Annotated in this window: 189 protein-coding genes, 1 tRNA gene, 2 pseudogenes and 1 riboswitch (1 of these 193 cut by a window edge); of the genes and pseudogenes, 88 read left to right on the top strand and 104 right to left on the bottom strand. The window is 63.4% G+C overall.

Going from position 1 to position 230,686, the window contains the following annotated elements:
* The 4 genes from B0E50_RS08505 to B0E50_RS08490 all read left to right on the top strand — a co-directional run.
* Positions 1 to 1,108: the 3' portion of a TolC family protein gene (locus tag B0E50_RS08505; RefSeq protein WP_139350806.1), read on the top strand. It extends 248 nt beyond the left edge of the window; only the last 1,108 of its 1,356 coding nucleotides appear in the window; the start codon falls outside the window, past its left edge; it ends in the stop codon at positions 1,106 to 1,108.
* Positions 1,105 to 2,172: an efflux RND transporter periplasmic adaptor subunit gene (locus tag B0E50_RS08500; RefSeq protein ID WP_077440753.1), complete on the top strand. Its 1,068-nt coding sequence runs from the start codon at positions 1,105 to 1,107 to the stop codon at positions 2,170 to 2,172. The genes B0E50_RS08505 and B0E50_RS08500 overlap by 4 nt, the downstream gene beginning before the upstream one ends.
* Positions 2,169 to 5,234 (top strand): efflux RND transporter permease subunit, encoded by a 3,066-nt coding sequence (locus tag B0E50_RS08495; RefSeq protein WP_077440752.1) that lies wholly within the window; start codon positions 2,169 to 2,171, stop codon positions 5,232 to 5,234. The genes B0E50_RS08500 and B0E50_RS08495 overlap by 4 nt, the downstream gene beginning before the upstream one ends.
* Positions 5,235 to 5,307: 73 nt before the next feature.
* Complete coding sequence (locus B0E50_RS08490; RefSeq protein WP_077440751.1) at positions 5,308 to 6,339, top strand: YncE family protein; 1,032 nt, start codon at positions 5,308 to 5,310, stop codon at positions 6,337 to 6,339.
* A gap of 43 nt (positions 6,340 to 6,382) precedes the next feature.
* Here the strand turns inward: B0E50_RS08490 and B0E50_RS08485 are convergent, their stop codons facing one another.
* The 5 genes from B0E50_RS08485 to dtd form a co-directional block, all read right to left on the bottom strand.
* On the bottom strand, positions 6,383 to 7,771 hold the full coding sequence (locus B0E50_RS08485) for an ATP-binding protein (protein WP_077440750.1): 1,389 nt from the start codon (positions 7,769 to 7,771) through the stop codon (positions 6,383 to 6,385).
* Complete coding sequence (locus tag B0E50_RS08480) at positions 7,768 to 8,433, bottom strand: response regulator (protein WP_077440749.1); 666 nt, start codon at positions 8,431 to 8,433, stop codon at positions 7,768 to 7,770. Before B0E50_RS08480 ends, B0E50_RS08485 begins: the two co-directional genes overlap by 4 nt.
* Before the next feature lie 424 nt (positions 8,434 to 8,857).
* A complete protein-coding gene (locus B0E50_RS17965) occupies positions 8,858 to 9,319 on the bottom strand; it encodes a hypothetical protein (RefSeq protein ID WP_139350805.1) in 462 nt (153 codons plus the stop codon).
* 59 nt (positions 9,320 to 9,378) lie between these two features.
* Positions 9,379 to 11,256, bottom strand: coding sequence for an RNA polymerase sigma factor RpoD (rpoD, locus tag B0E50_RS08475; RefSeq protein ID WP_077440748.1), 1,878 nt, complete (start codon positions 11,254 to 11,256; stop codon positions 9,379 to 9,381).
* Between the two features lie 174 nt (positions 11,257 to 11,430).
* The gene (gene dtd, locus B0E50_RS08470; RefSeq protein WP_077440747.1) at positions 11,431 to 11,871 is read right to left on the bottom strand and encodes a D-aminoacyl-tRNA deacylase; all 441 of its coding nucleotides are present in this window, start codon (positions 11,869 to 11,871) and stop codon (positions 11,431 to 11,433) included.
* Between the two features lie 125 nt (positions 11,872 to 11,996).
* Here dtd and B0E50_RS08465 point away from each other — a divergent pair, with 125 nt between their 5' ends.
* On the top strand, positions 11,997 to 12,890 hold the full coding sequence (locus B0E50_RS08465; protein ID WP_077440746.1) for a lipid A biosynthesis acyltransferase: 894 nt from the start codon (positions 11,997 to 11,999) through the stop codon (positions 12,888 to 12,890).
* Positions 12,891 to 12,909: 19 nt separating this feature from the next.
* On the opposite strand, the gene B0E50_RS08460 is transcribed toward B0E50_RS08465, so the two are convergent.
* From B0E50_RS08460 to B0E50_RS08445, 4 genes are all read right to left on the bottom strand, one after another.
* Positions 12,910 to 13,236 (bottom strand): tetratricopeptide repeat protein, encoded by a 327-nt coding sequence (locus tag B0E50_RS08460; RefSeq protein ID WP_077440745.1) that lies wholly within the window; start codon positions 13,234 to 13,236, stop codon positions 12,910 to 12,912.
* Positions 13,233 to 14,960, bottom strand: a complete 1,728-nt coding sequence (locus B0E50_RS08455) for a glycosyltransferase family 39 protein (RefSeq protein ID WP_077440744.1) — start codon at positions 14,958 to 14,960, stop codon at positions 13,233 to 13,235. The genes B0E50_RS08460 and B0E50_RS08455 overlap by 4 nt, the downstream gene beginning before the upstream one ends.
* A gap of 82 nt (positions 14,961 to 15,042) precedes the next feature.
* Positions 15,043 to 16,089, bottom strand: a complete 1,047-nt coding sequence (locus B0E50_RS08450) for a CDP-glycerol glycerophosphotransferase family protein (RefSeq protein WP_077440743.1) — start codon at positions 16,087 to 16,089, stop codon at positions 15,043 to 15,045.
* The gene (locus tag B0E50_RS08445; RefSeq protein ID WP_077440742.1) at positions 16,089 to 16,904 is read right to left on the bottom strand and encodes a glycosyltransferase family 2 protein; all 816 of its coding nucleotides are present in this window, start codon (positions 16,902 to 16,904) and stop codon (positions 16,089 to 16,091) included. Before B0E50_RS08445 ends, B0E50_RS08450 begins: the two co-directional genes overlap by 1 nt.
* A gap of 204 nt (positions 16,905 to 17,108) precedes the next feature.
* On the opposite strand from B0E50_RS08445, the gene B0E50_RS08440 reads away from it, so the two are divergent.
* Together B0E50_RS08440 and B0E50_RS08435 are read left to right on the top strand one after the other, a co-directional pair.
* Positions 17,109 to 18,116, top strand: a complete 1,008-nt coding sequence (locus B0E50_RS08440) for a glycosyltransferase family 2 protein (RefSeq protein ID WP_254427216.1) — start codon at positions 17,109 to 17,111, stop codon at positions 18,114 to 18,116.
* Positions 18,117 to 18,147: 31 nt separating this feature from the next.
* Positions 18,148 to 18,978: a glycosyltransferase gene (locus B0E50_RS08435; protein ID WP_077440900.1), complete on the top strand. Its 831-nt coding sequence runs from the start codon at positions 18,148 to 18,150 to the stop codon at positions 18,976 to 18,978.
* 39 nt (positions 18,979 to 19,017) lie between these two features.
* Here B0E50_RS08435 and B0E50_RS08430 read toward each other — a convergent pair whose 3' ends face one another.
* The 6 genes from B0E50_RS08430 to def all read right to left on the bottom strand — a co-directional run bounded on the left by B0E50_RS08430 (position 19,018) and on the right by def (position 26,156).
* Positions 19,018 to 19,968: a glycosyltransferase family 2 protein gene (locus B0E50_RS08430; RefSeq protein ID WP_077440741.1), complete on the bottom strand. Its 951-nt coding sequence runs from the start codon at positions 19,966 to 19,968 to the stop codon at positions 19,018 to 19,020.
* A gap of 155 nt (positions 19,969 to 20,123) precedes the next feature.
* Complete coding sequence (locus B0E50_RS08425) at positions 20,124 to 21,404, bottom strand: O-antigen ligase family protein (protein ID WP_077440740.1); 1,281 nt, start codon at positions 21,402 to 21,404, stop codon at positions 20,124 to 20,126.
* 118 nt (positions 21,405 to 21,522) lie between these two features.
* A complete protein-coding gene (locus B0E50_RS08420) occupies positions 21,523 to 23,226 on the bottom strand; it encodes a glycosyltransferase family 39 protein (RefSeq protein ID WP_254427215.1) in 1,704 nt (567 codons plus the stop codon).
* 155 nt (positions 23,227 to 23,381) lie between these two features.
* Positions 23,382 to 24,683 carry a 16S rRNA (cytosine(967)-C(5))-methyltransferase RsmB gene (gene rsmB, locus B0E50_RS08415; RefSeq protein ID WP_077440738.1) on the bottom strand — a complete coding sequence of 434 codons (1,302 nt, stop codon included), beginning with the start codon at positions 24,681 to 24,683 and terminating at the stop codon, positions 23,382 to 23,384.
* A 25-nt stretch (positions 24,684 to 24,708) separates the two neighbouring features.
* The gene (fmt, locus tag B0E50_RS08410; protein ID WP_077440737.1) at positions 24,709 to 25,650 is read right to left on the bottom strand and encodes a methionyl-tRNA formyltransferase; all 942 of its coding nucleotides are present in this window, start codon (positions 25,648 to 25,650) and stop codon (positions 24,709 to 24,711) included.
* Positions 25,647 to 26,156 carry a peptide deformylase gene (def, locus tag B0E50_RS08405; RefSeq protein WP_077440736.1) on the bottom strand — a complete coding sequence of 170 codons (510 nt, stop codon included), beginning with the start codon at positions 26,154 to 26,156 and terminating at the stop codon, positions 25,647 to 25,649. Before def ends, fmt begins: the two co-directional genes overlap by 4 nt.
* A gap of 188 nt (positions 26,157 to 26,344) precedes the next feature.
* Between def and B0E50_RS08400 the strand changes: the two genes are divergently transcribed.
* From B0E50_RS08400 to B0E50_RS08370, 7 genes are all read left to right on the top strand, one after another.
* A complete protein-coding gene (locus tag B0E50_RS08400; protein WP_077440735.1) occupies positions 26,345 to 27,511 on the top strand; it encodes a LysM domain-containing protein in 1,167 nt (388 codons plus the stop codon).
* 87 nt (positions 27,512 to 27,598) lie between these two features.
* Positions 27,599 to 28,774: a DNA-processing protein DprA gene (gene dprA / locus B0E50_RS08395; protein ID WP_077440734.1), complete on the top strand. Its 1,176-nt coding sequence runs from the start codon at positions 27,599 to 27,601 to the stop codon at positions 28,772 to 28,774.
* 134 nt (positions 28,775 to 28,908) lie between these two features.
* A complete protein-coding gene (locus B0E50_RS08390; protein WP_077440733.1) occupies positions 28,909 to 31,407 on the top strand; it encodes a DNA topoisomerase I in 2,499 nt (832 codons plus the stop codon).
* Entirely contained in the window at positions 31,408 to 31,980 is a 573-nt protein-coding gene (locus B0E50_RS08385; RefSeq protein ID WP_077440732.1) for a Sua5/YciO/YrdC/YwlC family protein, read from the top strand.
* A 148-nt stretch (positions 31,981 to 32,128) separates the two neighbouring features.
* Positions 32,129 to 33,502, top strand: a complete 1,374-nt coding sequence (locus tag B0E50_RS08380; protein WP_077440731.1) for an AMP-binding protein — start codon at positions 32,129 to 32,131, stop codon at positions 33,500 to 33,502.
* A gap of 99 nt (positions 33,503 to 33,601) precedes the next feature.
* The gene (gene purD, locus B0E50_RS08375; protein ID WP_077440730.1) at positions 33,602 to 34,885 is read left to right on the top strand and encodes a phosphoribosylamine--glycine ligase; all 1,284 of its coding nucleotides are present in this window, start codon (positions 33,602 to 33,604) and stop codon (positions 34,883 to 34,885) included.
* A 225-nt stretch (positions 34,886 to 35,110) separates the two neighbouring features.
* Positions 35,111 to 35,992, top strand: a complete 882-nt coding sequence (locus B0E50_RS08370) for a YbaY family lipoprotein (RefSeq protein WP_077440729.1) — start codon at positions 35,111 to 35,113, stop codon at positions 35,990 to 35,992.
* A 78-nt stretch (positions 35,993 to 36,070) separates the two neighbouring features.
* On the opposite strand, the gene B0E50_RS08365 is transcribed toward B0E50_RS08370, so the two are convergent.
* From B0E50_RS08365 to mnmG, 4 genes are all read right to left on the bottom strand, one after another.
* On the bottom strand, positions 36,071 to 37,930 hold the full coding sequence (locus tag B0E50_RS08365; RefSeq protein WP_077440728.1) for an autotransporter domain-containing protein: 1,860 nt from the start codon (positions 37,928 to 37,930) through the stop codon (positions 36,071 to 36,073).
* A 105-nt stretch (positions 37,931 to 38,035) separates the two neighbouring features.
* The gene (locus tag B0E50_RS08360; protein ID WP_077440727.1) at positions 38,036 to 40,360 is read right to left on the bottom strand and encodes a Tex family protein; all 2,325 of its coding nucleotides are present in this window, start codon (positions 40,358 to 40,360) and stop codon (positions 38,036 to 38,038) included.
* Between the two features lie 158 nt (positions 40,361 to 40,518).
* Entirely contained in the window at positions 40,519 to 41,298 is a 780-nt protein-coding gene (locus B0E50_RS08355; protein ID WP_077440726.1) for an RDD family protein, read from the bottom strand.
* Between the two features lie 97 nt (positions 41,299 to 41,395).
* Positions 41,396 to 43,270, bottom strand: coding sequence for a tRNA uridine-5-carboxymethylaminomethyl(34) synthesis enzyme MnmG (gene mnmG, locus B0E50_RS08350; RefSeq protein WP_077440899.1), 1,875 nt, complete (start codon positions 43,268 to 43,270; stop codon positions 41,396 to 41,398).
* A gap of 605 nt (positions 43,271 to 43,875) precedes the next feature.
* Here mnmG and B0E50_RS08345 point away from each other — a divergent pair.
* Positions 43,876 to 44,061, top strand: coding sequence for a hypothetical protein (locus tag B0E50_RS08345; RefSeq protein WP_077440725.1), 186 nt, complete (start codon positions 43,876 to 43,878; stop codon positions 44,059 to 44,061).
* A gap of 82 nt (positions 44,062 to 44,143) precedes the next feature.
* Here B0E50_RS08345 and pepN read toward each other — a convergent pair whose 3' ends face one another.
* The gene (gene pepN, locus B0E50_RS08340) at positions 44,144 to 46,795 is read right to left on the bottom strand and encodes an aminopeptidase N (RefSeq protein ID WP_077440724.1); all 2,652 of its coding nucleotides are present in this window, start codon (positions 46,793 to 46,795) and stop codon (positions 44,144 to 44,146) included.
* Between the two features lie 64 nt (positions 46,796 to 46,859).
* Here pepN and B0E50_RS08335 point away from each other — a divergent pair, with 64 nt between their 5' ends.
* Together B0E50_RS08335 and B0E50_RS08330 are read left to right on the top strand one after the other, a co-directional pair.
* Positions 46,860 to 47,873 (top strand): aldose epimerase, encoded by a 1,014-nt coding sequence (locus B0E50_RS08335; protein WP_077440723.1) that lies wholly within the window; start codon positions 46,860 to 46,862, stop codon positions 47,871 to 47,873.
* A complete protein-coding gene (locus B0E50_RS08330; protein ID WP_077440722.1) occupies positions 47,870 to 48,832 on the top strand; it encodes a pyridoxal-phosphate dependent enzyme in 963 nt (320 codons plus the stop codon). The genes B0E50_RS08335 and B0E50_RS08330 overlap by 4 nt, the downstream gene beginning before the upstream one ends.
* On the opposite strand, the gene B0E50_RS08325 is transcribed toward B0E50_RS08330, so the two are convergent.
* The 3 genes and pseudogenes from B0E50_RS08325 to B0E50_RS18400 all read right to left on the bottom strand — a co-directional run.
* Positions 48,833 to 49,936: a sterol desaturase family protein gene (locus tag B0E50_RS08325; protein WP_077440898.1), complete on the bottom strand. Its 1,104-nt coding sequence runs from the start codon at positions 49,934 to 49,936 to the stop codon at positions 48,833 to 48,835.
* Between the two features lie 70 nt (positions 49,937 to 50,006).
* Entirely contained in the window at positions 50,007 to 50,456 is a 450-nt protein-coding gene (locus B0E50_RS18405) for a DMT family transporter (protein WP_254427232.1), read from the bottom strand.
* 75 nt (positions 50,457 to 50,531) lie between these two features.
* Positions 50,532 to 50,791 (bottom strand): annotated as a pseudogene (locus tag B0E50_RS18400) (EamA family transporter); the annotation flags it as partial.
* A 182-nt stretch (positions 50,792 to 50,973) separates the two neighbouring features.
* On the opposite strand from B0E50_RS18400, the gene B0E50_RS08315 reads away from it, so the two are divergent.
* Positions 50,974 to 51,564, top strand: a complete 591-nt coding sequence (locus tag B0E50_RS08315; protein WP_077440721.1) for a DNA-3-methyladenine glycosylase I — start codon at positions 50,974 to 50,976, stop codon at positions 51,562 to 51,564.
* Positions 51,565 to 51,649: 85 nt separating this feature from the next.
* Here B0E50_RS08315 and B0E50_RS08310 read toward each other — a convergent pair whose 3' ends face one another.
* From B0E50_RS08310 to bioB, 6 genes are all read right to left on the bottom strand, one after another.
* On the bottom strand, positions 51,650 to 52,333 hold the full coding sequence (locus tag B0E50_RS08310; RefSeq protein WP_077440720.1) for a pyridoxamine 5'-phosphate oxidase family protein: 684 nt from the start codon (positions 52,331 to 52,333) through the stop codon (positions 51,650 to 51,652).
* 253 nt (positions 52,334 to 52,586) lie between these two features.
* Positions 52,587 to 53,468: a malonyl-ACP O-methyltransferase BioC gene (bioC, locus tag B0E50_RS08305; protein WP_077440719.1), complete on the bottom strand. Its 882-nt coding sequence runs from the start codon at positions 53,466 to 53,468 to the stop codon at positions 52,587 to 52,589.
* On the bottom strand, positions 53,465 to 54,250 hold the full coding sequence (gene bioH / locus B0E50_RS08300; RefSeq protein WP_077440718.1) for a pimeloyl-ACP methyl ester esterase BioH: 786 nt from the start codon (positions 54,248 to 54,250) through the stop codon (positions 53,465 to 53,467). The genes bioC and bioH overlap by 4 nt, the downstream gene beginning before the upstream one ends.
* The gene (locus tag B0E50_RS08295; RefSeq protein ID WP_077440717.1) at positions 54,247 to 55,023 is read right to left on the bottom strand and encodes a sulfurtransferase; all 777 of its coding nucleotides are present in this window, start codon (positions 55,021 to 55,023) and stop codon (positions 54,247 to 54,249) included. The genes bioH and B0E50_RS08295 overlap by 4 nt, the downstream gene beginning before the upstream one ends.
* A 72-nt stretch (positions 55,024 to 55,095) precedes the next feature.
* Entirely contained in the window at positions 55,096 to 56,298 is a 1,203-nt protein-coding gene (gene bioF, locus B0E50_RS08290) for an 8-amino-7-oxononanoate synthase (protein WP_077440716.1), read from the bottom strand.
* Positions 56,276 to 57,334 (bottom strand): biotin synthase BioB, encoded by a 1,059-nt coding sequence (bioB, locus tag B0E50_RS08285; protein WP_077440715.1) that lies wholly within the window; start codon positions 57,332 to 57,334, stop codon positions 56,276 to 56,278. Before bioB ends, bioF begins: the two co-directional genes overlap by 23 nt.
* Positions 57,335 to 57,487: 153 nt before the next feature.
* Between bioB and B0E50_RS08280 the strand changes: the two genes are divergently transcribed.
* Both B0E50_RS08280 and B0E50_RS08275 read left to right on the top strand, forming a co-directional pair.
* Complete coding sequence (locus B0E50_RS08280; protein WP_077440897.1) at positions 57,488 to 57,694, top strand: hypothetical protein; 207 nt, start codon at positions 57,488 to 57,490, stop codon at positions 57,692 to 57,694.
* Between the two features lie 11 nt (positions 57,695 to 57,705).
* A complete protein-coding gene (locus B0E50_RS08275) occupies positions 57,706 to 58,419 on the top strand; it encodes a ComF family protein (protein WP_077440714.1) in 714 nt (237 codons plus the stop codon).
* Between the two features lie 11 nt (positions 58,420 to 58,430).
* Here B0E50_RS08275 and B0E50_RS08270 read toward each other — a convergent pair whose 3' ends face one another.
* Positions 58,431 to 59,408, bottom strand: a complete 978-nt coding sequence (locus B0E50_RS08270) for a sulfotransferase (protein ID WP_139350804.1) — start codon at positions 59,406 to 59,408, stop codon at positions 58,431 to 58,433.
* Between the two features lie 255 nt (positions 59,409 to 59,663).
* On the opposite strand from B0E50_RS08270, the gene B0E50_RS08265 reads away from it, so the two are divergent.
* Positions 59,664 to 60,050: a GtrA family protein gene (locus tag B0E50_RS08265; protein ID WP_077440712.1), complete on the top strand. Its 387-nt coding sequence runs from the start codon at positions 59,664 to 59,666 to the stop codon at positions 60,048 to 60,050.
* Positions 60,047 to 61,039, top strand: a complete 993-nt coding sequence (locus tag B0E50_RS08260) for a glycosyltransferase family 2 protein (protein WP_217343256.1) — start codon at positions 60,047 to 60,049, stop codon at positions 61,037 to 61,039. The genes B0E50_RS08265 and B0E50_RS08260 overlap by 4 nt, the downstream gene beginning before the upstream one ends.
* A gap of 17 nt (positions 61,040 to 61,056) precedes the next feature.
* On the opposite strand, the gene B0E50_RS08255 is transcribed toward B0E50_RS08260, so the two are convergent.
* From B0E50_RS08255 to B0E50_RS08195, 13 genes are all read right to left on the bottom strand, one after another.
* Positions 61,057 to 63,063 (bottom strand): hypothetical protein, encoded by a 2,007-nt coding sequence (locus B0E50_RS08255; RefSeq protein ID WP_077440710.1) that lies wholly within the window; start codon positions 63,061 to 63,063, stop codon positions 61,057 to 61,059.
* Between the two features lie 243 nt (positions 63,064 to 63,306).
* Positions 63,307 to 64,236 (bottom strand): 4-hydroxybenzoate octaprenyltransferase, encoded by a 930-nt coding sequence (gene ubiA, locus B0E50_RS08250; RefSeq protein ID WP_254427230.1) that lies wholly within the window; start codon positions 64,234 to 64,236, stop codon positions 63,307 to 63,309.
* A 156-nt stretch (positions 64,237 to 64,392) separates the two neighbouring features.
* Positions 64,393 to 66,267 carry a dihydroxy-acid dehydratase gene (gene ilvD / locus B0E50_RS08245; RefSeq protein WP_077440708.1) on the bottom strand — a complete coding sequence of 625 codons (1,875 nt, stop codon included), beginning with the start codon at positions 66,265 to 66,267 and terminating at the stop codon, positions 64,393 to 64,395.
* Between the two features lie 52 nt (positions 66,268 to 66,319).
* Complete coding sequence (gene ilvA, locus B0E50_RS08240) at positions 66,320 to 67,882, bottom strand: threonine ammonia-lyase, biosynthetic (RefSeq protein WP_077440707.1); 1,563 nt, start codon at positions 67,880 to 67,882, stop codon at positions 66,320 to 66,322.
* Positions 67,879 to 68,127: an acetolactate synthase small subunit gene (gene ilvN, locus B0E50_RS08235; protein WP_077440706.1), complete on the bottom strand. Its 249-nt coding sequence runs from the start codon at positions 68,125 to 68,127 to the stop codon at positions 67,879 to 67,881. Before ilvN ends, ilvA begins: the two co-directional genes overlap by 4 nt.
* 43 nt (positions 68,128 to 68,170) lie before the next feature.
* Entirely contained in the window at positions 68,171 to 69,964 is a 1,794-nt protein-coding gene (ilvB, locus tag B0E50_RS08230; RefSeq protein WP_077440896.1) for a biosynthetic-type acetolactate synthase large subunit, read from the bottom strand.
* Between the two features lie 171 nt (positions 69,965 to 70,135).
* Positions 70,136 to 70,477 (bottom strand): hypothetical protein, encoded by a 342-nt coding sequence (locus B0E50_RS08225; RefSeq protein WP_077440705.1) that lies wholly within the window; start codon positions 70,475 to 70,477, stop codon positions 70,136 to 70,138.
* Positions 70,478 to 70,548: 71 nt separating this feature from the next.
* A complete protein-coding gene (gene ilvC, locus B0E50_RS08220; protein ID WP_077440704.1) occupies positions 70,549 to 71,571 on the bottom strand; it encodes a ketol-acid reductoisomerase in 1,023 nt (340 codons plus the stop codon).
* A gap of 292 nt (positions 71,572 to 71,863) precedes the next feature.
* On the bottom strand, positions 71,864 to 72,961 hold the full coding sequence (gene leuB, locus B0E50_RS08215; RefSeq protein ID WP_077440703.1) for a 3-isopropylmalate dehydrogenase: 1,098 nt from the start codon (positions 72,959 to 72,961) through the stop codon (positions 71,864 to 71,866).
* Positions 72,958 to 73,539 (bottom strand): 3-isopropylmalate dehydratase small subunit, encoded by a 582-nt coding sequence (gene leuD / locus B0E50_RS08210; protein ID WP_077440702.1) that lies wholly within the window; start codon positions 73,537 to 73,539, stop codon positions 72,958 to 72,960. Before leuD ends, leuB begins: the two co-directional genes overlap by 4 nt.
* Positions 73,536 to 74,966: a 3-isopropylmalate dehydratase large subunit gene (gene leuC / locus B0E50_RS08205; protein WP_077440701.1), complete on the bottom strand. Its 1,431-nt coding sequence runs from the start codon at positions 74,964 to 74,966 to the stop codon at positions 73,536 to 73,538. The genes leuD and leuC overlap by 4 nt, the downstream gene beginning before the upstream one ends.
* The gene (locus B0E50_RS08200) at positions 74,963 to 75,967 is read right to left on the bottom strand and encodes a branched-chain amino acid transaminase (protein WP_077440700.1); all 1,005 of its coding nucleotides are present in this window, start codon (positions 75,965 to 75,967) and stop codon (positions 74,963 to 74,965) included. The genes leuC and B0E50_RS08200 overlap by 4 nt, the downstream gene beginning before the upstream one ends.
* Positions 75,968 to 75,984: 17 nt before the next feature.
* Entirely contained in the window at positions 75,985 to 77,580 is a 1,596-nt protein-coding gene (locus tag B0E50_RS08195; RefSeq protein ID WP_077440699.1) for a 2-isopropylmalate synthase, read from the bottom strand.
* A 104-nt stretch (positions 77,581 to 77,684) separates the two neighbouring features.
* On the opposite strand from B0E50_RS08195, the gene B0E50_RS17960 reads away from it, so the two are divergent.
* Positions 77,685 to 77,897: a hypothetical protein gene (locus B0E50_RS17960; RefSeq protein ID WP_139350802.1), complete on the top strand. Its 213-nt coding sequence runs from the start codon at positions 77,685 to 77,687 to the stop codon at positions 77,895 to 77,897.
* Between the two features lie 63 nt (positions 77,898 to 77,960).
* Here the strand turns inward: B0E50_RS17960 and thrC are convergent, their stop codons facing one another.
* The 6 genes from thrC to B0E50_RS08165 all read right to left on the bottom strand — a co-directional run bounded on the left by thrC (position 77,961) and on the right by B0E50_RS08165 (position 84,680).
* Positions 77,961 to 79,271, bottom strand: a complete 1,311-nt coding sequence (thrC, locus tag B0E50_RS08190) for a threonine synthase (RefSeq protein WP_077440698.1) — start codon at positions 79,269 to 79,271, stop codon at positions 77,961 to 77,963.
* 100 nt (positions 79,272 to 79,371) lie between these two features.
* A complete protein-coding gene (locus B0E50_RS08185) occupies positions 79,372 to 80,343 on the bottom strand; it encodes a homoserine kinase (protein ID WP_254427229.1) in 972 nt (323 codons plus the stop codon).
* A gap of 23 nt (positions 80,344 to 80,366) precedes the next feature.
* On the bottom strand, positions 80,367 to 81,542 hold the full coding sequence (locus B0E50_RS08180; protein ID WP_174575032.1) for a homoserine dehydrogenase: 1,176 nt from the start codon (positions 81,540 to 81,542) through the stop codon (positions 80,367 to 80,369).
* 335 nt (positions 81,543 to 81,877) lie between these two features.
* Positions 81,878 to 82,561, bottom strand: a complete 684-nt coding sequence (locus B0E50_RS08175) for a class I SAM-dependent methyltransferase (RefSeq protein ID WP_217343255.1) — start codon at positions 82,559 to 82,561, stop codon at positions 81,878 to 81,880.
* A gap of 74 nt (positions 82,562 to 82,635) precedes the next feature.
* Positions 82,636 to 83,808, bottom strand: coding sequence for a YncE family protein (locus B0E50_RS08170; RefSeq protein WP_077440695.1), 1,173 nt, complete (start codon positions 83,806 to 83,808; stop codon positions 82,636 to 82,638).
* Positions 83,809 to 83,864: 56 nt separating this feature from the next.
* Positions 83,865 to 84,680, bottom strand: a complete 816-nt coding sequence (locus B0E50_RS08165; RefSeq protein WP_077440894.1) for a creatininase family protein — start codon at positions 84,678 to 84,680, stop codon at positions 83,865 to 83,867.
* A gap of 264 nt (positions 84,681 to 84,944) precedes the next feature.
* Between B0E50_RS08165 and B0E50_RS08160 the strand changes: the two genes are divergently transcribed.
* On the top strand, positions 84,945 to 86,552 hold the full coding sequence (locus B0E50_RS08160) for a GMC family oxidoreductase N-terminal domain-containing protein (RefSeq protein ID WP_077440694.1): 1,608 nt from the start codon (positions 84,945 to 84,947) through the stop codon (positions 86,550 to 86,552).
* A gap of 97 nt (positions 86,553 to 86,649) precedes the next feature.
* Here B0E50_RS08160 and B0E50_RS08155 read toward each other — a convergent pair whose 3' ends face one another.
* Together B0E50_RS08155 and B0E50_RS08150 are read right to left on the bottom strand one after the other, a co-directional pair.
* Positions 86,650 to 86,988: a hypothetical protein gene (locus B0E50_RS08155; RefSeq protein WP_139350801.1), complete on the bottom strand. Its 339-nt coding sequence runs from the start codon at positions 86,986 to 86,988 to the stop codon at positions 86,650 to 86,652.
* 213 nt (positions 86,989 to 87,201) lie between these two features.
* The gene (locus B0E50_RS08150; protein WP_077440692.1) at positions 87,202 to 89,190 is read right to left on the bottom strand and encodes a bifunctional 2',3'-cyclic-nucleotide 2'-phosphodiesterase/3'-nucleotidase; all 1,989 of its coding nucleotides are present in this window, start codon (positions 89,188 to 89,190) and stop codon (positions 87,202 to 87,204) included.
* Positions 89,191 to 89,385: 195 nt separating this feature from the next.
* On the opposite strand from B0E50_RS08150, the gene B0E50_RS08145 reads away from it, so the two are divergent.
* On the top strand, positions 89,386 to 91,095 hold the full coding sequence (locus tag B0E50_RS08145) for an LTA synthase family protein (protein WP_254427214.1): 1,710 nt from the start codon (positions 89,386 to 89,388) through the stop codon (positions 91,093 to 91,095).
* A gap of 260 nt (positions 91,096 to 91,355) precedes the next feature.
* Positions 91,356 to 91,634: a hypothetical protein gene (locus tag B0E50_RS18395; protein ID WP_254427213.1), complete on the top strand. Its 279-nt coding sequence runs from the start codon at positions 91,356 to 91,358 to the stop codon at positions 91,632 to 91,634.
* Between the two features lie 12 nt (positions 91,635 to 91,646).
* On the opposite strand, the gene B0E50_RS08135 is transcribed toward B0E50_RS18395, so the two are convergent.
* The 3 genes from B0E50_RS08135 to B0E50_RS08125 form a co-directional block, all read right to left on the bottom strand.
* Positions 91,647 to 92,018, bottom strand: coding sequence for a hypothetical protein (locus B0E50_RS08135; protein WP_077440691.1), 372 nt, complete (start codon positions 92,016 to 92,018; stop codon positions 91,647 to 91,649).
* 99 nt (positions 92,019 to 92,117) lie between these two features.
* Positions 92,118 to 92,378: a hypothetical protein gene (locus B0E50_RS08130; protein ID WP_077440690.1), complete on the bottom strand. Its 261-nt coding sequence runs from the start codon at positions 92,376 to 92,378 to the stop codon at positions 92,118 to 92,120.
* A 163-nt stretch (positions 92,379 to 92,541) separates the two neighbouring features.
* Positions 92,542 to 94,518: an alkaline phosphatase family protein gene (locus B0E50_RS08125; protein WP_077440689.1), complete on the bottom strand. Its 1,977-nt coding sequence runs from the start codon at positions 94,516 to 94,518 to the stop codon at positions 92,542 to 92,544.
* Positions 94,519 to 94,738: 220 nt separating this feature from the next.
* Here B0E50_RS08125 and B0E50_RS08120 point away from each other — a divergent pair, with 220 nt between their 5' ends.
* From B0E50_RS08120 to B0E50_RS08105, 4 genes are all read left to right on the top strand, one after another.
* Positions 94,739 to 97,165 carry a TonB-dependent receptor gene (locus B0E50_RS08120; RefSeq protein ID WP_168170846.1) on the top strand — a complete coding sequence of 809 codons (2,427 nt, stop codon included), beginning with the start codon at positions 94,739 to 94,741 and terminating at the stop codon, positions 97,163 to 97,165.
* 177 nt (positions 97,166 to 97,342) lie between these two features.
* Positions 97,343 to 98,404, top strand: a complete 1,062-nt coding sequence (locus B0E50_RS08115) for a glycerophosphodiester phosphodiesterase (protein ID WP_254427228.1) — start codon at positions 97,343 to 97,345, stop codon at positions 98,402 to 98,404.
* 83 nt (positions 98,405 to 98,487) lie between these two features.
* Positions 98,488 to 99,828 carry an ectonucleotide pyrophosphatase/phosphodiesterase gene (locus tag B0E50_RS08110; protein WP_077440686.1) on the top strand — a complete coding sequence of 447 codons (1,341 nt, stop codon included), beginning with the start codon at positions 98,488 to 98,490 and terminating at the stop codon, positions 99,826 to 99,828.
* 319 nt (positions 99,829 to 100,147) lie between these two features.
* A complete protein-coding gene (locus B0E50_RS08105; protein WP_077440891.1) occupies positions 100,148 to 101,449 on the top strand; it encodes a DUF5690 family protein in 1,302 nt (433 codons plus the stop codon).
* 42 nt (positions 101,450 to 101,491) lie between these two features.
* On the opposite strand, the gene phnN is transcribed toward B0E50_RS08105, so the two are convergent.
* From phnN to phnF, 3 genes are read right to left on the bottom strand one after another with little or no spacing between them, the layout of a single operon-like run.
* A complete protein-coding gene (gene phnN / locus B0E50_RS08100; RefSeq protein ID WP_077440685.1) occupies positions 101,492 to 102,037 on the bottom strand; it encodes a phosphonate metabolism protein/1,5-bisphosphokinase (PRPP-forming) PhnN in 546 nt (181 codons plus the stop codon).
* Positions 102,034 to 102,702 carry a DUF1045 domain-containing protein gene (locus B0E50_RS08095; RefSeq protein WP_077440684.1) on the bottom strand — a complete coding sequence of 223 codons (669 nt, stop codon included), beginning with the start codon at positions 102,700 to 102,702 and terminating at the stop codon, positions 102,034 to 102,036. Before B0E50_RS08095 ends, phnN begins: the two co-directional genes overlap by 4 nt.
* The gene (gene phnF / locus B0E50_RS08090) at positions 102,702 to 103,433 is read right to left on the bottom strand and encodes a phosphonate metabolism transcriptional regulator PhnF (RefSeq protein ID WP_077440683.1); all 732 of its coding nucleotides are present in this window, start codon (positions 103,431 to 103,433) and stop codon (positions 102,702 to 102,704) included. Before phnF ends, B0E50_RS08095 begins: the two co-directional genes overlap by 1 nt.
* A 130-nt stretch (positions 103,434 to 103,563) precedes the next feature.
* Between phnF and phnG the strand changes: the two genes are divergently transcribed.
* The 11 genes from phnG (at position 103,564) to B0E50_RS08030 (ending at position 116,819) form a co-directional block, all read left to right on the top strand.
* The gene (gene phnG, locus B0E50_RS08085) at positions 103,564 to 104,010 is read left to right on the top strand and encodes a phosphonate C-P lyase system protein PhnG (RefSeq protein ID WP_077440682.1); all 447 of its coding nucleotides are present in this window, start codon (positions 103,564 to 103,566) and stop codon (positions 104,008 to 104,010) included.
* A complete protein-coding gene (gene phnH, locus B0E50_RS08080) occupies positions 104,007 to 104,585 on the top strand; it encodes a phosphonate C-P lyase system protein PhnH (RefSeq protein ID WP_077440681.1) in 579 nt (192 codons plus the stop codon). The genes phnG and phnH overlap by 4 nt, the downstream gene beginning before the upstream one ends.
* On the top strand, positions 104,586 to 105,701 hold the full coding sequence (locus B0E50_RS08075) for a carbon-phosphorus lyase complex subunit PhnI (RefSeq protein WP_077440680.1): 1,116 nt from the start codon (positions 104,586 to 104,588) through the stop codon (positions 105,699 to 105,701).
* Positions 105,698 to 106,537, top strand: coding sequence for an alpha-D-ribose 1-methylphosphonate 5-phosphate C-P-lyase PhnJ (locus tag B0E50_RS08070; protein ID WP_077440679.1), 840 nt, complete (start codon positions 105,698 to 105,700; stop codon positions 106,535 to 106,537). The genes B0E50_RS08075 and B0E50_RS08070 overlap by 4 nt, the downstream gene beginning before the upstream one ends.
* Positions 106,534 to 107,304, top strand: coding sequence for a phosphonate C-P lyase system protein PhnK (phnK, locus tag B0E50_RS08065; protein WP_077440678.1), 771 nt, complete (start codon positions 106,534 to 106,536; stop codon positions 107,302 to 107,304). Before B0E50_RS08070 ends, phnK begins: the two co-directional genes overlap by 4 nt.
* Entirely contained in the window at positions 107,301 to 108,005 is a 705-nt protein-coding gene (phnL, locus tag B0E50_RS08060; protein ID WP_077440677.1) for a phosphonate C-P lyase system protein PhnL, read from the top strand. Before phnK ends, phnL begins: the two co-directional genes overlap by 4 nt.
* Before the next feature lie 21 nt (positions 108,006 to 108,026).
* Positions 108,027 to 109,169, top strand: coding sequence for an alpha-D-ribose 1-methylphosphonate 5-triphosphate diphosphatase (locus tag B0E50_RS08055; RefSeq protein ID WP_077440676.1), 1,143 nt, complete (start codon positions 108,027 to 108,029; stop codon positions 109,167 to 109,169).
* A 610-nt stretch (positions 109,170 to 109,779) separates the two neighbouring features.
* Complete coding sequence (locus B0E50_RS08045) at positions 109,780 to 112,458, top strand: TonB-dependent receptor (RefSeq protein ID WP_139350800.1); 2,679 nt, start codon at positions 109,780 to 109,782, stop codon at positions 112,456 to 112,458.
* A 95-nt stretch (positions 112,459 to 112,553) separates the two neighbouring features.
* Positions 112,554 to 114,545 carry a tetratricopeptide repeat-containing sulfotransferase family protein gene (locus B0E50_RS08040; RefSeq protein ID WP_139350799.1) on the top strand — a complete coding sequence of 664 codons (1,992 nt, stop codon included), beginning with the start codon at positions 112,554 to 112,556 and terminating at the stop codon, positions 114,543 to 114,545.
* Between the two features lie 262 nt (positions 114,546 to 114,807).
* Positions 114,808 to 115,554 (top strand): lysoplasmalogenase, encoded by a 747-nt coding sequence (locus tag B0E50_RS08035; RefSeq protein ID WP_139350798.1) that lies wholly within the window; start codon positions 114,808 to 114,810, stop codon positions 115,552 to 115,554.
* Positions 115,551 to 116,819, top strand: coding sequence for a sterol desaturase family protein (locus B0E50_RS08030; protein ID WP_077440672.1), 1,269 nt, complete (start codon positions 115,551 to 115,553; stop codon positions 116,817 to 116,819). Before B0E50_RS08035 ends, B0E50_RS08030 begins: the two co-directional genes overlap by 4 nt.
* 58 nt (positions 116,820 to 116,877) lie before the next feature.
* Here the strand turns inward: B0E50_RS08030 and B0E50_RS08025 are convergent, their stop codons facing one another.
* A complete protein-coding gene (locus B0E50_RS08025; protein ID WP_077440671.1) occupies positions 116,878 to 117,576 on the bottom strand; it encodes a CDGSH iron-sulfur domain-containing protein in 699 nt (232 codons plus the stop codon).
* Between the two features lie 193 nt (positions 117,577 to 117,769).
* Here B0E50_RS08025 and B0E50_RS08020 point away from each other — a divergent pair, with 193 nt between their 5' ends.
* Positions 117,770 to 119,290: an amino acid permease gene (locus B0E50_RS08020; RefSeq protein ID WP_077440670.1), complete on the top strand. Its 1,521-nt coding sequence runs from the start codon at positions 117,770 to 117,772 to the stop codon at positions 119,288 to 119,290.
* A gap of 9 nt (positions 119,291 to 119,299) precedes the next feature.
* On the opposite strand, the gene B0E50_RS08015 is transcribed toward B0E50_RS08020, so the two are convergent.
* Entirely contained in the window at positions 119,300 to 120,370 is a 1,071-nt protein-coding gene (locus tag B0E50_RS08015; protein ID WP_077440669.1) for a GGDEF domain-containing protein, read from the bottom strand.
* Between the two features lie 268 nt (positions 120,371 to 120,638).
* On the opposite strand from B0E50_RS08015, the gene B0E50_RS08010 reads away from it, so the two are divergent.
* The 17 genes from B0E50_RS08010 to B0E50_RS07935 all read left to right on the top strand — a co-directional run bounded on the left by B0E50_RS08010 (position 120,639) and on the right by B0E50_RS07935 (position 141,998).
* Positions 120,639 to 122,537, top strand: a complete 1,899-nt coding sequence (locus B0E50_RS08010; RefSeq protein ID WP_077440889.1) for a M61 family metallopeptidase — start codon at positions 120,639 to 120,641, stop codon at positions 122,535 to 122,537.
* Between the two features lie 244 nt (positions 122,538 to 122,781).
* Positions 122,782 to 122,858, top strand: a tRNA-Arg gene (locus tag B0E50_RS08005).
* A 691-nt stretch (positions 122,859 to 123,549) separates the two neighbouring features.
* Entirely contained in the window at positions 123,550 to 124,605 is a 1,056-nt protein-coding gene (locus B0E50_RS08000) for an NAD-dependent epimerase/dehydratase family protein (protein ID WP_217343253.1), read from the top strand.
* 230 nt (positions 124,606 to 124,835) lie between these two features.
* Entirely contained in the window at positions 124,836 to 125,735 is a 900-nt protein-coding gene (locus B0E50_RS07995; RefSeq protein WP_343124518.1) for an ABC transporter permease, read from the top strand.
* Between the two features lie 114 nt (positions 125,736 to 125,849).
* Positions 125,850 to 127,238, top strand: coding sequence for an ABC transporter ATP-binding protein (locus tag B0E50_RS07990; protein ID WP_077440667.1), 1,389 nt, complete (start codon positions 125,850 to 125,852; stop codon positions 127,236 to 127,238).
* Between the two features lie 21 nt (positions 127,239 to 127,259).
* The gene (locus tag B0E50_RS07985) at positions 127,260 to 128,384 is read left to right on the top strand and encodes a DegT/DnrJ/EryC1/StrS family aminotransferase (RefSeq protein WP_077440887.1); all 1,125 of its coding nucleotides are present in this window, start codon (positions 127,260 to 127,262) and stop codon (positions 128,382 to 128,384) included.
* Positions 128,381 to 129,139 (top strand): WbqC family protein, encoded by a 759-nt coding sequence (locus B0E50_RS07980; RefSeq protein ID WP_077440666.1) that lies wholly within the window; start codon positions 128,381 to 128,383, stop codon positions 129,137 to 129,139. Before B0E50_RS07985 ends, B0E50_RS07980 begins: the two co-directional genes overlap by 4 nt.
* Positions 129,136 to 129,303, top strand: a complete 168-nt coding sequence (locus B0E50_RS18170) for a hypothetical protein (RefSeq protein WP_168170845.1) — start codon at positions 129,136 to 129,138, stop codon at positions 129,301 to 129,303. Before B0E50_RS07980 ends, B0E50_RS18170 begins: the two co-directional genes overlap by 4 nt.
* Positions 129,300 to 129,992, top strand: coding sequence for a class I SAM-dependent methyltransferase (locus tag B0E50_RS07975; RefSeq protein WP_077440665.1), 693 nt, complete (start codon positions 129,300 to 129,302; stop codon positions 129,990 to 129,992). The genes B0E50_RS18170 and B0E50_RS07975 overlap by 4 nt, the downstream gene beginning before the upstream one ends.
* A gap of 57 nt (positions 129,993 to 130,049) precedes the next feature.
* Positions 130,050 to 131,363, top strand: coding sequence for a glycosyltransferase (locus tag B0E50_RS07970; RefSeq protein ID WP_077440664.1), 1,314 nt, complete (start codon positions 130,050 to 130,052; stop codon positions 131,361 to 131,363).
* Between the two features lie 27 nt (positions 131,364 to 131,390).
* Positions 131,391 to 132,659, top strand: coding sequence for a glycosyltransferase (locus tag B0E50_RS07965; RefSeq protein ID WP_168170844.1), 1,269 nt, complete (start codon positions 131,391 to 131,393; stop codon positions 132,657 to 132,659).
* A gap of 190 nt (positions 132,660 to 132,849) precedes the next feature.
* A complete protein-coding gene (locus B0E50_RS07960) occupies positions 132,850 to 133,611 on the top strand; it encodes a WbqC family protein (protein ID WP_168170843.1) in 762 nt (253 codons plus the stop codon).
* Between the two features lie 93 nt (positions 133,612 to 133,704).
* Positions 133,705 to 138,261, top strand: a complete 4,557-nt coding sequence (locus B0E50_RS07955; RefSeq protein WP_077440661.1) for a rhamnan synthesis F family protein — start codon at positions 133,705 to 133,707, stop codon at positions 138,259 to 138,261.
* Between the two features lie 58 nt (positions 138,262 to 138,319).
* On the top strand, positions 138,320 to 139,174 hold the full coding sequence (locus B0E50_RS07950) for a class I SAM-dependent methyltransferase (protein WP_168170842.1): 855 nt from the start codon (positions 138,320 to 138,322) through the stop codon (positions 139,172 to 139,174).
* A 115-nt stretch (positions 139,175 to 139,289) separates the two neighbouring features.
* Positions 139,290 to 139,859 carry a hypothetical protein gene (locus B0E50_RS17955; RefSeq protein ID WP_139350797.1) on the top strand — a complete coding sequence of 190 codons (570 nt, stop codon included), beginning with the start codon at positions 139,290 to 139,292 and terminating at the stop codon, positions 139,857 to 139,859.
* A 58-nt stretch (positions 139,860 to 139,917) separates the two neighbouring features.
* Entirely contained in the window at positions 139,918 to 140,442 is a 525-nt protein-coding gene (locus B0E50_RS07940) for a hypothetical protein (RefSeq protein WP_139350796.1), read from the top strand.
* Positions 140,439 to 141,998 (top strand): hypothetical protein, encoded by a 1,560-nt coding sequence (locus B0E50_RS07935; protein ID WP_077440657.1) that lies wholly within the window; start codon positions 140,439 to 140,441, stop codon positions 141,996 to 141,998. The genes B0E50_RS07940 and B0E50_RS07935 overlap by 4 nt, the downstream gene beginning before the upstream one ends.
* 106 nt (positions 141,999 to 142,104) lie before the next feature.
* Here the strand turns inward: B0E50_RS07935 and B0E50_RS07930 are convergent, their stop codons facing one another.
* From B0E50_RS07930 to B0E50_RS07920, 3 genes are all read right to left on the bottom strand, one after another.
* Entirely contained in the window at positions 142,105 to 142,713 is a 609-nt protein-coding gene (locus B0E50_RS07930; protein WP_077440656.1) for a hypothetical protein, read from the bottom strand.
* A 126-nt stretch (positions 142,714 to 142,839) separates the two neighbouring features.
* Positions 142,840 to 143,664, bottom strand: coding sequence for an NADPH-dependent 7-cyano-7-deazaguanine reductase QueF (queF, locus tag B0E50_RS07925; RefSeq protein ID WP_077440886.1), 825 nt, complete (start codon positions 143,662 to 143,664; stop codon positions 142,840 to 142,842).
* A 61-nt stretch (positions 143,665 to 143,725) separates the two neighbouring features.
* Positions 143,726 to 144,718, bottom strand: coding sequence for an aldo/keto reductase (locus B0E50_RS07920; RefSeq protein ID WP_077440655.1), 993 nt, complete (start codon positions 144,716 to 144,718; stop codon positions 143,726 to 143,728).
* Between the two features lie 104 nt (positions 144,719 to 144,822).
* On the opposite strand from B0E50_RS07920, the gene B0E50_RS07915 reads away from it, so the two are divergent.
* A complete protein-coding gene (locus B0E50_RS07915) occupies positions 144,823 to 145,722 on the top strand; it encodes a LysR family transcriptional regulator (RefSeq protein ID WP_077440654.1) in 900 nt (299 codons plus the stop codon).
* Between the two features lie 24 nt (positions 145,723 to 145,746).
* Here the strand turns inward: B0E50_RS07915 and B0E50_RS07910 are convergent, their stop codons facing one another.
* Both B0E50_RS07910 and B0E50_RS07905 read right to left on the bottom strand, forming a co-directional pair.
* On the bottom strand, positions 145,747 to 146,499 hold the full coding sequence (locus tag B0E50_RS07910) for a glutathione S-transferase family protein (RefSeq protein ID WP_077440653.1): 753 nt from the start codon (positions 146,497 to 146,499) through the stop codon (positions 145,747 to 145,749).
* Positions 146,500 to 146,575: 76 nt separating this feature from the next.
* A complete protein-coding gene (locus B0E50_RS07905) occupies positions 146,576 to 146,977 on the bottom strand; it encodes an acyl-CoA thioesterase (RefSeq protein ID WP_077440652.1) in 402 nt (133 codons plus the stop codon).
* A gap of 205 nt (positions 146,978 to 147,182) precedes the next feature.
* Between B0E50_RS07905 and B0E50_RS07900 the strand changes: the two genes are divergently transcribed.
* Positions 147,183 to 149,513, top strand: coding sequence for a S9 family peptidase (locus B0E50_RS07900; RefSeq protein WP_077440651.1), 2,331 nt, complete (start codon positions 147,183 to 147,185; stop codon positions 149,511 to 149,513).
* 71 nt (positions 149,514 to 149,584) lie between these two features.
* Here the strand turns inward: B0E50_RS07900 and B0E50_RS07895 are convergent, their stop codons facing one another.
* From B0E50_RS07895 to glnK, 7 genes are all read right to left on the bottom strand, one after another.
* Entirely contained in the window at positions 149,585 to 150,799 is a 1,215-nt protein-coding gene (locus B0E50_RS07895; protein ID WP_077440650.1) for an FtsX-like permease family protein, read from the bottom strand.
* A 9-nt stretch (positions 150,800 to 150,808) separates the two neighbouring features.
* Entirely contained in the window at positions 150,809 to 152,113 is a 1,305-nt protein-coding gene (locus B0E50_RS07890) for an ABC transporter permease (RefSeq protein WP_077440649.1), read from the bottom strand.
* Positions 152,114 to 152,225: 112 nt separating this feature from the next.
* Positions 152,226 to 154,805, bottom strand: a complete 2,580-nt coding sequence (locus B0E50_RS07885; RefSeq protein WP_077440648.1) for a M56 family metallopeptidase — start codon at positions 154,803 to 154,805, stop codon at positions 152,226 to 152,228.
* A gap of 1 nt (position 154,806) precedes the next feature.
* Positions 154,807 to 155,193: a BlaI/MecI/CopY family transcriptional regulator gene (locus B0E50_RS07880; RefSeq protein WP_077440647.1), complete on the bottom strand. Its 387-nt coding sequence runs from the start codon at positions 155,191 to 155,193 to the stop codon at positions 154,807 to 154,809.
* Between the two features lie 128 nt (positions 155,194 to 155,321).
* On the bottom strand, positions 155,322 to 156,347 hold the full coding sequence (locus tag B0E50_RS07875) for a ribonucleotide-diphosphate reductase subunit beta (RefSeq protein ID WP_077440646.1): 1,026 nt from the start codon (positions 156,345 to 156,347) through the stop codon (positions 155,322 to 155,324).
* A 95-nt stretch (positions 156,348 to 156,442) separates the two neighbouring features.
* Positions 156,443 to 158,914, bottom strand: coding sequence for a ribonucleoside-diphosphate reductase subunit alpha (locus B0E50_RS07870; RefSeq protein WP_077440645.1), 2,472 nt, complete (start codon positions 158,912 to 158,914; stop codon positions 156,443 to 156,445).
* A gap of 153 nt (positions 158,915 to 159,067) precedes the next feature.
* A riboswitch (cobalamin riboswitch) is annotated at positions 159,068 to 159,283 on the bottom strand.
* A gap of 162 nt (positions 159,284 to 159,445) precedes the next feature.
* The gene (gene glnK, locus B0E50_RS07865; protein ID WP_077440644.1) at positions 159,446 to 159,784 is read right to left on the bottom strand and encodes a P-II family nitrogen regulator; all 339 of its coding nucleotides are present in this window, start codon (positions 159,782 to 159,784) and stop codon (positions 159,446 to 159,448) included.
* Positions 159,785 to 159,970: 186 nt separating this feature from the next.
* On the opposite strand from glnK, the gene B0E50_RS07860 reads away from it, so the two are divergent.
* The 3 genes from B0E50_RS07860 (at position 159,971) to B0E50_RS07850 (ending at position 163,731) form a co-directional block, all read left to right on the top strand.
* A complete protein-coding gene (locus B0E50_RS07860; RefSeq protein WP_077440885.1) occupies positions 159,971 to 160,225 on the top strand; it encodes an accessory factor UbiK family protein in 255 nt (84 codons plus the stop codon).
* A 149-nt stretch (positions 160,226 to 160,374) separates the two neighbouring features.
* Positions 160,375 to 161,874: a YifB family Mg chelatase-like AAA ATPase gene (locus B0E50_RS07855; protein ID WP_077440643.1), complete on the top strand. Its 1,500-nt coding sequence runs from the start codon at positions 160,375 to 160,377 to the stop codon at positions 161,872 to 161,874.
* 69 nt (positions 161,875 to 161,943) lie between these two features.
* Positions 161,944 to 163,731 (top strand): sodium:proton antiporter, encoded by a 1,788-nt coding sequence (locus B0E50_RS07850; RefSeq protein WP_077440642.1) that lies wholly within the window; start codon positions 161,944 to 161,946, stop codon positions 163,729 to 163,731.
* A 78-nt stretch (positions 163,732 to 163,809) separates the two neighbouring features.
* Here B0E50_RS07850 and aceA read toward each other — a convergent pair whose 3' ends face one another.
* Both aceA and aceB read right to left on the bottom strand, forming a co-directional pair.
* Positions 163,810 to 165,105, bottom strand: coding sequence for an isocitrate lyase (aceA, locus tag B0E50_RS07845; protein WP_077440641.1), 1,296 nt, complete (start codon positions 165,103 to 165,105; stop codon positions 163,810 to 163,812).
* A 96-nt stretch (positions 165,106 to 165,201) separates the two neighbouring features.
* Positions 165,202 to 166,797 carry a malate synthase A gene (aceB, locus tag B0E50_RS07840; RefSeq protein ID WP_077440640.1) on the bottom strand — a complete coding sequence of 532 codons (1,596 nt, stop codon included), beginning with the start codon at positions 166,795 to 166,797 and terminating at the stop codon, positions 165,202 to 165,204.
* A 108-nt stretch (positions 166,798 to 166,905) separates the two neighbouring features.
* Here aceB and B0E50_RS07835 point away from each other — a divergent pair, with 108 nt between their 5' ends.
* The 5 genes from B0E50_RS07835 (at position 166,906) to B0E50_RS07815 (ending at position 171,322) form a co-directional block, all read left to right on the top strand.
* On the top strand, positions 166,906 to 167,961 hold the full coding sequence (locus tag B0E50_RS07835) for a LysR family transcriptional regulator (protein WP_077440639.1): 1,056 nt from the start codon (positions 166,906 to 166,908) through the stop codon (positions 167,959 to 167,961).
* Between the two features lie 255 nt (positions 167,962 to 168,216).
* Positions 168,217 to 168,594, top strand: coding sequence for a hypothetical protein (locus tag B0E50_RS07830; protein ID WP_077440638.1), 378 nt, complete (start codon positions 168,217 to 168,219; stop codon positions 168,592 to 168,594).
* Between the two features lie 140 nt (positions 168,595 to 168,734).
* Positions 168,735 to 169,268, top strand: a complete 534-nt coding sequence (locus tag B0E50_RS07825) for a hypothetical protein (protein WP_077440884.1) — start codon at positions 168,735 to 168,737, stop codon at positions 169,266 to 169,268.
* Between the two features lie 14 nt (positions 169,269 to 169,282).
* Positions 169,283 to 170,719: a DUF2235 domain-containing protein gene (locus B0E50_RS07820; RefSeq protein ID WP_077440637.1), complete on the top strand. Its 1,437-nt coding sequence runs from the start codon at positions 169,283 to 169,285 to the stop codon at positions 170,717 to 170,719.
* Positions 170,720 to 170,737: 18 nt separating this feature from the next.
* A complete protein-coding gene (locus tag B0E50_RS07815) occupies positions 170,738 to 171,322 on the top strand; it encodes a hypothetical protein (protein ID WP_077440636.1) in 585 nt (194 codons plus the stop codon).
* Positions 171,323 to 171,361: 39 nt separating this feature from the next.
* Here the strand turns inward: B0E50_RS07815 and B0E50_RS07810 are convergent, their stop codons facing one another.
* From B0E50_RS07810 to B0E50_RS07780, 7 genes are all read right to left on the bottom strand, one after another.
* Positions 171,362 to 171,958, bottom strand: coding sequence for a lysophospholipid acyltransferase family protein (locus tag B0E50_RS07810; protein WP_077440635.1), 597 nt, complete (start codon positions 171,956 to 171,958; stop codon positions 171,362 to 171,364).
* Positions 171,955 to 172,377 carry an alternative ribosome rescue aminoacyl-tRNA hydrolase ArfB gene (gene arfB, locus B0E50_RS07805; RefSeq protein WP_077440634.1) on the bottom strand — a complete coding sequence of 141 codons (423 nt, stop codon included), beginning with the start codon at positions 172,375 to 172,377 and terminating at the stop codon, positions 171,955 to 171,957. The genes B0E50_RS07810 and arfB overlap by 4 nt, the downstream gene beginning before the upstream one ends.
* A 9-nt stretch (positions 172,378 to 172,386) precedes the next feature.
* Positions 172,387 to 173,130 carry a pseudouridine synthase gene (locus B0E50_RS07800; RefSeq protein WP_077440883.1) on the bottom strand — a complete coding sequence of 248 codons (744 nt, stop codon included), beginning with the start codon at positions 173,128 to 173,130 and terminating at the stop codon, positions 172,387 to 172,389.
* Between the two features lie 83 nt (positions 173,131 to 173,213).
* The gene (gene ubiB / locus B0E50_RS07795; protein WP_077440633.1) at positions 173,214 to 174,863 is read right to left on the bottom strand and encodes a ubiquinone biosynthesis regulatory protein kinase UbiB; all 1,650 of its coding nucleotides are present in this window, start codon (positions 174,861 to 174,863) and stop codon (positions 173,214 to 173,216) included.
* Entirely contained in the window at positions 174,860 to 175,510 is a 651-nt protein-coding gene (locus B0E50_RS07790) for an SCP2 sterol-binding domain-containing protein (RefSeq protein WP_077440632.1), read from the bottom strand. Before B0E50_RS07790 ends, ubiB begins: the two co-directional genes overlap by 4 nt.
* 26 nt (positions 175,511 to 175,536) lie before the next feature.
* The gene (gene trmL / locus B0E50_RS07785; protein WP_077440631.1) at positions 175,537 to 176,007 is read right to left on the bottom strand and encodes a tRNA (uridine(34)/cytosine(34)/5-carboxymethylaminomethyluridine(34)-2'-O)-methyltransferase TrmL; all 471 of its coding nucleotides are present in this window, start codon (positions 176,005 to 176,007) and stop codon (positions 175,537 to 175,539) included.
* A gap of 51 nt (positions 176,008 to 176,058) precedes the next feature.
* A complete protein-coding gene (locus B0E50_RS07780) occupies positions 176,059 to 176,265 on the bottom strand; it encodes a hypothetical protein (RefSeq protein WP_077440882.1) in 207 nt (68 codons plus the stop codon).
* 258 nt (positions 176,266 to 176,523) lie between these two features.
* Between B0E50_RS07780 and B0E50_RS07775 the strand changes: the two genes are divergently transcribed.
* From B0E50_RS07775 to pssA, 7 genes are all read left to right on the top strand, one after another.
* Positions 176,524 to 179,409, top strand: a complete 2,886-nt coding sequence (locus B0E50_RS07775) for a pitrilysin family protein (protein WP_077440630.1) — start codon at positions 176,524 to 176,526, stop codon at positions 179,407 to 179,409.
* Positions 179,410 to 179,518: 109 nt separating this feature from the next.
* On the top strand, positions 179,519 to 179,926 hold the full coding sequence (locus tag B0E50_RS07770) for a DUF4156 domain-containing protein (protein ID WP_077440629.1): 408 nt from the start codon (positions 179,519 to 179,521) through the stop codon (positions 179,924 to 179,926).
* 145 nt (positions 179,927 to 180,071) lie between these two features.
* Positions 180,072 to 180,566 carry a MarR family transcriptional regulator gene (locus tag B0E50_RS07765; RefSeq protein WP_077440881.1) on the top strand — a complete coding sequence of 165 codons (495 nt, stop codon included), beginning with the start codon at positions 180,072 to 180,074 and terminating at the stop codon, positions 180,564 to 180,566.
* Positions 180,567 to 180,569: 3 nt separating this feature from the next.
* Positions 180,570 to 182,684, top strand: coding sequence for an FUSC family protein (locus tag B0E50_RS07760; protein ID WP_077440628.1), 2,115 nt, complete (start codon positions 180,570 to 180,572; stop codon positions 182,682 to 182,684).
* The gene (locus B0E50_RS07755; protein WP_077440627.1) at positions 182,674 to 182,874 is read left to right on the top strand and encodes a DUF1656 domain-containing protein; all 201 of its coding nucleotides are present in this window, start codon (positions 182,674 to 182,676) and stop codon (positions 182,872 to 182,874) included. The genes B0E50_RS07760 and B0E50_RS07755 overlap by 11 nt, the downstream gene beginning before the upstream one ends.
* An 8-nt stretch (positions 182,875 to 182,882) precedes the next feature.
* On the top strand, positions 182,883 to 183,875 hold the full coding sequence (locus B0E50_RS07750) for an HlyD family secretion protein (protein ID WP_077440626.1): 993 nt from the start codon (positions 182,883 to 182,885) through the stop codon (positions 183,873 to 183,875).
* A 78-nt stretch (positions 183,876 to 183,953) separates the two neighbouring features.
* Positions 183,954 to 185,354 (top strand): CDP-diacylglycerol--serine O-phosphatidyltransferase, encoded by a 1,401-nt coding sequence (gene pssA / locus B0E50_RS07745; protein ID WP_077440625.1) that lies wholly within the window; start codon positions 183,954 to 183,956, stop codon positions 185,352 to 185,354.
* 16 nt (positions 185,355 to 185,370) lie between these two features.
* Here pssA and B0E50_RS07740 read toward each other — a convergent pair whose 3' ends face one another.
* On the bottom strand, positions 185,371 to 185,973 hold the full coding sequence (locus B0E50_RS07740; protein ID WP_077440624.1) for a GNAT family protein: 603 nt from the start codon (positions 185,971 to 185,973) through the stop codon (positions 185,371 to 185,373).
* 26 nt (positions 185,974 to 185,999) lie between these two features.
* Positions 186,000 to 186,206 carry a DUF465 domain-containing protein gene (locus tag B0E50_RS07735; RefSeq protein WP_077440623.1) on the bottom strand — a complete coding sequence of 69 codons (207 nt, stop codon included), beginning with the start codon at positions 186,204 to 186,206 and terminating at the stop codon, positions 186,000 to 186,002.
* Positions 186,207 to 186,332: 126 nt separating this feature from the next.
* Between B0E50_RS07735 and ttcA the strand changes: the two genes are divergently transcribed.
* The 5 genes from ttcA to B0E50_RS07710 all read left to right on the top strand — a co-directional run bounded on the left by ttcA (position 186,333) and on the right by B0E50_RS07710 (position 191,070).
* Positions 186,333 to 187,199 carry a tRNA 2-thiocytidine(32) synthetase TtcA gene (gene ttcA / locus B0E50_RS07730; RefSeq protein ID WP_077440622.1) on the top strand — a complete coding sequence of 289 codons (867 nt, stop codon included), beginning with the start codon at positions 186,333 to 186,335 and terminating at the stop codon, positions 187,197 to 187,199.
* A gap of 38 nt (positions 187,200 to 187,237) precedes the next feature.
* Positions 187,238 to 188,440: an amino acid aminotransferase gene (locus tag B0E50_RS07725; RefSeq protein ID WP_077440621.1), complete on the top strand. Its 1,203-nt coding sequence runs from the start codon at positions 187,238 to 187,240 to the stop codon at positions 188,438 to 188,440.
* A 136-nt stretch (positions 188,441 to 188,576) separates the two neighbouring features.
* The gene (locus B0E50_RS07720; protein WP_077440620.1) at positions 188,577 to 189,494 is read left to right on the top strand and encodes a recombination-associated protein RdgC; all 918 of its coding nucleotides are present in this window, start codon (positions 188,577 to 188,579) and stop codon (positions 189,492 to 189,494) included.
* Between the two features lie 117 nt (positions 189,495 to 189,611).
* Positions 189,612 to 190,382, top strand: coding sequence for a SprT family zinc-dependent metalloprotease (locus tag B0E50_RS07715; protein WP_077440619.1), 771 nt, complete (start codon positions 189,612 to 189,614; stop codon positions 190,380 to 190,382).
* A 109-nt stretch (positions 190,383 to 190,491) separates the two neighbouring features.
* The gene (locus tag B0E50_RS07710; protein WP_077440618.1) at positions 190,492 to 191,070 is read left to right on the top strand and encodes an isoprenylcysteine carboxylmethyltransferase family protein; all 579 of its coding nucleotides are present in this window, start codon (positions 190,492 to 190,494) and stop codon (positions 191,068 to 191,070) included.
* A 58-nt stretch (positions 191,071 to 191,128) separates the two neighbouring features.
* Here B0E50_RS07710 and B0E50_RS07705 read toward each other — a convergent pair whose 3' ends face one another.
* From B0E50_RS07705 to B0E50_RS07660, 11 genes and pseudogenes are all read right to left on the bottom strand, one after another.
* On the bottom strand, positions 191,129 to 191,728 hold the full coding sequence (locus B0E50_RS07705; protein WP_254427211.1) for a sterol desaturase family protein: 600 nt from the start codon (positions 191,726 to 191,728) through the stop codon (positions 191,129 to 191,131).
* A 151-nt stretch (positions 191,729 to 191,879) separates the two neighbouring features.
* Positions 191,880 to 192,866 carry an alpha/beta hydrolase gene (locus tag B0E50_RS07700; RefSeq protein WP_254427210.1) on the bottom strand — a complete coding sequence of 329 codons (987 nt, stop codon included), beginning with the start codon at positions 192,864 to 192,866 and terminating at the stop codon, positions 191,880 to 191,882.
* 74 nt (positions 192,867 to 192,940) lie between these two features.
* Positions 192,941 to 194,794, bottom strand: a complete 1,854-nt coding sequence (locus B0E50_RS07695; protein ID WP_077440616.1) for a M1 family metallopeptidase — start codon at positions 194,792 to 194,794, stop codon at positions 192,941 to 192,943.
* A gap of 73 nt (positions 194,795 to 194,867) precedes the next feature.
* On the bottom strand, positions 194,868 to 195,230 hold the full coding sequence (locus B0E50_RS18390; protein ID WP_254427227.1) for a glutathione binding-like protein: 363 nt from the start codon (positions 195,228 to 195,230) through the stop codon (positions 194,868 to 194,870).
* Positions 195,231 to 195,340: 110 nt separating this feature from the next.
* Positions 195,341 to 195,508, bottom strand: a pseudogene (locus B0E50_RS18385) (glutathione S-transferase N-terminal domain-containing protein); the annotation flags it as partial.
* Between the two features lie 78 nt (positions 195,509 to 195,586).
* Positions 195,587 to 196,537: a prolyl aminopeptidase gene (gene pip, locus B0E50_RS07685; RefSeq protein ID WP_077440615.1), complete on the bottom strand. Its 951-nt coding sequence runs from the start codon at positions 196,535 to 196,537 to the stop codon at positions 195,587 to 195,589.
* 25 nt (positions 196,538 to 196,562) lie between these two features.
* Positions 196,563 to 198,266, bottom strand: a complete 1,704-nt coding sequence (gene acpA / locus B0E50_RS07680; RefSeq protein WP_077440614.1) for an acid phosphatase — start codon at positions 198,264 to 198,266, stop codon at positions 196,563 to 196,565.
* Between the two features lie 24 nt (positions 198,267 to 198,290).
* On the bottom strand, positions 198,291 to 199,853 hold the full coding sequence (locus B0E50_RS07675) for a peptidase S10 (protein WP_077440613.1): 1,563 nt from the start codon (positions 199,851 to 199,853) through the stop codon (positions 198,291 to 198,293).
* A 15-nt stretch (positions 199,854 to 199,868) separates the two neighbouring features.
* Positions 199,869 to 201,434, bottom strand: a complete 1,566-nt coding sequence (locus tag B0E50_RS07670; RefSeq protein WP_077440612.1) for a peptidase S10 — start codon at positions 201,432 to 201,434, stop codon at positions 199,869 to 199,871.
* A gap of 159 nt (positions 201,435 to 201,593) precedes the next feature.
* A complete protein-coding gene (locus tag B0E50_RS07665; protein ID WP_077440611.1) occupies positions 201,594 to 203,396 on the bottom strand; it encodes a CocE/NonD family hydrolase in 1,803 nt (600 codons plus the stop codon).
* 138 nt (positions 203,397 to 203,534) lie between these two features.
* Entirely contained in the window at positions 203,535 to 204,686 is a 1,152-nt protein-coding gene (locus tag B0E50_RS07660; protein ID WP_077440610.1) for a helix-turn-helix domain-containing protein, read from the bottom strand.
* Positions 204,687 to 205,013: 327 nt separating this feature from the next.
* Here B0E50_RS07660 and B0E50_RS07655 point away from each other — a divergent pair, with 327 nt between their 5' ends.
* Positions 205,014 to 205,937: a bestrophin family ion channel gene (locus B0E50_RS07655; RefSeq protein ID WP_077440609.1), complete on the top strand. Its 924-nt coding sequence runs from the start codon at positions 205,014 to 205,016 to the stop codon at positions 205,935 to 205,937.
* 12 nt (positions 205,938 to 205,949) lie between these two features.
* Here the strand turns inward: B0E50_RS07655 and B0E50_RS07650 are convergent, their stop codons facing one another.
* On the bottom strand, positions 205,950 to 206,450 hold the full coding sequence (locus B0E50_RS07650) for an Lrp/AsnC family transcriptional regulator (protein ID WP_077440608.1): 501 nt from the start codon (positions 206,448 to 206,450) through the stop codon (positions 205,950 to 205,952).
* Between the two features lie 118 nt (positions 206,451 to 206,568).
* Here B0E50_RS07650 and B0E50_RS07645 point away from each other — a divergent pair, with 118 nt between their 5' ends.
* Together B0E50_RS07645 and B0E50_RS07640 are read left to right on the top strand one after the other, a co-directional pair.
* Positions 206,569 to 207,489, top strand: coding sequence for an EamA family transporter (locus tag B0E50_RS07645; RefSeq protein ID WP_077440607.1), 921 nt, complete (start codon positions 206,569 to 206,571; stop codon positions 207,487 to 207,489).
* Positions 207,490 to 207,511: 22 nt separating this feature from the next.
* Positions 207,512 to 208,210, top strand: a complete 699-nt coding sequence (locus B0E50_RS07640; protein ID WP_077440606.1) for a glutathione S-transferase family protein — start codon at positions 207,512 to 207,514, stop codon at positions 208,208 to 208,210.
* 7 nt (positions 208,211 to 208,217) lie between these two features.
* Here the strand turns inward: B0E50_RS07640 and B0E50_RS07635 are convergent, their stop codons facing one another.
* The 7 genes from B0E50_RS07635 to B0E50_RS07605 all read right to left on the bottom strand — a co-directional run bounded on the left by B0E50_RS07635 (position 208,218) and on the right by B0E50_RS07605 (position 216,727).
* Positions 208,218 to 208,904 (bottom strand): Pr6Pr family membrane protein, encoded by a 687-nt coding sequence (locus B0E50_RS07635; RefSeq protein WP_254427209.1) that lies wholly within the window; start codon positions 208,902 to 208,904, stop codon positions 208,218 to 208,220.
* Positions 208,867 to 209,577 carry a TMEM175 family protein gene (locus B0E50_RS07630; protein WP_077440604.1) on the bottom strand — a complete coding sequence of 237 codons (711 nt, stop codon included), beginning with the start codon at positions 209,575 to 209,577 and terminating at the stop codon, positions 208,867 to 208,869. Before B0E50_RS07630 ends, B0E50_RS07635 begins: the two co-directional genes overlap by 38 nt.
* A 57-nt stretch (positions 209,578 to 209,634) precedes the next feature.
* Positions 209,635 to 210,387, bottom strand: a complete 753-nt coding sequence (gene ubiE / locus B0E50_RS07625; RefSeq protein ID WP_077440603.1) for a bifunctional demethylmenaquinone methyltransferase/2-methoxy-6-polyprenyl-1,4-benzoquinol methylase UbiE — start codon at positions 210,385 to 210,387, stop codon at positions 209,635 to 209,637.
* Between the two features lie 54 nt (positions 210,388 to 210,441).
* Positions 210,442 to 211,815, bottom strand: coding sequence for an amidohydrolase family protein (locus B0E50_RS07620; RefSeq protein WP_077440602.1), 1,374 nt, complete (start codon positions 211,813 to 211,815; stop codon positions 210,442 to 210,444).
* A 92-nt stretch (positions 211,816 to 211,907) separates the two neighbouring features.
* Positions 211,908 to 214,568, bottom strand: coding sequence for a glycerol-3-phosphate 1-O-acyltransferase PlsB (plsB, locus tag B0E50_RS07615; protein WP_077440601.1), 2,661 nt, complete (start codon positions 214,566 to 214,568; stop codon positions 211,908 to 211,910).
* A 24-nt stretch (positions 214,569 to 214,592) separates the two neighbouring features.
* Positions 214,593 to 215,522 carry a hypothetical protein gene (locus B0E50_RS07610; protein WP_077440600.1) on the bottom strand — a complete coding sequence of 310 codons (930 nt, stop codon included), beginning with the start codon at positions 215,520 to 215,522 and terminating at the stop codon, positions 214,593 to 214,595.
* A 311-nt stretch (positions 215,523 to 215,833) separates the two neighbouring features.
* Entirely contained in the window at positions 215,834 to 216,727 is an 894-nt protein-coding gene (locus B0E50_RS07605) for an HAD family acid phosphatase (RefSeq protein ID WP_077440599.1), read from the bottom strand.
* 137 nt (positions 216,728 to 216,864) lie between these two features.
* On the opposite strand from B0E50_RS07605, the gene B0E50_RS07600 reads away from it, so the two are divergent.
* From B0E50_RS07600 to B0E50_RS07590, 3 genes are all read left to right on the top strand, one after another.
* Positions 216,865 to 217,896, top strand: coding sequence for an AI-2E family transporter (locus B0E50_RS07600; protein ID WP_077440598.1), 1,032 nt, complete (start codon positions 216,865 to 216,867; stop codon positions 217,894 to 217,896).
* 249 nt (positions 217,897 to 218,145) lie between these two features.
* A complete protein-coding gene (locus tag B0E50_RS07595; RefSeq protein WP_077440597.1) occupies positions 218,146 to 220,977 on the top strand; it encodes a TonB-dependent receptor in 2,832 nt (943 codons plus the stop codon).
* A 390-nt stretch (positions 220,978 to 221,367) separates the two neighbouring features.
* Positions 221,368 to 224,250, top strand: a complete 2,883-nt coding sequence (locus B0E50_RS07590) for a TonB-dependent receptor (RefSeq protein WP_077440596.1) — start codon at positions 221,368 to 221,370, stop codon at positions 224,248 to 224,250.
* A gap of 119 nt (positions 224,251 to 224,369) precedes the next feature.
* Here the strand turns inward: B0E50_RS07590 and B0E50_RS07585 are convergent, their stop codons facing one another.
* The 3 genes from B0E50_RS07585 to B0E50_RS07575 all read right to left on the bottom strand — a co-directional run bounded on the left by B0E50_RS07585 (position 224,370) and on the right by B0E50_RS07575 (position 229,687).
* Positions 224,370 to 225,956 carry a sulfotransferase gene (locus tag B0E50_RS07585; protein WP_077440879.1) on the bottom strand — a complete coding sequence of 529 codons (1,587 nt, stop codon included), beginning with the start codon at positions 225,954 to 225,956 and terminating at the stop codon, positions 224,370 to 224,372.
* A 56-nt stretch (positions 225,957 to 226,012) separates the two neighbouring features.
* The gene (locus tag B0E50_RS07580; protein ID WP_077440595.1) at positions 226,013 to 227,590 is read right to left on the bottom strand and encodes a sulfotransferase; all 1,578 of its coding nucleotides are present in this window, start codon (positions 227,588 to 227,590) and stop codon (positions 226,013 to 226,015) included.
* Between the two features lie 114 nt (positions 227,591 to 227,704).
* Positions 227,705 to 229,687, bottom strand: coding sequence for a UvrD-helicase domain-containing protein (locus tag B0E50_RS07575; RefSeq protein WP_077440594.1), 1,983 nt, complete (start codon positions 229,685 to 229,687; stop codon positions 227,705 to 227,707).
* A gap of 122 nt (positions 229,688 to 229,809) precedes the next feature.
* On the opposite strand from B0E50_RS07575, the gene B0E50_RS07570 reads away from it, so the two are divergent.
* Positions 229,810 to 230,686: NAD(P)/FAD-dependent oxidoreductase (locus tag B0E50_RS07570; protein ID WP_139350795.1), on the top strand; the 877-nt coding region annotated here is incomplete at its 3' end.

The raw sequence follows: 230,686 nt of genomic DNA, 5'->3' as shown, positions 1-230,686 counted from the left end.
GCAGGCGTTTGCCGCGGGCCTGCTGCCCGATCCGCAACTGAATTTCGGCAAGGACTATCTCACCCATCCCGGCCCCGGCCTGAGCAGCGCGTACAACCTCGGTCTCAGCGAAGACGTCACTGCGTTGTTGATGCGCTCGTCACGTCGCGCGGCCGCACGCAGCCAGGCCGAACAGGTGAATCTCGACCTGCTGTGGGCAGAATGGCAGAGCGTCGCACAGGCCCGACTGCTGTTCGATCAGGTGCAGACCCTGCGCGCGCAGCAGGCGCGACTCACGTCCGAGCAGACCGCGCTGGCACGGCTCGAACCCGCCATCCACGCAGCCCTGCATGCGGGTAATCTCACTTACGACACCGCCAGTGTGGGTCTCAATGCGGGTGCGGATGTGCGCAAGCGTGTGGCGGACACGGCGATCGCACTGCATCAGGCGGAAAGTGACCTGCATGTCTTGCTCGGACTGGCGCCGAATGCGCGGCTTGATCTCGTAGGTGCGCCGTATCAGGCCAGCGCGACGCCCGAGCAGGTGCAGCAGGCGTTGACCGACCTGCCGCGGCGGCGGCCCGACCTGCTCGCGCTGCAGGCCGGCTACCAGTCGCAGGAGGCGCAGCTGCGCGCGGCCGTGCTGGCTCAGTTTCCGGCTCTGAACGTCGGCTTCAATAAAGCGCGCGACACCACCGACGTGTCCACCCGCGGCTTCAGCATCGGCATCACCTTGCCGCTGTTCGATCGTAACCGCGGCAACATCGCGATCGAGAAAGCCACCCGGCAGCAGTTGAAGGACGACTACGAGGCGCGCGTGCTGGATACCCGCAGCGACATGCAGCGACTCGTCGCCGATCTCGCCACCTTGCAGCAACAGCGCGTGTCACTGGCCGCCCACGCGCAACAGCTGGACGCGGCCCGGCGTGCGGCCGAAACGGGGTGGCAGCAAGGCCTGCTGGACTGGCCGACCTACCTGACCATCCGCAGCAGCGCGCTGAGCGCCGACCTCGACCTGCTCGATCTGCAACAGCAGCAGGCCACCCAGGCGATTGCGCTGGAAGCCCTGCTCGGCAATACCGATCTCGCCACCGTCCATCCTGTTTCCGTCAAAGCAGTCACGCCATGAATCGTTCAATCCCTTTGCCCAAGCTGTGCGGCCTGCTGCTGCTGCTCGGCATGCTGGCCGGCTGCAGCCATGGCGCCGCCGATGACGACGATGCCACGGCGCCGCCGGGGCAGGTCGCGGTGACCACGGTGATGCCAACGCAGCAGGTTTTTCACGACACCGTGGACGCCTGGGGCAGCGCGATCGGCGATCCACAGCACGCACGCACGATCAGTCTCGCGCATGGCGGCCAGGTGGCTGCCGTGAACGTGGCAGGCGGTCAGACGGTCAAACACGGCCAGCCATTGCTGCTGGTCACACCCGATCCGGCGGCGCGCAGCAGCTACCAGCAGGCGCAGAGTGGACTGACCCTGGCCAGCGGCGAACTCCAGCGCACCGAGCAACTGGCTGCCCAGCGGCTGGTCACGCAGTCGCAGCTGGCAGCTGCACACAAGGCGCTGACCGATGCGCAGGCGGCACTCGACGCGCAGCGTGCGCTCGGCGGCGGCGCGGCCGAGGAGGCGGTCGATGCGCCGGCCGATGGCGTGATCACCGCGCTCAGTGTGGGGCTGGGCGAACGCTTCGCGGCGAATGCGCCGTTGCTGGGTTTTACACCGGCGCATGCGCTCGTGGCCCAGCTTGGCGTGCAGCCCGAAGATGCCGCGAAGCTGCATGTCGGCATGCCGGTTCGATTGCGCAGCGCCTATGGCGCGACGGATTTTGCCGGCAGCTTGAGCATGCTCGGGCAGTCGATCGATCCGCAGACGCATCTGCTGCCGGCACAGGTCGAGCTTCCCGCAGCGGCCGGCGCGACCTTGCTGGCCGGTGCGGCACTGGATGCACAGATCCGCACGGACGACTTCAACGCCTGGGCGGTGCCGCGTGCAGCAGTGCTGCATGACGAGCATGGCGACTACCTGTTTCAGGTCGAACACGGCCACGCCAAACGCATCGGCGTGACAGTGCGCAGTCCGGATGGCGATACCGTCGGCGTGCAAGGCGCGCTCGATGCGCAGGCCAAGGTGATCGTTCTCGGCGCCTATGAACTCAATGATGGCGATGCGGTGCGGGAGTCCGCCCAGTGAGCATCACCGCATGGATGCAGCGGCATCGTCGTTCGCTGTTGTTCCTCCTCCTGATGCTGACGATCGGCGGCATCGCCAGCGCGTTGCTGATGCCAGTGGCGCTGTTCCCGAACGTGGCGTTCCCGCGCGTGCAGCTGACCCTGGATGCGGGCGATCGTCCGGCCGACCAGATGGCCATCGAGGTGACCACACCGGTGGAAGAGGTGATCCGGCGCGTGCATGGCGTGCGCGACGTGCGCTCCACCACCGGTCGCGGCAGCGCGGACGTCGCGGTGACGTTCGACTGGGGCGCGGACATGAGCGCGGCGCTGCAGGAGATCAACTCGGCCGCCGGGCAGATCCTGCCGCAGCTGCCGGCGGGCACGCAGTTGTCCACCCGCCGGATGGATCCGACCACCTTCCCGGTGCTGGCCTACAGCCTGCGTTCGCATACCTTGTCGCCGAGTGCCTTGCATGATCTGGCCGAGTACCAGCTGCGTCCGCTGCTGAGCGGAATCAGTGGCGTGGCCCAGGTCGAAGTGCAAGGCGGCGAGGTGGCCGAGTTCCATGCCGATGTCGATCCCGGCAAGCTGCGCGCGCTGAACATCAGTCTGAGCGACGTCGCCGGCGCAGTCAGTCATGCCGCCACGATCCAGGCGATGGGTCGCGTTTCCGACCACTACAAGCTGTACCTGCTGCTGGCCGATAACCAGCCGGCCACCGTCGCCGCGCTGCGCGACATCGTGATTCGAGCTGGCTCTGCCGGGGTGGTGCATCTCGGCGATGTAGCCGCGGTCAGTCTCGATCATGTGCCGCAGTGGATCCGCGTCAATGCGGATAGCCAGAACGCCGTGCTGCTGCAGGTCTATCAGCAGCCTGACGGCAATACCGTGCAGATCGCCGGTGAGGTGAAGCAGCGGCTGGCCGACTACGCGCCGCAGATGCCGGCCGGTGTACAGGTCGCCAACTGGTACGACCAGACCCAGCTGGTGACCGGCGCGGCCCGCAGCGTGCGCGACGCGATCCTGATCGGCATCGTGCTGGCCGGTCTTGTGCTGTTCGTGTTCCTGCGCAACACGCGGGTGATCCTGGTCGCGTTGATTGTGGTGCCGGCGGTGCTCGCGATCACCGTGCTGCTGCTTTACGTGCTCGGCATGAGCTTCAACATGATGACGCTGGGCGGCATGGCCGCCGCGGTCGGCCTGATCATCGACGATGTGATCGTTATGCTCGAGCACATCATGCGTCGGCTCAACCAAAGCGCCGGTGAAGTGCACGAGCGCATCGCTGGCGCGGCATGGGAGTTCACTCGTCCGCTGACCGGCTCCAGCGCCGCCACCGTGGTGATCTTCCTGCCGCTGGCCTTCCTGACCGGCGTCACCGGCGCCTTCTTCAAGGCGCTGTCGCTGACCATGGCCAGTGCATTGATCATTTCCTATCTGCTGACCTGGATTGCGGTGCCGTTGCTGGCACAACGCCTATTGGATCGGCGCCCGCTCGACCGGCGCCACCGGATCGAGCATCCGCCGGGCCGTTTCACCCAGCGCATGATGCATGGCTATCAGAACCTGCTGCAGCGCGGGCTGCAGCGGCCGTTGCTGATCCTACTGCTGGTGGTGCCGCTGCTGCTGGTCGGTGGCGTGGCCTATACCCGCGTCGGCACGGGCTTCATGCCGCAGATGGATGAGGGCGGTTTCATCCTCGATTACCTGTCCAAGCCCGGCACCTCGCTGGAGGAAACCGACCGCCTGCTGCGGCAGGTCGAGACGATCATCCGCGCGAACCCGAATGTCGATACCTACTCGCGACGTACTGGCCTGCAGCTGGGCGGCGGTCTCACCGAGGCGAATAATGGCGATTTTTTCGTGCGCCTGAAAAGCGGCTCGCGTCCCTCGACCGAAGAGGTGATGACGCAGGTGCGCACCGAGGTCGAGCAGAAGGTGCCAGGGCTGGATATCGATTTGTCACAGTTGATGGAGGATCTGATCGGCGATCTGGTGGCGGTGCCGCAGCCGATCGAGATCCAGTTGTACAGCGATGATCCCGCGGAGTTGGCGGCCACTGCCGGCAAGGTCGCCGACGCGATCGGCAAGATCACCGGCGTGGTGGGCGTGCGCGATGGCATCAATCCGGCTGGCGATGCGCTGACCGTGCAGGTCGACCCGGCCAAGGCGGCGCTGGAAGGCCTCGATCCGACCAGCGTTACCGATCAGGTCGCTGCAGCGATCGATGGCACGGTGGCCGCGCAACTGCCGCAAGGCAGCAGGATGGTCGGTGTGCGCGTGCGCCTGCCGGAGAATTCGCATCAGCGACTGGAGCAGGTTGCCGCGCTGCCGATCCGCGCGGGCGATGGTCACCTGCTGCCGCTGTCACGAGTGGCCACGCTGCAGCAGGTGCAGGGCCAGCCGGAAATCACCCGCGACAATCTCAAGCGGATGGATGCGGTCACCGGCCTGATCAGCGGGCGCAGTCTCGGCGCGACCATCGTCGACATCAAGAAGGTATTGGCGCAGCCAGGCCTGCTGCCGAAAGGCATGTTCGTCCAGCTCGGTGGCCTGTACCAGCAACAGCAACAGGCGTTCCGCGGCCTGACCATCGTGATGCTGGCGGCGATCGCACTGGTGTTTACCCTGCTGCTGTTCCTGTACGAGAGTTTTCGCGTGGCGTTGGCGATCCTGGCAATGCCGTTGCTGGCGATCCCGGCGGTGTTTGCCGGGCTGTGGCTGACCGGCATCGAGCTCAATATCTCGGCGATGATGGGCATGACGATGATCGTCGGCATCGTCACCGAAGTGGCGATCTTCTATTTCTCCGAATTCGAGCAGGCCAACGCCGAGATGCCGTTGCACGATGCATTGCATGCAGCTGGCCAGCACCGTACACGACCGATCCTGATGTCCACGCTGGCGGCAATCCTTACCCTGCTGCCGCTGGCATTCGCAGTCGGCGAAGGCTCGCAGATGCAGCAGCCGCTGGCGGTGGCGATCATCGCCGGCCTGCTGGTGCAGGTGCCGCTGGTACTGCTGGTGATGCCGGTGCTGTATTCGTTGTTGCGGCGTCGCGATGCAGGAAAGGTCGGCTAAGGCACGCGTAAGCTGGTGCCAGCATCCTGCAGTGGCGAGCTCCACACTTTCCCCGTTCATGCGAGGTGTCAACATGCAACTACGCGTAAGCAGTTTCATTCCGGCGCTGCTCGCGCTGGCCTGCCTTCCGCATGTGGCCGCAGCAGCTGCGCCAAGCGCGACGTATCAGGTGCTGTCGCGACTGCCGCTGACCGGAGAAGGTGGCTGGGATTATCTGAGTTTCGATGCACAGCACCGTCATCTGTTCGTCAGCCGCGGCGACCGCGTGCTGGTGATCGATGTCGACCAGCAAAAACAGGTCGACACGATCGCCAACACCCAGGGCGTGCACGGCATCGCGATCGACCCCGATCTGCAGCGCGGCTATACCAGCGACGGCAAGAGCGCGTCGGTGACCGTGTTCGATCTGGGCACGTTGAAAACCGTGGCGACGATCACCGGCACCGGCGAGAAGCCCGATGCGATCGTGTACGACAGCGCCTCGCATCACGTGTTCACCTTCAACGGCAAGAGCGGCACGGCCAGCGTGATCGACCCGGCCAAGAATGCGGTGATCGGCACGATCGCGCTGCCCGGCAAGCCGGAGTTCGCGGTATCCGATGGTGCGGGCCACGTCTACGCGAACATTGAGGACAAGTCCGAGCTGATACAGATCGATACCACCAGCAACAAGGTGTTGCATACCTGGTCGCTGGCGCCGTGCGAATCACCGAGCGGCCTGGCCATCGACGCCGCGCATCACCGGCTGTTCTCGGTGTGCGACAACCGCACGATGGCGATCACCGATGCCGTGAACGGTCGTCAGGTGGCGACCGTCGCGATCGGCGACGGCCCGGATGCGGTGGTGTTCGATGCCGCCGAGGCGATGGTCTACAGCTCCAATGGCGAAAGCGGCACGATCACCGCGGTGCACGAGAACGATCCGGATCACTTCGGCGTGGCAGCGACGATTCCCACCCAGACCAGCGCGCGTACGCTGGCGCTCGATCCGAAGCTGCACGTGCTGTATCTCTCGGCCGCGCGTTTGGGCACCACCAAGCAGGCCAACGGCCGGCCCACGATCGAGCCGGACAGCTTCAGCATCCTTACGGTCGGGCGTCACTGAGCTGGTATGGTCGGGCCGCTGTCGTCGCGGGCAACGCTCACGACTACAGCGGGATCGCTACGTGTACCTGCAAGCCCTGGCCGTAGGGCGAGTCGAGCAGATCGATCGTGGCGCCATGCAGCTGCGCAGCCCGCTGCACAATCGACAAGCCCAGCCCGTAACCGTCGCCACGCCCACCCGCTTCGCGGTGGAAGCGCGCGAACACGCTGGCGCGGCGCTCTGCCGGAATGCCGGGGCCGTTGTCGATGACATTCACCAGCGCATCGTGTTCACCCTGTTCGATGGACAGTTGTACCTGGCCGCCGGTGGGCACGTGGCGCAGGGCGTTTTCCAGCAAGTTGCGCAACAGCGCCGCAATCGCCGCCTCGTAACCCTGAATGATCACCTGCGAGGCATGTCGCGCCACGCTGAGCTCCACGCCACTGTCTGCAATCACGGGCGCCAATTCCTCGACCACGTCCATCGCGATGGCGACCAGATCGATGGTCGCGCGCTGGCCCGATGCCGCCCTCGATTCCAGTCGGGCCAGCGCCAGCAGCTGCTCGATCCGCCGGGCCAGTGCGGCGACCCCGTGCTGGGCGCTGGCCAGGGTCGCATGAACCTCGATCGGGTCGGTCGTCGTCATTGCGCTCTCGATATTGATCATCGCCGACGCCAGCGGCGTGCGAAGCTCGTGCGCGACATCCGCGCTGAAGCGGCGTTCACGCTCCAGCGCGTCCTCCAGGCGTACCAATTGTCCGTTCAATGCGGTCAGCACAGGCTGCAGTTCCAGCGGCGCGTCGTCCAGCACCACCGGTTCGCGGTTGCCCGGCTCTCTTGCCGACAGGACGCGCGCCAGCGATTCGAGTGGACGCAAGCCGCGCCGTATTGCCCAGCCCACCAGCAGGGCGAGCAAGGGCAGGCCGATCAGCAGTGGCAGGCTGTGTTCCAGCCACACGGCGTGGGTGATGTCGTGGCGGCTGTCGTAGCGCTCGGCGGTGCGGATCACCACGCCATCGACCTTGTCGGGCAGGGTGAACACACGCCAGAGATAGCCTCCTTGCTGCACATCCTGGAGGTTGCCGTCACCTTCCCTGGGCGGCGGCAACGCGGCCATGTTCGCGGTCGCCAGGGCCACATGCCCGGACTGATCGAAGACCTGAAAGCCCACCTCGGATTCGTGCGTATGAGATTGCCCTTTCAGCGAGCCGGTCTTCGGGTGTTCGATCGGTACCAGCATCCCTGCCGCATCATGGCCGCGAAGCGCATTCAGGCCGGCGTGTTCGATGAGTACCTGCAGGGTCCGCGCCGACTGTGCGAGGCGCCCGTCCGACAACTCGTCCACCTCGGTAATGGTTCGGCGAAAACCCATCACGCCGAGTGGCAGGAGCACGGCGACAAGCACGACGATGATCAACCAGCGCAACCTGGCATGCAGGCTGGCCAGCCTCATTTCGGCTCCCTGGGAATCATGTAGCCGAACCCTCTGACGGTCTGGATCGTGTCGAAACTCAGCTTGCGACGCAGCGTATGCACCAGCACTTCCAGCGCGCTGTTGCCGACCATGTTGTCGATGCCGTACAGCGAATTCTCCAGGCTCTCGCGGCGCACCAGCCGACCGGCGCGTTCCATCAGGATCTGCAGCAGGGAGAACTCGCGCCGGGTCAGCTCGACGTGTTCGTTGCGGAAAGTCACCTCGGAGGTGCCCAGGTCGATGCTCAGCGCACCCGCCTCGATGCGGTTCGCAGCCAGACCATGGGCACGCCGGGTCAGCGAGCGAATACGCGCACCCAGCTCATCGAGGTGGAACGGCTTGACCAGGTAGTCATCGGCGCCGGCATCCAGGCCGAGCACGCGGTCCCCGAGGGCATCACGCGCAGTCATCACGATGACGGGCGTTTTCACGTGCCCGCGTCGTGCCTCGACCAACACGTCCAGCCCATCCTTGCCGGGCAGGCCCAGATCAAGCAGCACCAGATCTGCGGTCTGGTCGCGCAGTGCAATCAATGCCTCGCGACCATCACGCAGCCAGCTCACCGTATAGGCAAGACGCTCCAGTGCGCGCTGGATCGCGGCGCCAAGCTGGGGATCGTCTTCCACCAGGATGATATGCATGAACGGACTCCTTCGGCCGCGTCATCCCGTGAAGGCACTGCAATGCCAATGGATTATCAGGTAGTCCGCTTACGAAGTGCTTAAGGCAGATATGGAGAAGTGGTGGGCCCGCCAGGACTCGAACCTGGAACCAAGGGATTCGCTTGTTCCGAAGGTTTCCCTTCGGCGCGGACTATCTCTTCACCCTCCGCTCGCCGCAATGAGCGTGAACGGGTGGGGTGCGGGACGCTCGAGCCTGTGATCAAGGGCACTGAAGCCCTCAGGTAGTCTCTGCACCTTCCGGCGGTGTACCGCCGGCTTGGCTCAGGGTTGCCACCGTCCGCGCGAAGCGCGCCGCTGAGGTTTCCCTGAATTCATCCCGATCCCATCCGCGGATTTCGCCGCGGCGGCACCTTTCGATGAGTCCCCTGCTCTAACCATTGAGCTACAGGCCCATATGCGCATGGTAGCAATGAGTGATGCATAAACCACATGCTGATGTGCTTTGGATTATCATCATTTGATGAAATCCGAATTGCGCTGTGTGGTATGCCGGAGTTCCTTGACGGGCAGACAGCGGAGGTTTTGTTCCAGAGGCTGCAAAAACAAAGACACCAACAATCGCCACCAGAGTTACGCCTGCCAGCAGGCACGCGGTCTGCAACGCAAGTGGCAGCTGATCATGGAAGCCGGTGGGCGTTGCACGCGATGCGGATATCGCAGGAATCTGGCTGCGCTGACATGGCACCACATCGACCCGGCAGTGAAGTCGTTCAACCTCGATGTTCGTGCCATATCGAACCGCAGCCATACTGATGTTCAGGCAGAAGTCGCGAAATGTGTTCTGCTTTGCGCGAATTGTCATGCGGAAGAACACTTCCCTGGTTTGACGCCAGCGGCTGTCCACGCTGAAAACATCAAAGGCCGCAAACGCGGCCTTTGATGTCGATACCGATGTGGCCTGGCTTAGTCGACGTCGAGGAACGAGCGCAGCTGTTCCGAACGGCTCGGGTGACGCAGCTTGCGCAGCGCCTTGGCCTCGATCTGGCGAATCCGCTCGCGGGTGACGTCGAACTGCTTGCCGACTTCTTCCAGCGTGTGGTCGGTGTTCATGTCGATGCCGAAGCGCATGCGCAGCACCTTGGCTTCCCGCGGGGTAAGACCGGCGAGCACGTCACGCACGGTTTCCATCAGACCGGTCTCGGTGGCCGAGTCGATCGGTGAGCTGGCGTTGCCGTCTTCGATGAAGTCGCCCAGATGCGAGTCCTCGTCGTCGCCGATCGGGGTCTCCATCGAGATCGGTTCCTTGGCGATCTTCAAGACCTTGCGGATCTTGTCCTCGGGCATCTCCATTTCCTTGGCCAGTTCTTCCGGCGTGGCCTCGCGGCCGAACTGCTGGAGCATCTGGCGGGAAATGCGGTTGAGCTTGTTGATCGTCTCGATCATGTGCACCGGGATACGGATGGTGCGCGCCTGGTCGGCAATCGAGCGGGTGATCGCCTGGCGGATCCACCACGTCGCATAGGTCGAGAACTTGTAGCCGCGGCGGTATTCGAACTTGTCGACTGCCTTCATCAGGCCGATGTTGCCTTCCTGGATCAGGTCGAGGAACTGCAGGCCGCGGTTGGTGTACTTCTTGGCGATCGAGATCACCAGGCGCAGGTTCGCCTCGACCATTTCCTTCTTGGCGCGACGGGCCTTGGCCTCGCCACTGGCCATGGCGCGGTTGATGTCCTTGATGTCGATCAGCGGCAGGAACAGCTTGCGCTCGATGGTGGCGAGCTTTTCCTGCTCGGCATCGATCGCCTCGCGGTGGGTCTTGATGTTCGGCGACCACTTCTGGCGCTTGCGGCCCAGTTCGGCCGCCCACTCGAGGTTGCCCTCGTTGCTGGGGAAGGTCTTGATGAACTCGGCCTTGGGCATCTTCACCTGCTTGACGAAGATGTCCATCAGTACGCGCTCGTGATGGCGAATGTCGTTGACCACCTCGCGCAGCTTGCGCACGAAGCCGTCGATCAGCGCGGACGGCAGCTTGAGCTTGAGGAATTCCTCGGCCATCTGGTCGCGCAGCTTGACGATCTTCTTGTCGGTGATGCTGGCCGCCTTCGGCGCGGCTTTCTGGAACTTGCCGTAATGGTCACGCAGCAGCTCCATGCGGCGCTTGACCTCTTCCGGGTCGGGGCCGCTGGGGCCGGCTTCTTCCTCATCCTCGGTGGCGGTCTCGTCGTCGTCGTCAGCATCATCGTCTTCGCCTACTTCCGGTTCCGGCGCCAGCAGGGCGGCGGCTTCCTTTTCCTTGCGGGCGAGGTCGGCGGCCTCTTCCAGGTCGAGGAAGCCGGCCAGGATTTCGCTGAGGCGGCGCTTGCCGTCCAGGTGCTGGTCGTATTCCTCGAGCAGCAGTTCGATCGTCAGCGGGAAGCTGGCCAGCGCGGTCTGCACCTGGCCGAGACCTTCCTCGATGCGCTTGGCGATGGCGATCTCGCCCTCGCGGGTGAGCAGCTCGACCGTGCCCATCTCGCGCATGTACATGCGCACCGGATCGGTGGTGCGGCCGACTTCGGCGTCCACGGCGGACAGCAGGGCAACGGCTTCTTCGGCGGCGGCTTCGTCGTCGGTGCTGCTGCCAGCCTTGTCGGCCAGTGGGTCGGCATCCGGCGCGGCGTCATGCACTTCGATGCCGACGCCCTTGAGCACCGCCATGATGTCTTCGATCTGCTCCGGATCGACGATGTCGTCGGGCAGGTGGTCGTTGATCTCGGCGTAGGTCAGGTAACCCTGCTCCAGACCCTTGGAGATGAGCGCCTTGATTTCGGACTGTTGCTCGTGGGGAGCTTTGCTGTTCATTAATTAACCGACCGCCGCAGGGGTTCAAGAACCGGACATTATAGCGATGTGCTGCTTTTTTGACCAGTTTTCAAGTGAGAGAAAGTTTCGGCAAGGCACGCAAAAATCACGCCAGATCGCGGCCTTGCGATGCTTTTGCAAGCCACGGGCCGCGCACGGTTCGTGGTTGCCTGCTCAGCCGGTGTCGAGCCAGAAAGTAACAGGCCCATCGTTGACCAGCTGGATCACCATATGGGCACCGAAACGCCCGGTTTCCACCCCCGGATGCGCAATGCGTGCAAGTTCGAGCAGGCGTTCGAACCAGCGGCGGCCGTGCTCGGGCGGCGCGGCGCGGGTAAAGCTCGGACGCATGCCGGAACGGGTGTCGGCGGCCAGGGTGAACTGGCTGACCAGCAGCAGGCCGCCGCCGGTGTCGGCGAGCGAGCGATTCATCCGGCCGGCGTCGTCGGCGAACACGCGGTAGCCGAGCAGGCGTTCCAGCATGCGCTTCGCCTGCGTCTCGCCGTCGTCCGGCTGCACCGCCACCAGCGCCAGCAAACCAGGGCCGATGACGCCGATGGTTTCCTCGCCAACATCGACGCGGGCGGAAAGGACGCGCTGGATCAGGGCAATCATGGCGGCACGATGAGCAGGGTACGGCTAGCTTACGGTGCGGCCGCAGGTCGTGAAAGATGTCCCGGCGTGCGGTGAACGGCGCCACCGCCCTCGGTGTGGCCGGGCGACTCCCGTAAACTGTGTGGATGCGTGCCGACATCTACCTCCTCTATCTGCTGCTGCGCCTGATGGCGTTGCTGCCCTTGCGTGCGCTGCACGCCATCGGCGGCGGCCTGGGTCGCTTGCTGCTGTGGCAACGTGGCCAGATGGTGCAGAACACCGCAGCGAACCTGCGCATCGCGGGGCCGTCGCTGGATGATGCCGCGCAGGCGGCGTTGCTGCACGAGGTGGTGATCGAGAGCGGCAAGTCGGTCAGCGAGATTATCAAGGTCTGGGGCGCCGGTGCCGAGCGTGCGCTGTCGCTGGTCCACGAAGTACGCGGCGAGGCCTTGCTGGATGCCGCGCTGGCCACGGGCAAGGGCGTGATCATCGCGGCGCCGCACCTGGGATGCTGGGAGCTGCTGAATTACTGGCTGTGCCGCAAGACGCCGATGGCGATCCTGTACCGGCCGCCGCGGATCGCCGCGGTCGAGCAGCTGCTGCGCAAGGTGCGTGGCGCGCTCGCGCCGGAACAGGTACGTGCCGATGGTGCCGGCGTGCGTACCCTGTACAAGCGCCTGGCAGCGGGCGGGACGGTCGGCATCCTGCCGGACCAGAAGCCGCGTGCCGGCGAGGGCGAGTTCGCACCGTTCTTCGACCGCGCAGCGCTGACCATGGTGCTGTTGCCGCGGCTGGCAGCACGTACCGGCGCGACCGTGCTGTTTGCGTTTGCCGAACGGTTGCCGCGCGGAACCGGTTACCGCATTCATTTGCTGCCGGCACCGGCGCGACTGGACGATGCCGACCCGGTCGTCGCCTGTACTGCGTTGAACCAAGGTGTGCAGGACTGTGTCGAGCTGGCCTTTGCGCAGTACCAGTGGCAGTACAAGCGTTATTCGGCCGATGGCCTGATCAGTCCCTACGATCGCGAGAATGGGTAGGAGCGCACCCTGTGCGCTCCTACGTTTTTTCTTTTTCCAGCCGGCGCAGAAACACGGTCATTTCCTTTTCGGCCTGCTTGTCGCCGCGTTGCGCGGCGGCGGCGATGCCGTTGCGCCAGGCCGTGGCGGCAGCCTGCAGCTGGCCGGCTTCCAGGTTGGCTTTGCCAAGCAGCTTCCACGCCGCCGAGTAGGTCGGGTCGAAGGCCACGGCTCGCTGCAGTTCGCCGATAGCGGCGTCGATCTCGCCATGGCCCAGCAAGGCGTTGCCCAGCGAGAAGCGCAGCAGCGCGCCATCGCGCGGGCCGTCGCATTGTTGGCGCAGGCTCGCGATCAAGGCCGCATTCATGGCTGGTTGCGATAGCGCGACATGTCGGCCGGGTAGATCTGGGTCGGTTGCGCCGGCTCCGGCGGAGCCACGCCGGCGCGCAGGTCGGCCAGTGAAGTGGCCGGCCAGACCACCAGCCACGATGAGCGGAACGGCTGCACCAGCAAGGCATAGCGCAGATCGTTGGCGTCGAGTTTCCCCGGGTGCACCACGATCACGCCGTCCGGATGGGCGTGGGCGAAATCCTGAACTGCCTGATCCCCGAACAGTTCGGTGATCGGCTGAGTCAGCCGGGCGTCGAAATGGAATTCACCCTCGTAATTGCCCAGGTAGCCGATCGGTCGCTGCGCTTGTTCTGCGCTGCCGAGCAGGCGGGCAGTCGGACGCAGGTCATAGCGCGACCACAGGGTCAGCGTGAACAGGGTATTGAGGATGAATACGCCGACCAGTCCGGCCACCGCCAAGCGGCGCAGCTCGCCCCGGCCGCGCAGCAGCAGCAAGGCGCCGAGCAACAGGAACACCACGCTGAAATAACGGCTGTAGGGCGCTGCCGCATCCGGCCATTCCCCATGCAGATGATTGCCGGCGACCAGCGTCGGCAAGGCGAGCAGCAGCAGCCCGAACACGATGCCGCCCACGCCCAGCGGCCAGGTGCCGAACCAGTGATTGTCGGCGAGCGCCGGCTGACGTTCGCGCAGAACCGCAATCGCGCCGGCCATCAGCAGGGCGATACCACCGAATTCCGGCAGCGGGTAATACAGCTGCTTGCCGCTGATTAGCGAGAACACGATGAAACTGGGCAACAGCCAGCACAGGGCAAAGCGCAGCCCCGGCTCCAACGGCCGGCGCAGGGTGGCCAGGGCCGCCCACATGCGTGGCCAGCCACTGAGCGGAAACAGCAGCAGCGGCAGCCACTTCAGATAGAACCAGAACGGTGCGGCATGGTTCTGCAGATCCTTGCCGTGAGCCAGCTTGTTCACCACACGCCCGGCAGTCTGGGTGAAGAACAGTCGCTGCCGATAGGCCTCGCCACCGGAGAACCCGGCCGGCAGTGCCCATGCCAGCAGCATCGCGCCGCCAAGCAGGATGGACAGCGCCCCGCCACCGTACCAGCGCGCGCGATGCTGGCTTGCCCAGTCATTCCACAGCGGGCCGAGCAGCCACGGGAACACGATGTGCAGCAGCATCACCGGACCTTTCGTCAGCAGGCCCAGGCCGATGCACAGGCCGAACAGCAGCCAGCGCGGTTCGGCCCGATGCAGTTTCGGGGTCAGGCACAACAGCGCGGCCAACGTCCACACGGCCAGCAGCACGTCGTACATGATCTGCAGGCCGAACAAGAATGCATAGCCGAACGCCAGCAGCATCCAGGGTGTCGCCTTGGCCATCCACGGGCGGCTGGGAAACAGGCGCCGCGCCAGCATCGAGATCAGCATCAACTGGCTGCCGCCGATCAGCACCTCGAGTACGCGCGGCCAGACGTCATTGACGCCGAACACGAACCAGCCGGCATGGATCAGCCAGAACAGCAACGGCGCCTTCTCGCTGTAGGGCTGGCCGTTGATATGCGGCACCAGCCAGTAACCGTGCGCCCACATCTCCCATGCGACTGCCAGCGTGCGGGTGGAGTACAGCGGCATCGGGCCGTGCGAAAAGATCGCCAGCAAGGCCACCAGCATCCACAGCGGCAGCCATGGCCATGCGGCCCGCAGGTGTTCGGAACGACTATAGGCGCTGGTGGACACGTGGCGGGCTCTCGGCGGACTGGGAAGGGATTCTAGCTCGCGCCATCTCCGTGCAAGGCGATGGAGCCTGTACGGGACGTGCTCAGGCCGGCCCCCAGTAGCCGATGCGGCGGCGGATCTTCAGTTTGCGCCATAGATTCAGCGGCTTGCGGCGTCGATTTTTCGCGCCGGCCGCGATGAAGGTGTCGATCGCGTCCAGCACGCGTTCGCTGGAACGGCCGTCGCGGTAGGGATGGATGGCGTCAGCATAGTCGCGGATCGCCTGCAGCAGTTCGGGTGGTCGTGCCAGCGCGCGTTCGATCGCTGGCTCGAACTGCGTCGGCTCGTCGATGTCGATCAGCTGCGGGCCGGGCCGGCGATTCTTGTACGTCACCACCGGCTTGCCGGTGAGCAGGAACTCATTGAGTGCAGAGGAGGTGTCCGAGCACATCATGTCCACCTGCGGGAACAGTTCGAGGATATTGTCGTTCTCGGCGAACGTGAGGTGCTCGTTCTGCAGAGCCTTGAACTTCGCCGTGGTCTCCGGGTTCATCTTCGGATGGAAGGTGACGATCCAGCGCCAGCGGCCATCGCGCGACAACCGCCTCACTTCCTCGTACAGCGTCTCGGCCGCGCTCCATGACGGCGAAAAGGTCGAGTGGTAGAGAATCACCGGCGGCTGGCGCACTGGCGGCAGTGGGCCGCTGATTTCCTTCATGAAGGGGTCGAGCTTGGGAAAGCCGGTCTCGATCACGCTGAAATGGCCGACGCGATCGGCGATTTCCCCGAACTTGGCGGTGTCGCGCGGCCCGGTCGTGCAATACAGGTCGAAGAAGCCGCGCACATAGACGTGTCGTGGCTTGCCGGCATCGAAACCATGGAAGGTCTCGACTTTCACGCCGGGAAAGAAATGCGGCACCGCGTTGCTGGAGGTGATCACCGCGATCGGTTTCCATGCGCGTACCTCGGCAACCGTGAGCAGGTGCTCACCCTCGACCAGATCCTCCGCGCCGGGCCCGTCGAAGAACCATGCAGCCTCGTCGCCGCGCGCGCGGATCGCCTCCTGCAGCGGGCGCAGGATCGCCAGCGCATAGCGCTCGGAGCCGTACAGCAGGTAATGCTTGATTGAAACTGGTTTCTTGCCGCTCATCAGCGATCGATGCCGTGGTGGGTGAGGATGTGCGCCGCGCGCGACACCGACTCCGGGTTGTTGACCATTTCGTAATAGCGCATGCGTTTGTACAGCGCGTAGCTGGCCGCGGTCTGCGCGATCATGAAGCCGCGCCAGCCATCGAGAAAGGCCAGTCGAAACAGGTAGTCCTTGAGAAAGGCCAGCATGAACACGAACGGGGCCTGCCACATCCGCACCGGCTTGCGCTTGTCCAGCCAGTCGCGGCATTTGAGCTCGGCATAGCGCAGCACCTTCAGCTGCTTGTGCGGCAAGGTCGGATTGTTGACGTGGTTGAAGGGCATTTGCAGCGTAGGTGCGGAACCCTCGAAGTGCAGCGATTCATGCACCCGCGCATCACTCCAGCGCGCACGGCCGCGATGATACAGGCGAGCCATGCGTTCACCCACGGCCGGGCGATACCAGCGCATCGGTCGACCCATGTAGATCGTGCTGCGGCGCAGGTACGCCGCCGGTGTGCCGCTGGCCATCAACTCCGGCAGGCGTTGCTGCAGCTCGGCCGCCAGCTCCTGCGTGAGGTATTCATCTGCATCGAGAACCAGGATCCAGTCATGCGCGCACTGGGTGGTTGCGAAGTTGCGCTGCGGACCGAAGCCGAGCCAATCCTGGTGCACCACACGGGCGCCGTGTGCTTTTGCGATTGTCACGGTGTCGTCGTCGCTGCCACTGTCCACCACCAGCTTCTCGGCCGCGAATGACACACTGTCGAGACAGCGTGCGATGTTCTCGGCCTCGTTATGGGTGATGACGGCGAGGGTCAGCGGGAGGGATGGCATGCGCCAGATTCTAGCCGATACCTCCGGATGTCCGGCCACGCTACCGGCCAGCGATTGTCAGAGTGGGAGGGCCGGGATGGTGAATGTAAGCTCCGGTCCGATATGATGGGAAACGGCATTGGAGGCGTGTAACTAGTGCATTGAATGTATTGGCACATCAGGTGACAGCGAACCCGGGGACGTACACCAAATGGCAGTGACAACGTGAGTGATGATGCCCTGACGGAATCGCCCTTGCCGAAAGAGGCTGCAGTCGAACGGACACCCGCGGATCGCGACGGGGCTGCCGCCCTGCAGGTGCAGGCGACCACGTTTGCCGTTGTCATCACCAGTTACAACTATCGCGACTTCGTGTTGGAAGCGGTGGAAAGCGCGCTGTCGCAGACCCGCAAGGCGGCGCAAGTCATTGTTGTTGACGACGGCTCCACCGATGGCTCAGACATATTGCTGCGCGAGCGCTACGGCGCTGACGAGCGCGTCACTCTGATCAGCAGCGTCAACGGCGGTCAGCTCAGCGCGTTTCAACATGGCGTGAATGCGGCACGTGCAGATGTGGTGAGCTTTCTTGATTCCGATGATTGCTGGGGGCCGGAGTATCTGGCCCGCCTCGGCGAGCTGTACGATGTGCGGGCGGACATCGACTTCGTGTTTTCTGACCTGCAGCTATTCGACCAGCAGAATCGGGTCATGAGGTTTCACGATCGTGCGGTCGATCTCGGCTATACCGCGATCAGCACCTATGTACTCACGCAATGGTACGGCGCGCCCACATCCGCGTTGTCGATGCGCATGTCGTGGGCGCTGCAGGTGCTGGATCTTCCCGGATCGTTCCAGCGTACCTGGCGGCTGTCGGCCGACAACTGCCTGGTGTTCGGTTGCAGTGTGCTCGGTGCGCACAAGTACTATCTGCCGACGGGCTGCGTGCGTTATCGCATCCACGGCAAGAATGGCTGGTGGTCGAACCAGTCGCCGCGGATCGAATACGTCAACAAGATGACTTCCAGCGCGCTGATCCGGCACTACGCTGCAAGGGTCGGCATGGGTCCGGAATGCATCGAATTCACCAAGCTGGAATTCATGACCAAGCCCCAGCCGCCCTGGAGCGAAACCAAGCGCTACGCGAGGCTGGTGATGATGCGGCGTATTTCGCCGTGGCGGAAATGGGAGCGTGCCCTGAATATTCTGCGGCGCGGCTGGAGGTTGCGTGGCTGATGCCGATGCCATGCGCGGGGAGGCTGTGGCGATGCGCATCAGTGTCGCCGTGATCACCTACAACTGGCCTGCGGCGCTGGAACTAGTGTTGCGTGCGCTGGCGGTGCAGAGTGAGCTGCCTTTCGAGGTGATCGTCACCGACGATGGCTCGCAGCCGGCGACGCGCGAACTTCTGGAATGCGTAGCGCGGGACTATCCGGTGCGTCTGGTGCATTTGTGGCAACCGGACGATGGTGCGCGCATGAGCCGGGCACGCAATCGCGCGATCGCCGCCGCGCAGGGCGATTACATCATCCTGCTCGATGGTGACATGGTGGTCGAGCGGCACTTCATCGCCGATCACCACGCGTTCGCGCGCCGCGGCTGTTTCGCGCAGGGCTCGCGCGTGCTGACCGATGCGGGACTGACCCGGCACCTGCTGGAACACGATCTGGTCATGCCGGGCTTTTTCAGCCGAGGCATCGAGCGACGGCGGCATACGCTGCACATGCCGCTGCTGGCGCGCTGGTATGCCCGTCCAAGCACCAAGCGTCGCGGCATCAAGAGCTGCAACATGGCGTTCTGGCGCGACGACCTGCTGCGCGTCAACGGCTTCAATGAGGCAATGACCGGCTGGGGCCGCGAGGATACCGAGCTGGCGGCCCGTGCCTTCCATGCCGGCCTGCTTCGGAGCGATCTTCGCTTCAGCGCGCTGGCAGTGCATTTGCACCATCCCACCCGCAAGCACATCGTCGACAATCCGAATGACCGCATCGTGGACGACACGCGGACGCGCCAACTGATCCGTTGTGAACTCGGCCTTGATCAGCATCTGGCCGAATTCATCACTGCACCGGCCGACCTTCGTTCAATGCCGAAATAGTCGAACCAGAGCCGCATCCCGGCGATCCATGGGGCCGCGTTACGTCCGTGCCGATCGGGTTCGGGGAGGAGCGACGCGTGGTGACTCTGGGGTGGCCTTTACGAAGCCGCTGCCGAGGGCCGGGTCACGCGCAAGCGCAGATGCCGTTGCCGAATAACCCCATGCGACCCATTTGATGAAATGCCTGCGCTGGAGCAGCATTGCGTAGACCAGTGTGAGCGGCACGGCGGCCAGCATGATCTTGATGAGATAGCGCCTGCCGGCGCCATTGCCCAGGTATTTGCGAATGGCCAGATGGCGCGAGCGCGCGTAGTGAAAGGATCTCGTGAAGCTGACTTTCAGGCTGGGTGCGGAAGATACCCCTCCGGCATGCCGTGCACTGGCTGCTGGTTCAAGCAGGCATTCAAAGCCGGCCCTCTGTAAGCGCAGGCACAGATCATCATCTTCGTAAAACAGGAAAAACCTTTCGTCAAACCCACCGACATGACGGAACGCGTCCGTCCGCATCAGCAGGCAGCAGCCATGCAGCCATTGCGCGGAGCAGGTCGCATCCGCCACCTGATAAGGAGTTTTCAGCGGAGGTTCGTAAAAGGCAGGACGAAAGCATTTCTGCGGCTTCTGGCCGTTTCGCCAGCTTTGCGGCGCCACGACGCCCGCGGAAGGATAGCGGCGCAGCGTATCCATCAGAGTCACCAGTCCGTCGGGCTCGATGCTGCAATCGGGATTGAGCAACAAGGCAAGCGGAGTGCGAACCTGGGCTAGGGCTTCATTGTTGGCCTTGCCGAAGCCACCGTTGTCCGTTCGTTCGATGATCCTGGCATGGGGCAGCCATTTGCGTACGGCCGAAACCGTGCCGTCCTGGCTGGCATTGTCGATCACCAGTACATGGGGAAAGGGCCGCAAGGTGTCAGCGAGGGACTCGATCAGGGTCCGGCTCTGATAGGTGACACAAATGATCGTCACTTGTTCGAAGAGAGAGCTATCCATCATCGAGGTCTCATTTGCGTCTCGTCCTGATTCCCCATGAGCATCATCCTGACTTGGGAGTTTTGCATCGATGCCTGTTTTCTGGTGTCGGCAGGCAAAGGCAGCGTGCTTGCGAGCGAAAGCTGGTTATCATCTTTGGCCTATTTGTAACGCAGCAATCATGAATGGAGCGTGTTGGTCATCGCGGCGCCTTGACGTGACGCGGGTCTCTCGATCAGTGGAATGCAAGCCAGCAAAAGAATGAACAGATGACGATGTGAGAAATCGTCCCAGAGGCAGTTCACGAGCCCCGCGGTCAGATAGATCAACATGATGCAGGCATAGATATCCCGCTCAGGCTGACCCAGGCGCGCCGTGTAGCGTGCCAGCGCTATCAGTAACAACAGATAAACCAGCAGACCTGCAAATCCCTGTTCTGCCACGATAAGCAGCATTTCCTGGTGTGGATGCCCCATCAGGAAGGCCTTGAAATTCGGGAGTCCCTCGATCGACCGGCGATACAGTGGCGCCCATTGTTCAAGGCCGTGACCGAATACCGGAGCGGCGGCAATGATCGGAAGCGTGCGCCGCCAAAGTTCAAGGCGAATGCCGGTGGAAGTGGGTGTCCGTTGGCTGGCATAGAGTTCGGCCTCATGCGTGACCGATACGACAAGCCGTTCCCGCACAGGCGGCGTGAACCATACGATGGCCAGAGCTGCGACCGCCAAGGCGCAAGAAATCATCGCGGAGCGCAAGATCGGGCGACCCTTGAGGAAGATTCGCCAGACCCAGTACCCCAGCAGCGGAATGAGCGTCACATAGGCGGTACGGCTTTCGAGCATCCACACGATGTTGCACAGCGCCAACAGGGCGGCCGCTGAGTAGAGAATCCTTCGATTTGTGGATCGTGTGCTGATGGCCATGGCCATCGCCATCGATCCGAAAACAAGAAAAGCCACGCCTTGCTGGGTGTATTCCTTGAACACGGTATTGCGCATGGTCGGATCTGAGTGGACCAGCGAACGCTGGGAAATCAGGCCCAGATCCATGCCACAGGAGATCAGCAACACCAGTCCCACGGCCAGCGCAAAGGCGACAAGTGCACGACGGCGCCATGACGATGTCTGCAGCAGCGAGCCCAGCACCAGGGGATACCAGCACGCCCACACAAAGGAGCCACCCAACGGCAGCGTGGAAGTGGCGTACCAGGTGTGCAGCGCGCTCAGCATCAGCACAGCCCACCAGAGCAGGGCACCCTGCGCCACTGGATGGCGCGCGGCCGCCAGCCACCGCCGGCGCACGTCAGTGCCCAGCAACGAGAAGATCAGGGTCAGCCCAATCGCGACATTGGTGGCAGGCTTGTTCAGAGGTACAACAAAAAGACTGGCGACGGCGCACCATCGCCCTGCGGCGGACATCGCGTCGCGCATGCGGGTGAGGCGGCTGGCGTGGGTGTTCATCGGGGTCACCTGCAGACATACGCGGTGACTGACATGCTGGCCGACGCAGGGCTCAACGTGGGGCCACAAACATCTGTGATTTTAGAGAGCGGCAATGCTTCCTGCAAAGGGCCCATCCTCAGTATTCAGTGTTGTCGTCGGCATTTTCGCTCATGCGAGGGGTGCAGCCGGGGACCACCGCATCGATCCTGAACATCCACCACTCGCGGCGATTGGCGCGGCCGACATGAATGGCATGATGACGATCCACGCAGGCCCCCATGGAATCGTCGAGGCCGAAGATCCAGCGATTCGCAGGATCTTGCTGAAGCCAGCTGATTGCCTCGGCGTATTGCTGCGGCCACGGTCTCAGGAAGCCGAATTCGGTGACCGGCCCCTGTGCCATGAGCAGGTTCTGTTCCTTCCAGGCGAGCAGGCCGATGCTTGCGTCAGGTCCGGCGATGGCGCGTGCGTGCAGCATCACGTCGCGCGCCGAGCGGTCACCGTTGAGCATCGGGTAACCCCACAGACCGTACATGCCCCACAGGACGAAAGCGAACAGCAGCCAGCCCAGCGGCGCGTACCGCAGCCGCGTGAACGCGGCGATCAGCAGGCCGGCTATGCCCATGCTCAGGAACAGCCACCAGATCTTCGGGTCCAGGCTTTGTTCCAGCTGGATCGCCCATTTCGGATGCGCGTGTAGCGCCAGCGACGCAGCGGCGGTCAGCGCCATGGCCAGCAACAGGGTCAGTGCAAACACCGCCACGCGCACGCCTTGTTTGCGCAACAGGCCGGGCAGCAGCGGTGCCAGCGCCAGCGCGGTGATCGGGAGTGCCGGCAGGATGTATACATCACGCTTGCCGGGACTGAATGAAAAGAACAGCAGTACCAGCACGATCCAGCCCAACGGCAGCAGGAAGCGCGCGTCGCGTCGTTTCAGCCGACGCCACCATGCCGGCAGCGCCCAGGGCAAGAGCAGCGATAGCGGCAACCAGTCGACCACGATGATGCCGAGAAAATAGAACGGCGAATGGATATGCCCGGTCGGCGTGGCGTAGCGATGCACGGTCTGCCCGAACAGGATGTTCTGCACATATTCGGCATGCTGCGGATCGCCGTCGGCGCGCGCGACCAGCAGCATCGGCAGCAGCCACGCCAGGATCGGCAGCAGGAACAGCATCAGTCCACCAGCCCAGCGCCAGCCGCCGTGCGGCAGCGCCAGTTGATGCCAGTGACCACGGCGTGCAACCAGGTAGGGGACAAGCATCAGCAAGGCCAGTACGCCAACACCCTTGGTCGCCACGCCAACGCCGGCAAAGAAGCAGCCTGCGGCAAACCAGCGCCAGGACGGACCCAGCAGCAAGTGACGCAGCAATCCGTAATTGGCCAGGGTGATCCAGCCCAGAAGTAGCGGGTCGATCTGCGCGTTGCGCATCTGATAGCTGAAATGAATCGTGACCAGCAGCGTGGCTGCGGCAAGCAGGGCGCTGCGGTGATTCCACAGCCGGCGCGCGAGATCGTAGACCAGCGCCAGCGCGCCCAGCGCGGCGGCCAGCGACGGCAGCAGGAACGCGATCCGCCAGTTGCGCACCAGAAGGTAGCCGAGTGCCTGCAGCCACATGAACACGGGCGGCTTGTCCGGATACAGCTCATGGCCGCGGTGCGGGAACAGCCACTGCCCGTGCTCGACCATCCATTGTGCGACCAGTGCGAAGCGCGGCTCGTCGGACGGCCACGGATCGCGCAGGCCAATGCCGAGGCCGAGCAGCAGCAGCGCAAACACGCCGAACAGGAACAACTCCTGGCGGGCGTTGCGCAACCACAACGGGCGGGCGTGGGACACGGGGGAGCGATGTTTCACGGTTCGGCGGTTTCAGTCATCAGCAAAGTAAGGACGATCAGGCTGGCCAAGCATAGCCCGGCGCCCGGAAACTCGGCGCGAACGCAGAGATGTCAAAGAGATGTCAAACAGAGTTCCGTGGCCCGCTGAGGATTGGCTTAGGGGCGCTTCTGCAGCACTGCGTAATACATGCCGTCGAGGTCGCCCTCGCCAGGCAGGATCTGCCAGCCCACCGAAGCGGCGTGGCCTGTCGGCAACGTGAATGCCACCGCCTGTGCATCGGGCTGGGTGGCAAGCAGTTCGCTGACGATCGCCTCGTTCTCCGTACGCAGCACGGAACAGGTGATGTAGAGCAACCGACCGCCAGGGGCCAGCAGTGGCCACAGCGCTGAAAGAATTCGCCGCTGCTGCACGTGCATGGCGGCGATGTCGCTTTCACGCCGATGCAGGCGGACATCGGGCCGACGGCGCAACACACCGGTGGCCGAGCAGGGTGCGTCGATCAGAATGCGATCGAAAGGCTGGCCTTTCCACCAGCCTTTCGGCGCGCCGGCGTCGCCGATCACCAGCTTGGCATTCAGTCGCAGCCGCATCAGGTTCTGGCGGATGCGTTCGGCTCGCGTGGGGTCGAACTCCAGCGCGGTCAGGTCGATATCGGCGCGTTCCAGCAGATGGCAGGCCTTGCCACCGGGCGCGGCGCAGGCGTCGAGTACGCGCAGTCCATCCTTGAGGTCGGCCAAGTCGGGAGCCACCTGCGCGGCACCGTCCTGTACCGCAAACAGGCCATCCTCGAAACCGGGCAGGCGGGTGATGTCGGTGCTGTGCGGCAGCACCAGGGCATCACTCAACCAGGGATGGGCCGTGGCCACCTGGCCGGTAGTCTGTAGCCGCTCGATCAAGGCCTGCCGTTCGCTGCGCTGGTGATTGATACGCAGCATCAGTGGCGGTTCGCGGTTGTCGGCGGTCATCACCGCCTCGGCCTGTTCGGGCCAGTCGCGTTGCAGTGCCGCGGCCAGCCACGCCGGATGTGCGTGGCGAGTCTGCGGCTTGGCATCGAGCTTGGCGATCAGGGTCTCGCGCTCGCGTTGCCAGCGGCGCAGCACGGCGTTGACCAGTCCGGCCAGTTGCGGCCGCTGCAGCGCGCGCACCGCCTCGACCGTGGCCGCCACCGCCGCATAATCCTGCAGCTCGAGGATTTCCAGCTGGACCAGACCCAGCACCAGCAGGGCGTGGATCGCCGGATCCTTGTGGCGCAGGGATTTCTCCAGCAGGCCGTCGATCGCGGCGTCGAAGCGCAGCCACCAGCGGGCGCCTTCGCTGAGCAGGGCCATCAGCAGGGCGCGATCGCGTGGATCGCTGAGTCGTGGCGCGTTGCGCTCCATCACGTCGCGCAGCGAGGCGCCACGCAGGGCGACTTCGGCCAGACCCTTGGCGGCAAGCGCGCGGGTATCGGTTTTCATCGGGCGTGCTTCATCGGAACATTTTTCATCGGAGCTGGCGCAGTTCGGGGCGCGCGTTGAGGTAGTCGATCGCGCTAATGCGCTTGCCGCCGGCGCGCTGCAGTGCGGTGACGCGCAGCGCGCCGTGGCCGCAGGCGAGATCGATGCCATCACGGCCGGCGGCGATCACCTCGCCAGGTGCGGCATGGCGATCGCGTTCGATCGCCTGTGCGGCCCAGATCCGCAGCGACTCGCCCGCGATCTCGCCTTCGGCGACCGGCCACGGATCGAAGGCGCGCACCTGGTGTTCCAGTTCGAGCGCCGGCTTGCTGAAATCAAGTTTCGCTTCGGCCTTGTCCAGCTTGTGCGCATACAGGACACCGGCATCCGGCTGCGGCGTGGCGGCCAGCGTCTCGCCAGCCAGTACCCGGCGCAGGCCTTCGGCGAGCACGTCGGCGCCAAGCGCGGACAGGCGATCGTGCAGCGAGCCGCCGGTGTCCGCGTGGGCAATCGGGGTGCGTCGTTCCAGCAGGACCGGACCGGTATCGAGGCCGGCTTCCATTTGCATCAGGTCGACGCCACTTTCGCTGTCGCCAGCAAGGATCGCGCGCTGGATCGGCGCGGCGCCACGCCAGCGTGGCAGCAGGCTGGCGTGCACGTTCCAGCAGCCCAGGCGTGGAATTGCCAGCACCTTCCGCGGCAGGATCAGGCCGTAGGCGACCACCACCAATAGGTCGGGTTGGTACGCCGCCAGCGTCTGTTGCGCCTCGGCGGATTTCAGCGACTCGGGCTGTTCAACCGCAATGCCGGCCGCCAGCGCGGCCTGCTTGACCGGACTCGGGGTGAGTTTGCGGCCGCGGCCCGCGGGGCGATCGGGCTGGGTATACACGGCCACCACCTCGGCGTCGCTGGCACGGCAGGCTTCGAGGCAGGGGACGGAAAACTCCGGGGTGCCGGCGAAGACCAGTCGCAAACCTGGACTATTCAAGCACTCGCCGCCTGTTTGCGCTGCTTGTCGAGCCGTTTCAGCAACAGCGCGCGCTTCAGTGACGACAGGTAGTCGACGAACACCTTGCCGTCCAGGTGATCCAGCTCATGCTGGATGCATACGGCCAGCGGGCCTTCCGCCTCGACGATGATTTCCTTGCCGTCGACATCCTGCGCCTTGACCTTCACCTTCAGCGCGCGGGTGACATCGGCATACAGGCCGGGAAACGACAGGCAACCTTCCTGATAGACCTGCGAGCCGTCCTTTTCGAGGATCTGCGCATTGATCAGGGCCAGCGGCTGCTTGCGGTCATCGCTCATGTCGGCCACCAGCACGCGCTGGTGCACATTGACTTGGGTCGCCGCCAGTCCGACGCCATTGGCGTCGTACATGGTTTCGAACAGGTCGGCGACGAACTGTTTCAGTTCGGCATCGAACACGCGCACGGGTTCGGCGCGGGTACGCAAGCGGGGGTCTGGGAATTCAAGGATGGAAAGTACGGACATGGATTTTGCCTCGGCGCCGAAAATGCGGGCGGTTTGGTAAAAACCACCCCCGGGCGCGATCTAGAATGTGCCTTATTGTACGTCGGCAAACATCCGAGCGCAGACGATTTTTGCCAACTGAAACCTGTTGCGCACGTTAACCATTCGGTTACACTCGACCGAGCTCTGGGGAAGGGGGATTCCCACCAATGATCAGAAAGCTATTCGTGTTGGTGGCCGGCATGCTGGTCACCGTGGCCGTGTACGCAGCGGGCGCGCAACTGCGAGCCGATCACCCCGACAGCTATACCGTGCGCCGGGGCGACACGCTCTGGGCCATCTCCGCCAAATTCCTGTCCAAGCCGTGGCTATGGCCGGAAATCTGGCAGGCCAATCCCCAGGTACGCAATCCGCACCTGATCTATCCGGGCGACGTGCTCAACCTGTCCTTCATCAACGGTCCGCGCCTGGGGCTGGAGCCGAGTGTGCATCGCGAAGGCGATGCCGTGCCGGCGATTCCGTTGTCCGAGCTGAAGATGTTCCTCAAGGACATGCGGGTGATGGATTCCAATGCCGTCAGCTCGGCACCGTATGTGGTCGGCCTCGAGGAAGCGCGTCTGCGTGGCACGGTGGGTCAGAACATCTATGTGCGCGGCCTGCAGGGTGCACCGGGTCAGCGCTGGGCAATCGTGCGGCCGACCCATGTGTTCCGCGGCTTCGACCAGAACGATCCGGCCAAGGCCGATCTGGTCGGTCACCAGCTGGACAGCGATGCGGCGATGGTGAATGCCCCCTGGCGCGAGGATGACGAGAACTACGGGCACTACGGCGGCAACGCCCAGCTCGGCGTCGAGGTTGGCGACGGGCATCATGGTCGTGGCGCCGATCTTGGCGTCGAAGTCAGCGTGATCGGCACGGCCGAGACGCTGCGCATGGGAGATCCGTCGACCCTGTTGCTGCTCGATTCGACCATGGAAATCCGTAGCGGCGATCGCATCATGCCGGTCGACGACACGCCATACGATCCGTACTTCTATCCGCACCCACCGAAGTCGGTGCCGCCCAATGCCAATGTGATCGGGTTTGCCGATGCGATGGACGCAGCCGGTTCGCGCCAGGTGATCCTGCTGTCGATCGGCGCCAGGGACGGGGTCGACAATGGGCAGACGTTCTCCATCTACGAGCCCGGCGAAACCATCCACGACGATGTCGCCAGCAACAGCTGGAACCGGGGCATCGGCAAGACGGTCAAGCTGCCGGACGAATACGTCGCCCACGTGATGGTGTTCCGTACGTTCGACCGGGTCAGCTATGGCCTGATCATGGACGGCCTGCGCCCGGTACATATCGGCGGGCACCTGCGCGCACCGGACTGATCCGGGTCGGTATCGGCTCTTTCCTACAGCACGGCGCGGCCAACACCGCGCCGTTTTCGTTTGCGCCAGCTCCTTAAACTGCAAGGCATGAACGTCATGGATGAACTGCGCGCGTGGCTGGTCGCCTTGCGCACACCTGGGCTGGGTCCCGGCGGCCTGCGCGAGCGCCTGGCCGCGGCCAGTGGCGACATCGAGGCCGTTCTGGGACAGTTGCGGTCCCAGGCCGCATCGCTTGGCGAGCCGGCGCAGGCGTGGCTGGCGCAGCCGGACGAGTCCCAGCTCACGGCCGACCTTGCATGGCTGGCCGTGCCAGGCCACCGACTGCTGTGCTGCACCGAAGCGGATTTCCCGCCGCAGCTGGAAAACATTCCGCAGCCGCCGGCCGCGCTGTTCGTGGCGGGCGATGCCAGCCTGCTGCTCCATCCACAGGTCGCCATCGTCGGCGCGCGCAGCGCCAGCATGGCCGGACTGACGCATGCCCGCGCATTTGCCGGTGCGCTGGCGCAGGCCGGTTTCGTGATCACCAGCGGCATGGCCGATGGTGTCGACGGTGCCGCCCATGCGGCGGCGCTGGATGCCGGCGCAGCAACGCTGGCGGTGATCGGTACCGGGCCGGATCGGGTATATCCGCGCAAGCATCATGCACTGGCCCGGCGTATCACCGAGCAGGGTGCGCTGGTCAGCGAGTTTCCACCCGGCACACCAGCGCGGGCCGATCACTTCCCGCGGCGCAACCGGCTCATCGCCGGTCTGTCGCTGGGCACGCTGGTGATCGAGGCCGGGCTCCAGTCGGGCTCGCTGATCACCGCGCGGCTGGCCGTCGAGCAGGGGCGCGAAGTATTCGCGCTGCCCGGTTCCATCCATAATCCACTTGCCCGTGGTTGCCATCGCCTGATTCGCGAAGGTGCACGGCTGGTGGAGAACGCCACCGAGATCATCGAAGCACTGACACCGGCAGCACGCATGCTGGGCAGCGAACTGGCTCTGCGGCTGGCCGTGGGCGGCGAGCCGGGACAGTCCGCGGAAAGGCCCGCAGTGTACGGTTCGGTCAGCTCTTCCCGATGGTCTGTCGATCCGGAGTATCAGCAGCTGTTGGCTGAACTTGGCCATGATCCGGCGACGTTGGACGAACTTGTCCAGCGCGGCGGCCAGTCTGCGGCGGCGGTGTCTTCGATGTTGTTGATGCTGGAACTGGAGGGCATGATCGAAAGCCTGCCGGGCAATCGCTACCAGCGGCTGCCGACAGGATCGCTGCATGATTGAGCGTGCCTGTCCGCATGGACCGGAGTGCGTTGACGGATGGCTCGGGCTTGACAGCCGCTGGCACGACGTGGTTTCAACTATATATATGTCCGGCGCCGCAAGCGCCGGTGATTCGCTTCCGGAAATCCTGCTTCATGGCAAAAAACCTGCTCATCGTCGAATCACCGGCCAAGGCCAAGACGATCAACAAATATCTTGGCAAGGACTTTCAGGTTCTCGCCTCCTACGGTCACGTGCGTGACCTGAAGCCGAAGGAGGGCGCGGTCGACACCGAACACGGTTTCACCATGGCCTACGAGGTGATCGAGCGCAACGAGAAGCACGTCGACGCCATCGCCAAGGCAGCCAAGCTTGCTGACGACATCTATCTCGCGACCGACTTGGATCGCGAAGGCGAGGCGATCAGCTGGCACATCAGCGAGATCCTGAAGGAGCGCGGCCTGACCAAGGGCAAGCAACTGCACCGCGTGGTGTTTTCCGAAATCACGCCAAAGGCGATCAAGGCCGCGGTGGCGGCGCCGCGCCAGCTCTCGCACGATCTGGTCGACGCGCAACAGGCGCGACGCGCGCTGGATTACCTGGTCGGCTTCAACCTGTCGCCGGTACTGTGGCGCAAGGTGCAGCGAGGACTTTCCGCCGGCCGCGTGCAGTCACCCGCGCTACGCATGATCGTCGAGCGCGAGGAAGAGATCGAGGCGTTCAATGCACGCGAGTACTGGACGATCGAGGCGCAGCTGAAGCACGCCGACGGCGATTTCACGGCGCGGCTGAGCAAGCTCAACGGCAAGAAATTCGAGCAATTCGATCTCACCAATGAAACGGACGCGCAAGCCGCCCGTGACGCCCTGACGCAGGCCGCACGTGGCCGTCTTACCGTCAGCGACGTCAGTTCGAAGGAACGCAAGCGCCGTCCGGCTGCGCCGTTCACCACATCCACCCTGCAGCAGGAGGCCGCGCGCAAGCTCGGCTTCACCACCAGCCGCACGATGAAAGTGGCGCAGGGCTTGTATGAGGGCGTGGCGCTGGGCAGCGACGGCAACGTCGGCCTGGTCACCTACATGCGTACCGACTCGACCATGCTCGGTGACGATGCGGTGGCCGAATTGCGCCAGCTGATCGCCCGCGATTTCGGTGGTCACGCACTGCCGGACGCACCGCAGGTGTACAAGACCAAGTCGAAGAATGCCCAGGAGGCGCACGAGGCGATTCGCCCGACCTCGGCGATGTACACGCCGAAATCGGTCGCTGCCTTTCTCAACGATGACCAGCGCAAGCTGTACGAGCTGATCTGGAAGCGTACGGTCGCCTGCCAGATGATCCACGCCACCTTGAACACGGTGTCGGTGGAGTTTGCGGTGCCCGATGTCGCCGGGGGCGATGCCTCGTTCCGCGCCAGCGGCACCACGGTGGTCGATCCCGGCTTTCTTGCGGTGTACGAAGAGGGGCATGACCAGAAGAGTGAGGAGGACGACGAAGGCCGTCGGCTGCCGCGACTGGAGAAGGGCGAGGCGGTCCCGTTACACGAGATCGTGGCCGACCAGCATTTCACCGAACCGCCGCCGCGCTACTCCGAGGCAAGCCTGGTCAAGGCGCTGGAAGAGCACGGTATCGGCCGCCCATCGACCTACGCCAGCATCATCCAGGTGCTGCAGAACCGCGAATACGTATTCCTCGACAGCCGCCGCTTCAAACCCAGCGACGTCGGCCGGGCGGTCAGCAAGTTCCTTACCCAGCATTTCACCCGGTACGTCGATTACGACTTCACCGCGAAGATGGAAGACGAACTGGATGCGGTGAGCCGAGGCGAAGAGGCCTGGGTGCCGTTGATGGAGCGTTTCTGGCTGCCATTCAAGCAGCAGGTGGACGAGAAGGCCGAGTCGGTCGACCGTAGCGAGGCGACCGGTGCGCGTGAACTGGGCACCGATCCGAAAACCGGCAAGCCGGTGTTCGTGCGACTGGGCCGGTTCGGGCCCTATGCCGCGATCGGCGACAAGGACAGCGACGAGAAGCTGCAGTTCGCCTCGTTGCGCCCCGGCCAGAGCATGCACACGATCAATCTGGCCGAGGCGCTGGAGTTGTTCAAGCTGCCGCGTCAGCTCGGCCAGGCGGAAAACGGCGATGAAGTCAGCGTGGCTATCGGCCGCTTCGGTCCGTTCGTGAAGCAGGGCAGCACCTATGCCTCGCTCAAGGCCGAGGACGATCCGTACACGATCGAGCTGCCGCGCGCGTTGCAGATCGTGCAGGAAAAGCTGGAGATGCTGGCGAACCGGCTGATCCTCGATTTCGGTAACGGCGTGCAGGTGCTGAACGGTCGCTACGGCGCCTACATCACCGACGGCGAGAAGAACGCGCGCATCCCGAAGGAGCAGGAGCCGAAGGAGTTGACCGAGGCGCAGTGCCTCGAATTGCTTGCCGCAGCACCGGTGCGCAAGGGCCGTTTCGGCAAGAAGACAGCGGCCAAAAAGACGGCCACCAAGAAAGCCGCAGTGAAGAAGTCGGCAGCAGCGGCGAAGAAGTCCGCCGTCAAGAAAACGCCGACCAAAAAGACAGCCACGAAAAAGACCGCAACGAAGAAGGTAGCCACCAAGAAGGCGGCAACCAGGAAGGCCGCTGCCAGCAAAGCCGAGGCCTGAGTGCTGCGCAGCTTCACCCTCGCCGATCTCGATGCCGCTGCCCGGCTGCTGCGTGGGGGTGGCGTGCTGGCCTATCCGACCGAGGCGGTGTTCGGCCTCGGCTGCGATCCGCAGGATCGCGAGGCCTTCGAACGATTGTTTGCCCTGAAGCAGCGCCCGTCGACGCAGGGCGTGCTGCTGATCGCCGCCGATCTTGCCCAAGTCGAGCGTTACATCGAACTGGCCGACGTACCCGCAGCGGTGATGCAGCAGGTGCGGAGCAGCTGGCCGGGGCCGCACACCTGGGTGTTCCCGCGCTCGGCAGAGGTACCGGCATGGGTCGCCGGTGCACATGCGGGTATTGCGCTGCGGGTCACCGCGCATGAGCCTGCTGCTGCCTTGTGCCGGGCCTTTGACGGTGCGCTGGTGTCGACCAGCGCGAATCCGCATGGCCAGCCGCCGGCGCGCGCGGCGCGGACCGTGAGGGATTACTTCGGCGATGCGCTGGATGGGGTGCTGGATGCCCCACTGGGCGGCCAAGGCAGCCCCACGATGATCCGCGACGCCTTGTCGGGCGCTATCATCCGTGGTTAAGCGTCCAGGGGAACGCCACGGGTCGAAAATCGCCACGCGACAGCTGAACCGTTGCGGGACGACAGTCTTCGCCATTCACGTCGGCGTTCATTGGCTGGCGCGATGCTGTATCCCGACGCAAGGCATCGAATAGCTAGGGAGACAGCGCGTGGCGATCGTTTACGACACCTATCAGCTTGAGGCGCCGGCGCGCCTGCCGTTGCTGAGCGCGATCGACTCTGCGCGGGTGCTGGCGTGGCGCGATGGTCATGCAGTGAGTGCCGCACAGTTTCTGGCGCATGTGCGTGTCGTGGCGGCCGAGTTGCCCGCGGCCACCGCTGCCGTGAACCTGTGTGAGGACCGTTACGCCTTCCTGGTCGCGTTTTGCGCGATCGTGCTGCGCGGGCAGACCAACCTGCTGCCCTCCTCGCGTGCGCCGCAGGCGGTGGATGAGGTGATGGCGGCACACCCGGGCTGCTATGCGCTGGGCGAACAGGCGCTGGCTCCGGCGCCGCATGGGTATTACCGCCTTCCGGTGCTTGAGTCCGCGCCGCTGTCCGAAGTGGACGCACCGTGGCCGATGATTCCCGCCAATCAGGTGGTGGCGATCGGTTATACCTCCGGTTCCACCGGGGTGCCCAGCGCGAACAGGAAGACCTGGCAGAGTTTTCACGCCAGCAATGCGGGCAATCTGGCGATGCTGCAGGCGGCCGTCGGAGAGCATTTCACGGTGGTTGCCACGGTGCCGTCCCAGCACATGTACGGCATGGAGATGTCAGTGTTGCTGCCGTTGCTCGGTGGCGCCGGCATCCATGCCGGGCGGCCGTTCTTCCCGGCCGATGTAGCGGCTGCACTGGCTGCGGTGCCGCCGCCGCGGGTGCTGGTGACCACGCCGGTGCATCTGCGTGCGCTGGTTGAATCCGGCATTGCGCTGCCAGCGATTGCCGCGATGGTTTCGGCGACCGCACCGCTGCCAGTCGAGCTGGCACAGGCTGCTGAAAGGTGCTTCGGCACTCCGCTGCTGGAGGTATTCGGCTCCACCGAGACTTGCGTTTTCGCCAGTCGGCGTCCCACTGTGGACGAGGACTGGCTGCTGTATGACGACGTTTTCCTTCATCCACAGCCGGACGGCACCGCCGTCGAGGCACCCCAACTGGAGGTGCCGATCACGTTGGCCGATATCGTCAGTCTGTCCGACGGTGGGCGCCGCTTCCGCCTGCGCGGCCGTCATGCGGACATGTTGGAGATCGCCGGCAAGCGTGCTTCGCTCGGCGACCTCACCCGTCGTCTGCTGGCGATCCCGGGTGTGCGGGACGGGGTGGTGTTCCAGCTCGATGGCGGCGATGCACTCGATGTGCACCGGATTGCTGCGCTGGCGGTGGCGCCGGGGCTGGACGAACACGTCATCCTCGATGCGTTGCGTCGTGCGATCGACCCGCTGTTCCTGCCACGGCCACTGCGCCTGGTGACGGCTCTGCCACGCAACGAGACCGGCAAGTTGCCGCGGGCGGCGCTGCTGGAGCTTTTGCAGCATCACGACTGAAGGCCGGGAAACCATCGGATGCTGCGCGGCTGATCCGTCGCAGCCGCTACAATGCGCGCCTGCGTCGCGTGGCGCATGAGTGGTTCTCGGAGTGCAGGCATGAAGGTTCTGGTGATCGGCAGCGGCGGACGCGAACACGCGTTGGCGTGGAAGCTCAGGCAGTCGTCGCAGGTCGACGAGGTGATCGTGGCTCCCGGCAATGCCGGCACGGCGCATGAGCGCGGTGTGCGCAATGCCGATGTCGCGATGGGCGATATCGACGGCCTGCTGCAACTGGCCAAGAGCGAGAAGGTCGGCCTGACCGTGGTCGGCCCCGAGGTGCCCCTGGTGGCCGGCGTGGTCGATCGTTTCCGCGCTGCCGGCCTGCGCATCTTCGGCCCGCGCGCCATCGCCGCGCAGCTGGAGGGTTCCAAGGCGTTCGCCAAGGATTTCCTGCAGCGACACAACATTCCCACCGCCCGTTATGCCGTGTTCACCGATCTGAATCCGGCCCTGGCCTACGTGCGCCAGCATGGCGCGCCGATCGTGATCAAGGCCGACGGCCTCGCTGCGGGCAAGGGCGTGGTGGTCGCACTGACCCTGGCCGATGCCGAGCTGGCGCTGCACGACATGCTTGGCGCGCACAGCTTCGGTGATGCCTCGGCGCGGGTGGTGATCGAGGAGTTCCTCGACGGCGAGGAGGCCAGCTACATTGTGATGAGCGATGGCAGCCATGCGCTGCCGATGGCTTCGAGTCAGGATCACAAGCGACGTGACGAGGGCGATCTCGGCCCGAATACCGGTGGCATGGGTGCGTACTCGCCGGCACCGGTGGTCACGCCTGAGGTCGAGCAGCGCATCCTGAAGCAAGTGATCGAGCCGACCCTGCATGGCATGGCCGTCGAAGGAGCCCCCTTCATCGGCTTCCTGTACGCGGGCCTGATGATCGACAAGGCCGGCAACCCGAAGGTGATCGAGTTCAACGTGCGCTTCGGCGATCCGGAGACGCAACCGATCATGCTGCGTCTGAAATCCGATCTGGTTGAACTGATCGACGCCGCGCTGGACGGCCGGTTGAAGGACACGACGGCGCGCTGGGATCCGCGCCCGGCGATCGGCGTGGTGCTGGCGGCCGAAGGCTATCCCGGCAAGGTGCGCAGCGGTGACGTGATCGAGGGTCTGGATGCAGTCACCGACAGCGATACCAAGGTTTTCCATGCGGGTACCCAGCTTGATGGGCATGGCCGTGCTGTCACCGCAGGCGGTCGCGTGTTGACCGTATGCGCGCTGGGCCGCGACATTGCCGCTGCCCGCGAGCAGGCCTATAGGGCTGTCGGGCAGATTCGCTATGACGGCGTCTTCTGCCGGCGTGACATTGCGTACAGGGCGCTGCGACGCAGTTGATTCTGCTCTTCGGATTCCGGTCGGTTCGTGGTGCGACCGAGCAGGAGACAGGCGGCCAAGGCTGTGCAAGAACCTGCGTACGCTTGCGCATGGTAGGTCATTGGATGGATTGACTTTTCCGCACTGCTCTTTTTGGGCTATGCTTGGAGCTTCCCCCGCGTAGAGTTGCGGCGCACAGGCGCCTGACAGCTTTCGTGCTTGCTTTCACGTTTATGAGGTTTTCCCATGCGCAAGACGGTTTTGTCGCTGATGTCGGTTGCAGCACTGGCCCTGGCCGGTTGCAACAATGCTTCTTCCCCGTCGCAGTCGACGGATACCGGCGCGGCTTCCTCCAGCTCTGCGGACACGGCAGCGGCCACCAAGGTCGCCAATGAAGTGAGCGGCACGATCACGGTACGCGGAGACACCCCGCCGTCGGCCACCGCCCAACTGCTGATCAACCTGGTCGACGTGTCGGCCGGGGCAGCGGGTTCTGCCCCGCTTGCAAGCAAGACGTCGCCGGCCGGTACTTTCCCACAGCCGTTCCAGCTGAGCTTCAATCCGGCCGAGGTGAAGTCGGGTGACCTGTACGTGGTGCAAGCCACCCTGACCGATGGCGAGCGTCATTACGTGATGAAGATCCAGGCCCCGGTGCTTGCCAAGGGCGAGAAGAATGACGGTGTGGCGATCGAACTGGTGGCTGAGCAGACGCCGGGCGAGAAAGTGCTCGCCGCGTTCATCGACGATCAGAAGCAGCTCGGTGGGATGAAGATGAGCCACGGCACCAAGCTCGATCCGAATGCCTCGCGTGGCTGGCAGGTGTTCCGTCAGGCGGGCCAGATCCAGTTCATCCGCGAACTGGTCGACTACGGCGACAAGGGCTTCACCAGTACCGATTACGCCTACAAAGATGGCAAGCCGTGGGCGATCGAACAGAAGACGATGGCCAGCAGCGGAGCGAAGCCGAGTGCGATCGATCGCGCTGGCTGGAGCGATGACGGTACGCTGGTGTTGAAGCAGCATCAGGTCGGCACCGACGTGCAGACGCTCGACGACGATACGGCGGCGAAGTTGCACAAGCAGGCACTGGACATTCTGAACCTGGCCACCGGTGGCAAGAACAAGTAAGCCGGCTCGGCCGTACTCCGGATACGAAAAGGCCGTCCACGAAAGTGGACGGCCTTTTCGCTGTGCCGCCAGCGTGGATCAGAAGCCGATCTTGAAACCCAGATTGACGCTGTTGTAGCGCTGGCTGCTGTCGCTGAAGTGGCCCTCGTAGCCGATCCAGCTGGTGACGCTGGGAGTGAGCTGGGCGGACAGGCCGATGCTGGCAGTACCCCAGGTCTTGTCCGGCACGAAGCCGGCCAGCGCGAATGAGCCGTTCATGGTGTTCAGGCCGGTACTGATCTCGCGCGGGTCGGCCTTGCTGTCACGGTTCCAGGCCAGTTCGGCATACGGCGTCATGACCAGGTTGTTGACCTGCCACTGCCCCTGCAGGCGCCATCCCAGGGAGGAGATCAGTGCCTGGCGGTGCTGGCTGCCGAACCACATGGCGGTCGCGTCGCTACCGGCCTCGTGGTAGCTGTCGACATCGATGTCCTGCCATTCCAGGTTCGCGTACGGGCCGGTCTTGAGACTGCTGCCGACATCGAACCACCAGCCACCGGTCAGGCCGACGCCACGATGCGAGCCGTCGGTGCTGCCGGTTTCAGCGACGTTCGCGGCACCGACCTGAAAGTTGCGGTTGATGTCGTCGAAGCTGGATTTGCCATAGCTGGCATAACCGCCGGCATAACCGCCGCCAGCGTGGTAGGTGAGATAAGCCAGCCCGGAGTAGTCCTTCAGCGTGTAGCCGCCACCGCCGGATACGCCGGCATTGTTGTGTGCCACGCCAAGAGCGATGCCGCCCGACAGGTTGCTGCCGAACTGCATGTCGCCGCCGAGCGTGAGGTTCACGTTGTTGCTGCTGGTCTGTGGCGAACTGCTGCTGCCGTCGAAGCGCTGCTGTGCGTAGTCGATATTGACGAAGGCGCGCTGGGTGGCACCCAGGCTGTCCTTCATCATCTGGGCGCGCAGGACACCGGTCTGTTCGGTGGACGAGGCCAGCGGTGCCTCGCCGAGCAGCGAGATCTGACCGGGAGCAGCCAGCTCGGACAGCACCACTTGCGCCAGCATCGCGTGTGCGGCCGTGGTCGGGTGCACGCCGTCGGCGAACAGGTAGGTCTGATCCGCACCCGGAGCGACCAGGGTGCTGCCATCGCAGTCATGCGAGCTCGACGTGGTGCAGGCTGGCGTGCTGATGTTGGTGAAGCCGTACTTGGCGGGATCGGCCACGACCTGTTCGAACAAGGCGTAGGTGTTGACTCCCAGCGTGTTCGAGCCCAGCCCGGCGTTGAGCGTCTGGTTGTAGGACTGCGACACGCCGGTGAGGAAACTGCTGATGCCCGGCACCAGCGCCTCGTCCGCATGTGCCGAGGGCGTATCTCCGATATTGGGCAGGTTGAACACCACCACATAGTTGGCGCCCGCCTGCTTGAGCTGGTTGATCAGCACCAGTTCCTGCGTGGCGGCCGCATTGATGTTGGCGGTCGCCTGTGCCTCGGTCTCCCCGGCCCCCGGAAAGATCGTGCCAATGCCGTATTCGGTGGAGTGGTAGAAGATGTCGTTCGCGCCACCCCAGACCATGTACAGGCTGTGCGGATCGGCTTTGGCGCCGTTGGCGAGATAGCCGGTGACCTGCTGGGTGATGGTCGGGATCGAGGGATCCGGACCGTCGTCATCCGTGATCACGCCCGCACCACCGTAGGCATAGTCGCTGCCACCGACGCGCGACGGCTGCAGGTTGAAGCCGTAATGACCGGCAACGATCTGCACGGCCACTTCTCCCGGATTGGTGGTGAACTTGGAGTATTCGTTGAGCGAGGTGGAGAAGAACTGACCGGTATCGCTCAGGCTGTCGCCGAACACCACGACGTTGTCGAACGGCGCGCTCCCGGCAGCGTGTGCCGTGGTGGCCAGAAGCATGGCGGCGACGATCGCCGAGACCAGATGACGCTTGCGAAGCATGTGTTGACTCCCCGGAAAGGCGGCCCGGACAGGGCCTCGTAACAGGGGCGTCACATTATCGGAAAACGTGCGGGTGCGCATGGTCATGCGCACCATCTGCCTGCGTCAGTTCTTGCGGGCTCGCGCAAAAGCTTCGGCCAAAGCATTCCCGCTTGGGGCCGCTGCCGGCAACGGCTTGCCGATGCCGCTGCGCGCAGGACGCGAGTCGGGCTGGCCGCGCGAGCCATCCTTGTCTGCACCCGGCCGGCCGCGCGCCTGTCTAGGTTCGTCGTCCAGCCGCATGCTCAGGCCTATGCGCTGACGCGGGATGTCCACTTCCATCACCTTCACCTTGACGATGTCGCCGGCCTTCACGGCGTCGCGTGGATCCTTGACGAAGGTGTGCGACAACGCGGAGACGTGCACCAGACCATCCTGATGCACGCCGATGTCGACGAAGGCACCGAATGCGGCGACATTGGTGACGCGACCTTCGAGAATCATCCCGGGCCTGAGGTCCTTCACGTCCTCGACGCCTTCGGCAAAACTCGGCGCGACGAATTCCGGCCGCGGATCGCGGCCGGGTTTTTCCAGCTCCTTCAGGATGTCGCGCACGGTCGGCACGCCAAACTTCTCGTCGGTGAACTGCTCGGCTTTCAGGCCGCGCAGGAAGCTGCTGTCGCCGATGATGTTGCGCACCTCGCGGCCGCACTGCGCGATGATCCGTTCGACCACCGGGTAGGCTTCCGGATGTACCGAGCTGGCGTCCAGCGGGTTGTCGCCGTTGGACACACGCAGGAAGCCGGCGCACTGCTCGAATGCCTTGTCGCCGAGCCGCGGCACTTTCAGCAGTGCCTTGCGGTTGGCGAACGGGCCGTTGCTGTCACGGTGCTTCACCACGTTCTCGGCGACGCTGGCGCTGAGGCCGGCCACGCGCGACAGCAGGGCGGCGGAAGCGGTATTCACATCCACGCCGACCGCATTCACGCAATCCTCGACGCGCGCATCCAGCGCACGTGCCAGCTTGATCTGGTTCACGTCGTGCTGGTACTGACCGACGCCGATCGCCTTCGGCTCGATCTTCACCAGTTCGGCCAGCGGATCCTGCAGTCGGCGTGCGATGGAGACGGCGCCACGCAGGCTCACGTCGAGGGCGGGGAATTCCTTCGCTGCGATTTCCGAGGCGGAATACACTGAGGCGCCCGCTTCACTTACCACCACTTTCGACAGCCTGGCGTCGGGCAACTTCTTGATCAGCTCACCCGTCAACTTGTCGGTTTCGCGCGAGGCGGTACCGTTGCCGATCGCGATCAGATCCACACCGTGCTGCTTGCACAGCTTCGCCAGTTGCACGAGGGATTCGTTCCACTGCCGGCGTGGCTCGTGCGGATAAATGACATCGGTGGCGAGCAGCTTGCCGGTGGCATCGACCACCGCCACCTTGACGCCGGTACGGATGCCGGGATCGAGGCCCATCACGGTCTTCGCACCAGCCGGTGCGGCCAGCATCAGATCCTTGAGGTTGTCGCCGAACACGCGGATCGCCTCGTCCTCGGCGCCTTCGCGCACGCGGCCGAACAGGTCGAGGGTGAGATGCAGGTGCAGCTTCACCCGCCAGGTCAGCCGCACGGTTTCGCGCAGCCACGCATCGGCAGCACGGCCGCGGTTGTGGATATTGGCGCGGGCGGCGACACGACCTTCGCCTTCGATGTGGCCTTGTTCGCTGTCGGCAGCCGGTGCGAGTTCCAGCTCGATAATGCCTTCGTTGCGCGCGCGCATCAGCGCCAGCAGGCGATGTGAGGGAATCTTGCCGATCGGTTCGACATGGTCGAAATAGTCGCGGAACTTCGCGCCCTCGTTCTCCTTGCCTTCGACCAGCTTGGCGCGGATCTGCCCCTGCGCCCACAGCCAGTCGCGCAGCTCGCCGACCAGGTGCGCGTCCTCGGCGATCGATTCCATCAGGATCGCCCGTGCGCCATCGAGCGCCGCGCGCACGTCGGCCACGCCTTTCTCCGCGTCGACAAACTTTTCAGCGAATGCCTCGGGCGTCAGCGTGGGATCCTCGCGCAGGCCCAGCGCCAGTGGTTCCAGCCCGGCTTCGCGCGCGATCTGTGCCTTGGTGCGCCGCTTCGGCTTGAACGGCAGATACAGATCTTCCAGTCGTGCCTTGGTGTCGGCAGCGAAGATGTCGCCCTTCAGCGCATCGCTCAGTTTGCCCTGTTCCTCGATGCTGGCGAGGATCGCGCTGCGGCGGTCCTCCAGTTCACGCAGGTAATGCAGCTGCTCTTCCAGCAGGCGCAGCTGGGTATCGTCAAGACCGCCGGTGACTTCCTTGCGGTAGCGCGCGATGAACGGCACGGTGGCGCCGCCATCAAGAAGCTCTACCGCCGAACGCACCTGTTCGGGTTTGGCGGCGATGTCGTGGGCAATGCGTTGTTCGATGCTGAGCATGAGGGACTTTCTGTTCCTTGCGATGGCGCGCCGCGCCGGATGAATGAGATCAAGCCAGTGATGATATCAAGGGGCTTGAAGCTTTATCGCCGCGTGCGAGCCCCGAACGAAAACGGCGCCGCGACCAAGTCGTGGCGCCGTGGATGAACAACGCGGGATCAGGCGCTGAACGAATTGCTGCTGCCAGGCGAAGCCTGCGTCGGCTTGAATTCGCTGGCGCGGCCATTCAGCACCAGGGTGCTGGCGATCATGTCGTGCAGCCCCTGCTTGCGCTGGGTCCAGGCGACCATCAGAAAGCCGATGCACAAGATGATGCCGCTGAGGATCTTGGCTGGATAGCGACCCAGCGCGCGCGGGAAGCTGATCCGGTTGCCCTGCAGGTCGGTGACCCTGATACCGAGGGCCAGTTTGCCCACGGTGGCCTGCCAGGCCGAGCTTTCGCACAAGGCAAAGTACAACCATGCCAATACGGTGGTGATCAGCGATGCAGTTGCCATCGACGAGTAGAACTGGCCATAGGCTGCCATCATTGCGTGCGCATCACCCGGTGCGGCAAGCATCGCCTGCTTCAACGCTGCTTGAGCCGCATCGCCACCGAGGGCCTTCATGATGAGCATGTTCGGCAGGTACAGAATGATCGCATCGAGGATATAGGCACCCACTCGCTTCCAGAAACCGGCGTAGTCTTCCAGTGCTGCAGCGGTGGTTTGCGGCAGCGCCTGCCGCGGCGCAGTGGGTGCTGAATAAGAATTGCTGACCGGCGGCGGCGCGCTGCGCATTTCATCGGGAAACAGCACCGACAGCGGCTGCCAGTCGGCGAGGCCTTCGTACCAGGCCAGGTCGTCGCGGCTGACCTGGCCACTGCGCAGCCACTGACGTACGTCCTCTTCCTTGTACGGGCCGTGCCGTTCGCCGTCCCGACCAATCCAGATTTCCATCGTGCACACTCCCCATGCTGGTCAAAGTGGGCATGATGCCATGAGTACCGCCGGATGCTGCATGCCACAAGTCCCTGTGGCGTGGGAAGGAAGAGGCTCAGGCGGCGTGGCGCTTCAGGTGCACCAGCAGCAGCGAGATCGCCGCCGGCGTGACGCCGCTGACGCGCGCCGCCTGGCCGATCGTCGCCGGCTGCGAGCGCTTCAGTTTCAGCAGCACTTCGGCGGAGAGGCCGCGCACCTTGTCGTAGTCGAAGCTGGCGGGAATCGCCGTATGCTCATGCCGGCGCTGGCGCTCGATTTCCTCGTGCTGGCGTTCCAGATAGCCGGAATACTTGGTCTGTACCTCGACCTGGGTGGCGACGTCTTCGCGCTCCACCGCGGGGCCGAGGCCGGGCACGCTGGTTAATTTCGCGTAGTCCAGCTCCGGCCGGCGTAGCAGGTCGAGAGCATTCGTTTCGCGGCTCACCGCGATGCCGAGTTGGCGCTCGATGGCCGCGCCCAGCGCGTTGTTCGGTGCGGCCCACAGCGCGCCGAGGCGCTGCGTTTCGCGCTCGACCGCCTCGCGCTTCGCCCGCAGCGCGTCAAAACGCACTTGCGGCACCACGCCAAGTGCGTGGCCAGTCTCGGTAAGTCGCAAATCGGCGTTGTCCTCGCGCAGGTGCAACCGGTACTCGGCGCGCGAGGTGAACATGCGGTATGGCTCGATCGTGCCATTGCTGGTGAGGTCGTCGATCAGCACGCCGATATACGCCTCGTCGCGACGCGGATACCACGGCACCTTGCCTTGCACGGCGAGTGCCGCGTTGAGCCCGGCGATCAGGCCCTGTGCACCGGCTTCCTCGTAGCCGGTGGTGCCATTGATCTGGCCGGCGAAGTACAGGCCGGGAATCGCCTTCGTCTCCAGCCACGGATGCAGGCCGCGCGGATCGAAGTAGTCGTACTCGATCGCGTAGCCGGGTCGCGTGATGTGGGCATGTTCGAAACCCTTGATCGAACGCACCAGCGCCAGCTGCACGTCGTACGGCAGCGAGGTGGAAATGCCGTTCGGATAGATCTCGAACGTATCCAGCCCCTCCGGTTCGATGAAGATCTGGTGGGAGGACTTCTCGGCGAAGCGCACCACCTTGTCCTCGATCGACGGGCAGTAGCGCGGGCCGATGCCTTCGATCTGGCCGGTGTACAGCGGCGAGCGGTCGAGCGCGCCGCGGATCAGTCCATGGGTGCGTTCGCTGGTGTGGGTGATCCAGCAGCTGACCTGGCGTGGATGATCGGCACGCAAACCCAGATAGGAAAACACCGGCGCCGGGTCGTCGCCGGTCTGCTCTTCCAGCTCGCTGAAATCGATGCTGCGCAGATCGATGCGCGGCGGCGTACCGGTCTTCAGGCGATCGGCGGCCACGGGCAGTTCGCGGAGTTTCTGCGCCAGCGTGCTGGCCGGCGGATCGCCGGCACGGCCACCCGCGTACTGCGCCGGACCGATATGGATCTTGCCGGCGAGGAAGGTGCCTGCCGTGAGCACTACCGCGTTCGCACCGAACGAGAGGCCCATCTGGGTCATCACGCCGGTGACCCGGCCGTGCTCGATGATCAGGTCGTCCACGGCCTGCTGGAACAACTCCAGGTTCGGCTGGGTTTCCACGCTGCGCCGGATCGCTGCCTTGTACAGTGCACGGTCGGCCTGGCAGCGGGTGGCGCGAACGGCCGGTCCCTTTGACGCGTTCAGTGTGCGCCACTGGATGCCGGCGCGATCCGCTGCCTGCGCCATGGCACCGCCGAGCGCGTCGATCTCCTTGACGAGGTGACCCTTGCCAATGCCGCCGATGGCTGGGTTGCAGCTCATCTGGCCGATCGTCTCGATGTTGTGGCTGAGCAGCAGGGTGCGTGCACCGGTACGTGCGGACGCCAGTGCGGCCTCGGTGCCGGCGTGGCCGCCGCCGATCACGATGACGTCGTAGTGGGTCGGATGGCGCATGGAACTGACCTGAGCGTGCAAAAAGTGACAAAACGGGGCGCCATGGTAACGCCATTAATAGCTTTGCCGGCGGATCGAGGTGGCTGGCATGGTCCATGCTTAAATCCGACAGCACTTTCACGGGCAGACGCTGCGCGAACACGCGCGCCGAGATCGAACGGACAGGGGTTCGATCGCGTACCAGGAAAGGAAGCAAGACGGCACCCCTCGGGGTGCCGTCGCCTTTTGTGCGGTCGGCAGACCTTCGGAAGCATAAAAGACAAGGCCCCGCGGCGGCGGCCGCGGAGCCTTGTGCTGATAGATCTGGCGCCCGGCGGTCTCAGGAACAGGGGGAATCCAGGATGACCGTATTGCCGAGCGCCAGAAACCGGAAGTCTGCTGGCAAAGACAGCGAGCGCTGCCCCGTCGTAGGGACGGATATTCACCGAATACGCGTGAACAAGGGGTGACTGAAAAGGGGGTTTGTGCCGGGCCGCGGCAGCAGATGACGTGCAGCGTCAGTCGCGCGATGTGGATCGCGAATCGATTGTGATGAACATCACACATTGGCACGGGCGATGCATCTTCCCGCTTACCAACACGAACCCATGCGAAGGGGACATACCATGGACATGAACTTCAACTTCGAGCCGGTTTATCCACGCCATGATCTGATGATCGAGATTGGCCAGATCGAAATGGCGATGGACAGCCTGGAAGAGCGTGCTGACAACGAGCGCGTTGCGCTGCAGCCGGACCTGGAATCGCGCATGCAGAGCCTGCTCGACGCACTGGACCATCTGGCCGTCTGAATCCGGCGAGGCGTGTGCGCGGCGAACATGCCACGCGCACGGATGGAGATACTCAGGCGCCTTGCGAACGGCCTGCCGGCGCTCAGTGACTGAGCACGTTGCCGATGATCTCGGCCAGATTGCGCGAAAGCGCGCCGTGTCGGGCCAGTCCGGCAATCGCCACGCGTGCTGCCTCGCGACGCTGCGGTTCCAGCCGCTGCCACCCGTTGAACGCCGTGGCCAGTCGTGCCGCGAGCTGCGGATTGAGCGCATCGAGTGTGAGCAGGCGCTCGGCGAGCAGGCGATAACCGGCGCCGTCGGCGCGGTGGAAACCGCTGGGATTGCCGCGCACGAAGGCGCCGAACAGCGCCTGTACCCGATTCGGGTTCTTCAACGTGAATGCCGGGTCCTGCTCCAGCAGCAGTACGCGTTCCAGCGCGGCATCGCCCGGCAACTGCGCCTGTACGGCAAACCATTTGTCCAGCGCCAGCGCGTTGTCGGCATGGCGTTCGCGATAATCCGCCAGCACCGCGGCAGCTTGTGCGGCGTGGCCGTGTACCAGCATGGTGAGCGCGGCGAGCCGGTCCGTCATGCCGGGCGCGCTGCGATATTGCACTGCCGCCAGTACTCGGGCACTGCCGCCATCTGCCAGATTCAACAGCTCCAGCACGCGCCGCTTGAGTCGCCGTCGCGCCTGGCTGAGGGCGTCGAGCTCGATGCTGGCATGCGCGTCCAGCGTCTGGAAGCGCTGGCGCAATGCCATCGCGCCAAGCCGTTCGGCCAGCCGCTGCTGCAGGCGCTCGCGCAGCATGTGGATGTGCTGCGGGTCGATGCCCGTCTCGCGTTCGGCCAGTTCGATCTCGCCCGGCGGGGTCAACAGCTCGGCCAGCAGCGCGTCGTCGATGGTGTCGTCCTGGAAAAGCTGCGCCAACGCCTCGCACCACGCCTGCAGGGCGACATCGGCGACGCCGTCGCGCAAATTCTCGTAGGCGCGGATGGCCAGCTGCTGGCTGGCCTCCCAGCGATTGAAGCCGTCGATGTCATGGCGCAGCAGCAAAGCAAGCTCTTCCGGCGTGTAGTCGCAATCGAGAATTACCGGCGCGGAGAATCCGCGCAGCAGCGATGGCACCGGTGCGGTGATGACATTGTGGAAGACAAAGCGCTGTTCGGCCTGTGTCAGCACCACGATCCGCTCGGTTTCCGGTTTGGCCGTCTGGCCATCCATCTGCAGCGGCAGCATGTCACCGTTGCGTGTGAACAGTGCCAGCTTGACCGGAATCGGCAGCGGCGTACCGGGTTCATGATGCGTATCGGCCTGGATCTGCTGGGTCAGGGTCAGGGTGTATTCGCGGCTGGCAGCATCGTAATGGCCGTGTGCCTTCAGGCGCGGCGTGCCGGCCTGCGCATACCAGGCCAGATACGGGGTCAGGTCGGTTCCGTTGGCCTCGCCCAGCGCAGCCAGGAAATCCTCCAGCGTGGCGGCGCGACCGTCGTTGCGCTCGAAGTAAAGATCCATGCCACGGCGGAAACCCTCCCTGCCCAGTCGTCCGGCCAGCATGCGGACCAGCTCGGAACCTTTCTCGTACACGGTGGCGGTGTAGAAATTGTTGATTTCGCTGTACTGCGCCGGGCGCACCGGATGTGCCAGCGGTCCTGCATCCTCGGGGAACTGCGCGCGACGCAGCAGGGCGACATCCTCGATGCGCTTCAGAGGCGCGGAGTTCATGTCCGCGGAGAAACTCTGCTCGCGGAAGACCGTCAGCCCTTCCTTCAGCGACAGCTGGAACCAGTCACGGCAGGTGACGCGGTTGCCGCTCCAGTTGTGGAAGTACTCATGAGCGACCACCGCCTCGACATGCCGGTACTCGTCATCGGTGGTCGAGTCCGGATCGGCCAGCAGGTACTTCGCGTTGAAGATGTTGAGGCCCTTGTTCTCCATCGCACCCATGTTGAAGTCGTGGGTGGCGACGACATGGAACACGTCCAGGTCGTAGTTGCGACCATAGGCCTGCTCGTCCCAGCGCATCGAGCGTTCCAGCGCGGCCATCGCGTAGTCGCAGCGGGCGATCGCGTCGGCCTCGGCCCAGATCTTCAGCTGTACGGCGCGTCCATCGGCGGTGACGTAGTCGCGCTCTATCTTTTCCAGCCTGCCGGCCACCAAGGCGAACAGGTAGCTGGGTTTCGGATGTGGATCGACGAAACGTGCCCAGTGTCGTCCACCTTCCAGCTTGCCGGAACCATCAGGGTTGCCGCCGGCCAGCAGCACCGGAAAGCGTGTGTGGTCGGCGCGCAAAGTGACGGTGTAGCGCGACTGTACGTCGGGCCGGTCGGGGAAGAAGGTGATGTGGCGAAAGCCTTCGGCTTCACACTGGGTCAGCAGGAAGCCCGCTTCGCGCGAGCCGGACAGGTACAGACCTTCCAGCGTGGTATTCGCAGCCGGGCGAAGGCGTACGCGGGTTTCGAGCACGCTGCCATCATGGGCACCATCCACTTCCAGTACGTTGCCGATGTAGCGGTATGCGGTGGCGGGAAGAGGCTGGTCATCCAGCGCAATTGACAACAGTTGCAGGTTCTCGCCATCCAGCCGCAGTGGTGCCGTCTGTGCAGGATCGCGGCGCAGCAGCAGGCGAGCGACTACTTCGCTGGCATCGATACCGAGGTCGAAATCCAGCTCGACCGTCTCGACCCGCCAGGCGGGAGCACGGTAATCATCGAGGCGGATCAGTGTGGGAGCTTGCTCGGATAGTGCGTTCATGCGGACAACAATGGGTGGTGAGCGATCAGGCTAACATGGGGTGCTTTAACGGCAGGAGAACCCCATGATCCCAACGAACGCCGCGCGATATGCCGTCGAGCGTGCCCGGCTGGGTGAACAGCCGATCGTCGTGCTGACCAGTCCCGACGGCAGCCGGCGTCTGCGTGTCGCATGCCATGGCGCGGCCCTGTTGAGTTTCGAAGTGGCCATGGACGGTGCCATGCATGATCTTGCCGATGGCTACCGCGATGCCGCCGAAGTGGCCAGTCGGCCGGGTTCGCGTTTTGCGATCATGGTGCCGTTCGCCGGGCGCATTGCCGATGCGCGCTATACCTTCGATGGCCAGCCGCAGGATCTGCAGCCCGGTGCCGTCGGTGCTGCCCGCGCCAGCCGGCACGGCTTCGTGCGCGACACGGAGTTCGAGATCACGGCACTGGAAGCGGATGAACAGGGTGCGCGGGTGACGCTGAGCACAACGTCGATTCGTCCGCAGCCCGGTTATCCGCATGCGATCGATCTGACAGTGACATTCACGCTGGATGCCGGCGGGATCACCCTGGAGGCGCGCATGCGCAATGTCGGCGACAGCACGGCTCCATGTTTCTTCGGTTGGCACCCGTACTTCCGTTTGGCCAATACCACGGTTGATGGCTGGCAGTTGCAGATTCCGGCGCAGACGCTGATCCGTACCGATGCCGAGCTGATCGCGCTGCCCGGCGCGGCGGCGTTCGTGGCACTGGATGATGTGCCGGCGCTGGATTTCCGCACGCCGCGGCTGCTCGGCGACAGCGTTCTCGATCATGAATACGCGAACCTGGAGGCCGACGCCGATGGCCGGATCCGTACCCATCTGCACGATCCGTCCAGTGGATTGGCTATCGCGGTGTGGCAGGAGCGCGGCGTGATGCACGCATTCACCGGTGACACGATAAGCCGCGATGCGCGCCGCGCGATCGCGCTGGAGCCGATGGAGTGCATGGCCGATGCGTTCAACCGACCCGAATGCGCCGACGCGATCCGCCTGCTGCCCGGTGCCGAGCGCAGCTTCCGTTGTGGTGTGGAGGTCCAGTTGCCATGAGTACATTGCAGGGTACGTTGCCCAGCTTCGAACAGATCCGCGATGCCGCCGCGCGGATTGCACAGCATGCGCGGGTCACGCCGGTGCTGCGCAGCGACGCGTTGGATGCGCTGAGTGGCGCCGAGCTGCACTTCAAATGCGAGAACCTGCAGCGCGGCGGCGCGTTCAAGTTCCGCGGCGCCTGCAATGCGGTATGGGCGTTGAGTGATGAACAGGCTGCGCATGGCGTGGTCACCCATTCCTCCGGCAACCACGGCAATGCGCTGGCGATGTCTGCGGCCACGCGCGACATTGCCGCGCATGTGGTGGTGCCGGAAGGCGCAGTGCGCGCAAAGATCGAGGCGATCGAGCGCGCCGGCGCAATCCTGCATCGCTGTGCGCCGACCCAGGCCGCCCGTGAGGCGATGACAGCCGAGGTGGAAAAGACCACCGGCGCTGTGCTGGTGCACCCGTATGCCGACACCCAAGTGATGGCCGGGCAGGGCACCCTCGTACTCGAGTTGTTGCAACAGGCACCGGGGCTGGATGCGCTGATCACGCCGGTCGGCGGCGGTGGTCTGGCCAGCGGTGCGGCGATTGCAGCACATGCGATCAATCCGTCATTGGTCTTGTTCGGCGCCGAGCCGCAGGGCGCTGACGATGCTGCGCAATCACTGGAGCATGGTTCCCGCGTCACCACCGTGGTACCGGACACGCTGTGCGACGGCCTGCGTGCGCTGGTCGGCGAACGCAATCTCGATGCCTTGCGCGCCCATCATGTTGACGTGATCACCGTCAGCGATGCGGAAACCATCGCGGCGATGCAACTGCTGTGGTCGGAGCTGAAACAGGTGGTGGAAGTGTCCAGTGCCACCGTGCTGGCCGCGATCCTCAAACAGCGTGAGCGCTTCGCTGGTCGCCGCGTCGGCGTGGTGCTGACTGGCGGCAACGTCGATCTGCAGGCGCTGCCCTGGTATTAGTCAGGCCACTTCCGCAGATGCGGCGTTGCTGGCCTGATCCGCTCCGGCTCCGGCTGGCGACTTGTGTTCGAAGATATGCAGATCCAGCTGGCTGACCGGAATCGGCCGGTAGCCTTCACCGAACGCCACCTCGCCGGGTGTCCAACCTTCGATGCAGCGCACCGCGCCCCAGAAGCGCTTCAGCGCCGCCCAGTGCAAGCCGACCAGGCCGTGGTCGTTGTCGGCATCGACGACCGGGTCACCCACGCCGGTCGGCCGCAGCGGCTCGCCGTACAGCGAGGTGCGGAACAGCACGTCCCAGATCGAGAACACCTGGCCGTAGTTGCAGTTGTGCAGCGTGGGCCGTTCGGGATCGACCAGCATGTGATGCAGGCGGTGGAATTTCGGATCGACGAATACCCGCTCGAACACGCGGCCGAAACCGATGCGCGTGTTCGTATGCGAGAAGTTCTGCACCAGCTCGCCGAGCAGCATCAGCCACGCGAACTCGTCCGGGTCCACGCCGATCACCAAGCCCACCACGGCCAGGATCATCGACTGGATGAAGCCATCGACCAGGCTGCCGCGATCGTTGGTCCAGCAGCTCATCTGGCGCGTGCTGTGATGCATGCTGTGCAACGCCCACCACCACGGGATCGCGTGCTGGGTGCGGTGCATCCAGTAGTACACGAAGTCGTAGATGACGTAATAAACCCCAAACAGCACGAACGGATGCTGGTTGAACCACGGCACCCAGTGCGTCAGCGCGAGCGGCGAGCCGGTGCTCGAGGTGGCGGTGTCGGCGCCGCCGAACAGGTGGCTGAACGGGGTCAGCACCAGATAGGTGAACAACGGAAAGATGCCAAGCAGCATCAGCAAGGTGTAGTTGCGGTCGACCAGGGTCAGCTTGCGATCGGTCCACTGCTCGGCTGGAAACCAGGTTTCCAGCGGACGGAACAGAAAGCCGATGATGCCCACCTGCAGCGCCGCGATCATCAGCGACGCGGCGATGTCATCGGGATCCCCGGCCAACCCGTTCAGATGCACCACATCCAGGAAGGGCACGACCGCATGGGCACTCAGCCAGCTGACTCCATGAGTCCATAATTGAGGCAGATCAAACATCGGCATTTCTTCAGTTCCGGCAGCGTTACATGATATCGCTGCATGCAAGCCCGGAGGCTGAATGGCGGGCTCAGGCGCGTTGCCGTGCACCGACGCCGCTGACCGCGACCAGCCCCAGCAATACCAGCGCGATGCCGATTACCTCCATCATGGATGGCTGTTCGTGCAGGATCATCCACGCCAGCAGCACGCTGACAATCGGCACGCCGAGGCTGGACAGGCTGGCCACCGTGGTGGGCAGCCGCTGCAGCACGATCGACCACAGCCACCAGGCCACGGCGGAAGCCAGCACCACGCTGTAGGCAAGGCCACCGATGAAGGCCAAGTCCCAATCGATCGAACGCTGCGGTACCGCCAGCGCCACGATGCCCAGTGCCACACCACCGGCCAGCATCTGCCATGCGGTGATGTTGAGTACCGAGAGCATATGCGCGCGGAACAGGCGCTTGCTGAGCACGGTGCCGGTCGCCCAGGCGGCGCCGCCGGCCAGCGCCAGCGTGGTACTAAGCACGCTGCCCATGCGATGCCACGGCTCGATGATGCACAGCAGTCCCAGCGCCGCCAGCGCCAGCCCCAGCCAGTGTCGCCGGGTCGGCTTTTCGCCGAGCAGCAGCCACGCCAGCAGCACAGCCCAGAACGGCATGGTGTAGGCCAGCAACGCTACATGGCCGGCGCCACCATCGAGCAACGCCCACTGCTCCAGCCCCTGGAACGCGGCGGTCTGGCACAGGCCGATCAGGATGGTCGGCAGCAACGGTGGCGGCCGAGCAGTGCTGCAAACAGCACGCTCGCGCCAAGCAGGTAACGCAACGCGGCGAAATCGAACGGCCCGGCATGCGCCAGCACCTGCTTCATCACGATCCAGCTGTACGCCCAGAGCAGGATGGTGACGAGCAACGCAGGAACGGCACTGCGCTGTGGTGACGAAAGAGGGGACATGACGAAACAGCCGGGAGGGAGCGACAAGTCTAACGGTGTCGGCTAGGGTGTGCCGGCGTACCCACACCTAACGTTGCCCTTCTCACTCCATGCCTGCCATGTCCAAGCCATCCGATCTGCCACGCTGCCACTGGGCCATCAGCAGCGACGCCTTGATGTGCCACTACCACGACACCGAATGGGGCACGCCACTGCATGACGATCGCGCCCTGTTCGAGTTCCTGTGCCTGGAGGGCGCGCAGGCCGGCTTGTCCTGGCGCACCGTGCTGGCCAAGCGCGAGAACTACCGCAAGGCCTTCCACAACTTCGAGATCGCCCGCGTTGCGGCGATGAAGGATCGCGAACTGGAAAAACTGCTGCTCGATCCCGGTATCATCCGCAATCGCCTGAAAGTCACGGCCACACGCGACAACGCGATCGCCACGCTGAAGTTGATCGAGGAATTCGGCAGTCTGGACGTCTATCTGTGGTCATTTGTCGACGGCAAGCCGCTGGTCAATCGCTGGCGCGACAAGGGTGAAGTGCCAGCCAGCACCGAGTTGTCCGACCGCATGAGCAAGGCGCTGAAGAAGCGCGGCTTCCGCTTCGTCGGCACGACGATCTGCTATTCGTTGCTGCAGGCGACCGGAATGATCAATGATCATCTGGTGGGATGTTTCCGGCACAAGGTCTGCAGCGGCGGGAGGTGAGCGGCGGTTGTTGTGAATGATCGTTATCGACTCGGGGCGGCATTGGCATCGGCATATCTAGTGTCTGGAAGTCGACGGCATCCCACTATCGAAGCCGTCCTGAAGCTATCAGGGTCGCCAGCAGGTCAGGCAGGCCAATGCTTGTGGGCAGTTCGGGGGCGGGTTGGGCTGTAGTCAGCATCGTGCGCATGGGCAAGACGCCGGCCCAGACGGGAACATCTGATTCGTCGGCATCGTTGGGCGGTCCAGTGCGAACCTTTACGGTGGCCTCCTCAACTTCCATCCACAGTACAGACGTTGCTTTCACTTCTTTCTCCGTCATCGGACGTAGAGAGTCCCACCGACCAGGAAAGAGGTCATCCGTAAAATCTCGAAGTGCTTCGGCCTTTTCATCAAGGCTGTCCACCACATGCGCCGTACCGAATAGCATCGCGGATCGGTAGTTCACCGCGTGGTTCAAGGCTGACCGGGCCAGGACGTAACCGTCCATGAGGCTGCACGTTACACAGACAGGCGCCCCGTCTACTTGACGCAGGAAACGACTGCCAACCGAACCATGCCAGTAGACACGGTTGCCCTTGCGCCAGTGCAGTGTGGGCGTGACGAATGGCGCCCCGTCGATGACATAGCCGATGTGGCAGAGAGGGGAGGCGTCTAGAATGGCATGAACATCCGCGCGTTCGTAGCTGCCCAGATGATGCTCGCGCCTGATTCTGCTGCGCTCGGTTTTCGGATAGCAGGTGTCTGGCCTGGGTTCAAAGTCGGACATGGGCATCTTTCTTGTCGGTGACTAACAACGGGGGCGTAAGCGGCATACGGTGTCGATCATGCCCGTAGCTCTTGATGGCGCGAGAGCTTGGACGAGTCTTGCCATATTTCTGACACCATCATCTTTCCGAATCCTTCCGGAGTGGGCGTGGAAGCCAGTGAGAAACGGGGCCAGGTTCACTTATCGGCCGATCAAACTTGATGTTCGCTTTCGACCCATAGCGAACCTTCCAGATTCCGCAAAATCTTCGATTTCAGCGCCGCCTCGACCCGCGCAAGCTGTCGACCGAGAAGCTGGCAATCTCACCGCCATCAGAACCACGCCGCGGCTGGCCGCTCGGCGGACCCCACGCATGCGCGGTAACGACTTCCCATGTCGCCGGAATGCGGCCGTCCACGCGCATCGCCTCATAGGCAGCGAGCATGCGCTGGTAGCGTGACTTGCCGGTGAGGCCGCGTTCGCGTGTGCTGTCAGCATTGGTGGCGCCGAGACCTTGCAGTTCTTCGAGCAGCTTGCGCGGTTCGCTGTAGGTCAGGGTGTAGCGGAACACGTCCAGCACCGGGTCGCGCAGGCCGGCGGCGAGCATGGCGTCGCCGACGTCGTGCATGTCGAGGAAGCGGCTGACGTGTGGCTGCTGGTCGGCTTCGGCCCACGACGCGCGCAGTTCCTTCAGCGTATCCGGACCGAAGGTGGAGAACGCCAGCAGGCCGCCGGGTTTCAGCACGCGCACGCATTCGTTGAATAGCGCGGGCAGGTCGTCGATCCACTGGAAGCACAGGTTGGAATGCAGCACGTCGACGCTGTGGTCGGGCAGCGGCAGTGCGGTGGCTTCGGCGCAGACGCGCTGGAACGGTTTGAGCCAGCTCGCGTGCTGCTTCGCCGCGCGCAGCATCGGCAGGGCGAGGTCGACGGCGATCACCTCGGCCTTGGCATAGCGCTGCTTCAGCAGCGCACTTCCGCGGCCGGTCCCGGCACCGACGTCGATCACGCGCTGCGGTGTCTGCATATAGAAGTCCAGACGCTCCAGCAAGGCGGCCTGCACTTCACGCTGCAACACGTCGTGTTGTTCGTAGCTTTTGGCGGCGCGGCCGAAGTGACGGCGCACCAACTGGCGGTCGAGGTGGAACTCGTTCATCGGGCCTGCCCGGGATGGATGTGTGCCAGCAAGGGCTGGAGCGCCTGCGCCACCACATCGGCATGGCCGAAGAACGGTGCATGGCCGGCGTGATCGATTTCGGCGTAGCTGCCGCCGCATTGGTTGGCCGACCATTGCATCGCCTGAGGATGCACCAGGCGGTCGCGGCGGCCGGCGATCCATGCACTCGGCACACCGAGGTCAGGCAAGCCGGCGCGGCGGTCGCCGGTATCCAGGATGCGGATGCCTTCCTGCAATACGCGCAGATCGGGTTCGCCGCGGGCGAACACCAGCGTGCGCAGCTGGCGCAGTTCGGCGTGTGGATCGGCACTGCCCATCGCCTCCAGCGCGAGGAAGCGCTCGATCGTGCCGTGGTAATCGGTTTCCAGATCGGTGGCCAGCTGCTGCACCATCGCGGCATCGTTGCCATACGGCCAGCTGCCATCGCGCACGAAACGCGGCGTGGCGCACAGCATCGCCAGGCCGCGTAGCTGGTGCGGCAGATCCAGTGCGGCAGTCAACGCGATCAGTCCACCCAGCGACCAGCCCAACCAGATCGCTGGCGGGGTGATGGCGGCAATCGCCGCGGCGCAGGCACTCGGCTCCAGCGGCAGCCCGCAATCGCGTGAGTAGCCATGGCCGGGCAGGTCGACCACGTACATCGTGCATTGCTCTTCCAGCGCCTCGACCAGCGGCGCCAGCACGCCGCCGTGCATCGCCCAGCCATGCAGAAGCACCATCGGCACGGGGCCGTGGCCATGCGTCTCCATGTACAGGCTCATGCGTCGGGATCCTTGTCCTTGGCGCGTGGTGCGGGCATCGGGATGCCGGCGGGGGTCAGTGCGCTGTCCACCGCAACGCGTCCGTCGAACACGAAGCAGTCGCCGCGCCAGTGCGCGCCGTCGGTCTGTTCCAGGTATTTCAGGATGCCGCCTTCGAGCTGGAAGACGTGCGGCATGCCGAGGTCCTGCATGTGCAGCGCAGCCTTCTCGCAGCGGATGCCGCCGGTGCAGTACGAGACGATGGTCTTGTCCTCGTAACGCGCGCGATCGGCGGCGATCGCAGCCGGAAACTCGGTGAAGCTGGCGATGCGGTAATCCACCGCCTGCGGGAACTTGCCGACATCGACCTCGTAGTCGTTGCGGGTATCCAGCAATACGACCTCGCGACCCTCGTCATCATGGCCCTGATCCAGCCAGCGCTGCAGCGTGGGGGCATCCACCGCCGGTGCGCGGCCGCCTTCGGGACGGACCGTCGGCAGCCGCATGGTGATGATTTCCCGCTTCAGGCGTACCCGCAGGCGACCGAACGGCACCTCGTCCGACAACGACTCCTTCGGCTCCATATCGGCGAAGCGTGAGTCTTCATGCAAAGTGGCGATGAAGCCGTCGATCGATGCGCGACTGCCGGCGAGGAACAGGTTGATGCCTTCCGGCGCCAGCAGGATCGTGCCTTTCAGCGCCAGCGCTTCGCAGCGCTCACGCAGCCGCTCGCGCAGCGCGGGCAAGTCGTCCAGGCTGATGAATTTGTAGGCGGAGATGTTGACGATCGACATGCGGAGGTATCGGCAGAGCTAGCGGGCAATTATACGCGGCGGCGGTAAAACGCCCGTGGAGTGTCATCCACACTAGGCCGGATGTGGCGCAACCGCCGGCAATCGCAGGGTTTGCAGTGCGGCCAGCAACTGGTCGACGTGATCTTCTTCATGCACTGCCGAGAGCGTGATGCGCAGGCGTGCGTGACCCTGCGGCACGGTTGGCGGCCGGATCGCGCTGACCAGCAAACCCTGTCGTTCCAGGGCCAGTGCGGCAGTCAGTGCGGCATCGGCGCTGCCCAGCAGCAGGGGTTGGATTGCGCTGGTCGAGGCCGACAGCGGCAAGCCGAGTTCGGCGGCACCGCGCCGGAAACGATCGATCAACGCAGTAAGCTTCTGGCGCCGCCATGCTTCGGCCTGCGCCAGTTGCACGGCGGCGAGTGCGGCGGCGGCGAGTGCCGGCGGCATCGCGGTGGTGTAGATGTAGGGGCGGGCGAACTGCATCAATCCGTCGATCAGCGCGGCCGGCCCGGCGACAAACGCGCCGGCGCAACCGAGCGCCTTGCCCAGCGTAGCCATCAGCACCGGCACTTCGCGCTGGCCGAGCCCGGCCGTGCGCACGCTGCCAGAACCGTCCTCGCCCAGCACGCCCAGGCCATGTGCATCGTCGACCATCAAGGTGGCCTGTTCACGGGCACACAGGGCGGCCAGCTCGCGCAGCGGCGCGACATCGCCATCCATGCTGAACACGCCATCGGTGGCCAACAATGCGGCTGCTTCGCTGCGTGATGCCAGCTGGCGCGCAGCGGCGGCTACATCGGCATGTGGATAGCGTTTGAGTTCGGCGCCGGAAAGCTGTGCGCCGTCCAGCAGGCAGGCATGGTTGAGCTTGTCCTGCACGCAGACGTCGCCACGCGTCAGCAACGTCTGCAGCACGCCGAGGTTGGCCATGTAGCCGTTGGAAAACAGCAAGGCGCGTTCGCGTCCGGTCCACGCGGCCAGCGCTTCCTCGAGGGCCGCGTGCTCGGCGCGATGGCCACAGATCAGGTGCGCCGAGGTGCTCCCCACGCCTTCGTCATCGGCGACCCGCTTGAACGCGGCGATCAGTTGCGGATGCTGCGCGAGGCCGAGGTAATCGTTGCTGCAGAACGACAGCAGGCGCCTCCCGCCGGTTTCCAGCCATGGGCCATCGGCGTGTTCGATCGTGCGCAGCCGGCGCAACAGCTGCGCGCGATCACGCTCGGCGGTCTGGGTCGCCAGCCGGCCGAGCAGGTCAGGCCGCGACGCTGCAGCCACAACCCTGTCCGCAGCTGGCCTGATCCATGCCGGGATGATCCGTTTCGAGGATGTCCGCGTGCACGGTGCCGGCTTCCTCGACCACCTGCAGCGGATGCAGATCGAGCCGGCGGAACAGCGCGCGGTCGTGTTCCACGTCCGGGTTGCCGGTGGTCAGCAGTTTCTCGCCGTAGAAGATCGAGTTGGCGCCGGCGAAGAAGCACAGCGCCTGCACCGCGTCGTCCATCTGCTGGCGGCCGGCCGACAGGCGCACCATCGAGGCCGGCATCAGCAGGCGCGCCACGGCGATCGTGCGCACGAACTCGAACGGATCCAGCGCCGCGGTGCCGGCCAGCGGCGTACCTTCCACCTGCACCAGCTGGTTGATCGGCACCGACTGCGGATGCTCGGGCAGGTTGGCCAGGGTCTGCAGCAGGCCGGCGCGCTGGTCGCGCGATTCGCCCATGCCGACGATGCCGCCACAGCAGGTCTTCATGCCCGCATGGCGAACATGCTCCAGCGTGTCGAGCCGATCCTGGTACTGGCGGGTGTGGATCACCTCGCCGTAGAACTCCGGCGCGGTGTCGAGATTGTGGTTGTAGTAATCAAGACCGGCGGCTTTCAGGGTGTCGGCCTGCGCTCCGCTCAACATGCCCAGCGTGGCGCAGGTTTCCAGTCCGAGGCCCTTCACCGCGCGGACGATCTCGGCCACCTTCACCACGTCGCGATCCTTCGGGCCGCGCCAGGCCGCGCCCATGCAGAAACGGCTGGCGCCCGCATCCTTGGCCGCCTGCGCGCGTTCCAGCACCGCCTCGACGCTCATCAGTTTCTGCGCCTGCACGCCGGTGTCGTAGCGCGCTGCCTGCGGGCAATACGCGCAGTCTTCCGGGCAGCCGCCGGTCTTGATCGACAGCAGGGTAGACACCTGCACCGCGTTCGGATCGTGATATTCGCGATGCACCGAGTGCGCGCGATGCAGCAGCTCGTTGAACGGCAGCGCAAACAAGGCGGCCACTTCGGCGCGGGTCCAGTCGTGGCGGATGGCAAGGTCGGCCATGGAACAGCAACTCCCATACATGAGGCCGGAGAGTGTGGAAGTCGCCCTGGAGTGTGTCAACTCGATATGTTGACGAATGGTTGACGCGAGCGAGGGCGCAGTCCAGCCGTTACCATCCTGCTATCAATGCAACCTGACATGGAGTGGATCGGCATGAGTGAAGGGCAAGGCAGCAGTGGCAACGTACTCGCGGCCATCTGCAGTTTCTTTATTCCGGGGCTGGGACAGCTGGTGCAGGGGCGTTTGCTCAAGGCGATCGTCATGTTCGTGCTGGCCGCCTTGCTATGGATCATTCTGCTTGGTTGGCTGATACATCTGTGGTCAATCCTTGACGCTGCGCTGTACAAGCCAGCCCGCTAACGGAGGTGCGCATGGATGCGCTGACAAGAACCTGGTGGCAGCTGCAACGCTTCGTGCTGCCGTGGCGCTGCTTGTTGTGTGGCGCTGCAGGCGACCATGGCATCGATCTGTGTGCCGACTGTGCCGCCGAACTGCCACGCAACCGCAGCTGTTGCGCACGCTGTGCGCTGCCGCTGGCGACACCGGCGGCGATGTGTGGCGAGTGCCTGCGTAGCGCACCACCATGGGGCGCGGCATGGGCACCGTTCCGTTATGGCTGGCCACTGGATCGACTGGAGTCACGCTACAAGTTCGGTAGCGATCTCGCCGCAGGCCATGTGCTGTCGACATTATGGCGACGTGAGCCTTGTCCAATCGACCTGCCGAAACTGCTTCTGACAGTGCCACTGCACCGCAGCCGGTTGCGCCGGCGCGGCTTCAACCAGGCATTGGAACTGGTTCGTCCGCTGGCGCGCGAACTGGGTGTGCCGTGGCGTCACGACGCGCTGCAACGACTACGCCGCACCGATGCGCAAACCGAACTCGATGCCATCAGCCGCCGCCGCAACGTGCGCGGCGCATTCGCGCTACATTCAACCATCGAGCTGCCGCCTCACGTTGCGATTCTCGATGACGTGATGACTACCGGCGCCACCTTGGCTGAATGCGCTCGCGTACTCAAGCGCGCCGGTGTGCAGCGGGTAGATGTGTGGGCGCTGGCACGGGCACCGTCACCACGCGGGTGAATAGTCAGTTGTTATTTCAGTGCGTCGATAAGCAGCTCAGTGCGTCGCCACAGCTTGCCAAGCCCGGTGTAGTGACGCTCGTCGATATGCCGGGAATTCTGTTCGAGCTGCAGCAGCATGCCACCGGACTGCACTTCGCCACGAAGATCCTCATACACCGCCACGGCCTGCTGGATGACGTCGCGCCAGGCCTCGGGCAACTCGGCCAGTGCGTGATGACGCACTTTGTCGCTGTCGTAATACGCCGCCGCGCCCTTGAGATCGACACCGAGCGAGTTGCCGAGTGCCTTGAAGGTGTCCACGCCGACGCTTTCATGGAACACCGCTGACACATGCGGGAGGTTGCGAAGCATCCGCAGATACAGCTGGAGCACGAGATAGAAGCAGCGCAGGATCGACACGTGGCTGGCCCCCTCCGCACCGTTCCAGGCAGCCAGGCCGCGCACCGACATAAGCATGTCCAATGGATTGCGGAAGGTGAAGATGTAGTGCGAACGGTAAAAGTAGCGGGAATAGAAGTCGAAGACCCGTGCTGCTTCTGCCTCGGCATCCTCGGGATTGATGACCAGCTTGGCGCCTACGCGGCGATAGAGGCCAGCCAGGTGCAGCAGGTATGCGTACCAACTGGCATCGCCCTCGAAAAAGCTGGGACAGTGGCTGCTCTTGTTCTCCTGGTTGTGCCAGGCACGATGCATGGCGTTGTAGCGTGCAGCGAAATCGGCGCCTCCCCCATCATGATGCAGCGCCGGTTCGCCAAGCAGGAATACATCGTCGGAGTCATTCAGTGCGTTCTGCAGGACGGTGGTGCCGGTGCGCGCCGCGCCGATAATGAACAGACCCTGGAGATCGAGGCGACCACTAGCCCTGACCAGAGCAGGATGGCCTCCGAGTAGTTCCTGGATAGCCGCGACAGGCACGTCAGGCGTGCGCACGGCTACTGGCGGGTAGCGGCGCAGTCCCAGCACAAATCGTTCAATGAGTGATGGCACGATATCCACCCTGTCGCATTTGCCTGTTACCTGATTCTGGACAACTGTAGCGGCAAGGTCGAGTCTCCATGGAGCGCCGATTCGGTCTGCTTGCGTCAACGCCCGGATTGAATGGTCACCAGCGTTTGCCTCAAACCAAATCTGCCTTCGGCCAATGATCGCGCCCGGGGCTGGATTCTGGTATTTGTTCCATTCAGTCTGCACAACAGCCGAACCATCCTACTTAAACCTGACATTGCACCCATGGATTGAATTGTGAAGGTCTGGTTTCGTCAGCTGTTTCTGTTCGGCATCGTCGGGATGGTCCAGGTCGTCATCGATTCGGGTGTTCTGATCGGGCTGACTCATGCAGGCGCCGGTGTCGCGATGGCGAATGTCTGCGGCAGGATAGCGGGCGCGCTGGTTGGCTTTCTGCTCAACGGCAAGGCGACCTTTTCATCGGTGTCCAATCGACGACTGCACGACGGTCCGCTGCTCCGGTTCATTCTCATTTGGCTGACCCTGACCACGGTCAGCACCTTGCTGCTGGTGCTATTGCGCCAGCGTGTTCCGCTGGAATCCGTGTGGATGGTGAAGCCGGTGGTTGAAGCATGTCTGGCAGCAGTTTCCTTTCTCGTTTCGAAGTTCTGGATTTACACATGAATGAACGGGCCCGCGAGCCTTCCACCGTCGCGGTGGTCATCCCGTGCTACCGCGTCGGTATGCGGGCACTCGACGTGATCAAGCGGATCGGCCCGGAGGTTGGCTGGATCTTCGTGGTCGACGATGCCTGCCCGCTGAAAAGCGGCAGGCTGATCATGGGCGAATGTGATGATCCGCGGGTCCAGGTAATTGAGCATTCGGAAAACCAAGGCGTCGGTGGCGCTACCGTCAGCGGCTACAAGGCGGCATTGGCCACAGAGGCTCAGATCGTGGTCAAGCTAGATGGCGATGGCCAGATGGATCCCGCTCTGATCCCGAACCTGGTTCGGCTGATCCGCCTGGGCCGTGCCGACTATGTGAAGGGCAACCGTTTCTATCGGATCGGCGATGTATCAAGGATGCCGGCCGTGCGGTTGATCGGCAATGCAGGACTGTCCTTCCTGACCAAGCTGTCCAGTGGCTATTGGCAGTTGTTCGACCCCACCAACGGCTTTACCGCGATTCAGCGCGATGTCCTCGCCGAGGTGAACCTGGATACGCTGGCCCGACGCTATTTTTTCGAGTCTGACATGCTGTATGGCCTCAACCAGTTGCGTGCGGTAGTCAGCGAGATGCCGATGCCGGCCGTCTATGCCGACGAGCCTTCCAGCCTCCGGCCGATGTATGTCATCGGCCACTTCTTTCGCGGCAACCTGCGCAATTTCCTTCGGCGTGTCGTCTATACCTACTTCATTCGGAATTTTTCACTGGCGACGATCGAGCTGCTGCTATCGCTGCCGCTGATTCTGTTCGGCCTCTGCTATGGACTGATGCACTGGGTCCATGCCCTGCACAGTGGCGTGCCGGCTGCTTCGGGCGTGGTGATGGCCGCCGCGTTACCGCTGATCATCGGCACCCAGCTGCTACTGTCCTGGCTCAACTACGACGTAGCCAACCAGCCGGTCCAGCCGATCCATCTGATGCTGGCCAGGCGCAGGGATGATTCCTAGTCCGTGCGTGGTCGCCATCACCTGCTGGCTGCCGTCTCGACGTCCAGGCTGATCAAGGCGATGCCAAGTCGCCGGTCGTCACTGCTCTTGCCCAGCGTCCGCGGCGAGATGGCGGCAGGCACCGCAATGCGAACATGGTCAAGGCCGGGCGGATTGTGGAACCGCAGACGTATGGACTGCTGCTGTTCGGTGAGGGTGAAGGTCTGCGTCTCATCGCCGAGCGTCATGGTGAATGGTTTGCCGGCGTTGGGACCATAGGCGGAGGCGACCAGATGCAGGCTGGCCGAAGCCGGCAACGACTGGGTGAAATCCAGTACCACTTCGTCGGCGTCGGACCAGCGGCCAAAACCTTCGATGCCGGAAAGCCCCTGCACCGCTCCCAGGTCGGGGCTGTTGCCGCTGAAATCGATATGGAATGGCGCTTGCAGTCGATACAGCGCGAAGCCGCCAAAGTTCTGTGTCGACAGGGACGCGGCTTGCATCGGATGCACTCCAATCACCAGTGCCCATCTGCTGCCTCCGGGGAGCCTGTTCGCGTCGACGGGCTGGCCGGGCTGCAGCATCACGACTCTGGAGTCAGCCGAGTCAAGTTGGAACTGCGCCTGCACCAGCTTGAAGATGTCATCGCCAACGATCACTACTCCCGAACGCTGCGACGCAAGCAAGGCCCGCACCGTACGTGCCGCCGTGTCGTAGGTGTCAGGGATTTTTCGCTGCGCCGCTTCGAGGGCAACCAGATGCGATGCGCCCAAGGCAAACACCGGTACGAAGATCCATGCGTACAGAGTCGTGCCCAACCGCCGGCTGATGGCCCAGATCGCCAGTATGCCAAGCCCGAGCGCGCTGATCACATGGAAGAAGTGCGGATCGACTACGGCCCCGTAAAGCTCCGGTGCATCGATGCGGTTGGGGGCGAAGCCACGGAAGTGGTACCACGTGGCCAGTACAGACAGGGCACCCACGACCAGTACGGCGGCGACGTGCCTGAGCATGTGGCCGCGGGTGGGCTGTGTATGGTCATGGATGCACGAGCCAGCGACCAGGTAGAGCAGTGGCAATGCGAAATCGTAATAGCGCATGTGCAGGCGGCGCAGTGCTTCCAGCGGATTCCCGTCTGGAACGTTTGCGGTGAAATACACCGTCACTGCCACCAGCGCAAAGAGGATGGCTATGCTGAAAACCATCAATCGTTGCCGGTCGCCCGACGGGGTATCGTCATCGACGGGAATATGTCGCAACTGGAATAGACACGCCAACGGTACCGCGTACAACACGACCAGCGCCAAGCCGTGGCCGAACAGCGATCGCGCGCCGTAATGCAATAGCGAGTCGAGGTCTGGATGACGGAAACTGCTGTTGGCCTGTGCAGCATAGAAGCCGCCCAGCAGGTCCAGGCCCTGATGTCCGGCGATCAGGTAACCCAGGCCCAGCCGGATCACCAGGAACGCCAACAGTGCGGCGACAAAGCCTTGTAGTGTGCTGCGGAGCCGCGACGGGCCGCGGGTCAGCATGCCGGTTACCAGCAGATAGACGCCGTAGCCACCCAGCAGGAACAGTGCATGCAGCTTCACCAGACACATAAGGCCAAGCAACGCGCCGATACTCAGGCCGTTGCGCACCGATGCCAGCGGTGCGAGCACCAGCACCAGCCATGCAAATACCCAGAACAGGAAGAAGTACATGGCCTCGGGCATGAAAAATGCGGTGTACGTAGACACCGGTCCCAGCAGGCTGGCCAACGTCAGCAGGAGCGCCAGCCCGGTCTGCATGTACCGCTGCGCCAGCATGAAGATGAATGGCGCCGCTGCCACGAAGAAGCCCGCATTGAGCACGCCTACGCAACCCATGAAGTCGGGGCTGCACACGTTGCTGCTGCGATAGATCAAGAAGTACAAAAACGAGGGTACCTGTGCCTGTGACAACGGCAGCAGTCGGCTGTAGAGGCTGTAGCTCCACTCGTCGCCCAGCACGGAAGGACCGAGCCCGCTGTTGCGGAATATCAGGAAGATAAAGATGGCAACCATCGCCAGCCATAAAGCACGGGGAATGAGCGGGCGGTCGGGGTCGCTGGATGTCATCAGAAGGAAATTCGGCAAGTGGATGCAACGATGATGGACGAGTTTCCCCCAAAAGGCATTGCAAGCTGCCATGGGCGCTGCAGGATGAGTGGAAAAGGCGGGAGATGCCCGTAGCTGTTATCGCATTGCCAAGTTTCTGCCTCTACTGCACTCCCTCGTTTCTCACTCCGCTTCAATCATTCCTTGCCCTCAGCGCACCGCCAGCGCCAGCACGATGCCGACCCACACCGCCAGCCCCAACCAGTTGTTGTGGCGGAATGCGGCGAGGCAGGCATCGCGGGCGCGAGCGCGGATCAGCCACAGCTGGTAGCCGAACAAGCCGATGGCGACGGCAAGGCTGAGCCAGTACGGCCAACCCAGCGCGGCGCGTTGGCCGACGAATAGCATCGCAAGCACGAAGGTGCCCATCAGCACGCCGAGGATCGGCAGGTCGGCGTCGCCGAACAGGATCGCGGTGGACTTGGCGCCGGCCTTGAGGTCATCGTCGCGGTCGACCATCGCGTACTCGGTGTCGTAGACCACCGACCAGATGATGTTGCCGATGAACAGCAGCCAGCCTACTGGCGGCACGGCATTCGTCACCGCGGCGAACGCCATCGGGATCGACCAGCCGAAGGCGGCGCCGAGTACCACCTGCGGCATGTAGGTGTAGCGCTTGGTGAACGGGTAGATCGCGGCAAGCGCGGCACCGGCGAACGACAGCTCGATCGTCAGCTTGTTGGTGAACAGCACCAGCACGAAGGCAAATATGAGCAATGCGGCGAACACGAGCAGTGCCTCGCGCGGCGTGACTCGGCCCGAGGCGATCGGCCTGGCCGCGGTGCGCGCGACCAGCGGATCCAGCTTGCGGTCGGCGAAATCGTTGATCGCGCAGCCGGCGGCGCGCATGGCGAACACGCCGAGAGTAAAAATGATCAGAGGCTTCCATGGCGGAAAATCGCTGGCTGCCAGCCACAGCGCCCACCAGGTCGGCCACAGCAGCAGCAGTGCGCCGATCGGCCGATCCATCCGGGTCAGCACCAGATAGTCCAGTGCCTTCTCGCGCTGTCTTGCCGGCAGCTTCTGCAGCAGCCAGTTCAGCACCTGCGTGGCGCGCGTCGAACTGTCGGCTGGTTGGATGGGTCTGGCAACGGGCTTCGCCACACCCGGCCGTGGCCGGGTGGTGGTGGGCGCGCTAGTGCGTCGCTGGCGTTTGCGGGGAGGGATGGCCATCCGCCGAGTTTAGCGTGGCGGCCATGCGCTGTTCGCGCGCTGGATCACTTCAGCACAGGCATCTCAGGTAGCCGTTGCGGCGGGATGTGCGGTGCCGAGTCGGTCTAGGTCGCGCACCGCACCGCGCGCAGCGTTCGTGGCCATGGCGGCGTAAGCCCGCAAGGCAAGCGAAACCTGGCGTTTGCGGCCCAGTGGCTTCCAGGCGTCGTTGCCGCGCGCCTCCATCGTGGCGCGGCGGGCGGCAAGCGTTTCGTCGGGGACATCGAGACGGATGCTGCGGTTGGGAATGTCGATGGCGATGGGGTCGCCGTTCTCGACCAGTCCGATCAGTCCGCCCTCGGCCGCTTCCGGTGAGGCGTGCCCGATCGACAGCCCGGAGGTGCCGCCCGAGAAACGGCCGTCGGTGATCAGCGCGCAGGCTTTGCCAAGGCCCTTGGACTTGAGATAGCTCGTCGGGTAGAGCATTTCCTGCATGCCGGGGCCACCGCGGGGCCCCTCATAGCGGATGACGACCACGTCGCCCGCGATGACCTCGTTGCCGAGGATTCCGGCAACCGCGGCTTCCTGGCTTTCGTAGACCCGGGCCTTGCCGTGGAAGGTCAGGATCGACGCATCCACGCCTGCCGTCTTCACGATGCAGCCTTCCGGGGCGAGGTTGCCGGACAGGATGGCCAGGCCACCATCCTTGCTGAAGGGATGTTCGGCCGAACGGATTACTCCGTGTTCCCGGTCGGCGTCCAGGGATTCCCAGCGCGCCGACTGGCTGAAGGCCGTCTGCGTGGGCACGTTGCCCGGGGCCGCGCGGTAAAAGGTCCGGACCGCCTCGTCGCCGGTACGGACGATGTCCCAGTGGGCCAAGGCTTCGGCAAGCGTTGGGGCATGCACAGTGGGACGCGTGGTGTCGATCAGTCCGGCGCGGTCGAGTTCGCCGAGGATGCCCATGATGCCGCCGGCGCGATGGACGTCCTCCATGTGCACATCGCTTTTCGCCGGTGCCACCTTGCACAGGCACGGCACCCGACGGGAGAGGCGGTCGATGTCGGCCATCGTGAAATCCACGCAGCCTTCGCTGGCCGCCGCCAGCAGATGCAGCACCGTGTTGGTCGATCCACCCATCGCGATGTCCAGGCTCATCGCGTTCTCGAAGGAGGCCCGGTTCGCTATCTCGCGCGGTAGGGCGGTGGCATCGTCCTGCTCGTACCAGCGCTGGGCGAGTTCGACGATCTGGCGACCGGCACGGCGGAACAGCTGCTCGCGGTCCGCGTGGGTTGCCAGCACCGAACCGTTGCCGGGCAGCGCGAGTCCGAGTGCCTCGGTGAGGCAGTTCATCGAGTTGGCGGTGAACATGCCCGAGCAGGAGCCGCAGGTCGGACAAGCCGAACGCTCGACGGCGGCCACTTCCGCATCGCTGTAGCTGTCGTCGGCGGCCACCACCATGGCGTCGACCAGATCGAACTTGCGCTGGACGCCCTTCACCACCGCCTTGCCGGATTCCATCGGGCCGCCGGAGACGAAGATGGCGGGAATGTTGAGCCGCATCGCGGCCATCAGCATGCCGGGCGTGATCTTGTCGCAATTGGAGATGCACACCAGCGCATCCGCGCAATGCGCATTGGCCATGTACTCCACGCTGTCGGCGATCAGTTCGCGCGAAGGCAGGGAGTACAGCATGCCGCCGTGACCCATGGCGATGCCGTCATCGACCGCGATGGTGTTGAACTCTTTCGCGACGCCACCGGCCGCTTCGATCTCACGGCATACCAGCTGACCGAGATCCTTCAGGTGGACGTGGCCCGGCACGAACTGCGTGAAGCTGTTGGCCACCGCGATGATCGGTTTGCCGAAATCCCCGTCCTTCATGCCCGTCGCGCGCCACAGGCTGCGGGCGCCGGCCATGTTGCGGCCGTGGGTGGTGGTTCTGGAACGATAGGTCGGCATGGTTATTTCCGGGGTATGGAGTGGGGTATCTGGATTCGGGGGCCATGCATCTTCAGGCACGCAGCAACAATCGGTACGCGGGATGATCGCTCTCGTCCCAGTGCGGATAACCGAGCGTGGCCAGGAACGGCGACAACAGCGCACGCTCGTCAGGCGGCACCTGGATGCCGACCAGGATGCGGCCGTAGTCGGCGCCATGGTTGCGGTAATGGAACAGGCTGATGTTCCAGTCGGGATGCAGCTGGCCGAGGAAGTGAGTGAGCGCGCCGGGGCGTTCGGGGAATTCGAAGCGGTATAGCCGCTCGTGCTGTGCCAGCGGGGAGCGGCCGCCGATCATGTGGCGCAGGTGCAGCTTGGCCAGCTCGTCGTCGGTGAGGTCGAGCATGTCGAAGGCCTGCGTGCGGAACGCGGCCGCCAGCGCCTCGCGCTCGGCGCGGCTGGCGGTCTGCACGCCGACGAAGATATGTGCCTGGCTGGTGTCGCCGATGCGGTAGTTGAATTCGGTGATGTTGTGCTGGCCCAGCGCAGCGCAGAAGCGGCGGAAGCTGCCGCGTTCTTCCGGGATCGTCACCGCGAATACCGCCTCGCGCTGCTCGCCGACCTCGGCGCGTTCGGCGACGAAGCGCAGGCGGTCGAAATTCATGTTGGCGCCGGAGACGATCGCTACCAGGACGCCTGCGCCGGCGTGCGCGGCGGCGTACTGCTTCAATCCCGCCAGCGCCAGCGCGCCGGACGGTTCCGGCACGCTGCGCGTGTCCTGGTAGATATCGCGGATCGCCGCGCAGATCGCGTCGGTGTCCACCCGCAGCATGGCATCAACATGTTGCCGGCATAGCGCGAAAGTAAGCGCGCCAACCTGCTTCACCGCGGTGCCGTCGGCGAACAGGCCGACTTCATCAAGCGCCACGCGCGTGCCGGCCTCCAGTGAACGCGACATCGCATCGGCGTCGGCAGCCTGCACGCCGATGACTTTCACTTCCGGCCGCAAGGCCTTGATGTATGCCGCCACGCCGGCCAGCAGGCCGCCGCCGCCGACCGGCACGAACACCGCATGCAGCGGGCCCGGATGCTGGCGCAGAATCTCCAGTGCCACGGTACCCTGGCCGGCTATCACTGCCGGGTCGTCGAACGGATGCACGAAGGTGGCACCGCGCTCGCTTTGCAATTGCGCGGCGGTAGCCTGCGCGTCACTGTAGGAGTCGCCGGCCAGCACGATCTCCACCATCGCGCCGCCGAATCGACGCACCGCGTCCACCTTCACCTGCGGCGCGGTCACCGGCATCACGATGGTGGCGTGGATGCCGAGCTTCGCCGCGGCCAGCGCGACGCCTTGCGCATGGTTGCCGGCGGAGGCGGCGATCACGCCACGTGCGCGTTGTGCCGGTTCCAGCTGGACCATGCGGTTGTAGGCGCCACGCAGCTTGAACGAGAACACCGGTTGCTGGTCCTCGCGTTTGAGCAGCACCGGCCGGCCGAGTCGTGCGCTGAGCAGTGGCGCCGGTTCCAGTGCCGACTCGTGCGCCACGTCGTAAACGCGCGCGGCGCGGATCCGCGCCAGCAGATCGTCGCCTGCAACCGCATCGTCATCGTCCGCGGGCGCGACGACTGCATTCATGCTGCGAGTGCCGTCGCCGGATGCGCAACCTGCAGCACGTCGACCAGCTTGCGTGTCTGTTGCAGGATCTGGGTGAGGCCGGCGTCGTCGCATTGCAGGCTCAGCGTGAGCCGCGAGACGGCGGGATCATGCGTGGCGGCCACGGTCAGTGTGTCGATGTTGTAGCCGCGCGCGGCGAACAGTCCGGCGACGCGTACCAGTGCGCCGGCTTCGTTCTGCAACAGGATGGACAGTGTGTGGTTCATGGCGGCTCTCTCTGCGAATGCTCCGGACTGCGCCGGGGCAGCTTCAAAACATGTGGGAGGTTGCGGTTTCACGCACGACCGGTGCACTGCGCGAGGCAATGAAATCGCCGGTGATCATCTGTGCATAGCTGGCGCCGGGGCCGACCATCGGATACACGCCGGCATCCGGATCGATCATCACTTCCAGGAACGCCGGTCCATCGAAGGCGAGGAACGCGGCGATCGTCGCTTCCAGTTCCTCCGTGCGTTCCAGTCGCTGCGCCCAGGCGAAGCCGTCGGCCTGCGCGGCGAGTACGAAGTCCTTCTTGTGCAGGCTTTTGTCGGAGGCGGCGAAGCGACCCTTGAAGTACAGCTTCTGCCACTGCCGCACCATGCCGTCGCCGACGTTGTTGAGCACCACCACCTTGACCGGCAGGTTGTAGGTGGTGACGGTTTCCAGCTCGCCGAGGTTCATGCGGATGCTGGCGTCGCCGTCGATGTCGATGACCAGCTTGTCGCGATGCGCGAACTGCGCGCCGACCGCCGCCGGCAGGCCGAAACCCATCGTGCCCATCGAGCCGGAGGTAAGCCAGTGCCGCGGGGCGCGGAAGTCGAAGTACTGCGCTGCCCACATCTGGTGCTGGCCGACGCCGGTGCTGATGATGGCGCGACCCTGCGTGTGCCGGTTGATCGCTTCCAGCACGGCATAGGGCTGCACCAGTGTGCTGGCACGGTCGTAGTTCATCGCGTGCACGCGCTTCAACTCGGCCACCTGCGCATGCCAGGCGTCGAGCGACGGTTGCAGCCCATGCGCGTGGCCATAGGCAGTCAGACGCTCCAGTGCGCGTACCAATGGTCCGACGTGATGCCACTGCACCGATTTTACCTTGCCGATCTCCGCCGGGTCGATGTCGATCTGTGCGATGAACTTCGCGCGCGGTGCGAACTTGTCCGGCACGCCGGCTACACGATCGTCGAAGCGCGCGCCCAGCGCCAGTACGAAGTCGCAATCCTCCACCGCGTAATTCGCATACGCGGTGCCGTGCATGCCGAGCATGTGCAGCGCCAGTGGATCGGTGGTATCGAACCCGCCCAAGCCCATCAGGGTGGTGGTGACCGGCAAGCCGAACGCCTCGACGAACGCGCGCAATGCCGTGGCTGCGCTGGCTGCGATCACGCCACCACCGGCGTAGATCAGTGGACGCTTTGCCTGCATCAATGCGGTGAAGAAGGTGGCGCAATCGGCATCGCTCAGTGCCGACTGTTCCACCGCCTGCAGACGTGCGCGATAGCCGGCCAGTGCCAGCTCGCCGCTGCCACGAAACTTCAGTGCGGTGTTTTGCACGTCTTTCGGCACATCCACGACCACCGGCCCGGGCCGGCCGCTGCGGGCTAGGGTGAACGCGGTACGCAGCGTGGCTTCCAGTTGCGTCGCATCGGTGACCAGGAACACATGCTTGGCGCAGGCACCCATGATGTTGCTGATTGGCGCTTCCTGGAACGCGTCGCTGCCGATCGCCGCCGTGCTCACCTGGCCGCAGATCACCACCAGCGGGATCGAGTCGGCCGTCGAATCGCGCACCGGCGTAACGATGTTGGTGGCGCCGGGGCCGGAGGTGACCACCGCCACACCGACCTTGCCGGAGGCGCGCGCGTAGCCGGCGGCCATGAAGCCCGCACCCTGCTCGTTGGCGGGCACGATCAGCGGCATCGGTTCACTGCCGTCATCGCGCGGATGCAAGGTGTTGTAGCGGAATACGGCGTCGTACACCGGCAGGATCGCGCCACCGGAATAGCCGAACATCACCTCGACGCCTTCGTCGGCGAATACCTGCACGATCACGTCGGCACCGCTCATCGGCTGGCCGGCTAGTGGATGCTGGCTGGCAGTGATCGGAGGTGCGTTGTCGGCGGTCAGCAATGGCGTGGTCACAATGGGTTCCCGGATTCGCCGGACGCGCCGGCGGCTTGACGGAGATGCGGATGACGGTCCTGGCGTGGAGTCGTGCCAGGCCGGCGCCGGAGGCGCCTAGTTGCGGATCAATTCGTCTTCGGTGGCCGGCCGCGTCGGCACGCCATAGGTCGACACGATGCGCAGGTCCTGCGCGAACGACGAGAAGTTCTCCCAGGCGATGCCGTTGATGTCGGCATCGCTGGTGAACCCGTGGGCTTCGTCGTCCTCAAAACCGACATGACGCAGCTGACCGGCACGTTCGGGCTGCTGGTTGATCGAGAAGTTGAGCAAGTCGGTGCGCCACATCGCGTACGTGTCCTCGACCACCGCTTGCGGTGGCTGGCCGAGCCGGGTGCTGTAGTCGGCGATCGAGGCCTTCAGGTCGGCGACGGCCAGGGCGATATGGAAACGTTTCACGGTGGATCTCCTCAATTCAATGGATGGTGAAGACTTCCCGCCGCAACGGGCAGGAAGTCTGTTGCCGGCCGTCAGCCGACCTTCTTCAGCGGTGCGACCTCGGCCTTGGCAGCGGATGGCTGCTGCAGCCATGGCATGCGCGCGCGCAACTTCGCGCCGACCTGCTCGATCGGATGGTCGAGATCGGCCTGCTTGAACTTCTTGTAGTTCGGCAGGCCGGCCTTGTACTCGGCGGTCCAGTTGCGCGCGAAGGTGCCGTCCTGGATCTCGGTGAGTACGGTCTTCATGCGCTGCTTGGTGGCGGCATCGACGATGCGCGGACCGCTGACGTAGTCGCCGTACTGCGCAGTCTCGGAGATGAACTCCAGCATGCGGGTGATGCCGCCCTCGTAGAACAGGTCGACGATCAGCTTCAGCTCGTGCATCACCTCGTAGTAGGCGATCTCCGGCTGGTAGCCGGCTTCCACCAGGGTCTCGAAGCCCTTGATCACCAGCTCGCTGGCGCCGCCGCACAGCACGGCCTGTTCGCCGAACAGGTCGGTCTCGGTTTCTTCCTTGAAATCGGTCTTGATCAGCATGGCGCGGCCGCCGCCGATGCCGTCCGCATAACCCTTGGTTTTCGCCTCGGCATGGCCGCTGACGTCCTGGTACACCGCCCAGATGCACGGCACGCCACGGCCACGCTCGTACTCGGTGCGCACAAGCGCGCCGGGGCCTTTCGGTGCCACCAGGATCACGTCGATGTCCTCGCGCGGCTTGATCTGGCCGAAGTGGATGTTGAAGCCATGCGCGAACAGCAGCGCGGCACCGGGCTTGATGTTTGGCTCGATTGCATCCTTGTACAGCGCGGGCTGCACCATGTCCGGCGTCAGCACGGCGACCAGATCGGCACCACGCACCGCGTGGGCGGGTTCGACCACGGCGAAGCCGTCGGCCTCGGCCTTCTTCCAGGTGGCGCCGCCGGGACGCAGGCCGACCACCACGTCGAGGCCGGAGTCGCGCAGGTTCAGCGCATGCGCGCGACCCTGGCTGCCATAGCCGAGCACGGCGATACGGGCGTGGGCGAGGGTGTTGGATGTGTCGTTGCTGCTCATGCGGTAACTCCTTCGAGAGTTTCGATAGGTATGTGTCGGAGGGTGGATGCGGCGGTGTCGGGTGCGCGGGCCGGACCGTTTCTGGTCAGGCCACGGCGCATGGGTGTTCCGGTGAATTGATGAAAAGCGGGTCGATGAAAAAAGCGTCCCCTGCGTGCAAGGACGATTGGCGAAGCGGACAGGGACGTGCGCCTTGGGAACGCACGGAGGGCATCCGGTGCCGGAAGCACGCAGGGGACAGCAGAAAATACGGACACGTCCATGTGGCCGTTGGGAAACCGTTGATCTCGCATCAGCCGCATGCGCGTGCTCCGCAGAGGAATACGGCAGCGCCGTCGGCGTGCTCTTCGATCGCGGCCAGCACGGCATCGCATACGGCGGCGGTGCCGGCGCTGCCGCCGATGTCGCGGGTGTGTGGGCCATGGCGCAGCACCTGATCAACCGCCATCTCGACGGCCACCGCTTCGGCTTCCAGTCCCAGCGAATGGCGCAGCAGCATGGCCACGGAAAGGATCGCGCCGACCGGATTGGCCACGCCGTGACCGGCGATGTCCGGCGCCGAGCCGTGGATCGGTTCGTACAGACCGGCCTTGCCCTCACCCAGCGACGCCGACGGCAGCAAGCCGAGCGAGCCGGCCAGCGCGGCAGCTTCGTCGGTGAGGATGTCGCCGAACAGGTTCTCGGTGACCACCACGTCGTAGCGGTTCGGCTGGGTCAGCAGCAGCATCGCCATCGAGTCGACCAGCTGGTGCTCGACCTTCACGTCGGGATAGTCGGCGGCGACGCGCTGCACGGTACTTCGCCACAGGCGCGAGGTTTCCAGCACGTTTGCCTTGTCCACCGAGGTGACGTGATGACGGCGGCCGCGCGCCAGCTCGAACGCGCGGCGCACCACGCGCTCGACTTCGGCCACGGTGTACTTGCATTCGTCGGTGGCGGTATCGGCCGTGCGGGTTTTTGCACCGAAGTACGCACCGCCGGTCAACTCGCGCACGAACAGCACGTCGACGTTCTGCAGCTTCTCGTTCTTCAGCGGCGACAGGTCGGCCAGCGCCGGATGTACCTGCAGTGGGCGCAGGTTCGCGTAGACACCCAGCGCGGCGCGCAGCGCCAGCAGACCCTGTTCGGGGCGCACCGATGCGTTCGGGTCGGACCACTTCGGTCCACCGACGGCGCCGAGCAGCACCGCATCGGCGCTCCGACATGCGGCCAGCGCGGCGGCTGGCAGCGGCTCGCCGGTGGTGTCGATCGCGGCACCGCCGATCAGCTGCTCATCGAAGGTGAACACGTGCTCGTAACGCGCAGCGACGGTTTTCAATACGGCCACGGCGGCCGTGGTGACCTCGGGGCCGACGCCGTCGCCGGGCAGGGTGACGATGTGTGCCTTCATGCCGCTTTCTCCCGTTGTTCGTAATGTGTGATCGCATCAGCCTGCAGCAGCAGGTAGCCAAGCTGGTCGACGCCGTTGAGCAGGCAGTGCCGCGCAAACGGCTCCAGCCGGAACGGAATGCGGCCGCCGTCGGACAGCGCGATGAACTGCTCGCGCACGTCGATCACCAGCTCGATGCCGGGATGCTTGAGCAGCCAGCGGTGTTCCAGTTCGTCGATGACGATCGCCAGCAGGCCGTTCTTCAGCGCGTTGCCGCGGAAGATGTCCGCGATCTCGCTGCACAGCACCGCCTGCACGCCGTAGTCGAGCAAGGCCCATGGTGCGTGTTCGCGCGAGGAGCCGCAGCCGAAGTTGCGTCCGGCGACCACGATCGAACAGCCCTGCGCCTGGGGCTGGTTCAGCGGAAACGCCGGGTTGTCGCTGCCATCGGCCTGATAACGCCAGTCGTGGAAGCACAGCTTGCCCAAGCCTTCGCGGGTGGTGGTGGTGAGGAAGCGCGCCGGGATGATGCGGTCGGTGTCGATGTTCTCGTCGGCCAGCACGGCAGTGCGCGAGTGGATGCGAGTGATCGGCTTCATGCGGCTTGCTCCCGGCGATGATCGGTGGTGGTCAGGTAGTCGCGCGGATCGGCAATGCGGCCGGCCAGTGCAGATGCGGCAGCGGTGGCCGGGCTGGCCAGCACGGTGCGTGCGCCCTTGCCCTGGCGGCCTTCGAAGTTGCGGTTGGAGGTGCTCACCACCAGCTGTCCCGGCTGGGCCAGATCGCCGTTCATCGCGATGCACATCGAGCAGCCCGGCACGCGCCACTCGGCACCGGCGGCGGTGAACACTTGGTGCAGGCCTTCGCGTTCGGCGTCGCGGCGCACCGCTTCGGAGCCCGGCACCACCAGCATGCGCACGCCGTCGGCGACGCGACGACCGCGCATCACGTTGGCGGCTTCACGCAGATCGGACAGGCGCGAGTTGGTGCAGCTGCCGACGAACACCACGTCGACCGGCGTGCCCTGCATCGGCTGGCCCGGCTTGCTCTGCATGTAGTCGAGTGCACGATGTTCCTGGGCATTGGTCGCGGCCGGTACCGGCGCATCCATCGCGATCGCCATGCCCGGATGGGTGCCGTAGGTGACGGTGGGTTTCACCGCGCTGGCGTCGATGCGCACTTCGCGGTCGTAGGCGGCGCCGTCATCGCTGCGCAGCGCGCGCCACGTCGCCACGGCGGCATCCCACGCGGCGCCCTGCGGTGTGCGGGGACGGCCCTTCAGCCACGCGAACGTGGTGTCGTCCGGCGCGATCAGGCCCGCGCGCGCACCGGCCTCGATCGACATGTTGCAGACGGTCATGCGCTCGTCCATCGACAGCGTCTCGATCGCCGCGCCGCGGTATTCAAGTACGTAGCCGGTGCCGCCATCGACACCGATCGTGCCGATGATGTGCAGGATCAGATCCTTCGCACTGATACCGGCGGGCAACTGGCCGTCCACATGAATCGCCATGGTCTTCGGCTTGCGTTGCAGCAGGCACTGCGTGGCCATCACGTGGCTGACCTCGGTGGTGCCGATGCCGAACGCCAGCGCACCGAACGCGCCGTGGGTGGAGGTGTGGCTATCGCCGCAGACGATCGTCATGCCCGGCTGGGTGGCGCCCAGCTCCGGGCCGATCACGTGCACGATGCCGCGGTCGGCACTGTCCCAGCCGTGCAGCTCGACGCCGAACTCGCGGCAATTCGTTTCCAGCTGGGTCACCTGCGCCTGCGCCTCGGCGTTCGCGTAGGGGCGCGTGCCGTCCGCATTGGTCGGCAAGGTCGGAGTGGAGTGGTCCAGTGTGGCCAGCATGCGATCGGGACGACGCAGCTGCAGACCGCGCTCACGCAGTTCGCTGAACGCCTGCGGCGAGGTCACCTCATGCACCAGATGCAGGTCGACGTAGAGCACCGCCGGCGTGTCGGTGGTTTCGGGAACGACGACATGCGCGTCCCACACTTTCTCGAAGAGTGTCTTTGCCGTCATGCCGAGACCTCCATGGCAGTGGGCTGTTGATGAGGAGTCCGGCCATGGATGGCCGGTTCTTGATCTTCGCGGTCAGGGACGACCGCATTAACGAAGCTCAACCAGCCCAAGCGATCTTCGGTGCGGCCGTCGAACAGGCCGAAGAACGCTTGCTGCAGTTGTTTCGTGATCGGACCCGGCATACCGGCACCGACGATCTTGCGATCGACCGAACGCACCGGCGTGATCTCGGCAGCAGTGCCGGTCATGAACACTTCGTCGGCGGTGTACAGCGCTTCGCGCGGCAGATCGCGCTCCTCCACCGTGATGCCGAGATCGGCGGCCAGCGTGAGCACGCTGTCGCGGGTGATGCCGGCCAGAATCCCGGCGCTCGACGGCGGCGTGAGCAGCTTGCCGCGCTTGACCAGGAACAGGTTTTCGCCGGCGCCTTCGCTGAGCAGGCCGTTGTGGCCCAGCGCGATGCCTTCGTCGTAGCCGCCGCGGCGCGCCTCCAGTCCGATCAACTGGCTGTTGAGGTAGTTGCCGCCGGCCTTGGCCCAGCTCGGCAAGGTGTTCGGTGCGGGGCGATGCCATGAGGACACGCAGACGTCGGCGCCCTTGTCCACCGCATCGCCCAGATAGGCGCCCCAGTCCAGCGCCATGATCGCCACCTCGACCGGTGCACCCTCCTTCGGCAGCACGCCCAGGCCGCCGGCGCCACGGAACACGATCGGCCGCACATAGGCCGAGCGCATCGCGTTGGCGCGGATCAGCTCGATGCAGGCGCCGTTGATCTCGTCCTCGCTGTAGCCGATCTCGATCTCGTAGATCGCGGCCGACTCGAACAGCCGGCGCGTGTGCTCGGCCAGCCGGAAATACGCCGGACCCTGCGGCGTGGCGTAGACGCGCTCGCCCTCGAACACCGAGGAGCCGTAGTGCAGGGCATGCGTGCTGACATGGACGGAGGCATCGGCCCAAGGCTTGATGCGACCGTTGTGCCAGAGGAAGGGTGTGTTGCTCATGGAGGCTTCCCGGGTGATTACAGGTTGGCGACGGCGACCGGCAGTGCAGCCGGTGCCTGTCGTTCGATGCGATTGACGATGGCCAGCGCGGCCTGCGCGGTCGCCTCGACGATGTCGGTGCTGATGCCGTGGCCGCGCCATTCGCGCGCAGCGTGGCGGGCGGTGAGCTGGGCCTGGCCCTGGGCATCGCCGCCCTCGCTCACCGCGCGTACCTGGAAATCGGTCAGCTGCAGGTCACTGCCCGTAGCGCGCTCGATCGCACGCAGCACGGCATCGACCGGACCATCGCCAATCGCCGCTTCACCGGCTTCGCGGCCATCGTCGTGGCGCAGCTTCACCGAAGCCGAGGCGCTGCCGCCCAGATGCGTGCTGGTGTTCAGTTGCACCAGCCGCCATGGGCCGACGGCATCCGGATCCAGGCCCAGCGCGATTGCCTCCAGATCCTCGTCGTGCACTTCGCGCTTCTTATCGGCCAGCGTCTTGAAGCGCACAAAAATCGCATCCAGCGCCGCATCGTTTGGCGTGTGGCCCAGTGTTTCCAGGCGCTGGCGTAAGGCAGCACGCCCGGAATGCTTGCCCATGACCAGCTTCGTCTCGGCAATGCCGACGTCCTGCGGGCGCATGATCTCGTAGGTGCCGCGATGCTTGAGCATGCCGTGCTGGTGGATGCCCGATTCGTGCGCAAACGCGTTGTCGCCCACGATCGCCTTGTTGCGCGGCATCGCCTGACCGGTGAGCTGGGTCAGCAGGCGCGAGGCCGGGTACAGCTTGCGGGTGTCGATACGCGTGTCCACGCCGAAGTGCGGCGCGCGCACTTTCAGCGCCATCACGATTTCTTCCAGCGACGCGTTGCCGGCCCGCTCGCCGATGCCGTTGATCGTGCACTCCACTTGGCGTGCACCCGCGCTTACAGCAGCCAGGCTGTTGGCCACCGCCATGCCGAGATCATCGTGGCAGTGGCTGGAGAAGATCACCTGGTCGGCGCCCTGCACATGCTGCTGCAACCAGGTAAATCGCTCGGCGATCTCGGCCGGTGTCATGTAACCCACCGTGTCCGGCGCGTTCAGCGTGGTGGCGCCGGCGGCCACCGCCGCGCTGAATACCTCGGCGAGGAAGTCGGGCTCGGTGCGCATGGCGTCCTCGGCGGAGAACTCCACTTCGTGACACAGCTTGCGTGCCCGTTCGATCGCAGCGACGGCGGTATCGATCACCTGGGCCTTGCTCATGTTGAGCTTGTGCTCGCGATGCAGCGGACTGGTGGAGAGGAACAGGTGGATGCGTGAATGACGGGCGCGTTCCAGCGCATGGCCTGCGCTGTCGATGTCGCCGGCCTGGCAGCGTGCCAGTGCGCAGATCGTGGGTGTTTTCAGCGACGTGGCGATTTCTGCGACGGCAGCGAAATCATCCGGCGAGGCCTGTGGAAAGCCGGCTTCGATGATGTCCACGCCGAGTGCTTCGAGCATGTGCGCCATGCGCAGCTTTGCGCGCCGATCCATCGAGAAGCCGGGCGCCTGTTCGCCATCGCGCAGGGTGGTGTCGAAGATGCGTACACGATCGGCGGCAGCATGGCTGCTGCCGGAGATAGTTGCGTTTGTTACTGATTCGGGGTTCATCGCTGGCTCCGCTGATGCGAGCCGAGGGCAACAAAAAACCCCGCGCCGTTGCCGGTGCGGGGTTCTTTGGGAGTCTTCAGGTTATTGCTTAGTTACCTGGACACATGCCCTCAGCCCGCACCTCCGTTGGTAATAAGGAGTACGAGTACGAGGGCAAGAAGGAGCGTGCCGCGAACCTGCAGCAAGCCGGCAACCGTCGCGAGACGGTTGTTTTCGGCGATGCGGCGGTGGCTGTTGCGCTGCGACATGTGATCGAACGTAAAGCAGGTCATTGGGGTGTGTCAACAACTATTTTCAAAAATAGTTCGAATTGGTGACGCGGCAATGGTTTGGACGTCCAGATGGCCAGATGCAAGCGCAGGTTGTTGCGCCGACATGCCCTACGCGGTGGTGAGCCACTCCTGTAACGCCATGTCGGTGGCGGGCAATGGTGATGCGCTGGCACTGCGCGCAAGCATCGCTGCCAGTGCTGGTGGTACCGCCAGGCGCTGGCCGATCAGAGGCTCCACCACGCTCTCGAACTTGGCTGGATGCGCGGTGGCGACCACGGCCCACGGCGAGGTATCACCTTCGTCGCGCAGACGATCAAGCCGGTGCATGGCGGTGGCGGTGTGCGGGCAGAACACTTCGCCATACTCGTGCGCATGGGTGGCGATCGTCTGGCGGATCGTGGCATCGGCGACACTGTCGGCGCGCAGCAAGTCGCGCAGGCGATTCTCGTCAGGGAACGTCCAGCGCAGCCGCTCGAAGTTGCTCGGAGCGCCCACGTCCATCGCATTGGCCAGCGTGGCGACCGCTTCGCGTGGGGTGTAGGCGGCGCCGGCAAAATAGTCGGGGAGGGTGGCGTTGGCGTTGCAGGCCAGCCGTACGGCACCGACGGGCAGGCCCAGCTCGCGTACCCACAGGCATGCCAGCGCGTTGCCGAGGTTGCCGGTGGGCACGATGAAGTTCAGTGGCGTGCCGTGTTCGCGCCACCAGCCCACTGCGGCGTGCGCGTAGTAGCTCATCTGCGGCAGCAGGCGGCCGAGGCTGATGCTGTTGGCCGAGGACAACGGCAGCTGCGCCTGTAGTGCCGTATCGTTGAGTGCGGTTTTCACCATGCGCTGGCAGTCGTCGAAGCGGCCGGCCACGCGCAGTGCCGTGACGTTGTCGCCGAAGCAACCCAGTTGATGTGCCTGGCGTGGCGACACCAGCCCGTCGGGATACAGGATCACCACGCGGATCCCAGGCTGGCGATGAAACGCGGCAGCGACTGCCGCACCCGTATCGCCCGAGGTGGCAACCAGAATCGTCAACGGTCGTGCATCGTTGCGCGGCAGCCGGCGCAGGCAGGCGGCGAGGAAGCGTGCGCCGAAATCCTTGAAGGCCGATGTGGGGCCATGGAACAGCTCCAGCATCATGGTATTCGGGTGGGCCGGCAACGCGCGCAGCGGCGCGTCGAACGTGAATGCCTCGGTGCAGATCGCGGCCAGCTCGTCAGTCAGCGGGTCATCGGCGAAGAACGGCGCCAGCAGGGTGGCGGCGGTGTCGGCCAGCGAACCGTGCGGATCGAACGCGGCCGGGTCGATCGACGGCAACCTCTCCGGGACATACAGCCCGCCATCGGGTGCGAGCCCGGCGGCGATCGCCTGACTGATCGGCACGGCCGGCTCGGCATGGCGGGTGCTGTGATAGCGCAGTGGCTCCTTCATGCATGCCTCGAAGCGATTTCGTCGTAGGAGCGCACCCTGTGCGCGATCAACTTCGCGGCAAACCTTTCGCGCACAGGGTGCGCTCCTACCAGGGAGGCGTTCATGCAGAAGCCGCCTCGTCGAGGGAAGTGATCAACGCGGCCGCCGGCCCATCGATCGGCGATATCCAGGCATCGCTGTCCAGGGCAGCCTCGGCAAAGGCGACCTGCATCGCGGCGGCGGCCGCTTCGGCGTCGCCGCGGTTGTCATACCAGCCGAACACGCTGGGACCGGCGCCGGAAATGCTGGCGCCGAGTGCGTGATGATCCAGCGCAGCCTGCTTCACCCGCGCGAAGTTCGGGATCAGCGGGGCGCGGCGTGGTTCCACCAACACGTCCTTCAGCCCTTCGCGCACCAGCGCCGCATCGCTGCGGTAGCAACCGGCCAGTACCAGCGCGAGGTTCGTGCTCTGCGCGACGAACTCGCCGAGCTCGTAATGGCCGGCCAGCGCGGCGCGTGCCTTGCGGGTCTCCAGCACCACATGGGGATGCACCAGCGCGCAATGCCACGCGGCTGGCACTTCGATGCGCAACAGGCGCTCGTGGGTAGCCAGTACCAGACCACCGAGCAGCATTGAGCCGAGGTTGTCGCCATGCCGGCTGCCGCTGGCCACCGCCTCGCCGTCCAGCGCGAAGCCATACAGCGATTCGCGTGGCAACGGCTGCGCCAGCAATGCATTCGCGGCGACCAGTGCAGCCACGCAGGACGCAGCCGAACCGCCCATGCCCGAACCCAGCGCAATGCCCTTGTGCAGCACCAGTTCGAAACCGTGCTGCAGGCCGAGCGCCTTGCGCAACGCAAGCAGGGCGACACCGGCGGTGTTCTGGCGCGGGTCGGTCGGCAGTTCGGTGACGCAGCCGCGGATCGCCGCGATGCGCACCACCGGCTCGTCGATGCGACGCACCTCGGCGCGATCGCCGGCGCCGGCCACGCTATGGCCGAGCAGGTCGAAACCCACGCCGACGTTGCCGACACTGGCGGGCGCGAAGGCGCAGGCGATCTGCGGAGGTTTGGGGCGACGCGGTGAAGCCATGACGGGTTCCAGCAATGAGGAGTTCATGCGCGCACCTCCAGCGAGTCGGCAATGCGCAGCAGATCGGTGAACACGCCGGCAGCGGTCACTTCGGGACCGGCGCCGGGGCCTTGCACCGATAGCGGATTGTCGCAGTAACGGCGTGTTGTGAACTGCACGATGTTGTCGGTCAGCCGGGTATGCGCGAACGGATGCTTCGCCGGCAGCACGACCAGCTTTACGCGGGCGCGGCCGTGGCGGTCGAGGCTGGCGACATGGCGCAGCACGCCGCCGGTGGCCCGCGCCTCAGCCAGTCGTGCGGACATCAGCGGATCCAGTTCGTGCAATCGTTGCATGCAGGCGTCAGGCGGCAACGCTGCGAGCGCGGGCGGCACCAGACCCTCCACCGCGACTTCCTCCAGCGACAGCGGCCAACCCGCCTCGCGCGCGAGGATCACCAGTTTGCGCGCCACGTCGAGGCCAGACAGGTCATCGCGTGGATCGGGTTCGGTATAGCCCAGCGCATGCGCCTCGCGCACCAGCGCCGAGAACGGTTGCCGACCATCGTGGCGGTTGCACAGCCACGCCAGCGTGCCGGAGAACATGCCTTCCACCGCGAAGAGTTCGTCGCCGGTATCGAGCAGGTCGCGCAGCGTCTGCACCACCGGCAGGCCTGCGCATACGGTGGCCTCATAACGGAAGCGCATGCCATCGACACAGGCAGCCCGGATCGCCTGCCAGCGCGCCAGCTCTCCGCTGCCGGCCAGCTTGTTCGGTGTCACCACATGCAGGCCGTCAGCGAGCCAGCCGGCATAGTGACTGGCGACTTCCTCGCTGGCGCTGCAGTCGATCAACAGCGCGTGGCGACCGTCGGTGCCACGTACGTGTGCGGCGAATTCATCGAGATTGCACGGTCGCCAGATCTGCGCTCGTTCGTCGTGGCGGTCGCGGCCGGCATGGTTGAGCCCGACATGATTAAGTTCAGGATCGTCGCAGTCCAGCCACATTCGCCGGCTGGCGGCGACGCCGCACAGCTGCAGCTCCAGTCCGGTCTCGCGCATCAACCGTGGCTGGGCGGCACGAAGTTGCGCGAGCAGCGCACTGCCGACACGGCCCGGCCCGATCAGGCCGACCGCCAGCATGCGCCGCCGCCGCGCAGTCGGCACGGCGAAGCCGAACGAAGGTTTCGGGGCGGCAAGTTGGGGTGCACAGACATTCACGATGACCTCCTATGAGGCCCGTGCTCGCTGGCGGATCGGCTTGTGCTGTGGGAGTGCACCGGCCCGCCTCATCGAGGGCGGGGCCGTTGCGTAGTGAAGAACCTATTCGCGCACGGACACCCACCCCGACCGAGTCGTGGTGGTAGTCGTAATCGTGGTGGCGATGGAACGAGCGTTGACGCCCGCCGGCAACGGCAGCTGCCCGGTGGAGACCGGGGCGGCGTGCATGCGTGCTGGCGTGGAAAGCGGCGACATGGCACCGACCTTAGAGCGATTGCTGCAGTGCGGTCAACAGATTCATTTGCAACTTTTGCTTATATCCGAAACCGCGCCGATCAATCCGTCACCTGCGCGATGAAGATCACCGATGCGGGCTTTTGCGTCTGCGGGTGCAGCGGCTCGCGCAGTTCCAGCAGTCGTAATCCATGCCCAGCGAAAAGCCCGACCCAGCTTTCCAGCGTCCGGAAATACCAGGGCGCCGGGTCGCTGAAGTCGGTGTTGAAGCCGGTCCAGGAACCTGCGCGCCAGCCATCCTGGTAGGGGGCGTCGCCACACGCGGCAAGCGGATGCAGGGTCTGGATCAGCAAATTGCCGCGCGGGTTGAGCAGGGAGCGAACCGCACCGAACAGGCCAGCGACGGATTCATTGCCGAGCAGCGCGAAATTGCACACCACGGCATCGACCGACGTGTCGAACTTGCCGGCAGCCACATCCTCGTAGGTCATCACACGGAAGTCGCCGCCGCCGGCCTGGCGGGCCTGTTCGACCAGTGCGGGAATCGCATCGATGCCGATTGCCTCGATGCCAGCTGCAGTCAGTTCGCGGACGAGCCAACCCTCGCCGCAGCCGAGGTCGAGCACCGAGCGCGGCGAGCGACTGAGCGTGGCCTCGACGATCGCCCGATCGGTGACCAGTCGGCGGCTCTCGATCTGCCGCCGGCGCACGGCGGCGGCCCACGGCGCCGCGTTCCTGCCCCATGAATCGACGATCTTCGCATCGCTGAGTGGGTCGATGCTCATGCAATCTCTCAGGTGGGCAACTCGTGGCGTGGCATGTTCAGGCAGGCCGTTTGTGCGGCCTGCCTGCGGTGGGCTCAGCGCATGATCCCGGTATGGCCCAGCGAATAGCGCCCGGGCTGCGGCCAGACGGCCAGGCCGTGCGGTTCTGCGCCGACCTTGATCGACCTGACCGCACCGGTGGTGGTGTTGAACGCGTAGACGACATCGTCGAAGCGGCCCGACAGCCACAGCGTCTTGCCGTCGGCGCTGACGTTGCCCATGTCCGGGCTGCCACCGCCGGGGATCGGCCAGGTGGTGACGACCTTGCGCGTGGCGAAGTCGATCACCGACACGCTGCCCTTGCCGTGGCGCGGGCCGTGCACCTTGTTCGAGCCGCGGTTGGCGACGTACAGCTTGGTGCCGTCGCGGCTGGGGTACTCGCCGTGCGTGCCGATGCCGGTCTTGATGAAGCCGATCCGGGTGAAGCTGTCGCCGTCGATCAGGTAGACGCCGTCGGCCATCATGTCGGCGACGTAGAACACCTTGCCGTCGGGCGAGACGCGGATGTCCTGCGGCATGCCGTTCTTCGCCAGCTCGAGATAGCCGAGCACCTTGTGGTTGATCATGTCGATCTTGGTCAGCTTGCCGCCGAACTCACAGGTGAAGATCGCGTAGCGGCCGTCGATGGAGAAATCGGCGTGGTTGATGCCCTTGCACTCCGGGGCATCAACGCTGAACTTCAGCGCCATCGTATGCGGATCGCGGAAATCCAGCCGTGCATGTGCCTCGGCCACCACGATGGCGTACTTGCCATCGGGCGTGAAGTACATGTTGTATGGGTCGTCCACGGGGATCGACGCGCCGGGTTTGCCGGTCTTCGGATCGATCGGAGTGAGGCTGCCGGTGTTGCGGCCTTCCGAGTTGTTGGTGACCCACAGCGTCTGCAAATCCCAAGCGGGCACTACATGCTGCGGGCTGCGGCCGACAGGGAAGGTGTCGATCACCTTGTAGGTGGCGGGGTCGATCACCGAGACACTGGCGCCGCGCAGGTTCGGCACATAGATGCGTGGCAGCGCACCGGCCACCGCCGGGCTGAAATGGTTGGTGCCGGCTTCGCTGTACATGTTGGCTGCATTCACCACCCGTGGCATGCCGGGAATGGTGGCGACCGGCTGTGCTGCCAGGGCAACGGAGGCGCCGCAGGCACTGGCCAAGGCGACGCCGACACGCGCGGCAATCCGGGAAAGACGAGGGAGACGTGGAGTCATGGTGATCTTCGTTTCACATGATGGGGGTAGGGAGAAGTCGGATAACGGCTGTTGCATTATCGCCCAGCCGTGTCCTTCCTGAGGGCAGCGACCGTACGCGACACGATTGCGTCAATGCCCAGGCGGCCGAGCTCGGCACTGGAACGGCGCGGGTCGCCGCCGTAGACGCCGTCTGCCAGACCGAGTTTCGGGCTGCTGTGCAGCCGGTCCAGTCGGACCATCTGCGGTGCGACGGCAAGCTGCAGGGACGTATCGGCGAGTCCCGCATGCGTGCCGATTTCGTCATCGCGGAAGCCATGCTGGCGCAGGATCTGTGCGTAACCATCCGAGCTGGCGTCGTAGTATTCCGGCGGCACGAAGGCACGTGCCTTGGTGGCCGCCCATGTCTTGTTGAGGTGGGCGACTACCCGCTGGATGTCCTTCTGGTAGCCGCCGTGGTCACCCAGGAACACGATATTCGTGAAGCCGTGCACCGCAAAACTGTTCGCTGCGGACTCCAGCATCTTCTCGAACACGTCGTCAGGGATGGTGATGGTGCCTGGAAAACGCATGTGCGAGGTTGGCGGCGCGTAGCTGCCTTCGGGTACATACGCGATCACCGGCGCCACGAGGGCGTTGCCGAGTTCTTCCGCAATCTTCTGTGACAGCCATTGCGCGCGCACGTTGTGTTTGCCCACCGCCACATCGGGGCCGCTCTGCTCGGTGCCCCCGATCGGAATGATGATGGTGGTGGTGCCTGCCCTGACCTGGTCGCGAATTTCGGTCCAGGTGAGATCCTGCAGCAGCACGGTCTTCGGCATCTGCGCGTGGGAGATCTGCGCGGCGATCAGCAGGATCGCCACCGCGAGTGTTTGCCACAATGGATGACGCATGATGAAAAGTCCTTGCAGGTGCCAGTCTCGTGCTTGCGTGCAGGCGCTGGCAGCGCGCGCAGCGTAACCGAGGATGGAACAGGGTACCTGCATCCGGCGATGCAATTCGAACTGTCGGCTGACTGGATGCGTGCCGCGTCTGCACGCCGCAGTCTTGCCATGAGGGCTGATCGCGCGCCACCCGCATACCGCGCCGCATCGTGACCGCATGGGACAGGGGAGATAGCCTGCCACTTCACAACGATTTCCTGAGGGATACGAACGATGGCCGACACAGTGGACTATGTCGTTGTGGGTGCGGGTCCTGCCGGTTGCGCAGTCGCGGCGCGACTGGCCGCGGCCAGGCCTGACCTGACCGTCGCCATCGTCGAGACCGGACCGGAGCGCACGCCGCTGCGTTCGAAAGTGCCGCTGGGCATCGCTGCCCTGGTGGGCTTGAAAGGCTCGGCCAACTACGCCTACACCACGACACCGCAGGCAGGGCTGCAAGGGCGCCAGGGTTTTCAGCCACGCGGGCGCGGCATCGGTGGCTCCAGCCTGATCAACGCAATGATCTACATGCGCGGCCAGCCGCAGGATTACGACGGCTGGGCGGCGCTGGGCTGCCGCGGTTGGGGCTGGAACGACGTGCTGCCGTATTTCAAGCGCAGCGAGGACAACATCCGCGGCGCCTCGGCGCTGCATGGCGTCGGTGGTCCGTTACGGGTCGAGGATCTGCGCGAGCGCAATCCGGCGACCCAGGCCTTGATCAAGGCTGCCGTGCAAGCGGGTTTCCCGCGCAATGATGATTTCAATGGCGCCGCGCAGGAAGGCATCGGTACCTATCAGGTCTTCCAGAAAGCCGGTCGCCGTTTCCACGCCGCCGAAGCCTACCTCGGTGCGGTCGGTGCACGACCAGCCAATCTGCAAGTAATCGCCGATGCGCAGGTCCGGCGTGTTCGCTTCGATGGCAAGCGCGCCACCGGCGTGGTCTATCGCAAGGGCGGGGTCGAACATTCGCTGAGTGCACGCGGCGAGGTCATCCTGTCGGCCGGTGCGTTCGGCTCGCCGCAATTATTGATGGCCTCGGGCGTGGGTCCGGCCGAACACCTGCGCGAGCACGGCATCGATGTCGTGGCGGATCGTGCCCAGGTCGGACAGAACCTGCAGGACCATGTCGACTACACCTTGAACGTGCGCGCCAAGGCACCGGGCCTGTTCGGCATCACCTTGCCGGTGCTGTATCAAGGAATGATGAGCATGCGCGCGTGGAGTCGCGATGGGCGCGGCATGCTGACCACAAACGTGGCCGAGGCCGGTGGCTTCCTGAAAAGCGATCCTTCGCTCGACCGGCCGGACCTGCAACTGCACTTCTGCATCGGCATCGTCGACGACCACAATCGCAAGCTGCACCTTGGCTCGGGCTATTCGATCCACGTCTGCGTACTGCGTCCGCACAGCCGTGGCCAGGTTCGCCTGGCCAGTGCCGACATGGGCAAGGCACCACTGATCGACCCGAATTTCCTCAGCGATCCGCGTGATCTCGACACGCTGGTCGCCGGCACCAGGATCAGCCAGCGCATCATGGCCGCGCCCATACTGGCCAGCTGGAACGGACGCACGATCTACGGCACGGGGCGCGATGACGACGAAGCCCTGCGCCAGCTCATCCGCGCCCACGCCGACACGATCTACCACCCGGTCGGCACTTGTCGCATGGGCGACGATGCGGAATCCGTGGTCGATCCCGAGTTGCGCGTACGCGGCGTCGAAGGCCTGCGCGTGGTCGATGCCTCGATCATGCCGCGTTTGATCAGCGGCAACACCCAGGCGCCTTGCGCGATGATCGGTGAGAAGGCTGCCGATATGATTCTTGCGAGGGGAGCCGTCTAGCTGCGTATTCCAGTCGAAACTGCCCACCCCTAATGATCCAAATCGGCCACCCATAACGATCTGAAACCGGCCACGATTTCGGAGGGTGGCCAGTCGATCAGCTGTCAATAAATAGACTAACCACGAAACTGGTCGCGAGGGTCGAGACTGCCAAGCAGGCGATGGACAGCAGGTAAGCCTTCCATTTCACGATGTACTTGTCCCTTGCGCCCAGAACGAGCCCGACTACAACTGCGCAGAACCAAAGCTGGAAGAGAACGACAATAGTGAGGCCGAGCCAAAGGTAGTCGTAGAAGACCCAGCCCGCGACAAGGGCAAGGAGGGCTGATGCGACTATCGGCACCCAAGCGATATCGAAGGAAGCCTTGAGCGGTAGGGAAATCCCAAATAGCCGCAACCCATAGTGAATAACTGGCGTACACAGCACAATGGCCAAGATGAATCCAATCGTTCCTTCGCAGAATAGGCCAACCATGTAGACCCCCCTGGGTTCACTACCATCCTACGTGGGTACGCCTTGGGAGCGCGAGCCCTTGGAGTGATAGCTGTCGCCCCTCGTGGTCGCACTCTATTCAAGGAGATCTGCTTCAGTTCTTTTCGACATTAGCTTCGTCGAAAGCGAACATCTCCACTCATGCATTTACTATCATCAATGCGACAGATCGATCGCATAAGTCGCGGTGCCGTCACCGTGATCCTTGAGCTGGCGGATATCGTCGAGGCGGGCTTCATGCGCCAGCGCCTGCCGGTCGCTGGCGCCCTTGAACACCACCGGACCATGTGTCTTCAGCGCTGCGAACTTCCATGAAGTCGGTTCGAGATCCTTCGTGCTGATCGTCTGATGCTGCTCCAGCCATTTCGCCAGGATCTCGCGGGTGCCGTCGGGTGCGGACAGCACGATGTTCTTGCCGTCGAGGCCGGGGAAGTTGCCGCCGCCGCTGGCGCGGTAGTTGTTGGTGACGACGATGAACGGCTGGTTCGGGGTGACACGCTTGCCGTGATAGGTCAGCGAGGTGATGCGCTGGCCGACCGGCTTCGACACATCGATGACGTAATGGACGCCGCCCTGAATCTGGTCGAAGTTGAAGCCGGGGTAGTGGTCGTTGATCAAGTCCTGTTCGTCGGCCTTGTTAGGGTCGATGCGGTTGAAGCGTTCGGCGGATTTCTCCAGCCAGGCCTTGAGGCCGGCGCCGTCGATCTTCACCGCAGCCAGCGTGTTCGGATAGAAGTACAGGTCGGCGGCGCTGCGCAGGGTGAGCGGGCCGGGCGCGACATCGGTGTAGTCGTCGGGGCCGCCGAAGCCGCTGCGGAAGGCGGCGGCAGAGGACAACACCGGCACGTTCGCCAGTTCCGGATGTAGCCGCGGCAATTCGCTGCGCATGTAGTCGGCCTGCGCCGCGTTGACCGCGGCCAGCGCGGTCATGTTGCCCTCGTCGGCGAAATAGCTGCTCATGCGCAGCGTGTTGTTGCCGATCGGCGTGTTGACATAGGCGATCGCCGCTTCATGCGCCTGCTGCACCAGCGGCGCGATCTCCGGATCGACCGGCACGCACTGGTTCTTCTGCGGACAGATCGGCCGCACTTCGCTGTGCGTATTGTCGAGGTCGACTACCCAGCGTCCGTTCTGACGATTCAGCACCAGCTGGATCACACCCAGGTCCTTGCCGAAGAAGCCACCCATCACCGCCGGCACATTGCGGACGAAACCGAGTCTGGCATCGACGTCCTTCATGCCGGCGTAGTGCGGGCCCGGGAATTCGGTATGCGAGTGACCAAGCAGCAGTACGTCGATGCCTTTCACGCCGGCCAGGTACCAGCCGCCGTTTTCCATCTCTGGCGTGTACGGCGAAGTATCGAGGCCGCCGTGCAGGATCGCCACGATCAGGTCGGGATGCTGCGCTTCGAGCTGAGGAAGGTATTTCTGCGCGGCCTCGACTACGCCAGTGACGCTGACCTTGCCGGCCAGGTTCTGCTTGTCCCACTGCATGATGGGCGGCGGCGTGAAGCCGATGATGCCGATCTTCAGCGGCACGCTGACCTTGCTGCCGTCCGCGGTATACGCCTCGATGCTTTTGGTGACCACCGCCCACGGTTTGAAGATCGGCTGGCCGTCGCGCGCGCTGTCGACGTTGGACAGCACCAGCGGGAAGTGGGGTCCGTCGCAGCGATCGCTATGGCCGCCATCGACATTCATCGGCGTGCCGGTGACCTGCGACAGGAAGCCCAGGCCATAGTTGAATTCGTGGTTGCCGGCGGTGCCGCCGTCATAGCCGAGCGCATCCATCGCCTTATAGATCGCCAGCTCCTGGTCGCAGCCGACCGGCTTCACCAGCGCCTGGTAGTCGGCCAGCACGCTGCCCTGGATGGTGTCGCCGCTGTCGAACAGGAAGGTGTTGGGAAACTCGGTGCGGGCGCGGCGGATCAGCGTGGCCGTGCGCTCGTAGCCAAGCGAATCGTCCGGCTTGAGCTTGTAGTAGTCGTAGCTCAGCACGTTGGCATGGATATCGGTGGTCTCCAGGATCGCCACGTTCGCGCGCGCGCCGTCCTGCAGCAGCGGGTTCGGCTTGGCGGCATGGCCGGCGCAACCGGCGAGCAGGGCGGTTGCAAGGATGGCGGGAGCAAGGTGACGTAAAGACATGGCGGTTCCGTGGGGCGCGTGCGGGTTCAGACCGTGAAAACTAACAGATCGGGGTGACCCTTTGCCTTGCATCGAAGGCGGCAAAACCCAACGCCGGTGGAACGGTGTGCCGGGCAAACCGCCGGTTGCCGGTGCAAGACCGTAAGATGGCGCATCTCATGGCATACCGGGTCCTTACAGGGGGACTTTCCACTGATGCGTCGAATCTCCTTGCATTTCACACGTGGTCGTGTGGTGTCGCTGTGCGCGCTGGTGTTTTTCGCCGGCTGCCTCGCGCTCACCGCGCTGCGCGAACCGGAGCCCGTGCAGCAGGTCTTCGTTGCGGGCCTGATGCTGTCCACGGTCGTCGTGCTGCTGTCCGTGTTCGGGCGCTTTGCCAGTGCGTTGGTGATAGGTGGCGGATTATTCGTCGCGCTGCGTTTCATTTCCGAGTTGAAGGAGCGCTATCTCGAATCGCAGCTGCTGCCGTCGGACTTCATCTATTACGCCAGTACCAGCCTGGTGGATACGCTGCGTCATTACCCGCATCTGTATGGGCTGGGGATCGGCATCTGCGTGGTGGTGCCACCGCTGCTTTACCTGGTATGGCGCTGGGACTGGCGCATGCTGGCTGGTCTGCGACGCTGGCCGGCACTGGGCCTGCGCGCCGGCGGCATCGCGCTCGGCGTGTTCGCGTTCTGGCTGTGCATGTTGCCTGCCGGGCCGTTTGCACGGGTGCATTCGCGCAATGTGTGGGAGAAGATGTCCGACGACGCGCAACTGACCAACTTCTTCATCAATTTCCGCGATTCAGCCGTGACGCTGCCGGCGATGGCGAGCGATGCCGTCGCCGAGCAGCAGTGGGGCTCGACCGCGGCAGGCGAGCCGGGCACCGCGCAGCCACCGTATCCGGACATCGTGCAGGTGCTGGAGGAGAGCACCTTCGATCCGTCCAACTACACCGTATGCACCGTGCCGGCCTGTCACCTGACGATGTTCCAGACCGATGCACGCACCCGCGGCACCGGCGTGCTGCGCACGCATACCTTCGGCGGTGGCACCTGGGTCAGCGAATTCGCCACGCTCACCGGCATGCCGCAGGACATCTTCGGCGCGGGCGGCATGTATGCGCCGTTTGTGCTGGCACCGCACGTGCACGATGCACTGGCGCTGCAGCTGCGTCGGCTCGGCTATCTCACCATCGCGATCTATCCCACCGATGGCGGCTTCATCAATGGCCGCAACGCGTATACGGCGTACGGCTTCGATCACATGTACGACGTCAACGAACTCGGCCTGGACGAATGGGACGAGACCGACAAGCAGATGTTCGATGCGGCCAAGCGCATCTACGACAAGGTGAAGAAGCCGGGCCAGCCGGTGTTCGTGATGATCCTGACGATCAACCAGCACGGGCCGCACGACGATCCGATGTCGACCCTGCCGGTGCCGTTCCAGAACCTGCTGCACGGCCTGAAGCCGACGCCGGCGCTCAACTTCGATACCTACCTGTCGCGCCTGCACGATTCCGATGTGGCGATGAGCGGTCTGGAGCACGACTTCCTCGACCGTGAACAGCCGACCTTGCTGGTGCATTTCGGCGACCACCAGCCATCGTTCGATGGGCTGATCCGCGGCCTGGATCGCACATTGCCCCAGCCACTGCAGCCGTACCGTGACTACCTCACCTACTACATGATCAAGAGCAACTTCGCCGGTCCGGCGCTGCCGAGCTATCCGATGCTCGATATCGCGTTCCTGCCGAGCATGGTGCTGCAGGCTGCTGGCCTGCCGAAGGATCCGTACTTCTCCGCGGAGACGGTGTTGCGCGCGCGCTGCAACGGGCTGTACGACGACTGCCGCATACCCGGTCTGATCGAGTCCTATCACGCATGGACCTTCGGGCGGCTGCATGTGTATCAGTAACGGATAGTTTGGCGCCCCGCGACCGGGCACGCATGCAGTGCCCTTGTTGACCCTGGGTGTCACGCCGGACAGTTTGCGTCGTACTCCGGCACGGGATCGGCCCGGGCGATTGCGCAGTAACTGTTTCGCCTGATGCACGTGCAGCGTGTCGAACCCGTTGATATGACCATATTTCCCGGCATGCGGGAACAATGGCCATGCAGTCCGGCATGTTGGCGGTCATGCCGGGGCGCTGGCAGGTGTCTTGCTTGGTGACTGTCATGAACGACACCACCTCCGGCACGCCCATGCTCACCGAAACTCCGTCGCAAAATCAGCTCGCAAGGACGGCCGGTGATGAAACAGGTCTTGAACAACAGATGGCCAAACTCGGTCTCTCGGACGAGACCAGGCGATTCCTGCGCAACTTGCATCAGGCCGAAAAGCAGATCAACGACGCCTTCAGCAAGTCCCGTCAGGGCGGCGAGCTGGAGGAGTGCGTGAGCCAGGTGTATCGCGACCTGTACGGGGCAGGTTGCAGCGTGCGTGGTTCGCGCTAGCGAGCTGTACGGTCAGCGCACTGCGACCCTTACATCCGCATGCACGCCCTGGCCCGCGCCGCAGGCAAAGCCCGGCGCAATACCGAGCACGGAGCGCGTGGGAATGTGGCTGCCGGTGACTTCGGCAGCCGGGCTCAGTACATCGAGCTGATAACGCAGCCCGCTGCTGTCTGCAGGCAAGTCGGCGAACGCGAATGCAGCACTCGCATCGGTCTCTTGATAAGCGGTCTGCCGCGTTTGCCGGTCGATCAGGCGGATCACGGCGCTGGGTAGCGGGACCCCTGCATAATCGTAGGCGGTGCCGGTGACGCGGCACGTATCGGGTGCCGCTTGTGCGTCGAGTGCCAGGGTTACAAGCAGGGTGGCAAGAATCAGGCGGATCATGACGGTACCCCCATTGGCGAGGAGTGCATCCCTGCGAGGTGGATCCGTAGCCGATCTTACGCGCTTTTCATGCAGGCGGATGTAGTTCCTGCGGTTGCCTCAGCGCTTCCTTGTCCGGGGTGCCCTGGTTTCGTTCGCGACAATGAGTTGCTGCAGGTAGGCGATGCCTTCTTCTTCGGGAAAGAAGGCAATCACATCGGCGACGGTCAGTCCGTAGCGTTTGCGCAAGGCAAGGAAGTCGGCCCGGGCATGGTCGAGTCGGGTGAGGCTGGGTGTCTTCGATGACGGTGGCTCGTTGTTGCTGTCGAGCGCGGCGAGTTCTTCCTGAAAACGTCGAAATGCGTCTTTGGGAGCGGTCATGGGCTGGGCGGGTGGCTTGCTTGAGGCCGCATTGTCGCACAGGCCCAGGGTTCACGATGATGGTTGGTCGGCCGTCCGGTACGCGGAACATGAGCAGCCAAGTTGGAATGTCCGCCTGCGATGCCTTCGGGCGATTGTCGGCATCGCACGGCGGGCACACCTGTCACTGGCGCTCGGGGCCGGCCTGGTCGAAGTAGGTCCAGCTCTTGCCATCGCTGTTGAGCTGTTTGAGTTGCACGGTGAAATCGAAACGGGTGGCCTGCAGTGCACTGCCGTCGACGCGCTGCATGTGCAGATCGGTCGCCGGCTGTTTCGGTTGCAACATGGTCGGCATTACGTGGTAATCGGTCAGCGGTCGCGCCAGTGTGCCGGCCAGGGCCTCGTGCAGCACGCGGCCTTGTGCCTTCGGTAGCGATAGTCCAAGCAGGGCGGCGATGGTGGGAGCAACGTCGACGTTGCCGCTCGGCAGCGGATCGTTGAAGCCTTGCTGGAAGCCGGGGCCGACGGCGAGCAAGGTGTTGTGCACGTCGATCGGACTGAAGCTGCCGTGCTCGCCGCGTTCGTTTGCCTGACTGGCGTATTCGGTGCCACGGAAGCCCTGGATCACCGCGTCGGCGTCCCAGGCGTAGCTGATGATGATGTCCGGTCCGCGCGCGGCGTTCTCCAGATGCACGCTTTCCGCCGGCAGGGTGCCGGGGATGTCGCCGTAGCGTTTCGCCACGAAGATCGCGCCGATGTACTCGCGTGACTGCAGGAAGCGCACCGTGCGTCTGATCAGGGCTGCATCGTGCTCGGGCTGGTAGAAATATTCGGTGCCACCATTCGGCGCGAGCACCAGCGCACCTTTCGGCAACTGTTCGGGCAGCACATAATTCGGCGTGGTGTACGGGCCGGGCTTGCCGCACAGATGGCCATCATCGTCGTAGCGGGTTGGTTGCAGCGGGCTGCCGTCGGCACGCAGCCCGCTCATCACCGGTACGTACATGCAGCCGAAACCGTCGAACGCGGTGAAGCCGGCTTGGCTGAGCTGATCGGCCAGACGGATGCCGCCGGAGACCGAGTAGCCCCAGTCATTGTCGATGCCGGCTACGCGGCCGTCATTGATCTGGCGCAGCGGGAACAGGTCACGTGGGCCGGCGATATTGCTGTGACCGTGGTCGGAGACCACGATGATGTCGGTGTCCTGCGCCATGCCGAGTTGCTGCAGACGCGCTTCGAACTGACCGAGCAATTCATCCTGCGCCTTCAGCGCGAGATGGAATTCCGGCGAGCCGACGCCATAAAGATGCTGGGTGGTGTCCGGGTTGCGCAGCCACACCACGCTGAGATCGGGCCGGTGCCTCGGCAGGATCACGTCCAGATACACCTTCATCATCCAGGCGTTGGCCGGCGCTGGCGTGGTCTCGGCAGCGGCGGTGGCATCCGCCGTCACGCCATCCTTCAGCGTCACCATCTTGCCCTGCTCGGTGGGCGAGTCGTTGTCCTCGCGCAGGCTGAGCTGGTCGGATGGATAGGTGTTGGCGGCATGCGCAGGCAATGGATAGCCGGCCTGTTGCAGTTCCCTGGCGAACGCCAGCGGCAGCGCGGTGTTCTCGTCGAGGATCACGCCGCCTTGCTTGTAGTCCTGCAGGAACGCGGGGCCGGATTTGCCGACCGCGGCCGTGGTCAAACCGGCCTTCTGCGCAGCGGCGAACAAGGTGGGCAGTTCGAGCAGTTCATGATCGAAGTGCGCGTCGAGATCGCGCAGCACGGCATAGTCTTCGGTGTAGATCGGGTCGTGGAAATCCGCGGCCATGCCCTTGGCATTGGGGCCGCTGGCGCCCGGTGCCCAGAAGCGGTTGCCATAGAAGCCGAGTGGGCCAAGGAATGCACCGGTGGCGAAGCTCGACGCGTTCGCCATGGTGAAGGTCGGATAGGTCGAGTGGTTGTCCGCGAAGCGGCTGCCATGCTGCGCCAACGCCAGCAGGTTCGGCGTGTCCTCGGCGCTGATCGCATCCGGCCGCATGCCATCCCACACGAACAGGATCACCCGGTGCGGTTGGTGCCCCGCGTCAGTGGCTGCCGCGGGCGTGCGCGGCGATGCGGCCAGCAGGGCGATGGTGAGCAGGAGCAGTGACGTGCGGTGGAACGCGGTGGTCATGGATCAGTCCGACTGACAGTGAACACGACATGTTGCATGTCGGATATTTCAGTTTGCAGTCGCTGGCGACCATGATCACACGCGCGCAATTGTCCAGGCAGCTCGCCAGATACGGCCCGGTCGCCTCATGCTGCCATGCGACATACGACTGTCATGGACACGGGGCAGCGTGGCGGGTCAAACTTCGATTCGCCATTCCATGCGGCATCAAGGGGAAAACATGTCGATCCAGACCGCCGGCAAGACGCTGTGGACGCCGCGTCCCCGCAATCTCGCTCTGTGCATTGCATCCGTCCTGCTGGGGATTCCGTTGCTGGTGCATGCGCAGCCGGGCAGCCCCGATGCGCCGGCGGCGGCATCCAGCACGGCATCGCCGCCGGCCAGTGCCGTCAGCCTGAACACGATCGTGGTGACCGCGCAGAAGCGTGAACAGCAGGAAAAGGACGTGCCGATCTCGATCTCGGCCTATTCGGGGGCGTTTCTCAAGACGCTTGGTGTCACCCACATGGATGACCTCGGCCGTTATGCGCCGGGCGTGCAGGTGCAGGTGCAGAGCCCGAACACGCCGAGCATCGCGATACGCGGCATTACCTCCGACGACACCTCGGCCAACACGCCCGGGCGGGTGTCGATCTTCCAGGACGGCGTGGACATCAGCCGTGCGGTCGGTTCGGTGGTGGCGCTGTACGACATGGACCGCATCGAGGTGCTGCGTGGCCCGCAGGGCACGCTGTTCGGCCGGGGCGCTGAGAGCGGTGCGCTGTCGCTGATCGACAACAAGGCCAACGACACCACCTCAGGCGGTTTCACCACCGAGTTCGGCAATTACAGCAGCCGCATGCTCACCGGCTTCTTCAATACACCGCTCAGCGCCGATGTGGATGCACGCGTGGCGGTGTACGACAGCCAGCATGATGGCTACATCAAGAACCTTGCCGGCGGCACGCTCGATGGCGAGGACACCAAGGCGCTGCGTGCCAGCCTGCACATCAAGACCGGCCAGCAGAGCGCCATCGACCTGGTTGCCAATTACCAGCGCGATGCGCAGCCGGGCACGGATTTCCGCAGCCTGCTGCCCGACAGCCAGGGCTCGACCAATGTGTTCGGTCCGGCCGACCTCAACGAAGGCACCGCGCTCGGCATCCGCCGCAAGATCTACAGTCTCGCCGCACTGGGCAGTTTCCAGCTCAGCGACGACTGGACGCTGTCCACCACCACTGGCCTGCGCAAATTCAATTCCACCGAATCGTTCGACGCCGACGGTTCGCAGCTCGACATGCTCAACTTCGGCAATCACTCGCGCAGCCACCAGGCCAGCCAGGAGGTGCGCTTCAACTTCGATAACGGCGGCCGTTTCACCGGCTTCATGGGTGCCAACTTCTTCTACGAGAACGGCAGCCAGGCGGTGCCTTTCCACACCGACGAGCGCAGCCTGCTGATGGCGATTCTGCCGATCGCACGCGGCCTCGATCCAGGCCTGGTCGACCTGCTGTTCGGCCCGAACAATCCGCCCTTGCTGACGTCGAACTTCCAGCCCAACCAGCCGTACAGTGCGATCCCGCTGCTCAACACGCCGCTGAATCCTAACGAGAGCGAAGGTTTCGAGAACTACGGAAGCACGCGTTCGTACGAAATCTTCGCGGACGGCACCTTCCACGTCACCGACAGCTTCGACATCACCGCCGGCCTGCGCGCGTCGCGCGAAAACATCACCGCCGGGTATCAGGTGTTCAACGCCACCGGACCCAACGCCGCCAGCATCGGTCCGGCACTGGCGCTGTTCGGCGCTGGCGTCAACGGCATCACAGCGCCCAATGACCTGTTCGCGCCGACCAACGGCATGCTCACCAACGCGAAGAGCACCAATTCATTGGTGGGCCGCCTGATCGGCAGCTGGCGCGTCAACGACGACATCAATGCCTATGCCAGCGTGTCGCGCGGCCGCCGGCCGGATGCGCTGACCTTCAACGTCAATCCCGATGGCAGCTACATCAAGGCGGTGCTGCCGGCAGAGACGCTGTGGAACTACGAGATCGGCGTCAAGGGTTCGGCGGCCGCCGGCAAGTTCGCCTATGACCTGTCCGCGTTCTACTACAACTACACCAACTTCCAGAGTCAGGTGTACCAGAACGGGCAGTACATCGCGGTGAACTCCGGCCGTGCCCATGCGCCGGGCTTCGAGGCCTCGTTGCAGCAGGCCTTCACCGACGATGTCAGCGCCTTCCTCAATTACAGCTACCTGCACGCCCGCTTCGACAAGACCGACCAGGACGGCGACCCGCAGCAGTACGCCGGCAACCATTTGCGCCTGGCGCCGGACAACTCGGTCGCGTTGGGCCTGCTGGTGAATGTCCCGCTCGACAACGACAAGGCGTTCTACTTCCGCCCGAATTTCACCTGGCGCTCGAAGGTGTACTTCGAGGACGACAACAATCCGGATTACGTGCAGGCCGGCTACGGGCTGCTCAACCTGCGCACGGGCGTGACGTTCGACAAGGGGCGCTGGGATGTGGGTATCTGGGCCAGCAATCTCGCCAACAAGAAATACCTGATCGACGGCGGCAACACCGGCGAGGATTTCGGCGTGCCAACGTATATTCCGGGTACGCCGCGCACCTTCGGCATCAGCATCTCCGGCAAGTTCTGAGATCACCCGTGACCGGCTCCGCCTCGCGGCGGGTTGCCCATGCGGGCAACCCGCCGCCGACCGGTCGCAGGTGTCAACATGGTTTCATCTGCATCGTGCAGCATGACGGCATGTTCCGCACGCATGCCGGGTGAATCCATGAAGCATCTATGCTTGGCCGTCGCCCTTGTCACCGGGATGTCGGCCATGTCTCCCAGCACTGCGTTCGCCCATGAAAAGCCGCTCGCCGCGAAGGTGCTGGTGATCGGCCATCGCGGTGCGCCAGCGTTGCGGCCGGAACACACGCTGGCCTCCTACGGCAAGGCGATCGCCGATGGCGCAGACTTCGTCGAGCCGGACCTGGTGATGACCAAGGACGGCGTGATGGTCGCGCGCCACGAGAACGAGATCGGCGGCACCACCGATGTGGCCGATCATCCGGAGTTCGCCGCGCGCAAGACCACCAAGACAATCGATGGCCATGCCGAGACCGGCTGGTTCACCGAGGATTTCACCCTGGCCGAGCTGAAGACGCTGCGTACCCGCGAACGTCTGCCGCAGTTGCGCAGCACGCAGTACGACGGCGAGTTCCAGGTTCCCACGCTGGACGAGATCATCGACTTCGTCGCCGCGGAGTCGGCGGTGGTAGGCCACCCGGTCGGGATCATTCCGGAGATCAAGCACGGCAGCTATTTCCAGCGGCTGGGCCTGCCGATGGAAGACCAGCTGCTGGCCACGCTGGCGGCGCACAGCTACACGCGCACGGCACCGGTGGAGATCCAGTCGTTCGAGATCGCCAACCTCAAATATCTGCGCGGCAAGCTGGGCAAGGCTCATCCGAACATCCGCCTGCTGCAGCTGATCGATGATGCCGATCAGCGGCCCTACGACGTCGTCATCGCGGGCGACAAGCTCAGCTATGGCCAGATGCTGAAGCCAGCCGGCCTGCACGAGATCGCGCGTTACGCGGACGCGATCGGCCCGAATATCGAGGCGATCATCCCGCGCACCGCTGACGGCCATCTGGGTACGCCGACCGCGCTGGTGCACGATGCGCATGCGGCAGGGCTGGAGCTGCATCCGTACACCTTCCGTCCGGAGAATCAGTTCCTGGCGAAGGATTTCTGGCAGGGCAGCGATCCGAAGACGTTCAACGAGGCCGGACTGATCGCGCAGATCCGCGTCTATCTCGATGCCGGCATCGATGCGTTCTTTGTCGACGATCCGGCGATCGGCCGCAAGGCGCTCGCTACACGCTGAGCGGAGGTCGTCGCACGTCTGTCACGCGAATGCAGCGTGGTTATCCGAGCATGCGCACACCTTTGTCATCTGGTGGAATCGGCATGCGTCGTCTACTGCTCGCGTTGTCCTTCGGCGTACTCGCCGTATTCTCGTGTGCCCAAGCGATCGCCACGCCGGTCCTGCTGATCTCGATCGACGGCTTGCGTCCGGCCGACGTGCTGCAGGCGAAGCAGCGTGGCCTGAAGCTGCCGAATCTCGAAGCGTTCCTGCAGTACGGCGCCTACGCGCATGACGTGCGCGGCGTGCTGCCCACGCTCACCTATCCCAGCCATACCACCCTGATCACCGGCGTGTCGCCGAACCTGCACGGCATCGGCGGCAACCTCACCTTCGATCCTTACAACAAGAACCAGCAGGGCTGGGACTGGTACGCCAGCGATATCAAGGTGCCGACACTGTGGGACGCGGCGCATGCAGCCGGCCTGAGCACGGCGAACGTGCACTGGCCGGTCAGCGTAGGTGCGCAGGTGGACTGGAACCTGCCGCAGATCTGGCGCACCGGCACCGCGGATGACCGCAAGCTGCTTGCCGCACTGGCTACGCCAGGCCTGCTGCCGTCGCTGGAACAGGAGCTCGGTCCGTATGCCGACGGCATCGCCGAGGATCTGCCCGGCGACCGGAACCGCACGCGCTTCGCGGTGAAGCTGCTGGAAACCCGCAAGCCGTATTTCATGACGGCCTACCTCACTGCGCTGGATACCGAGCAGCATTCGAGCGGGCCGGATACACCGGCCTCACGCAAGACGCTGGAAGGTATCGACCAGCTGATCGGCGACTTGGTGGCCGTCGCGCAGCGCGTGCATCCGGATGGCATCGTGGCGATCGTGTCCGATCACGGCTTCGCGCCGGTGCAGCAGGACGTCAATCTTTATCTGCCATTCCTCCAGGCTGGCCTGATCACGCTCAAGGACGGTGAGGTGAGCGACTGGCAGGCGATGCCGTGGAACGACGGCGGCAGCGCGGCGATCGTGCTGCGTGACCCGACGAATGCTGCGGTCAAGGCGAAAGTCGCCGACTTGCTCAAACAGCTGCAGGCTGATTCACAGTATGGCATTGCACATGTGCTGGATCACGATGAGCTGGTGGCGAAGGGCGGCACGGCGCAGGCCAGCTGGTTCGTGCAGTTCAAGCTTGGCTATGAAATGGGCCTCAAGCCGGGTGCGCCGATCCTGTCGCCTGGCCATTACCGCGGAATGCATGGCTACGATGCGGCACTGCCCGAGATGCGTTCGACCTTCCTGATCGCCGGACCGGGCGTACCTGCCGGCAAGGATCTCGGCTCGATCGACATGCGCGACATTGCGCCGACTCTGGCGGTGCTGCTCGGTGCGAAGTTGCCGCAGGCGCAGGGCAGGCCCTTGCTGGGCGCAACGACGAAATAGGATTCATGGGGGAGACATATCCGCCGGCATGCCGGCGATTCCCTCGACCGCCGCAGCTCCAGGCGAAACTTCAACCGCAGGCATCCTCCGCCAGGATCGACAGTGTTTGCTCGCACCGTTGCCATAGCGCCATTATCCCGCACGCCTTCAGCCCACCAGGCCGCGCGCTGCACTTGCCATGAGCCAGGCTAGGCCAGGTGCAGCGTGCGGCTTGGTGTGTGCAATTGACTATCCAGCTTCCCCATCCCATCTAACTATCGCAACCGCGCTGTAACCCGCGACGCACATGCTGCCGGCATGCCTGTCGAGGATTGCCTGCGTGCGTGTCGTTTCCTGGTTGTCTGATTGCCGCCGCCATCCGCTGGCCACCCATCTGCTGGCCGGCGGCGCGGCGTTTCTGGCCTATGCGTCGATGTATGCGTTCCGCAAGCCGTTTACGGCGGCCTCGTTCGACGGCATGCACTTTGCGGGGGTGGACTACAAGGTGTGGCTGGTGATCGCCCAGGTGTTCGGCTACATGCTGAGCAAGTTCCGTGGCATCACCTGGATCGCCGAAATGCAGCGACAGAGCCGCGCCCGCGCGCTGGCCGGGCTGATCGGCTTTGCCTGGCTGGCGCTGCTCGGCTTCGCGCTGCTGCCGGCACCTTGGAACATCGCCTTCCTGTTTCTCAACGGCTTGCCGCTGGGCATGGTCTGGGGGGTGATCTTCGGCTACCTGGAAGGTCGTCGCGGCACCGAGTTGATGGCGGCCTGCATGTGCGCCAGCTTCATCGTCGCCTCCGGCGTGGTGAAGTCGATCGGCATGTGGCTGATGCTGAGCCACGGCGTCAGCGAATTCTGGATGCCGTTCGTCACCGGCATGCTGTTCGTGCCGCCACTGTGCCTGTCGGTATTCCTGCTCGAACGGCTGCCGGCGCCAAGCGCAACGGATATCGCCGAACGCCATGTGCGTGTGCCGATGGATGCGCGCACACGTCGCGCCTTCCTGGCGCGCTTCCTGCCCGGCATGGCGATGATCGTGGTGGCTTATGTGGCGCTCACGGTCGTGCGCGATTTCCGCGACAATTTCGCCGCGGAGATCTGGGCCGATCTGGGCCTTGGTGGCAACGCCGCGATATTCAGCGAGACCGAGGTGCCGATCGCCGTGGCGGTGCTGCTGATCACCGCCTGCACGATGATCGTGCGCGACAACCTGAAGGCACTGATGCTCAACCACGTGCTTATCTTCGCCGGTTTCGCCATCGCCGTGTTCACCACATGGCTGCACAGTCGCGGACTGATCAATCCGCTGTACTGGATCGGCGGCAGCGGCTTCGGTCTGTACCTGGCCTATGTGCCCTACAACGCCACCTTCTTCGAACGCATGCTTGCAACCTTCCGGGTGACGGGCAACGTCGGCTTCGTGATGTACATCTCCGACGCCAGCGGTTACATGGGCAGCGTGGCGGTGGTCTTGGTGAAGGAGTTCGGAGGCATGCATGTGTCGTGGGCGACGTTCTATGCCGATACCGTACTGACTCTGTCGAGCCTCGGCATGCTGATCACCCTGGTTTCGGCGTTCTACTTCAAGGCCAAGGCAAGGTACGCCAGCACACCTCTCGCGCTGCCGGCAATGGCCTGATCCGCGACATCATGCCCACCCGGACATGACGCGCAGGCACCATCAATACCGCTGCTGGATAGCCTCCAGTAACCTGGCACCCGCGTCGGCAACGCTGCCATCGTTGTGGATGACCAGCGCCTCTATAGGCATATCGTAGGCCGGATGGCGCGCAAGCCGGGCGGCGATATCCACTTCGGTTTCTCGCCCCCGCGCCGCCAGCCGTCTGGACATGGACTCGTGGCTTGCGGTGATCAACACCGCCTGTAGTGCGGGGAAGTGTTTATCGGCCAAAGCATAGGCACTGCGCGAACCGTTCACCAGCACATCGGCGCCGCGGGCCAGCCAGTGTTCAACCTCGCGGCCGATGCCGTAATGCAGTCCGTGCGCCTGCCAGGTCAGCGCGAATAGCCCTCGCTGGGCGCGTGACTGGAATTCCGCCTCGCTCAGCGACACGTGATTCTCGCCACCGGCATTCGCCGGCCGGGTGATGTAGCGGTGCGCGCAGAGCATCCCGTGCGGGATGCCGTGCTCACGCACCCAGCCCAGCACGCTGTCCTTGCCGGCACCGGACGGGCCCATCACATAATAAAGACGCCCGGCCTTCATGCGGCACGCTCTGCACGCAGGGGAATCCGTTCGATCTGTTTGAAGTCTGCTCCCGGCACAGCCTCCTGGCATATCGACAAGGCATCAACCCACGCGGTCGACCATGTCGACGCATGTTGTGTCAGCTCATCGCGCAAGATCTGTTCCTCCGGCTCCGTGGCCGGTGCCGATAAGCTCATGTGAAAACGGTAGCGATCGAGCACGTAGGGATATCCGTATTGTTCCATCAGGCCGAGTTCGACGGCATCAAAGCCATCGACGTGCCGGCAAAAGGCTGCTTCCGCAAGCGGTGCGCGCAGTGGCTCCAGCGCATGCAGGCATGCGGCAGCCAACTGGTCGATCGCGGCGCTGTCGCTACCTGGGCGCAGTGCCAGAAAACCAGCCAGACGATCAAGTTGTAGTGGCAGGGTGACCGCTGGAAAGCGCTGCGCTGTTGCCATCACGACACCACGAAGATCCTCGTAGGCGACGCCCGTATCGAGTGCGAACGGGGCACGGATCGTGGCGTGCCAGCCGTAACGCCGCACATTCGCCAGCAACGCCTGCATTCGCCCGGATTGGATGCCGGGCAGATCGATTGCGTGCGGCGCCTGGGCCAGCCAGGCGCGACCAAACTCAGCCAGGGAACTGCCCGCGGCGGGGCAGTAATAAATCGCGTAGCGCATCAATCATCCGCCATCAGCACAAGCTGGATCCAGTCACCCGAAAAGCGCGTCACGCCATATTGCACCGGCATGCCGCGCGGATCGGCGTTGATCGATTGCACGTGCAGTATCGGCCGGTTCGCCGGCTGTTTCATCAAACGTGCGGTGGCTGCCTCCGGCAGGCGTGCGGAGACGCGGGTGTGTTTGCGTACGTAGTCGCTGACACCAAACTCGCTCAGCGTCCGAGTGACGGATTGCGTGCGCCGGTACACCGCCGGCAGGCCGACAAATCGGGCAGCCGGGAAATACACCGTGCTGTGGTCCAGGATATGTCCATCGGCGTGGCTCAGTGTCTCGATCCGATAGACGTATTCCTTGCACCCTAGGCCCAGCGCCTCGGCGACCGCAACAGGAGGAATCTCGCGCACATCTTCCAGGATCTCGGTATCGGCCTCGATATTCAGATTGCGCATGTTCTGCGTGAAGCGCGTGCGCCGGCTGATCGGGTAATCCAGTATCTGCTCCTGCACAAAGGTGCCGCGCCCCTGCTCGGTGCGTACCAGATTGCGCTGCTCCAGCGTGGCGATCGCCCGGCGCACAGTATGCCGGTTGACGTCGAAGCGAGTCGCCAGCTCCTGCGCCGATGGCAACTGCTCACCCTGACGCAGACGCCCCTTGAGCACATCATCAGCCAGGATGTTGCTGATCTGGCTCCACAGCGAGACTCCGCGTCCACGCACTATCTCGTTCATACCACTGACCTCGCCTGTCTATTCACCGTCATGGCAGCGGCACGCTGAGCTGCTGGAATGCACTGCACCGGGGCGCGGCGCCCCGGTCTGTCTAGATAACTAGACATTTGTTACAGGCCTAGGACTTTGCATGGACACTTCCTCTCACATGGCGCGTGCGCAATGGATGTCGTTGCTCGCACAAGCCGAAGCGGCCGAACTGGCCGCGGCGATGGATGCGTTTGCGCCTCCCGCCGATGCAACCTGGCTGCGCCCCGCACAGACCGGCCTCTACATGCTGCGTGGCCGTATAGGCGGCACCGGCCCGCAATTCAATGTCGGCGAAGTGACGGTGACCCGTTGCAGCGTGCAGATCGGCGAGCGCATTGGCCATGCCTGGGTGCGTGGCGGCAATGCACGGCACGCCGAGCTTGCCGCCTGCGCCGACGCCTTGCTGCAGGACGCTGACCAGCACCCGAAGCTGCACGAACAGGTACTCGAGCCGCTGCGCCATTCCCAGCAGGCACGGCGCGAGGCGGCCAGCCGCAAGGCAGCCGCCAGCAAGGTGGAATTCTTCACCGTCGTGCGGGGCGAATGATGCTGGCCGCCTTTGCCGATCCTGTGTTCGACAGCCAGCGCAACTTCCGAGAGTTGCTGCAGGCGATGGCCCGCCCGGCCGTGCCACGCGAACTGCCGAACCTGCCGCCCGCCCCGGTGCCGATCATCCCGGCAGCGATGGCGATACTGATGACCCTGTGCGATGCCACCACGGCGGTGTGGCTGCAGCAACCGAACGATGAGACCACGTGCCATCTTCGCTTTCACGCCGGCACCCGGCTGGTCGATGATCCGCGTGACGCCGACTTCGCGCTGATCACCGATCCCGAGTCGATGCCGCCGCTGGACACCTTCGCGCAGGGTGAGATGCGCTATCCGGACCGTTCGGCGAGCCTGATCGTGCAGGTTCCCGACCTGCGCGCGCATGCGGGGGCGTACTTTGCCGGCCCTGGTATCCGCCAGACCGCACAACTGGCGATCGACGGCTTGCCGCAGCGCTTCTGGCAGCAGCGTGCCGCAATCGCGACGCGGTTGCCGCTGGGCATCGACCTTTTCTTCGTCGCCGCACAGCGCATGGTCGCGCTGCCGCGTACGACCCGTCTGCTGGAGAGTTGAATGTACGTAGCCGTGAAAGGCGGCGAGCAGGCGATTGCCCGTTCGCTGGAACTGCTGGCCGAAGCACGCCGGGGCGATCCCGCCACAGCGGAACTCGAGCTGGCCCAGATCCGCCAGCAACTGCGTCTGGGCGTGGCGCGGGTGATGCAGGAAGGTTCGCTGTATGACGAGGAGCTGGCCGCACTGGCGATCCGTCAGGCGGCTGGCGACATGCTGGAGGCGATCTTCCTGCTGCGTGCCTATCGCACCACGCTGCCGCGCTTCGGTTATACGGAAGCGCTGGATACGACCCGCATGCGCGTGCGTCGCCGCATATCGGGCACGTTCAAGGATGTTCCTGGTGGCCAGGTGCTCGGCCCTACCTATGACTACACCCAGCGTCTGCTCGAATTCGGGCCGACTGTGCCCATCGCAACGGTCGAAGCCGAGGTGCCGCTGGCGGAGGCGATGCCGCGTGTACTCGATCTGCTGGATGCCGAGGCACTGATCGAGCGCATCGACGCCGGTGCCGATCCCGAGCCGGTCGATCTCACCCGTAAGCCGCTTATGTTTCCGGCCAACCGCGCCACGCGCCTGCAGAATTTGTCCCGTGGCGACGAGGGTTTCCTGCTCGGGATGGCGTACTCCACTCAGCGCGGCTACGCCGAAAGCCATCCCTTCGCCGGCGAGATCCGCATGGGTGAGGTGGATGTGCTGGTGTGTCCGGAAGAACTCGGCTTCGCCATCGAGATCGGTTCGATCACGCTTACCGAATGCCAGATGATCAACCAATTCCACGGTGGTAACGGTGTGCCGCCGCAGTTCACCCGTGGCTACGGCCTGGGTATGGGCGAGAGCGAGCGCAAAGCGATGTCGATGGCGCTGGTCGACCGCGCGCTGCGCTGCGACGAGCTGGGTGAACCGGCGTACGCCCCTGCCCAGAACCAGGAATTCGTGCTGTCGCATTCGGACAACGTCGAGGCTTCCGGCTTCGTGCAGCACCTGAAACTGCCGCATTACGTGGATTTCCAGGCCGAGCTGTCGCTGCTGCGCACCTTGAGCGCACAACACGTGCGCCATGCCAGCGACCGGCATCAAGCCGTGCCGGAACAGGCGCTTGAGGAGAGCCAGGCATGACGCCGACCTACAACTTCGCGTTTCTCGACGAGAACACCAAGCGCATGCTGCGCCGCGCCCTGCTGAAGGCGGTGGCGATTCCCGGCTACCAGGTGCCGTTCGGCAGCCGCGAGATGCCGCTGCCGTATGGCTGGGGCACCGGCGGCATCCAGGTTACCGCGGCCCTGCTCGGGCCTGACGATGTGTTGAAGGTGATCGACCAGGGCGCCGACGACACCACCAACGCGGTCAACATCCGCCGTTTCTTTGCCCGCACGGCTGGAGTGGCGACCACCGAGCGCACGGCCGAGGCGAGCGTCATCCAGACCCGTCACCGTATTCCTGAAACACCACTGCGGGAAGATCAGATCCTGGTGTTCCAGGTGCCGGAGCCCGAGCCGCTGCGCACGCTGGAACCGCGCGAGGCCGAGACCCGCACCATGCATGCCCTGGCCGACTACGGATTGATGCACGTGAAGTTGTACGAAGACATCGCCCAGTATGGGCATATCGCCACCAGCTACGACTACCCCGTCCTCGTCGATGGCCGCTTTCTCACTTCGCCGTCGCCGATTCCGAAATTCGACAATCCCAAGCTGGATCACTCACCCGCACTGATGCTGTTCGGCGCCGGTCGCGAAAAGCGACTTTACGCGATTCCACCCTATACGCAGGTCGAAAGCCTGGCCTTCGATGATCATCCGTTCGAGATCCAGCGCTGGGAGCACCAGTGCGCTCTGTGCGGTTCCGGCGAAAGTTATCTGGACGAGGTGGTGGTGGACGATTGCGGTACGCGCATGTTCGTCTGCTCGGACACCGACTACTGCGGCGAGCACCTAGCGGAGGCAGTGGCATGAACGCGCTGCTGCAGGTACGCAAGTTGAGTCGTCATTACGGCCAGCGGATTGGTTGCCAGGATGTGAGCTTCGATCTGCATCCAGGCGAACTGCTGTGCATTGTCGGCGAATCGGGCTCGGGCAAATCGACCCTGCTCAATACGATGGCGGCACAACTTGCGCCCAGCGCGGGTTCGATCCGTTATCGACAGAAAAACGATGCGTGGCTGGAGCTCGACGCACTGAGCGAAGCCGATCGGCGCCGCCTGGCGCGCGAGGAATGGGGCTTTGTCACGCAGAATCCGCGTGATGGCCTGCGCCTCAACGTCAGCGCCGGCGCCAATGTGGCGGAGCGGCTGATGGCGCTTGGCATGCGCGACTACGGCCGCCTGCGCGAGATCGCCAGCAGCTGGCTGGCGCGCGTGGAGATCGATCCGTTGCGGATCGACGATGCGCCAACCAGCTTTTCCGGCGGCATGCAGCAGCGCCTGCAGATTGCACGCACCCTGGTCACCCAGCCGCGGCTGGTGTTCATGGACGAGCCCACCGCCGGACTCGACGTGTCGGTGCAGGCCCGCATCCTCGACCTGCTGCGTCGACTGGTGAACGAACTGGGACTGGCTGCGGTGATGGTCACCCATGACCTGGCAGTCGCACGCCTGCTCGCCGCACGCACGATGGTGATGCAGGGCGGTTGCGTGGTGGAAACCGGGCTCACCGACCAGATCCTCGACGATCCGCAGCACCCCTACACCCAACTGCTCGTTTCCTCGGTGCTGACCACATGACCGCTGCCCTTCCCATGCTCGAACTTCGCGGCCTGAGCAAATCCTTCGAACTGCATCATCAGCACGACGCACGCCTGAAGGTGCTCGACAGCATCGACCTCAGCCTGCATGCCGGCGAATGCGTGGTGCTGGCCGGGCCATCCGGCGCCGGCAAGAGCACCCTGCTGCGGGTGATCTATGCCAACTACCGGATCAGCCGTGGCGCGGTGTGTGTGCGCCACGACGGCGGCTGGCTTGATCTGGCTGAGGCTACGCCGCATCAGGTACTCGATGTGCGGCGACGCACGCTGGGCTACGTCAGCCAGTTCCTGCGGGTCATCCCCCGCGTGCCGGCGCTGGACATCGTGGCCGAACCACTGATCGAAGCCGGCACGGCAACTACCGAGGCACTGCAGCATGCCGGCGCTCTGCTGCATCGACTCAACGTGCCGGAGCGGTTGTGGCGTCTGCCGCCTGGCACCTTCTCCGGCGGCGAACAGCAGCGCGTGAACATCGCGCGCGGCTTGATCGTGCCGCGTCCGCTGCTGCTGCTGGACGAACCAACCGCCTCGCTCGATGCCGCCAATCGCGCCGTGGTCGCCGAGCTGCTGGAAGAGGCTCGCAACGCCGGTTCTGCCGTGCTAGGCATCTTCCATGACGAAGACATGCGCCAGCGCGTCGCCACCCGTCTGTTTCCGATGCGTCCTCTCGAAACCTCCTGATCCCTATCGGTCGATATCCCCATGAATGATTTTGTTCTTACCAACGCCCGCATCGTGCTCGACGACAGTGTCGTGCATGGCACTCTGATCGCGCGCAAAGGCTGCATCCGGCTGGTGGATGAAGGGTCGACCCAGGCACCCGGTGCCATCGACTGCCATGGCGATTACGTGATTCCCGGCCTGATCGAGCTGCACACCGACAATCTCGAGAAGCACCTGATGCCACGCGCCGGCGTGATCTGGCCGTCGTTGCCAGCGGTGTTCACGCACGATGCTCAGGTGGTCGCGGCTGGCATCACCACGGTATTCGATGCACTCTCGGTGGGCGACCTGGAAGAAGAGAGCGTGCGCATCGAAACGCTGCGCAGTACCTATGACGCCATTCTCGCTGGCCAGGCCAGCGGTACCTTGCGGGCCGATCACTGGCTGCACCTGCGTTGCGAACTGGCTTACCCACAGCTGCTCGAGGCGCTGGAGCCGCTGATGCATCACAGCAGTGTGCGTCTGCTGTCGCTGATGGATCACACGCCCGGCCAGCGTCAGTACCGCGACTTGCAGCAATATCGCAAGTATTACAGCAAGAACCATATGAGCTGGACCGAGGACGAGTTCGCCGAGGTGGTGAAAAAACGCCTCGCACAGCAGGCCACCTACAGCGCCAGGCACGAGCAGGCCGTGCTGGATATGGCGCAGGGTCGCAACATAGTGCTGGCCAGTCACGATGATACGGATACCGAACAGGTCGAGCACGCGCATCGTATCGGCGTGACGATTTCGGAATTTCCAACGACGCAGGAAGCCGCTGCTGCCGCGCGCACGCGCGGCCTCACGACCGTCATGGGCGCGCCGAATATCGTGCGCGGTGGCTCCCACTCCGGCAATGTCGCGGCGCTCGATCTGGCGCATACCAACCGTCTCGACATGCTGTCGTCCGACTATGTGCCGGCCAGCCTGCTGCACGGTGCCTTCATGCTGCACACACAGGCCGGCTGGTCGATGCCGCGTGCGATGGCCACGGTGAGCCGCAACCCGGCCAAGGCGCTGGGCTTCGACGATCGTGGACGGCTCAGGCCGGGCATGCGCGCCGATGTGGTGCGCGTGCGTACCGTGGATGGCCTGCCCATCGTGCGCAACGTATGGGTGAACGGCCAGCTCTCGTTCTGATGCCGGCGTCATGATGCGTGTGTGCACCTGCACGTGTATCGCGTCAGCTTGATCGGGCTGGGGCGCAGCCGAACCCCTGCCAAGGTGACAGCACCGATCAGATTGCCGTTCCTCCTGATCAAGTCCGGGATCAGCTCGGGCCGCCGGACTGATCGCAAGATTGTGCAGGCCGGCTCAACTCTCCATCCCGATCACGTCCGAAACAGGTTTGCACGAGCAAGGGCGGACATCACAGGGCGTGAGCTTCGCCAAGTCGACCTGTCCATGCGGACATGCCGTTAGACAAGTTCGTCTAGACAACCAGCCATGGATGTCGCTTCCACGAAGGCATCGCGCAATCCAAGCACAACGTGCATGCAATCAGACTCGGATGAAATGGTACGTGCCGTTCTTTGCAAGGCGCGTCGAGGGGAGCGCCTGCACGTGTTTCTACTCACCATTGGGGCCTTGTTTATGACTGTGCTCAGCACCCCGCTATGCCTTGCGCTGCCTGCTGTTTTTCCGTTGCTCGCGCGAGCGAATAACTCCACAACCGCCAACGCCGTCACCGACGCCTGTGGCTGACGCCGCATCGGCGTGACACCCGGCTACAGCCCATCTGGAGAGACCTTTGAAAATCAATAAGATTGCCTTCGCGGTGCTGACTGCGCTCGTTGCGGCCCGCGCTGCTCATGCCGTTGACGACAACAGCATAGCCACCAATAACGCGCCTTCGGTGCCCACGCTCACCGCAACGGCACCCACGTCGACCACGTCCACCGCTACCTCGCCTGCTGATCCCTCGAGCCCGGCGTCCGCATCCACGCTCGCTACGGTGACTGTTACGGCGCAGCACACCACCCAAGACATCCAGGCCGTGCCGATCACGATCCAGGCCTTCACCGGCACGACGTTGCAGCAGTTGAACATCGCGTCGTTCAATGACCTGATCAAATACCTGCCCAACGTGACCTTCGCTGCGAACGGTCCAGGCCAGGGCAACATCTACATGCGCGGCCTGAGCACCGGCTTCCTCGGCAACCAGTCCAGCGCGACCATCGCGCCGTTCCCGAACGTGGCTGTCTATCTTGACGACCAGTCCATGCAGTTCCCGGCGCGCAACCTCGACATCTACATGGCCGACATGGAGCGCGTCGAAGTCCTCGAAGGCCCGCAGGGCACCTTGTTCGGCGGTGGCGCCGAAGCCGGCGCGGTGCGCTACATCACCAACAAGCCGAATCTCGACAAGGTCAGCGGCAGCGTCGAAGCCAGCACTGGCATCACCGCTGGCGGCGCCCCGAACAATGCGGCCAACGCGGTGCTGAACCTGCCGATCATTCCCGGTACGTTCGCTGTGCGTGCCGTGATCTACAACGATCATCAGGGCGGTTACATCGACAACGTGGCGAGTACATTCACGCGTCAGCCCACCGACGGTGGCGGTGCGATGGCTCCTTACGTGGCTGCTGGCGGCACCCCGGTTGCCAACAACTACAGCGTTGCGCAGAACAACTGGAATCCGGTCGATTATCAAGGCGCCCGCGTGTCCGGGCTGTGGAAAATCAACGACAACTGGAACTTTCTGATCGCCGAGAGCTACCAGAATATGGATGCCAACGGTCAGTCCTCGACGTATCCGGTCGGTGCGGATGGCCAGAAGCTCGGCACCAACCAGATCACCGACTTCGTGCCGGCCTGGAACAATGACCATTACACCAACACGGCCTGGACGTTGAACGGCCAGATCAGCGACGACCTGTCGCTGGTTTACACCGGCGGCTACACCAATCGCCGCATCAGCGAGCAGCAGGACTACACCAATTACGCGCGCAGCGCCGGCGGCATGTATTACCAATGCACCGGCACCTCGGCGGGCCTCTCCAGCGCCGGCAAGCCGACCTGCTATTCGCCGGCAGGTTACTGGAACGACCACGTGAAAAGCACGCACCAGAGCCACGAGTTGCGCCTGAGCACGCCGGAAGACGATCGCCTGCGTTTCATCGGTGGCCTGTACTACGAAGATTTCAACATCGACGACCACATGGCCTTCGATTACCTGACCATTCCGTCGTGCACGCCGGGAAATCTCGCGGCCGCTCAAGCCGGTGGTGCGCCATGCGTCGCCAACGCGCAGGCCTCGCCGGGCGTCAACATGCCCGTCGGCACGGCTTTCGGCGAAAACGCACAGCGTGGCTACAAGCAGGAAGCGGCGTTCGGTTCGGTGTCGTATGACATTCTTCCGGATGTCCTCGCCGCGACGGTCGGCACGCGTTACTACCATTACTCCGAGTGGCAGACCGGCACCGAGTTCTATACCACCGCCGCCCAGGTGAACGTGCCCAATGGCACCTACGTGGGCAATGACACGGTGATGAACTACCACACCACTTATCATGGCTTTAAGAGCAATGCGAACCTGACGTGGCACATCACGCCGGACACGATGGTGTATTACACCTACTCGCAAGGCTTCCGTCCGGGTGGTTTCAACCGCACGTCTTCGGACGTGGCGAAGCTCGATGGCGAGCCGCAGTACAAGAAGCCGCTCAACTACGCCCCCGACACGCTGATCAACAACGAAATCGGCTTCAAGACCGAATTCTTCGATGACCGCCTGCAGTTCAATGGCTCACTGTATGACATGCGGTGGGACAACGTGCAGATGCAGTTCTTCAACCCGTTGGTGCTGGGTAACACCACCTTCGCGGTCAACGGACCGAACTACAAGGTGCAAGGTCTTGAACTGCAATTCCAGGCGCGCATTACCGATGGCCTGTCCATCATGGGTGCGGGTTCGCTCAACCATTCCAAGCAGACCAACTCGCCGTGCCTGGTCAACAATATTCCCGGGTCGGCTGGCTACAACACGTGCATCGTCGAAACCGGTGCTGTCGGTGACGTGGCGTCGTTCGCCAATCCGTTCGGCGAAGTGGGCAGCACGCCGGCTTTCTCGCCCCGTTCGCAGTTCAATCTGCGCCTGCGTTACGACTGGATGTTCGGCGACGGCATGAAGGCCTTCTGGCAGGTTGGCGCAAACCGCACCGGTTCGATGTATAACCAGCCGGCAACCTATCCGAGCGGCACGGGCGTGACGAATGTCACCACGGTGGAGCTGCGCTATCTGCAGGCCGCCTATACCACCGTCGACGCGTCGCTGGGCGTGGCCAAGGACAACTGGAACGTGTCGCTTTACGGCACCAATCTGAACAACAGTCACGCCAGCGTGTTTACGTCCTCGGCCGAGTTCATCGAATCGCAGGTGCCGATCCGCCCGCGCGTGATCGGCGTGAAAGTGGGCTTCAAGTTCTAAGCGCTCACCTCGCGCGAAGTCAATGCAAATAAAATGGGGGTGGGCTGGAAGGCCGCCCCCACTATCAATGGTTATCCCTTGTCCTCATGAACGTTATGGCAACCGATCCAACTCTGGAGCTTCACCTGCGGCGCATCCGTCAGCTGCAGGCGGACGGGCAGCATGCACACGCGTTGCCGGCGGCGCAGACGTTGCTGGCCGAGGCACCCGACGATTATGAGGTGCTTTATCTAGTAGCCCGCAGCCAGCGCTACCTGGGACAGATCGACGCCGCGTTGCAGACGCTGGTGCACATGGAACTGCAACATCCTCATTACAGCCGTCTGCACGAGGAGCGCGGTCACTGCTACGTGGTGCTGCGCGATGCGCCGCATGCGATCGACGCGCTGCTGCAGGCAGTCAACATCAACCCGGCGCTGCCTTCGAGCTGGAGCCTGCTCGAAGGCCTTTACCGCATGACAGGCGATAGCGCCAACGCGGCGACCGCCGCCGCACACGTCGCCACGCTCAAGCGTCTGGCACCCGAGGTCGTGCGCGCGACCGGCCATTTCTCCGATGGCGAACTGGAGTCTGCCGAACAGATCATTCGTGCCTATCTGCTCAAGGCCGGCAACGATGTCGAGGCAATGCGCCTGCTCGCGCGCATCGGACTGAAACGCGATGTGCTCGGCGATGCCGAAATCCTGCTCGGCGCTGTGCTGAAAATCGCCCCGGATTATCGTGCGGCACGCTACGACTATGCATCCGTATTGCTCGAGCGACACCTGTATCAGCGTGCCTGCGAGGAGGCCGAGAAGCTTCTTGCGATCGAGCCCGATCATCTCGACTACCGGGCGCTCTACGCCAGCGCGAGCGTCGGCGTGGGCGAACACGATCGTGCCATCACGCTGTACCAGAAGCTTGTGCAAGAACTTCCCGGCGCGGCCAACCTCCATCTGTCGCTCGCGCATTCACTGAAGACGCAGGGGCAGCAGGCGGAGTCGATCGAGGCCTATCGTGCCGCCGCTGCCGCCCGCCCGGATTTTGGTGATGCTTACTGGAGCCTGGCGAACCTGAAAACGTATCGCTTCTCCGATGAGGAGATCGCCCGCATGCGCATTGCGGAGGAAGCTCCGGCTACGCAGCCCGTCGATCGTCTGCATCTGTGCTTCGCGCTCGGCAAGGCATTCGAGGACCGTGACGATTACGCCGAATCATGGCGTTATTACAGCCAGGGCAATGCGCTCAAGCGGTCCGAGAGCCGCTACCGTGCCGAGATCATCGAAACCAACACGCGCCAGCAGATCGAAGTCTGCACGCGCGAGTTCTTCGTCAATCGCGAAGGCGTTGGCGATCAACGCCCGGACCCGATCTTCATCGTCGGGTTGCCGCGTGCCGGTTCCACCTTGATCGAGCAGATACTGGCATCCCATTCGCTCGTCGAAGGGACCCATGAGCTGGGCGAGATTCCACGCATGGTGCTCGACCTGCAGGGACGGGACCTCGACCTCGACAACCCGCGTTATCCAGGCGTGCTGGCCGATCTCGCGTCCGCGGATTTTCTACGGCTTGGCGAAAGGTACCTGGACGATACCCGCATCTATCGCGGAAAAAAGCCGTACTTCATCGACAAGATGCCGAACAACTTTCGGCATATCGGGTTGATCCATCTGATCTTGCCAAACGCGAAGATCATCGATGTCCGACGTGAACCAATAGCCTGCTGCTTCAGCAATCTGAAACAGCTCTTTGCGACGGGCCAGGAATTCACCTACAGCACCAAGGACATCGCGCGGTACTACCGAACGTATCTCGATGTGATGCAACACTGGGACGAGGTGCTGCCGGGCCGCGTGCTGCGTATTCATCATGAGGACGTCGTCGACGATCTCGAGAGCAATGTTCGGCGGATTCTCGATTTCTGCGAACTGGGATTCGAACCGTCCTGCCTCGAGTTCCACAAGACAGCGCGCAGCGTGCGCACAGCCAGCTCGGAGCAGGTCCGACAGCCGATCTTCCGCGACGGTGTCGACCAGTGGACGAACTATGAGCCCTGGTTAGATCCACTCAAGGAGGCGCTCGGCGGCGTACTGGCACGCTATCGCTAGACCAGCGCAATATCACAATCGTCGGGAGCACCGGCTCCACGATGGTGATCCAAAAACAGCTTCGTTAGCGATAAGTGGGTGCGCCATGCAAGCTGTTCTTCAACATCAACACGAAACTCGAAGCTGATCGTCTGCACATGACGGCGTGGCCTTTGCGGGCCATGCCGTATGCGTTTCAGAACGGTCACCGATGGACGTAGTTGTGAATTGCAGTCATGTAGTGACTATGATCGACAGGCGATCCGGTTTCGCAGGGGCACGCATGTCTGTTTTGTCATCGGTTGTCAGCTCCGCGGCGGGACGTCGAAGACTTGCTGCGTTCACAGGAGTTGGGGCGGCTGCGGCGATCCTTGGCGCTCTTCTGGCTGGCCCCGCGGCGGTTGATGGCTGGCGGATGTTGCACTGGCTGTGCAAGCCGCTGGCTACGGCGCTGATCCTGCTGCTGGCATGGAGCGCACAGCCGGTGCTGTCGACGCGCTACCGGCGCTGGATTTCGGCCGGCATCGTCTGTTCGCTGTTCGGCGACGTGTTGTTGATGTTGCCGCAGGATCTGTTCGTGCCAGGGCTGGTGGCCTTCCTGTGCGGTCACCTGTGCTTTCTTGCCGCGTTCCTCGGCGACAGCCGCTTTGCCGTGCGACCGCTGTGGCTGCTCGCCAGCTGGGGCTACGCTGCGATCAATCTGTGGCTGTTGTGGGATTCCATCGGTGCAGCATTGCGGCTGCCGGTGATCGTCTATGTCGTGGTGCTGTCCAGCATGGGTGGCCAGGCACTGGCGCGTGCCGGAATGTTCGCGCGGCGTGGCGATGCACAGGCCGGCTGCGCTCGTCGGGCCGCGGTCGGCGCCGTGCTGTTCATGCTCAGCGACAGCCTGCTGGCGTGGAACCGCTTCCATGCCGCGATCCCGTTATCGAGCCTGTGGGTGTTATCGACGTATTATCTGGCCATGTGGTGGATCGCACGCTCGGTGCAGCGTAGCGACATGACGGTCGAGGCAGGCGCAGCGCAGTGAATACACAGGAACTCATCATCACCTGGGCTACCCCGGTGTTCTTTCTGCTGATCGCGATCGAGCTGCTGGTGGCCAAGCTGCGCGGTCGCCGCGCCTATGCCAGTGGCGATACGGTCAACAGCATCGGCCTTGGCGTGATCTCGCAGATCGTCGGTGTGTTCAGCAAACTCCTGACGTTCGGCATCTATGCCTGGTGCGTGCAGCATCTGGCGCTGTTCACGCTGCCGGCGGACAGCTTGTGGGTGTGGGCTGGTGCATTGCTGCTGTACGACTTCTGCTACTACTGGCTGCACCGCATGGGGCACGAGGTGAACATCCTGTGGGCCGCGCACGTGGTGCATCACCAGAGCGAGCACTACAACCTGTCCACCGCGCTGCGCCAGACCGGCAGCGGCGCCTTGCTGGGCTGGCTGTTCTATCTGCCGCTGGCGTTGCTCGGCGTGCCGCTCAAGGTGTTCGTGATCGTGGCGCTGATCGACCTGCTGTACCAGTTCTGGGTGCACACCGAGCAGATCGGTCGGCTTGGCTGGTTCGACCGGGTGTTCTGCTCGCCGTCCAACCATCGTGCGCATCACGCGGTGAACGACCGTTACCTCGACCGCAACTACGGCGGCATCCTGATCCTGTGGGACCGCCTGTTCGGCAGTTTCGTCGAGGAAGACGACAACGATCCGCCGGTGTACGGCACACGCTCGCCGCTGCGCAGCTGGAACCCGCTATGGGCGAACGCCGAGGTGTACTGGAAGACGGCGGTGGACATGTGGCATGCGCGGCGCTGGCGCGACAAGCTGCTGTTGTGGCTGAAGCCGCCGGGCTGGCGGCCGGCCGAACTCACCGCGCGCTACCCGAAGCCGGCCTTCACGATGATCGCCGAGCGTTTCAACCCGCCGCTGTCCCGGGCGCTGACGATTTACGCGTTGCTGCAGTTTGCCCTGCTGCTGGGCATGACCACGCAGTTTCTCGGCATGGCCGGCGCAGCGAGTTTGTCCGCCCTGCTGGCTTATGCGGCGTATCTGGTGATCAGCCTGTGGGTGCTTGGCGCGCTGATGGAAGGGCGGCGCTGGGCGTTGTGGGTGGAGGGCGTGCGCGTGCTGGCGACGGCGCTGGTGCCGGTACTCAGTGGTCGCTGGTTCGGCATCGGCCATCTGGACGGCCATATCGCGCTGGCGTTTGCCGCAGTGTTCGGGCTCAGCGCCCTGGTGTTGCCGTGGCTGGGTGGTGCGCAGCGGCCCATCGCGCTGCACCGCGACGCCACCGCAAGCTGAGGGCTGCTCCGGCGAGCTGAACGACTCGACCGGATGAGCGCGGCGGATCAGCCAACCGTTACAAGCCGTCCCGGAACTTCACCTCGTCTGCGGCATGGCTTCCATCGCAGAACGGCTTGTTGCGCGAGGCGCCGCAGCGACACAGGGTCACCCGGTTGCGCACTTCGTAGGCGTGGCCATTGGCGCCCACGAGTCGGATCATCCCGCGCACCCACAGCGGGCCGCTGACCTGCTGCTGTGGATCTTCGATCAAGCCGATGGACGGCGGCAGTTCGGCTTCCAGCGGCTCGTTGTCGCCGCGCTGCCACGCGCGCAGACGCCCGCCCGGACAGTCGTTGACCTGGCGCACGAACTGTTCGGCGATGGCGGGGTCGTCGCTGCGCCGTACCTGGTTCCACACCTGGCCGTTCGGATCGCAGAAGCGGGCGAAGGCACACAAGGGCTCGGCATCGGTGAGCGACAATGCCGGCCCCTCGGTCAAGGTCGCCTGCTGCAGATAGGGTTTGCGACTGGCGGTTTCACGGCCATCGAATCCCGTCTTCGCGTGGCTGCCATCGCAGAACGGCTTGCGCCTGGACTGCCCACAGCGGCACAGCGCATACGTCGCGGCAGCCGGGATTGGCGGGCCGGGCAGCCATTCGGCCGAGCCTCCCTGCTGATCGACACCGATGGTGAACCTGGAAAGCGGAATCGAGCCAGCCACCAGGTAGGGGCCGTTTTCGCTCACCGTGATCTGCATGTCGTCGTGTCCGGGCATCACATACTCCTGACTTCGCCGCATCGAGAGGTTCCGATGAGCGATGGTAGTCCGCTTTGTTGCGAAAAGTGGGTCGATTCGACGACTGCCGATTTCAGCCAGTCGGTTCGGGGAGCTGCATTGCCGCATGGCGCTCCAGCGATCATTCGCTATCATCGGCCACTGTTTGCCCAACCGACCAGGGTCACCGTCAATGAGCTTTCTCAGCAAATTGCTGCGCCACAAATCCGTCGAACAGCTGCAGGCGGAGGTCGGCTCGCGTGCCGATTTCCGCCGTGTGCTGGGCCTCTGGCAGCTCACCGCGATCGGTATCGGCGGCATCATTGGCGTCGGCATCTTCGTGCTGGCCGGCCAGCAGGCGGCCAGCAATGCGGGCCCGGCAGTGGCGCTCAGCTTCATTATTGCGGGTCTCGGCAGTGCCTGCGCCGCACTCTGCTACGCCGAGTTCGCCGGGCTGATCCCGGTTACCGGCAGCGCCTACACCTATGGTTACGCGGTGCTCGGCGAGTTCGTCGCCTGGATCATTGGCTGGGACCTGCTGCTGGAGTACGCGCTGGTGGTCGCGGTGGTGGCGATCGGCTGGTCCGGCTATGTGCAGGTGCTGCTGAACTCCGCCGGCGTGCATCTGCCGGAGTGGGCGCAGCAGAGCATGAGCGCGCAGACTATGCAGTATTATTTGCAGCAGGTCTTCGGCGTGCATGGTACGACCGCGATCGCCGCACCGAGCGACGGCCACCGTTTCAACGTGATTGCCGCTGGTGTCTCGGTGGCGGTGGCGGTGCTGCTGACCGTGCGCACCGAGTGGGGCGCGCGCTTCAACACGGCGGTGGTGACGATCAAGGTGATCGGCGTGCTGCTGGTAGTGCTGGTGGGTGTGTTCTACATCAACACCGCGAACTGGCATCCGTTCATCCCCGCGCGCATCGTCGATGCCACCACCGGACTCGGCCACTTCGGCTGGCAGGGCGTGCTGACCGGCGCCAGCGTGGTGTTCTTCGCGGTGTTCGGCTACGACACGCTGACCACGGCGGCGGAGGAGGCGAAGCATCCGCAGCGCGACCTGCCGCGCGCGGTGCTGCTGTCGCTGGCGATCGCGATGGTGCTGTACATCGCGGTGTCGCTGGTGCTCACCGGCATCACGCCGTACAGCCACCTCGGCGGCGATGCGTCGGTGTCCGATGCGTTCGAATCGATCGGGCTGCACTGGCTCAGCATCATCATCGCGATCGCCGCGGTGATCGGCGTCACCAGCGTGCTGTTCGCCTTCATGCTGGGTGCGGCACGGATCTGGTTTGCGCTGGCGCGCGATGGTCTGCTGCCGGGCTGGTTCGCCAAGGTCAGTCCGCGCTTCGGCACGCCGGCACGGCCGACCATCCTCCTCGGCCTGTTCACGGCACTCGTCGCCGGCCTGCTGCCGATCGGCGAGGTGGCTGAACTGGTGAACATCGGCACGCTGAGCGCGTTCATCATCATCTGCGGCTCGATCATGCTGCTGCGCGCGCGCCGCCCGGAACTGCAGCGCAACTTCCGCACGCCGGCGGTATGGTTCACGGCGCCGCTGGGTATCGTGTTCTCCGCGGTGCTGATCTATGGCCTGCCGTGGATCACCTACGAACGTTTCGTGATCTGGATGGCGCTGGGCTGCCTGATCTATTTCGGCTACGGCGTCCGGCACAGCAAGCTGGCGGACGCCAGCGGATCGCGAGGCACGTGAACGGTTCGATCAGCCACTGACGACGCGGTCGCGCCCACCGTTCTTGGCGCGGCGCATGGCCTGATCGGCACGTGCCAGCAGGCTCTCGATCGCCTCGTCGACATGATTGCATTCGGCAACGCCGATGCTGACGGTCAGCGCGCCGTCGGGGCGCTGGATCGAGTGCATGGCCAGCCGCAACTGCTCGGCACGCTCGCCGGCCTGGCGCAGGTTGAGTCCCGGCAGCAACAGCGCGAATTCCTCACCACCGATGCGGCCGATCAGGTCGGTCTGGCGCATCTGTGCACGGAGAGTCGCAGCCAGTGCAATCAGTGCGGCATCGCCTGCGGCGTGCCCATGATCGTCGTTGAGCTGCTTGAAATGGTCGGCATCCAGGAACAGCATGCATGCCGGTTTCTGCTGGCGGCTGATGTCGCACAAGGCGAGCCGCCCCAGCTCGAGGAAGCGGTTGCGCAGCAGCAGGCCGGTGAGGCCGTCGGTATTGACCTGCTCGCGCAGCTGGCGTTCCAGCCGGTACTGTTCGAACAGGGTGCGAGCCATGAAGCCACGCAACACGGTCGACAGCGCGATGGCGATCACCATGTAGACGAGGTACTGCACCATGTGCATGCCGCTGGTGGAGCTGGACAGCAGCATCGGCAACGGCCCGAATGCGCATAGCGCCATTGCGATCGCGAAGTCCCAGGTTTCCAGCCAGACCACCGACGACGCTACCGGCAGCAACAGGCCCGGCATGATCCATGGCTGGCCCGGCAGGTGACCGATGCCGTCGAGATTGACGCCGATCTCCAGCAGCGCCACACACAGCAAGGCGAGCAGGCTGAGCAGGCGCGGATGCTGCACGCGCCGGGCCACCGCAGCCACCAGCAGCAACGGAAGCACCGGGACCAACCGCAGTGACAACGGTAGTGGCGAAGCGTGAACGAGTGTGCCGGCAACCATCGCCACCAGATAGGCCAGCCCGGCCACCAGCATCAGCGCGTGGATCATCGGCCCCATCCGTTGCGCCAGATAGCGCGTGTAATCGCGGTGCTGGTCGGGGTTGTCGGTGGGCTGCCGGTTGGTGAACAAGGGGCGCATGCGGATAAGGGCGAACCGGACTGATGGGAACACCGAATGCCTGGAGCAAGATGGGTGCCATGACCCCCGAAAGTACGGTGACGGAGGGAGGGGCAGCCCGCATTCATGACCTTCGGCATGGGTTAAGCGCAGCAGGACCGGTCTAGCATCGACGGCTTGAGTCCCTGCCGCGACAGCTTTCACGGCAGGGATTCCCCACCGATCTGGCGACCTTGGCGGCCGGCGGATCACGGGCCTGATCGATACCCATCTTCGCCGGAGAATGCATTTGAAAGTCACCCGCCTCGCTTCCGCCCTTGCCGTTGCCGCCTTCGGGCTGGCCAGTTTCACCGCGCTGGCGGATGTCCCTGCACCGCAGAATGTGCCCTATCAGGGCACTCTGAAGATCAATGTGGATGCCACCGACCTGGCCCACCGCATCTTCCGCGTGCACGAGACGGTGCCGGCCGCCGCGGGCCCGCTCACCCTGCTGTATCCGCAGTGGATTCCCGGCAACCACTCTCCGACCGGTCCGATCGACAAGATGGCCGGCCTGGTGGTGAAGGCGAACGGGCAGGTGTTGCCGTGGACGCGTGATCCGCTCGATGTCTATGCCTTCCACGTCGATGTGCCGCAGGGTGCGACCAGTGTGGACGTGACCTTCCAGTTCCTGTCGCCGCAGGACCAGCGCCAGGGGCGCGTGGTGATGACGCCGGAGATGCTCAACCTGCAATGGAACGCGGTGACCGTGTATCCGGCCGGTTACTACGCCCGCCAGATCAATACCGAGCCCAGCGCGACCCTGCCCGCCGGCTGGCAGGCCGGCACCGCGCTGGAGGTCGCCTCGAAGGACGGCGACACGCTGAACTTCAAGCCGATCAATTACGATGACCTGGTCGATTCGCCGATCTACGCCGGCAAGTATTTCAAGCGTGTGGATCTGGATCCGGGTGCCTCGGCGCCGGTGCACATGGACATCGTCGCCGATGACGCAAAGTATCTGGATATCAAGCCGGAGCAGGTCAAGCTGTTCCAGAATCTGGTCCAGCAGATGTACAAGATGTATGGCGCACACCACTACGACCACTACGACTTCCTGGTCTCGCTCAGCGACAAGATGAGCGGCAATGGTCTGGAGCACCACCGCTCCAGCGAGGACGGCACCGGTGCCGACTTCTTCACCGAGTGGAAGAAGAACGCGATGAGTCGCGACCTGTTCTCGCACGAATTCAACCATTCATGGGACGGCAAGTACCGCCGCGGCGCGGACCTGGCCACACCCAACTACAACGTGCCGATGAGCGACACCCTGCTATGGGTATACGAGGGCCAGACCCAGTTCTGGGGCCAGGTGATGGCGGCGCGTTCTGGTTTGTGGGATGCCGACCAGACCCGCGACATGCTCGCCCTGGTCGCCGCCACCTACGACAAGGGTCGTCCGGGCTTGGCCAGTTTCCGCAACGTGCAGGACACCACCAATGATCCGATCATCGCCCAGCGCGCGCCGCTGCCGTACCGCAATTACCAGGGCAGCGAGGACTACTATTCGGCTGGCCAGATGATCTGGCTCGACGTCGACGGCAAGTTGCGTGAGCTTTCCGCTGGCAGGAAGAGCATCGACGATTTCGGTAAGGCATTCTTCGGCGTCAATCCCGGAAAGTGGGACGTCGACACCTACACCTTCGAGGATGTGGTGAAAACGCTCAACGACATCGCGCCGTACGACTGGGCGAAATACCTGCGCACGCGGCTGGACGGTCACGGCCCGCTGACCGGTGGTCTCGAGTCGCATGGCTGGACGCTGGTCTACAACGACAAGCCGTCCGACGCCGTGAAGGCGTTCGAGGCACGGCGCCACTTTGCCGATCTCACCTATTCACTTGGTCTCTCGATCGGCAAGGGCGGCAGCATCAACGACGTGCTGTGGGACGGTCCGGCGTTCAAGGCAGGCATCTCGCCGGGCATGACCGTGATCGCCGTCAACGGCCACGACTATGACGCCGACGGGCTCAAGGACGCCGTCACTGCCGCCGCAAAAGACCGGAGCCAGGCGGTCGAACTGCTGGTGAAGAATTTCGACGAGTACAAGACCGTGCGCATCGACTACCACGACGGCCTGAAGTATCCGCACCTGGTGCGCGATACCAGCAAGCCCGACACTCTGGCTGACCTGCTCAAGGCACGTTGAGGCAAGCTTCGAGACGCAAATTGCGGGAGTGGCTTCAGTCGCGACGCTTCATGACCTGCGGCGATTCGCAGGGAATGTGTATCCCGACCGAGGCCACTCTGTCTTGGCTGGCTGCGACCATTCTGCCGCCAGCAGCAGGCTCGGCGGCCCTCATTGCTCATCCACGCCCTACGGCAACTCGGCTATACTTTGCTCCCCCGTGGTGCAGGCCTCCAGCCATTTGTTGCCACGCGCGGCCATACATGCGCCCGTAGCTCAGCTGGATAGAGTACTGCCCTCCGAAGGCAGGGGTCGTGGGTTCGAATCCCGCCGGGCGCACCATTCTTCTTGTGACAGTTCTGTGCCCCTCCTAGCACAGAACACTCTCTTCGCATCCGCCTCGAACTTCGCTTCCGCCCCCGAACCTTCCCTGCCTGCTTCGGACAAACCGAAAGAATCCGCGGCGGTGACGGCCCGCTGGGCAAGCCAGCGGGCGATGGTCGCACCTCTGCAAGCGTTGAGAGACTGCTCGGCTTCAGTAGCTCGGTTGGTGGTTGAAACCCGGATGTCTGATGTCATCGGTACCATCAATCCTGCCGAGATGCGGGCACACCGAACAGTACTTTGACGGCCTGATTTCCATCGGGTTCCGAATTCAAGAGCAACCCGACGACCTCTCATGTCGCGTGTGCCGATTTGTGCGAAAGCGACACCCAGATACAGGGCGTCGTGCCCAATTCAGGCGAAAGGTGCCCAGAAACGACAGGTCAGGGATATCGCAAGTTCATGCGACGTGGCGCAGTCACGCTGATGTGATATACATCACATTATTGAGGTGCCGTGGCTACATGGCATGTCAATTGCTAAGTAGATCACAGATTCATCTGAGGTTTGTGTAGTGCGGGGGCAGCGATGGACTCGGAACTCCGGTCTTGACCCCACTCTGCCGAATTGTGGTCGCGCACAAGATGGTCATGGTTCTCCATTTGACCCACATCTGTCGCGATGTTGTTTGCATCAGGGGGCTGTAAGAGTGAACAAACTGGTAAGAGGCGGGGCTAACCTGCCCAAGCGATACCTTGTCCTGGGTGGGATGGGATTCATCGGTTCACATCTTGTGGATGGTCTGCTTGCAGCGGGTCACATAGTGCGCTGCTTTGATCACCCTCGTGCCTTGCCCATCGACTGGCCACACCGGTCTTCTCCCAATTTCGAATTGTTCGCCGGGGAATTCCTCAACGATGAAGACGTCAGGGCCGCCATGGCGGACTGCGATGTCTGTTTCCATTTGATCTCGACCACAACGCCGGCTCCTTCCAATGCCAATCCTGTTGCTGACATCGAAAGCAACCTGGCGGGCACGCTTCGCATGCTTGAACACGCGGTCAAAGCCGGCGTTCAAAAGGTCGTGTTTGCCTCATCGGGCGGGACCGTATACGGCATCCCGGGGGCAGCTACTCTCAGGGAAACGGATTCCACCGATCCCATATGCTCGTACGGCATCGGCAAGCTGGCCATAGAGAAGTACCTTCACCTCTTCCACCGATTGCACGGGCTCGATTACGCGATCCTGCGCCTCGCCAATCCGTTCGGCGAACGCCAGCGCACGCGCAGCAGCCAGGGTGCCGTGGCCGTGTTCCTGGACAAGGCCCTGAAAGGGGAGCCCATCGAGATCTGGGGTGACGGCACAACCGTTCGTGACTATATCTACGTCGAGGACGTGGTCAGTGCCCTGATCTCGGCGGCCGGCCACCAGGGTACGGAGCGTATCTTCAATATCGGCATGGGCTACGGATTGAGCTTGAATCAGGTGATCGATGCCATCGAACGGGTTTGCGGTGCGCCCGTTTCACGCAAATATCTGCCCGCCAGGGCATTCGATGTGCCGCGCAATGTGTTGGACATCGAACGGGCCAGCCGATCGCTGAACTGGAGTCCCCAGATCAGTTTCGAGCAGGGCCTTGCACGTTTCGCCGACTGGTTGCGTCAGACCATCGAGAGCCCGGCTGGCAATGGCAAGGTTTTCGCTTTCAATACTCCTGGCATACGTGAACAATTGCCGGTGATGGCTATCGCTGCAAGCGCCTGATGGCGGCATCCGCACTGTCAGGGAAATCCTGACGGACCGCCAACCGTCTGTCCCGGACAGGCGGAAGAACTTCCCGGAAAGCGGATTCCGTGGCCACCCTCGATGACACGTTCGTCCACGCAAACACCAAGCCGGTGCTGGCATGATCGCCCGCATTTCATAGCAATACGAATTCCCATGCCTTCCGATAGACACTCATTGAACGCCACCCCAGGCCAGCATGAGCATTCATGCTCATCATCGCTGTGGCGCCGCTGTTTCGTCGACCACCGATCGGGCGGCTCCCGGAACAACGCAAAGCAGATCGCCTGATGTCAAATTTCGCCGTATCCCCCAGAGATGTCGTCAGCAGCATCTGGGACAACCGCCGATTGCTCCGCGCCATGATCCGGCGCGAAGTGCTCGGCCGCTATCGCGGGTCGTTCATGGGCATCTTGTGGTCCTTCTTCAATCCGCTGCTGCTGCTGGTGACCTATACCTTCGTCTTCAGTGTGGTCTTCAAGGCGCGCTGGGACGCTGGCAACGAATCCAAGACACAGTTCGCCATCGTGCTGTTTGCCGGGCTCACCGTATTCAACCTGTTTGCCGAATGTATCAATCGCGCTCCGGGGCTGATCCTTCCCAACACCAACTACGTCAAGAAAGTGGTTTTCCCACTGGAAATACTGCCTTGTGTCATCGTCGGATCCGCTTTGTTCCACGCCATGATCGGCCTGGGCGTGTGGCTGTTGGCCTATCTGGTCCTGTTTGGCCTGCCGCCGCTGACCGCGCTGCTGCTGCCGCTGGTCATCGTACCCTTCATCCTGCTCATACTTGGATTGAGCTGGATGCTGGCGTCACTGGGGGTCTACCTGCGTGACGTTTCGCAGTTCATCGGCATCGCCACCACGGTGCTGATGTTCCTGTCCCCGATCTTCTACCCCGTCACGGCGCTGCCGGCGGCTTACCGGCATCTGCTGCAGTTCAATCCGGTCACCCTTCCTGTCGAGATGACGCGCGACCTGCTGATATGGGGAAGGCTGCCCGATCTTCTGCCGCTCGCGATCTACACGGTCCTGTCGGTTTTTGTTGCGTGGATCGGCTTTGCTTGGTTCCAGAAGACCAAGGGAGGATTCGCGGATGTCCTCTGAGGCTGATCGGGCATGCCGCTTGCTTGACGAATATGAAATCTGGCCGCGCTGCTCGAAGCCACGCAGTGGAACGATCCTCAACAACAAGATTATTCAGGTGAACGGCCTTCCGGCATGAATGACATAGCAATCCAGGTCAGCAATCTCAGCAAATGCTTTCAGATCTACGACAAGCCCAGCGACCGGCTCAAGCAATATGTCGTTCCGAAGCTCTACCGCCCCTTGCATCGGGTGAGCAAGGCGTTCCCCGCGATCAATGTTTCCACGCCGATGTTTTACCGGGAATTCTGGGCACTCAGGGACACCTCGTTCGAAGTAAGGAAAGGCGAGACCGTCGGCATCTTGGGTCGCAACGGATCCGGCAAGTCCACCTTGCTCCAGCTCATTTGCGGCACGCTCCAGGCTACCAGCGGCACAGTGGAAACGCATGGTCGCATCGCTGCCCTGCTCGAGCTTGGCAGCGGGTTCAATCCGGAGTTCACCGGCCGCGAAAATGTCCACATGAACGGCGCGATACTCGGGCTGAGCGAGGATGAGATCAATGCTCGCTTCGACGACATTGCGGCATTCGCCGATATCGGCCAGTTCATGGAGCAGCCGGTCAAGACCTACTCCAGCGGCATGTATTTGCGCCTTGCCTTTGCTGTGAACATCCTGTCGACACCGCAGATCATGGTGGTGGACGAGGCGCTCGCCGTAGGCGACATGGCCTTCCAGGCGAAGTGCATGACCGCGCTTTCCAGGCTGCAGGACAGCGGCACCACTGTGCTTTTCGTGAGTCATGACCTGGGGGCCCTGAAGGGACTGTGCTCGCGCGGGATCTATCTCGAGCATGGAGCCATCGTGGAGATCGGACCGGCCAGTGAGGTCGCCGAACACTACAACCGCCGCATGCGGGAAGAAATGAACGCCGCATGTGCGTCAGCCAGTTCATCGGCCAGCACCGAGATGGCCGTGGCGGCCTCTGCGGGCGAACCGGCGCTGGGCAGCATGGTCGAATTCAAGGCCGGCAAGGAATTCGAGAGCAGAGTGTCCTGTTTCCGCTACGGTGACGGTGGCGCGAAGATCAGATTCGCCGAGCTGCTTGATGAAGATGGCAACCCGATCGACGAGGTTGGGTTCAACCAGGCAATCCAGATAAGGATTCACTTCGAGGCATCCACTAACGAGAACCTCGTTTCCGTCAACTACTACGTCCTGGATGACAAGAAAATTTACATCCTCGGCGCCGATGTCGCGCTTGCCGATGCCGATGTCTTGAACATCAGGAGCGGCGACAGGTACATCGTCACCTACAAGACCCGCCTGCCTCTTCATGAAGGCAATTTCAGCATCCAGCTCGAGATCACCAGCCCGCTCATCAAGGATCAGTCAGCCCGATTCCTGGACGTGATCGATGATGCCATCGTATTCAGGATGTTGCGCCGCGAAGGCAGTCGTCTTTGGGCAAAGGCCTTCGTCGACAATGAAGTCGACATCAAATGCCTGCCGCATGGGCGGTGATCGACGATGACCGGAGATCCGATGAATCACGGCAAGCCCATCTATGTGACGCAGCCTGTCCTGCCACCATTGGAACAGTTCCTTCCGTATCTCGAGAAAATCTGGGCAAGCAAGATCCTGACTAACGCAGGACCTTTCCATGAACAGTTCGAAGATGCCCTGTGCCGGTACCTTGGCGTTGAACAGGTTTCGCTGTTCACCAATTGCACGATCGGGCTCATCACCGCGCTGCAGGCGCTGAACATCCAGGGGGAAGTCATCACTACCCCCTATTCGTTCGTGGCGACTGCGCACGCGTTGCTATGGAATCGGCTCACGCCCAAGTTCGTGGACATCGACCCCCAGACACTGAACATCGACCCGCGGCAGATCGAGGCCGCCATCACGCCATCGACGACAGCCATCCTGGCCGTCCACTGCTACGGCCATCCCTGCGACGTGCATGCCATCGAGCGCATCGCACGCAAGCACGGGCTACGGGTGATCTATGACGCGGCACATGCCTTCGGCGTGGAACTGGCCGGTCGCAGCGTGCTCGAACACGGAGACCTGTCCATCCTCAGTTTTCATGCGACGAAGGTGTTCAACACCTTCGAGGGTGGAGCGATCGTCTCGCCTGATGCAGGCATGAAGCGCCATCTCGACCATCTCAAGAACTTCGGGTTTGTTGACGAGGTCACCGTGGTGACGGCTGGCATCAACGGGAAGATGAGTGAGTTCAATGCCGCCCTGGGGCTGCTGCAGCTTCAGGGCGTGGATGCGGCCATCGAGCGCAGGCGGCAGATTGACCATCGATACCGCGAAGGGCTGCGCGGTATCGATGGTATCGACTGTGTGGGGCCGAGCGGCGAATCCCGGCCAAACCATGCGTACTTCCCGATCCTGGTGCGGCCGCATTTCCCGCGGGCGCGCGATGCACTCTACCAATCGCTGCTGGACAACGGAGTGATCGCGCGCCGCTACTTTTATCCCCTGATCAGCAGCTTCGGAATGTACTCGCAGATGGCATCGGCGCAGCCCGAGAACCTGCCACAGGCCACGCAGGTGGCCTCCCAGGTCATTTGCCTGCCCATCTATCCTGCGCTGGAAGACGATCAGGTGGATCGCGTCATCGAGCTGATCGCCATGGCAGGCCAGTCACGATGAAGCGTTTGGCGGGCATGCAGCCCTACTTTTTCCCCTACCTCGGCTACTGGCAGCTGATCGCCGCGGTGGACTATTTCGTGCTGTTCGACGAAGCGCAGTACATCAACCGGGGCTGGATCAACCGCAATCGCATCCTCAAGCAGGGCGGCAGCTGGCAGTACATCCAGGTCCCGGTCGCGAGACATCCACTCGATACGGCGATCCGCGACGTGAACATCGCGCCGCTGCCAGGCTGGAAAACAAAAATCGTCAATCAGCTCGCGCACTACAGGACCAAGGCGCCGCACTTCGGTGAAACGATGGAGCTCGTCGAATCCTTGCTCTTCGGCGGCCAGGAGCAGGGCATCAGTACGCTGAACTGCCGCATCGTGCGGGCGTTATGCGAGGCACTGTCGATTCGCAGCGAGATCGTTGTCTCGTCGGATTGCGAATTCGACTACAGCACAGTAACCGAATCCGGCGATTATGCGCTGGTACATGCGCTGCACATGGGGGCAACCGAAGTCATCAACCCGGCCAACGGCATCCACCTCCTGGATGAGGAGAAGCTCAAGCGCAACGGCATCGCGCTCAGCGCCTTGCTGCCACCGCGCCTGGCCTACCCGCAGGTCGCTGGGTCATTCGAGCCGTCGCTGTCGATCATCGATGTGATGATGTTCAACGGGCTAGCCGAGACGAGCAAATTGCTGTCGGCACGAACCATCGTGCCGGCGGGACAGTCGGTGGAGCCGGTTGGCCAGCTGGATCGCACATGAGCGACCGTGGCGCGATCCGTGCAACGTCCGTTCAGTCACGCAGCATGGCAGAACTGGCGTTGTCGGATTTCGGCGCTCGTTTCCCGCTCCACTCCACAAGTATCAATCGAGCCGTACCGCTCCGCCGCGCGGCGATGGCCAAGACCAAGGAAATCGTGCCATGAGCAACTACTGGAAAGATCTCTACGACACCAATGCGGACAAGTTCACCGACTCCCCGCTTAAGCAGGTGGGTCGGACGATCAACGGCGCCGAAGAGGGGGCGAGCCAGATCGAGTTGACGATCGAAACGGTGAGGCAGGTACTCCGCCTCGATGAAACGGATCGAGTCGTAGACCTATGCTGCGGCAACGGGTTGATTACAGAGGTCATTGCATCGGGAGTCGCAAGCGTGATCGGAGTCGACTTTTCGGAGAAGTTGATCGAACACGCAAGACGCCGTGGCGTTGCCAGCAACGTCCAATATCTCACCAGGGACGTCTCGGCACTGGAGCCTTCGTTCTTTGCTGAAGCAAACAAGGTCTGCATGCTCGTCTCGGTGCAGCATCTCAACTCCAGCGAAGTCTCTCGCCTGCTTCGGACTCTGGCGGAATCACCGAGTATCGAGGCAGTCTTCATTGCAAGCGTTCCCGATGCCGACAGGTTGAGTGCCTTCTACGACGATGAGAGGAAGATGGCGTATTACCTGGAACGTGAAGCCGAAGGGAGGCCGCACATGGGTACCTGGTGGTCACAACAACAGATACAAGCACTGGTCGAGGAAGTTGGATTGCGCGTGAGATTTTTGGCTCAGCACACCGGTCTCACGAGCGCCTATTACCGCTACGACTGTCTGATTGAGCGGCCGGGCTGAAAGATCAGTTGATGCTTAAGATCATTGCTATTCCGCCGAAATTATTTAATTGAACACATGCAATCAGTGATTGAAATTCGGGAGCGCATGGAAATGCCTCGGGTGTCGGTAATCCTTACATCTTACAATCACGCAAAATATCTGCGTGAAGCGATTGATAGTGTCTTGAACCAGAGCTACTCCGACTTCGAGTTGATTATCCTGGATGACATCTCCACGGATGATTCCTGGGAGTTGATCGATGGCTATTCGGACACAAGAATCAAAGCCATTCGCAGCCGGTCAAATGGAGAAATCAATCTCCTGACGAACCAAGTGGTGGCCGATATCGCAGAAGGGGAGTACATCGCCATCCATCATTCGGATGACGTCTGGGAGCTGGACAAGCTGAGCAAGCAAGTGGCTTGTCTTGATCGGAATCCCGGTGTTGGTGCGGTTTTTACCGATGCGTCAGCCATCGGCGAGAATGGGGTTCTGCTGAGCGATTCGTCCAATCCTTACTTCCACATATTCAATCAGTTTGACAGGCCGCGCCATGAATGGCTGCGATTCTATTTTCTCCGGAACTGGGCGCTGTGCGATCCGAGTGCCTTGATCCGAAAATCATGCTTTATGGAATGCGGCTCATATAAGGCATGGTTCTGGCAGATCAACGATTTCGATTTGTGGGTGAGGCTGTTGCTGAGGCACGACATCCGCGTGTTGCCGGAAAGGCTTGTCCGCTTTCGGGTTCGGGAAAATGAGGCCAACAGAAGCGGCAACCGCAGGGACAGTCGCGTACGCAGTACCTACGAATATTTCAAGCTTCTGGAAAATTATCGCGACATCCCAAGTTTCGTCGATGTGTGCGCCATCTTCCCGGAGGCGCAAAAGTACGATCGCGGTACGCAAACGGATCTGCTGTTCGCCCTTGGCCTTACGGCGCTTGAAGTGTTGACGCTGCCGTTTGCGAAGCTCTTTGCACTCGATCTACTGCGGGAGGCGATCAGCGATCCGATCAGAAGCGCCGCGATCAAGTCGGCTTACGGTTTTGGCATCAAGGACTTGGTTAGGTTGACCGGCGAGCACGACGTGTTCTCGCTCGAGGAAGTTGCGGAGTTGAGACATGGCGTAGTGGCACGGGACCAACGGATTCTCGAGATTCACGACGCCCTGACCGAATGCGAGGCCCAGATCGTCAACCTGACGAAGGGTGAGGCCGAACGTGACGAGCTGATTCTCAGCCTTGACAGCCAACTTTCGGAGTGCGCGGCCAGGGTTGAAATTCTCACGCAGGAACTATCCGAGCGGGATCGGTCGATTTTGGCCGTCCGGCGCGACATTGCCGCGCGCAACGATCCTGAACGGCAAAAAATTCCGGACAAGTCGTGAGGTCGCATTGAAATGCCTCGGGTATCCGTGATCCTCACATCGTTCAATCACGCAAAGTATTTGCGCGAAGCGATCGATAGCGTGCTGAACCAGAGTTATTCCGATTTGGAGTTGATCATCCTTGATGACGTGTCCATGGATGATTCCTGGGCGGTGATCAATGACTATTCGGATGCCAGAGTCAGGGCAATCCGCAGCCGGGCGAATGGAGAAATCAATCTTCTGGCAAAGCATGTCGTGACTGGCGTCGCTGCCGGTGAGTTCATTGCGATTCACCATTCAGATGACGTCTGGGAGCTCGACAAGCTTGCCAAGCAGGTAGCCCACCTTGACCAGCACCCCGAGGTCGGCGCGGTTTTCACCAGTGCCTGTGCCATAGGGGAGGATGGATTGCCATTCGGTGATTCATCCCATTTCTATTTCAGCGCCTTCGACCAGCCGAACAGGTCGCGCCAGGAATGGTTGCGCTATTTCTTCAATCATGACAACGCGTTGTGCAACCCAAGCGTGCTGATCAGAAAGTCATGCTATGGCGAATGTGGCTCTTACAACAAAGCGTGGCTCTGGCAGTTCGATGATTTCGACATGTGGTTACGACTGCTGATGAGGCATGACATCCACGTGATGCCGGAGAAACTTGTCCGCTTCCGTGTTCGTGACAATGAAGCCAACACAAGCGGCTATCGCAGGGACAGCCGGATACGCAGCGCCTACGAATATCTTGAGCTCCTCGAAAATTATCGTGACATTCTGAGCTTCGACGATCTGTGCGCAATCTTCCCCGAGGCGAAAGCATACGATCGCGGAGACGATAGCGATCTGCCGTTTACACTGGGCATGGTGGCGCTCGAGTTGGCGTTGCCGCCGTATGCAAAGCTCTTTGCGTTGCAGCTTCTGCAGGAGGCGATCAGCGATCCGGTCAGGAGCGTTGCGATCAAATCGGCTTACGGTTTTGGCATCAGGGATTTCGTGCGGTTGACCGGCGAGCACGACGTGTTCTCACTCGAGGATGTCGCAGAGTTGAGGCATGGCGTGGTGGCACGCGACCGACGGATTCTCGACATTGACGGTGCTGTTTCTGAGCGGAGGTCCCAGATTGCCAACCTGACCAGGGGCGCAGTCGAGCGTGACGAGCTGATCCTGAGCCTCGACAGTCGACTTTCGGAATGCAAGGCCAGGATTGCCTCTCTCACGCAGGAGCTGGCTGAGCGGGACAAATCAATCTCGATTGTCCAGAGCGACGTTGCTGCGCATGCTGATCGGATCATCGGGCTCGACCAGGAGTCGTCGAAGTGAGTCGCTCTGGCTGCCATTCTTCGTGCTTGCATCGCCGTACGCGATGGTCGGGGTGTACCCCGCGATGGCCCTGTGGCGTGCCGGCATCGGCGCGAAGAATCGCCAAGGCAGTCAACTTGTCGATCCGGCCTGTGTTGCGCGGCGGAGCGATCAGCCGCGGTGCGGAGTTGATCGTTCCAGTGGAGCGGGCATGATGAAGCGCGTAGCTGTCATGCAGCCCTATTTTTTCCCCTACCTCGGCTACTGGCAGCTGATTGCCGCGGTGGACTGCTTCGTGCTGTTCGATGAAGTGCAGTACATCAACCGGGGCTGGATCAATCGCAATCGCATCCTCAAGCCGGGCGGCGGGTGGCAATACATCCAGGTGCCGGTCGCCAGGCATCCGCAAACCGCGGCGATCCGTGACGTGAATATCGCGCCGCTGCCGGGTTGGAAGGCCAGGATCGTCAACCAGCTCGCGCACTACAGGGCCAAGGCGCCCCACTTCGATGAAACGACGGAGCTTGTAGAGTCCGCACTGTTTGGTGGGCAGGAGCAGGGCATTGGTGAGCTGAATCGCCGCATCGTGCGGATGCTGTGCGAGGCACTGTCGATCCGCTGCGAGATCGTCACCTCGTCGGACTTCGAATTTGACTACAGCGCGGTTACCGAATCCGGCGATCGCCTGCTGGCGATTGCCCTGCAGCTCAAGGCCGCGGAACTCATCAATCCCGTCAACGGCATCTCGCTCCTGGATCCGGACAAGTTTTCCCGCTGCGGCGTCAGCATCGGTGCGCTGCAGCCACCCGCCATCGCCTATCCGCAAGCCAGAGACCGATTCGAGCCTTCGCTGTCGATCATTGATGTAATGATGTTCAATGGAATAGCTGGGGCGAGCAAGTTGCTGTCGGAACGGGCCATCGTGACCGTGGCGCAATCAATGGAGTCGGCCGGTCGGAGCGCACATGAGTGACCGAGAGGCCATGGAGCGTCCGACCTTTCAGCCATTAGCTACCTTGGAAATGTCGTGCGACAACATCGCGACTGAACGATATCAGGTAACAAGATGCCCAGAGTTTCCGTCATTCTCACTTCCTACAATCACGCAAAGTTCATTTGCGAATCGATTGAGAGCGTACTCGCCCAGACGTTCTCCGATTTCGAGTTGCTCATTCTCGATGACGGCTCCATCGATAACTCATGGGAGCTGATAAACCAATACGATGATCCGAGGATCAAGGCTTTTCGCAGCGGCGGCGCAGGCGAAGTCATCCAGCGCATCAATGCGGCCATCGCGGAAATTGCGCATGGCGAATACATCGCCATCCATCATTCGGATGATGTCTGGGAGCACGACAAGCTTGCAAAGCAGGTGGCCTGTCTTGACCGAAATCCCGACGTGGGCGTGGTGTTTACCCGGGTGCTTGCGATCAACGAGAGCAGCATCCCACTCACGGACAGCGCACATTACTACTTCGGCATCTTCGACCAGCCCAATCGGTCGCGACATGAATGGTTGAGGTTTTTCTACGATCATGGCAATGCACTTTGCCATCCAAGCGCCCTGATTCGAACGAAATGTTTCCGGACTTGCGGGCTTTATCGCCTGTCGCTCAAGCAGGTCGATGACTTCGATATGTGGATGCGCATACTGATGCGCCATGACATCCGTGTGCTGAGTGAAAGGCTCACTCGCTTTCGCGTGCGCGACAACGACACCAATGTCAGCGGCAATAACCGTAGCAACCGGATTCGCGGTATCTACGAGCAACACAGGATTCTCGAAAACTACAGGGAAATTGCTGATTTCGAGGAGCTACGGGCCATATTTCCCGAGGCTGCAGAATATTACCGTGGGCCTGACACCGATCTGTTGTTTTCGCTGGGCCGATCCGCGCTTGATGCCGCAACGCACCCGTTTGCGCAGCTGTTCGCCCTGAACCTCATCCTCGAAGCCATGTCCGATCCGGTGCGATGCGCGCGCATCGAGAAAGTCCATGAGTTCGACATGAACGACTTCTTCGACCTGACGGGTCGATACGATGTGTTTTCGAGCGAAGAAGTCGCGCGTCTCGGCCACGCCCTGTCGGAATGCGAGAGCCAGGTCGCCAACCTTGAACGTGGCGCATCGGAACGGGATGCCGTGATCCTCGACATCCACAAGTCGCTTTCCCAGCGCGAAGAGCAGCTTGCCCGTCTCGAACACGATGTATCGGAGCGTGAGGCATCGCTCCTTGGCATCCGCCAAACTCTGGCCGAGCGTGAGCAGCGTATTGCCAACCTTGATCGTGGCGTGGTCGAGCGGGATGCGTTGATTCTGCACACGCATCAGGCCTTGTCCGAACGTGAAGCCCTGATTGGCAACCTCACGCAGGGCGTGGCCGAACGGGACGCGCTGATTCTCGGTATCCATCATGCCTTGTCCGAGCGTGACGGCCGGATTGCCCATCTCGAGCAGGGCGTAGTCGAGCGGGATGGGATGCTACTGCGTAATCATCAGGTGCTGTCCGAGCGCGACAGCCGGATTACCCATCTCGAACAAGGCACGGCCGAGCGTGATGCGTTGATCCTGGGCATTCACCGCGACGTGTCCGAACGCGATAGCCGGATCGCCAACCTCGAACAAGGCGCCGCCGAGCGTGATGCATTGATTCTCGGCATTCACCATGACTTGTCCGAACGCGATAGCCAGATCGCCAACCTCGAACAAGGCACGGCCGAGCGTGATGCATTGATTCTCGGCATTCACCATGACCTGTCCGAGCGTGACAGACGAATCGCCCATCTCGAACAAGGTATGGCCGAGCGTGACGCACAGATCCTCGGCATTCGCCATGAGCTGTCCGAGCGCGACAGCCGGGTGGCAAATCTTGAGCAGGCCGCCACTGAATACGTAGGGACGATCCATGCGCTGACTGCTTCCACCTCGTGGAAACTGACCAGGCCATGGAGATTCGCCGGGCGACTGGCACGTGGCGACTTCGCAGGGGCATTTGCAGCATTCAGGCGTTCAAGCGGGCCTCATACGACGCCGATGCTGCAATCGATCCAGTCAGGTGCAGCAAGCGGCATCGAACCCGCTGCCGTCGATCACTCCCGAAACTTTGCGAACCTGCCTGAGGCGGAGACGGTCTCGCTTGAAGCCTTGCACGAGGATTTGTCGTCGCCGATGCATGACGAAGTCGCGACATGCGCTGACGTCCTCCAAGGCCCAACGGGGCTCGATCCGGAAGCGCTGCACGTCGCTGGAAGGGAACATTCGTCCGACCCGGATTTTGACGAAGCGTTTTACCTGGAGACCTACCCGGATATTCGTGAAGCCGGGATGGATCCGTACCAGCATTTCGTCAACCATGGCAGGGCGGAGGGTCGTATTGGCAACAGGGCAAAACTGATACTTCAGCGCGGTGCGGTTCCGTTGGATGCGACGAGGAAGACGGTTCTTGTCGTGAGCCATGAAGCATCGCGGACCGGCGCTCCGATCCTGAGCCTCAACATAGCCGGAGAACTGCGGAAGAGGTTCAATGTCGTTGCCCTCATGCTTGGCGACGGTCCCCTGATACCCGCTTTCTGCGAAGCCGTTTCCGTGGTGGTTGGCCCGGTCTCCGTCAAGACTTCCCTGAAGGACGCCGATCGGGTGACCGCGGATCTGTGCGCACGCCACAAGTTCGAATTCGCCATCGTCAACAGCATCGAATCGCGCGTCGTGCTCAGGGGATTGACGAAATCGTCGGTCCCGGCTGTCAGCCTGATCCATGAGTTCGCAGCCTATACAAGGCCGAGGGATGCATTCCGCTTCGCCATGCACTGGTCGATGGATGTCGTGTTCTCCGCCCGCATAACGCACGAGAATGCCCTGTCCGAATATCCGGAGCTGGCAGACCACAGTTCCCACATTCTTCCGCAGGGGCGCTGCGCCACGCTGGCTACCGAGATCGGTCCAGAAGCCCGGGCGGCAGAAAGGGAACAAGTCTTGCGTCATCTTCGCCCGCGGGGCGAGGACGACAAAGACACTATCGTCATCATCGGCGCAGGGTTCGTGCACTACCGGAAAGGCGTGGACCTTTTCCTCGAAAGCGCTGCCCGGGTGATCAGATCCCCAGGCGGCGAGCATTGCAGATTCGTCTGGGTAGGCAATGGCTACGATCCGATGCATGACATGGGTTATTCCGTCTATCTGGCCGAGCAAGTACGCAGGGCCGGCCTGGAACGGCAATTCACGTTCATGCCCGAAACGGCCGTCATTGATGATGTCTACGCAGCGGCCGATATCCTGATGCTGAGCTCGCGACTGGACCCTTTGCCCAACGTGGCCATCGACGCCATGTCGCACGGACTCCCCGTGGTGTGTTTCGACCGGGCGACAGGCATCGTCGATGCGCTGGCCAAAAGCGGGCTTTCCGATGCGTGCGTGGCACCTTATCTCGACACCGCTGCCATGGCTGAGCTGGTCCTGGAGCTTGCCCGCTCGGAATCACGCAGGAGACAGATAGGTACCCGGTTGCGACAGGCGGTACAGGAGCAGTTCGACATGGGGCGGTATGTCGCCCGACTTGAAGAGCTCGCCGTGAATGCGAAACGTCGCCTGGCCAGCGAGAGCGAGTCTGCTGAAAGCATTCTGGAGTCAAACCTGCTGCGGCAGGACTTCTTCCTGCGCACGCTGGATGAGCACGCTTCGGCGGACGAAGTCATCCGGTACGGCTACGTCCGATCCTGGGCCAGCGGCATCGACAAGAGAAAGCCCTTCCCGGGATTCCATCCGGAAATCTATCTGGAACACATGGATGGAGAAGGGACGCGCCTGGATCCCTTGGCCCATTACCTGTGCGCCGGGCAGCCGGACGGCCCCTGGAAGTTCGAGGTGATCAGCTCGCGGGACGCGGTGGCTGAAGTTCAATCGAAGACTCGCATCGGGCTTCATCTGCATGCCTACTATCCGGATCTGCTCGACAAGATATTTGCCCGCCTGGGCGCGAATGAAGTCCACCCGGACCTGTTCATCAGTGTTTGCGATGAGGCCGCCGCCGCCGTCGCTCGCTCGAGCGCATCGGGTTACGCGGGATCACTGGTCGACGTCCGGGTGGTGCCGAATGCAGGGCGTGACCTTGGACCTTTCCTGACTGCCTTCGGCAGCACATTCGCGGAGCACTACGACATCATCGGGCACCTGCACACCAAGAAATCGACTGATATCGCAGATGAGGCGACAGGACGAATCTGGTTCGATTTCCTGCTCGAAAATCTGTTGGGCGGCAGCGTGCCGATGGCTGACATCATCCTCGGCCGGATGGCTGCCGACCCTGCGATCGGCATCGTGTTTCCCGAGGATCCCCACGTGGTCGGCTGGGGTGCGAACAGGCCTCATGCCGAGCTCCTGGCTGCGCGACTGGATTTGCCCGCGCTGCCGGAAAATCCGGTATTCCCGGTGGGGTCGATGTTCTGGGCTAGGACGAAAGCCATCCGCCCTCTCTTCGATCTTGGCCTTGGCTGGCAGGACTATCCGATCGAACCGCTTCCCTACGATGGTTCGATGTTGCATGCCATGGAGAGGATGTTGCCATTGGTTGCCGCGAAGCAATCGGGCCGGGTGGTAGTGACAAACGTGGCGGGCGTAACCCGATAAACCTTGGTCTTTACGCCATTCAATGGGGAAAACGATGCAGACGGATTCGACAAGCGCGATGACCAACTACGGCCTGGGTTGCAGGCTACCAGCAGAAGATTGGGCGAAACTCAACCGCCATGGCGCATTCCAGGATCCATCGCTGGGCATCCATACTGGCCCATTTCCTCCGATGGAGTTGATGTACAACACGACAGGCTTGCGAAGCCAGGCTGATTTCGCATCTCACGGTGCGGACTTCTGGCTCGCACTTTCGGGTGCCTCGCCCAAGCCACTGAGCGATTTTGCCAGTGTCCTGGATTTTGGCTGTGGCTGTGGACGCCTGGCGCGCATGTTCAAGGGGCATCAGGGCTATATCGCCGGCTGTGACATCGACCACCGGCATGTGGAATGGTGCGCTTCGGCGATTGATTACTTTGATGCAAAACTATCCAGGGTCAAGCCGCCCATCCCGTTCGCAACGGATGAGTTCGAGGCTGTCATTTCCATCTCGATCTTCAGCCATCTGAATGAGTCAGGGCAGGATGAATTTCTGCAGGAGCTTGCCCGCGTCTGCAAGCCTGAAGGGTTGTTGTTCCTGACCATCCACGGTCAGCGGGCCATGACCCGAGCGCTCTCCGAGCAAAGAATCAGGGACCTGCTGGAGATGTCCAACGAGCTGTTTGAAGAAGCAAGGCGGAAATTCGAACGCGATGAGTTGGCTTTTGTCTTGCAGCAGGGGCACCTGACGACAATGAACAACGGGGCGACGGCGACGGGCAAGGCGATTTCGGATCCGTATGAATACGGGATCACCTTCATGTCCGAGGCCTATGTCCGCAAACATTGGGCTCAGTGGTTCGAGATCATCGATTACCGTGCCGGTGGAATCCATGATTTCCAGGACATCGTGGTTCTGCGTCCACGGAAATGAATGGAAGGTCGATGTAGCGAATAGTTGCATCCATTAGGGTTGCCAGTCGTGTCGCAGCAGACTCGAAAGTCAGCCCGCAGATGGAAGAATTCATCTACTCAGAGCAGGTATAACAATGTCCAACCCAAAAAATACAGCGCTGCTAGCTACTCTCGCCATTCTGATCAGCGGATGCGGGCCATCAGGCAAGCCTGCGGATCAATCGGATGCAAAACAGCCCGTTTCATCTGCTTCGTCTGGTGCCCATACAGCGATTTCGGAGACGAGGCCGCAACCGATGGCGACCGGCGAATTGAGCGTTCCGCTGATCGCCACGGCAGTCAGTTGCAACATAGAAGGCTTGGGCAATGCACCCTTTGCCATTGCGCCACTTAACCCGACAACTCCGGTTACAACCATCAGCGGCTGGGTGCTCTCCGAGGTGTCCAGGAAATCTGGAGTGCCCGCACAACTGCGATTTGTAAATGAAGCCGGGAATGATGGCTGGAAGATGCCGGTCGACGGCTGGATTCCTCGACCGGATGTCATCACCACCATGCATGGCGTCGACTCCGGGAATGTCGGTTTCATGCAGAAGGTGGATCTGGGAACATTGCCGCGTGGCCAGTACCACGTCATCGTGACATTCCAGGACGCAGGGAAGAGCTATTCGTGCGATAAGCAGCGCTTGATAAATATCTTGTGATTCACATGCCACATGTGGCTCAAGCGGATTTGATCAAAGACATGGGCATGGGGGCATTGTGTCAAAGCATATCGGCAGATTTCTGATTCTGTCACAGGTCATCATCGTTGCCGGGTGCAACAGGAATCCATATGTTCCGTTGCCGCCACTTCCCATTCCGTCTTCGCTCGACGCCATGTCACCACAAGATATCCGCGAATCGTCGAAACCTGTTTCGGCGAGTTGCAGCATTGACATGATCGACCAGACTTTCTTCAAGGGTCACCCGATCAGGCTGATGGACAAGGATTTTGTTGTGAGTGGATGGGTGCTTCCCGAAACTACGCACGAAGTAGTCAAAAGTGCAGAGCTTCGCTTCACGAGAGAGGATCAAACCGCGGGCTGGCAAGTCGAAATCAATCACTGGATATCCCGAGAGGATGTACTTAAGGCAATGAAAGCCGAGGGGGCTGGTGATGTCGGCTTTGCGAAATATGTGGACGTCAGCCATCTCTCCAGCGGCAACTATCGTCTGTCGCTGGCTTTCGCGAGTGGCGGCGTCAATTACACATGTGACCACCATGAAATGGTGGCTCTGCCATGAATCGAAAAATCTCCGGGAGCGCTGAACCCTACGAAATTTCCCGGATGCTTCCCGGGTTGCTGCTGTTGATCTACGGCCTTGGCATGCTCGGGTATCTGACAGTGATCAGCTGGTCGGCACCCATCCTGGACATGTTTGCATTCCGGCAGACCCAGACAGCGCTATCGATCTACTGGATACAGAAGGGCGGTCCGTTGATCGCCTATCAAACCCCGGTCGCTGGATTCCCGTGGTCCATTCCATTCGAATTTCCGATCTATCAGTGGTTGGCTGCACTTCTTGCCGGCCTCAGTCGGCTGTCCATCGATCAATCTGGACGCATCATTGGAATCGCCTTCTTTCTTGGCGCAGTAGCGACCCTTTACAGGATCGTTGCAAGGCTTAGCTCTGGACGCGCACTTCCCCTGGCATGTGCCGGAGCATTTGTTGCCTGTCCTCTGGCCATTTTCTGGGCCCGTTCGGTGATGATCGAGTCCACCGTCTTGTTTTTTTCACTTGCATTCATCTTGGGAATTACGCAATACCATGCAACCGGAAAAAAGAGATTTGTCTTCACAAGTACCATTTTTGCAATTTGTGCTGCACTGGTAAAAATAACAACATTTTATTGCTTTGCAATCATTCTTGCGATGGGATTACTTGCTGTCTTGGTGAGGAATTTATCGACACCAAGCCGGAAACAAGCTCTGCGCACCATTCTGGCAGCTGGCTTTGCGGTTGTAGTTTCCTTGGTCATACTAATGGCTTGGGTTAAATATGCAGATGGCTTGAAGCAACAGTCATTAATTGGCAGTCAACTGACATCATCAGCCATTTCGGGGTTTAATTTTGGAACGCTGGCACAGCGTTTCGATATCCAATCTTGGTTATCAATCATGTTTGGCAGAGCCATATATCAAATACTAGGCTCGGTATGGATGCTGCTTGCGGCCGTATGCATCCTCGCCATGAACGCCAGATATCGAGTGGCATGCGTACTTTTGCTGCTTGGCTACGTTGCCCCATTTCTTACATTTACGAATCTTCACTATATACATAGCTATTATCAGTTTGCGAATTTTGCATTCCTGACGACACTGGTCGGGCTTGCCATTGGCTCACTGACAAACAAGGGATCTGCGGGAACAGTTGTCGCCAGCTTTGCGGCGGTTGCCGTTGCGCTCATGTCTTGGCATGTGCTTAAGACGTATTTCGTGCCAACCATTAGGGCAGATCAGAGTCGTAGCCGCACGATCGAACTTGCCCGCTTTATCCGCAAGCATACAAAGGAAGATCAGGACCTGCTTATTTTCGGCATGGACTGGTCGTCGGAGCTGCCCTATTACGCAACTCGCAAAGCGGTTGCGGTTCCCGATTGGCTAGCAGACGAGAATCTGGAGCGCGTGCTCAATGCTCAACAATCCTTCGGATCAGATGGCGTGGGGGCGTTAATCGTGTGCCCCAACTCATTCGAATTGAAGGAAGCTTCAATTCGAAGCCTGTACGACGCGATCATCACGAAATACTCATACGGTCGGTCGGTTCAGGCTGTTGGTGGTTGCCTGGTCCACTTCTGAAGAAGAAACTCCGTGGATTGTTTGGATCGGCGAGCGATCCACACCGTACCTTTCACAGCAAAAAGGCGCCCTGTGTGGCGCCTCTTGTTTCAATGGCTCGTAGCGATCAGGGCTTGCCGATTTCAAAGTCCTGCGTGGCTACCGGCTTGCCGTCGAGCGAGATCTCGAGCTTGTACTTGCCTTCCGGCCACAGGTCCGGGTTCTGCACCATGAAGGTGGTGACGGCGGGGCCATCGGTGGCGATCGCCTGGCTGATGCTGCTGATCAGCTGGCCTTGGCCTTCCAGGTAACTCCATTTTGCGTTGATAGTGGCGCCGCTACTGCGGCCGGCGGTGGCGACGCTGGCGTAGATGGTCTTGTCGTTGGTGGCGAAGCGACGGCTTGCCTGAGTCACCTGGTGCTCGGCATTGACCGCATTGCCGAGTGTCACGCTGGCCACGCTGAGAGCGGCGTCTGCAGTTGCGGCTGGCGGGGCAGCTGAAGTGGCCGGTACAGCGACATGGGTCGTCGTGCTGACGGTGGCTGGCGTGGTCGCCGCGGTGACGGCCTTGGTGATGCTGGCCGTGGCGGGTTTGGCCACCGTCGCTGCGGTTTTTGTCGCGGCTGGCTGGCTGACTGGCGCCGGCGCCGGCGCCGGGTGTTTGCTGCAGGCGCCGAGCAGCAAGGCGGCAAGACACGTGCCATGCAGTGCGGCTGAGCGTGCGGAACGTGTCATGCGGAAACTCCACTGGCGAGTACTGCAGCGTTTTTCGGGCGCCTTGGTCAGGATACCGAGGCTAGCCCCGTGGATATGAAGCGCCGATTACCGGGACGGTCGCCTTGCTGCCGGGGTCGCGGCCATCTACTGGCGCACCAGGCGCGGATTGCCGGGTGTGGCCGGCGTGCTGCTGCGGAACGGATTGATGTCGAGGCCGCCACGGCGGGTGTAGCGCGCATACACGCTCAGCTGCTGCGGGGCGCAGCGCTGCATCAGGTCGATGTAGATGCGCTCCACGCATTGCTCGTGGAATTCATTGTGGTCGCGGAACGAGACCAGGTAGCGCAACAGGCCGGCATGGTCGATCGGTGCGCCGCGGTAGGCGATCTGCACGCTGCCCCAGTCCGGCTGGCCGGTGACCGGGCAGTTCGAGCGCAGCAGGTGCGAGACTACGGTTTCCTCGATCGGGTTGGCGTTGTCATCGGCATGCAGGAAATCCGCCTGCGGTGGGCCGTATTGGTCGATGGCGATGTCCTGGCCATCAAGCAGATGGCCGTCCAGGCTGGTGACGTCGTAAGCCGGCGCATTCGTGTCACGTAGTTGCACATCAACTACCGCGCCTGCAGCAGCGGACAGGTCGCGTGCCAGCGTGGCGGCGAGCGTTGCGATGTCGGCGATTCGCTCCTGCGCGAAGCCGTTGAGGTAAAGCTTGAACGATTTCGACTCGATGATGTTCGGCGAAGCTGCCGGTACATGGAACTCGGCCAACGCCACGATGGGCTTGCCGCGCAGGTTGAGCCACGACAGCTCGTAAGCGTTCCAGATGTCCATGCCGTGGAACGGCAACGGTTCGGCCACGCCGATCTCCGCGCGCTTGCCGGCGCGCGGGATCGGGAACAGCAGGCTGGGGTCGTAGCGGTCGGCGTAGACGGTGCTTTTGCCGAGCGGGGAATGTTCGGGAGTGCTCATGCCGCCCATTCTAGCGGCTCGCATCGCCGGACCCGTGCGAAGGGCGACGATACGCGACGGATCAGCGGTTGATATGCGTCATGCTGGCATCCGCATAGCGTTGACCGGCCACGGCCTCAGGCGGAAAGATCCGGTCGATCGTCGCCAGTTCGCCGCTGCCCAGCTGCACATCCAGCGCACCGAGATTCTCATCCAGCCGCGAACGTCGCTTGGTGCCGGGGATCGCCAATACTTCCTGACCCTGCGCCAACACCCAGGCCAGCGCAAGCTGTGCCGGCGAGCATCCCTTGTCCGCCGCCAGCTGCTTCACCTTGTCCACCAGCTGCAGGTTGCGGTCGAAGTTGCCGCCGATGAAGCGTGGGTTGCTGCGTCGATAGTCATCGGCGTCGAAATCGTCAGGCGTGCGGATCGCACCGGTGAGGAAGCCTCGACCCAGCGGCGAATAGGCGACCAGCGAAATGCCGAGCCGGCGGCAGGTATCGAGCACGCCGTTGTGTTCCGGATCGCGTGTCCACAGCGAGTACTCGCTTTCCAGCGCGGCGATCGGGTGCACCTTGCTGGCCCGCTCCAGCGTCGCCGCGGAGGCTTCGGACAGGCCCAGATGACGCACCTTGCCCGCCTGCACCAGCTCGGCCATCGCGCCCACGGTTTCCTCGATCGGTACCTGTGGATCGACCCGGTGCTGGTAATACAGGTCGATCGTGTCGATGCCCAATCGCTTCAGGCTCCCCTCGCAGGAGGCGCGCACGTACTCGGGACGACCGTTGACGCCGCGTGCCTGCGGGTTGGCCAGGTCGCGCACGATGCCGAACTTGGTGGCGATGAACGCCTGCTCGCGGCGCCCCTTGATTGCCTTGCCGATCAGTTCCTCGTTGATGTACGGGCCGTACATGTCGGCGGTGTCGAGCATGGTGATGCCGCGATCGAGCGCGTGCTGGATGGTGGCGATCGATTCGGCGTCGTCGCGCTGGCCGTAGAAATCACTCATGCCCATGCAGCCGAGGCCGAGGGTGGAGACCTGGGGACCATTCTTGCCTAAGGTGCGGGTCTGCATGGGGTGGCTCCGGTGGGTGATGGTGGACGCATGGTGCGTCATGGCGGGAATCGGATAAATACTCAATAATTGTCATTACTATTCAATAATTGACAACAATTGCGATGGATCGACTCCAGTCCATGCGGCTGTATACGCGGATCGTCGAGCTGGGCAGCTTCACTGCCGCGGCAGATGACCTGAACCTGCCGCGCGCCACCGTTACCCACGCGATCAAGCAGCTGGAAGTGCGGTTGGGCGCGCAACTGCTGCAGCGAACCACTCGCCGCGTGCGCGCCACCCGCGACGGCGAAACCTATTACGGCCATTGCGTGCGCCTGCTGGCCGACATGGACGAGGTGGAGACCGATTTTCGCGAGGCCGTGGTGCAGCCAAAGGGGCGCCTGCGGGTCGACCTGCCGGTCTCGCTGGCGCGCCGGCTGGTGATTCCCGCGTTGCCGGAGTTCTTCGCGCGTTTCCCGCAGATCGAACTGGATATCGGTACCGGCGATCGCTTCGTCGACCTGGTGCGTGAGGGCGTGGACTGCGTGCTGCGCATCGGCGAGCTGGGCGACTCCGGCATGGTCGGCCGCCGCGTCGCCATGCTGGAGCAGGTGACCGTGGCCAGTGCCGCTTACTTGCGCCGGCACGGCATGCCGGATTCACTGGCCGCCTTGCACGATGGCCATCTTGCGGTTAACTGGGCTTCGCCAACCACGCGTCGCTGCGAGCCGCTGGAGTTCGTGGTGGGCCGTCGCCGACGTGAAGTGGCGTTGCCGGGGCGCGTCACGGTCAGCGGCGTGGATGCTTATCTCGGCTGTTGCGAGGCGGGCCTGGGTATTGCGCAGATGCCGCGTTACCGCATCAGCGAGGCACTGGCGAATGGGAGCTTGCGCGAGATCCTGCCGGCTCATCCGCCACCGTCGCTGCCGATGACCGTGTTGTATCCGCAGCAACGCCAGATACCGGCACGCCTGCGCGTCTTCGTCGACTGGCTGGTCGAGCTGACGGCTGGCCGAAATTGAAGCAGGTTGGGCCGGGACAGGGGCCTAGAGTTCGCGCGGCGAACCATGCCGCGGCGTGCTGGTGCCGTAGGTGTCGGTACTCAACGGAGCGCCAAGGGTGTTCAGGGCGCCGCGTTGCTCGGCCAGCGGCAGGCGCAGCATGCATTCCTCGAGACGAGCGAGTTTCTGGAATGCGGGCAGCGCCTGCACCAGGGCGACGAGCGCGGCGCAGCGTGGCCAGCGCGTCTCGTCGATCGTGTAGCGGACGAACGAGGCAGTGCGGAAGAAGCTGGCGATGCTGATGTCGGCGATCGACAGCGGGCCAAACAGGAAGCCATCGTCAGGCAGCTGGCTTTCCAGATAGTCCAGTGCGACGGGAATCTCGACCTCGCGCGCCTGCGTCACCACGGCTTCGTCGGTGGTTTCGCCAAAGATGTGGCGCTTGATCGCAAGCTGATAGAACAGCCGCCAGATCAGCCCACTGGCCAGCCGGGTATCGGCATATTCCTCCAGCCAGCGTGCTTGCGCGCGGTCGGCAATATCGGCCGGATACAGCGCGGGAGCGGGATGACGATCCTCCAGATACTGGCAGATCACCGAGGAGTCATTCAGCACGAAACCGTCGTCGACCAACACCGGTATGCGCCGCAGCGGGCTTAGTCGCGAGAACTGGTCGTTGCCGACGAACGGTGCGATCGGATCGATCTCGTAGTCGAGTCCCTTCAGCTCCAGGCACACCAGTACCTTGCGCACATAGGGCGAGATGTAATTGCCGATGATCTTCAGGCGGGCAGGCATCGAGCGACCTCCGGACGATACATGCGGATGAGCGTGTGCGAAGCCATGATTGCGCGTCAAGCCGGCGTCCCGGCCTTCAAGTTCTTGCGTTCAGATCGGCGACAGGCAGCGCCGGAATGGGTGTGGGGGAGCCGTTGGAATCAAGCGCGATCATCACGAAGCGGCCGGTGGTGCACACGCGGCGATCGCCGGTCAGCGGATCCTCGGCGGTCATCTCCACCTCGACTTGCATCGAGCTGCGGCCAACCTTGACCACGCTGGCCACCAGTTCCACCAGCTGGCCGGTGCGCACCGGTACGCGGAAATTCACTTCCTCCGAGCGCGCGGTGACCACGGTGCGCCGTGCATAACGCGAGGCGACGATGAAGGCAGCCTTGTCCATCCACGCCAGTGCCTGGCCACCGAACAGGGTGCCTAGATGATTGGTGTGATCGGGGAAAACCATTTCGAGCAGGCGTGCTTCGATCGGAGCAGTCATGGGAACTCTTGTCTGGTGGATGGTGGCTGCACGACTGCTGCAAGCCGGGACGGGGCGCCAGTGTAGTTCGTTGCAGTGGCACGGTTGCGTGGCCACATGAACCTTTGGCATAGGGCGACGGTGCGATATCGGGTTAGCATCGGTCGATTGGACATCGACGGGGCAGGGTCGCCGCCATGTCATTCCGGTTTTCGTGGAGAAAAGCATGCACGTGATGAGCGGCAAGTCGCGCCTGTTCGGCGCAATGGTGATGGGGTTGCTGTCGGCCGGCGTCGCCGCGCAGGGGCGGACGCTGGTCGCGAATGACTACGCGCAGGCCGAGCGTTTCATGAGCTACAACGTCGTGCCGCTGGTCGATCATGCGGTGCAGAAGGTCGAATGGCTGGATAACGCGCACTTCTGGTACCGCGACCACGACAGCCATGGCGATCACTTCATGCAGATGGATGCAGTCAATGGCAACGCTGCACCATTGTTCGACCAGGCCACGCTCGCCACCGCGATCGGCAAGCTCACCGGCAAACCGGTCGATGCGAACAAGCTTCCGCTCACCGGCTATAACGTGAAGCTGGACGGCCGTCTCGGGATCACGCTCCGCGACAAGCAGTATCTGTGCGACATGCGGGCGGCTGCATGCGTTGCCGACAAGGGTGTGCAGGGCGCGAACAACGAATCGGCCGTGCTGTCGCCGGACAAGAAGTACGCGGCCTTCATCCGCCACTGGAACCTGTGGCTGCGTGACGTTTCGACGGGCAAGGAGACCCAGCTCACCACCGACGGCGTGGAGGACTTCGGTTACGCCACCGACAACGCCGGCTGGATCCATACCGATCGCGCCGTGCTGAACTGGTCGCCGGACTCGAAGAAGATCGCCACCTACCAGCAGGACCAGCGCGGCGTGGGCGAGATGTACACCGTGCGCACCAAGGTCGGCCACCCCGAGCTGGACGCGTGGAAATACCCGCTGCCCGGCGACGACAAGGTGTTCATGATCGAGCCGGTGGTGATCGACGTGGCCAGCCACAAGGTGGTGCGCCTGAAGATCGATCCGCAACAGCGCCTGTCCAGCCTGTGCGACGACATCAGCTGCAGCAGCGACGGTCACTGGGACGACCTGCAGTGGGCGCCGGACAGCAAGACCTTCGCCATGGTCAACAGTTCGCGTGACCGCAAGCAGGTGTGGTTCCGCGTGGCCGATGCCGACAGCGGCGCCGTGCGCACCGCCTTCGACGAGAAGGCGGCCACCTACTACGAAAGCGGCATGGAACACGTCAACTGGCGCTACCTGACCGATTCGCATGAAGCCATCTGGCCGTCCGAACGCAACGACTGGCAGAACCTCTACCTGTACGACACCAACACCGGCAAGGAGCTGCACCCCATCACCACCGGCGACGGCAACGTCATCGATGTGCTGCACCTCGACCGCAAATCGCGTGAGTTGTGGTTCATCGGCACCGGCCGCATGGCGGGCGTGGATCCGTATTTCAAGCAGCTCTGGAAAGTGGGTGTGGACGGCGGCAGGCCCGTGCTGCTCACGCCGGAAAACGCCGACCACACCATCAGCATGTCGCCCGACGGCAAGACCTTCGTGGACAGCTACTCCACGGTCACCACCGCGCCGGTCACCGTGCTGTGTTCCAGCGACGATGGCCATGTCATCGCCACCATTGCCAAGGCCGACATCTCCCGCCTCAAGGCCGCCGGTTGGGTGGCGCCGGTTCCGTTCACGGTGAAGGCGCGCGACGGCAAAACGGTTCTCTACGGCCAGATGTTCAAGCCAAGCCACTTCGATCCCAACAAGAAGTATCCGATCATCGACTACGTCTATCCCGGCCCGCAGACCGGCTCGGTGCGTACCCGCAGCTTCATGCCGGCGCAGGGCGACAACCAGGCGCTGGCCGAACTCGGTTTCATCGTGGTGGCGCTCGACGGCATGGGCACGCCGTGGCGCAGTGCCAGCTTCCACCACACCTGGTACGGCGAGATGGGCGACAACACGCTGCCCGACCAGGTCGCCGGCATCAAGGAACTGGCGCAGCGCTATTCGTGGATCGACATCAATCGTGTCGGCATCTGGGGTCATTCCGGTGGAGGCAATACCACCGCCGACGCGATGTTCCGCTACCCCGACTTCTTCAAGGTAGGTTGGGCCGAGAGCGGCAACCACGACAACCGCAACTACGAGAACGACTGGGGCGAGAAGTACCAGGGCCTGCTGGTGACCAACAAGAACGGCAGCACCAGCTACGACAACCAGGCCAACCAGGACATGGCGAAGCACCTCAAGGGCCGCCTGATGCTGGTGCACGGCACGATCGACGACAACGTGCCGCTGGGCGAGACCATGCTGGTGGCCGATGCGCTGATCAAGGCCAACAAGGATTTCGACATGCTGATCATCCCCAACGTCCACCATGGTTATGCGGCCGCCACGCCGTACGCCACGCGCCGGCGCTGGGATTACTTCGTGCGCAACCTGGCCGGCGACACCCCGCCGAAAGAATATGAATTGAAGGCGTGGCCCTGGATGTGAGTTCGCCAGCGAGGCCGGCAGTATCAGCGGAAGCCTGAGCGGCTCCGCTGATGCCTCACCAGGTTGACCGGTCAGTCCGCCCGGGTAGCCATCACCGGCGGCACCGCCGCCGCGCGCAGCGCCGGGCCAAGCACCGCGCACTGACCGAGCAACCACAGCAGTGCCGCGCCGATGGGCAGGTAGAGAAACGGCAGCCGCGGCAGTTCGTAATGCGTCATCAACCACAGGTTGAGCGCATAGGCCAGCAACATGCCCGGCACGATGCCGCCGCCGACGATCAGGAAATTCTCGGCCTGGAAATAACACAGGATGTCGTTGCGGGTGGCACCGATGGCGCGGCGAATGCCGATCGAGCGTCGTCGTTGCTGCACCCAGAAACTGGCGAGGCCGGCGATGCCCAGCGCGGTGACGAACAGCAACCCGGCCGCCGCGGCCAGCAGCAGGCCGATCATGGTGCGATTGCGCCGGAAGAAGTCGGCACGCAATTGGCTGAAGGTCTGTGCCTGCCGCAGGATGCGATTGCCATCGAGCTGGTTCAGCACATCGGCTATCTGCTTCAGCACGCGCTCGCGTTCCTGCGGTGCCGTGCGCAACACGTAGGTGACATCGTTGCTGTCCGGCAGCATCGGAAACAGGGTGCTGTAATCGTTGCTGGCGGCTTCGCGCAGATGTGGTCGCAGCAGATGATCGACCACGCCGACGATGCGCACCGGGTTGTCGCCGGGATAGATGACCTTGCCCAGCGCGCTCTGGCCGGGGAACAGGCGTTCGGCCAGTGCCTGGGTGATGATGGTGACCGGCACATGGTTGATGCCGGCCCAGTCGTGCGCACTGTCCATCGGCAGGTATTCGTCCGGCAGGAAATCACGTCCTTCGAGCAGGTGCAGGCCCAGCGTGCCGAGTTCGCCGTGGGTGCCGTTGCAGGCGGTGGCGGTAAGGTCGGTATCGGCGTTCGGCGTGGTGGCGATGCCATTGCTCCAGTCGTTGCCGTTGAACGGCAACGCGTCGACGGCGGCCACCGCGGTCACGCCGGGGATGTTGCGCAGCGCCGCCAGGTCCGCTGCGTGTCGGGCCAGCGGGTTTTCGCCTTCGTCCAGGCCGATGCTGTCGATCGTCACCAGCTCGTCTTCGGCCACTCCGCTGGGCTGACGCATCTGTGCGGTCCGGTTGACGATCATGAACACCACGTTGCAGACGATGGCGCAGGTCAGGCCGACCTGCAGCGCCAGCAACAGCACGGTGAGCTTGTGACGCGTGAGACTGGCGAGCAGTGGTCGCAGTGGCATGGGATTACCTCACTGGGTCTTGAGCTGCAGGGCAGGAGTGACGCGGCAGGCGCGCCAGGCGGGCAGCAGTCCGGCCAGTACGCTGGCGAACACCGCCAGCATGAAGGTGCCCAGCAGCATGGCGGCATCCATCTGGGCCAGTTGCGCGTAGCCGTCGGGGCGCTGCCGCACGCTCCACAGGCCAAGCTCGGCAATCACCAGGCCCAGTACGCCGCCAGCCACGCCGATCACCGCCGACTCGATGCCGAATTGCAGGAAGATGTCGCGCCGCTGCGCACCCAGTGCCCGGCGCACGCTGACCTCGCCACTGCGGCGCAGGAATTTCGCCAGCAACAGGCCGACGATGTTGACCATGCAGACGCCGAGAAAACCCAGGGCCAGCCACAGCTGCAGGCGCAGGTCGGAGGGGATGACCTGCTGCTTCGTGAGCCAGTCCATCAATCCATAGAGTTGTGCATTCACCGGGCGCGGAAAGCGGCCATGCGTCTGCTGCTCGCGCCAGTAATCGCCGAGGAAGTCCTGGTAAGCATGCGCCTTGGCCGGGTTGTCCAGCTGCACCCAGAACTGCAACCAGGTGCAGTGATCGCTGGTGCGGCCGCCGGCGCCGTTGCCCCAGCACATGAAATTGCCGCTGAAATCGAACTGAAGCTCCAGCGCGGTCTGCAGCGGCAGGAAAAACTGGTCGGTCTTGCCGAAGGAGCGATCGTTGACCTGGGCATAGAAGGTGGGCTGTGGATACCACTCATCGAGTACGCCGACCACGCGGAAATCGGTGTTCTTCAATCGCACCGTGCGGCCGATGCCGGGCGTGTCGCCGAACAGCTTGCGGTTGAGTTCGGCGTTGAGCACGATCACGCGCGCACGTTGCTCGTCGTCCTCGGCAGTCCAGCCGCCGCCGGCGCGGAATGGTGCGTCGAACATCGAAAAGAAGTCCGCCGTGACGTAATGTCCAGGCTGGAAGAATGGTCGCAGCGAAGCCTGCGCGGGACGGATCGGTACCGAGCCCGCCACCATCGCCGCCTGCCGGTCCGCGCGATGGGTGCGCAGCAGGTTCATCGCATCCGGCCAGGTCAGGTTGCCGTTGGGCGCACTGTCCTTGGTGGTCTTGCTGCGCTCCAGCGGGCGGGCGTCGAGCTGTGGCACAAACAACTGCGCGCTATGCCCGGGCAGCGGATCGCCCGACATCACGTGCAGCACGGTGATCATGGTCATGCTGGCGCCGATGCCCAGGCCGATGGCGAGGATCATCAACGCGGTAAGCACCTTGCTGCGCTTCAGGCTGCGCAGCGCAAGTGCGAAGTAGTAGCCAAACATCGTGGGCCTCCTGATAGCCATGCCTGGGCGTTGGCGGACGCAGCCGTCCCCGCCGCCTGCGAAAGCAGGCGATATGTGTGCTTTCAAACGATCGGCAGCGGGTGCCGGTTCTTCAGCGGCGGCTGACTTCCTGCGCCGCGCCCTTGCCGAGGGCCTCGTCGATCAACTGCGACGCCTGCAGATTGGCTTGCGCGACGACCTGCTGCTGGCGCTGTTTCATCGCGGCCAGCTGCGGCTGCAGCGCGGCCAGTTGCCGGTCGAGATCGGCCATCTGTGCGGTGATCTCGTGTTGCTGTGCGTCCAGACTTGCCAGCCGCTGTGCGGCGGCGGGTGCCTGCGGATCGGCAAGCAGGTCGCGACGCTGCTCCTCGACACTGCGTTGCCGGCTGGCCAGACCTTCCAGCGGCCCCTTGAATTTCCACTGCTCACCTTCGAGCTTGCCTGCATCGCGCCAGTACGCACTCACCGCAGCGTAGGTGGCGTTGGCGCGGTCGACATAGGCGGGATCGCGGATCAGGTACGCCTGGTCGCCGCGGCGGAACCAGAACATCGGTGCCGACTCCGTGGTGTGCAAGCGCTTGGCCATCGCGACATCGGCACGGTCACCATTGATCAGCACGGTTTCGCCGTGGGCGTTGTTGTTGTACAGGGCATAGGCATACCGGCTGCCGGGTTCCACCGTGGTGATGTCGCTGTCGCGGCGCCTGGTCTGATTGGCGGATGTCGTTGTCGTGGCGGTCGGCGGCGGCGGTGCAATCGGTGTCGGTGGTGTGGGTGGCAGCGCCGGCATTTTCGACAGCGGCGACATCGCTGGTGTCGACGGCAGGCCGGGAAGTTGGCGTGTCTGCGTGGTGGTGGGTTGCGGCATCGGGTTCATGCCGAGCTTTTGCGCGGCGCCATGGGCAATTGCCTCGTCCAGCAGTTTCCCGATCTGCTGATCCGCTTGCTCCGTCGCCTGTTGTTGGCGCTTGCCCAGCGCTTCCTGCTGCGCGCCGAGTGCTTGCTGTTGCTTGCCCAGGACTTCCTGCTCGCGGCCAAGTGCATCCTGCTGGCGACCGAGCTCGCTCTGGCTGGCTTCAAGCCGGGCCCGCTGCGCTTCGAGCTCGGCCGAGGGCTGATGCTGGCTGGATTGCACGGCCAGCCTGGCCTCCTCACCAGCCAGCTGCCCTTGCCTGCTGCCGAGCGCACCTTGGCGTGCGCCGAGTGCGCCCTGCTTGCTGCCAAGCTGGCCCTGCTGACGGCCGAGCTGGCTCTGTTGCCTGCTCAGCGCCTGGACAGGCGCGTAGGCGGTCCTGGCACGCTGGATGTAGCCCGCATCACGGATCAGGTAGGCCTGGTCGCCGCGACGGAACCACAGCATCGGCTCGTTGCCTTGCTGCAGCCGCTGCGCGGTGGCCAGATCATTGTCCGTGCCGTTGACGGTGATCGAATCGCCATCGAACAGTGCGAAGCCATCGCGGGCATCGGTACGGGTAGTAATGTTGACATGATGGGCTGAGAAGCCAGTGGCGAGGTGCGCTGGAACCGGCGGTGCGGGTGGCGATGGCGGAGTTGGCGGGGCGGGTGGCGGAGGTGGCACTTGTGCCAGTTCACTGGTCTGGATAGCGGGCTGCACTGCGGTCGCAGCAGTGGCCGTCACGCGATAGGGCAGCACGCCGACGAGCGCAATCAGCACGACGAGCCACCAGCCGCGCGTGCGCAACTGCGAAGGGTTCACGCTTTGCTGCAACATGGTCAGTCGCCTTTTCAGGTTCTGGAAGGTGGGAGATGCGCCGGCGAGGCCGGAGTGCATGGGCTGGGCCACGCCGAGGCGCAGCAGCAGGCGGCCGTAGTCCTGCGGCGCCGTGCAATGTTGTTGCAGCACCTGCGCATCGCAGGCGGCTTCGCGATGGAGCGCGTACTCGCGCATCGCCCATGCCACCAGCGGGTGGAAAAAGAACAGCCGTTGCGCAATCGCCGGTGCCCAACCGAGCCAGAGATCGCCGCGGCGCAGATGGGCCAGCTCGTGGGCGAGTGCCATCGATGATTCTTCCGGCGTCAGTACCTCGTTGGCTGGCAGCAGGACGGTGGGGCGCCACAGACCGGTCACTTGGGGCGACGTGATCGCATGTGACACACGCAACTGTGGACAGTGGCGCAAGCCGAGCATGCGGACCTGCTGTACACACGCTGCCTGCAGCGTTGCATCGTGCAGTGGCGTGGATTCGCGTAGCACCCGGCGCGTTTTCCGCCATTGCCGCGCGACCAGCAGCAACTGCGCAAGCAGGCCGGCGAGCCACATGGTCACCATGAACGAGCGCCAGGGGAACGAGCGTGTTGGCGTCGACATAGGCGTTGTCGACTGCGCAGTCGTGATCGCTGGAGTAGTTGGCAAAGACGGCCCGGCAACCTCCGGGGACACGGTGGATTCGGCCATGGGCGCGATCGCAGTGGTCTGCTGGTTGGCCGTTGCCGTGAAGGAGGCGGACGGCGATGCCGGCGACAGCAAGGGCAATTTCACCGGCGTGCTGACGACCAGGCCGACGATCAACTGCACGCTGAGTACCCACCACAGCATGCAACGGATTGCCGGTGACAACCGTGGTATCAAGCGACCCAGCAGCCATAGCGCGCCGATCAGCAGCACGGCTTGCGCGGAGGTCCAGGCGAGGCGTGTCAGCAAGGTATCGGTGAGGGTGTGAATCGTGTCCATCTCACGACTCCTTCCGCTTGGATTGCAGCTGCGCCACCAGCGCTTCCAGCTGCGCCAACTCGGTGTCGGAGACTTCGGCGTGCTCGGACAGCCACGCCACGAACGGTGATACCGAACCGCTCAGCGTCTTCTCGACGAAGCTGCCGACCGCGCTGCGCATCGCCTCGCCGGGCCCGGTGGCGGTGCTGTAGCGGTACATGCCCTTGACCTGCCTGCGCTTGAGATAGCCCTTGCCGCGCAGGCGTTCCATCATGGTCAGCACGGTGGAGCGCGCCAGCCCGCGTGGCTCGCCGTAGCCAACGGCCACTTCACCTACCGAGGCGTGGCCGCATTCGTCGATGTAATGCAGCAGCGCCAGTTCCTGGTCGCCGATGGTGGATTTGAGCATGGCTCGGGGTTCCGCTTGACTACAGATGTAGTCAAGCTACGCCATGCCTACACGTGTAGTCAATAGGCCGGACGATACCCCCAACGTCCGCTGCGCGACAGAACGGGCCGATCAACGAAGGGGGCGCGTCAGAACGCCATATCGAATGCCACTTCACCCTGCACGCCAACCTGATACGCGGACACGCGGCGCTCGAAGAAATTGGTCACTTCCTGCACGTCCTGCAGATCCATGAAGTCGAACGGGTTCTTCGCGCCGTACTTCTTCGGCATGTCGAGCTGGGCGAGGCGCTGGTCGGCGCAGTATTCGAGGTACTGGCGCATGTCCTTCACCGAGAGGCCAACCACGCCGCCGGAGAGCACGTCCTCGGCGAACAGGGTTTCGCAGGCGATCGCGTCTTCCATCATCTGTTCGACCTGCGCGCGCATGGCGTCGTCGAACAGCTCGGGCTCCTGTTCGCGCACGGTGCGCACGACATCGAATGCGAACGCCATGTGGCCGCTCTCGTCGCGGAACACCCAGTTGGTGCCTGCGGCGAGGCCGTGCAGCAGGCCTCGCGAGCGCAGGTAGTAGACGTAGGCGAACGCCGCATAGAAGAACAGGCCTTCGATGCAGGCGGCGAAGCAGATCAGGTTGAGCAGGAACTGCCGCCGCTGCTCGCGTGTTTCCAGTCGGCGCAGGTCCTGCACCGAGTCGATCCACTTGAAGCAGAACTCGCCCTTGGCGCGGATCGAGGGAATGTTCTCGATCGCCGCGAACGCCTTGTTGCGCTCGGCCGGATCAGGAATGTAGGTATCGAGGAGGGTGAGGTAGAACTGCACATGCAGCGCTTCCTCGTACAGCTGGCGCGACAAATACATGCGCGCTTCGGGCGAATTGATGTGTTGGTACAGATTCAGCACCAGGTTGTTCGACACGATGGCGTCGCCGGTGGCGAAGAACGCCACCAGACGATGGATCAGGTGGCGATCGGCGGCGGACATCTTCGACGAGAGGTCGGCCGTGTCCATCGAGAAATCCACTTCCTCGACCGTCCAGGTGTTCTTGATCGCGTTGCGGTACATCTCGTAGAAGCCGGGATAACGCATCGGACGAAGAGTGAGCTCGAAGCCTGGGTCGAGGATGTGGGTGTTGCGGACAGGTTGAGCGGACATGGATTACCTCAAGAAGATTTGTAGGAGCGCACCCTGTGCGCGATGGGTGTCACGGCAATACGATTCGCGCACAGGGTGCGCTCCTACAGACAGGGTTACTGGCAGGCTTCGCAGTACTCGGGATTTTCCAGCGAGCAGAACACCGCGGCATTGGCCTGCGCCTGATCCACGACCAGCACGGTCTTGTCCGTCGACACGGTGGTCTTGGTGATCTTGGTGGCTGGGCGCGAGCGCAGGTAATAGGTGGTCTTGATGCCGGCCTTCCATGCGTACATGTACATCGAGCTGAGCTGGCCGATGTTCGGGTTTTCCATGAACAGGTTCAGCGACTGGCTCTGGTCGATGTAGGCGCCACGCGCGGCACCGAGTTCGATCAGTGCCTTCTGCGGCAGCTCCCACACCGTGCGATAGATCGCGCGCAGGCGTTCCGGAATCGCCGTTATGCCCTGGATCGAGCCTTCCGCCAGCTTGATCGCGTCGCGGATTTCGGATGTCCACAGCCCGAGTGTCTTCAGTTCATCGGCGAGGTAACGATTGACCTGCAGGAAATCGCCCGACAGCGTCTCACGCTTGAACAGGTTGCTGACTTGCGGCTCGATGCACTCGTAGCAGCCGGCGATCGAGGCGATTGTGGCGGTCGGGGCAATCGCGATCAACAGCGAGTTGCGCAGGCCGTGCTGCTTGATGCGTCCGCGCAGTGCATCCCAGCGCGCGCTGTCTTGCGGCGTGGCATTCGGCCAGTAGTCGAACTGCAGTTCGCCGTTCGCGGCGCGGCTCTCGGCGAAGCCCGGGTGCGCGCCTTCGACCGCGGCCAGTTCGGCCGACATCGACAGCGCGTGGAAATAGATCTCCTCGGCGATGCGGGTCGACAGTGCCAGCGCTTCGGTTGAATCGAACGGCAGCCGCAGTTTGAAGAACACGTCCTGCAGGCCCATCACGCCGAGACCGACCGGACGCCACTTCATGTTGGCGGTGCGCGCGGTGTCGATCGGATAGAAGTTGAGATCGATCACCCGGTTGAGCTGGCGCACGGCGGTACGCACGGTCGAGGCGAGCTGTTCGAAATCGAAGACGCCATCACTGACATGACGTGCAAGGTTGATCGAGCCCAGATTGCACACGGCCGTTTCGGTGGCCGAGCTCACTTCGAGGATCTCGGTGCACAGGTTGGACAGGTGGATCACATTGTCTGGATGGGCGGTCTGGTTGCTGGTGGCGTTGCAGCGATCCTTGAACGTCATCCAGCCGTTGCCGGTCTGCGCCAGCGTGCGCATCATGCGGGCATACAACTCGCGTGCCTTCACCGTCTTCACGGCGAGGCCGTTCGCTTCGGCTTCGCGATAGGAGTGATCGAAGGTTTCGCCCCAGCTGTCGACCAGATGCGGCATGACCTTCGGATCAAACAGCGACCAGTCGCCATCGCTTTCGACGCGGCGCATGAATTCGTCGGGAATCCAGTTCGCGATGTTGAGGTTGTGCGCGCGACGCGCGTCGTCGCCGGTGTTGTCGCGCAGCGCGAGAAAATCCTCGATGTCGGCATGCCACGATTCCAGGTACACGCAGGCCGCGCCCTTGCGCTTGCCGCCCTGGTTCACCGCGGCGACCGAGGCATCCAGCGTCTTCAGCCATGGCAGCAGGCCATTGGAATGGCCGTTGGTACCCTTGATCAGCGAGCCGCGCGAACGCACCCGCGAATAAGCCAGACCGATGCCGCCGGCGAACTTGCTGAGCTTGGCGACGTCGGCGTACTTGTCGTAGATCGACTCCAGCGAGTCGATCGGCGAGTCGAGCAGGTAGCACGAGCTGAGCTGCTCATGTGCGGTGCCGGCGTTGAACAGGGTTGGCGAGCTGGCGATGTATTCCAGCGAGGACAGCAGCCGGTAGAGTTCCAGCGTCTCGCCGATCTCGTTGCCACCAAGCGCGCAGGCGATGCGCATGAAGAAATGCTGCGGCGTCTCGATCACGAAACGCAGCTGCGGATGGCGCAGCAGGTAACGGTCATACACCGTGCGCAGGCCGAAGTATTCGAAACGGCGGGTGGCGAGCGGATCGATCGCATCGTTCAACTTGCGTGCGTTGATGGCGACGAAGTCGCGCAGGCGCGCATTGAGGATGCCCAGTTCCGCGCCGCGCGCGATCGACTGCGAGAAACTCTGGATTTCCTGGCCGCTCACTTCCTTGTCGATGTAGGCACCGAGCAGGCGCGCGGCGAGCTGACCGTATTCCGGTTCTTCAGCCGTCAGTGCGGCGGCGGTGCGGATGGAAAGCTGATCCAGCTCCTGCGTGGTGGCGCCGTCGTACAGGCCGCCGATGGTCTTCAGCGCCACGCGCAGCGGGTCGACGCCATGCAGACCTTCGCTGCTGCGGGTCACCGCGCGCACGATCTTGTTGACGTCGACGGTTTCCTGGCCGCCGTTGCGCTTGGTGACACGCATCTGGCCGGGATTATGCGGTGGGGTCAGGGCAAAGGCGTCGTTGGGGGACGCCGCCGCCTCGGTCACGGCATCGGCGGGTGAATCGACGCGCGCGGCGGTGCGCTCGCGGGTAGCGGTATTCTGAGGTTGCATGGCTGTGGGCTCCCGGCATGGACATCAAACACCTGCTCCCGCGCGCAGGGCCTGAAGCGATGGATTCCGGGAACGGGTCACAATGCAGGCGCCATGCGGCCTACTGCACTGCGACGTGCCTCCCCGCGGAAGCCGTCACTACGCACCGGGACACGTTCGTCCCGATGTGCCGGCAGGTCTTCGGACTTGCGGACATGGATCTTGCGATCCGCCTACTTGTCCCCGCTTCCCAGTCGTGGACGACCAGTGCATGTGGCGACGTTCGTTTCCGCTTTACCGCTGCGGGGCAGTTCCGGAATTACACCGGATTCCCTTTTAAACCCGACCGACGATCGCGTCTGGACGGGCACCGACGGACACAACATATCGGGTGCGTCGGGCAGGGTCAACCCAACAAGTTGTGCACAAGTCGGGGGATAAGCCGCGCGCGGCAAGGCGTGGTGCGGGTTGCCGCGGGGTCACCTTTTTTTGTGCCTCGGGGTTGCTGCGGGGCCGGAGCAAATGCGGCGCGTCAGGGTGCGCTGACAGCGATCAGAGCGCGTCGTGATCCAGTTCGCCGGTGCGGATGCGGATTACCTGTTCCAGCGTGCTGACGAAGATCTTGCCGTCGCCGATCTTGCCGGTGCGGGCGGAGTGCTGGATCGCTTCCAGCACGCGATCGAGCTGATCGTCGGCGATCGCCACCTCCAGCTTGATCTTGGGCAGGAAGTCGACCACGTATTCGGCGCCGCGGTACAGTTCCGTGTGACCTTTCTGGCGGCCGAAACCTTTCACCTCGGTCACCGTCACGCCCTGCACGCCGACCTCGGCCAGCGCTTCGCGTACATCGTCCAGCTTGAATGGCTTGATGATCGCCACGACCAGCTTCATGGGCTTTTCCTTGAATCGACACAGGTCGACACGATAAACCGGCATTCTGCCTGCCCGGCGCAGGCTTGTCGCCTGAGTGCCGCCTGTGTAGGACAATCCTTACAGTTTTTGACGGAGCGTACCGATGGCAGCCTCGACTTCCATTCACCTAATATTTATCTCGACGAGCTTGAGGCGCTGTTCACGATGAACAGGCAGGATATCGACCAGATTGCCCTGCGACTTGTGTCGTTGGTACCGCCAGGACTGGCACAGGCGCAACAGGATTTGCGCGCCAACTTCCAGGATGTTCTGGCGCAGGGACTGCGCCGCCTCGACCTGGTCACCCGCGAAGAATTCGAAGTCCAGACACAGGTGCTGGCGCGTACCCGCGCCAAGGTCGACGAATTGGAGCGACGTGTGGCCGAACTCGAGGCCGCCGTACCTGCCCGCGGGGGCTAGCAACAACCAACCTCCCGGGAGCCGCCCCCGATCCGTCACCCTCACCCCGAGAACGATCGGGGGCGGTTATTTATCCAGCACTGTCGATGGAGTCGCATGATGTCCTTGAATATCAGCGACTCCTCCACGCGTCAGCGGCCTGCGGCCGCATGAGTCTTGCCGTCACCCTCAGCCGTGCCCAGGAAGGGATCGCCGCGCCGCAGGTGATGGTGGAAGTGCACCTGTCCGGCGGCTTGCCGGCGACCAATATTGTCGGCCTGCCTGAGGCCGCGGTGCGCGAGGCGCGTGATCGCGTGCGTGTGGCGATCCAGAACACCGCGTTCGAATATCCCAACCGCCGGGTCACCGTGAATCTGGCGCCGGCTGAGCTGCCCAAGGATGGTGGGCGTTTCGACCTGTCGATCGCACTGGGCATCCTCGCGGCCAGCGGTCAGGTGCCGCGCGAAAAACTGGATGACTGCGAATTTCTGGGTGAGCTGGCGCTGACCGGTTCGTTGCGCAGCGTCTCCGGTGTGCTGCCGGCGCTGTTGCGCGCACGTGCGCGCGGTCGTCGCGTGGTGGTGCCGCGCGAAAATGCCGCTGAAGCAGCGCTGGTGCCGGATGTGGATGTGCGAGTGGCCGATACGCTGGCCGAGGTATGTGGCTGGCTGCGCGGGGCGCAGGAATTGTCCGCGCCGATCGGCATTCCCAGCGATGGCGGTGTCGACAGTGGGCCGGATCTGCGTGATGTGCGCGGCCAGCTGCAGGCGCGGCGTGCACTGGAAATCACCGCCGTCGGTGGCCATCACCTGCTGCTGATGGGGCCGCCCGGCACCGGCAAGACCATGCTGGCTGAACGCTTGCCGGGCATCTTGCCTCCGCTGTCCGAATCGGAAGCGCTGGAAACTTGCGCGGTGCTGTCGGTGGCTGGGCAGAGTGCCGATCTGGCGCAATGGCGGCGGCGGCCGTTCCGGGCGCCACACCACACCGCGTCAGCGGTTGCGCTGGTCGGTGGTGGTTCGTATCCGCGACCAGGCGAGATCTCGCTCGCGCACAACGGCGTACTGTTTCTGGACGAGCTGCCGGAGTTCAGCCGGCACGTGCTGGAAGTGTTGCGTGAGCCGATGGAGTCCGGCCACATCGTGATTTCGCGGGCAGCGCGGCAGTCGACGTTTCCCGCACAATTTCAACTAGTCGCGGCGATGAATCCGTGTCCCTGCGGCTATGCCGGCGATCCGCGCCAGCGTTGCCAGTGCACGCCCGATCAGATCCAGCGTTATCGATCGCGCATTTCCGGGCCGCTGCTCGATCGCATCGATCTCTGCGTGGAGGTCCCGCAAGTGCCGTTGGCCGATCTCGGATTGCCGCGCAGCGAGCGCGATGAGGATTCCGCCACTGTACGTACGCGCGTGCTCGAGGCGCGGCGACAATCGCTGATGCGGGCCGGTCGCCCCAATGCCGAAATCAGCGTGCGCGAACTGGAGCGCGATTGCGCACTGGGTCCGGCTGAACGGCGCTGGTTTGAAAGTGCGCTGGAGCGGCTGGGCTTGTCTGCACGTGCCTACCATCGCGTGCTGCGGGTTGCCCGCACGATTGCCGATCTCGATGGCGGTGCGGCCTTGCTGGAGCGTGAGCATCTGGCCGAGGCGCTGCAGTATCGGCGGCTCTGAGTCGAGCCGCTGGACGTGCGCCCATGGCACATGCTCCGATAGTGGCCTGAAGTTCACCCAGGGACTGCGATGACGATCGAGCTCGGCCTGATGCTCGCCGGCATGTTGATGATCGGCTTTCTGGCGCAGTGGGTGGCTTGGCGCGTGAAGCTGCCGGCGATCCTGTTCCTGTTGCTGGCCGGCATCCTGCTCGGACCTGTCAGTGGTCTGCTCGATCCGGACAAATTGCTCGGCGGCCTGCTGTTCCCGATCGTGTCACTGGCGGTGGCACTGATCCTGTTCGAAGGCAGTCTCACTCTGCGCTTTCACGAGTTGCCGGGCATCGGCCATGTGGTGCGCGGCTTGGTCAGCTACGGCGCGGTGACCGCGCTGCTGCTGCTGGCGCTGGCGGCGCACATCGTGGCTGGGCTCAGCTGGTCGATCGCCTTGCTGTTCGGCGCGCTGGCCTGTGTCACCGGGCCTACGGTGATCGCGCCGATGCTGCGCACGCTACGGCCGAACGCGCGCATCGCCAACACGCTGCGCTGGGAAGGCATCGTGATCGATCCGCTCGGCGCACTGTTCGCGGTGCTGATTTTCGAGGCGATCGTGTCACGGCAGGAAGGCCACACCATCGGCATCTTCATCGCCACGATCGGTTGCGGCACGGTGATCGGCGCGCTGAGCGCGTGGCTGACAGGCCACCTGCTGCGCCGACAGTTGATCCCCGAATACCTGCAGAACTATGCCGTTCTCGCCGCAGTGTTGTTCGCCTTCAGCGTTTCCAACGTGATCACGCATGAATCGGGATTGCTGGCGGTGACCATCATGGGCATCGCGCTGGGCAACATGCGCGGCGTGCACGTCGACGACATCCTCGACTTCAAGGAAAGCCTCACTACGGTGTTGGTGTCGGTACTGTTCATTCTGCTGGCCGCGCGGCTGCACTGGCCACTGCCGGACGGCATGCTGGGCGCCGGCATCGCGCTGTTCGTGATTGCCCAGTTGGTGGTGCGGCCGCTGACCGTGCTGCTGTCGAGTCTGGGTAGCGCGCTGACTTGGCGTGAGCGTGCCCTGGTCGGCTGGGTAGCGCCACGTGGCATCGTGGCGGCGTCGGTGTCGGCACTGTTTGCCCTGCGCCTCGATGCGCTGGGCGTGGCGGGTGGCGGAGCACTCGTGCCGCTGGTTTTTATCCTGATCATTGGCACCGTGGTGCTGCAGAGTGCCACCGCGCGACCGTTGGCGATCTGGCTGAAAGTGGCCGAGCCGGAGCCACGCGGCCTGCTGATCTTCGGTTCCGACGAGGTGGCACGGGCGATCGGCAAGGTACTGGACGAGGCTGGTTTTCGCGTGATGCTGGCTGATGATGACTGGGAGGGCATCCGCCGGGCGCGCATGGACGGCTTGCCCACGTTCTTCGGCAACCCGGCCTCGCCGCATGCCGAGCGTCATCTGGATCTCACCGGCATCGGCCGGTTGCTGGCGGTGTCCACCCATCGTGAGCGCAATTCGCTGGCCTGCGTGCATTACCGGCAGGAGTTCGGGCGCGACAAGGTGTATCGGCTGCGCAACCTGACGCCACAGGAAAGCACGGATCGCGCGGCCTTGTCCGGCACGCTGCTGGCGCCGCCGCTGTTCGATGAGGAGATGACCCACGGCCGCTTTGCTGAAATGCTTGGACACGGTTGGCGGATCAAGTCGACCCGGCTCAGCACCACCTTCGACTGGTCGCACTTCATCGAGCAATACGGTTCGAATACCGTGCTGATGTTCGGAGTGGAGGAGAAGGGTGCATTGCGCGTGGCCTCGACCAAGCGCGAGTTGGAGCCGAAGCCAGGCTGGACGGTGATTGCCTTGGTGCCGCCGGCAGAGTTGTAGGAGCGCACCCTGTGCGCGAATGCACTTCATGACGAAGAGCTATCGCGCACAGGGTGCGCTCCTACAGGTGTTGTGCGGTTACGCGGCTGAGGCTTGCTTGAACTGGGCCTCCTCGGTCGAGCCGGTCAGCGCCGTGGTCGAGGACTTGCCCTGCTGGATCGCCTGGGTCACCTGGTCGAAATAGCCGGTACCCACTTCGCGCTGATGCTTCACTGCGGTAAAGCCACGCTCGGCAGCCGCGAATTCCTTCTCCTGCAGTTCGACGAACGCACTCATCTGGCGACGCGCGTAGCCGTGTGCCAGATCGAACATGCCGTAGTTGAGGCTGTGGAAGCCGGCCAGGGTGATGAACTGGAACTTGTAACCCATCGCACCCAGCTCCTTCTGGAACGTCGCGATGGTGGCGTCGTCCAGGTTCTTCTTCCAGTTGAAGCTGGGCGAGCAGTTGTAGGCCAGCAGCTTGCCGGGGAACTTCGCGTGGATCGCTTCGGCGAACTTGCGCGCGTCTTCCAGGTTCGGCTTGCTGGTCTCGCACCAGATCAGGTCAGCATATGGCGCGTAGGCGAGGCCGCGACTGATCGCCTGATCCAGGCCCGGGCGTACGCGGTAGAAACCTTCGACGGTGCGCTCGCCGGTGATGAAGGCCTTGTCGTTGTCGTCGATGTCCGAGGTGAGCAGGTCAGCGGCATCGGCATCGGTGCGTGCTACCAGCAGGGTCGGCACGCCGGCAACGTCGGCAGCGAGGCGCGCGGCGTTCAACTTGTCGACGGCCTCGCGGGTCGGCACCAATACCTTGCCGCCCATGTGGCCGCACTTCTTCACCGAGGCCAGCTGATCCTCGAAATGCACGCCTGCAGCGCCGGCCTCGATCATCGCCTTCATCAGTTCGAACGCATTCAGCACGCCACCGAAGCCGGCCTCGGCATCGGCCACGATCGGCACGAGCCAGTCGGTGTCGTCCTTGCCCTCCGCATGATGCAGCTGGTCGGCACGCAGCAGGGTGTTGTTGATCTTCTTGACCACCAGCGGCACCGAGTTGGCCGGATACAGCGACTGGTCGGGATACATTTCGCCGGCGACGTTGGCATCGGCGGCGACCTGCCAGCCGCTGAGGTAGATTGCCTGCAGTCCGGCCTTCACCTGTTGCATCGCCTGGTTGCCGGTGAGCGCACCGAGTGCATTGACGAAATCCTCCTTGTGCAGCGACTTCCATAGCCGCTCGGCACCACGGCGGGCCAGCGAGTGCTCGACCGCGACGGTGCCACGCAGGCGGACCACATCTTCGGCGCTGTAGTTGCGCTCGATACCGGACCAGCGAGTGTTGTTCTTCCAGTCCAGCGAAATCTGTTCGGCGGTAGGCAGGGTGTTCTTCATGGGGTGGCTCCGTGAAATCGAAAGTTTGCAGGAGCGGCTTCAGCCGCGAATGCAAGGGTGTCGCGGCTGAAGCCGCTCCTATGGGGATCAGGTAGATCAGCCGAGCTGGTCGTAGGCGGGCAGGGTGAGAAAGTCGCCGAGCTGGTCGGCATGGGCCAGCGCCGACAGCAGGGCGGCGGCGGCATCGACGCGCCGGGCGCCAAGTGCGTCGCTGTGGCGCAGGCGGTGGCTGTGCGTGGCCAGGGCGTGGTCGAACAGCGCCAGATCGATCGGCGCGTGGTCCGGAAATTCCACTTCGCCATGGTGCAGCCATTGCCACAGCTGCGCGCGTGCGATCTCGGCGGTGGCGGCGTCCTCCATCAGGTGATGGATCGGCACGCAGCCCTGGCCGTCCAGCCAAGCGGCGGTATAACGCAGGCAGACCTCCACGTTGTTGTCGAAACCGGTGCGGCTGATCGTGCCGTTCGGCGTGGCCAGCAGCTGTTCGCGGGTGACCAGGACGTCCTCGCGCAGCACGCCAAGCTGATTCGGTGTGGGCATGTACTCGTCGAAGATCTGCTGCGCGACCGGCACCAGCGCCGGGTGTGCGACCCAGGTGCCGTCGTGGCCAGCCTGTACTTCACGCAGCTTGTCGGCGCGCACCTTGGCCAGTGCGGCCTCGTTGGCCGCCTCGTCGCCCTTGATCGGAATCTGCGCCGCCATGCCGCCCATCGCGAACGCGCCGCGGCGATGGCAGGTCTGGATCAGCAGCTCCGAATACGCCTTCAGAAATGGCACTGTCATCAGCACCTGGGCACGTTCCGGCAGCAACCGGTCGCGGTGACCTCTCAGCGTTTTCAGATAGGAGAAGATGTAGTCCCAGCGGCCGCAGTTGAGGCCGACAACACGATTGCGCAGCGCGTGCAGGATCTCGTGCATCTGGAATGCCGCTGGCAGCGTCTCGATCAACACGGTGGCTTTCATCGTGCCAATCGGCAGTTGCAGTTCGTCTTCGGCGGTGGCCATCACCTCGTTCCACAGCGCGGCTTCCTCCATTGCCTCGAGCTTGGGCAGGTAGAAGTACGGACCGCGGTCGCGGCGGTGCAGTGCGCGGGCGTTGTGGAACACGAACAAGCCGAAGTCGACCAGCGCACCCGCCATCGGCTCGCCGTCCACGCTGATGTGCTTGTCGATCAGATGCCAGCCGCGCGGGCGCACCACCAGGACAGCCGGGTTGTCGTTGACGCGGTAGGCCTTGCCTTCGGGTGAGCGGAATTCGATCGTGCCGTTCACCGCGTCGCGCAGGTTGATCTGGCCATCGAGCTGATTGGCGAAGGTCGGTGCGGACGAATCCTCGAAGTCGGCCATGAACACCTTCGCGCCGGAGTTCAGCGCGTTGATGATCATCTTGCGCTCGACCGGGCCGGTGATCTCGACGCGGCGATCCTGCAGCGCGGCCGGAATCGGCGCCACAGTCCAGTCGGACTGGCGGATCACGGCGGTATCGGCACGGAAGTTCGGCAGCGCGCCGGCGTCATATTCCACCTGACGCTTGTGCCGGGCATGCAGCAGGCGCTGCCGCGAGGCTTCGAAGCGACGATGCAGGCGGACCAGGAAACCCTGGGCCTCGGAGGTCAGGATGCTTTCGTAACCGGCCTCGTCCGCATGGATTTCGATGGCGCTGGTATCAAGTCGTTCCCGGGGTACTGCCATGAGCTTGCTCCGTTCTCGTTGGAGACTCGAAGCTAGGGCAGAAATCATCTATTTGACAAAGTGAATGTTTCAATCAATATTATGAGCAATAGCAATGGTACATATAACATGTTGAAAAAAAGCACGAATAATCCAGACAATTCGCTGAATAAACCTGAAAAATTGCGCCGCGGCGCAGCAAAAAAGCGGGCAAAGGGCAAGGCCGCGGACGAGACGGGTGGGCGTTACTATTACAAGGGCAACCGCCACAAGCAGTTGCGCGCCTTCGTCAGCGTGGTGAAGCTGGGTACGCTGACCCGCGCGGCGGAAGCGCTATATTTGTCGCAACCCACGATCAGCTTGCAGTTGCAGGCGCTGGAACGCGAGTTGGGCGTAACCCTGGTGGAGCGTCGGCGGCGCCGCATCAACCTCACCGATGCCGGCGAGGCGCTGTACGAGCTGGCGCGACCGCTGATCGAGGGCTGGGAGACCCTGGACCGTGACTTCCAGGCGCGGGTGCAGGGGCTGCAGGGCGGCCGGCTGACCATCGCCGCGGGCACCTCGACCATCCAGTACCTGCTGCCGGATCTGGTGCGTCGTTATCGCGAACGCTTTCCTGCGGTGCAACTGCAGTTGGCCAATGTCACCGGCAAGGACGGCATGGCGCTGCTGCGCGCCGATGATGCCGACTTCGCGGTCGGCTCGATGCTCGATGTGCCGAACGACATCGCCTGGGCGCCGGTGCATCACTACGACCCGATGCTGATCATGCCGCCGGATCATCCGCTGGCGGCGAAGGACAAGATCACGCTGGAGGATCTGTCACCGTATGGCCTGATCCTGCCGCCGCAGCGGTTGTCCACCTATCGGCTGGTCGATCTGGTGTTCCAGCAGCGCCAGGTGCCGTACCACGTGGCGATCGAGGTGGGCGGCTGGGACGTGATCAAGGAATACGTGGCGATGGGCATGGGCATCTCGATCGTCACAGGGATCTGCATCACCGAGGCCGATCACAAGCGGCTGGCCGTGCGCAACATGAAGCAGTATTTTCCGCAGCGAAGCTATGGCGTGGTGATGCGCAAGGGCAAGTTCCTCAGCGCCGAGGCGCGCGCGTTCATCGACCTGATCCGTCCCGGGCTGCTGACCCATCGCGATTACGACGAGTCAGGGCATTCGCAGCGCTGAGACAGCCAAGGGAAACCGGACTCGCCGGCAGCCGACGGCCTCCGTGAAATGCGACGCGCGCCGACATCGCGGCAAACCGAAATCCGGTACAACGTCTCGACGCGCCCCACCAAGGAAGGAGCCTGCCATGCGTGCGTATCGTTGCCCTCGACGTTCGCTACTTGCCGTCGCCGCCGCCGTGGGCTTGTTGCCTGCCCAGACAGCCGCGGCATCCGCGTCGGCGGATGCCGAGCGCCAGACTTTCGGGAATCAAAAATGAAGCGCCTTTTTGCAATTGCATGTCTGTTCGTATCGGCGTCTTGTGCCATGGCGGCGATGCGGCCTCCGCAATCCAAGGTCGTCAGTCTCGAACAGCTTCACGGCCGGGCGGCGCTGATCGGGCAAGAGGTCGAGGTTGTCAGCTGTGCAGGCATTCCCTTGAGCGACGCGCCAAATCAGGAAAATCTGATAATCATCTATCCGTGCGGTACAGAGCTGTCGGATGAAGTCAGCAAGAAGGCTGTGGCGGGGCGACTTTCCGCGCAGACGGTTCTGAAGCCATCCAAGGAATGGGCGATCGACTCTGACGATGAGGAGAAAGGGCTGGTTATCGAGCTGGATGAGGTGGAATTCCATTCGGCGGTCGATCTATGACTTTCGTGTATGGGCTCTCCGCGCAAGTGAACGAATGGTTGCGCCGGGTGAGGGGCGCCATGTCCAGCCGATCAAGGTTCTTCTGCGCCGTCGTGCATGCCGTCGTTTTCCTTTTGCTGACCACAGGATGCCAACCCGCCATGTCTACTCAGTCCGATGCCAAAAATACGCACCAAATGGCTCCCAACGAATTCCCTCTGAAATTCGTAGATCACAGCTTTGAGCCCTATTGCTACAACACGCTGGCCTGCACAGTGGTCTACAACAATTACGACTTCAACTTGCGCGACGCCAATAAACCTCACGGACCGCCACGTTCGCCTGATTACCGGGATGACTGGTGGCCGGCTTCCCACGGCGGTATCAGCAATTTCCCTTTTCCTGCCGAGGTGCGTTGGGTATCGCTGGATGGCGTGGCGCATGAGGCCAAGGTGGATATCGGCGCGATCTTCAAGAACGAGCTTGTCTTGTACAAGGTATCCAACTCTGAAATTCGGGAAGGCATGTTTCCTCAGGGCATGGTCGCTGACCCCAGCATTTTCCTCGAAGTCAACAACCGCACCATCAACGTCTATATGGCTGCGATGATTCCAACCAAAACCGAGCAGATCGCGGGTAACAAATATAGCGATGCTCGAATCGACCTGGTTCTTGCCTGGACACATATTTACTGAGCACGGAAGCGACCATGAGCCAGCACGACAAATTGGATCCGGACGGCATCCTCAGCGATGGAGTGCGGCATGATCCCGCCGCTCGGCTTTTGCCGATCTATACAGACGACCGCCGGCAACTCATGCCTTTTCAGGAGCCGGTGTTGCTGCATGCAAACAATCCGCATGAGCGCTTGTATATCGCCGCCCTGGATGGCACTGGCAACGACAAGATCCATGATCCCGAACATGAAACCAACGTCGGCCTGATCTCGGATCAAGTCAAAGCTCTGAATGAAGCTGGCAACCACCAGGTCGGCTACGGCTATGTCGAAGGCCCCGGTACGCAGCAGCATGAGCCATTCACCCATATGTCTGATGGGATCCGTGGGTATACCGTGGATGAGCGTGCCGAAGAGATGTACAAGAAGTTCATTGATCAAGCCTGGAAATGGAAACACGAGGATCCCGACGCGCAGATCCGCGTCGCCAGCGTGAGTTTCAGCCGTGGTTGCGAGGAAAGTGCTCTGTTCGCCCGGTTGATCGACGAGCGTGGTATCCAGGATCCCGTCGGCGCTCGCTACACCTACGACTCCCATCACCGGATAACCTTTGTCGAATACACCAGGCCTGCGCTGGTCGGGCCGCATCAGGTGGCGCAGGCGGTGGCGCTGTTCGATCCGGTGGGAACGGGTCACGCGATGCATGAAGACCGTCGGTTACCGCCATCGGTGATCTCCGGCATCCAGTTCATCGCGATGGATGAGCATCGAGATCTGTTCAAATCCGACCGCATCATCGATCCGGGCATCACGCCGGACGGACGCTTCGCCGGAATCTACGTGCCAGGCGCGCATTCGGATGTCGGTGGGGGTTATCACCGCAACGGCGCGGCGATGCGCTCCGGCAATTTCGCGATCGACTACATCAACGGGCTGAGCGATGTGCCGATTCTGGCGAAGAACCCGGAGCCCGAAGATCCACGACTCAACGTGATTCATCATTCGGAAGATGGCATGTGGCTGTTTCGCTTGATGCCAAAAATCAACCGGCTTGAGCCGGGTGGCTACAACGAGCTGGAAGTGTCCAGACATGCGATCGGGCACGTGCCCGATCCATACAATGCCGAGCCGCGCGATGAAGTGTTGAACGGTCAGTTCGAGCGTCAGCCGATGCCGAACGGGCCAGTGCCGGGCGCGCTGGAGCAGTCGCAAACTGCTCCGAAGAGTGAGCTGGATGAGTGGATCGACCGCATGTACCTGGCTTCGCAGAACCCGGACAACGCGCTCTGGGACAAGGCGCAACACGAATCAGCGCAGCAGTATCTGCGCACGCCCGATGGCCGGCAGTTTCAGCAGCAGGCCAACAGCTTGAACGAGATGTGGGATATGCAGTTGCAGGCGCAACAGCAGGCCGCACAGCAAGCCATGCAGCAGACGCAGCAACGGGCGCAGCAGGGACTCAGTCGATAAACCAGCAAGGATGTGGCCATGGATATCTCTCGTACCGATGATGTCGAGGCGGTTCGGCAGGCATTGACCAAGCTGATGGCGATTGCCGATCGCCTTGAATCACGCAACGCACAAACCGTGCAGAGGGTCGAAGCAGCCAGCACTGCCCTGGATCAGGGTGTGAACCGGCTGGATGGCGCCGGTGAGCGGTTCGCACAAAGCGCATTGCAGGTGATTGGCAACAATGCGCAGCAAGCCGTAACCCTGGGCGCCGGGCAGGCGATGGAGGAGTTCCGGCAACAACTGCAGCAAAGTGCAGATAGTGCCAAGTCCGTGGCACACGTGATGAATGAACAATGCCGGAGATTGAACACGGCACGGCGTACCTTGGTCTGGAATGGGCTGATCGCGTTGTTGATCGGTTCATTCCTGGCCGCTGGCGGGGCCGCATGGGTGGTCCATCGGAGCGTGCAGGAGATGGCGCAGGCTCATTTCGGTCAGGATATTTTGCAGGCGACACAGCGTGGCGCCATCACCCGCTGCGGTGACTTGCTTTGCGCAAAGGTGGGCAAAAAACCGCAGCGTTACGACAGGGATGGCCAATACCTGTTGCTGCAGGAGTAAGCGACCGCCACTCGTGAAACCATCGGCACCGCAATTTTCTCAGACGTCGCGGTGCTTGCCCTTGAACGGAGCATAGAACGCGCGCAGACGGGCGATATCGGCATCCATGTTGTCACTGGTGTCGACCAACGGACCGAGCTGGATGGTCTTGTCGGGATAGTGAAACGCCACCGGGAACACCGGCACACCAGCATCGTGGGCGATGTGCCAGAAACCACTCTTCCAGCGCATCACCGGCTTGCGCGTGCCCTCCGGCGCGATGCCGAGCCAGAAGGCATCGCGTTGGCGAAACTGGTCGGCCATCTGCTCGACCACGCCCTTCGCCGCGCCACGGTCGATCGCCATGCCGCCAAGCCGGCGCAACAGGCCACCCATCGGCCCGCGAAACAGTTCCTGCTTGGCCATGAAGTGCACATCGGCACCGATCGCGACCTTGATCAGCAGCCCCCACACGCCGTCCCACCAGGACGAGTGCGGTGCTGCGATCAGCACCAGTTTTGAGGTGTCAGGAAACTCGCCGGCCAGGCTCCAGCCGCACAGGAGCAGCACGCCACGACAGGTGCGGCGCTGCCAGCCGTCGCGCAGATGGGGCATCCGCGCGGGCAACTGGGCGGGAGTGAACAGGCGTCCCTTCATTCGAGGTCCGGTTTGCGTGAGCGGTTTTGCTTGATCTTGCCACGTTGCTGCTTGCCGACCAGGCGACGCTCCTTCGAGGCGCGAGTAGGCTTGGTGGCCACGCGTTTCTTCGGCGGTAGCAGCACGCCCTGGATCAGTTCAGCCAGTCGCTCGCGCACGTCGTCGCGGTTGCGCGCCTGATCGCGGAAGCGGCGACCCTGGATCACCAGTACGCCCTCAGCAGTAAGTCGGCGGTCGCGTCGTGCCAGCAGCCGAGTGCGGATTTCCTCCGGCAGCGAGGGTGAGTTGGTCACGTCGAAGCGCAGCTCCACCGCACTCTCGGTGCGGTTCACATGCTGGCCTCCGGGGCCGTCCGCGCGCAGGAAGCGCTCGACCAGTTCGGACTCGGGCAGGGTGATGCTGGGGCTGACGATCAACATGCAGGGAGTTTAGCCGGCGTCCGGGTGGCTGGTGGAAGCGAATACGCCATCGTCGAACGGTGGCCGCGGCCAGTCGAAGCGCTCAAGCAACGCGGCGAACTCGCGATCGAGTGGTGCGTCGATCAGCATTGGCGTGCCGCTGAGCGGATGCGCAAAGCGCAACCGCCATGCGTGCAGCAGCATCCGGTGACAACCGAAGTGCTGCTTGTATAACCGGTTGTGGTCGCCGCGGCCGTGCTGGCAATCGCCGATCACCGGGTGATGGATGTGTGCCAGGTGCTTGCGGATCTGCCGGAAGCGGCCGCTTTCCGGCTCGGCCAACAGCAGCGCGTAACGCTGCTGCGGGTAGCGACCCAGCTCGATTGGTACTTCGATCGTGGCCAGTCGCTGGTACTGCGTGCGTGCCTCGCGGCGCGGGCCGGTCTCGCGCGAGCCAGGCAGCGGATAGTCGATTACGCCTTCCAGCGGGTCGGGCCAGCCGCGCACGACCACCAGGTACTGCTTGTGCACCGAGCGGCCCATGAACTGCTCGCCGAGCGCGGCGGCGACGTCCTTGCTGCGCGCGATCAGCAGCACGCCGCTGGTGGCGCGATCCAGGCGATGTGCCAGATACACGCTGTCGCCGATCTGCTCGCGCAACTGGTCGATCAGGAACTCTTCGGCGTTGCCGACCATCTTCGAGCGATGCACGGCGAGGTTCGCCGGCTTGTTCACCGCGATCAGCGCGTCGTCCTGGTAGAGAATTTCAAGCATGATTTCGTTCTGGTAGGAGCGCACCCTGTGCGCGATGAGCCTTGCGGCAACGTCGATCGCGCACAGGGTGCGCTCCTACCAGGTCAGCGCGAACGTGGCCAGCCGATGGCGAAGGTCACCAGGCCGGCGACGCCGGCAAGCAGTGGCGGCCAGCTGCCGTATTGCGGTGCCATCGTCCCCAGCAGTGCGGAGGCGATCAGCAATGCCATCCCAAGCAGACTGCAGGCGAGCAGCCTGTGCAGACGCTGGGCATTCTCGCGCAGCAACTGCAGTGCTTGCGGATCGCTCACGCTGCGTTGTTCACCGCTGCCGATCTGACGCAACGCATCGCGAACGAGTTCCGGGAGTTGCGGCGCGATATGCAACCACTCAGGTAGCTGCTTGCGCACGTCGCGCAGGGTGCGCAGCGGACTGTAGCGCTCGCGCAGGATGCGTTTGAGCACCGGATGCGCCACCGCCCAGATGTCGATCTCCGGATCGAGCATGCGGCCGACGCCTTCGATGTTCAGCAAGGTCTTCTGCAGCAGGATCAGCTGCGGCTGCAGAGTCAGCTCGAAGCGTCGCGCGGTCTGGAACAGTTTCATCACCAGTTCGGCCAGCGAGATCTGCGACAGCGGACGGGTGAAATACGGCTCGCATACGGTACGCACCGCGGCCTCGAGTTCGTCCAGTCGCACATCGGCCGGCATCCAGCCCGCGGCCACATGCAACTGTGCAATGCGCGCGTAGTCACGCTCGAACAGGGCGATGAAGTTCTGCGCCAGCCAGTACTGGTCGGCCTCCGGCAGCGAACCCATGATGCCGAAATCGAGCGCAATGAAACGCGGCTCACCGGTGCGTGTCGGATCGACCCAGATGTTGCCGGGGTGCGCATCGGCGTGGAAGAAGTTGTCGCGGAACACCTGTTCGTAGAACACCCGCACGCCTTTCGCGGCGAGCGCCTTGCGGTCGAGGCCGGCGGCGTCGATCGCGGCGATGTCGTCGCTGCTGATGCCGTGCACGCGCTCCAGTGTCAGCACGCGCTGTGCGGTCAGCTCCCAGTGCACGGCCGGTACGTACAGGTCCACGCCGCTGTCGAAGTTGCGCTTGAGCAGGCTTGCGCTGGCGCCTTCGCGTTGCAGGTCCAGCTCGTTCTCCAGCATCTTCTCGACTTCGGCGACCACGTCGAGCGGGCGAATCTTGTCGGCGTTCGGATGCCATCGCTGGGCCAGCTCGCCGAGCGAGCGCAGCAGCTTCACGTCGCGCGCGATCTGCGCGTCGATGCCGGGTCGCAGCACCTTTACCACCACCTCGTGGCCGTCGTTCAGCGTGGCGGCGTGGACCTGGGCGATCGAGGCCGAGGCTAGCGGCGTTTCGTCGAACGACGCGTACAGCGAGCCTATCGACGATTTCAGTTCACGCTCGACGATCGTGCGCGCTTCGCTGCCGGGGAATGGCGCAACCTGATCCTGCAGCAGAGCGAGTTCGTCGGCGATGTCGGCCGGGACCAGGTCGCGGCGGGTCGACAGTACCTGGCCAGCCTTGACGAAGATCGGTCCCAGTTCGGTCAGTGCCAGCCGCAAGCGTTCGCCGCGCGGCAGCTGCGCCACGTTCGCGCGCGGACGCGCCAGCAGCGGGCGCAGCAGTTTCAGTGGGCGGTACAGATGCGCGGCGTCGACCAGCTCGTCGAGCCGGTAGGCGAGCAGGACCGAGGCGACCCTCAGCAGTCGCGGCACCACCTTCAGCGGCGTCACGCGGCGTTGCCTTGCAGGCGTTGAATCAATCGCTGCACGCGTGACTCCAGCCGCTCGCTGCGTTCGCGCAGATGGTCGACGCCATCAAGGAAACCCTCGACTTCGCCCGGCGCCAGCGCGACACGTGCTTCGTCGCGCAGCCAGTCGGCGCTGTCTTCGGTGAGATGTGTCGCGGTTTCGCGGGCGTGAGCGAGGCCTTTGCGCACCGCCTTCGCCAGTGGCACGCCGAGTACGTCGCCGAACGTGCGGGCGAACGCTTCCTCGAAATCCGGGGCGAACTTGCTGGCGAGTTTTTCCAGTCGGCGCGCCAGCTCGGCGTCACCGGCGATCTCCACCTTACCCGGTGCGATACCGTCGTCGTCGCGGCGGAACATCATCGCCAGCAGGCTGCCCGGGGTGGCGGCGACGCGCAGCTGGCTGTCGTCTTGTGGCGGCCCGACTTTCAGGCGTGCGTCTTCGACGGTCACCGCCAGGGCGATTTCCGGGCCGCGCAGATGCAGCTGCACGCTACGGCCGTTCAGCGCGGCGAGCCGCTGCTGCGTGTCCGGATCCAGCGACAAGGTATGGTTCAGCGCGGTTTCCAGCGCGCGGCCGGCGAGCTTGCGCAGCGGCTGCGGCAACCAGGAGTTGGGAGTGGCGGCATTCATCCGGCGATTGTAGCCGGCCGCCGGGGTCAGACGTTCGCGGCGCCCGGGAAATCGAGCTGGCGCCAAGCCTCGTACACCGCCACGGCGACCGTATTCGACAGATTCAGGCTGCGGCTGTCCACACGCATCGGGAGTCGCAGTCGCTGCTCGGCGGGGATCGTCTCCAGCACTTCCGCTGGCAATCCCGCAGTTTCGCAGCCGAACAGCAGTGCATCACCGTCGACAAATTGCGCATCGACATGGGCGACCCGACCACGGGTGGTGAAGGCGAATACGCGTGGCGTACCGATCGCACGAAGGCAGCTGGCCAGATCGTCATGCACGGTGACGCGGGTGTACTCGTGATAATCCAGTCCGGCGCGGCGCAATCGTGCATCGTCAAGCTCGAAACCGAGCGGTCGGATCAGGTGCAGCGCGGCGCCGGTGTTCGCACAAAGGCGAATCACGTTGCCGGTGTTCGGCGGGATCTCGGGGCGGAACAGGATGACATGGAGCATCCCGCCATTATCGCGTGTCCGGGCAGCCTGGCGATGGCTTGCGTTGCGTGTTCAACCATTCAGCCGTGGGCAGACCACGCCATCAGCCGGCAGGGCGCAGGTGGTTGGCGCGGACAGCAGGATGGAACCGACAGTGCGGCTGGCAACCAGCTGTGTCGAGGGTGATGCGGTGGTCGTCAGCATGGCGCCCATGATCAGCGAGCACACGGCGAGGCAGGCGACGAACAGCGTGCGCAACATCAAGGTTTCGAATTTCATGATCATTCTCCGATGAAGGGGTGGATCCCTGTAGCGGGAGAAGAGCAATCGCCGTGCCAAGGCAGCATGTCTACATAATATATGGATATATAAGTATTTATTCATCAATCAGGGCGTCGACTTGATTGTCCGCGGACAGTCAGCCGGGCATGACCGGACAGCCGTACGGACAGGATGCGGAATGCATCGCAAATTATTGCGGACAGTCGGCTGCGCCGTTAGGCTCGAGGATCACATTCATGAAACGGGAGGTTCATAGTGACTAGAAAGCCTTTGGCCCTGATTCTTGCAGGCCTCGTTGTTCTCGCGGCGGGCAGTCTGCCTGCTCTGGCTGCCCCGGTGGCTGCCCCGGTGGCTGCAACGCCCGCCACGACATCCGGCCAGATTCCGGATATCGCCTATACCCGTTTCACGCTGCCCAACGGCCTGACCGTGGTGGTGCATGAAGACCACAAGGCGCCGGTAGTGGCGGTGAGCATCTGGTACCACATCGGTTCGGCCGACGAGCCGAAGGGCAAGACAGGGTTTGCGCACCTGTTCGAGCACCTGATGTTCTCCGGTTCGGAGAATCACAAGGGCACGTATTTCCAGCCGTTCGAGCTGGCCGGCGCCACCGACATGAACGGCACCACCTGGTTCGACCGCACCAACTATTTCGAGACCGTGCCGACCACCGCACTGGACATGGCGCTGTGGATGGAGTCGGATCGCATGGGCCACCTGCTCGGCGCGATCGGTCAGAAGGAACTCGACACCCAGCGTGGCGTGGTGCAGAACGAAAAGCGCCAGGGTGAAAACCGCCCGTATGGCCGCGTCGACGAGAACATCCTGGCCAATACCTATCCGGCCAACCACCCATACCAGCACGACACGATCGGCTCGATGGCCGATCTCAACGCTGCTTCGCTGGACGACGTGAAGTCGTGGTTCCACAGCAATTACGGTGCGGCCAACACCACTTTGATCCTCGCCGGCGACATCACCTTGGCGGAAGCGAAGGAAAAGGCCGCGAAGTATTTCGGCGACATTCCGGCTGGCCCCGCGGTGGCGCGGCAGCAGGCGTGGATCACGCCGCTCGCCAGATCCACTCGTGGCGTGCAGCACGATCATGTGTCGCAGCCGCGCATCATCCGTACCTGGGTGGTGCCGCAGCTGGGCAGCGATGATGCGATCCAGCTCGATCTCGCCTCCACGGCGCTCGGCGGTGGCAAGACCTCGCGGCTGTACCAGCGTCTGGTCTACCAGGACAAGCTGGTCGACGACGTTTCCGCCGGTATTTCCACGTTTGCACTGGCCAGCCAGTTCCAGATCCAGGCCGATGTGAAGCAGGGCGTGGATCCGGCGAAGGTGGAAGCCGTGATCAACGAGGAGCTGAAGAAATTTCTCGCCGACGGCCCGACCCAGGATGAACTGGATCGCGCCAAGGTGGCCAACCGCGCCAGTTTCGTGCGTGGCCTGGAAAAGGTCGGTGGCTTCGGTGGCAAGGCGGTGATCCTGGCCGAGGGACAGGTCTATCGCAGCGATCCGGGAGCCTACAAGAAGGATCTCGCGCGCTCCGAAGCAGCCAGCATCGCCAGCGTCAAGGCCGCGTCCGACAAGTGGCTGAGCAAGGGCGATTACCTGCTCACCGTGCTGCCAGCGGACAAGGGTTTCGATCCGGCCGCCGAAGACGCGAAGGTCGTTGCCTTGGGTGCAGCCAGCGGTCGTCCGCAGCCGAAGCTTCCGGCGAAGCATGCCTACAGCGTGACGAAGAGCGATCTGGATCGCGCCGCCGGCGTGCCACAGGTCGATGAGTTCCCTGCGCTGAGCTTTCCCGCACTTGAGCGCGGCAAGCTGAAGAACGGCATCGAGGTGATCCTGGCTGAGCGTCACACCATTCCGGTGACCCAGGTGCAGTTGCTGTTCGATGCGGGTTATGCCGCCGATCAGGATCGCAAGCTCGGCACCGCCAGCTTCGCCTCCAGCCTGATGAACGAGAGCACCCAGGATCTCGATTCGGTGGAAGTGGCCAAGCGCAAGCAACGGCTGGGTGCGATCGCCAATGTCGGCTGCAGTCTGGATAGCTGCGTCGCTTCGCTCAATGCCTTGAACGATCAGCTACAGCCTTCACTGAGCCTGTTTGCCGATATCGTGCGCAACCCCGCATTCAAGGCGGAGGACATCGACCGCGTGCGCGGCCAGTGGCTGGCCGGTATTGCACAGGAGAAGACCGAGCCCACCGGACTGGCCCTGCGCACGTTGCCGCCGCTGCTGTATGGCGAGCATCACGCCTATGGCATCCCGTTCACCGGCTCGGGTACCGAAGGTGAGATCAAGGCGTTGACCGATGCGGATCTGGCCGCGTTCCAGCGCGACTGGCTGCGTCCGGACAACGTGAAGATCCTGGTCGCCGGCGATACCACGCTGGCGCAGATCATCCCGCAGCTCGATGCCGTGTTCGGCGACTGGAAGGCTCCCGCCACGGCGATGCCGAAGAAGAACATCGCCAAGGTGGCGGCACAGGCCAAGCCGCGGGTGTTCCTGATCAACCGCGCCGATGCGCCGCAGTCGCTGATCCTCGCCGGCCTGCTGGCGCCGTCCACCCGCGCCGACAACAACCTGGCGATCCAGGCAGCCAACGGTGCGTTCGGTGGCACCTTCACCTCGCGTCTGAACATGAACCTGCGCGAGGATAAGCGTTGGGCGTATGGCGCAAACAGCATGCTGATGGATGCGCAGGGTCAGCGGCCGTTCCTGTTCTTCGCGCCGGTGCAGACCGACAAGACCGCCGAGTCGGCGGCCGAGGTGCTTAAGGAAGCGCGCGCGGTGATCGGCGACAAACCACTGACTGCCGCCGAGGTCGCCAAGATCAAGGACCAGCGCGTGCGTGCATTGCCGGGCAGCTACGAGACCACCAGCGCTGTGCTCGGAGCGATCAACGGCATCGTGCAGTACCACCGGCCGGACGACTACGTGCAAACCTTGAAGTCGCAGCTGGAAGCGGTCACACCCGCGGCCGCGGAAGCGGCGATCAAGGAAATCGTCCAGCCCGAGGCGATGACCTGGGTAATCGTCGGCGATCTCAAGAAGATCGAGGCGCCGGTACGTGCGCTGAATCTCGGCGATGTGCAGGTGATCGACGCCGACGGCAAGCTGGTGAAGTGATGAAGTAAGCCGGCGTACAGCACGCCGGCACATCCCCGCGTTAGGATGGAGGCCGGGCCGGTCATGCCCGGCCTCTGTCATATCCAAGTTCCCTGCTGCGGAGTTACCCATGCGCAAGACCCTGTTGTTGCTCGTCCCCACGCTGTTGCTTGGTGCCTGCACGTGGGGCATCACCTTGGACGATGCCGCAAGGAATGTCCGTACCGCGTGGAGCGGTGATGTCTCCAGTTGCCGCGATCTGGGCAAGGTCACCGTCTCGGTGATGGACCACGTCGGCCCGGTCGACCGCAACAACATCACCGTGCGCGATGAGCTCGAGGTGATGGCGCGCAACGAGGCGGCCAAGATGCACGCCGACACGATCAAGCCGCTGGCCGAGCCGAGCGATGGCTCGCAGCCTTGGGGCGCCTACCAGTGTGGCGCGCACCAGATCAATCCGGTCCGCTCGCCGAGCGCGCCGGCCAACTCCGGCTCTGCCTCCGGCAACGCGCAGACCTTTCCGATACACAGCGGCTGAGATGCACGACTGGCGGCATCGAAAAGGCGCCTTGCGGCGCCTTTTTCGTGTCTGTCGGGGCGAGCTTGTACCGGCCGGGGGATCGGCATAACATACACATGTAGATATTACATATATGTAATATATTGCAATGGCAGGCAATCCCATGAGCAGTTTCCTCCCCACCGAACAGCGCCTGACGATTACCCGTCAGCGACATCCCGCGTTTCCACGTGAGCCGGCGGTGCTGGTACGACTGATCAAGCACATCCACAAGCGCGTGCACGATGATGCGAATGCGCTGCTGAAGCCGTGGGGCATCAATCATCCGGAATACAACCTGCTGATGATGCTGTACGGCACCGACGGGTATACGCTGAACCCCTCGCAGCTGGCGGAGGCGGCGGGCGAGAAATCCGCCAACATCACCCGGTTGACCAACGAGTTGTGCGACAAGGGGCTGCTCGAGCGGGCTGCCAGCGACGAAGATCGGCGCAAGATTGCACTCACCCTGAGCAAGGCAGGCATAGCGATGATCGAGAGCTTTCTGCCTGACATCTGCATCCTGCTGGAGAGGCAGACCGCCGGCTTGCAGCCGCGCGAGATGGCGCAGCTGGAAAAGCTGCTGAAGAAGTTCCTGGACCAGTTCGAGCAAGCCTGAGCGATGTCCAGCGTTCCCACCATCGAATCCGTCCCGCCGGCATCGCGCTGGCCCTGGCTGTCGGGGTTTCTTGCCGGCGAATGGCGCGCTTGGATCTTCGTGGGCAAGTCATTGCTGGCGATCTATCTGGCAGCGTGGCTGGCGATGTGGCTGCAGCTGGAGCAGCCATCGACCACCATGATCACGGTGTCGATCGTGATGCATCCGCACAGCGGCATGGTGCTGGCAAAGAGCTTCTACCGCGCGATCGGCACGCTGGCCGGCAGTCTGTTCGGGCTGGCCCTGATGTCGCTGTTTCCGCAGCAGCGCGAATTGTTCCTGCTGAGCCTGTCGCTGTGGGTGGCCTTGTGTGCCGGTGGCGCAACGCTGTACCGCAACTTCATGTCCTACGGTTTCGTGCTGGCTGGCTACACCGCTGCGATCGTCACGTTGCCGGCGATCAACAATCCGCTCGGCGTGTTCGATTCAGCAGTGATGCGCGTCAGCGAGGTATTGCTCGGCATCGTGGTGGCCGCGGTGGTCAGCGACCTGGTGTGGCCCGAGCGGCTGCGCCTGCTGCTGCGGCAAAGCGCGCAGGCGCAGTTCAACATGTTCATCGACTTCGTGCGCGACAGCACCGCCGGCCATCTGCCGCGAGCGCAGATGGAACATGCGAACCTCGCGCTGGCACGCGCTGCGGTGCGGCTGGAGGACATGCGCGCCTCGGTGATCTTCGAGGACCCGGAGGTGCACGCGCGCAGTACCCGCATGCGCCTGCTCAACCAGCGCTACATGGCTGCCGCGACCAGCTTCCAGTCGCTGCATCACCTGATCAACCGCTTGCAGCGTAGCGGCAGTCCCAGTGTTGCTGATGCCTTGATCCGGCTTTATCGGCCGCTTGCCGAAGCACTTTCCCCCGGGCTGGCGCAGCAGCACCAGTCCGCCGTACTGGCATCGCGGCTGGCCGAATGCGTGGCGCAGTTGCCGGCACGGGTCGCGGTCTTGCGCGCGCCACTGATGGCATCACTGGCGCAGCTGGAATTCGATACCGGCGCCGTGCTGTTGCAGCGCTTTGCGACCGAGCTGCGCGACTTCGCCGTGCTGGAAGGTTCGCTGCGCGAGGCGAAGGTGCGTGGCAGCGTGGAGAAGGTGCATTTTCTGCGCGGCAACGACATTCCCGGTGCACTGGTCGGCGTGCTGCGTACCTTCCTGACGATGGCGGCGCTGAGCGCCTTCTGGCTGGCCAGTGGCTGGCCATTCGGTGCGAGTGCGATGCTGCTGGCAACCATCTTCAGCGGTCTGCTGGCCGCTTCGCCGAGTCCACTCAGTGCCGCCACGCACACTTTGCTCGGCTATGCGGCCGGCATGCTGGCCGCGTTCGTGGTGGTGTACGGGCTGTTGCCGGGCAGCAATGATTTTGTTTCGCTGATCGGCGCCAGTGCGGGATTCATGCTGATCGGCCCATACCTGAGCACCCGCGATACCTTGCCCGGCGTCGGTGCCGGCTACACGCTGGGCTTCGTCTATATCCTCGCGCTGAAGAATCCGATGGTGTACGACCCGGCGCACTTCCTCAACGACGGCATTGCGCAGGTCGCCGGCCTCGCGCTGGCTGGGGCTGCCTTCATCCTGGTGCCGAGCGTGATCGGCACCAGCTGGCAACGCACGCGCCAGTTCCGTCGCTTGCGCGAGCAGGCCGTGCTGGCGGCGACCGCTCCGCTGGAAGGTCTGGCGTGGCGTTTCGAGAGCCTGGTCCGCGATCTGTTCCAGCAGGTGGTGACCTATACGCGACCGGGCAGCGACGAATCGCGCAACATGCTGGCGTGGGCACTCGCCGTGCTGGAGAGCGGTCGCACGATGATCGAGCTGCGCCAGCAACTGGCCACCGACAGCAGGATCGCACCGGCCGCGCGGAACGCGGCAACTGCCGCGACGCATGCGATCGCGCGGCTGTATCACGAACCGGATGCTGCGCATTGGCGCGAGGCGGACGCTGCGGTGCATGCGGCGATCGTCGCTGCTGCCGAGCAACCGCTGCGTCTGCATCTGTACCAGTTGCGCAGCGCGCTGCGCGATGACGAATCGCCATTCGCGGCGTATATCCAGTCACCTTCGCCGGAGTCCGTTCATGCCGCATGAAATCGCCATCTACGGCGTGCTGGTGCCGGGCTTGCTGCCGGTGTTCCTCCTTTGCCTGTTGTTAATGGTGCTGCTCGACATGCTGGTCGGCCGCCTTGGCCTGTATCGCCAGGTGTGGCACCCCTCACTGTTCCGGCTTGCCCTGTTCGTCTGTCTGTTCGGCGTTGCCGGACTTTTGCTGATCCGCTGAGTCATCCCATGAAAACCCAGTCACTGTTGCGCTTCCTGATTACCGCGGTTGTCGTCGTCATCGCGCTGCTGCTCGGCCATGCGCTGTGGAAGCACTACCTGTACGCGCCGTGGACCCGCGACGGCCGCGTGCGTGCGGACGTGGTGCGCATCGCGCCGGATGTGTCCGGACTGGTGACCCAGGTGGCGGTGCTCGACAACCAGACCGTGCACAAGGGCGACCTGCTGTTTGTGATCGATCCCGACCGCTACAAGTACGCGGTAGCGCAGGCCGAGGCGAACCTGGCTGCCGCCGAAGCCAGTGCGCGTGCCGCCGGTGCCAACATCAATGCTGCGTTGGCTGCTGCCAACGCACGCAAGACCGAGTTCGAGATGCGCCAGGAGCAGGCCAAACGGCGCCAGCAGCTCAGTGATGTAATCGCCAAGGAGACGCGCACCGACGCGACCTCCGCCGCCGAAGCCGCCCGTGCCAGCTGGCAGCAGGCGCAGGCCGGTGGCAGCCAGGCCAGTGCAGCGCGCGAGCAGGCACTGGCCGCGGTGGAGCAGGCGCAGGTCGCGCTGGAGACCGCCAGGCTCAACCTTGCCCGCACCGAAGTACGGGCGCCGACGGATGGCTACGTCACCAACCTCGACGTGCGCGTCGGCGACTACGCCGCCGTCGGTGTGCCGCGGCTGGCGCTGATCGACAGCCACAGCTACTACATCTACGGCTATTTCGAGGAAACCAAGCTGCCACAGGTGCGCATCGGCGATCCGGTCGACATCCGGCTGATGGCTGGCGGTGTGCATCTCAAGGGCACCATCAGTGGCATCGCCCGCGGCATCGGCGACCGCGACAATCCCACCGGCAGCGACCTGCTCTCCAACGTCAATCCCACCTTCAACTGGGTGCGGCTGGCGCAGCGTGTACCGGTGCGCATCACGATCGACAGCGACCATCTGCCGGCCGGCCTGGTGCTCGCCGCCGGCATGACCGCAACGATCGAGGTAACACCGCGCTAGGCCGGCTGCCGGAGGGTCGCAGTAGGCGCATCGGCGACGGTTTGCGATCATGGGCGCTGTTGCGGATGCCATGCCCCCATGAACAAGCTGATGACCACCCCCCGCCGCCTGGCGCGGCGCATCCTCTCGCCATTGCGCAAGCCGAAGGCGCGCGCGTGGCTGGAGGCATTGCCGGCGTTCGCCGTGCCGGCCACCGCGATCGAGGTATTGCCCGATCCCGCGGCATTCCGGCAGGCGTTGCTGCAGCAGATTGCGCAGGCCACGCAACGCATCGTGATCGCGACGCTGTACCTGCAGGATGACGAAGGTGGTCGCGAGGTGCTGGATGCGCTGTATGCGGCGAAGATGCGCCATCCGGCGCTGCAGGTTGCCGTCTTCGTGGACTGGCATCGCGCGCAGCGCGGCTTGATCGGCAAGCAGAAGAGCGAAGGCAATGCGGGCATGTACCGCGAGTACGCCACGCGCTTTGGCGATGGTGTGGCGATCTATGGTGTGCCGGTGCAGAACCGCGAGCTGTTTGGTGTGCTGCACCTGAAAGGCTTCGTGATCGATGACGCCGTGCTGTACAGCGGCGCGAGCATCAATGATGTGTATCTGCAGCGGCACGGGCGCTATCGGCTCGATCGCTACCATCTGCTGCGCCATGGTGGATTGGCCGATGCGCTGGCGGATTTCGTGCAGCGCCGTTTCGTCGAGAGCGCTGCGGTGCGCCGGCTGAATGTGCCGGACGTTCCAGCCACCCGGACGCTGCAGGGACCGATCCGCGAATTCCGTCAGGCCCTGCAGGATGCACGCTATGACGTGCCGGGTGATGTTCCGGGGCCGGCCGACTTGGCGGTGACGCCGCTGCTCGGGTTTGCCCGCAGCAACAACGAACTCAACGATGCCTTGCTGGCCCTGCTGCGCAGCGCACGCGAGCGGGTGATCCTGCTGACGCCATACTTCAACCTGCCCAGGCCTGTGCGTGTCGTGCTCGGCCAATTGCTGCGGCGTGGCTGCACGATCGACATCATGGTGGGTGACAAGACCGCCAACGATTTCTACATTCCACCGGGACAGCCGTTCAAGACCATCGGCCTGCTGCCGTATCTGTACGAGAACAACCTGCGGCGCTTCGCGCGGGCGCACCGCCGTCAGATCGCCAGCGGCCAGCTCAACCTGCACCTGTGGCGTGATGGCGACAACAGCTACCACCTGAAAGGCCTGTTCGTCGATGACGACATGGCCGTATTGACCGGCAACAACCTCAATCCGCGCGCGTGGGCACTGGACCTGGAAAACGGACTGCTGCTGCGCGATCCCGCGCGATTGCTGCATGCAAAGCATCAGGCCGAGTGGACAGCGCTGAAACGGCATGCCACCCGGCTGCCGGATCACCTGGCGCTGGAAAGTCCGCGACATTACCCCGCGGAAGTGCGCAAGCAGCTGAAGCGCCTGAACCGCACGCGCCTCGACCGCCTGGTCAACCGGCTGCTTTGACGGGAGATGGCCGTGCTTATGCCGGCGAGATGAGTCGGCTGAGCCGCATGTCGAGCCAGCGGTTCACGTCCGGCCATTCGCTGGCGATCACGCTGAAGCAGACCGTGTCACGCAATGTGCCGTCAGGTCGTCGCTTGTGGGCTCGCAGCACGCCTTCGCGGCGCGCACCGAGACGCTCGATGGCGCGTTGCGAGTCGAGGTTGCGGCTGTCGGTGTGGATTTCCACTGCCACGCAGTCCAGTGATTCGAACGCGTGCTGCAGCAGCAAGCGCTTGCATGCGGTGTTGACATGGCTTTTCTGCCAGCGCTTCGCATACCAGGTGTAGCCGATGGCCACGCGTGGCAGTTCCGGCACGAAGTCGTAATAGCGGGTCGTGCCGACGATGGTGTCACTGGATTTATCGCGCACGGCGAACGGCAGCATCAGGCCGCTGGCCTGTCCCTGCAGCGCCTTCTCGACATAGCCGCGTGTCTGGCCCGGCGGCGGGACGCTGGTGAACCACAGGTTCCACAATGCGCCATCGGCGGCGGCGGCTTCCAGGGCAGGTACGTGATCGAGACCAAGCGGTTCCAGCACGACGTGTTCGTCGTGCAGGCGGGTGGGTGCGAGTCGGCTCATCGGGTTTCCGGTGGGGCGGTCAATGCTCAGGCATCGAGGTCGGGAATCAGCTTGCTCTCGAGGCGGGCAATATGGTCCTTCAGCAGCAGCTTGCGTTTCTTCAGCCGGGTCAGCTGCAGTTCGTCACGGCCGATCGCTGAAGCCAGCTGCTCGATGGCCGCATCGAGATCGCGATGCTCCATCTTCAGCTCGGCGAGCAGATGGACGATTTCGGCGTGATCCTGAACCTGCATGGCCTGAACCTGTGTGGCATGTCGCGACGGCTAGGGAAACACTCCTAGTCTAGCGCCGTTTGGTGTCTCCGGAAGTCGCTCGGCCAGCCAGCTACAATGGCGGCTCCCGTTGCCCGATTGGCCGCCATGTCCGCCCACCCCGACCGCTACCGTACGCCAGCCGCCGAGGCCGACAAGCTGGCCGCGCGCCTGCGTCGCCAGGTGGGGCAGGCGATTGGCGACTTTGGCATGATCGAGGACGGCGACAAGGTGATGGTGTGCCTGTCCGGCGGCAAGGACTCCTATACCTTGCTGGACATCCTGCTGCAGCTGCAGGCGAAGGCGCCGGTGCGCTTCGAACTGATCGCGGTGAACCTGGACCAGAAGCAGCCGGACTTTCCCGAACACGTGCTGCCGGATTACCTGACGGCGCGCGGCGTGCCGTTCCACATCATCGAGCAGGACACCTACAGCACGGTGACGCGGGTGATCCCTGCCGGCAAGACCATGTGCAGCCTGTGCTCGCGGCTACGTCGTGGCGTGCTGTACAGCTGGGCCGCAGCCAACGGCATCACGAAGATCGCGCTCGGCCATCACCGCGACGACATCCTCGCCACGTTCTTCCTCAACATGTTCTACCAGGCACAGTTGAAGGCGATGCCGCCGAAGTTGCGCTCGGACGATGGGCGCCATGTGGTGATCCGGCCGCTGGCGTATTGCAAGGAAGCGGATATCGCCGAATACGCGGTGCAGCAGCAGTTTCCGATCATTCCGTGCAACCTGTGCGGCTCGCAGGACAACCTGCAGCGCAAGGCGGTGCAGCGCATGCTGGCCGAGTGGGAACAGCTGCAGCCCGGCCGCAGCGAGAACATTTTCCGCGCGCTGGCCCATGTGTCACCCTCGCATCTGGCCGATCGCACGCTGTTCGATTTTGCCGTGCCGGTCGTGCAGTCCAGCATGGCGTCTCCGTGGCCGGTCGACGCAGCGGATGAGACCGCCGCCACGCAAGCTTGAACCTTATCCATCTCCACATCACCTGCCGAGTAACCGCCGTGTCCTTCTTTGCATCCGTTGAAATGGCCCCGGGCGATCCGATCCTGGGTCTGACCGAGACCTATCTGGCCGATCCGCGTCCGGGCAAGATCAATCTGGGCGTGGGCATCTACATCGACGAGCAGGGCCGAATCCCGCTGCTGCCGACGGTGCACGAAGTGGAGCAGGCCCTGGTCGCGGCCGGCAAGCCGCGCGGCTACCTGCCGATCGACGGCCTGCCGGCGTACAACCAGCTCACCCAGCAACTGCTGTTCGGCGCCGAATCACCGCTGCTGGCAGCGGGTCGGGTGGCGACCGCGCAGACCATCGGCGGTAGCGCCGCGTTGCGTGTGGCGGCCGATCTGCTGAAGCAGGTGGCCGGCGCTGGCGCGAAGATCGCGATCAGCAACCCGAGCTGGGGCAACCATCATGTGGTGTTCCGCACCGCCGGCTTCGAGCTGCTCGAATACCGCTATTACGATCCGGCCAGCCACGGCCTGGACTTCGCCGGCATGCTGGAGGACCTGGGCAAGCTGGAGCCGGGTACCGTGGTGCTGCTGCATGCGTGTTGCCACAACCCCACCGGCGTGGACATGGATGCGGCGCAATGGCAGCGGGTGATCGCGCTGCTGCAGGAACGCCGGCTGCTGCCGTTCATCGACATGGCCTACCAGGGTTTCGATCAGGGCATCGAGCAGGATGCCACCGCCGTGCGTCTGCTCGCGGCGTCGGGCATCGAGGCGTTCGTGGTGGCCAACTCGTATTCCAAGTCGTTCTCGCTGTATGGCGAGCGCGTCGGCGCGCTGTCGATGGTCGGTGCCGATCGTGACGAGGCGGCGCGGCTGCTGTCGAAGATCAAGCAGACCATTCGCGCGAACTATTCCAGCCCGTCCACGCATGGCGCCAGCCTGGTCGCCGGCGTACTCGGCAGTGCCGAACTGCGCGCGCGCTGGGAGCAGGAGCTGGGCGAGATGCGCTCGCGCATCCATGCGATGCGTGCGGGTTTCGTCGACAAGCTGGCTGCGCTTGGCGCGCCGGATTTCAGCTTCATCAACAAGCAGGCCGGCATGTTCTCCTATTCGGGCCTGAGCAAGGCGCAGGTACACCGGTTGCGCGACGAGTACGCGATCTATGCGCTCGACAGCGGCCGCATCTGTGTGGCGGCGTTGAATCGTGCCAATCTCGATACGGTGGCCGCGGCAGTCGCTGCCGTTAGCCGCTGACATCCTCAGACCGTCATCCCGGCGTAAGCCGGAATCCAGCGTCTTTGATCTTCTTCAAGGCACTGGATTCCGGCTTACGCCGGAATGACGGCGAAACCACCTGCCTCCAGCCAGGCAGCACTGATCCGGATCTTGAATGTTCTTTCGCAATCTCACGCTGTTCCGTTTTTCCTCCGCCGTTGCCACCGATCTGAAACGCCTCGATGAAGCGCTGGCCGAACACCGGCTGCGCCCCTGCGGCCCGCTGGAAATGTTCACCAAGGGCTTCGTGCCGCCGGTTGGTCGCGGCGAAGGCGAGCCGCTCACGCACACGGTGAAGCACTGCACCCTGCTCACCGTGGGCGGTGAAGACAAGCTGCTGCCGGCCGCGGTGATCAACGACGAGCTGCACCGCAAGGTGCAGAAGATCGCCGAGGAAGAAGGCCGCAAGGTCGGCGGCCGCGAGCGCAAGCGGATCAAGGAGGATCTGCTGAATGAGCTGTTGCCGCGTGCGTTCGTGCGCAACTCGCGGATGTCCGCCTATGTCGACAAGAAGAACGGCTGGCTGGTGCTGGACACCTCCAGTCGCAAGTCGGCCGAGAACGCCTTGACCCAGGTCCGCGAGGCGCTGGGCAGTTTCCCGGCGGTGCCATTGGCGCCGGAGGAAGGTCCACGCGTGCTGATGACCGACTGGCTGGCCAACGGCAACCTGCCGGCAGGGTTGGCCCTGGGCGACGAGTGCGAGCTGCGCGATCCAGCCACCGCCACCGGCGCGATCGCCCGTTGCCGCCGGCAGGATCTGGACGCCGAAGAGGTCAAGGAGCACCTGCGCAACGGCAAGCAGGTCTTCCTGCTCGGTCTCACCTTCGATGAGCGGATCAGCTTCGTGCTGGGTGAGGATCTGATCATCCGCAAGCTGAAGTTCCTCGACGTGGTGATGGACGAGCTGGGCGACAGCCAGCAGGACGCCCAGGCCGAGCTGGACGCCAGTTTTGCCCTGCTGACGCTGGAATTGGAGCGGCTGCTGGGCAAGCTGAAGGAATGGTTCGGATTGCCGCGTCCGGCCGATAGCTGAACGAAAAAACCATTCCCGTTTGACCTGCCGCCGAGCCATACTGGTCGTCCGCCCGCTTGCGGGCGGCGCGGAATCCCCACTGATATCCGACAGGCCTTGGTACGAACGGGCAGGCTTATGGCGCAGCATCTGGAAGGCGATTGGCTGGAACTGGCGACGGTAGGCGGCAGCATCATCCGGGTGCTGAAGGCCGCCCATCCGCGCGCACGCCGGCTACGCCTCACGGTCACGCCGAAGGGTGCGCGGGTGACGTATCCGCTCGGCACGCATCCTGCCCAGGTCAATGCATTCCTCCGCAGCCACGCTGACTGGCTGGAACAGAAGCTCGACGAGCTGCACCTGATCGTGAAGCCGCTGCCACCGCTGCGGCTCGGTTATCCGTGCAGCTTTCCGCTGCGTGGCGAGATGGCGGAGCTGGACTGGGCCGAGGGCCCTTATCCGAAGATCGAACCCCATGCGACCGGGCTGACCCTGGTGATTCCGCGGCCGCATACGCGCGCGCTGCCGATCGCGCGCGGCCTGCTCGCCTCGCATCTGGAGGCGTTGATCCGCCGTGATGTATCGCGCTGGCTGGCCGGCTACGTACCGCAGTTGGGACTGGCGCCGACGTCGCTGAAGATCCGTCCGATGAAGAGCCTGTGGGGCAGCCTGGATACGCGCGACCGCATCAATCTCGACCTCGCGCTGGCGCTGGCGCCACCGGCCGCGTTGCGCTACGTGCTGGTGCACGAGCTATGTCATCTCAAGGTGCGCAACCACTCGCCGCGGTTCTGGGCACAGGTCAGTCAACTGTTCCCCGACTGGCGCGAGCAGCGTGACTGGCTGCGCCAGCATGGTGCCATCCTGAAGGCGGAACTCGACCGGCTGATCGACGACGTTGCCGACTGAGAAAGGCGAGAGGGATTCCGGTTGCAAGCGGTCGATCAGGGATAACCGTGCGTGGTGGAAGGCAAAGAGTACCGGCAAATCATTCGACATCGTCATCAGGGGTTGATCCATGCATATTTCGTTCACCACCATGGCCGTGGCGGCGTGGCTGTTCTTTCTGGCGTACTGGCTGTGGAGCGCACGCCGACTGAAGCAGCCCACGCGTGCGGAACCGGCGTTGCCGCGCTTTTTCAAGTACTGGCTGCCGATCATCGTGGCGATCCTGCTGATGTGGCCCACGCCGTGGCTTGACCGTACCGTGCTGGGCGATCGCCTGTTGCCAGATACCTATGCCATCGCCATGACCGGCCTGCTGCTGATCGTGGCGGGCGTGCTGTTTGCCTGCTGGGCGCGTTACATCCTCGGCAGCAACTGGAGCAGCGAAGTGCAGCTGAAGCAGGGGCACGAGCTGATCGAACGCGGGCCTTACCGGTACGTGCGCCACCCGATCTACACCGGCATCCTGCTCGCCCTGCTCGGTACTGTCGTGCTGATTGGCGAATGGCGAGCCCTGCTGGGCTTCGTCATCATGTTCGTGTCGTTCTGGCGCAAGCTGCGGCTGGAGGAGACCTGGCTGGGCGAGCACTTCGGTGCGGCCTACACCGACTACATGCAGCGGGTGAAAGCGCTGATTCCAGGTGTTCTCTGACGGACAATTGCGGGGGCGACTTCAGTCGCGACCCTCCCGCAGGGAAAACTGAGGCGCCTCAGATCTTGCGCGGCTGGCGCACGTAACGCGTGCCCAGCAACACGTCCCACAGCGGCGTGGTGACGCCGAAGTTGCTGTCCGGATGGTAGTGATGGACGTGATGGGCGGCAGCCCAGCGCCGCAACAGCGGCTGCTTGAAGCGCACGTGATGGATGGTGAAATGGCTCAACCCGTAAGCGATGTAGCCGAGCGTCATCGCGCCGGCCATCAGCAGGGCGAGACTCGTCGGCATGACCAGCGCAAGCAGGCCGGTCAGGCACAGCAGCACGGCCGCCGGCAGGAAGAACGGCAGCGAGTCGTAACCGAGCGGCTGCGCGTGATGCATGCGGTGGCCCTGCTCGAACAGCGGGATCCGTGTATGGAACATCCAGCGGTGGAAGAAGTATTCGATGAAGCTGAAGGCCAGCAGCCCGAGTCCGAACGCCAGCAACGCCGCCAGCGGGCTGCCGGCATGCAGGCGCCAGCCTTCCACCAGCAGCAGCAGGCACAGCGTGACGTCCAGGCCCACTTCGGTCCAGTAGTTGATGCGGGTGGCGGACATCCGCACGATGGCGTCCACCCCCGCACGCAGCAGGCTTTGCTTCACGGGTTGCTGCATGACTTTGTTTTCTTGCATGAAAGCGCGCCAACTCTCGAGTCCATGCCGTCATTCTCCCATGTTGTCATCGGCAATTCACAATGATGTGCGTGAGAATGCTGACTCCCATATGACCGAAGGGCGTCCCGATGGCCTGATTCCATGAGCCGGCTCAATGCGACAAGGCGAATCCGCTGAGGATCTGCGCGGTTTCCTCGGGCTTTTCCAGCATCGGCATGTGATTGCAGCCATTCAAGGTGCTGGTGCTGATGGCGGGGGCATGGGTCAGCCCGTTGCGCAGGCTGTCCAGCGCCGAGATATCGACGATCTTGTCGTTGTGGCACCACAGGCCCAACACCGGCATCTTCAGCTGGTCCAGCCGGTTCTGCAGCGCGAGGTATTGGGAGGGGTCCCGCAACTCATTGAAATTGCTTTCGATGAAGCTGCGGTCCTGCTGGTTGCGCTTGATCAGCACGTCGACGAAGCGGCCCGGGAGGTTGACCGGCTTCTCGAAGGCCAGTGCGGTGGCACGCTCGAAGCCTGCACGGTCGTCGAACAGGAACGGGTCCTTGCCGGCCATGGCCTCGCGGGCAAACGCGTTCTCCTTGAACTTCAGCCCGTACGCATCGACCAGCGCAAGTTCGCGGGCATGCTCCGGCTGTTCGATCGCGTACACGCCGGCTATGGCACCACCGAGCGAATGACCGACCAGCACGAAGCGCTGCAGTTCCAGCGCCTGCACGAAGGCCTGCAGGCGTGTGGCCTGGGCATCGACGTTGTAGCTGGCGCCAGCATTGCGCGAAGACTCGCCCCAGCCGGGCAGATCGGGGATGATCAGGTGGAAGTGCGGAGTCAGCAGTTTGGCCGTCTGCAGCCAGACCTCCTTGCTGGCCGCAAAGCCGTGCAGCAGCACGATGGTCGGGCCGTCGCCGCCTTCGTAGTACACCCAGCGCGTGTCGCCGGCCTGCACCGAATGTTTTTCCAGGTGCGCGGTCATCGCCTCGCGTGCGAAGTTGGCCTGCATCAGCCACTGCGGCGCGAACAGGTAGCTGCCCCCCAGCACAATGGCAAGGATTGCGGCCAGCCACGCCAGGAATTTCAACCGGCGAAGCAGCATGCGTTGCCACAGTGGGGTGGCGGTGTTCGTTGATGGCGGCATGATGGTTTCTTGATCCGAGCGTTGCGGGGAAATACTCCCGCTCCTGCAAGGCAGGGGCGGGAACGTCTTACTTTTTACTTTGCTTTCTTCGCCTTGGCGAAGATCGCCTCTACCGCCTGCTGGGTCAGCGGGTGGTAGCCAGATTTGGCCTTGCTGTAGACCTGTTCGGCATAGGTCAGGCCATCCGGGGTCTTGGCCAGAGCCTGGTACAGCGGCAGGGTGAGGTAGAGCCGGCCGATCCGCGTCATGTGCTCGGCGGCAGCTGGCCACACGGCCTTGTCGCCGGCGGCGATTGCGTGGCTGTACCAGCGCATGCCGATCTCCGCGTTCGGGGTGCCGGTGAGATGCCAGGCGGCATCGAGTTGCTGCATCTTCGCCAGCGGTGGCGCATCCGGCAGGCGGTCGAGGAAGTACATCCATTCCTGGGTGTTCCAGCCCTTTGCGTTGAGCTTGTCAGCGGCCAGCTGCCCGGACAGGAAGTCGGTGCGTTCCTGGTCGATGGTGTCGAAGCGTGGCGAATCGGGCAGCGGTGCATCCTTCGGGATGCCTTCGGCGTAGACCCACGCCTTCACCTCGTCCCAGCTCATCTTGCCGGGGTATTTCTGGATCAGGTTCGGCTTCATGTAGTCGAGCATCTGCTCGGTGGTGATGCTCTGGAACGCGAAGTGGTTGAAATAACCCTTGAGGTAGTCATCGAACGTGGTGCGACCGAAGCGCTGTTCCAGCGCGCGCAGAAACCACGAACCCTTGTCGTAGGCAACATCGGACAGTGAGTCGTCGGCGTCGATGCCGCGCGGATCCGGGGCCAGCTTCTGCGAGTTGGCCGGCATGTCGCCGATTTCCTTCTGCAGCGAGCGGGCAGACAGCAGGGCTTCCTCGTCGGCCAGTGACTTGCCGTACAACGCCTCGGTGATGCGGCCCTGCACGTAGGTGGTGACACCTTCGTTGAGCCAGATGTCGCGCCACGACGCGGCAGTGACCAGGTTGCCCGACCACGAATGCGCCAACTCATGCGCGACCAGCGAGACCAGGCTCTTGTCGCCGACCAGCACGGTCGGCGTGGCGAACGTCATGTCCGGGTTTTCCATGCCGCCGTACGGGAACGACGGCGGCAGCACCAGGATGTCGTAGCGGCCCCAGCGGTACGGGCCATACAACTTCTCCGCGGTGGCGATCATCTGCTCGGTGTCCTCGAACTCATGCGCCGCCTTGCCGACCACCGAGGGCTCGGCATACACGGCCGAACGCGGCCCGGTTTCCTTCACCGCGATATCGCCGGCGCCGATCGCCAGCAGATAGGACGGGATCGGATGCGGCTGGTCGAACGTGAAGTCACCGTTGAGCGGATGCTTCGCATCGTTCAGCGCGCTCATCACCACGCGCACATCCTTCGGAGCGGTGACGTGGGCGGTATAGGAGAAACGGATCGCCGGTGAATCCTGCAGTGGCACCCATGAACGCGCATGGATCGACTCGGATTGCGAGAACATGAAGGGCAGCTTCTTGTCCGCGGTCTGCGCCGGGGTCAGCCACTGCAGACCGGACGCGTCCGGTGAGGTGGTGTAGACGATTCGCACCTGGGCCGGATGCGTCGGCGTGGCGATGGTGAGCTTCTCGCCGAGCTGCTTGTCGCGCGGCGCCAGCGCATATTTCAGCGGCGTGGTCTTGCCGTCGGCGCCGAGTGCTTCGATCTTCGCGATCTTCAGATCGCGCGTATCCAGCACCAGCGACGGTGCCTGCGGATTCTTCCAGTCCAGTTTCAACGTGGCCTGACCATCGAGCTGCTTGTGCGGAAAGTCCAGCTTCAGGTCGAGGTCGAGATGGGTGACGACGACCTGGTCAGGCTGTGCGTAGGAATGCGGTTCGACGGCATGGGCGGCCAGTGGCAAGAGCAGCGTGCCAAGGGCGAGGGATGGCAGGAAGCGCATGGGGGAATCTCGAGCCGGAAAACCCCGAGTATGCCATTGCGCTTGCTCCGCTCGCCCGTGACGGAAGCCGGGGTTACGGCAATTCGTTCACCGAATGTGGGTCGATCGCATACGGATGCATGGCGGCAAGGAAGTCCGGCTGTGCTTCAACACGCGCGATCCACGCACGAAAATGCGGATAGGCATCCAGCGACAATCCGGCTTCCCGGGCGCGGCTGGCATAGGCGAACACCGCCATGTCCGCGATGGTGTAGGTGTCGCCGGCGAGGAAGGGTCGCGCCGCCAGTTCGTGCTCGAGGATGCCCAGCGTGCGCGTGCCCCGGCGCGCTTGCTCTCGACCAGCTCGGGCGCACGACGCGACAGCTTGCCGGTCATCGCCCAGTGGTGTAGCGCGCCAATCACCGATTCCACCCGCTCCTGTTCGAAATGCAGCCACTGCTGCACCTTGGCGCGATCGAACGGATCGGCGGGTAAATACGGCGTGCCCTCGGCGAGATAGCTGAGGATCGCGTTTGATTCCGCCAGCACACGGCCATCATCCAGCTGGATCGCCGGTACGGTGCCGGTCGGATTGATGCGACGAAACGCCGCGGTCTGTCCTTCACCTTCGAAGATGCTGATCGGCACCGTGCGATACGGCCGGCCCAGATGATTCAGCAGCAGGCGCACCTTCCAGGCGTTCTGCGAGGGCAGGTAGTCGAACAAGGTCAGCATGGGCATCTCCGTGAATGGGCGATGCCGATACTGGATGCCGCAATCCTTGCGTGATATCCGTTTCTTGCGCGCGAAACTTCAGACGTAGCGATCGGCGAGCCTGTCGGTGGCCTGTACCAACTGATCGACGATCGCGGGCTCCGATGCGGCATGGCCGGCCAGCACGATGTGGAAATCGGCTTCCGGCCACGTCGCATGCAGGTCGCAGGCGCTTTTGGCGGGACAGATGATGTCGTAGCGGCCATGCACGATGGTGGCGGGGATGTGGCGGATCTTTGCCACGTCGCGTAGCAACTGATCGGGTTCGAACCAGCCGTGGTGGCGGAAGTAGTGAGCCTCGATCCGTGCCAGGCTCAGCGCGATGTCAGGCGCGGCGAAGCTCGCTTCGGTACCGGGGCTTTCCTCGAGTGTGATGCTGCCGCCCTCCCACGTGCCCCATGCCTGCGCGGCAGCGAGCCGCACCGTCTCGTCATCCGAGCTGAGCCGGCGCCAGTACGCCTCCATCATCTCGCCGTGTTCTTCCGGCGGGATCGCGGCGGCGTAACGCTGCCATTTCTCCGGCAGGATCCATGACGCACCGCCTTCCTCGTAGAACCAGCGGATCTCTTCCGGGCGGCACAGGAAGATGCCGCGCAGTACCAGGCCGAGCACGCGCTCGGGATGGGTTTGCGCATAGGCCAGTCCCAGGGTGGAACCCCACGAACCGCCGAAGACCACCCAACGCTCGATGTCGAGCTTCTCGCGGATCGTCTCGATGTCGGCGACCAGATGCCAGGTGGTGTTGTCGGTGAGGTTGGCGAACGGAGTGGACTTGCCGGCACCACGCTGGTCGAACAGCACGATGCGATAGCGCGCCGGGTCGAAGAAGCGCCGGTGATAGCTTGCCAGCCCGGCGCCCGGTCCACCATGCAGAAAGATCACCGGCAAGCCGGCGGGATTGCCGCACTCCTCCACATACAGCGTGTGGGTGGCATCGACCGCGAGGCGATGGGTCCGGTATGGCTCGATCTGGGGGTACATCTCGCGCATGACAGGGGTTCCTTTGATGCAGTGATCACACAGCGTCGAATTGCAGTGCCGCGGTGAGGTCGCCAGGTGGCGGACCGCCGGCGGCAATCATCGCCTCGTCGCGCAGCTTCAGGCCGGTCAGTTGCTTCAGGCCAAAGCGGCGGGTGATGAAGCGCAGGATCGATCCGGTGTCGTAGATGGTGTGATCGACGAAGCCCTTCTTCGCGTACGGCGATACGACCAGCGCCGGGATGCGCGAACCCGGCCCCCAGCGATCGCCCTTGGGTGGCGCCACGTGATCCCACCAGCCACCGTTCTCGTCCACCGTGACCACCACCAGCATGTGCGGCCACTGCGGACTTTTCTGCAAAGCCTCGGCCACCTTGGCAAGGTGACGGTCGCCGGCTTCCACGCTGGAGTAGCCGGCATGCATGTTGAGGTCGCCCTGCGGCTTGTAGAACGACACCGGTGGAAGCGTGCCCGCCTCGATCGCGGCGATGAAGTGATTGCTGTCGGCACTCTCGCCGATACCGGCATCGCGCAGGTGCTGCTGTCGTGCCGGTGTGCCGGGCGCGAAGCTGCGGAAGTAGTTGAACGGCTGATGATGGATCTGGAAGTTCGGGCTTTCCGGAAAGACGTGATGCTCGCCGTCGCCGTGTCCGTCCAGCGCGAGTTGCCAGCCGCCGGCGTACCAAGCCCAGTCGACCCCGGCATTCGACAGTGCATCGCCGATGGTCAGATGCACTTGCGGCGGCAGCGTGTTCGGGCTGTCGGCATCGGCCAGTTGCGGATCGTGCTTGTCATGGGTGAACGCCGGCGCGTAGGCCGGGCCGATCGTGTTCACTGCCCAGAAGTCGGGCGTCAGCGCATCGGGCGAGGCGAATTTGGCGCGACCTTGCATCGCGCTGGTTGGCGTATTGTCGGTCAGTATCGGGCGGAGTCCCGTGGGGTCGTCGCCTTCGACCTGGGCCAGCTGAAATTTTCCTGGCCGCTGGTCCGCGTTCGGGTAGAACGGCGGTTGCGCGGCAGCCAGGTATTGATGGTTGAGGAACGAACCGCCGAAGGCGCCCATGAAGAAGTTGTCGCACAAGGTGTACTGCTGCGCGAGCTGCCACAACTGCAGGTTGGTGGCGTTGTCGCCGTAGTGACCCATCACCATCGCGCCGGTATTGCCCCAGGCGACGAAACCATCATTCCTGCCGCCATTGATCTGCAGCTGGTTCTCGTAGAAACGGTGCACCAAGTCGCGTGTGACCACGCCGTGCGGCAATGCTTCGCCCGCTGGCGTATGCAGGGCAAAGGGACGATTGGGCAAGCCGGTGATGGCATCCTCACCGATCTGGTAGTGCCGCCCATCGACGACCTGTGCATGCGGCGCCAGACCACCCCAGATCGGCGGCAAGCTGGTGAGCAGGCTGCCGTCGCGGTCGCGCTGGCGGTATTCGGGCGAGTCGAGAGCTTTCAGCGGCTGCGCCAGCCCGGGGAAGTGCGCGAACAGGTTGTTGAAGCTGCGGTTCTCGGCGTACAGCACCACCACCTGCTGGATGTGTCGGCGCAGCAGGGCGTCGAGTGCATCGGCCGAGGGTTCGACGCTGCCGGATGCAGCAGGGCGGCTGCCATCCAGGCGGCAGCTGCCCAAGCTCAGCGCTGCACCGGCCAGTGCGATGCCGCCGAGCAGACGCCGGCGTTCGGGATTGGCCGGTGCCTCGTCGGGCGCTGGCGATTGCGGGTCAGCAGGCTTGTGGGTCATGTAATGAGTTTATGGAGAGAGTACTCAGGATTGTGGTGCCGTCTCATCGTAGAAGCGCGCCAGGTCCGCCTTGACCTGTTTCAGCGCATCCACGTCGAAATAGATCATGTGCCCGGATGGGTAGAAGCCGAACTCGATGTTCTTGCGGATCGCCGGGTCGAGGCCGAGATGGCCAAGGTCGAACTCGGTGGCATGGAACGGCGTGGCGAGGTCGTAATAGCCGTTGGCCGAGAACACCTTCAGATGCGGATTGCGACGCATCGCGTCGGCCAGGTCGGTGCCGACGTACGGTGCCTGGGTGAAGCCATGGCCGCCCTTGCGCTTCCAGTCCCAGCCGCGGTTGATCACACCGTAATTGTTCGGCAGATAGGCATGGTCACCGGTGTATTTCAGTTCGCTCTCGGCGTACTGGTTGAATGCGGCCAGATAGGCGCCGGTGGCGGCGTCGCTGGCGGCATCGCCGTCGGGGGTCTCGCCGGCGGCGTCCGGGTCGATACCCTCGAAACGGCCGTCCAGACGGCCGACCGTGCGGCGCTGGTCGCGCAGCAGCTCCTTGCGGAAGCGGCTCGGGTCGATGCGCAGGTTCGCTTCCTTGATGTAGGTCGGCGACAGGCCGATGTACTGGCTCAGCTGGTTGGCGATACGGTCGGCCTCGGCCGGTTCGATCGCGTCGCCCTTGGCCAGCGCCAGCGTGTAGTCGGTATCGGCGAAATGACGAACACCGGCGAGGAAGCTGGCGACATCGGCGGGCTTGTTCGGAATCTTGTTGTGATACCAGGCAATCGCCGCCTCGCTGGGCAGGTTGACGATGTAGGCGTGGTCGACGCCGGTGGCAGCCCAGACGTTGAAGTCGAGGATCGACGACATCAGTACGACACCGTTGAACTCCATGCCCTGGTCCTGCAGTACTTTCACCAGCACGGCAGAGCGAGTCGTGCCATAGCTTTCGCCGAACAGGAATTTCGGCGAGTTCCAGCGATGGTTGTCGCCGACGTAGCGGGTGATGAACTTGGCGAATGCATCGGCATCCTGGTCCACGCCGTAGAAGTCCTTGCCCTGTGCGGCGCCAACCAGCTGCGAGTAGCCGGTGCCGGGCGCGTCGATGAAGACCAGATCGGTCTTGTCGAGCAGGCTGTAGTCGTTCGGTACGGTCTCGTACGGCGGCGGCGGGATCGGCTGATCGCCGCGGTTGGCCACGCGCACCGGGCCAAATGAACCCATGTGCAGCCACATGCTGGATGAGCCCGGGCCACCGTTGTACATGAAGGTCACCGGTCGCTTGCCAGGCTTGCCGCTATCAGCGGTGTACGCGACATAGAACACGCTGACGGTGGGCTTGTCCTTGTCGTCCTTGATCAGCAAGGTGCCGGCGGTGGCCTTGTAGCTGATCGTGCGACCGCCGATGCGCACGCTGTGCTTGCTGGTCACGGCGTGCTCGCGCGGGATCGGCAGCTCGTCCTTCTTGCTGTCCTTGTCGGTCTGCGCGGTCTTGGCCGCATCCTTCGGCGTGTCGTCGTCGGCGTGTGCAGGAGCGCCCATGACCAGCAGCAGGGCGAGGGCGAGCGGGGCGAACAGAGATTTGTGCATGATGGCGATTCCGTATCAGCGCTGCGGAGCGGCATGGTCGTAGAAGGGCGCGAGGTCGGTCTTGAGCTGCTTCAGCGCGTCGGTGTTGAGATAGATCATGTGCCCCGAGGGGTAGTACAGGAACTGCAGGTTGCCACGCAGCGACGGGTCGAGATTCATGTGCGCGAGGTCGTACTCGGTGATGAAGAACGGCGTGGCAAAGTCGTAATAGCCGTTGACCGAGAGCACTTGGAGGTTCGGATTGGTGCGCATCGCATGGGCGAGATCGCCGGCCACGTAGGCCAGCGGCAGCGGCCGCCGCTCGCCGGCAGCCTGATGCTTCCAGTCCCAGTTCTTGCTGATCTCGCCGTAGGTCGGGCGGTAGTCGAGGTCGGTGTGGTAGTTGAGCTGCCCGTCGATGTAATCGTGGAACGCGCTGACGAACGCGCCGCTGATGCCGGTGTCGGAGGCGTCGTAATCCGGAGTCTCGCCGGCGGCATCGGGATCGGTACCGGTGAAGCGGCTGTCGTAGCGCCCCAGGGTCAGGCGCTGGTCGCGCAGCAGCTCCTTGCGGAAACGGCCGAGGTCGATGCGCAGGTTGGCTTCCTTGACGTACTGCACCGACAGGCCGGTATAGGCGGCGAGTTGCTGCGCCACGGCGTCGACCTGGGCGTCGGGGAGATTCTGCCCCTGCGCCAGCGCGGCGGCATACGGGCCCTGCGCCCAGGCGCGGACCTGATCAAGGAAAGCTTTCAGATCGGCTGGCTTGTTCGGACCGCTCTTGTAAGGCGTTTTGTTGTGGTACCAAGCCGCTGCCGCATAGCTAGGCAGGTAGCCGACATAGGTTTCGTCGTAACCCGGGATGCGGATGCCATAGTTGAGGATCGACGACATCAGGATCACGCCGTTGAACGCCATGCCCTTGTCCTGCAGCGCGTCGACCAGCGCAGCAGAGCGGGTGGTTCCATAGCTTTCGCCATAGAGGAACTTTGGCGAGTTCCAGCGCTTGTTCAAGCTGACGTAGCGCTGGATCGCGCGGGAAAATGCGGAGATGTCCTGATCCACACCCCAGAAGTCCTTGCCGGTGGCCTTGCCCAGCGGGCGCGAATAGCCGGTGCCGACCGCGTCGATGAAGACCAGGTCGGTCTTGTCGAGCAGGCTGTCGCTGTTCGGCACTAGATGATACGGCGGCGGTGCGGTGGCTTCGGGGCTGGCGGTCTCGATCCGTACCGGCGCGAACGAGCCCATGTGCAGCCACACGCTGGAGGAGCCGGGGCCACCGTTGTACAGGAACGTCACCGGCCGTTTTTCCGGCTTGCCGGTGTCGACGGTATAGGCCACGTAGAACACGCTGGCCTGCGGCTCATTCTTGTCGTCGCGGATGATCAGCGTGCCGGCGGTGGCGGTGTAACTGACCGAGTGGCCATGGATGCTGACGCTGTGCTTCGTGCGCGTGGCGGTTTCGGTGGCTGGTGCCTGCTTGCCGTCCTGGTTGGTTGCAGTCTTGGCATCCTTGCCGGCAGCGTGGTCCTGGGCATGAATGGCCGCCAGCGGCAGCAACGCCAGCGCGCTGCCCAGCAGCAAGGATTTCAGATGACGCATGCAACTCCCCTTGGTGGTCATTGGATCGAGTGAAACGCACCTTGGAGTATGCGTGCCGCGGTCGCGTCGTGACCGTGACAGAAGTACTAGGTGCCCCACGCCGCGCCGCTCGTGGGGAGACGGCTCGACATGGGGCGAAACCTCGCAGGCGAAGTCCCCTCAATCGCTCGCGTCGCTTTCTTTGGCAGCGATGGGCAAGTACAGGGCACTCGGATGCTCGCCATCGTGATAAAGCGTGACGGTGACAGTGCGCGCCTCTTTGCCGGATTCATCGGCCACGACGCCGCCGGAGTTGTAGTTCTTCTCGAAGAACTTCGAGTTCATCGGGCCGATGGCCAGTCGCAACCGGCTGCCCTTGCCGATGCGGCGTGCGATGAAATGCATGCTGTCGAAGTCATAGCGCTCGATGACGCCTGGCTTCGCCGGCATCGGCTCGCGCAGGCTCTTGCGGTAGCGGGCGCGCAATAGCTGCGAGTCCAGCTCGATGCTGCTGCCGTCTGGCTTGATCTCATACAGGTAGACCGCGATGTCCGTGTCCGGCTGGTCCAGCGAGAGCCAGAGATTCAGCTTCGGAAAGCCGGCAAGCTCGATCGCCTGCTGAAAGGCTGGCGTGTGGTAGACGAGGATTTTCCCCGACGCGCCGATCAAACCGCTCTGGTCGGTCAGGTCGGTATCGCTGCTTTCCGCAGGATCCCAGGCTGCAAACGACGTATCCAGCGGGTTGTAGACGTAATGATCGGGCTTCGCCGGCCCCCTGGGTACCGCAGCGGCCAACAGGCCTGACGCGAATACGCCATCATCGCTGCCACCTTGCGAGGTCAGGTACATGGGCCGCCACATGGTAGTGATCGCCTCGAGCGAGTCCGCGTAGCGCCAATCTTCGGCGCCCTTCCCGAGCATGTAGTAGGCCACCTTGTTCTTCAGCAGGGCAGGCTTGCTGCCACCCTTGAGCGTCCAGTCGTACCAGGCCTTGTTCAACCCGTTCATATCGATGACGCCGGCGGGGCCGAACTTGATGCCGGCGTATTCGGCTTTTGGCGTGCGCGTGCCAGCGTGGTCCCATGGGCCAATGACCAGGTAGTGCCGGTCCTTGGCCTTGGTCGAGGCATAACGGAAGTGATCCCGGTAGAACGAGAGGGCGCCCGGCTGGTCGTCGTCGTATTGGCCGGTGATGGTAAGGATCGGCAGATCGATCCTGGCGAACTGCGCCGCGCTTGGGCTGTAGCTGTCCCAGTACGTATCGGGCTGGGGATGTGCCAGCCAGGTCTGGAATATCGGCGAGGGGTTGCCGACGATGGTGTCGAGTTCCTTGAAGGGCCGCTGCGCCTTGTACCACTTGCCGAACTGGGCGGACCAGAAGGCTTGGTCGTCGAAGATGTTCTCCTGACTGGTGTGTCCGCTGGTCAGCGTCAGCCATTGGGTGTCATACGAGTAATAGACGTTTTGCACGAACGGGAAGTCGACGCCGGGTCGCGGGGACGCCACCGGGATGATGGTGGCCAGGTGCGGGGGGAATTCCTTGGCGGTGGCCCATTGGTCATAGCCCGCGTAGGAGCCGCCCCACATGGTGACTTTGCCGTTGCAGTAAGGCTGCGTGGCCAGCCATTCGACGATGTCGTAGCCGTCCTTGGCCTCTTGCAGCAGCGGCGTGAATTCGCCTTCGGAATTGCCGCGACCCCGCACGTCGATGGTCAGGAACACATAGCCGTGCTCCGCGAAATACATGCCGCGGTCGTGATAGGTCTCGGATATGTACGGCGTCAGCGTGAAGATGCACGGCAGGGGTGCGCGCTGATCCAGGGGGCGGTACAGGGTCGCGTTGAGCTTCGCGCCGTCCCGCAGGGGGATCTTCTGACCCCATTGAAAATCGACCGGATTGCCCGTGTCATCGGTCGCTGCGACGAACGTCGGCAAGGCGAGCCACAGCAACGAAGCGAGAACAACACGACGGCGCATCGACATCTCTGCACTCCTTCAACATGGGTGGCGCGGACACGGGGCGTATCTGCGGAGCTGGCCACCGAGCATCCGCAGCCGACCCGGCTCCGATGGGAGCAGACCGAGGGTGGCGTCTGCGTCCGAACGTGCCGGATCGGACGCTCAGGCAGTCGCTTCGCTTCCGAGATGGGCCAGGCGCCGGCATGCGCTGGGGGTGCGGCCGGTCATGCGCTTGAAAACGGCATTGAAGGTCGACTTGCTGCCGAAGCCGCAGGCAAGCGCGATCTCCAGGATCGTCCGGCGTTCGGTGGGATCGGTCAGGCAACGCTCCGCGGCGGCGATGCGAAAGCCGTTCACGAACTCGAAGAAATTTCGGCCAAGCCCCTGATTGAGCGCCTGCGAAATATAGTTGGGTGGCCAGCCACTCTGTTTGCTTAGAGCCTGCAGGTCAAATTCACTGTTGGTGTAGAGGTGCTGGTCGGCCATGAGCTTGGACAGCTCGTCGGCCATTTGGGCGCACTGCCCGGCATCCAGGGCGGAACGCGCGTATGGGGCGGAGCGATCCGGTTCGGCGGACGCGCACAGGTCCGCCAGGGGCGCCGGAACAAAGGTGCGTTGTCGAAGCCCGAACCAGGCCAAGATAAACAAGGCCACTGTGGTTAGGCAGCTCAGTACGATGCCGAGCCATGGACTTTCCTGCATGCCCATGATGCTGGGAATCCGGTCGATCGCCACCAGCGTCCAGATCACGCCGAACAACGAGAGCAACCGGCGCAGCCAGGTCAGTCGCAGCGCCACCTCGTCCGCGCTGGCCTGTTCAAGCCAGGGCCGGGCGCGGTAGGTGCGCTGCACCGCTGCGGCGAGGTACAGCACTCCTTGCAGGACCCACGCGTGGTAGACGATGTGCAGGGACAACAGGCCGGCCGGCGACTGGTCGAACGCAAACGTGGCATTGCCCAACGAAAGCAACAGTGCCAGCGCGTACGGCGCGATATGCCATGAACCGCGTCCCGCACGGAAAGACGTAGACGGCGAAGTCAACGCTACCGCGTAGGCGTACAGCGAGGGTCCGAGCAGGTAGGCCAGCGGCACGTTCACCGCATGGAGCCACCGCACTGCTTCGGCAGAGAGTGCATCGTGCCAGCCGACCTGGATCAGGCCGACCAGGCTGTCGATGGTCAGGCACGCAAAAAAAGCCGCCAGATAGCGCGAGGCACGCGCTTGTGCGGCACTGAATGTCAGCGCCGCCGCGAGTGCGCCCAAGCCGAGCATCACGGCCGTGCAGGCGAAATCCATTAAATCCGGCGAGTTCATGGGCGCCTTGGCCTGGGAATCTCAGCGTCCAGTGTCCATGAATCATTCGGTCTGTGTCATCCGGCAGTTCGCGGTTGCTTGTCATTCCTACGACAAGGCGCGCGCTGCGTCCCACATCGCGCGGGTCAGCGGACGGCTCGCATGAGAGTGCAGCACACGGTCAGCGTGGTACTGCCGGTGTGGATGGGTTTTCAGCGGGTGATCGGGCAGCGCTGGCTCTGGCGATGTTGTTGCGGACCTGGAGCGAACGCGAACCAAACGAGCGGGCCCGACATCGCCCATATACGAGGATAATGCGATTTCTCTTTTCGGCAACGCTGCGCGCTCATGATCGTTCGTCCGCATCTGCACTGGTTTCGCATGCTGCTCGCGTGGCGAGGTTCCGTCCTGCCGGAGCTACTGCCGCGCCTGCTCCTGATCCTGTGTATTTCATTGGTCGCCGTGGCGTGCCATGACCACATTTTCCATATCTCGATCAGCCTGAGTACGGCCCCGTTTTCGCTCGTCGGTATCGCGCTGGCGGTGTTTCTCGGCTTTCGCAACAACACGAGCTACGACCGCTACTGGGAGGCGCGCAAGCTATGGGGACAACTGCTGAACGAGACGCGCTCGCTGACGCGGCAAGCCCTCACTTTGCCGCGTGGCACGCTCGGCAGCGCCGACGCGCGCGAATTTGTCCAGGTGCTGACCGTGCTACCTCACGCGCTGCGGCATCAGTTGCGCGCGACGGATCCGCGCGACGATCTCGCGGCACGCCTGTCCTCGCCACTGTTCGAGCGGGTCATGGCATCGCGCTATCGCCCGGCGACGATCATGCTGTGGCTCGGCGAATGGGTGCAGCAACACGCACGCGAAGATGCGCTCGATCCGTGGGCGGTGCTTGCTTTCGATCGCAATCTCAATGGGCTGTCGGACGTGATCGGTGGGTGTGAGCGCATTGCCTCCACACCGCTGCCGTTTGCGTATTCAGTGATGATCCACCGCACGGTGTATTTCTTCTGCGCGCTGTTGCCGTTCGGGCTGGTCGATAGCATCGGGATCTTCACGCCGGTGTTCTCGGTTTTCGTCGCGTATACGTTCATGGCGCACGAGGCGATTGCCGCCCAGATCGAGGATCCCTTCGGCACCGAGGACAACGACCTGGCGCTCGGCGTGATGTCCTCGTTCATCGAAGACGCCGCGCACGATCTGCTGGGAGAGCCGGCGATTCCGGTGCGCGCGCCGACCAGGCAGGATTTCATCCTCGACTGAGGCCTTCTCGGCTCAGTCGCGTGACAGCGCACGGGCGGCGTCCCACATCGCGCGGGTCAGCGGGCGGTTGGTGTGTGGCGCCTGCAGCACGATCAAGGTGGTGGTGCTGATGCTGGCGTGGATTTTCAGCAGGCGGTCGAGTACGGCTTCCAGATGGCCGATCGACATCGCCACCACGCGCAGCAGCGCGGAATCCTCGCCGGCAAGACGACGACAGTCGATCACCTCGGGAATGTCCGCCACGATCTTGCCGATGCGTGCGCAGATGCCGCCGTCGCAGCGCAGGCGCACCATTGCGTCGATGCTGAAGCCCAGCCGCTTCGGTTCGATCACCGCGCGATAGCCGGCGATCACGCCCGCTTCCTCCAGTCGCTTCACGCGCTCGGCCACCGCTGGCGCGGACAGCCGCACCTTGCGGCCCAGCTCGGCGTAGCCGAGGCGCGCGTCCTGCTGCAGCGCCTCGAGCAGCTGCCAATCCTTGTTGTCCAATTCGGGTTTCGATTCAAAGGTCATATCGATAGTTCTCGATTCGTTCGATGGCGAAACATCAGGGGGACGATCCGATGCATTATTCATCAGCGCCATCGCCAAGACTAGGATGCGCACTTCCCAGCCTCGGAATCCGTTCCCCATGGACACCTCTGAGCGCCTTGACGGGCGCGCACTTTTCTACATCGGCATCGCGCTGCTGACCTGGTCATCGGCGTATGCCGCGATTGCCTATGCGCTGGCCTCGTTCACTCCGGGCGACGTGGCGTTCGCGCGGCTGGCGATCGGCTCGCTGTGCTTCGCCGTGTTGCTGCTGGTGAAACGTGTGCCGTTGCCGGCGCGGCGCGACTGGCCGCAGCTGGCGCTGCTCGGCGTGATCGGGCTGACCGCGTACCACCTGTGCCTCAACTACGCGGAAACGCGTATCGCCAGCGGTACCGCGGCGATCCTGATCTCGCTGGTTCCCGCGGCCACTGCCGCAGTGTCGGCGATCTGGGTGCACGAGCGTCTGTCCGCGCGTACGTTGATCGGGCTCGGCATTGCGCTGGTTGGCGTGGTGATGGTGGTGCTGGCCAGCGGCAAGCAGGTGAAGTTCGAGCCGATGGCAGCGCTGGTGTTGCTCAGTGTGCTCGCCTCGGCGATCTATTTCGTGGGGCAGAAGCCGCTGTTCACCCGCAGCAGCATGATCGGCGTCACCGCGTTCACGTTCTTCGCCGGGACACTCGGCACGCTGCCGTTTGGCTGGCATCTCCCGCAGGCGCTGCTGGGGGCGCCGGGATCGCATATCGCTGCGCTTCTATGGCTGGGCATCGCGCCCAGCTTCGTCGGCTATCTCGCGTGGAATGCCGCGCTTCGCCGTGCCTCCGCCTCGCAGGTGTCCAGCTTCATCTACTTCTCTCCACCGATCGCGGTGCTGATCGGCTGGGTGTGGCTGGGCGAGCGGCTCACCGCGTTGACCCTCATCGGCGGCGTGATTACGGTCGTTGGCGTGGTGCTGGCGAACGCGCGGCGACGACTGGTGCCGGCTGTGCCGGTGACCCACGAACCCTGCGAACAGAACTAGGCCATCCGGGAAGGACCTTGACATGTACGAGCTGCATATCGCCAATAAGAATTACTCGTCGTGGTCGTTGCGGCCGTGGCTGCTGCTGAGTGAACTCGGCATTCCGTTCGAGGAACGGCTGGTGTCATTCGCGCCCGGCACCGGATCGAGCTGGAGTGCCTTCCGCGCATTCTCGCCGAACGGCAAGGTGCCGTGTCTGCGCGACGGCGACACGGTGGTGTGGGATTCGCTCGCGATCACCGAATACCTGGCCGAGCGTCATCCCGGTGTGTGGCCAGCCGATCCGAAGGCGCGCGCATGGGCGCGCTGCGCGGTCGCCGAAATGCATTCGGGCTTCAGCGCCCTGCGCACGTATTGCGCATTGAGTTGCGGTTTGCGCATCCGCCTGCCGGACGATCTGCCCGTAGCGTTGCGCAGCGATATCGCGCGCATCGAGGAGCTGTGGAGCGAGGGTCTGGCACGCTACGGTGGGCCATTCCTGACGGGCAACGCGTTCGGTGCAGTCGATGCGTTCTTCGCACCGGTGGCTTTCCGCATCCAGACCTATGGCCTGACGCTGGGCGATGCGGCGACTGCCTACGCGCAGCGCCTGCGCGAACTGCCGCCGATGCGTCGCTGGTATGCCGACGCGCTGCAGGAGAGCTGGCGCGATGCGGAGCATGAAGAAGAGGTGAAGCGGTTTGGCACCGTGCTGGCGGACTTGCGCGTGCCGGCAGGGTGATGTCGTTTCAGGGCCGCTCTGCCAGTGGCGCGGCCTTGCTGGCGCGCCGCACCTGCCAGCGTCCCAGCGCGACCAGCAGCAACGCGACCGCGACGAACACCAGCAGCACCGCGCAGGCATCGACCAGCACGAGCAGGTAACCCAGCTTGGTGACGTCGAGGAACGGATACGGATACCAGTGATCCACCGCGCCGCGTATCAGCACGTAGGCGAAATAGGCGGCCGGATACAGCTGCCAGTGAATGACTTGCGGCCAGCGCAGCGTCGCCTTCGGCACCGCCAGCCACCAGTACAGCAGGAACAGCACAGGCATCATCACATGCAGGGTGTTGTCGGCGACGATCTGCCAGCCGTGTGGCTGCCATAGCTGGCGCAGCATCAGGTTGTAGATGGCCGCGACGATGACGATGCTCATCGCGATCGCGGTATGCACATCGGGTCGAACGAAGAAGCGGCTGACTGCACCATGCGGGCCATATGCGGCTGCCGTCAGCGCCATCGCCACCAGCACGTTCGTCAAAATGGTGAAGTAACCGAAATAGATCCACACTCCAGCCAGCGCACCTTGCCCGTTCGCGATCGTCAGCTGGATCGATAGCCACAATTGCAATGCAAGCGCGAGCCACCCCAACAGGGCGGCGGCAGCGACAAGCGGACTACGCGATGGCATCGGTGGCGGTGGCGACGGGTTCATGAGGTGGGACGCCTTGTGTGATGGGCGCTGCAGGATCGTCGCTGGTCGGTGCCATCCGTGATTTCTCCGCCCGGACGCGGGCGAGGTGCGCAAACAGCCGTGTCAACAGCGGAATACTCAGCAACACGATGTTGTTCAAGGCGGGAATGAACCACGCCAGTACGAGCGATAGCCCCGCTGCCACGGGCAGGCCCCATGCTCGTCCCAGCACGCCGGCGACATCCACGGGCCCTAGTTCTGGCTGCAGGTACGCAGCCTGCAATGCGCGACCGAACAGCCAGCGCTGGATCAATGCGACCAACAGCAATGTCGCTGCGTAGAACATTTCCGCCACGCGTGACAGTGGGTTCGCGCTCATCAATGCCGTGGCAAACGGCATGAATGCGATCACCATCAACTGCAGCATGTTTGGCACCATCACGCCGCGGCTGTAGCCGACCAGCATGCCGAATACCCGGTGATGCGCTGCCCATAGCGCGCCGATCACCAGGAAACTCAGGATGAACCCGAAAATGCTCGGGCGCAGAGCGGCGAGCTCGGCGAGAAATGTGCGGTCGTCGACCACGCCGAGATGCGGCACGTGAATCTCGATCACCAGCAGCGTGATCGCGATGGCGAACACGGCGTCGGAAAAAAAGGTCAGACGCTCGAGCTGTGTGGCGTTGTTGCTCATCGGGTCACTTCCTGTTGCTCGACGTTGTTGCTTGAATAGCTGGCGATGGATCGCGGGTCAGAATTTGTAGGCTCGGTGGATCGCCACCACGCCGTTGGTCAGGTTGCGCACTTCCACGCGGCCGAAGCCGGCGTGCTCCATCATGCTTTTCAGGGTTTCCTGGTCCGGATGCTTGCGGATCGACTCGGCGAGATATTGGTAGCTGTCGGCATCGCCGGCAAACAGCTGGCCCAGCTTCGGCAGGATCCTGAACGAGTGGAAATCGTAGAGCTTGCTGAAAACTTCGCTCTGCACCTTGGAGAACTCCAGCACCAGCAGGCGGCCGCCGGGCTTGAGCACGCGGCAGATGTCGGCCAGCGCCTTGTCCTTGTCGGTGACGTTGCGCAAGCCGAACGCCATGGTCACTGCATCGAACGAATTGTCCGGGAACGGCAGCACTTCGGCATTGAGCTGGGCCCAGCGCAGGCCCGATACCAGACCACGATCGGTCATGCGGTCGCGACCGACGCCGAGCATCGCCGCGTTGATGTCGCCGACCACCACTTCGCCCGCGTCGCCGACCACCGGTTTGAGCAGGGCGGCGATGTCGCCGGTGCCACCGGCCAGGTCCAGCACGCGGTCGCCGCGCCGTACGCCGCTGATCGCCACGAAGTGGCGCTTCCACAGCCGATGCACACCGAACGACATCAGATCGTTCATCAGGTCATAGCTGTGTGCGACCGAGGTGAATACCTGGCCGACCAGCTTCTGCTTGTCGCCGACCGGTACATCGCGGAAGCCGAAATGGGTGGTTTTGGGCTGCTCGTTCATGGGTGCGATGTTACAGGATCGGGCCGGTTCCTTCGGAAACCGGCCTCCAGTGGCTTACTGGGCGACCGGCTTGCCGGCTTCCTTGTAGACCACGCCGTCCTTCATCACGAAGCTGACGCGCTGCATCGCGGTGATGTCGTCCAGCGGGTTGCCCGGCACGGCGATCACGTCGGCGTGGCGGCCCACCGCGATCTGGCCGAATTCATCCTGCTTGTGCAGCAGTTCGGCGGCATGCGTGGTGGCGGCCTGCAGCACGAACATCGGCGGCATGCCGGCCTGCACCATGTACTCGAACTCCTTCGCGTTCTCGCCGTGCGGATAGACCCCTGCGTCGGTGCCGAAGGCGATCTTCACCCCGGCCTTGTAGGCCTTGCCGGCGGTGGCCTGGATGATCGGCCCGACCTGCTCCGCCTTGGCCTTGACCTGCGGTGGATACCAGCCTTCCCGTGCTTTTTCCTCGGCGAACTTGCCGGCGATGATGGTCGGCACGTACCAGGTGCCGTGTTCCTTCATCAGCTTCATGTCTTCGTCATTCATGAAGGTGCCGTGCTCGATCGAATCGACGCCCCCAATTACCGCACGGCGGATCGCCTCGGCGCCGTGCGCATGTGCGGCCACGGTGAAGCCGTAGTCGTGTGCGGCGGCGACCACGGCCTTGATCTCGTCCAGCGTCATCTGCGCGTTGTCGGCACTGCTGCTTTCATCGAGCACACCGCCGGACGGCATGATCTTGATCAGGTCGGCGCCGTCCTTGTAATGCTGGCGCACAGCCTTCCAGGCGTCCTCGGGCGAGTTGATGATGCCGTCCTTCGGATCCGGATCGCCCTGCAGATCCCAGCGATAACCGTCGGTTGGGTCGGCGTGGCCGCCGGTGGTGCCGATGAACTGGCCGGCACTGAAGATGCGCGGTCCCGGCACGAGCCCGGCATTGATCGCATTGCGCAGGGCGATAGATTCGTTGTGCTCGTCGCCGACGTTGCGCACCGTGGTGAAGCCGGCCAGCAGGGTGCGCCTGGCGTAGACCGTACCCAGGATCGCGTAGTCGGCGGGATTGAGGCGGAACTGGTCGCTGTAGGTGCTCTTGCTGAATTGCATGGTCAGGTGCACGTGCGAGTCGATCAGGCCGGGCATGCAGGTGGCATCGACCAGCTTGACGTACCGGAACGCATTGCCGGCGTCGCTCGCTGCCTTCCGGTACGGATCAGTGTCGATCGCCCCGGCATGCATTTCCTTGATGTGGCCGTCCTCCACCACCAGCGTGGTCTCGCCGAGCATCCTGCCGGCGGCAGGGTCGAGCAGACGCGCACAATCGAGCACGCTGACCTGGTGCGCGTCGGCGTCGGCGCGGGTCGGCGCATCGGCGCTGGCGGCGACAAGTGGCAGACACGACAGAATGGCGGCCATAAGCCGGCGGCGATGCGTAGTCATGGGTAAGCCCCTGAGTGGCGGTGCGGCCATCCTACCCGGCCGCGCCGTATCACGCTCGCTGCCAGTCACTTGCGCTTCCGGCGTCTGGCCTTCTAGGCGTCCGGTGTCCCGCGGCGATCGCTGCCGGTGCGTCGCTCGTGCTCGTGTTGTTCGGCATCGACATGACGCCGGTGCAGATCCGTTGCCGAGGCATCTTCAGGTAGCAGGCTCGTTTGCACCGCTACCGCTTTCGTTGCGTCGGCCTGATTTTCCGTAGCCTGATCCTTTTCTCCGCCAGGCGTGATCTTGAGGATCGAGTGGCGTACCTCGCGCGACAGGATCACCTTGGCGTCGCGCACGATGCCTTCCAGTGCGCTGGCGTAGTCGAGCTTGCCGGCGTCGTCGGTCCACACGATGCGGCGTTCGCGCAGCTTCTGGATGAAGCCGCGGAAGAGTGCCTTGTCGAAGAACTCCGGCGCCGACAATTCGTTGAGCAGGCTCAGCCGCTGGGCGGTGAGTGCGCAGGCGTTCTCGAGCTCGGCACCGGTCATCGTGTGCGGACCGTTCTTGGCCAGCGCAGCGATGGTGATGTAGTAGCGCTCGAATGCCTGGATCAGGCTGCGCGCGATCACCTTGAGCTGGAAGGCGCTGTCGTCCTGACCCGGAGCGCGTTCCAGCACGCGGCCATCACCGGTCGACTCAAGCATTCCGCGGCGCACGAAGAAGTCGATCGTCGCCTGCAGCTGTGCGCCAAAACCTTCCTCATCCCACGGCAGGAACAACTCGCCCTGGATGAACGGATAGATGATCTTGCCCAGCCGCAGCACCGAGGCGCGCGACATGCGGCGGTTGTTGAGGAAACAGCAGGCCACCCACGCGGCGGCGGCATTGAGGTGCAGCACGTTGTTGCGGAAATAGCTGAGCAGCACGGCCTGCTCGCCGGTGGCGGTGAGCACGTCACCCAGCGGGTGCTGCACGCGCTGGATCCAGCCCATCTGCTCGCCGTAGGCGATGATCCCGGCCGGGTTCATCGGGGTTAGCGTGATGCGATCGGAATACGGCAGCTCCTCCAGCATGGCCTTGCTCAGTTCAAGCTGGGCCAGCAGGTCGCTCTCGGCCATCGCATGCTTGGGGGTGGCGAGCAAGGCGAGCGCGAGCAGGTTGATCGGATTGACGTCGGCAGCGCGGTTGATGTTGATCTGGATCTGTTCGGCGAGCTTGTCGACCACGCTGTTGAGCCACTCCGGCTTGGCGTCCGGATCGGCGCTGGTCGCGCGCCAGTCGGCGCTGGCAGCATCCAGCAGCGGGGTCAACTCGATGGGCTCACCAAAGTTCAGCGCCACGTGACCATAGCGCTGGCGCAGCACCTTCAGCCCGCGCAACAGGCCGAGCAGGGATTCCTTCTCTTTCGGCTTGCCGCTGAGCTCGCCGGTATAGCTCTTGCCTTCCATCAGCTTCTCGTAGCCGATGTATACCGGCTGGAACAGTACCGGCCGGCGCGGCGCACGCAGGAAGGCACGCACGGTCATCGAGAGCAGGCCGCCGCGTGGTGCCAGCAGGCGACCGGTACGCGAGCGGGTACCCTCGGTGAAGTATTCGATCGGCACGCCGCGGTCTATCAGCTGTGCCATGTATTCCTTGAACACGACCGAGTACAGCGGATTGCCGGTGAAGCTGCGGCGCATGAAGAACGCGCCGCCGCGGCGCAGGATCGGCCCGATCGCCGGGAGGTTGAGGTTCACGCCGGCGGCGATATGTGGCACCACCACGCCGGACACGTGCAGCTGATAGCTCATCAACAGGTAATCGGCGTGGCTGCGATGGCTGGGAACGTAGACCACCTCGTAGCCGGGCGCGGCAGCGCGGGCCTTGTCGAAGTGGTGCATGGCGATGCCGTCGTACAGCTTGTTCCAGAAATTCGACAGCAGGAACGACACCGAACGCACCACCGGATGCGAGTAATCGGCAGCGATTTCCATGACCAGCTTGTGCGCCTTGCGCCAGGCCTTGGCGTGGCTGATCTTTTCCTTGGCGGCGCTGGCAGCGATCGCGGCACGCACCGGTTCGGCGTTCAGTACCGCATCGACGACAGTGCGTCGATGCGACAAGTCCGGGCCGATCACGGCGGCGCGGATGCGATGGAAATGGGTACGCAGCACCCGCGCGATCTTGCGCGTGAAGCGTTCCGGCGCGATCTCGCCGGATTCGGCCAGCACGCTGCGCAACGATACCGGCGCGGAGAAGTGCACGACGGTGTCACGCCCGTTCAGCAGCAACGCCAGCATGCGGCGGAAACGGCCGACCACCACCCAGTTTTCCGAGAACAGCACGCGGAACCAGCCGCTGTCGCGATTCGGCGCGCGGCCGACATAGATCGACACCGGCACGATCTGGATATCACGTTCCGGCATGCCTTCCAGCGAGCGCACCAGTTGACGCAGCGGTTCATTCGGCGCGCGTTTGCGGTTGCGCCCGAAGATCCAGCCGTCGCGCCGCGCCAGCGCAAACACCGAGCGTCGGCGGCGGGTACCGGCCAGCGCCTGCATCGGGTTGGGCAGGCCGGCCTCGCGGCACGCTCGCTGCAGGATCAGCGCATCGGAAAACCCATCGCGTTCGATCACATAGCAGACCGGCACACCGGCCTGCAGCAGGGCGGCCGGTTCGGCCGGGTCGCGGCGGATGCGCACCCAGGGCTGCAACAGCTGCCCGGCCAGGTTGAACCACCAGGGGGCACGCTGGCGTACAGGGGAGTCCGCGGTATGGATATTCGGCATCCGTCTATTCTAACGGGGCGATGTTCAGTCTTTTGTTGGCGCGGTGCCGGCAGCGGCCGGTGTGCTGGCGCTTCCGGCCGGCGGCTGGCTCACCTGCTGATGCGATTTGCGTACGTTGTTCAGCATGTCCTCGCTGTACCAGCGGCCGTTTTCCTCCACCAGGGTCGATTCGGTCGACAGCGGTTTGCCCAGCAGGGTGTAGTCGATCTTCACCACGGCGCGGCCGTTGCTGCTGGACAGCGGGGTGAGCTTGACCGAATTCAGCGTGTCGTCCACTGACAGGCCATAGATCGCCAGCAGCTGCTTGACGCCGCCGAAGCCGGTCGAGTACTTCGCCATCGTGGTGTCGAAATCCATGCTGCGCAGCTGGTCCGGGCTCTTCAGATCCAGCTTGCGGGCGGTGGCGACGGCCACGGCGATGGCCTGCTTCGCCCTGGACTGGTCGAACCACGGCGTCTGTTGTGCCCACGGCGTGAGCACGTCGAGCGCGCTGCCGGCCTGGGCCTTTTGTGCGTCGGTGAGGTTCTTGTTCTGGGCGACGCCGCTTTTCAGGAAGGCCTCACCGACACTGATCAGTACCGGGACCTGGTCCTTGTATTGCTGTTCCATCGCGGTCAGCTTCGGCTGCAGCTCGCTGTACAGCTTGTTTTCGGCATCGGGCGCGGTGAGTTGCTGCATCGATTCGGTGAACTTGGCACGATCCTGGGCAGTGACGGGCTGCGCGTTCTGCGCCTTGCTCCAGTCCGCGCGCAGGTTGGCGTAGTCGGCTGGCGGCAGGGCGTGTTTCCACAGGCCATCGAGATCATTGGTCTTGAGCAGGTCGATCGAGCCCTGCAGGGCCGCTTCCGGTGTGCTGCCGCCTGCTTGCGATGCATCGTCCTTGCCGTGGCAAGCGCTCAGCAGCAGCGCGGCAAATAGCGGCAACAGGACGTAACGAAAGGTGGGCAGACGCATGGGGCTCTCGCGATAGGGCGGGCAGGGGCACGCTGGTGCGGCGTGGTGAGCGGGCAGGGTAAGGGCCACGTCGGCAGGGAACAAGGCCAGACGCAAGATTTCGCGTCGCGAATGGCTGCGCCAGATAAAGAAAACCCCGCGGGCGCTGGGCCTCACGGGGAAATCCGGCTGAGCCGGAAGGGAAATGGCCTTGCCTGCAAAATTTTTGGTCAGCAGGTGTTGGCGGGTAAATATTACTTGTTCGTTAAAGTTAAGGCAACACTTTTGTTTGTCACTATAAATATTTGTTTTAACAACAAATTATCGTCTAATTACCGGTAGCGCAGTGCGTCGATCTTCTCCTGCCGCCGCTGCTGCACCGGTGCGCTCCAGTCGTTGTTGAACAGCGCCGGCTCCCACGAGCCGTAGGTGGGGTTCGGCAGCACGAACCAGCGGGTGCCGATCCACGGCAGGTAGTCGGCGACCGCCTTGCGGCGGCCATCGGCAGTGTTGGCGAGCACGTCGACGAAGTCGCCGATCTGATCGCCGAACTGCATCAGCACGCGGTAATGCCGGGCAATCAGCTGGCGCCGGCAACCCTTCTCGGTGCCGACCTGTTCGCAGCCGTCAAGCACCGTGCCGAGGCCGAGAAAGGCCTGCGGACCGCTCACTGGAAACCCCACCTTGTTCAGATTGGCCAGGGTAACCTGGTCCAGGTCCTTGGCGCGGTTGGAGATGTAGATCACCGCGATGCCATGGTCTGCCGCGAACCGGGTGAATTCGACCGCGCCAGGCAACGCCCGGGCCTGCTGCTCCTTGCACCAGGCGGCCCAGTCGGCCTCGTTGAACTCGCCGCCACTTCGGATCACGCGCGCCTGGTATGGCGAGTTGTCCAGTGCAGTCTCGTCGATGTCCAGTATCACGGCTGGCTTCAGCCCCTTGATCGGCGTGGTCCGGTCTGCCTTGTCCAGCGCATCCCACTGTTTGTCGTGCAGTGCGGCCAGCAGGCGCGATTCGGCGTCCCGGTAAGTCTGCAGATAGATCAGATCGTGCTCGATCGCCGTCTGGCTCCATGCCACCGCATTCAGGTTGTCATTGGCGGCGACCCCGGCAGCGACCGGCGGTGGCTGGGGTGCAGGCGTTGTGGCGACGGGATGCGATGGCGCGACGGCACAGCCCGCAAGCAGGGTGAACAGGGCCAGAGCCGAAGGCAGGCGAACAGACATGCAGTAATCCTTGGACGAAAAGTCGTGACAATGCGTGGAGTTTACGACAGCCGCATTTCAGAACCGGCTGGCCGGGGTTGGCAGCTTTCGTGGGCTGCTGACAGACTGCTTGTCCCGACACTCCTGGTGCGACCTGCATGAATTCTCCGAAGCCGGCACCACGCGAACCATCATCGGCGATCCGCCATGCGAGCTACCTGCTGGCGGCGCTGGCGTTGCTGTCCGTCCTCGAACTGCACCTGCTGTCGGCATTGCTGGCCGGCCTGCTGGTCTACGAGCTGGTGCAGGCGATGACGCCGTTGCTCGGCAAGCGCATCTCCGGCGACCGCGCGCGGGTCGTGGTGGTGGCTGTGCTGGGGGCGATCGTGGTGGGCCTGCTGATCGTGCTGATTCTTGGTGCGATCAGCTTTCTCCGCAGCGAGATCGGCAATCCCGAGCTGCTCTGGCAGCAGCAATTGATGCCGCTGGTGGAAAAGGCCCGTCAGCAATTGCCTGCGATGCTGGTCGATCACCTGCCGGACAGCGTCGATGACCTGCGCGAGGGTGCGGTCGATCTGGCACGCAAGCATGCGGTGGCCCTGCAACTGGCCGGCAAGGGCGCGGCGCGGTTGTTCGTGCACATCCTCATCGGTCTGGTGCTCGGCGCAATCATCGCACTCGGCCGTGCCCGTCCGGCGCACCAGGTCGGCCCGCTGGCCGCAACGCTGGGGCTGCGCTGCCAACGGCTGGCCGAGGCGTTCCACAACATCGTGTTCGCGCAGATCAAGATTTCGCTGATCAACACGGTGTTCACCGCGATCTTCCTGCTTGGCGTGCTGCCGCTGCTGGGCATCCATGTGCCGCTGGCAAAGACACTGGTGGTGGTGACCTTCATCGTCGGCCTGCTGCCCGTGGTCGGCAACCTGCTGTCCAACACCGCCGTCACCGTTGCCGCCTTGTCGGTGTCGCTCGGGGTGGCCATCGCCGCGCTCGGCTTCCTGATCCTGATCCACAAGCTGGAGTACTTCCTCAACGCGCGCATTGTCGGCACCCAGATCAACGCCAGTGCGTGGGAGTTGCTGATTGCCATGCTGTTGATGGAGGCCGCCTTCGGCCTGCCCGGCCTGATCGCCGCGCCAATCTATTACGCCTATCTGAAGAGTGAGCTGGTAGCAGAAAGGCTGATCTGAGTACCCCTCGAACCGTCGTTTCTTTCATGCCGCAAGATTCAGCAGAAATGCAGGATCATGAGGAATACGTGAAGAAATTGTTGCAAGTTCTTGCGTATGCGTGTTAGAACTTTACGGGTCATGAATCGACCGACCGGCAGGGATCGTGCTGGTTTGAGCATCCCGGATGCCGATTTGTGCCGATTGCCCATCCATTGGCGGACGGGTGCACCTACACGCTGAAAACTCTGAGGGGAGTTCTGAATACCCATGATTAAGTCGAAGATTACCGTCGCCATCGTGGCGGCCCTGGCACTTGGCTATACCTCTGCCTACGCGCAGTCGGCCCAGACCGATGCAACCCAGCAGAGTACTGCTCAGTCGCCGGACAGCAGCAAGGCCAAGAAGCTCGACGCGGTTACCGTGACCGGTTCGCTGATTCCGTCGTCGCAGATCGAGACGGCCACGCCGGTCATCACGATCACCGCGCAGGACATGAAGGTCCGCGGTTTTACCACCGTAGCCGAAGCACTGCAGCAGTCGTCCTTCGCCACCGGTAGCGTGCAGGGCGCGCAGACCTCGGCGTCGTTCACCCAGGGCGCGCAGACGCTGAGCATGTTCGGCCTGCCGGTCGGTTTCGTGAAGTACCTGATCGACGGTCGCCCGATGGGCAACTTCCCCGCACTGTATAACGGCAGCGATTCGTTCAACAGCCTCAGCGGCATCCCGATGGACATGGTCGATCATATCGACATCCTGCCGGGCGGCCAGTCCTCGCTGTACGGTTCCGACGCGATCGCCGGCGTGATCAACATCGTGCTGAAGAAGCATATCGACGCCCCGGCGATCGATGTGCGCTACGGCTGGCACAAGGACGGTGGCGGTGCCGATCGCCGCATCAGCCTGGCCGACAGCTTCAGCGCGGGCAAATTCAACATGCTGGTCGGTGCGCAGTTCGAGTCGACCCAGCCGATCTGGGGCTTCGACCGCAGCCTGACCAAGCAGTACTTCACCCAGGGCACCAGCGCGCCGGTGGCTGGGCGTGATTACCTGGTCAACAGCGGCACTGGTGCCGGCTACCTGTTCGAGGATCCGAACAACTGCTCCAATGTCACCAGCCAGTTCGGTGGCACCGAAGCCAAGCAGTTCCGCAAGGGCAGCGGGTATTACTGCGGCTCGATGTACAGCCCGGGCTACAAGACGATTGCCAACAGCGAAAAGACAGCCAACTTCTACACCCACACCACCTTTGACGTCAGCGACAACCTGCAGCTGTATGGCGACTTGCTGTACAACTACGACGAACAGAAATACACGCCGGGTTCCAGCTACACATGGTGGGGTACCTCGGTCGATTACGGCTACATCTACGACGAGAATCTGGACGATTTCGTCAACCTGCAGCGTGCGTTCTCGCCGGAGGATGTCGGCGGCTACAAGAACATCATGAACAAGCAGTACGAGAACTCGTACATGTTGAGCTTGGGCGGCAAGGGCACCTTCGGCCAATCGAACTGGGACTACGACGTCGGCTTCACGCATTCGGACGACAAGCTGCTGTCGCATGATTTCCAGCGCTTCGATGGTGCGATTGATGCCTACTTCCGTTCGCACGTGCTTGGACCGCAGCATGGTCTGGACCCCTACTACGGCGCCTACGCTGCCTTCTCGCCCGACTACAATGCGTTCTACCAGCCGATGTCGAAGGCGGATTTCGACAGCTTCACCGGCTATACCGATACCCGCGCCAAGACTTGGGACAACATGCTGCGCGCCCAGGTGACCAACGCCTCGCTGTTCTCGATGCCGGCCGGTGATGCAGGTATCGCGGTGGTGGTCGAAGGCGGCAACCAGGGCTGGTCCTATGTGCCGGACCCGCGCCTGCTCGACGGCGAGATCTGGGGCACCACCGATGTGCAGGGCGCCGGTCACCGCTCGCGCTATGCGGCCACCACCGAGGTGAAGATTCCGCTGCTGAGCCAGCTGACCCTGGATGTCTCCGGTCGTTACGACGACTACAAGGTCGCCGGGCAGAACGTCAACCACGGCACCTACAACCTCGGCCTCGAGTACCGCCCGTTCGAGACCCTGTTGTTGCGCGGACGCTATGGCACGGCGTTCAAGGTGCCAACCCTGTCCGACGAGTTCCAGGGCCTGAGCGGCTACTACAGCCAAGTGGTCGACTACGCCAACTGCGGCCGCCTGGGCTTCAGCGGCCCTAACGTGTCCGACTGTCCGAGCCGCTACGGCGATGTGCAGTACTTCGGTCAGCAGTCGGGCAGCACCAAACTGGAGCCAATCACCGCCAAGGTATGGAGCTACGGTTTCGTCTGGGCGCCGATGTCGAAGATGTCGGTCAGCGTGGACTACCTGCATTGGGACATCAGCAACGAAGTGAACCAGCAGAGCGCGGATGGCCTGTCGAACACCGAGTATCTGTGTGACACCGGCGCGATCGCCATGAGCTCGCAGACCTGCCAGATGGCCTTTGCCCAGATCACCCGCGGTACGCCGCTTACCCCGGGCCTGCTTGGACCGATCCTGGAAATCTATACGCCGAAGGTCAACGTATCCAATGAGCAGGTCAATGCCATCACGGCCAACTTCAGCTATCTGCAGGACGTCGGCGCCTTCGGTCGTCTGTCGTTCAATGCGTCCTACAGCGATCTGCTGAAGCACACCTATCAGGACTATCCGAGCGATCCGGCCATCGACCTGTTGCGCCATCCGAACTGGAGCACGGACTTCAAGAGCAAGGTCAACGCCTCGATCACCTGGAGCCTGGACGAGTGGAGCGCCACGGTCTACGGGAACCGCTTCGGCCGCACGCCGAACTACCTGGCCACCTTCTACGACGACTACACTCACACCGGCACCGGCAAGCTGCCGGCGTGGACTCTGTACAACCTCAGCGTGACCTACAACCCGATCAAGAACCTGGGCCTGTCATTCCTGGTCAACAACGTGTTCAACAAGATGCCCCCGATGGATCACAGTTATCCGGGCACCTCGACCACGCCTTACAACACATCCAATTACAACGTGTACGGTCGCGCCATGTACATCGAGGCAAACTACAAGTTCGGTGCCGGCGCGAAGTAAGCGTTTTTACTGCACTCGTGTCATCGACGGCCCCGCTTCGGCGGGGCCGTTTTTTTGTATGCCCGACAAGTAACACGTGCGCGTTCCTGGTCGATTTGCACTCGCGGGACCAGTAGGGCGAAGAGGGGGCATTCAGACAGATGCCGTTAACGCAAAATATTGCGTTAACGTAAGATATAGTCGAAATATAATGCTGTATATGCGCGCATTGTGAAGATAATGTTGCGCAATCTTTCTCGGGCATGTTAGAACCTGACTGCGCTATGAATCGATCCAGCCGGCAGGGAGAGTGCCGGTTTGCCTATTGCGATGCCGATTCATGTCGATCGCCTGTCAATCGAAGACGGGCTTATCCAGTTGCGAACAAGACTCTGAGGGGAGTTCCGAAGAATGATCAAGTCGAAAATTACCGTTGCTATCGTGGCGGCGCTGGCGCTTGGCTATACCTCTGCCTACGCACAGTCGACCCAGACCGATGCAACCCAGCAGAGTGCCGATCAGGCACCGGACAATACCAAGGCCAAGAAACTCGAAGCGGTCACGGTGACCGGTTCGCTGATTCCGCAAACGCAGATCGAAACGTCTACGCCGGTCATCACCATCACCGCACAGGACATGAAGGCGCGTGGCTTCGCCACGATCGCCGATGCGCTGCAGCAGTCGTCGTTCGCCACCGGTAGCGTGGAGGGTGCGCAGTTCACCAATTCATTCACGCCGGGTGCGCAGACGCTAAGCATGTTCGGTCTGCCGGTCGGTTTCGTGAAGTACCTGATCGACGGGCGCCCGATGGGCAACTTCCCGGGCCTGTACAACGGCAGCGATACGTTCAACAACCTCAGCGGTATTCCGATCGACATGGTCGACCATATCGACATTCTGCCGGGCGGCCAGTCCTCGCTGTATGGCTCGGACGCCATCGCGGGCGTGATCAACATCGTGCTGAAGAAGCATATCGACGCACCGGAGATCGACGTACGTTATGGCTGGGATTCCGACGGTGGCGGCGCCAATCGCCGCATCAGCCTGGCCGACAGTTTCAGCGCGGGGAAATTCAATTCACTGGTGGGTGTGCAGTTCGACAGCACGCAGCCGATCTGGAGGAAGGACCGCAGCCTGACCAGCCAGTACAACACCGACGGTACCTCGCCGCCGGTGGCCGAACGCGATTATCTCGTGCTGGGCTATTACGAAGGCTACCTGCTGGAGGATCCGAACAATTGCGCCAATGTCTCCAGCCAGTTCGGTGGCACGGAGGCCAAGCAGTACCGCCCAGGCAGCGGCTATTACTGCGGCTCCTTCAACAGCCCGGGCAACGGCACGCTGTCCACCGGCAGCAAGACGGTCAATCTCTACACGCACAATACGTATGACGTGAACGACAACCTGCAGTTGTACGGCGACCTGCTCTACAACTACCAGGAACAGAAGTACACGAATGGCACCAGCACCATGTTCTGGAACAGCGAAGTCGTGGACGCGGCGTCGGGTGGTGGCTACTTCTGGGATCCGCGAGCGAATGGCGGCGCGGGCGATTTGATGATCGTCCAGCATGTGTTCTCGCCGGAGGAGGTTGGCGGCTACCAGAACATCATGAACACGGAGACCGAGAACTCCTACATGCTGACCTTTGGCGGCAAGGGCACCTTCGGTGCCTCGAACTGGGATTACGACCTCGGCTTCACCCATTCCGACGACAAGCTGCTCGACCACGATTTCCAGCGGTTCACCATTCCGATGGAAACCTATTTCGCCAATCACGTGATGGGCCCACAGATGGGCTCTTATTACGGTTATCCCATCTACGAGCCCCAGTACGCGAATCTCTATAACCCGGTCTCGCAGGCCGACTTCAGGAGCTTTACCGGCTATACCGACAGCCGTTCCAAGACCTGGGACAACATGCTGCGGCTGCAAGTCACCAATGCCTCGCTGTTCAGCCTGCCCGGTGGCGATGCCGGCGTCGCTGCGGTGCTCGAAGGCGGCAACCAGGGCTGGAACTCCTCGCCCGATCCGCGCCTGCTGGAAACGGTCGACTGGAACGGTGAAGAGGTGCCGTACGTCTGGGGCACCAGCGCCACGCCGGGCGCGGGCCATCGCTCGCGTTACGCCGCCACGACCGAATTCAAGTTCCCGCTGTTCAGCATGCTGACGCTGGATGCGTCCGGTCGTTACGACAGTTACAACGTGGCCGGTCAGACAGTCAGCCACGCTACCTACAACCTCGGTGTCGAGTTCCGTCCGTTCGAATCCCTGCTGGTGCGCGGCAAGTACGGCACGGCGTTCAAGGTGCCTACTCTTTCGGATGAGTTCCAGCTGCCGAGCGGCTACTACGACAGCGTCTACGACTACGCGAATTGCGGCCGCCTGGGCTTCAGCGGAGCCAATGCCGCCGCCTGCCCGTCCCCGTACAACGGCGAGCAATACCATGGCCTGACCTACGGCAATCCTGCGTTGAAGCCGATCACGGCCAAGGTGTGGGACATGGGCGTGGTCTGGGCGCCGATGGAGCGGATGTCGGTCAGCGTGGACTACTTGCACTGGAACATCCAGAACGAGGTGTCGGAAGTCAGCGCCGACCAGCTGTCCAACACGCAGTACCTGTGCGAGATCGGCACCATTGCGATGAGCACGCAGACCTGCGCGCAGGCCTTCAGCCTGATCACCCGCGGCCCGGGCACGACGCTGAATGGCGTGCCGCTGCTGGGCCAGATCACGCAGATCGAGACGCCAAAGCTGAACATCGCGGACGAGCAGGTCAATGCGATCACCGCGAATTTCAGCTACATCCACGACATTGGCAGCCTTGGACAGCTGGCGCTCAACCTGTCCTACTCGGACGAGCTGAAGCATACCTACCAGGATTACCCGACGGATCCCTCCGTCAACTACCTGACCAATCCCAACTACAGCACCGACTTCAAGAGCAAGGGCAATGGTTCTCTCACCTGGACGCGGGACAAGTGGACCGCGACCTGGTACGTGAACCGTTACGGCCAGACGCCGAACTACCTGGCCCAGTCGCTCAACAACTACACCTCGCCGGGTACCGGCAAGCTGGGTGCTTGGGTGCTGAACAACCTCAGCGTGACCTACAACCCGATCAAGGCGCTGGGCTTGTCGCTGATGGTCGACAACGTGTTCAACAAGATGCCGCCGGTGGACAACAGCTATCCGGGCACCACGGCTACGCCGTATAACATTTTCAACTACAACCCCTACGGCCGTGCGATCTATGTGGAAGCGAACTATAAGTTCGGCCAAGGCGATAAGTAAGAGTACTGCGTGACCCACGACCCCGCTTCGGCGGGGTCGTTTTTTTGGCGACGACTACGCATGGTCGAGACGCTGGCAGTGGCTGGGAAGGTGCCCATCAGCACGCGTGAGAAGCATCGCTAATGTTGGATCGTGATGCCCGAGCTGATCAGCAGTTCGTGCAATGCATCCAGTTGCGGTCCGTACTTTTTCCAGCGCTTGAGCGAACTCCTGTAGATCGGTGCACGCACCTGCACGGCGCTGGCCGTGGCGACCGGACTCGGATTGTTCTCGAAACGCAGGCAGTCGTCATGCCAAGGCAGGCCGCAGAATTCCAGCAGCCGCCGGGAGCTGGCCTCCTGCGATTCCACCAATGTTTCGTAATCCACTTCGAGAATGCGGCCCGGCAGAACCTTCCGCCAGTGCGCCATCAGGTGATCGAACTGCACGAAGTATCTACCCGTGTCCAGCAGGTCGAATGAATAGTCGAAATAGGGCGATCTGGGCGCAAAGAGCTGCCGGAAATTGCTGAGGCAGGTGTCCATCGGGTCGCGCCGCAGGCAGATGATTTTTGCGTTCGGCAGGGCGTTGGCGATGAAGCCGGCGTAGAGAAAATTGTGCGGCAGCTTGTCGATGAAGCGCGGGCTGTGGCCGGTGGTTGGCCTCGTGCTGGCCAGGTAGGTGTCGCCCAGTTTTTTCCAGTCCGTGCCGCGTGCGCGGACGATGGTGTCGGCATCGATCAGGGTCGAGGTCCGGCTGCCGGAGGCCTGTTTCAGCGACATGCCGAAATTCAGCAGCTCGCCCGCGGACCGCACGTCGGGATGGCTGGAGATGATGCGCTCGACCAGGGTGGTGCCGCTGCGCGGCATGCCGATGATGAAGATGGGCTCGTCGCTCATGCACCCGGTCGATGCGGCCTGCGGCCCCGGGAAGCTTTCCGCGATGGCAGTGAACAAGGCTTCGTCGCGGGTGATCGTATAGCTGCGACCGGCGCCGCCTGCGGCCTTGCCGCGGACGAGGTGCCCGAATGCCGCGGGGTACTCGCCCAAGTCCTCATACTCCTTGGCCAGCGCCATGTTCAGGCAGATCAGGGCGGCGGTATCGCGGGAACCGTCACCCACCTCCGCAAGCAGGGCCTGCAGCCGTTCCACATGGTTGTCCTCTGGCGTCCAGCGGCGCAACTGGGCCAGCGTCAGGTGTGCGCGCCAGTAACGCGGGTCCAGCCCCAGGCACGCCTCGATCTCGGCTTCCGCTGCGGAGATCTGGCCGGTGGACACGTGCGAAGTCGCCAGGTTGTAGCGGTACGACGCCTGTGCCGGGGCGAGCGCCGTGGCTCCGCTGAACGCCTTCGTCGCGGAGAGATACTCGCCTACCTGCGTGTAGATCACGCCCAGCGTGTCCAGTGTGTTGGCATCGGCCGGGCCCAAGGCCAGTGCGCGATCGGCTGCCGTTCTCGCCTCGCGGTTCCGGTGCGAAACCGCCAGTGCCTTGGCGAAGTGCACGGCAAAATCGGCTCGACCCGGTTCGAGCACGCTCGCCCTGCGCAGATACTCCACGGCCGCCGGTAGTTGCTGCAGCTCCAGTTCGGCGATGCCGGCCATGTAGTAAACGCCTGCATGCCGCGGCGCGACTTGCAGCAGGCGTGCCGCGAATTCCCTGGCTTGCCGCCACTCGCGCCGGTTGAATGCCTCGCTGAGCTGTGTGTAGATCGCGGCGGGATCGGTCATCTCGGTTCCGGGTCGTGGCGGCTGGTTGGCGGTGTGCGGACGATGTGGCGCGGCATTCAAGGGGGAATGTCGACGCCCGCGCGAACCAGCAGCTCCCGCAACTCGGCAAGCTGAGTCTCGTATCTCTTCCAGCGTCCGATGGCAGATCGATAGACAGGTTCGCGCACTTGCAATGCACTGGCCGTGCCTACCGGCGCGCGATTCTTCTCGAAATGCAGGCACGCATCGTTCCACGGCAGGCCACAGAATTCCAGCACCTGTCGCGAAACGGATTCCTGATCATCGATGAGCGCCTCGTACCGCACTTCCAGGATCCGCCCCGGAAAGACGTGTTGCCAATGCGCCATCAGCCGATCGAAAAGCACGTAGTACCGGCCCGTGTCGAGCAGGTCGAAGGAATAGTTGTAGTAGGGCAGCCGCTCGGCGAAAAGCTGGCGGAAATTGCTGAGGCAGGCGTCCATCGGATCGCGCCTCAGACAGATCATTCTTGCATTGGGCAGAGCACTGGCAATGAAGCCGGCGTACAGGAAATTGTGCGGCAGCTTGTCGACGAAATGTGACGTGTGTCCCGTGGCCGGTCGCGTGCTGGAAATGTAATCCGCGCCCACGCGTTGCCAGTTGACATCGCGCGTGCGCGCGGCGATCTCGGAATCCAGCCACAGTGGCGTATGGCTGTTCCAGGCGCGCCGCAACGCCACGCCGAAATTCTGCAGCTCACCCGCGGCAGTCACGCTCGGGTGACTGGAGATGATGCGCTCCACCAGCGTGGTACCGGTACGCGGCAGGCCGAATACAAAGATGGGCTCACGGGATGGATGGCCTGACGCGCTGGCCAGGGGCTCGGGAAAGGCACGTGCAAGTGCCGCGAACAGTGCTTCATCGTGTTCGATCGAGTAGTCGAGACCCTCGCGGCTGGCGGCCTTGCCGCGCAGCAGATGTCCGAACGCCCTCGGGTAGTCGGCGAGATCCTCGTATTCCTTGGCCAGCGCCATGTTGAGGCAAATTCGGGCGAGGCTGTTGCCATGATCATGTGCAAGCATGGATTGCAATCGCGCGACATGATGGCTTGATGGTGTCTGCCGATGCAGATGGGCCAGGGTCAGGTGGGCTTTCCAGAACTTCGGATCCAGGGCCAGGCAGGTTTCGATCTCGCGTTCGGCGTCATCGATATCGCCATTCGCAATCAGGGAAGTGGCCAGATTGAAACGGAAGGCTGCATGTGCCGGCATGAGAGCCACGGCACGGCGAAACGCGGAAACGGCCTTTGCATGGGCTTCGTTTTGCGCATAGATACCACCCAAAAGGTCGAGCGTGGCTGGATCCTGTGGCGATAGCACGAGGGCTCGATCTGCCGCTGAAAGCGCCTCTTGCGACAGCCGGGCGAAGGAGAGTGCCCTGGCGAGCTGGGCGGCAAAGCCGGCATGCGCGGCATCCAGTTCCGTTGCACGGCGCAGATGCTGCAGTGCCGGCGCCAGCTGCCGCTGTTCCATGCATGCGATGCCGGCGAAGTAATGCGCAACGGCATGATCCGGCACCAGGGAAAGCAGCCTGGCGGTCAGTTCTCCCACGCGCTGCCAATCGTGCCGATTGAAGGCAGCAACAGCCTGCGCATGGAGATTGGCTGATTCGGTCATGCGGCTGTGGCCTGGGGCATGGGTGTGCGGTGATTGTCGTGCATGCGCATCAGACCATGACGAAGGCCATGCATGGTAGTTTTCGGCCGGCCTGTGCCGCGTGGCCAGGCGTGGCTAGTTGCCTGCCAGCATCGCCGCGATTTTCGCCATGTGCGACTCGGCGGTCTCGCGCACGGCTTCCTTGTCCGCTTCCGGATCCTTGCCTTGCCAGTGCAGGTCGGCCTGCGGCAGTTCGTGCAGGAAGCGGCTGGGCTGGTTGTTGTGGACGTCGCCGTAGCGTTTGGTTTTCGCCGACCACGACAGGGTGAGCAGTTCCTTGGCGCGGGTGATGCCTACGTACATCAGGCGGCGCTCCTCGTCGATGCGACCCTCGTCGATCGCGCCATCGTGCGGCAGCGTGCCGTCCTCGCAGCCGACGATGAAGACGAAGCGGAATTCCAGGCCCTTGGCGGAGTGCAGGGTCATCATGCGCACCGCATTGCCCGGTTCGTCGCGGTCGGCGTGGCTGAGCAGGGCGAGTTGCGAGGCGAGGTCGCCGGCGCTGTTGCCACCTTTCTGCATCGCGCGGAACCAGTCGGCGAGCTCACGCAGGTTGCCGAGCTTGCGCTCGCGCGTCGCAATGTCCGGCGTGCCGGCTGCGATCTGTGCGGCGTAGCCGGTACGTTTGAGGATCAGTTCGACCAGGTCGGCGGCGCTTTCATGCAGCGAGGCGCTGCGCAGCTCGTCGAGCAGGCCTGCGAACGAGGCCAGCGCCGCGGCGGGGCGCGGGGTCAGCTGGCGCAGCACGCTGTCGCTGCGGGTGGCGTCGAGCAGCGAGCTGTGCCGGCTTTGCGCGATCTGGCCGAGTTTCTCCAGCGTGGTCGAGCCGATCTCGCGTTTGGGTACGTTGACCACGCGCAGGAATGCGGCGTCGTCGCTGGGATTGGCAAGCAGGCGCAGATAGCAAAGCAGGTCCTTCACCTCGGCGCGGTCGAGGAAACTCAATGCGCCGGTGAGGTGGTAGGGAATCCGCGCCAGGCGCAGCGCCTTTTCCAGCGGGCGCGCCTGGAAGTTGCCGCGGTAGAGGATCGCGATGTCGTGCCAGCGCGCCTTGTGCTTTTCCGCCAGCGTGGTGGCGATCGCGGCGACACGTTCGGCCTCGTGCTCGGCTTCCTTGCATTCCAGCACGCGGATCGGTGCGCCTTCCGGATGCTCGCTCCACAGCTTCTTTTCGTGCAGATGTGGGTTGTTGGCGATCAGCTGATTTGCTGCGCGCAGGATGCGCTTGCCGCAGCGATAGTTCTGCTCCAGCTTGATCACGCGCAGGCTCGGCCAGTCGCGGCCGAGCTGGTCGATGTTCTCCGGATTCGCGCCGCGCCAGGCGTAGATCGACTGGTCGTCGTCGCCCACGCAGGTGATACCGCCGCGTTCGCCGGCCAGCACTTTAAGCAGGCGGTATTGCGCGTCGTTGGTGTCCTGGTATTCGTCGACCAGCAGGTAGCGCAACCGCTCACGCCAGGCATCACGGCATCCGGCGTCTGATTCGAGGATTCGCAGCGGCAGCCGGATCAGGTCGTCGAAATCGACGGCATTGAACGCGGCGAGGCGCTGCTGGTACAAGTCGTAGATCGTCGCCGCTTCCAGCTCGCGCGGACTGCGTGCGGCGGCCAGCGCTTCCTCCGGTGACAGGCCGCCGTTCTTGGCGCGGCTGAGCAGGTTGCGGATGCCGTACAGTACATCCGGCTTTGCGCCTTTCGGCGCCAGCTCCTTGACGATGCCCTCGCTGTCGTCCGCGTCCAGCACCGAGAAGCCGCGGCGCAGGCCAGCGCGCGCATGCTCGATCTGCAGAAACTTCAAGCCCAGAGCGTGGAAGGTGCAGACGGTGAGCGCGGCGGCGTCCTCGGCGCTGACCAGCTTGCCGACGCGTTCGCGCATCTCCTTCGCGGCCTTGTTGGTAAAGGTGATCGCGGCGATCTTCGCGGCGCTGAGTTTCTTGCGCGCGATCAGATACGCGATCTTCTGCGTGATCACCGAGGTCTTGCCGGAACCGGCGCCAGCAAGCACCAGCAGCGGGCTGTCGCAATGTTCGACGGCGGCCAGTTGTTGCGGATTGAGCATGGATGGGGCAAGGGCGTGTGGCGGCTGTCGATGGTAACAGAGGCCCGCGGGCTGGCCGATCGCTTGCGTCATAATTGAACGCGGGAGGCGCTGTCGTGGTGATGGCGCCAGGCGGAGCGAGCATGACGGATCAGACGGTCGAACAGTGCGATGTGGCGGTGATCGGCGGTGGCCCCGGCGGCAGCACGGCAGCCGCCCTGCTGGCAGGTCGCGGTTACAAGGTGATCGCGCTGGAGAAGGCGCATCACCCGCGTTTCCACATCGGCGAATCACTGCTGCCGATGAACCTGCCGGTATTCGAGCGGCTCGGCGTGCTGGACAAGGTGCGTGCGCTGGGCATGTTCAAACCCGGTGCGGACTTCGAGGCGGACAACGAACGCGGCTACAACACCTATGCATTCGCCCGCGCCATCGGGCAGAGCCCACCGCATGCCTACCAGGTGTGGCGGCAGGATTTCGACAAGATGCTGTACGACCACGCGCGCGAGTGCGGCGCGGATGCGCGCGAGGGGCACGAGGTGATACGGGTCGAGCAACGCGGCCCGCGCGAAACCTGGCTGGACGTGAAGACCGACGATGGCCGCAGCTATGGCATCGAGGCGCGTTACGTGGTCGACGCCAGCGGCCGCGATGCGCTGCTGTCGAGCAGACACAAGCTGCGGCGCAAGAACGACCAGCACCAGAGTGCGGCGATCTTCGGCCACTTCCGCGGTGCCGAATACCGGCCCGGCGAAGACGCCGGCAACATCAGCATCTACAGCTTTGAACATGGCTGGATGTGGATGATCCCGCTGCCGGACGGCGTGATGAGCGTCGGTGCAGTATGCCGGCCGGAGTACCTCAAGCAGCGCAAGGGTCGCACAGTGGAATTCCTGCTCGACACGCTGAAGCTGAGCCCGGCGTTGTGGCATCGCGTGCAGAACGCCGAGCTGATCGGCGATGAGGTGCGAGTCACCGGCAACTACTCCTACGACTCGACGCAGATGGGGGGGCGGGCTG

This window comes from Rhodanobacter sp. C01 (genome assembly GCF_002001045.1).
In the GTDB taxonomy this organism is placed as follows: domain Bacteria; phylum Pseudomonadota; class Gammaproteobacteria; order Xanthomonadales; family Rhodanobacteraceae; genus Rhodanobacter.
This window is presented reverse-complemented; position numbering and strand designations above follow the sequence as displayed.

What these genes read in the sequence shown, in the direction of transcription:
- B0E50_RS08500 (WP_077440753.1), top strand. Translation starts at nt 1,105, where the DNA reads ATGAATCGTTCAATCCCTTTGCCCAAGCTGTGCGGCCTGCTGCTGCTG.
- B0E50_RS08490 (WP_077440751.1), top strand. Translation starts at nt 5,308, where the DNA reads ATGCAACTACGCGTAAGCAGTTTCATTCCGGCGCTGCTCGCGCTGGCC.
- B0E50_RS08485 (WP_077440750.1), bottom strand. Translation starts at nt 7,771, where the DNA reads ATGAGGCTGGCCAGCCTGCATGCCAGGTTGCGCTGGTTGATCATCGTC.
- B0E50_RS08480 (WP_077440749.1), bottom strand. Translation starts at nt 8,433, where the DNA reads ATGCATATCATCCTGGTGGAAGACGATCCCCAGCTTGGCGCCGCGATC.
- rpoD (WP_077440748.1), bottom strand. Translation starts at nt 11,256, where the DNA reads ATGAACAGCAAAGCTCCCCACGAGCAACAGTCCGAAATCAAGGCGCTC.
- dtd (WP_077440747.1), bottom strand. Translation starts at nt 11,871, where the DNA reads ATGATTGCCCTGATCCAGCGCGTCCTTTCCGCCCGCGTCGATGTTGGC.
- B0E50_RS08465 (WP_077440746.1), top strand. Translation starts at nt 11,997, where the DNA reads ATGCGTGCCGACATCTACCTCCTCTATCTGCTGCTGCGCCTGATGGCG.
- B0E50_RS08460 (WP_077440745.1), bottom strand. Translation starts at nt 13,236, where the DNA reads ATGAATGCGGCCTTGATCGCGAGCCTGCGCCAACAATGCGACGGCCCG.
- B0E50_RS08450 (WP_077440743.1), bottom strand. Translation starts at nt 16,089, where the DNA reads ATGAGCGGCAAGAAACCAGTTTCAATCAAGCATTACCTGCTGTACGGC.
- B0E50_RS08445 (WP_077440742.1), bottom strand. Translation starts at nt 16,904, where the DNA reads ATGCCATCCCTCCCGCTGACCCTCGCCGTCATCACCCATAACGAGGCC.
- B0E50_RS08435 (WP_077440900.1), top strand. Translation starts at nt 18,148, where the DNA reads ATGCGCATCAGTGTCGCCGTGATCACCTACAACTGGCCTGCGGCGCTG.
- B0E50_RS08430 (WP_077440741.1), bottom strand. Translation starts at nt 19,968, where the DNA reads ATGATGGATAGCTCTCTCTTCGAACAAGTGACGATCATTTGTGTCACC.
- B0E50_RS08425 (WP_077440740.1), bottom strand. Translation starts at nt 21,404, where the DNA reads ATGAACACCCACGCCAGCCGCCTCACCCGCATGCGCGACGCGATGTCC.
- rsmB (WP_077440738.1), bottom strand. Translation starts at nt 24,683, where the DNA reads ATGAAAACCGATACCCGCGCGCTTGCCGCCAAGGGTCTGGCCGAAGTC.
- def (WP_077440736.1), bottom strand. Translation starts at nt 26,156, where the DNA reads ATGTCCGTACTTTCCATCCTTGAATTCCCAGACCCCCGCTTGCGTACC.
- B0E50_RS08400 (WP_077440735.1), top strand. Translation starts at nt 26,345, where the DNA reads ATGATCAGAAAGCTATTCGTGTTGGTGGCCGGCATGCTGGTCACCGTG.
- dprA (WP_077440734.1), top strand. Translation starts at nt 27,599, where the DNA reads ATGAACGTCATGGATGAACTGCGCGCGTGGCTGGTCGCCTTGCGCACA.
- B0E50_RS08390 (WP_077440733.1), top strand. Translation starts at nt 28,909, where the DNA reads ATGGCAAAAAACCTGCTCATCGTCGAATCACCGGCCAAGGCCAAGACG.
- purD (WP_077440730.1), top strand. Translation starts at nt 33,602, where the DNA reads ATGAAGGTTCTGGTGATCGGCAGCGGCGGACGCGAACACGCGTTGGCG.
- B0E50_RS08370 (WP_077440729.1), top strand. Translation starts at nt 35,111, where the DNA reads ATGCGCAAGACGGTTTTGTCGCTGATGTCGGTTGCAGCACTGGCCCTG.
- B0E50_RS08365 (WP_077440728.1), bottom strand. Translation starts at nt 37,930, where the DNA reads ATGCTTCGCAAGCGTCATCTGGTCTCGGCGATCGTCGCCGCCATGCTT.
- B0E50_RS08360 (WP_077440727.1), bottom strand. Translation starts at nt 40,360, where the DNA reads ATGCTCAGCATCGAACAACGCATTGCCCACGACATCGCCGCCAAACCC.
- B0E50_RS08355 (WP_077440726.1), bottom strand. Translation starts at nt 41,298, where the DNA reads ATGGAAATCTGGATTGGTCGGGACGGCGAACGGCACGGCCCGTACAAG.
- mnmG (WP_077440899.1), bottom strand. Translation starts at nt 43,270, where the DNA reads ATGCGCCATCCGACCCACTACGACGTCATCGTGATCGGCGGCGGCCAC.
- B0E50_RS08345 (WP_077440725.1), top strand. Translation starts at nt 43,876, where the DNA reads ATGGACATGAACTTCAACTTCGAGCCGGTTTATCCACGCCATGATCTG.
- pepN (WP_077440724.1), bottom strand. Translation starts at nt 46,795, where the DNA reads ATGAACGCACTATCCGAGCAAGCTCCCACACTGATCCGCCTCGATGAT.
- B0E50_RS08335 (WP_077440723.1), top strand. Translation starts at nt 46,860, where the DNA reads ATGATCCCAACGAACGCCGCGCGATATGCCGTCGAGCGTGCCCGGCTG.
- B0E50_RS08330 (WP_077440722.1), top strand. Translation starts at nt 47,870, where the DNA reads ATGAGTACATTGCAGGGTACGTTGCCCAGCTTCGAACAGATCCGCGAT.
- B0E50_RS08325 (WP_077440898.1), bottom strand. Translation starts at nt 49,936, where the DNA reads ATGTTTGATCTGCCTCAATTATGGACTCATGGAGTCAGCTGGCTGAGT.
- B0E50_RS18405 (WP_254427232.1), bottom strand. Translation starts at nt 50,456, where the DNA reads ATGGGCAGCGTGCTTAGTACCACGCTGGCGCTGGCCGGCGGCGCCGCC.
- B0E50_RS08315 (WP_077440721.1), top strand. Translation starts at nt 50,974, where the DNA reads ATGTCCAAGCCATCCGATCTGCCACGCTGCCACTGGGCCATCAGCAGC.
- B0E50_RS08310 (WP_077440720.1), bottom strand. Translation starts at nt 52,333, where the DNA reads ATGTCCGACTTTGAACCCAGGCCAGACACCTGCTATCCGAAAACCGAG.
- bioC (WP_077440719.1), bottom strand. Translation starts at nt 53,468, where the DNA reads ATGAACGAGTTCCACCTCGACCGCCAGTTGGTGCGCCGTCACTTCGGC.
- bioH (WP_077440718.1), bottom strand. Translation starts at nt 54,250, where the DNA reads ATGAGCCTGTACATGGAGACGCATGGCCACGGCCCCGTGCCGATGGTG.
- B0E50_RS08295 (WP_077440717.1), bottom strand. Translation starts at nt 55,023, where the DNA reads ATGTCGATCGTCAACATCTCCGCCTACAAATTCATCAGCCTGGACGAC.
- bioB (WP_077440715.1), bottom strand. Translation starts at nt 57,334, where the DNA reads ATGGCCGACCTTGCCATCCGCCACGACTGGACCCGCGCCGAAGTGGCC.
- B0E50_RS08280 (WP_077440897.1), top strand. Translation starts at nt 57,488, where the DNA reads ATGAGTGAAGGGCAAGGCAGCAGTGGCAACGTACTCGCGGCCATCTGC.
- B0E50_RS08275 (WP_077440714.1), top strand. Translation starts at nt 57,706, where the DNA reads ATGGATGCGCTGACAAGAACCTGGTGGCAGCTGCAACGCTTCGTGCTG.
- B0E50_RS08260 (WP_217343256.1), top strand. Translation starts at nt 60,047, where the DNA reads ATGAATGAACGGGCCCGCGAGCCTTCCACCGTCGCGGTGGTCATCCCG.
- B0E50_RS08255 (WP_077440710.1), bottom strand. Translation starts at nt 63,063, where the DNA reads ATGGTTGCCATCTTTATCTTCCTGATATTCCGCAACAGCGGGCTCGGT.
- ilvD (WP_077440708.1), bottom strand. Translation starts at nt 66,267, where the DNA reads ATGCCGACCTATCGTTCCAGAACCACCACCCACGGCCGCAACATGGCC.
- ilvA (WP_077440707.1), bottom strand. Translation starts at nt 67,882, where the DNA reads ATGAATGCAGTCGTCGCGCCCGCGGACGATGACGATGCGGTTGCAGGC.
- ilvN (WP_077440706.1), bottom strand. Translation starts at nt 68,127, where the DNA reads ATGAACCACACACTGTCCATCCTGTTGCAGAACGAAGCCGGCGCACTG.
- ilvB (WP_077440896.1), bottom strand. Translation starts at nt 69,964, where the DNA reads ATGAGCGGTGCCGACGTGATCGTGCAGGTATTCGCCGACGAAGGCGTC.
- ilvC (WP_077440704.1), bottom strand. Translation starts at nt 71,571, where the DNA reads ATGAGCAGCAACGACACATCCAACACCCTCGCCCACGCCCGTATCGCC.
- leuB (WP_077440703.1), bottom strand. Translation starts at nt 72,961, where the DNA reads ATGAAGGCACACATCGTCACCCTGCCCGGCGACGGCGTCGGCCCCGAG.
- leuD (WP_077440702.1), bottom strand. Translation starts at nt 73,539, where the DNA reads ATGAAGCCGATCACTCGCATCCACTCGCGCACTGCCGTGCTGGCCGAC.
- leuC (WP_077440701.1), bottom strand. Translation starts at nt 74,966, where the DNA reads ATGACGGCAAAGACACTCTTCGAGAAAGTGTGGGACGCGCATGTCGTC.
- B0E50_RS08200 (WP_077440700.1), bottom strand. Translation starts at nt 75,967, where the DNA reads ATGAGCAACACACCCTTCCTCTGGCACAACGGTCGCATCAAGCCTTGG.
- B0E50_RS08195 (WP_077440699.1), bottom strand. Translation starts at nt 77,580, where the DNA reads ATGAACCCCGAATCAGTAACAAACGCAACTATCTCCGGCAGCAGCCAT.
- B0E50_RS17960 (WP_139350802.1), top strand. Translation starts at nt 77,685, where the DNA reads ATGCCCTCAGCCCGCACCTCCGTTGGTAATAAGGAGTACGAGTACGAG.
- thrC (WP_077440698.1), bottom strand. Translation starts at nt 79,271, where the DNA reads ATGAAGGAGCCACTGCGCTATCACAGCACCCGCCATGCCGAGCCGGCC.
- B0E50_RS08185 (WP_254427229.1), bottom strand. Translation starts at nt 80,343, where the DNA reads ATGGCTTCACCGCGTCGCCCCAAACCTCCGCAGATCGCCTGCGCCTTC.
- B0E50_RS08175 (WP_217343255.1), bottom strand. Translation starts at nt 82,561, where the DNA reads ATGAGCATCGACCCACTCAGCGATGCGAAGATCGTCGATTCATGGGGC.
- B0E50_RS08170 (WP_077440695.1), bottom strand. Translation starts at nt 83,808, where the DNA reads ATGACTCCACGTCTCCCTCGTCTTTCCCGGATTGCCGCGCGTGTCGGC.
- B0E50_RS08165 (WP_077440894.1), bottom strand. Translation starts at nt 84,680, where the DNA reads ATGCGTCATCCATTGTGGCAAACACTCGCGGTGGCGATCCTGCTGATC.
- B0E50_RS08160 (WP_077440694.1), top strand. Translation starts at nt 84,945, where the DNA reads ATGGCCGACACAGTGGACTATGTCGTTGTGGGTGCGGGTCCTGCCGGT.
- B0E50_RS08150 (WP_077440692.1), bottom strand. Translation starts at nt 89,190, where the DNA reads ATGTCTTTACGTCACCTTGCTCCCGCCATCCTTGCAACCGCCCTGCTC.
- B0E50_RS08145 (WP_254427214.1), top strand. Translation starts at nt 89,386, where the DNA reads ATGCGTCGAATCTCCTTGCATTTCACACGTGGTCGTGTGGTGTCGCTG.
- B0E50_RS18395 (WP_254427213.1), top strand. Translation starts at nt 91,356, where the DNA reads ATGAACGACACCACCTCCGGCACGCCCATGCTCACCGAAACTCCGTCG.
- B0E50_RS08135 (WP_077440691.1), bottom strand. Translation starts at nt 92,018, where the DNA reads ATGATCCGCCTGATTCTTGCCACCCTGCTTGTAACCCTGGCACTCGAC.
- B0E50_RS08130 (WP_077440690.1), bottom strand. Translation starts at nt 92,378, where the DNA reads ATGACCGCTCCCAAAGACGCATTTCGACGTTTTCAGGAAGAACTCGCC.
- B0E50_RS08125 (WP_077440689.1), bottom strand. Translation starts at nt 94,518, where the DNA reads ATGACCACCGCGTTCCACCGCACGTCACTGCTCCTGCTCACCATCGCC.
- B0E50_RS08120 (WP_168170846.1), top strand. Translation starts at nt 94,739, where the DNA reads ATGTCGATCCAGACCGCCGGCAAGACGCTGTGGACGCCGCGTCCCCGC.
- B0E50_RS08115 (WP_254427228.1), top strand. Translation starts at nt 97,343, where the DNA reads ATGTCGGCCATGTCTCCCAGCACTGCGTTCGCCCATGAAAAGCCGCTC.
- B0E50_RS08110 (WP_077440686.1), top strand. Translation starts at nt 98,488, where the DNA reads ATGCGTCGTCTACTGCTCGCGTTGTCCTTCGGCGTACTCGCCGTATTC.
- phnN (WP_077440685.1), bottom strand. Translation starts at nt 102,037, where the DNA reads ATGAAGGCCGGGCGTCTTTATTATGTGATGGGCCCGTCCGGTGCCGGC.
- B0E50_RS08095 (WP_077440684.1), bottom strand. Translation starts at nt 102,702, where the DNA reads ATGCGCTACGCGATTTATTACTGCCCCGCCGCGGGCAGTTCCCTGGCT.
- phnF (WP_077440683.1), bottom strand. Translation starts at nt 103,433, where the DNA reads ATGAACGAGATAGTGCGTGGACGCGGAGTCTCGCTGTGGAGCCAGATC.
- phnG (WP_077440682.1), top strand. Translation starts at nt 103,564, where the DNA reads ATGGACACTTCCTCTCACATGGCGCGTGCGCAATGGATGTCGTTGCTC.
- phnH (WP_077440681.1), top strand. Translation starts at nt 104,007, where the DNA reads ATGATGCTGGCCGCCTTTGCCGATCCTGTGTTCGACAGCCAGCGCAAC.
- B0E50_RS08075 (WP_077440680.1), top strand. Translation starts at nt 104,586, where the DNA reads ATGTACGTAGCCGTGAAAGGCGGCGAGCAGGCGATTGCCCGTTCGCTG.
- B0E50_RS08070 (WP_077440679.1), top strand. Translation starts at nt 105,698, where the DNA reads ATGACGCCGACCTACAACTTCGCGTTTCTCGACGAGAACACCAAGCGC.
- phnK (WP_077440678.1), top strand. Translation starts at nt 106,534, where the DNA reads ATGAACGCGCTGCTGCAGGTACGCAAGTTGAGTCGTCATTACGGCCAG.
- phnL (WP_077440677.1), top strand. Translation starts at nt 107,301, where the DNA reads ATGACCGCTGCCCTTCCCATGCTCGAACTTCGCGGCCTGAGCAAATCC.
- B0E50_RS08055 (WP_077440676.1), top strand. Translation starts at nt 108,027, where the DNA reads ATGAATGATTTTGTTCTTACCAACGCCCGCATCGTGCTCGACGACAGT.
- B0E50_RS08040 (WP_139350799.1), top strand. Translation starts at nt 112,554, where the DNA reads ATGGCAACCGATCCAACTCTGGAGCTTCACCTGCGGCGCATCCGTCAG.
- B0E50_RS08035 (WP_139350798.1), top strand. Translation starts at nt 114,808, where the DNA reads ATGTCTGTTTTGTCATCGGTTGTCAGCTCCGCGGCGGGACGTCGAAGA.
- B0E50_RS08025 (WP_077440671.1), bottom strand. Translation starts at nt 117,576, where the DNA reads ATGCCCGGACACGACGACATGCAGATCACGGTGAGCGAAAACGGCCCC.
- B0E50_RS08020 (WP_077440670.1), top strand. Translation starts at nt 117,770, where the DNA reads ATGAGCTTTCTCAGCAAATTGCTGCGCCACAAATCCGTCGAACAGCTG.
- B0E50_RS08015 (WP_077440669.1), bottom strand. Translation starts at nt 120,370, where the DNA reads ATGCGCCCCTTGTTCACCAACCGGCAGCCCACCGACAACCCCGACCAG.
- B0E50_RS07995 (WP_343124518.1), top strand. Translation starts at nt 124,836, where the DNA reads ATGCTCATCATCGCTGTGGCGCCGCTGTTTCGTCGACCACCGATCGGG.
- B0E50_RS07990 (WP_077440667.1), top strand. Translation starts at nt 125,850, where the DNA reads ATGAATGACATAGCAATCCAGGTCAGCAATCTCAGCAAATGCTTTCAG.
- B0E50_RS07985 (WP_077440887.1), top strand. Translation starts at nt 127,260, where the DNA reads ATGAATCACGGCAAGCCCATCTATGTGACGCAGCCTGTCCTGCCACCA.
- B0E50_RS07980 (WP_077440666.1), top strand. Translation starts at nt 128,381, where the DNA reads ATGAAGCGTTTGGCGGGCATGCAGCCCTACTTTTTCCCCTACCTCGGC.
- B0E50_RS18170 (WP_168170845.1), top strand. Translation starts at nt 129,136, where the DNA reads ATGAGCGACCGTGGCGCGATCCGTGCAACGTCCGTTCAGTCACGCAGC.
- B0E50_RS07975 (WP_077440665.1), top strand. Translation starts at nt 129,300, where the DNA reads ATGAGCAACTACTGGAAAGATCTCTACGACACCAATGCGGACAAGTTC.
- B0E50_RS07970 (WP_077440664.1), top strand. Translation starts at nt 130,050, where the DNA reads ATGCAATCAGTGATTGAAATTCGGGAGCGCATGGAAATGCCTCGGGTG.
- B0E50_RS07960 (WP_168170843.1), top strand. Translation starts at nt 132,850, where the DNA reads ATGATGAAGCGCGTAGCTGTCATGCAGCCCTATTTTTTCCCCTACCTC.
- B0E50_RS07955 (WP_077440661.1), top strand. Translation starts at nt 133,705, where the DNA reads ATGCCCAGAGTTTCCGTCATTCTCACTTCCTACAATCACGCAAAGTTC.
- B0E50_RS07950 (WP_168170842.1), top strand. Translation starts at nt 138,320, where the DNA reads ATGACCAACTACGGCCTGGGTTGCAGGCTACCAGCAGAAGATTGGGCG.
- B0E50_RS17955 (WP_139350797.1), top strand. Translation starts at nt 139,290, where the DNA reads ATGTCCAACCCAAAAAATACAGCGCTGCTAGCTACTCTCGCCATTCTG.
- B0E50_RS07935 (WP_077440657.1), top strand. Translation starts at nt 140,439, where the DNA reads ATGAATCGAAAAATCTCCGGGAGCGCTGAACCCTACGAAATTTCCCGG.
- B0E50_RS07930 (WP_077440656.1), bottom strand. Translation starts at nt 142,713, where the DNA reads ATGACACGTTCCGCACGCTCAGCCGCACTGCATGGCACGTGTCTTGCC.
- queF (WP_077440886.1), bottom strand. Translation starts at nt 143,664, where the DNA reads ATGAGCACTCCCGAACATTCCCCGCTCGGCAAAAGCACCGTCTACGCC.
- B0E50_RS07920 (WP_077440655.1), bottom strand. Translation starts at nt 144,718, where the DNA reads ATGCAGACCCGCACCTTAGGCAAGAATGGTCCCCAGGTCTCCACCCTC.
- B0E50_RS07915 (WP_077440654.1), top strand. Translation starts at nt 144,823, where the DNA reads ATGGATCGACTCCAGTCCATGCGGCTGTATACGCGGATCGTCGAGCTG.
- B0E50_RS07910 (WP_077440653.1), bottom strand. Translation starts at nt 146,499, where the DNA reads ATGCCTGCCCGCCTGAAGATCATCGGCAATTACATCTCGCCCTATGTG.
- B0E50_RS07905 (WP_077440652.1), bottom strand. Translation starts at nt 146,977, where the DNA reads ATGACTGCTCCGATCGAAGCACGCCTGCTCGAAATGGTTTTCCCCGAT.
- B0E50_RS07900 (WP_077440651.1), top strand. Translation starts at nt 147,183, where the DNA reads ATGCACGTGATGAGCGGCAAGTCGCGCCTGTTCGGCGCAATGGTGATG.
- B0E50_RS07895 (WP_077440650.1), bottom strand. Translation starts at nt 150,799, where the DNA reads ATGCCACTGCGACCACTGCTCGCCAGTCTCACGCGTCACAAGCTCACC.
- B0E50_RS07890 (WP_077440649.1), bottom strand. Translation starts at nt 152,113, where the DNA reads ATGTTTGGCTACTACTTCGCACTTGCGCTGCGCAGCCTGAAGCGCAGC.
- B0E50_RS07885 (WP_077440648.1), bottom strand. Translation starts at nt 154,805, where the DNA reads ATGGACACGATTCACACCCTCACCGATACCTTGCTGACACGCCTCGCC.
- B0E50_RS07880 (WP_077440647.1), bottom strand. Translation starts at nt 155,193, where the DNA reads ATGCTCAAATCCACCATCGGCGACCAGGAACTGGCGCTGCTGCATTAC.
- B0E50_RS07875 (WP_077440646.1), bottom strand. Translation starts at nt 156,347, where the DNA reads ATGTCCGCTCAACCTGTCCGCAACACCCACATCCTCGACCCAGGCTTC.
- B0E50_RS07870 (WP_077440645.1), bottom strand. Translation starts at nt 158,914, where the DNA reads ATGCAACCTCAGAATACCGCTACCCGCGAGCGCACCGCCGCGCGCGTC.
- glnK (WP_077440644.1), bottom strand. Translation starts at nt 159,784, where the DNA reads ATGAAGCTGGTCGTGGCGATCATCAAGCCATTCAAGCTGGACGATGTA.
- B0E50_RS07860 (WP_077440885.1), top strand. Translation starts at nt 159,971, where the DNA reads ATGAACAGGCAGGATATCGACCAGATTGCCCTGCGACTTGTGTCGTTG.
- B0E50_RS07855 (WP_077440643.1), top strand. Translation starts at nt 160,375, where the DNA reads ATGAGTCTTGCCGTCACCCTCAGCCGTGCCCAGGAAGGGATCGCCGCG.
- B0E50_RS07850 (WP_077440642.1), top strand. Translation starts at nt 161,944, where the DNA reads ATGACGATCGAGCTCGGCCTGATGCTCGCCGGCATGTTGATGATCGGC.
- aceA (WP_077440641.1), bottom strand. Translation starts at nt 165,105, where the DNA reads ATGAAGAACACCCTGCCTACCGCCGAACAGATTTCGCTGGACTGGAAG.
- aceB (WP_077440640.1), bottom strand. Translation starts at nt 166,797, where the DNA reads ATGGCAGTACCCCGGGAACGACTTGATACCAGCGCCATCGAAATCCAT.
- B0E50_RS07835 (WP_077440639.1), top strand. Translation starts at nt 166,906, where the DNA reads ATGTTGAAAAAAAGCACGAATAATCCAGACAATTCGCTGAATAAACCT.
- B0E50_RS07830 (WP_077440638.1), top strand. Translation starts at nt 168,217, where the DNA reads ATGAAGCGCCTTTTTGCAATTGCATGTCTGTTCGTATCGGCGTCTTGT.
- B0E50_RS07825 (WP_077440884.1), top strand. Translation starts at nt 168,735, where the DNA reads ATGTCTACTCAGTCCGATGCCAAAAATACGCACCAAATGGCTCCCAAC.
- B0E50_RS07820 (WP_077440637.1), top strand. Translation starts at nt 169,283, where the DNA reads ATGAGCCAGCACGACAAATTGGATCCGGACGGCATCCTCAGCGATGGA.
- B0E50_RS07815 (WP_077440636.1), top strand. Translation starts at nt 170,738, where the DNA reads ATGGATATCTCTCGTACCGATGATGTCGAGGCGGTTCGGCAGGCATTG.
- B0E50_RS07810 (WP_077440635.1), bottom strand. Translation starts at nt 171,958, where the DNA reads ATGAAGGGACGCCTGTTCACTCCCGCCCAGTTGCCCGCGCGGATGCCC.
- arfB (WP_077440634.1), bottom strand. Translation starts at nt 172,377, where the DNA reads ATGTTGATCGTCAGCCCCAGCATCACCCTGCCCGAGTCCGAACTGGTC.
- B0E50_RS07800 (WP_077440883.1), bottom strand. Translation starts at nt 173,130, where the DNA reads ATGCTTGAAATTCTCTACCAGGACGACGCGCTGATCGCGGTGAACAAG.
- B0E50_RS07790 (WP_077440632.1), bottom strand. Translation starts at nt 175,510, where the DNA reads ATGAATGCCGCCACTCCCAACTCCTGGTTGCCGCAGCCGCTGCGCAAG.
- trmL (WP_077440631.1), bottom strand. Translation starts at nt 176,007, where the DNA reads ATGCTCCATGTCATCCTGTTCCGCCCCGAGATCCCGCCGAACACCGGC.
- B0E50_RS07780 (WP_077440882.1), bottom strand. Translation starts at nt 176,265, where the DNA reads ATGAAATTCGAAACCTTGATGTTGCGCACGCTGTTCGTCGCCTGCCTC.
- B0E50_RS07770 (WP_077440629.1), top strand. Translation starts at nt 179,519, where the DNA reads ATGCGCAAGACCCTGTTGTTGCTCGTCCCCACGCTGTTGCTTGGTGCC.
- B0E50_RS07765 (WP_077440881.1), top strand. Translation starts at nt 180,072, where the DNA reads ATGAGCAGTTTCCTCCCCACCGAACAGCGCCTGACGATTACCCGTCAG.
- B0E50_RS07760 (WP_077440628.1), top strand. Translation starts at nt 180,570, where the DNA reads ATGTCCAGCGTTCCCACCATCGAATCCGTCCCGCCGGCATCGCGCTGG.
- B0E50_RS07755 (WP_077440627.1), top strand. Translation starts at nt 182,674, where the DNA reads ATGCCGCATGAAATCGCCATCTACGGCGTGCTGGTGCCGGGCTTGCTG.
- B0E50_RS07750 (WP_077440626.1), top strand. Translation starts at nt 182,883, where the DNA reads ATGAAAACCCAGTCACTGTTGCGCTTCCTGATTACCGCGGTTGTCGTC.
- pssA (WP_077440625.1), top strand. Translation starts at nt 183,954, where the DNA reads ATGAACAAGCTGATGACCACCCCCCGCCGCCTGGCGCGGCGCATCCTC.
- B0E50_RS07740 (WP_077440624.1), bottom strand. Translation starts at nt 185,973, where the DNA reads ATGAGCCGACTCGCACCCACCCGCCTGCACGACGAACACGTCGTGCTG.
- B0E50_RS07735 (WP_077440623.1), bottom strand. Translation starts at nt 186,206, where the DNA reads ATGCAGGTTCAGGATCACGCCGAAATCGTCCATCTGCTCGCCGAGCTG.
- ttcA (WP_077440622.1), top strand. Translation starts at nt 186,333, where the DNA reads ATGTCCGCCCACCCCGACCGCTACCGTACGCCAGCCGCCGAGGCCGAC.
- B0E50_RS07720 (WP_077440620.1), top strand. Translation starts at nt 188,577, where the DNA reads ATGTTCTTTCGCAATCTCACGCTGTTCCGTTTTTCCTCCGCCGTTGCC.
- B0E50_RS07715 (WP_077440619.1), top strand. Translation starts at nt 189,612, where the DNA reads ATGGCGCAGCATCTGGAAGGCGATTGGCTGGAACTGGCGACGGTAGGC.
- B0E50_RS07710 (WP_077440618.1), top strand. Translation starts at nt 190,492, where the DNA reads ATGCATATTTCGTTCACCACCATGGCCGTGGCGGCGTGGCTGTTCTTT.
- B0E50_RS07705 (WP_254427211.1), bottom strand. Translation starts at nt 191,728, where the DNA reads ATGCAGCAACCCGTGAAGCAAAGCCTGCTGCGTGCGGGGGTGGACGCC.
- B0E50_RS07700 (WP_254427210.1), bottom strand. Translation starts at nt 192,866, where the DNA reads ATGCCGCCATCAACGAACACCGCCACCCCACTGTGGCAACGCATGCTG.
- B0E50_RS07695 (WP_077440616.1), bottom strand. Translation starts at nt 194,794, where the DNA reads ATGCGCTTCCTGCCATCCCTCGCCCTTGGCACGCTGCTCTTGCCACTG.
- pip (WP_077440615.1), bottom strand. Translation starts at nt 196,537, where the DNA reads ATGCGCGAGATGTACCCCCAGATCGAGCCATACCGGACCCATCGCCTC.
- acpA (WP_077440614.1), bottom strand. Translation starts at nt 198,266, where the DNA reads ATGACCCACAAGCCTGCTGACCCGCAATCGCCAGCGCCCGACGAGGCA.
- B0E50_RS07675 (WP_077440613.1), bottom strand. Translation starts at nt 199,853, where the DNA reads ATGCACAAATCTCTGTTCGCCCCGCTCGCCCTCGCCCTGCTGCTGGTC.
- B0E50_RS07670 (WP_077440612.1), bottom strand. Translation starts at nt 201,434, where the DNA reads ATGCGTCATCTGAAATCCTTGCTGCTGGGCAGCGCGCTGGCGTTGCTG.
- B0E50_RS07665 (WP_077440611.1), bottom strand. Translation starts at nt 203,396, where the DNA reads ATGTCGATGCGCCGTCGTGTTGTTCTCGCTTCGTTGCTGTGGCTCGCC.
- B0E50_RS07660 (WP_077440610.1), bottom strand. Translation starts at nt 204,686, where the DNA reads ATGAACTCGCCGGATTTAATGGATTTCGCCTGCACGGCCGTGATGCTC.
- B0E50_RS07655 (WP_077440609.1), top strand. Translation starts at nt 205,014, where the DNA reads ATGATCGTTCGTCCGCATCTGCACTGGTTTCGCATGCTGCTCGCGTGG.
- B0E50_RS07650 (WP_077440608.1), bottom strand. Translation starts at nt 206,450, where the DNA reads ATGACCTTTGAATCGAAACCCGAATTGGACAACAAGGATTGGCAGCTG.
- B0E50_RS07645 (WP_077440607.1), top strand. Translation starts at nt 206,569, where the DNA reads ATGGACACCTCTGAGCGCCTTGACGGGCGCGCACTTTTCTACATCGGC.
- B0E50_RS07640 (WP_077440606.1), top strand. Translation starts at nt 207,512, where the DNA reads ATGTACGAGCTGCATATCGCCAATAAGAATTACTCGTCGTGGTCGTTG.
- B0E50_RS07635 (WP_254427209.1), bottom strand. Translation starts at nt 208,904, where the DNA reads ATGAACCCGTCGCCACCGCCACCGATGCCATCGCGTAGTCCGCTTGTC.
- B0E50_RS07630 (WP_077440604.1), bottom strand. Translation starts at nt 209,577, where the DNA reads ATGAGCAACAACGCCACACAGCTCGAGCGTCTGACCTTTTTTTCCGAC.
- ubiE (WP_077440603.1), bottom strand. Translation starts at nt 210,387, where the DNA reads ATGAACGAGCAGCCCAAAACCACCCATTTCGGCTTCCGCGATGTACCG.
- B0E50_RS07620 (WP_077440602.1), bottom strand. Translation starts at nt 211,815, where the DNA reads ATGACTACGCATCGCCGCCGGCTTATGGCCGCCATTCTGTCGTGTCTG.
- plsB (WP_077440601.1), bottom strand. Translation starts at nt 214,568, where the DNA reads ATGCCGAATATCCATACCGCGGACTCCCCTGTACGCCAGCGTGCCCCC.
- B0E50_RS07610 (WP_077440600.1), bottom strand. Translation starts at nt 215,522, where the DNA reads ATGCGTCTGCCCACCTTTCGTTACGTCCTGTTGCCGCTATTTGCCGCG.
- B0E50_RS07605 (WP_077440599.1), bottom strand. Translation starts at nt 216,727, where the DNA reads ATGTCTGTTCGCCTGCCTTCGGCTCTGGCCCTGTTCACCCTGCTTGCG.
- B0E50_RS07600 (WP_077440598.1), top strand. Translation starts at nt 216,865, where the DNA reads ATGAATTCTCCGAAGCCGGCACCACGCGAACCATCATCGGCGATCCGC.
- B0E50_RS07595 (WP_077440597.1), top strand. Translation starts at nt 218,146, where the DNA reads ATGATTAAGTCGAAGATTACCGTCGCCATCGTGGCGGCCCTGGCACTT.
- B0E50_RS07590 (WP_077440596.1), top strand. Translation starts at nt 221,368, where the DNA reads ATGATCAAGTCGAAAATTACCGTTGCTATCGTGGCGGCGCTGGCGCTT.
- B0E50_RS07585 (WP_077440879.1), bottom strand. Translation starts at nt 225,956, where the DNA reads ATGACCGATCCCGCCGCGATCTACACACAGCTCAGCGAGGCATTCAAC.
- B0E50_RS07580 (WP_077440595.1), bottom strand. Translation starts at nt 227,590, where the DNA reads ATGACCGAATCAGCCAATCTCCATGCGCAGGCTGTTGCTGCCTTCAAT.
- B0E50_RS07575 (WP_077440594.1), bottom strand. Translation starts at nt 229,687, where the DNA reads ATGCTCAATCCGCAACAACTGGCCGCCGTCGAACATTGCGACAGCCCG.